The organism is Vibrio sp. R15-SG3-ISO1B (genome assembly GCF_059833835.1).
This window is the reverse complement of the sequence record NZ_JCBDGG010000029.1, coordinates 1-230,686: the sequence shown is the minus strand read 5'-3', so window position 1 is coordinate 230,686 and position 230,686 is coordinate 1. Positions and strand designations below refer to the sequence as shown.

Below are 230,686 nucleotides of genomic sequence, written 5' to 3'. Positions count from 1 at the left end.
AAAAGCGGTGAGAATGCAGTCAACGTCGCGAAAGCCGTTGAAGCGCGTTTAGACGCACTTAAGAATCAACTGATTCCCGAAGGCATTAAGGTTGAAATAACACGTGACTACGGTAAAACCGCGGCGGACAAAAGCAATACGTTGATTGGCAAACTGGCGTTCGCCACGGCGGCGGTGGTGATTCTGGTCTTGCTGACCATGGGTTGGCGTGAAGCTATCGTCGTCGGAATCGCCATTGTGGTGACCTTGATGATCACGTTGTTTGCGTCTTGGGCTTGGGGATTTACCCTCAATCGCGTGTCACTGTTCGCCCTGATATTCTCAATCGGTATTTTGGTCGATGACGCGATTGTGGTGGTGGAAAACATTCACCGCCATATGTCGATGGGCAAAAAATCACTTGATGAATTGATCCCCGTCGCCGTCGATGAAGTCGGTGGACCGACCATCTTAGCAACCTTAACCGTGATCGCGGCATTGCTGCCGATGGCGTTTGTGAGCGGATTGATGGGGCCATACATGAGCCCAATTCCAATCAATGCGTCTATGGGGATGTTGATTTCACTGGCGGTCGCCTTTGTGCTCTCACCTTGGCTAGCGCATCATCTACTCAAACACGCCCATCACGAAGACGCTACCGGTGCGAGCTCATCACTGTTTCATCGCATTATGGCCCCTTTTGTCACCGCCAGAGCACAGCGTCGCAATCGTTGGTTGTTATTGTTGGCGATATTGGCGCTGATTGCTGGTTCGGTACTGCTGCCAGTGGTGCAATCGGTGGTGTTGAAGATGCTGCCTTTTGACAACAAATCCGAGTTTCAAGTCGTGCTGGATATGCCAGAGGGTGAGCCGCTAGAGCGGACGCAGCGCGTACTGTTTGAACTTGGACAAGCGCTCGAGGAGGTGCCTGAAGTCACTGGCTATCAAATCTATGCGGGTACGGCGGCGCCTATCAACTTTAATGGCTTGGTTCGTCACTACTTTATGCGCAATCAACCGAATCAAGGCGATATTCAAGTGAATTTGGTGGATAGGAAAGATCGTGACCGAGATAGCCACACCATTGCTGGTGAGGTGCGCCCAGTGCTCAATGAGATTGCATCGCGCTTTGGGGGCAAAGTTAAAGTGGTTGAAGTGCCGCCGGGGCCACCGGTTTGGTCACCGATATTGGCAGAAGTCTACGCGCCAACCGATGCCATTCGTCATCAAGCCGCACAGCAGATACGAGCAATTTTCCGTGAGACAGAGGACATCGTTGATGTTGACATGTATCTGCCCGAACATCACCAAAAATGGCAGGTGGCGATTGATCGAAGTAAGGCCGCGCATTATCAAGTGCCGTATGCGTCGATAGTCGATGCGCTGGCAACGGCGGTGGGTGGCAAGCCTGTGACTTATCTGCACAGCGAGCACAGTAAATACCCAGTGCCCATTATGATTCAAGCCAGTGAAGAGGCTAAAGTGCGCTTAGAGCAAGTGCTGAACATGAAGGTCGGCAGCCAAAATGGTCAAGCGTTTCCGCTCTCGGATCTCGTGAGCGTCAACGTGTTGCCAATGGAAGCCTATATAGTACGAAAAAACATGGTGCCTATGGTGATGGTGGTCGCCGATATGGCTGGCGAGTTGGATAGCCCGCTGTACGGCATGTTCGACTTAGTCGGTAAGTTGGATGAGGCGATGACCCTAGAGCAATACTACGTCGCGCAACCTGATGGACTTAATGGCGTGTCAGTGCGTTGGGATGGCGAGTGGACCATTACCTACGAAACCTTCCGCGATATGGGCATTGCTTATGGTGTTGGTATGATTCTGATCTACTTATTGGTAGTGGCGCAGTTTAAATCCTATTTGGTACCGCTGATCATTATGGCGCCGATTCCACTGACCATCATCGGTGTGATGCCAGGTCATGCATTGCTCGGCGCGCAATTTACCGCGACCTCTATGATTGGCATGATTGCGCTAGCAGGCATCATCGTACGTAATTCGATACTCTTGGTGGACTTTATTAATCAACAGGTCGAAGAGGGCGTTGAGTTTGCAGAAGCGGTGATTCAATCGGCGGCGGTTCGCGCTAAACCCATCATGTTAACCGCACTGGCTGCGATGATTGGCGCGGTGTTCATTCTCGATGACCCGATTTTTAATGGTCTCGCCATTAGTTTGATTTTCGGGATCTTCGTTTCTACCATCTTAACGTTGTTGGTGATCCCCGTGCTGTACTACGTTGCGATGAAACATCGCTTTGCTCGCTAACGACTATTTAAAGCCAAGGGGATAACCAAAATTAGTCGATAATGCGAGTGACCATCGGACAATGATCGCTAAGACGATATTGGAAGAGGTCACTCGTTTTATAGGTGACTTGATAAGGCATGGCCAGAGTAAGCGATGGGCTGGCGATGACATGGTCAATTAGGCTGCGAAACTTATGGGTTTTATTCGCTTGTTTGTTAGAGCGCACGACGCATTGCGCTGCGGTACGATCGCTCGCCAATTGCGCTTTGGTGCCCTCTGTCAAGGTGCGCCAAAGCCAGTCGCCTTTAAACGCTAGATTATGGTTAAAGTCGCCCATGATGAGGTAAGCCTCTTGGTTTGCTTCACGTTCACTGATCCACGCGTTTAAGCTCTCACCTTGAGTGTAAAGAAGGCGACAATCTCGATTATCACGATACGCGCCGCTGCAACCGGCTTTTAAATGCACCGAAAGAAGGTGCAGGGGTTGATGGCCTTGCGGGTTAAGCACCAGATAAGCGGCAAAGCGCAGTCGGCTGCGAGCTTGGTCCACCAGTATGATGTCGTCACGTTGAACGACCTCTATACCCGCTCTCACCGCAAACCCTGTATATTGGTTAATCGCACCAAACTGGGCGTCTTGATGGCGCTCTAACGAGCGATCCGACAACCAGATTTGATAGCCCGAACCCACAACGCTGCGCAGCGCTTGTTCATCATTGACCTCTTGAAAGGCGAGCACGTCGGGATCGATTTGGGCAAAATAACGACCTAAAGCGTCGAAATCTTGCGCAGAACGCAGTGACGCTTCAAAGCGATCGCTAGGGTCAGAGCTAAGCCACTCAATATTCCAACTGGCTAACGTCAGAGCATGACTTGAGCCGATGGAACCAACCAAGGCGACAAGTAGCACGTAAGCTCTGAGTGAGAGAAAAGAGGCGGTCCAATCGCGCATTGTTAGCGTCACCCTATCCATGAATTTGACTCATCCTTTATCCTATAAGTGCTCTGAAAATTGCAAGCGAATTTATCTCAAATCTGAATGTTTTCATCGTTTCCTTCCTAATTTTGATCGGTGCCACTAGAACGCTTTGATCTTACGCTAGGGGCGTTTTTTATTGATCAAAATCAATACTTTCATGGTGCCTATCTCGTTAAATACGCCACAATATATAGTATTGATCGAATAGAAATTAACCCTATATAGTGTGTTTGTGGATAACTCTGTGAGTATGCTGGGTAAGGAGAAAAGGTGAAACCAATCGTAATCAAACGGGATGGCTCAAGAGCGCCATTTAGCCGAGATCGTATACAAGCCGCAGTGGAAGCCGCCGCCGATACCGTTGATAAAGAAATTGCCATCTACGCACTCAATGTCGCGTTAGCGATCGAGCTGCAATTATGCGATCACGATGAAGTCCACATCCATGAAATCCAAACCCTAGTTGAAAACGAGTTGATGCAGGGGCCGTATAAGTCACTCGCGCGTGCTTACATTGAGTACCGCCATGACCGTGACATCGCGCGTGAAAAACAAAGTGCACTGACGCGTGAAATTGAAGGTCTGATTGAAGAGAGCAATGTTGATCTCATCAACGAAAACGCCAACAAAGATGGCAAGGTGATCCCAACTCAGCGCGATCTTTTGGCAGGCATTGTTGCGAAGCACTACGCGAAAACCCACATTTTACCCCGTGATGTTGTTCAAGCTCATGAATCGGGCGACATTCACTACCACGATTTAGATTACGCGCCGTTCTTCCCAATGTTCAACTGCATGCTAATTGACCTGCAAGGCATGCTGACCCACGGTTTTAAAATGGGTAACGCAGAGATTGATACACCGAAATCGATCTCGACGGCGACCGCAGTTACGGCGCAAATCATCGCGCAGGTTGCTAGCCATATCTACGGCGGCACCACCATCAACCGTATTGATGAGGTGCTCGAACCGTACGTGATGACGAGTTATGACAAGCACCTAGAGATCGCCAAAGAGTGGGATATTCATGATCCTGAGGCGTTTGCGCGTGCGCGCACTGAAAAAGAGTGTTATGACGCTTTCCAATCGTTGGAATATGAAGTGAACACCCTGCACACCGCCAATGGGCAAACACCGTTTGTCACCTTTGGTTTTGGTTTAGGCACCAGTTGGGGCTCACGCCTTATCCAACAATCCATCTTGAAAAATCGTATTGCCGGATTGGGTAAAAACCGCAAAACAGCAGTGTTCCCAAAATTGGTATTTGGTATTAAAGATGGCTTAAACCACAAAGCGGGCGATCCGAACTACGACATCAAGCAATTGGCGTTGGAATGTGCATCGAAGCGTATGTATCCCGACATCTTGAATTACGAAAAAGTCGTCGAAGTGACTGGGTCATTTAAAACGCCGATGGGTTGCCGTAGCTTCTTGGGCACCTATGAAGAAAATGGCGAGCTGATTCATGAAGGGCGCAATAACTTGGGGGTTGTGAGCCTCAACTTGCCACGCATCGCTATTCAAGCGGGCGGCGATGAGAGCAAATTCTACCAACTGCTGGATGCCAAGCTGAAACTGGCACGCCGTGCGTTGGAAACACGCATCTCACGTTTAGAGAATGTCAAAGCGCGCGTCGCACCTATCCTCTATATGGAAGGGGCATGTGGCATCCGACTAGGTGCCGATGAGCCAATTGCGAACATCTTCAAAAACGGTCGTGCCTCGATTTCACTTGGTTACATTGGTATCCACGAGACAGTGAATGCGCTCTTTGGCCATCAAACCCATGTGTACGATAACAGTGAACTGCGTGAAAAAGCGCTTAACATCATTAAGCATCTTAAACAAGCAGTGAATCAGTGGACACAAGAGTCTGGCTACGGTTACAGCTTATACGGCACACCAAGTGAAAACTTGTGCAGCCGTTTCTGCCGAATCGATACCAAAGAGTACGGTGTGATTGAAGGGGTGACGGACAAAGGCTACTACACCAACAGCTTCCACCTTGATGTGGAGAAAAAGGTTAACCCGTACGATAAAATTGATTTTGAAATGCCATACCCTGAGATCTCAAGCGGTGGATTCATCTGCTACGGTGAGTTCCCGAATATGCAGCGCAACGTCGAAGCGCTCGAAAACGTCTGGGATTACAGCTACAGCCGCGTGCCTTACTACGGCACCAACACGCCGATTGACGAGTGTTATGAGTGTGGCTACAACGGGGAGTTCGACTGTACCAGCAAAGGCTTTACCTGCCCAAGCTGTGGCAACCACGACTCGACCAAAGTATCAGTGACGCGCCGCGTGTGTGGTTATCTTGGTAGCCCAGACGCCAGACCTTTCAACTTCGGCAAGCAAGAAGAAGTAAAACGACGCGTTAAGCATCTGTAAGTGGCCACCTAGACAAGCTGATAAGAAGCCAGTTTGACTGGCTTCTTTTGTCCTCTGTTTTGTTTCGTGTTTAGTTAGCGGCTTTTGTTTTGGAAAGAGCGATGAATTATCACCAATATTACCCCGTCGATGTGGTCAATGGCCCTGGCACGCGATGCACCTTGTTTGTCTCAGGTTGCGTGCATCAGTGTCGAGGCTGCTACAATCAGTCTACTCAGCGTTTGGACTCAGGAGTGTTGTTCACTCAAGAAGCGGAAGATAGAATCATCGCTGATCTTAACGATCCACGTATCAAGCGCCGAGGGTTATCGCTGTCCGGTGGGGATCCGCTCCACCCTGCTAACGTGCCGCAAATCCTTAAGTTGGTCAAACGCGTACGCGCCGAGTGCCCGGGAAAAGACATCTGGGTCTGGACGGGGTATTCCCTAGCAGAGCTTGATGATGCGCAGCGTGAAGTGACGCAGTACATTGATACCTTAATCGATGGCAAATACATTCAAGAGCAGCGCGATCTTAATCTTGAATGGCGGGGTAGCGCGAATCAAATCATCCACACGTTCAAATTGCAGTAATACCTTGGGGTAGGGCTCATTGTTAACTGTATGTGAAAATTTACAAAAGCAATCGATGAAATTGAACTATCGCTCACAAAATAGTTTCTAGAAAGTAGGATTAAATGATAAGTTGTCAGCCATCTTGAATTTCAAAGGGTTGTGACTTTCATGTTTTCTCAATTACCAGCACCTATGCTGGATCCGATTCTTTCTCTCTCTGTTGCGTACCGCAACGATCCTCGTGATGAAAAAGTAGACCTTGGCATTGGCGTTTATAAAAACAGCGCAGGTGAAACCCCTGTAATGCAAGCCATTAAACAAGCCCAAGATATTGTCGTCGCGACGCAAACCACCAAATCTTACGTTGGCCTTGCGGGCTGTGAGCAGTTTAACCAGTCGATGATTGATCTGCTGTTGACGGGCACATCGGCAATGGATCGCGTGTCTGCTATTCAAACCCCAGGTGCGAGCGGTGCTCTGCGTATGCTGGGTGACTTGATGAAGGTGGCGCAGCCAAATACAACAATATGGATTTCTAATCCAAGTTATGTGAACCACAAACCTGTGATGGAAGCGGCGGGGCTGAAAGTACGTCACTACCGCTATTTTAGCCGTGACACTAAGCAAGTCGACGTTGATGCGATGATGGCGGATCTGCGCACCGCTGGAAAAGATGACGTCGTGTTATTGCACGGCTGTTGCCATAACCCAACGGGTGCTGACATCGATTTTGACGCATGGCAGGCCATCACCCAGCTGTCGCAGAAAAATGGTTTTACCCCGTTTGTCGATATCGCTTATCAAGGTTTTGGCGATGGGTTAGAGGAAGACGCGAAAGGTCTTCGCTACATGGCAGACAACGTGGAAGAGATGTTGATCACCACGTCATGCTCGAAAAACTTTGGCCTATACCGTGAGCGCACGGGAGCGGCGATTGTGGTTGCAAACACTAAGCAGGAAGCGGACAACGCCAAAGGCAAGTTGATGACCCTCGCGCGTTCCACTTACACCATGCCGCCTGATCATGGCGCGGCGCTAGTGAAAACCATTTTGGGCAGTGACGCGCTGACCCAAGTCTGGAAACAAGAGCTGTCACAGATGCAACAACGTTTGGTTAGCCTACGCAAAGCATTGTGTGATGAACTGAAAAATAGCCACGGAACGTCACAATTCGACTTTATTCAGAGCCACAAAGGCATGTTCACTGTGCTAGGCTTTAGCCAAGAGCAAATGACGCAACTTCGTGAAGAATATGGCATTTATGGCGTAGGCGATGGTCGAATTAACATTGCCGGTTTGACGGAAAAAGACATCCCATACGTTGCCAACGCTATCGTTCGTGTCGCGTAAAGACATCTGCGTATTGAAAACTCGCGAGTGCCGCTCAAGATGAGCGGCCATGTTGACAAGATTAGGTGGTCCAATGAATAAAACATGGAAAATCGTCCTGCCGTTACTATTGAGTGGTGGATTGGTGGCGTGTTCAACGACGGGTGAATCAGTGGTTGAGCCTGAGCAAACGCCACAAACGCAGGAGCCGGAAGTGACAACGCCAGAGGTGACGTCACCAGACACCTCGGAGCCAGAGCCGACTGCACCACAAGAGCCTGAGGTCAAACCTGAGCCTAAACCGGAAAAACCAGTGGCACCTAAGCCGACAGAATCGCCGAAGAAAACGGCGGATGGTAAGTTGATGCTTGGTGAACAAGAGTGGGTGTATGTGCCCGGACTAGAAGCGAGCTTTAAAGCGCGTATCGATACTGGGGCGACAACGTCATCAATCAGTGCGGTAGAGGTGTTGCCGTTTGAGCGTGACGGAAAGGATTGGGTCAAGTTCAAAATTGAACACGAGGGTGTAAAAAGCAGAGAAATTGCTTTGCCTGTTCAGCGCTGGGTGAAAATTCGCCAATCAACTTCTGAAGAGTCTGAAAAGCGCGCAGTGGTTGAGGGCTGGATTCAAATCGGTGATGTGAAGGAAAAAACAGAGTTCACATTAGCCGACAGAACGCACTTGACCTACCCAATACTTCTTGGTCGTAGCTTCTTTAAAGACATTGCCGTTGTCGATGTCAGCCGTACGTTTATTCAAGACAAACACAAGTAAAACGCTATGTTTGTCAGCTGAAAAAAAGCCGCTTAGCGGCTTTTTTTATGGATTATCACAAGAGACTCGGTTAGATGACCTTGCCTTAGTCAATGGCCAGCAATTCAACGTCAAAAATGAGTGTCGCTGCGGGTGGGATAGGGCCAGTGCCGCTTTTTCCGTACGCCAATGCGCTTGGAATAAACAGTCTTACTTTGTCACCGACGTTCATGTAAGTCAGTCCTTCTTGCCACCCTTTGATCACTTGACCAAGTTTAAAGCTGATAGGCTCTCCACGGTCGACAGAGCTGTCGAAGACCGTGCCGTCAATCAAACTACCGTGGTAGTGCACTTTTACTGTGCTTGCCACGGTAGGGAATACCGTCCCGTCACCTTTGGTGAGTACTTGGTATTGAAGACCACTGTCGGTGGTGATAACGCCTTCTTTTTGGCCATTCTCAGCCAAAAATGCCTCGCCAGCAGCAAGATTAGCTTCGGCCGCTTTGCTATTCGTCCAAGTACGATAGACAAAAAACACCGCGAGAACCACGATAACGATAGGAATGATAATTTTAGACATAGTAACGTCCTGACAGAGTTAAGGTTGAGCAAGTAAGAATTGGATCGTATTGGCAATGTCGGCAATATCGCTGTGGGCAGAGGTAAGGATGCGATACTTGCCTTTGACGATGAACATTGGCACCGCATTGATCTGCCCTTGAGTGGTCATCTCATGCGCGCGTTCGATCTTTTTAAACAGCTGACTTTGCTGATCATTATCGAGATTGTAAGGGCTGGTTAAGTTGCGAGTTTCAAACGCCGCATCAATCGCTTGTTTCTTGTCATCTAACGATGCGCCATCCCCCATTTGCGCAGCGGCAAACAGTTCCGTCATCATTGCGTGATCCGGTGTATGACCAAGTTGCATTTGCGCGGAGTAGTAAATCATCGCACCCACTTGTGCGCTTTCATTGAACGTGACGTGCACCTTGCCAAACGACTGGCCGACCAATTGTTCAAGTTCAGGTAGCGCCTCTTCCATTTTACGACAGTGACTACAATGTAGAGAGAACACTTCAATAACGGGCTCCACTCGGAAGGTGGAGAGGTTAACGGGGAGTGGTTCGTAGTGTTTGCCTTCGGTGGGTTCGGTTGACTCACTGCATCCGGCTAAGCCAAATGTCAGTATGACGAGTGTCAGAGTAAGGAGTTTGTTCATTATGACTATCTCTGTATGCGCAGGCTTATCGTTCAACGTGACACCAACTCGATTTAACTCATTGGTTTATCGTTGAATTCGCGCTGAGCGTGGAATGAGTTTCGATTCTACTATCGATAAGCCTTGATTCACAAGCTAAGTAGGTGGAGTCGCGACCACCCTTAAAGTCTGTAGGGTGGTAAGAAATATGCGTTTGGTCACGAGAGAAGCGCTAAAGTTCGTGCAAAATGGTCGATATAAAGAGAGTGTTGAGAAGTAACGAGTGATGACGACCATGACAAAATACATTTTGCCTCTACTGTTACTCCTGTCTGGATGCAGTGCCTCTATTCCCAAGGAGTTTGCTCGACTAGGCGGAGATATGTTGGATACCGCTCCGCAAAGCGACTCTGAATTGCGTTATCCAGATTGGGGTAATCCGCCGATGTTATCATCAAACGCTGGTGTACAAGGCCCGATGGGGCAACAGCGCACTCAAAGCTATGGGGACTTACAGAGCTTTTTAGTCAGCAATGGTGTCGATTACGAAATTCTTCCGGGGAATCATGTGATGGTCAAACTTAAAGATACGATCAAGTTCCGCACTGGCTCATCGAACTTATCACCGGATTCTTTATATTGGGTCGATATGGTGGGGCGTTACTTATCGAAACAGCCCGACATCGACATCGTGATTGACGGGCACGCCGATAGTACAGGCAATGCCTCTTTCAATGATCAACTCTCTGTCAAGCGAGCACAAGCCGTAAAAGCGCAACTGGCGCGCAACAACGTATCCATGAACTCTATTTTCACGCGCGGCTATGGAGAACATGTGCCAGCCTGTAGTAATAACACCCCGTCTGGCAAAGCCTGCAATCGACGCGTGGAAGTCCTCTTTATCGTTTCGAATAACTAGCGGGTGATAGCCACCATACGTTATCTCACACTGACCAACCATGAGCCTGACGTTTGTCAGGCTTTTTGTTCGTTCGAAAGTTCTTCTTAGGCCTCTGAGTTGCAATTGTGGCTTGCTCTCCGCGATTTCAGCAACAATCTGGCGATAACTTTCTAACATTTTGTGTTCGAACGCTCATTTGTGGCGGTCGATGCTTTTCTGTGTTCTTGCTTTGTGCACAATGACCTCATAAGACAAAAAGAAAGTAAAGGACCCTACTATGACGGAGCAAAAGTACATCGTCGCTCTCGATCAAGGCACGACGAGCTCAAGAACGGTGGTACTCGACCACGATGCCAATATTGTCAGTGTCTCCCAACGTGAATTCACTCAGATTTACCCGCATGGAGGCTGGGTAGAGCACGACCCGATGGAGATCTATGCCACGCAAAGCTCAACATTGATTGAAGCGCTGACCAAAAGCGGTATTCGCAGCGACCAGGTGGCGGCGATCGGTATCACTAACCAGCGTGAAACCACTATTGTCTGGAACAAAGAGACGGGGAAACCGATTTATAACGCGATTGTTTGGCAGTGTCGTCGCACCGCGAAGATTTGTGAGCAGTTACAAGAGCGTGGATTGTCGGATTACATTCGTGATACCACAGGGCTTTTGCTTGACCCTTACTTCTCGGGCACTAAGGTGAAATGGATTCTCGACAACGTCGAAGGCGCACGTCAACTGGCGCAACAGGGAAAACTGCTGTTTGGTACGGTGGATACCTGGCTCGTGTGGAAAATGACACAGGGTCGAGTGCATGCAACCGACTATACCAACGCCTCACGTACCTTGTTGTTTAACATCAACACCTTAGAGTGGGATCAGCGCATGCTCGACGAATTGGACATTCCGCGTTCCATGATGCCGGAAGTGAAAAATTCGTCAGCGTTGTTTGGTCAAACGAACATCGGCGGCAAAGGCGGTACGAGAATTCCGATTGCTGGGATCGCAGGCGACCAGCAAGCTGCGCTGTTTGGCCAGATGTGTGTGAGTGCCGGCCAAGCGAAAAATACTTACGGCACGGGCTGCTTCTTGTTGATGAATACCGGAAATGAAAAAGTGACCTCGCACAATGGATTGCTGACGACGCTCGCTTGCGGCCCGAGGGGAGAACCCAGTTATGCGCTAGAAGGTGCGGTATTTATGGGTGGCGCATCGATTCAGTGGCTGAGAGATGAGCTTAAGCTGCTCTCTGATGCGAAAGATTCTGAATATTTCGCAACCAAAGTGGCGACCTCAAATGGGGTGTATGTCGTGCCAGCGTTCACCGGTTTGGGCGCACCGTATTGGGATGCGTATGCGCGAGGCACCATTGTTGGGCTAACGCGTGGGACCAGCGCGAATCACATTATCCGTGCGACGTTGGAAGGCATTGCTTATCAAACCCGTGATGTGATTGACGCGATGCAAAATGATTCTGGTATCAAACTCGAAGCGTTGCGCGTTGATGGCGGCGCAGTGGCGAATAACTTCCTGATGCAATTCCAAGCCGATGTGCTGGATGTCGACGTGATGAGGCCCAAGGTCACCGAAGTCACTGCGCTTGGGGCAGCGTATCTTGCCGGGCTAGAAGTCGGTTTTTGGGACAGCTTGGATGAGTTGAGTAACAAAGCAGAAATCGATCGCCAGTTTACGCCGCATCATGATGAAGAGAAACGCCAACGTCGATACAAAGGGTGGAAGCGCGCTGTCAGTGCTGCGCAGGCGTGGGCTGCATTGCATGAAGAGGACGACGACGAATAAAAGAGCGCCCTCGCTACAGTGAGCGAGGGCGTCTGTCTAATTAAATCAAAATTAAGCGGCGCTCGTCACTTTTTCAGCGCTGCTTTTTTTTTCGCTTTGCATTTTGGCAAGGAAGTAGACGTTCACACAAGCGATGAAGCCGTTGGTGACCACTACTGGCCACGCATCAATCATCAAGCCGTAAGCGGTGAATAAGCCACAACCAACGAAGTTTAAAATGCGAAGCTTAACGATATCTTTCATGGTAAGTGAGATAGCGACCATGATAGACGCCGCGTAACCCAAAATTTCAACCATATTCATGTCCATAATTTGACCCTCATAATGTATCTAGGCAGTGTCTGTGCCCGACCCAATTCTTCTCGTCATGAGATAAGTGAGGAAGCTCCGTGCCTCGAATGGTCAGTTGATTAACTGTGGTGGACTATAGCAGGGTGAAATGTGTGACGAAACCCTCAATTTGCGTAACGGAGAAGGTTAGCGATTACGCAAACGTTTTACGTCAAGAGACAAAGGAAAATAACGATTTGTGTTGAGCTGCAAAGACGTTGAGACGTAAAAAAGCCCGCAGGTGATGCGGGCTCGATAAGCAGTAAAATGACGCTGAGGGTTATTTCTTCCCTTGTGCCACTTTATCTTCTTCGGTGAGCTCGCGAATACGGCGGCTGATTTCACGGCGTTCTTTTGAAATTTCAGCACTTTTGATGATGTGGTCATCGACGCGATCTTCGTAATCCGCTTTCATGTTTTTGATGATTTGCGTGATCTCTTCGGTGGTCATGGTTGGCTTGATGTAATCCAGTAGGTTATCGAGCAAATCGACACGCTTCTGGTTATCACGAACTTTCTTTTCGTTGTCTAGAAGTTCACGCTTGAGTTTATTTTTACGACGAGCCTGAGCTACGATTTCAAATACACCACTCATAGTAGGTTCCTTTCCTAATTCTCATAAAGACTGACACGATTAAATCACATCATGTCGCAGGTGAATAGTCTTTAGATCAATCATTACAGCATGTTGACGCTTTTATCGCCGGTCACTCTGGGCAAGAGCAACGCAGTGATTGAGCCCATAGGAAAGTTCAGGCTATTATCAGGGAACCTCTTCAAACTGGATTGTTTTCAACATTCACTATGTGTCAATCAATGCTACGTCACTCGTCTATTTTATTTAACCTCGCTTCCGTTGTTGAAGACGACATTACTACTGCTGTTGAGGCGTCACCGAAGACAGAGAAAGTGGCCAACGCGTATCGCTCTGAACGTACGCGTCAAGAGATCACAGAAGTCGAACTCAACCGTAGCAAGATAGTGATGATGGACAACAATGGTAATATCAAAAGAATCCCACTCATTGGTGAGCACTAACGCACGACGTTTAGTGCAAAGTGCGACATCAAGAGCCACGTTAAGGATCTAACATGAATATAGAACTGACCCCTTTAGAAGCCCGAGTGATCGGTTGTCTCATCGAAAAAGAAGTCACGACACCGGACTATTATCCACTGACACTCAATAGCTTGACAGCGGCCTGTAATCAGAAAAGTAACCGTGAGCCTGTTATGGCGCTTAGCGACTCAGAAGTGCGTGATGCGGTCGATAGCTTGATTGCCCGCCGTTTGGTCAGCGATGAAAGTAGCTTTAATAGTCGAGCGAATAAATTCCAACACCGTTTTTGCAACACTGAATTTGGTGATTTGAAATTAACCGATCAAGAAAAGGGACTGGTGTGCTGCCTATTGCTCCGCGGTGCGCAAACGCCAGGTGAACTTCGCTCTCGTACCAATCGACTGGCTGAGTTTGCAGATGTGAAAGAAGTAGAAGCGCTGCTCGACAGCATGGCGTCTCGCGAGGAGGGACCACTTGTGGTTAAGCTCCCTCGTGAGCCTGGCAAACGTGAATCGCGTTATCAGCATCTATTCAGTGGCGCAGTCGATATCGGCGTTATTCATCAAAGCCCTGTTTTGGCGCCAACAGCCGGCGATTCTGACGCACTGCAACGCATCGAGCAATTAGAGCACGAAGTTGTAGAGCTCAAAGCCTCCCTTGAGGATCTGAAAGAACAACTTGCGTTATTGACGTCATAACAGATGGAAACAAGCGATAAGGAAGCTCCGTGCTCGGCGTGGTACGTCTATTTTGTCCGTACCCGCTCAAACTCACTGTATTGTGGGATAACCACAGACGTCGAGCGGCGATTCTCCGAGCATTGCGGCGGAAAAGGCGCCAAGGCGCTGAAAGGAAAAGGACAGCTAACCCTTGCCTGGTGGAGCTATGTCGCGGACTCGCGCAGTCAGGCCAGCAAGGTGGAAGCGCGGTTAAAGAAACTGAGCAAAAGCAAGAAGGAAGCAATCGTATCTGGTCACTTGTTATTCACTCAGGCGATTGATGCTTGATAAATAAAAGATTTACCTGATAGTTTGTAATATTTTGTATTAACCTTAGAGATGAAATCATACTAAAGGTTGATATGGATATGAGACTAACAACGAAAATTTCATCAGTGGCAATGTTAACAGTACTTTCGTTACCTGCGAACAGTGCGACGTTTGTCGCGGACGCTCGTGGCAACGGGATGGGCAACACAGGCGTCACGAGCGCTGACTACCTGCTCGGCGCGTTTTATAACCCTGCTTTAGTGGCCGTTCATCGTGAAAATGACGACTTTGGTTTATTGCTTCCATCGATTGGGGCAAACGTTCGAGATGGAGACGAATCGCTCAAAGTGATTGACGATTTGCAAGACACGATAGACCGCTTTGACCCGAATAATCCAGATCCTGCAACAGAGGATCAGCTCAACGCCTACTTGGATCAATTGGCGGATGATAAACCATTAGGTGTGAATGGTGGCGCAGGCGCTGCAGTTGCGTTTCCCATCAACACCCTCTCAGCAAATGTCTTTGTGCGCGGTTACGCGGATGTAATAGGCAAAACCAACATTGCTGACGATTCAGACACTCAGGCCCGTTATGAGAACTCAACTGTTAATTTGTGGGCCTTTGGTTACACAGAGGTGGGTGTGGCTCTTGCAAAGCGCATCACGCTTGGTGGTCAAGACATTGCCATAGGTGTCACGCCGAAATACCAAGAGTTGAGAACCTATAAAGAGACGATTTCCGTCGAAGATTTCGATATTAGTGACTACGATCAAAGTGAAAACAAGCAGAGTCACTTCAATATGGACCTCGGCTTTGTCTGGTTCTATCAAAACTTTCGTTTAGGCATAGCCGCAAAGGATCTGTTTAGCAAAGATATCGAAACTTTAGATGGGCTCGATAAATACGCTTTTAATACTCAGGTGACCGCTTCGGGTTCTTACGTATCAGACTATTTTGTTGCGGCATTGGATGTTGATCTTACCAAACAAGAGCGTTTCGAAGTATCTGCTCTAGGTGTGGAGGATGATACCCAGTTTGTGCGCTTCGGTATTGAAGGCAACGCATTTGGCTGGGCACAACTGCGTTTAGGTTACCAAGTTGATTTAGAAGAGACGTTAGACGATTCAGTGACGGTTGGCTTGGGTATTAGCCCCGGTGATTTAGTCAGTCTTGACCTTGCTGGCAGTTACGCGGGCGACAACCAATTTGGCGCCTCAGCAAATTTGGCATTTACCTTCTAAAATATACTGTTAAGACTGTTCAAACAAACGCTTGTTTGAACAGTCTTTGAGGTTAACGTGGCGACAAAAGCGTGTTACTGTACAAAAGCTCGTTAAACGGCGTATTTGGCAACAGTTGGCTAGAGTATAATGAGAAAAAACAATAATCTAATAAAAAAGTTTGGTGCAGGCTTGGTGCTGTTTTCTATGGCAATCACAGCGGAGGCCACGCAGGTATTAGACGGGTATTGGCAGTATGACCAATACTTGGACGAATTTCCAACACAGCGAGTGCTGACTGAATATCTTGGGGATACAGTGCGAAACGCGCCGGTTCCACTGGCGGCTAAGCAAGAGAAACCGATATCTATTTCTGTTATCTATCCTGGTCAACAAGTCTCCGATTATTGGGTGCGCAACATCAAAGCTTTTGAAATGCGCTTAGATAGGCTGGGCATTCGTTACGAAATCAATCAGGTATTTACCCGTCCGAATGCGGATGTTCGTCAGCAGAGTTTGTCATTACTCGAAGCAGTACAAAGTAAAACTGACTATTTAATCTTTACCCTTGATACCACTCGACACCGAAAGTTTATTGAACACGTACTGAGTTCGACCGACACTAAACTCATATTGCAGAATATCACTACACCAGTTCGGGCTTGGGCCGATCAGCAACCTTTTTTGTACATCGGATTTGACCATGTCAAAGGTACTGAGGTTTTAGAACAACACTATAAAGAAGTCACGGACAAGCAAAGCCGTTACTCAGTGCTCTATTTTTCTGAAGGCTACGTCAGTGATGCGAGAGGTGATACCTTTATCGAGGCGATGAGTCACCATGACAATTATGTGTTGTCTTCATCGTTTTACACTCAAGCGACTCGTGAGTCAGGCTATGAAGCGGCAAAACTGGCTTTAGAACGCGACCCTTCGATTGAGTTTATGTACGCATGTTCAACCGATGTGGCACTTGGTGCATCAGATGCGCTTAAAGAGCAAGGGCGAGAGGATATCTTGATCAATGGATGGGGTGGAGGTAGCGCCGAATTAGATGCGCTTGCCGATGCTCATTTGTCGTTTACTGTAATGCGCATGAATGATGATACTGGCATCGCGATGGCAGAAGCGATCAAATGGGATCTAGAGAGTAAACCTGTTCCGCAAGTATACTCCGGTGATTTTGAATTGGTCACAGCAGGTGACGATTCCGAGCGTGTGCAGTCGCTAAAGCAGCGCGCATTTAGGTACTCAGATCAACCATGAGTAAAACCGTGAGTCGTAGCAAGCACAAACTTGCCACCTTATTGACTAACTCAATTTTCTTGACCATTGTGTTTTTAACCATGGTCATGCTGGTGCAAAACTACCAAGTGAATCAACAGGTGGTTGAGCAAGAAGTGGCGCGTTCCAAGCAGCAAACTCAGAGCCTTGTTCAGGAAAATTTCAATTACCGCTTGAGTGCACTTGAGATCCAGCAAGACAGCTATAGCTTAAACGATGGTTTGTTCGAGGCTGTTGCGCGAAAAGACGACGACGCCGTCATCCGCATTTTTGACGGCATTGACCAACGCACCCCCAGTCTTGCACCGGATTTTCGATTTGTCGCCTCGCGTGATCAAGTTGTCTGGGCGGATTACAATTTTCAATTTTATGGTATCACCCAAGCGCAGATCCAACACCTCCATGATGAGACGGTGGCAAGTCGTGCTTGGCGTTTAGAACAATTGCCCACACCACTTGGCGTGCGTTATGTTCTGCTTCGTCGCACAGCCATTGTCAATCTAGATACTGGTGAAGTGTTTGGCCACGCATACATCGCTGTGGTGTTGAATGACAACTTCTCCTGGGTCAACTCGATACTTAAAGCTAGTAACGCCAACGATTTGATGTTCGTCGTGGGTTCAGACATTATCGCATCGAGTACAAAAAACAGCGATTTGCGCCATATAGATTGGCTTGCCGCTGCCACAAAGTCATTCAATGCCAGTGAATTTACGGTGTCAAAAACCGATCTAACCATCAACGAGTCGCCCACTTATTTATCGGTTTATACCATCCAGAGCAATGAACACATCATGTTGTTTGTTAAAACACGCTACATCTGGATGGTTGTGATTGCCGTACTCATTGTGGCGATTACGGTATCGACACGCTATTGGATTGGGCGTCGCTTATCGAGCGAACTGCAAACTTTGATGGATTACACCGAAAGCACATCCAAGTCGATGACACTCGAGCCCTTTTCGGGGTCCACAATCAAAGAGTTTGACCACATAGGTCATGCCTTTCAAAGCTCGTTTCAACGTATTCGTCAACAGGAGAAGCAATTCACTGATTTGTTCAACTTCTCCCTTTCTCCAATCATGCTATGGGACGTCAATGGTGAGTTGATTCGTATGAACCCTTCTGCAGAGCGCGCATTTCGAGAGAGCAGTCGCGCCAGTGACGGGGGAGCAAGCATGGTTGAGTGCCTTACCCCTCACATTCGAATGTGCGCTAAAGGCGCAACGCTCACCGGCATTAATACCACCATAGGCACTAAGACGTACCGGTGGAATCTGTCTCCCATTCATGTTGATAACACAGAGCTACAAATCATGGCTCAAGGTCAAGACGTGACCAGCCTGATTGAGGCCGAAGAGCAGAGTAAGCGTGCCCGAGAAGAGGCCCTTGAATCAGCACGTATGCGGGCCGATTTCCTAGCAAAAATGAGCCATGAACTACGCACACCACTCAACGGTATTTTAGGGGTTTCACAGTTACTCAAACATAAACTCAAAGAGCCGAGTAATATCGAGAAAGTCGATGTTTTATGTAATAGTGGCGAGCACTTGCTGGCGGTGTTAGATGATATTTTGGATTTTTCCAAAATTGAGCGTGGAAAATTTAACATCGAACGCATTGATTTTAAGCTGAGCGAGCTCACCAGCGCGGTCGACAATATTTTTAGACCACTATGCCAAGAAAAAGGTGTCGGTTTTGTTGTGGAAAGCAATTTCTCTGACCAAGTTTGGGCGCACAGTGATCAAGTTCGCTTGAATCAAATACTGTTTAATCTCGCCAGTAATGCGGTCAAGTTTACACATGATGGACAGGTGACGGTGCGTATTCACCTAGTGGGTGACGAAGACGAGCAGTTACTCGAGATCGTCGTCGAAGATACTGGAATTGGGATTGACGGTGAACGTCTGAAACACATTTTTGAGCCGTTCGTCCAAGCTGAATCGACGACCACTCGCGAATACGGAGGTAGTGGCTTAGGTTTAGCCATTGTGCATAGCTTAGTGGAAATGCTCGATGGTACCGCGGATATTGAGAGTATCAAGGGCGAGGGGACGATCTTTTCTGTTCAACTGCCTATCCACACTAAAATTGCCGATGAAAAACAAGCACAAAGTGGATTGCAATTTGATCCGAAAACCTTGTTCGATCGCGCGCTCTCAGTATTGCTTGTTGAAGACAACCATACCAATGCCTTTATTGCCAAAGCCTTTTGTGAAAAGTACGGCATGGAAGTGACGTGGGTAAAAGATGGCTACAATGCCCTTGAGTTGTTGCAAGCTCAGGTGTTTGATTTGGTATTAATGGACAACCAACTGCCGAACCTCGGTGGTATCGAAACGACGGCAAGAATTCGCAGTGAACTCCAATTAACCGTGCCTGTTTTTGCTTGTACCGCAGATGGAATGGAAGATACGCGCAGAGCCTTTGAACAAGCTGGGGCGAATTACGTCATCGTCAAGCCGATTAAAGAGTCGGCATTGAATGTTGCGTTCCACTACTTTAAACAACATTTCTATACCTAGTCGAGCCAGCCTATTTTCGTTTGGTAGGGCGTGATCGGAATGTAAGAGGTGGCCTTAAAACTTCGAATGCAAATGCGCTTGCTCTAGAAACAACGTCTTTAACTCTTCAGTTAGCTCAAGTTCAGGGCTAAATTTTATGCCTAATTTATGCCCCGACTTTTCCTTGTTGATACTGACAATGGAGTATTTGGGCGGCTCAGGCAAGGTTTTCGATAGGTCATTGTGTAACTCTATGGCGCTGCTGGTGGAGAGTTCGTTTTCACCAGTAATAAACACCGCACAGCCTGAAACAGATACATCGACGATCGTTGCCTGATAGCTGACGTTGTTTGAGCGTATCTCGACAGGCATATGAACAGAGAACCGTTCATGATCGCGGATGGTTTTGGTGGCGAAATGACTAGGCTCACGGACGCACAACATGTGGCAAGGTTGATTCAGCTTGCACATCACAGACGATTTAAACGCAACCACATGGCCGAGTTTACTGGCGGTGATTCCTCGAACAATCACTTCAGTGTTGGTCAATTTTCGCATGATCAGCGCTTCGGCGGCCTTTTGAGGAAAATCTAAAACGAAGAATTGAGATTCTTTATGGCCAATGTAGCTCGATGTAAAGCTAAACTCATCGTTGGGGCCAAAATTGAGTGTGACAGACAGTTTCACTCCTGGTCTAAGCAGTGTGTACAGTTCGTCGAGCGTTTCGTGGGTGTGAGTCATAGGTATCATGTAACCCTGTATCAGGTTTCTTGTTAATCACTATAATGAAACCTGACACATAATAAAGCCGCAATCACGAAAAATATGACACCGATTTGTGATGCTGTTACACAGCGCCCTCATAAATAGGCGCGTCCTGTTTGCAATGACAAATCGCAATATAGTCACTGATGGCGTCAATTTGCTCTTGAGTGCACAATAAATGCAATTTTGAGCGGCGCGTCAGTACATCGCCTGCTTCATACCCCATCTCTGTGGTGATGAGAAAATCGATTTCTCGTTGATAGACACCTGGCGCAAACTTCATTCCCAAGTCTTGCTCTTTTTGCGCATTACCAAGAAGTAAGAAGACGCGCGAACCATAGGCTCTTAACCAACGATTGAGTGTATATGAATCGAGATAGGGAGCCTTGGTTTGCAGTGCGGACTTCGCATCTTTCCAATCAAAATCTAAACCACCCGGTAAAGGTGTCTCTGCTGTCCAAGCCGGTAATACCTCCAAATATTGACTGAGTTGCTCCATTGCCGCTTCAGCCAGTTTTCGATAAGTGGTCAGTTTCCCGCCAAAAACGGACAGTACAGGCGCATCGCCATTACGCCCATCAATAGATAGCGTGTAATCACGAGTGATGGCTTGGGGTGAGTCGGACTCATCGTCACACAATGGTCTTACGCCGCTGTAGTCTGAAATGATGTCTTGAATCGAAAGTTGGTGACGAAAATGTCGGTTTACTACGTCAAGTAGGTAATGTTTCTCTTCATCGGAGATCGCGACGTTACGTGGATCTCCTTGATACTCGACATCAGTGGTCCCTATGATTGAAAACTTCTCCATGTATGGAATAACGAAGACGATGCGTTTATCTTCGTTTTGCAGAATATATGCTTGAGGTTCATCGTGAAGTTTTGGCACGATGATATGCGACCCTTTAATCAGGCGGATGCCATAGGGCGAAGTAACGTTCGCTTGCTGAGTGAGAAATTCTCTCACCCAAGGACCTGCAGCATTAACCAGTGTTTTACTTAGACGCTCTTGTGCAACGCCGGTGCGTTTATCGTAGAAAGTGACACGCCATAAGCCCTTGTCTCTGACTGCTGAGGTCACTTCACAATAGTTGCTGACTTCGGCACCATTTTGTTTCGCGTGGAGAATATTCTCAATTACCAAGCGTGCATCATCCACCCAGCAATCGGAATACTCAAAACCGGTCTTTATGTCGGCCTTGGTAATGTTCTGGTTGTCGAGCATGATCTTTTTGCTCGCGGGTAGGGTGGTTCTTTTGCCAATGTTGTCGTAAAGAAACAGCCCAATTCGGATCATCCAAGCCGGCCTTAAAAATGGTCGATGCGGTAAGCGAAAGCGCATTGGGAACGCGATGTGTGGGGCTTTCTTGAGCAACACTTCACGTTCGGCGAGCGCTTCCGAAACTAAACGAAACTCGTAATGCTCTAAATATCTCAGCCCGCCATGAATCAGTTTTGAACTCGCAGAAGAGGTCGCACCGGCAAAGTCTTGAGCCTCATATAGCCCAACCTTTAACCCACGGCCTGCTGCATCCGCAGCGATGCCCGCACCATTGATTCCGCCACCAATGACGATAACGTCCAATGGTTCATGGGGGGAGTGTGTCAACAAGCTTGCGTCCATTAATTTTCTCCAAAATGCTCATTCGCTCATTAATATGTTCATTTAATCACGAAAAAACAGGTTCGAATAGAGATGAAATGAAAAAAGTTTGAATATGATCCAATCAGACTATCGAACGAATGAAAAAAAACCTCGGCTGAGCCGAGGTCCTAAAACTTTTCATCAATGCGTGGCGTTTATTTTCGGGCGAGTTTTTGATGGGCTCTTGAGAAGTGATCCGCACAGAATGCGCCGACAATGGAAAGCTCACCCGCCAGGCAAAGTGCGGCGGCCATTTCAGCGAGCGCTTTTGCGTGGCCAGCACCATACAGCCCGAGAATTTCCAAGCAGGCTCTTTGGCTCGGCAGGCCAGTCCCACCGCCAACGGTACCCACCATCAAGTTTGGCAGTGTGACGCTAGCATAGAGGTCGCCTTGTGAGTTGAGTTCCATTCGAGTCATTCCGATGGCGGATTCAGCGACGCAGGCCGCATCTTGACCACATGCGATGTACAAAGCCGCCAGTGCATTCGCATAGTGGGCATTGACGCCAATACTGCCAGATAACGCAGCGCCAGTTGTGGTCACTTGTCCAAAGCGAGCCATTTTTTCCGGCGTCGTATGCAAGTAGCGCTCAACCAACGCTCGTTTTATCGTGACTTCTGCGGTCACTTTTTTGCCTCGTACATGGCGTAGAGTGTAGTTATTGGCTTTTTTATCTCCTGACAAATTGCCGTCGAGAAACGCTTCTTTGGGTGCTATGGGGGTGGTCTTGAGGATGTGGTGATAAACCTCATTGGTCGCGATAGTCACCATGTTCTGTCCACTCGCGTCGCCCGTGTGGTATTCAAACACCAAGTAGACGTGGTTCCCCTCAATATTGACATTGATATCATGCAACTTACCGTGAGAGGTCGTGGTCTCGGCAATGTGTTTGAACTGTTCATATTGGGTGGTGACCCAAGCGACAAACTGGCCCGCCTCAGCCAGTGTTTCAAATACAAACACCGGCGTGCGTGTAACGCCTTCGTTGAGCAGCATTGCGCTGGCCCCGCCCGCCTTAGTGATCAACTGAGCGCCCCGGTTGTATGACGCGACAAGAGCGGCTTCGGTGGTCGCCAGTGGAACCAAATAGTCGCCTTGTGCGTGTAGGCCATTTACCCGCAACGGGCCGGCGATGCCTACCGGGACTTTTACCGTGCCGATGAAGTGCTCGATATTACGGTCAAAAATGGCACAGTTTTGCTCAGTCTGATCATCAAGCAACAATGAGCGGTCGGTGAGCGCCGAGAGTGTTTTCCACCGTTGGTTTAGCGCTTTCTCGGAGATGTAAGGGCTCGGCGTCAATAGGCGTGACGGTTTTCCTTCTCGAGGCGCAAGTTGTGAGGTTAAGTCATACTCCTCATCTTGCGTCTGGAAAGGCGTGTAGGTGTTCGGGGCGGCGTGATTCATTTTTGGCATAGTGATAAACGTACAAAAATAGTGATAAACGTACAAAAAGTGTTAGGCATTCTAACGGGGTGAGGTTTGAACTCAACACCGCATCAAGAGGCAGAGAAACAGGATAGAAGAAAATGGGCAACTGGCTGCGCGAGTTGGCCTTGGGACAAGGTCTTACACATGGATATCTAATAAGGTTCCAATCATATCTTGATCGCGTTGAATGACATTCGTACCGATTTTGCTGTATTGCTCCGCTTGTGTCAGCTCAGCGAGCGGCTGGATGTGGTCAATTACCGGTGCTTTGAATTCAACCTTATTGAAATCGAGGGATTTGTCTTTAAGTGGGATCGGGGCATTGGTCTGGTTGTTGATTTCGAGCGCAGCCTCTTCAGCCATGCGAGATGACTGGTCGATGATATGATAGCCAGATTGTATTGCTGAAACAGACATAAGCGCCTCCACTTACTCTAAGCTTAAGGTGTCTGCCTGCATTGAGCAAGTTTGATTACGAAAAGAGGCTTGTGATCATATCCAGCTCATCATCTGAGATAATCGATTCACTAGGATGATCCAATTTGGCGTTGATATCGCCAAGAAGTGCGCGTAACTGCTGAGGTGATAGGCTCTGCAGCTGCGTGCGGATAATCTCAAATTGTTGTGGTGACATATTATTAACCCCACTTAGCATCATGTGCTCAAGTTCAGTTGTGAAAGAGATGTCTCCGTTCATCGTCTTACGCCTATGCGAAAATTCATACAAATCGTAAGGAATTGTGCTGTTTTTTTGTCCGAGTTTTGTCAGGAAAAGTTAGATGACAGCAATTTCATGACTCTGTATTAGTGGGGCTTATCACTCTTACGCTGAATTTATTAGCCAGTGAATGCAACTCAGGAATCATTCGATAGATAAGGTGCAGCTGTTGCAACACGAGACGCACCGAATTATCGTCTTCTTCACGCCATTCACTTAGCCGAGAGGTAATCGTAGGATCTTCCGTAATCGCCATGTTTTCCGTAATCACAATGTCTTCAGCGTAAGGTTTACGATTTAAACGCATACGCAGCAGTTCAAGATGCTGGTGAATCAACCGGTGGGTATCGAGAATCAACACATGCGTTTGCTCGTTGTCAATGCGGGTACGGTGCGCGCCTAACGCTGAGACATAACTAAGTAGCGCATGGTTCAAGGTTAAAAAGCGGAAACTCTCATCTACGGCGCTTCGATAGCGCCCAGGCTCTGCCAGCATGGTCGATATGGCGGCAGTGAGGTTCGCGTCACTATTGTGCGCCGCTCGTCGAGCGATTCGGTAGGCCAGATTGTCTTTTTTACCCACGCGATATTGGCCAATGATTTGGGCTAAATATGCTTGATTCGCAGCGATAGCTTCGGCCATCACGGTGTGCAATCGTTTAGACTGCCAATCCGGGAGAATATACGCCACCGCGCCAACGGCCAGTAAGCAGCCTATGATCGTATCCGCGAGACGAGGGAGCACTACCGCGTAGCCTTCTCCTAGTTGGTTGAAGCTAAACAGAACTAAAACGGTAATAAAGCCTGTCGCGTAGCCATAATTCGCCAAACGAAAGGCAAAGAAGGCGACACCCGATGCGACAATCAGCACCAACTGACTCTCTTGCGAGGGGAAAAAACTCAGCAGTGGCACACCAACCAAAAGACCAGCAATGGTACCGACCACACGGCCAATCAGTTTTTGTCGAGTCGTGCTGTAGTTGGGTTGGCAAACGAACAAGGTGGTGAGCAAAATCCAGTAGCCATGGTCAATATCAAACGCTTGGATGATGCCGTAACCCACCGTTAATGACAGAGACAGGCGTAGCGCATGGCGAAACAGAATCGAGTCACTGTTGAGGTTGGATTGTACCCGCTGCCACATCGATTTGAGCGTGTGCGCTTCGGTGTCATCCAATTCATCCTCTTCGGGTTTTGTGGTGTCTGGGTTGCTGACGTTGGCGAGCAGTTTTTCCACCATGGCTAAGTTGTTAAACAAGTAACCAAGCTGCGCTAGCAGAGGTTTCCATGTGGGGTGATTTTGCGCTTGGAGGTGCGCTAATGAGTTTTGCAGTTCATCCAGTGCGATGACTGAATCCGTATCGTGTTGATACGCTTTGCCAGTCATGATGGCTTGACTGATGCGCTGACATGCCTGTTTTTGAGTGTCAATAAGGTGTTTGAAACGAAACAAAATATCGGAACGCTCAAAGTGTTGCGCTAATTCTTGGTAACGATAGTGGCTCGAACTTAACCGCTCATGGATATCTTGCGCAATAAAGTAGATATTAAGAAAACGGTCGCTGGCGCTGTCCACATGGCCACGTTTTGAGCGGCTGAGCAGCGTCGATTTGCACTGATTGAGCGCAGTGACGGTCGCCGCATTGCGTTTGGCCTCTTCGATACGCATCGGTTGTGGATTCAAATTGGTCACTGGGTGAAACAATTGGCTTTTCAGATCCAGGTAATGGCTGAGTTGATAAAAAACGGTAGATAAACTTTGTTGTACCGGTTGCAACGGCCAAATTGCAAACCAAACCATAGAAACCAGGAAATACCAACTCGCACCAGTAAGCAGTAATATCGGTTGGAACCAACTGTCACCACTTTGGTCAATGCCGAGCATGGTGTAGATAGCGATCAATAACGAGCCAAAGGCGATACTTGCGTAGCGACTACCGATTGCGCCAAGCATGATAAAGCCAAATGTCGAGGTGAACAGACCCAGAGCGAACAGCCAAGGCGTATCAAACAACAGCTCTATCGAGAAGGTGGCGATCGCGAAACAGATCAAAGTAAGGGTAATCGACTTTAACCGCCCAACAAAGCTGTTGTCGGTTTCAGCCAGCGCCGCCGCGATGATGCCAAGAATCAGTGGGACTAATAGCGTCTGCTGCTGCCAATGCCAGGCAGGCACTACCGCGCCAAGCAGCGTGATTAAAATCAGTAAGCTGTTATTAAACGTTCGGTTCACCCACAGGAGGCGAAGTTGGTGCAAATAGGGCACGGGCGTCTCTTCTTGGTTAGCTTTGGGGTAAACATTACCACCGACTCTATGGTAACTAACTGATCGAGGTAATGAAATAGGTCTGTTCGATGCGCAAATGACCCGCCCAGCCCTTGACTTATGTAGCAAGGTTCTGAAAAGTAGGGGCATCGCATTAACGTTTAGAGTTTGCGAGTTGATTATTGACGCCAAGGAACCTTGTGACATGCAGTTAAGTGCATCCCCATCCGCTACATTTTTTACTCAAAACGAATACCACCACGTCGAACTGGGTGAGCAGGAGTTGATTCTACGATCCGAAACGAAAGAAACACGGGTGCCTTTTCGTGTTTGGGATGGGCGAGTCAAAGTCAAAACGGGGATTGTATGGAGTGGGCTTGAGTTTTATAGCCACATTGATGGCGGTAAAGAGCGTCGTTGGATTGTTCAGGGCCTTAGCCCAAAAGCGTGTCGGCAATTCGCGCTGCACGCGGTGGCCAGTTATGAGCAGTGGCACGCCACTCAATGCCAACAGCTCAACCAGTATGTGCCAGAGTGGGAAGCGGCAATCGATCGTCAACTGCGTCGACCTACGTTCTTAAGGCAGTCGATGTTAGCTGCGTGGAATACGAAAGTGATGGACGATTTGGCATGCATGCGCATGACACTCGAAGAAGCTGAGTTGCGGATGCCAAAGCGCTTAGCGCCACTGCTACCGTGGATTGAAGAGACACAAACGTCACTCCAAACGCGCAATCATCAATGGATGGAAACCGAACTCGAGAATTGGGAGGTACTGTTTTCACGCATCGAGTCCTCGCCGCTTAACCTTTCTCAACGCCGAGCGGTACTACTCAATGATGACAATAACCTGATTTTAGCCGGCGCGGGTTCGGGTAAAACCAGTGTATTGACGGCGCGAGTGGCCTACTTGCTGCAAAGTCATTTGGCGCAAGCCGATCAGATTTTAATGCTGGCGTTTGGTAAAGACGCCGCAAGCGAAATGAAACAGCGCCTTGAGAGTAAAATTGGTCTGAGCGCTGAAGGGGTGGAAGTCAGCACATTTCATAGTCTAGGACTGAAGATATTAAATGATGTTGAATCCAGTCGCGTTGAGATTTGCCCCGTTGCGGTGGACGATAAGTTGCGTCACGGATGGTGTGTCGACTGGTTGAAAAAGCACTGGATGACGCCGACCAACTTTAAGCGTTGGCAAAAACATTTGGTCAAGTGGCCCATCGCCTATTTGGCCGGGGATGATGAGTTAGGCAGTCATGTTGAAAACCCTAAACTCATCGCCTGGCTAGAGAAACAGTTGAGTCAATTGGCTGCAATGGGTGTATCGAAGAAAGAGCTGCAGCAGCGATTGGTTGAGCACCCTGACTACACTCGTTTGAATAGCGAACTCTCTTTGGTGTGGCCTTGTTATCAAGCTTGGCAGCAGATGCTGAAAGAGCAGCAGCAAGTTGACTTCAATATTATGATTTCAAGAGCCGTCGACTATGTGAAGAAGGGCAAATTCCGCGCGCCTTGGAAATACATCATGGTGGATGAGTATCAGGATGTCTCTCCCGCACGTCTTGCTTTGATTGAAGCACTGTGCGCGCAAGTGGAACCCAATGACGAGGAAGATGGCTGCGCGTTATTTGCCGTCGGCGACGATTGGCAATCTATCTATCAATTTGCTGGTTCTGACGTTTCGTTGACGACAGGGTTTAGTGAACGCTTCCAACATGCGACCATTCACTACCTCGACACCACATACCGTTTTAACAATCAGTTGGGCGCGGTTGCCAATCGATTTGTGCAGCAAAATCCACAGCAGTTGCAAAAATCACTCAATAGCCACAAACAACAAAAGAGCAAAGCGGTGACACTGGCACCTGCAGGTCAAGTGGAAAAAATCCTTGATCAACTGGATCGTAACGCCAAGCAAACAACCCAAGTGATGTTACTCGCCCGAAATCACTATCATCGCCCTGAACTGCTCGACGACTGGCAGAAAAGGTTTCGACAATTGTCGATAGAATTTATGACTTGTCACGCGAGCAAAGGACGTGAAGCCGACTTTGTGATTATATTAAATGTGGATGAAGGGCAGTTTCCAGCTCGAGTGAAAGCGCTCCATTTGGACGGCGCCTTGACACAATCACAAGAACGCTACCCGTTTGCAGAAGAACGGAGACTGTTCTACGTCGCGCTTACACGCGCAAAGAAAAAGGTTTGGGTAACCTTCAACGGGAGCGGTTCGAGTTTTGTCAAAGAGTTGCTTGAAGAGGATTACCCGGTCAGTATTGTGAAATAGCACCGCGAGGAGTCGCCGATGGAATTTTGTATTGCGCTCACCACCACCAACAGTCAATCGCTTACTGAGCGAATCATAGATGCGTTACTTAAAGAAAGGCTTGCCGCTTGTATTCAAACCATGCCCATTGAGAGTCACTATGTCTGGCAAGAGCAAGTGTGTCGTGACAACGAAACCTTACTGGTGATCAAAACGACACAGAGCAACTACGTTGAAGTTGAACAAAAGGTGGTGGAGTTGCACGATTATGACACCCCGCAAGTCGTGAAAGTGCCCATTGTCGATGGTTTCAACCCTTATCTCAGTTGGCTTGAGGCAAACACTCGTCGTTGAACGGCCATCAGAGCGAGTGCGCTTAACGCGCCCAAGGTGTCCATCAGCATGTCTTTTTGCGCATCCCATATATCACCTTGGGAACCGAGGAAGGCGATGCCCTCATCGCCACCCGCCAATTCAGCGTACCACCACTCAATGATTTCATAGCCCGCTGCCAGCGACATCATTGAGAATAGGGCAAAACAAGCAGACAGCCCCCACGGTAGCTTGCGTTTTCTCATCAGGTATTCCGCTATCGGATAGGCGTAAAGGCCGATAGAGAAATGGGCAACGCGGTCAAAGTGGTTTCTCTCTGAACCAATGAGTTGGTTGAACCAGTCAAAGGGGACCTCAGCAAACGTATATTTTGCACCAATCGTGTGTAATACCAGCCAGACGAACATCAGAATGTAGGCCGTATGGCTAAATACGTAGCGCTGGGATAACCACCAAACAATCGCCAGTATCGCCACAGCAGGCACAATTTCAGCCAACCAAACATGAATTGAACTTGGGTTAACAACAGAAAATAGAAACACTGCGCTATAGATTGCAGTGAGAAACTTCAGGGTTTTTAGGTGTGTTGTACGCATAGTCGCTTACGGTTTGATTGATATGCTACTGTTTTACCATTAAATAAAACGCTGTTCAATTGTAACTTTCACTCTGCCGATCTCGCTTTATGTTGAAATTCCGCTTTGCTGCACACTCTTCGTGCAAACACTTACGTTACCTGTAGTCAACATTTGATTTACCTCTAGGAGGCACATAGAATCGAGTCAAATTCTAATAACGAGTAAAGAAAGCATGAAACTGGATACCGTTGATTACCTTGCTGACGATGCCGCAGAGCAATTTGTTCAATCCCTGAGAGAGACCGGCTTTGGTGTATTAAAAAACCACCCAATTCCGCAAGAGTTGGTCGAGTCAATTTACGAAAATTGGTACCAATTTTTTACCTCAGAGCGCAAAAATGATTTCCACTTTAACGTCGAAACGCAAGATGGTTATTTCCCGCCTAGTGTCTCAGAGGTCGCGAAAGGTCATACAGTAAAAGACATTAAAGAGTATTTTCACGTCTATCCTTGGGGGCAGATTCCTGAGGAACTCAAAGCACAAATTCTTGATTACTACCAGCGTGCAGATAGATTTGCCCAAGAGCTGCTCGGCTGGGTTGAAGCTCATGCGCCGAAAGAAGTACAGGAGAAATTCTCGATTGCGCTTTCTGAGATGATCAATGGTAGCCAGAAAACCTTGCTACGCATTCTGCATTACCCCCCAATGACGGGCGATGAAGAGCCCGGCGCCATTCGCGCAGCGGCTCATGAAGACATTAACTTGTTGACCGTATTGCCCGCCGCCAACGAACCGGGCTTGCAAGTGAAAAGTAAAGAGGGTGACTGGATCGATGTGCCTTGCGATTTTGGCAACCTCATCATCAATATTGGCGATATGTTACAAGAAGCATCCGGTGGCTATTTCCCATCGACCACGCATCGCGTGATCAATCCAACCGGCGCTCGCCAAGAGCACTCACGCATTTCACTGCCGCTCTTTTTGCACCCCAAGCCTGAGGTTGTGCTGTCAGAGCGTTACACCGCCGACAGCTACTTGATGGAACGCCTACGTGAGTTAGGGGTTATCTAACCCGATCAAGCAGATGACAATAGAGTCGCCTTTGGTGGCTCTTTTTTTCGCACAGAATAACAGTTGTTGTCTGTTTTACTCGACAAATGGTTGATGATCCATTTAAGTAAAAGAAAAACCGTGAAAGGATCCTATGGGTAATCAGCAAGCACTCGCGACGTCGTTTCAGCAATACATGGAAAACCCTCTGCTTTGGCCAATCCTCGAAGTGCTACGCAAAAAGCCGTCGGGGTGGAAGGTACACACCTTAGCGGCTCATCTTGGTGAACTCGGTTATATGCCTGAATTGGATCCTTTGCCAGAAAAAGATCTCTTTAAACGCAATTTCTTGATGATGAATGCCCTGTACCAACTGCAAGAGACGCTTTACCCAGATAATTGGCTGCAAGTCCAGGCGATGAATATTGTGCTTTTACCGACGCTAAAAAGTCATGGTTTTGCGATTGATACCGATGATCCTTTGCGAGATTACTACACCCAGTGGTCTAATTATGAAGCAGAAGAGGGCGAAGTGAAGCGTCTGCTGAATGAGTTTTGGAGTCGTTATCAGAGGTTTCTTGGGGGCAATCATCATGAAGATATGGACCGCCGCAAAGCACTGTCATTATTTGAACTGCCTCAAGAGGCGACACAGACAGAGATACGAAAAACGTGGCGTAAGTTGGCGCTGAAGTGGCACCCTGATAGAGAGAATGGCAACAGCGAACGATTCCGAGTACTGTGTGAAGCGTGGAATGTGCTTCGCCAGTAAAAAGGGATTCTAAGCAGCCAAACCGTGGACAGCAAACCAAGCGGCTTCTGTCCATGTTGTGACCGTGTCACATATTCAACGTTTTATTGACCTTTAAACTGCGATTTGCGCATGCGGTTGAGCGCGGCCATGACGTCCAACACACGCGGTTTGGCAAGGTCACCTTGATTGGGCATAGTGTGATGCCACTGGTCATTGAGCATTTGTGCCACGTCTTTAGCAGGGGTGGCAGACCAACCAGGACGCTGAGCCAACTGAAACCACAACCAGCCAATCGCGTTCACTTCTGAGCTCGATTCCAACTGCTCAAGAGCCGAAAGGTCGGTAAACTCTTTGCCAAAACGCAGTGAATCGACGCCTTTCGCCGCAACGCGAAACTTGCCGTCTGCCAATACCGCTTGCAAAGCAGAGCAATTCAATTTACGAGGACGGAAAGTAGCGAGCGCTGATTCGGCTTCATTTTGACGCGTGGTTGGGTGCTCTTGCGTAACAAGTTTCGCTTTTTCGGTCACATCGATGGCTTGGTAATCGTGCATTTGAATCACGGTATCCGCCACATCTAGGTAATCGCCTGAGCCCCCCATAACAACGATGGTTGAGATGTCCAATTCATCACGTAACTGGCCAATGCGATCGACCAAGGGCGTGATCGGTTCATCACCTTTTGCGACCAAAGCCTGCATGCGCTCGTCACGAATCATGAAGTTGGTGGCTGAGGTATCTTCATCAATCAGCATCGCTTTAACGCCAGATTCAATAGATTCTTGTAACCATGCTGCTTGAGAGGTCGAACCGGACGCGTCTTGGGTTGAGAAATGAGCCGTATCTTTGCCCATCGGTAAGTGGTTGATGTAGTTTGACAGGTTCAAGTCATGCACGCAGCGCCCGTCTTCGGCGCGGATTTTCATCGCTTCGCTGCTGGTGACGACCCATTCTCTGCCATCGCCGGCAATGTGGTTGTAAATAGAGCGTTCGATAGCGCTCAGTAGCGTCGATTTGCCATGAAAGCCGCCACCAACGATCAATGTAATGCCAGCCGGAATGCCCATACCTGACACCGCACCGTGATGAGGGGTATGGAACGTCACTTCAAGCGACGGCGGCGAGACAAACGCGACCGCTTCTTTCATTGGCAAGTCAGAGTTACCGGCCAAACGCGGCAGCACGGCGCCATTACCAATAAAGGCGACTAAGCCACGCTCATCCAGTTGATCTCGAATCGCTTGTTGATCTTCCACACCTTGGCAATGTGCAATAAGAGCGGCTTTATCTAACTCGCGCTCAATCGTGGCACGACGGATAAATTTAGGTAGGTGAAAGGTGAGGAGGTTAAGCGCTTTTTTTCCAAGGACACTGCGTCCTTCTGCGGGTAAATTAACCCGAAAACGCAGCTCTATGCCTTCGTCAGTAAACATCACCGCAGTGGAATCCATCACAGTTTGACCCGTTAGGGCGATGCTGATGAGGTTTTCTTGTTTTGCCAGTTGAGCAAAGGTGCGGGCGATAAAGTCGCGTGCCGCAATTTGATAGACAGCAGATTGCTCACGTAGCCAGTCTAAGCCGGTCAACGACCAAGGGCGGAGTGCGCGCACTCGTGATGCTGAGGCATGCGGGTCGGCTTGAACGTAGTCGATGTGAAAGGTGTAATCGCCAAAGTCGTATTGACCTTTGATTTGCTGATAAGCGCGATAGTTCTGCTTTTCGATTTTTTTAAGGGTGGCGGTTAACTGATCCATGACTGGCTCACTATAGAATTTTGAAAGCGTGGATTATAGAAACCTGGCGGCGCGGAGTAAAGGTAAACTACCGAAGAATAAGGTGCTAGAGGTCAGTGGAACCTAGAGCACTCGCCGCGCGAGGAAGGCACGGCGAGTAGGGGAAGTTACGCCTCTTTTGTTTCGATAAATGGGGCTAAATCGACATCAGCGTGATAATCAATGGCATCAAATCCGAAACCATTCAAATTGAGAAACTCCTGCTTGTAGCCTTGATAGTCACCCAGCTGTTTGAAGTTATCTTGGTTCATCTCTTTGAGTAGGAGCGCCACCTCATCCTGAACGGGCTTGGCCAATTCTAGATCGTCAATACGTATTAACCGTTCGCCATCAACCTCTACTTTTGCTTGATTGTAGAGCTTGCTTGCGTATAGCCGTTGCATTTGCTCGATACACCCTTCGTGCACGCCTTGCGCTTTCATCACTTTGTAGAGCGCCAAAAGGTAAGGCGTTAAGCCAGGGATAAATACACTTGCCTTAGTGACCAGCGCCTTGCACACACAAGCGAATGCGCCGCCATCGAAATTGGCTAATTTCAAATTCAATGAATGGCTAGTCTGATGCAAATCGACTTTGGCTCTTCCAAGGGTGCCATCAAGATAGATAGGGTGGGTGATCTCAGGCCCGATGTAAGAAAAAGCAAGCGTTTGACAACCTTGGGCAATCGATTCTGAGTTGATTAAGGTATCCACCCAGGCTTCCCAATCCTCGCCGCCCATCACTTTTTGTGTATGATGCGCTTCTTCTTCCGTTGCGGGCTCTAATCGGGTGTTGATCCACGCATCGTGCTCGAGATCGATCGTTGCACCGGTAATCGGTTCAAACATTGGCTTAATGGCTGAGCGCCACACTTCACCGGTGTCAGGGTCAGGTCGCAGGCCGCTGGCGACACTGTAGATAATTAAATCGACTTCGCCTTCAAAATAGGTTTCTATCGCTTCAACGACTTCGTTCTTGATCGCTGAAGAGAACGCATCGCCATGAATATTTACCGCGATTCGTCCTGCCTTTTCAGCATGCTGTTTGAAGAAGTAGTCATTGAAGTAACCTGCGCTGCCTACGCCTTTTTCACTTGGGCTACGCTCAAAGGAGACGCTGATGGTATCAGCTTGAGCCCCGCCAAACGTCAGAGCGATACGCGATGCCAAACCAAACCCTGAAGAGCCACCAATGATTAGCACACGTTTTGGTCCGTTTTTGATCGGCTCTGCTTGTTGTACGTATTGGATTTGACGGAGGAGAGCTTGTTCACAGCCGTAAGGATGCGCACTGCGAGCTATCACACCTTGTATTACTGGTTCAATTATCATGAAACTTTCCTTAGAAACGGACGTTGTCTGATTAACCTAGCGTAAAAATAGGTAAAGTTTATTGAGCCAGACCAATGACAAGTGATTATCTATCAGTATTTACAGAAATTTTACCAGCTCGTTGGCGACAAAATCAGCGATCCAAGGTTGGGCTTCAGGTTTAGGATGCAGTCCGTCGTTCATCATCCATTGAGGCTCTGTGATGACGCCTTCAAGAAAGAAAGGCAGCAGTGGCACATTGTGTGCGTCTGCCACTTTGGGATAAACGGCTGAAAACGCTTGCGTATAACGCTTACCGTAATTGGGCAATACATGGATTTGCATTAAAAGCGGCATTGCCCCTTGCTGTTTGACTTGTTCGATGATGGCCGAGAGGTTGTTTTCGACCACGTTAGGTGGAAATCCGCGCAAGCCATCGTTAGCGCCAAGCTCGATTAATACATAATCCGGCTGATGCTCACTTAGCAGGCTAGGCAGCCGGCTGAGGCCGTTACCTGAGGTATCTCCAGAGATACTGCCATTAATGACCGCAAGATCATGGCCTTTGGTTTTCATTACATTAGGTAACAAGGTAGGCCATGCTTCTTCAATCGACATTTGATAACCTGCACTCAGGCTATCTCCTAAAACCAATAGCTTAGCGCTATATGCGGGTTGAACAAAAACGAGAAAAAAGACCAAGGAAAGTAAACGAATCATGCAAACATCCATCATTCAAGCAACGTCATTATCAAAAATAGTCTCCACTAAACAGGAGCAATTAACAATCCTTGAAGAGGTAAATCTTGAAATCTATGCCGGAGAGAGTGTGGCGATCGTTGGCACATCCGGTGCGGGTAAGTCCACCTTGATGACGTTGTTAGCCGGTCTCGACACTCCAACAAAAGGCGCAATCCAGCTGCTAGGTAAAACTTTATCAGAGCTGGATGATGAGCAAAGGGCGAAAATACGCAGTGAATCGGTTGGGTTTGTTTTTCAGAGCTTTTTGCTGATACCGAGTTTGAGCGCGTTAGAGAACGTTACTTTGCCATGCTTACTGAAAGGCGAAGACGAAAACATTGAGCGCGCAAAAATGTTGTTAACGTCGGTAGGACTTGAGCATCGAATGCATCACTCTCCCTCTCAGCTGTCAGGGGGTGAACAGCAGCGTGTTGCTTTGGCGCGCGCTTTCATGATTGAACCGAAAATCCTCTTTGCCGATGAACCGACGGGAAATCTGGATGAACACACCGCAGCGAAAGTGATCGAGCTGTTGTTTGAACTCAACAAGCAGCACGGGACGACTTTGGTGCTGGTGACCCATGACAGCGAGCTAGCGCGTATGTGCGATCGCACCATAGTCATGTCGGCTGGTCAGATCAAAGGAGAGTAGGGATGGCACACTCTCGTTTAAACTCCCGTCTAGTGCGCTGGAGTGTCAGTGAAATTCGTCAAGGCCAGCTCTGGCCGATTGCCGCCGCGCTGACGTTAATTATCGCCTGCATCTTTGCCTTAACCGCTTTAGCGAACCGCATGGAGCAGGTCATCGTCAAACAGGGCAAGCAAGCGTTAACGGCGGATGTGCAGTTCAGTAGCTCGAATCCCCTGCCCGAAACATTGCTACAAAACGCCGCCGCATTGAATATGGACACCGCGCGTCAAACTCGTTTTGCCACCATGGCGTTTAGTGACGACCAGATGAAACTGATCACCGTTAAAGCGGTAGAGTCGAACTATCCGCTGCAAGGTGATTTTCGCTTGAGTGATGGCCAAGGGGAAAAGGCACGAGTAGCGCCAGGTGAACTGTGGCTTGACGAGCGTCTGTTTGCCCAGTTAGAGGTCACCATTGGTGACGCGGTCACTATTGGTGATGCCGATTTCACCGTTACAGGACGGGTATTAGAAGAGCCAGGGCTAAGCTTCAATCCATTTCAGCAAATGCCGTCGGTCTTTATCCACATGGATGACATCGACAAGACAGGCGCTATTCAGCTCGGCAGTCGCGTACGCTATAACCTATTTTTGAATGGCGACGACACCAGTATAGAGACGCTAAAAAGCCGCATCGAACTGACCCCAAGTGAACGTTGGCGAGATCAAAACAGTGCCAGTCGCACCAACGATGTTTTTCAGCGCACTCAGCAATATTTGTCTCTCAGCGTCGCGATTGTGGTCATCATGGCCGCTACGACATTGGTACTGACCTGTCAGCACTACGTCTCTACTCGCACCAAGACCATTGCCATGTTGAAAAGCCTTGGCGCCACAAAGCAGTGGATTGTCCGCTGGCTTTCTATTCAGGTCGCGATACTGCTACTGACAGCGAGCGTGCTTGGCTTACTGATTGGTGTCGGGTTAGAAGTGTTACTCCGCATTCCTCTGGTTGACTTGCTGCCTAATCCACTCCCGAGCTATGGCTTGACGCCTGCGCTGGTCGCGCTTGCCAGCAGTGTGTGTATCGCCGTACCTGCCCTTGGGATTCCTCTGCATCGATTAGTGAATGTCAGTGCGGTCAATGTGATGCAACCCCAAGCAAGCGACACGGGCCATAAGTCAAAGTGGTTGATTCTGGTGCCTGTCGTGCCGATGCTCGCGGCATACTACGACAACATGTTGGTTTGGATTGTCATGCTGGGTATGGTGCTTCTGTTTGTGCTGCTCGGCGCGGTGAGCCTGCTTGTCACGAAGCAGTTAGCCAAAATGCCACTGAGTACGTCATTCAAATTGGCGCTCTCGCGCATCAACCGCTCAATGACGGCAACCGGTTTGCAATTTGGCGCTCTTGGGCTTTCTTTGATGCTGCTGGCCGTGATGTGGCTCGTTCGCACTGATCTACTCTCTGATTGGCAACGTACTATTCCGCCAGATGCGCCGAATGCCTTCGCTCTGAATATTGCACCTTACGAAAGAGAGGCCTATTTAGAGGTGTTGGACCAAAATGGGGTCACTCGTTCCGACGATTATCCCATCATTCGGGGCCGCTTGACGAAAATTAATGGGCAAGATGCGAAAGAAGCCTCTGATGGCGGAGAAGGCAACGACGCACTGCGTCGTGAGCTCAATTTTACCTACGCCGAGGGGATTCCTGCACACAACGAGTTGCTTGAGGGTGAGTGGACTGAAAAGGGCGGCGTGTCCGTTGAGTCGGATGTCGCTAGCGATCTGGGTCTAGCGATTGGTGATGAGCTTGAGTTTGTGATTAACGGCCAAACGATAATTGCGATGGTGAATTCCGTGCGTGCCGTAGAATGGCGTGATATGAAGCCTAATTTTTACTTCATTTTTACGCCGGATGTGCTAGAGCAAATCCCAGCGACGTTTTTGGTCAGCTTTCGCGTCGACGACCAACATGACGGGTTGCTCAATACTCTGTCAAAGGCGCACCCAACGGTGAGCTTGATGGATATTCGTCAAATGGGTGAGAAAATCCAATCGCTGCTTGAGCAAATCGTTTGGTCGATTACCTTATTGGCGGCACTTGGCGTCTTGGCAGGGTTACTTTTGATCTTTACGTTGCTGAGGCTAAGTCTGTCACAACGTAAATCAGAGATGCAGCTCTACCGAACGTTAGGTGCGAGTCGAAAACGGGTCACACGCACCATTTGGGCAGAATATGGCTTGATGGCATTGATTGCTGGTTTGATTGCCGCACTGGGGGCAGAAGCCGTAGTCGGTGGGATCATTTACTTCGGTTTTGATCTCACCCCAAGCTTGCATTATTTGTTGTGGTTAACCATGCCAATCATCACGTTTTGCACACTGGCGTTGGTTGTTTTCAGTATGATTAAAAAACTGTTAGCCCCTATAAATAAAGAGTTTAGCTGACGCTGTTCGGGTCAAGTTATTCAGTTATCCACAAAAACGGTGGATAAGGTTTGGGATAACTTGACCTGTAGATAACTCACTAAATCGCGCAACGCTAGGAAAGTTCAAGCATGCAGCAAAGTTGTTATTCACAGAATCGATTTTTCTATGAGTTCCAATTTTTCAGTCAAGCATTTTTTTTCAACTTTTTATGATGAAAATGTCATTCATATCCCTTGCAAAAAAAGTGATTTTTATCACCGTTTTTTAAGAGTAAAATAACCGAGAAATGAAACAACTAGCCGCGCAGATGTCACAGATCAACACACAGCCAAGTTCAACGTCCATCGTCATTATTGGTGGGGGCGTTGCCGGCGCCACGGCCGCTGTCCATTTATCCGAAATTGGGCAAAAAGTTTCCCTCATTGAGCGAGGCGCGAGCCTTGTCAGTGGACCGCCGATTTGCCATCTCCATGCTGGTGGTAATTTGTACCGGGAAATCTCGACGGAGCAATGTATTGAATTGCTTGAACAGTCGATTGAAACGGTGCGTCTTTACCCTCAAACCATCAATCGTCGCCCAACTCTTATTGCTGTTCCTATTACCGATCCCGGCAGTGTCGATGAGGTCGAATCTCGCCTGCAAACCATCCGTGATTGCTACCAGACCTTAGTGGACCGAGACCCGGCCAATCAAGTGCTGGGCGCACCACAAGATTATTATCGCTGTTTTTCAAAAGAGGAATTGCAAGCACTGGCGACGCTTACTCAACCTGAGGAACCAACAAGTGTTGAAGATTGGGTGATTCCTTTTGCTCAGCATGCCGACCTCGATGCGCTAAAGTACCCTGTGGTTGCAGTGCAAGAGCACGGTTGGAGTGTCTTTCGTTTGGCCGCGAGCGCAAAACTCACACTCGCTGCACATCCAAATTGCCAATTGCTCACCTCATGTGAAGTCACTGATCTTGAAGAGAGTGGGAACGGCTGGCTGATTCGTTATCGCGACGACAATAACCGACTGCACGAACTTCAAGCTCAATACGTCATCAACGCCTGTGGTTATCAAACCGGCACGATTGACGATCTGGCTCAAAAGAAACGTCAGCGTTTGGTGGAGTTTAAAGCCGCATATGTCACGCGATGGGCAGAGTGTGATCAGGTATGGCCCGAGGTCATTTTCCATGGTCAACGGGGGACGCCAGCAGGTATGGCGCAACTGACCCCGTATGCAAATAAAGTGTTTCAACTGCACGGTATGACGAAAGAGATTACCTTGTTCGATGAGGGGTTGGTCGCCTCGGATGATCGTTCTTCTCAGCCCCAGTTACCGGCTCCCCTAATCAAGACGTTGAATCAAGGCTGGGACGAGTCCGTGGCCAAAGAGCGCAGCCTGCGTGCCGTACGACACATCGGTCAGTACGTGCCTGACTACCATTCGGCGGATTACTATGCGCTGCCTTTGTTTGGCGCGCAGCAAATACCAGGACGAGATGACTCGTTAAGAGCCGCAGACGTTTCGTTTGAAGCCAATCACTATGCACGCATCGAAGTGGTCAAAGGTTCATCTGCGCTTGAAGCCGCAAGAAAAGTCGTGACTCAGTGGGGCTTGTATGATTACCGGGGAGCCTCCATTGAGGCTCTTCATCCGGTGTGTACCCGCTTGGTGGCGAGCGACGTTGAACAAGAAGCGAAACGCATCGCGATAGAGCGTGGCTACCCTGCAGAGTTGGCCCAAGTCTATGGTGAATCCCAATAAAGCAGCTATCACCACACCGTGTCATCGAATGATACAAAAAGGCGCCAATCGGCGCCTTTTTGTTATTTCGCCGCCCGCTTGGCCGCGACTAAGCTTAGTTAATACAACAAAAGTGGTGGCAAAGAATTAATAGCCGAAGAAGCGCGCCCACTGACACCAGACATCTTGTAAACCGAGTAAATCGCCCTTTTCAAACGTCACGGTTTGGCCCGGCCGAGCTTGAGCGATACGTGGCAGGTCAATACGGGCTACACAACCTAATTTGGGATAACCGCCAATTGTTTGCTTGTCACTGAGTAAAATAATCGGGTCGCCACTTTTGGGCACTTGTATTGCGCCTAACGCAATTCCTTCGCTCAACAGTTCCGTATCCGGTGGCGTAATTGTGTTACCGCGCAGGCGATACCCCATTCGATTGATGTGCTGGCTTACCTCAAAACGTCGGCTGTAAAAGGCACCGATCGCGTCTGGAGAAAACTGTTCACTTTGATACCCCTCAATCACGCGCACACGAATGGGGAGGTTGTAATCAGGGCGGTAGCGAAATGAAATCTGTGTGCTTTGGCGGGATAATGGGTGGTAAGTAAACGCCAGTTGATCCCCCGCTTTAAGTGCGCGGCCTTGCTCTAAGCCGCCGAGCGCTTCACGGGTGACGGTGGACACACTGCCCAATACTGGTGACACATCAAAGCCCCCTTTAATGGCAAGGTAGCTTCTTAGCCCGTTGGCCGGAAGACCAAAGCTCAACGTTTGCCCTTTACGGGCGACAAATGTTGACCAGTTATCTATGCGCTGACCGTCGAGTTTAGCATTGAGATCCCCACCTGCAATGGCGAGGTTGCAGTGACCATTGAAACGAAATTCCGCTTGTCCCAAGGTAATTTCAATGGTTGGGCAATTGACCGGGTTATCGAGCAAATGATTCGCCCAACTGTAGGCGTAATCATCTAAGGGACCGCCTTGGGTAATGCCCAAATGCGCCAAGCCAAATCGACCAAAATCTTGGATGAGGCTCAGTTGTCCAGGTTTGATGACTTCAACGTAAGACTTCATAAGGCAAACTCCCCATCAAGCGACCCACCGAGTTGAAGAAACTGGTCTCGATCGACGGCCTTAAAGCGCACTTGAGAGCCGACACTGTACGGCAGCATCTGCGCTTCATCGGGTGTGAACAGCGCTAATGGGCAGCGTCCAATGATGTTCCAACCACCCGGTGAATCACTCGGATAAACCGCAGTATGATGATTGGCAATCGCTACGCTGCCTTTGGGAACATTGACGCGCGGCGTACTTTGACGTGGCAGTTGTAATTGAGGCGTGACTTGACTCATAAACGCAAACCCAGGCGCAAAGCCGATCGCGGTGACACTGTAACACTCTTGAGTGTGCAGTTCGATTACTTCGTCCAATGTCATACCTTGCTCGAAATAGATTGCTAAGTCTGGCCCTACATCCGGATGATAGTAGACGGGTAATTCAACGATCTCTGCGCTATGGCTTACTGGCGGGCTGGCTATGGTGCTGTCCAAGGTGCGTTCGACGCATGGGATAAAATCGAAAATGGAGATTCGGTGAGGTAAATAGTCAATCAACAGGGTGATGTGCGAGGGGGTGACGTTCATCAGCCATTGCGCTAACTGAGACTGAACGTTTTCGCCACAGTGCTGGATTATGCTCGACAGTTCTGGCGAAGGGGCCGCGTCAAAGGTGACTAAAATACTGCACTCGGCAACGGGATCGATGGTATAGGTGATCGTCATCTGTTACTCCATGCTGGTGCGGATTTTCTTGATAATATCGATGGCCGCCAGATTATCGCCGTGTACGCATAAGGTATCCGCCTCAATATCAATCGCGTAGCCCTCTATGGTGCGCACTTTGCCATATTGGGTGATTTGGCGAACTTGGCTAATGATATCTTCGGCGTTGGTAAGGACCGTATCGGGCAGCGCTCTTGGTGCCAGAGTTCCATTGGCGAGATAGCGTCTGTCAGCAAACGCTTCAAACAGCAAAGGCAACTCATAACGGTCGGCAATATCAAGTAAAGGCTGGTTTTCGAGCACGGCGAGCGTCATTAAAGGGACATTGAAACAAGAGACGGCATCAGCGACCGCATCGAACAGCGATAAGTCCTTAAGCATGTCATTATAAAGCGCGCCATGTGGTTTGACATAACTGAGTTCAGTGTTGTGCGCTTCACAAAGCGCTTTAAGCGCGCCAACTTGATAGATGATCATCGCAGTGACTTCTTCTGGGCTCATGGCAAGGCTTCGGCGTCCAAACCCTTGTAAGTCTGGGTAACTGGGATGGGCGCCAATCTTGACGTTATGGCGAACTGCGAGCGCGACAGTCTGTGACATAATAGTTGGGTCAGAAGCGTGGTAGCCGCAGGCGATATTGGCCATGTCTACGTGGGGCATCGCCAAGGTGTCATTGCCCATCGACCAAACACCAAAGCTTTCGCCCATATCACAATTCAACAAGATTGCGCGTTTTGCCATGCATTTACGTCCTTTTATGCTCATTAGTGAGATTTATCGTACAAATAATCCGAGTTGCGTTCAAATTTTGAACGGCGTCACTGAGCGTGTTCCTATCGTGTTGCTAAGCTTACGCACAAACCGCATCAAAAGAAAATAGAGCGGTTAATGTTTTAGGTAGTGGGTGAGGGGCGAAGCGCTCAAATGTGATATGAAAAGGATCAGCGGCGATAGAAGTGGCGTTTGTATTCAGAATTGCCAAAGAAGATGGGCTGAGAGGAGTCGCGTATGCTCTCATTGAACGCGCTATCGTTGAAATCTAAGCTTATCGTCCCACTGATTCTTTTTTCATTGGTGATTTTACTTCTCACTCAGGGCAATGCGCTCAATGTTGCTCTCCAATCGCAAACCGACAACCTTATCAAGCGTGCTCACGTATTGTCTCTTGGTTTATCATCGCCGTTAAACTCGGCCATTTTGGGTGGGCATACTGAACAAGCGACGCAAATATTGCAGTCGTTTTCCGCAGACAAAGAGATCGTGCGCGTTAAGTTACACACTTTAGATGGCAAACTGTTTTCGATCTATGAACAACATGGTGTCGCAGCGCCTTTGCCGAGTGCGCAGCAGCTCGCTGCATTGAAAGAAACGGGCCAGGCAGTGAGCGACGATTATCTTTTTGCACTCTTTCCTCTCTATGCAAACGGTAACGAAGTGGCCAAGTTCAGAGTGACGATCTCTACCAAATCGTTTCAAGATAGCTCAGAGCAGGTCATACATAATGCGCTGATCTTTATTGTCTTTTTGACCATTGCGACCGCCATTTTGTTTTACACCGTACAAAAGTACATTCTCAACCCCGTCATCAGTTTGCGCGCTGCGATACAGGGATATATTGAACACAAATCCAACAGTATCGAGATTGATACCATCGCGAACGATGAAGTGGGTGATTTAGTCCGTGCCTTTCGTACTATGCTGAGACGTTTGAAACTGCGTGATCAACAAGTCAATCATACGCTTGATAGATTGGAACAAGAGAAATCTTTCGCCAACGAGGTGGTCGAGTCGGTCAAACACGCGCTTATTGTTGTCAATCAGCATGGCGATGTTCTCCATTTTAATGCGATGACGTGTGAGATATTCCGATGTACCAGCGCATTTATTCAAGCCAGTAAATTGACAGATTTGATTCAAGGTAAAGGGCAATCCGAATTAACGCGCGCGCTCGAAAACAGTCTAGAGTTTGAAGATCGCCATATCGTGCTCGAAGACCTGTTTCATGAGCGCCGATTTTTAAAAGTAAGTGGTACGCCGCTTTCAAAGCCCGGCCAGTGCCTAATCGCGATTGAGGACATTACCCAAGTCGAAGTGGCGATGAGTCGCCAACGCATGGCGGCGAATATTTTTGAAAACAGTAAAGATGGCTTAGTGGTCACCGATGATAGCGACGTGGTTACTATGCTCAACCCGGCCAGTCGTCGGATACTGGGAGTAGATAGCAGCGAGATAATTGGTCAGCACCATCGCAATCTATTTTGTTGGGCGGATTTTGATACCGTCATGACGCAGATAAAACGCACGATTGAAGAGCAAGGTGAGTGGCAAGGTGAGGTGTGGGAGATTCATCCCCTTGGGCACCGAGTACCGCTTTATGTTCGAGCATCGAAAAACCGTACCAGCGCCAGTGAACATCGCTTCGATTATGTCTATGTGATTGTCGACTTATCTTCAGTCAAAGAGATGGAGCGGCTTGAGTATATGGTCAATCATGACAGTTTGACCGGGCTTGCCAATCGCACCCATCTTTATCGCGTACTAGGTAAAACGCTCACCGATGAACGTCTATCCAAAACGGGCATTGCACTTTTGTATCTCGATCTTGATGGATTTAAAGCAGTAAACGACACTTACGGCCACGATGCAGGCGATGCAGTACTTAAAGAAGTCTCGCGCCGCCTATCGTTGCATGTGCGCAGTCAAGATTTGGTGGCTCGACTATCGGGCGATGAGTTTGTGGTCTTGATGACTTCTTGCGATCAACCCAGTACACACGCCCTCGCTGAGCGGTTACTAGCGGAAATCAGCAATGAAATCAACTATGCCGGTGAGCGTTTATCGGTCGGCGTAAGTATTGGTATTCATTATACTCAACGAGCGCAGGGTACCAGTCTCGAACAATTCCTCAAAGCGGCCGACAAAGCCATGTACCGAGCTAAAATGGAAGGCAAAGGGCAGGTCATCATGAGTGAGGCAAGTTAGCGTTATCTCGCGCGTGATTTTCTGTTACCATTCAACGAAATACTTACATTAGGCTAGAGTTATGAATGTATTAGTGACAGGCGGTATGGGCTACATTGGCAGCCATACGTGTTTGCAAATGATCGCCGCGGGAATGACGCCCGTTATCGTCGACAACTTGTATAACAGTAAGCGCAGTGTGCTTGAACGTATTGAGAAGGTTTCAGGTCAAACGCCGACCTTTATTGAAGGCGATATTCGCGACAAAGACGTGATGAAGCAAGTGCTTGTTGAGCACAACATCGATGCGGTGATTCACTTTGCCGGGCTTAAAGCGGTCGGTGAGTCTGTGGAAAAGCCACTTGAATATTATGACAACAACGTCAATGGTACGCTTGTATTGGTCGATGCGATGCGCGAAGCAGGGGTGAAGACCTTAGTTTTTTCTTCATCTGCGACTGTCTATGGAGACCCAGCGAGTGTGCCTATTACCGAAGATTTCCCAACCAGCGCAACCAATCCTTATGGTCGTAGCAAGTTGATGGTTGAAGAGTGTTTGACCGATTTTCAAAATGCCAATCCCGATTGGAGTATCACCTTACTGCGTTATTTCAACCCTGTTGGTTCACACCCATCCGGTGAGGTTGGCGAAGATCCGCAAGGTATTCCAAACAACCTAATGCCATTTGTCTCCCAAGTTGCCGTAGGGCGCCGTGAATTTTTATCTGTGTTTGGTGATGATTACCCGACCAAAGATGGCACGGGCGTGCGCGACTATATCCACGTGATGGACTTGTCAGATGGGCACGTGGCTGCGTTAGAGAAAGTGGGCCAGACATCCGGATTGCACATCTATAACCTAGGCACTGGTAATGGCTATAGTGTGTTGGAGATGGTGCATGCGTTTGAAAAGGCTAGTGGCAAACCTGTCCCGTACCAAATTGCGCCGCGCCGCGCCGGTGATATTGCCGAGTGTTGGGCCGATCCTTCAAAAGCGCAGCGTGAGCTGGGTTGGAGTGCGACACGTTCTTTGGATGAGATGACGCAAGATACCTGGCGCTGGCAGTCAAATAACCCGAATGGTTTTCCAGATTAATTGAGCACAATCGCTGATTTTAAATCTAACAAAAGAGCGACCCTAGCGGTCGCTCTTTGCGCTGGTTTATAAACGACTGACCGTCGTGTATCGATATTGTTGGGTTACTGGGCTTGCTTATCTTTACCCAACGAGAGTAACCAAATACAAATGACCGAAACCACTATGAAGCCTGATAGGATAATAACAGGCATCGCACTGTAGCCAAGGATGTGCCAAATAATCGATTCTAACGTACTCATGCTCTCTCCTTATTGCCAACCTTCAACGCCTTGCATGTCAGGCAGGCGGTGGGCGATCCCTTTGTGACAGTCAACACAGGTCTTTTCACCTGAGGCGAGGGCCGTTGAGTGCTGCTGGGCACCGCGTGAACCTTGCTCAGAAAAATCCATAAACTCGAATTCATGACAGTTACGACACTCGAGCGAATCGTTTTTCTGCATACGTGCCCATTCTCGCTCAGCAAGATGACCGCGACGCTGCTCAAACTTTTCTTGTGTATCTATGGTTCGCAAGACATAGTGCGCAAACAGCTCTTTAGACGCCTGAACTTTACGGACAATCTTGTCTGTCCATTCGTGAGGTACATGACAGTCAGAACAGATTGCTCTCACACCAGAACGGTTCGAGTAGTGAATCGTCTCTTTGATTTCCGCTACAATCGGCGCATGACAGCCTGAACAAAACTCTTCGCTGTTGGTCGCTTCCATCCCGGTGTTAAATGCCCCCCAGAACAACAAACCACCCGTAAAGCCCATAAACAGCACAACGCCTACCGCCGCTTTACTAGGGGACGTGAACCGCTTCCAAAACGCTTTCAGTAATTTCATAGTTAACCTCGCTTACTCGCGTTTCTTACTTAAGAGAATCAACAGATTGGAACTCATTCTCAACCAATGGTTTCGCATCTGTTTGCGGGACGTGGCATTGCAGACAGAAGTAACGTCTTGGCGACACGTCTGCGAGCACCGCGTCTTGGCGATTCACATAGTGGGTGACACTAATTTTTGTCGCGCCTGATTGTTTGGCGTTTTTCCAGCTGTGGCAAGCCAAACATTTATTGGCGTTTAACGACACCTCATAGTTACGAATACTGTGAGGAATCAAGGGTGGCTGATAGACAAAGCTATCTTCAACGATTTGATCTTTCGGAAAATCTTTAAATGCGTCCGCAGGTCTGGTCTCTTCCAGATTGGTGTTGCCGCGCAGCGACTCCAAGCCACCGATACCGCCTGGGTTGTCCAAATTGGCAAACACAGCGCTGCTCAACACTGCACCTACCGAGAAAAGTGCAACTAAGAATTTTTTCATGTTTTTGTTCTCCGCCTTCTGGCTACATTCTTCGCTTAGGTTGCCCAAACGTGGGCAACCTAATCTCGACATTACGCAACTTTGGTGATCTTCACTGGACACTTCTTAAAGTCGGTCTGTTTAGACAGTGGATCCGTGGCATCAAGGATCAATTTGTTGATCAGGATGCGCGCATCAAAGAAGGGGACGAACACCAAACCTTGCGGTGGACGGTTACGTCCGCGCGTTTCAACGCGCACACGCACTTCACCACGTTTGTTGGCAATGTTCACCTCGTCACCTCGGCGAATGCCTCGTGCTTTGGCGTCCTCTGGATGGATGTAGCAGACGGCGTCCGGCACGGCTTTATAGAGTTCAGGGACACGGCGTGTCATGGTGCCGGTGTGCCAATGCTCGAGTACACGACCGGTGCAGAGCCATAAATCGAACTCGGAATCTGGCACTTCTGGAGGCGCTTCGTATGGGGCGGAAATAATAAACGCTTTTCCGTCAGGCTTGCCGTAGAAGTCCCAACCGCTACCGGCTTTGGCATATGGATCTGAGCCTTCTTTGTAACGCCAAAGGGTCTCTTTACCGTCAACGACTGGCCAACGAAGACCACGTGTTTGGTGATACACTTCATACGGCGCAAGATCGTGTGCTTTGCCGCGTCCAAATGAGGCGTACTCTTCAAAAATGCCTTTTTGTACGTAGTAACCGAAGTGGTGCGCATCATCGTTGAGTTCGCGCGCTTCCTCGATTGGGTATTTATTGATCACGCCATTGGCGAACAGCATGTCATACATGGTTTTGCCGCGATACTGAGGGGCTTTGGCGAGCATCTCTTCTGTCCACACTTCTTCCATCTTGAAGCGTTTAGAGAATTCCATAATTTGCCAAAGGTCAGATTTCGCTTCGCCAACCGTACCGACTTGTTGATACCAAGCCTGTGTACGACGCTCTGCGTTACCGTAGGCGCCTTCTTTTTCGATCCACATCGCTGTCGGTAGAATCAAATCTGCTGCTTGCGCAGTGGCCGTTGGGTAAGGGTCAGAACAGACGATAAAGTTTTCAGGGTTACGATAGCCCGGTAAACGCTCACCGTTAATATTCGGACCTGCTTGCATATTGTTGTTACACATCACCCAGTAAGCGTTGAGCTTACCGTCTTTGAGCATGCGGTCTTGCAGGACGGCGTGGAAACCCGGTTTAGGCGGAATGACACCATCAGGAATGTTCCAGATTTTTTCTGCAATCGCGCGGTGTTTTGGATTCGCGACCACCATATCAGCGGGTAGACGGTGGGCAAAAGTGCCGACCTCACGAGCGGTACCACACGCAGAAGGTTGCCCTGTCAAAGAGAATGGGCTGTTGCCTGGAGTTGAGATTTTACCCGTGAGAAGGTGGATGTTGTAAATCAAGCTGTTCATCCATACGCCGCGGGTATGCTGGTTCATCCCCATCGTCCAAAGTGACATCACTTTAGTGTTCGGATCCGCGTATTGTTTCGCTAGAGTGATCAAGTCTTCTTCAGATACGCCCGACATTTCTGACGCTTTGGCCGCGGTGTAAGGCGCCACGGATTGCTTATATTCATCAAAAGAGATGCCCGACATATCGCCGCTGTTTGGGTTAGCTGCAGCTTGTTGAAGCGGGTTATCGTCACGCAGACCATAGCCAATGTCTGTGGTAGCTTGCTTGAATGTGGTGTGTTTGTTGACGAAATCCCAATTGACGGCGTCGTTTTCGATGATGTAATTGGCAATAAAGTTGGCAATGGCCAAATCGGTCTGTGGTTGGAAGATGTACCCAGTATCGGCCAACTCGAACGAGCGGTGATAGTAAGTAGATAGCACATTTACCTTAACATGGGGATGGCTGAGGCGACGGTCAGTGATGCGAGTCCACAATACAGGGTGCATCTCAGCCATGTTTGAGCCCCAAAGCACGAATGAATCTGCGTGCTCGAAATCGTCGTAACAACCCATTGGCTCGTCGATGCCAAACGTGCGCATAAAGCCAACCACGGCGGAAGCCATACAGTGACGCGCATTAGGATCGATGTTATTAGAGCGAAGCCCGGCTTTCATCATCTTGGCGGCGGCGTAACCTTCCATTACGGTCCACTGACCAGACCCAAACATACCCACACCCGATGGGCCTTGTTTTTTCAGCGCTTCTTTCCATTTTTCGGCCATGGTATCGAAGGCAACGTCCCAAGATACCGGGGTAAAGTCGCCGTTTTTGTCGTACTTGCCGTCTTTCATGCGCAATAAAGGCTGAGTGAGGCGGTCTTGACCGTACATGATCTTTGAGAGGAAGTAGCCTTTGATACAATTCAAACCTTTGTTGACCGGCGCTTCAGGGTCACCCTGAGTCGCGACCACTTTGCCGTTTTGTGTACCAACCAACACAGAACACCCGGTCCCGCAGAAGCGACAAGGCGCTTTGTCCCAGGTAATCGCCGATTGCTCTGAACTGGCGATCAGGTTGGTCGCTGTGGCAGGTAGACTGATGCCGGCTACCGCGGCGGCAGAGGCTGCTGCGTTTGCTTTTACAAACGCTCGTCTTGTCATCTTCATACTTCACCCTCGAATTGGGAATGTTCTTTTCCAGTGTTAGTTGTCACGTCGTCGCCTAGGTCCGTTTCTATCTGGTGGTAGACCAACACAGTACTTAAGACGTTAGGTAGATTGTTGATTTCGTCGATGGTATCGGTGATAAACCCTTGGTTTTGAGTTTCGAGCACCACCACCAGCTTGCCCTCAGGGCTGTCTGCATAAATTTCTGCGTTGGGCAGTGCACTGATCGACTCCTTGACCTCGTTAAGATGGCTAGGCGCGGCGTGAACCACCAAGCTTGATATATGCACTTCATTCAGTGACATGTTGTTGTCCATTTTTATAATCAATTGCTCACATTGATGGATGACGAAGGGCAAACGGCAACACAGGCACCACAACCGCTGCACTTATCGTGGCTTATGTGAGGCTGGGCGACTTTGCCTACCTCCAATTTGAATTGAATGGCCATTGGGTCACACAACTCACCACAACTCCGGCACTCCACATTTTGTTTGGCTAAACACGTTTCATTGATGCTTGCCTTTACATGCCAAGGCGTATCAGCCTCAGGTAAAAAAATCGGTTCCTGACAAACGTCGGCACATCGATAACAGAATGTGCATTCGTCGATAGAGAAGTCGACAGTAGGAAATCCTCCGTCACCGCTGACAATGATCTGCGTGTCACAGACGCGGGCGCACTCTCCGCATCGGGTACACAAATCGGTAAAGCTTTGTGCATCCGCAACCCAAGGCAGGCGAATCGTATTGTCTGCTTGGCGAGTAAAAAGACGGCGTTTACTGAAATCGACCACGTTGCTATCCGTTGTGAACTGCATTTATGTGAGCGTAGCTCACATTTCCTATTAATAACTTGTCATTAACACACACATAAATTGTAGTTTTTGACATATTTGTATAAATAACCCTTTGGGGGTAATCAGATTATGTTGTTGTTTTAGATCAATAAATTTGGTTTGGTTTGATCACATATTTAGCCGAAAGCGTGAATATGATGACTTGGTGTGATGGGGAGTAGGTGAGTAATAACGTGGTGAATGCATGCCAAGAAGGGTAAAAAAATCCGTCACTCGCACGATAGCGAAAGCCATGGGCTTAATATTAGCCCTGTCGGTCGTGACGACCAGTTATGCGATCATCACATTAGCGTCTAGCCTCAATGATGCTGAGGCAGTGAACGTGTCTGGCTCAATGCGTATGCAGAGCTATCGACTGGCTCACGATATCCAATCGCAATCTCAAGACTATCTTCAGCACATCGAGATGTTTGAACGCTCTATCTACTCCCCTTCGATGAAGGCGCTGCAAGGCTGGGGCGTTCCTGATGACATTACTCACGATTACTATCGGTTGATCATGCGTTGGCATGAGTTGAAAGCCGTGCTTCAGAGCGAAGATCGACACCAATATTTAGCCATGGTTGCGGGCTTTGTGAATCAAATCGATGCCTTTGTGTTCAAGTTGCAACACTTCTCTGAACAAAAAATGATTCGTTTAGCTTGGGTGGGCGGAGCAGGGCTAGGTGGTATCTTGTGTGTGGGGCTGTTTGTTATTCATTACTCCAGAAAGCAAATCGTGAAACCGCTGAACGCTATGATGTTGGCCAGCGAACAGATTCAATCACGCTCGTTTGATGTGAAGTTGGATGTTTCAAGTGAGAACGAACTTGGCGTTTTGACTCGTACATTCAATAGCATGGCCAGCGATCTGGGTAATTTCTATCGAGGATTAGAGCAAGCCGTTAATGAAAAGACGCTTAAGCTCCAGCATGCCAACGACTCACTGCAAGTGTTGTACAATTCATCGCAAGAGCTGACCGCTTCAAGGATCACGCAGGAAAACTTCGAGGCGATATTGCAACACATTGTCTCTCTTGAAGGGATTGTGGCGGTCAAAATGGAAATCTTTAGTGACGGAGAGCGACCGCTCGTGTTGACCAAAGGCGACGTTTGCCTCAGCTGTGACAGTGATTGCCAAAGCAAACCGTTGGCCTTAGATGGGGAAGCGTTAGGCATATTGTATTGGAAAACATCACTGCCTTGTCCGGATCAAGCCTTGATCGATAACTTTGTCCAAATCCTCTCGCGCGCGGTGTATTACAACCAAGCACAGAAACAAGCGGAGCAACTGCTTTTGATGGAAGAACGGGCGACGATCGCCCGTGAACTGCATGACTCGCTTGCTCAGTCTTTATCCTATTTAAAAATTCAAGTCTCGTTACTCAAACGGGGTTTATCCTCTCTGCCTCCCGGCGAAGCATCGCCGCACACTCAGAGCGTAATGAAGGATCTCGACGGCGGGCTATCCGCCGCCTATACCCAATTACGCGAATTGCTGACCACGTTTCGACTGACGATCAAAGAAGGCAGTTTTGGCCAAGCACTAAAAGAGATGACGGAGCAATTGGCCGATCAATCGTCAATCCGCATCGAGGTCGATAATCAGCTCTCCTCTGTAGAGCTTGATGCCAGTGATCAGGTTCACTTACTGCAATTGATCCGTGAAGCGACCCTAAATGCGATCAAGCACGCCAAAGCGACGCAAATCGATATCGCCTGCCTTGAGACCGACAATAACGTTGTGGTGTCGGTCTCTGACGATGGCATCGGGTTTGAACAGGCCAACGAAAAGCTCAACCACTACGGCATGAGTATTATGCAAGAGCGAGCGTCCCGGTTAAACGGCACCTTGGTCATTGAAAGCAAACAAGAGCAGGGGTGCCGCGTCATCCTCACTTACCCAAGAAATAAGGAAACAAGCAGTGTCACAATGTAGAGTTTTGCTGGTGGATGATCACCCTCTAATGAGAAGAGGGATTCAGCAGCTACTGAGTTTTGAGCCAGAATTTGATGTTATCGCCGAAGCCAGCAATGGGACGGAAGCGGTGGCAAAAAATCACGAGCTGAAGCCAGATTTGATCTTGCTGGATTTAAATATGAAAGGGATGTCGGGGCTCGACACCCTGAATGCACTGCGCGCCGATGACTGTGACGCCAGTATCGTTATTTTGACAGTCTCAGACAGCCCAGCAGACATCGAAGCGATCATTCGAGCCGGAGCCGATGGCTATTTGCTCAAAGATACCGAGCCCGATGAGTTGGTGTCGCTACTCAAACAATCCATTCGCGGTAACAAGGCTTACAGCCGAGAAGTGGCGAAATACCTGCTCAAGCGAGAACACACTACCGATGTGTTTGATGAACTGACCGATCGAGAGCGTCAGATTCTCAAAGAGGTTGCGAAAGGATTTCGCAACAAACAGATTGCAGATACGCTGTTTATTTCCGAATCGACGGTCAAGGTGCACATGAAAAGTTTGCTGAAAAAGCTGCGCGTACCGTCGCGTACCGCCGCCACCATCTTGTATTTGGAACGTTATGGTGACATTAAGTAAGTGCGACTAGGAATGCTTTAGCTTCAACACGCTGTCAGGCATAGAGAGAAAATAGCCTTGATACATATTGAGATCTAAGGCGCGCATGGCATCGAGTTGTTCTTGGGTCTCGATGCCCTCGATCACTACCTGACAGCCCAACGTTTTTGCCAATTCGATACCTGAAATCATCGCGGCTTGATTGCCTTGCATGTAGTCGAGCATCAATGAGCGATCCATTTTTACGATGTCAGGAGTGAGTGTTTCCACCCTGGCTCGATTGGAGGCTTCCACACCATAATCGTCCACCGCAATATGAAATCCAATATCGCTAAGCTTCTTCATCGCGGTCTTCAATAAGGCTTCGTTGGCATGTTCATGCTCAACCACTTCAATCACGATCTGATCCAGTGCGAGCCCGAGCTCTTTTATCCGTGTGGCCAGCAGGCTTTCCGTCATATCAATCACCGCCATTGCATCGCCAACGACAGGAAGAATGTTGAGGAACAATTTGCGGTCACGAAATTTTGATTGGGCGAAGTTTCGAATATGAATCACGCGACTCAGGCGTTCAACATTCACTTTGTCATCCAACGGGATGTTGTCTGAGGAAAAAAACAGATCGGGTCTCACGGAACTGCCGTCTTTGCGGGTGATGCGTAGCAGTGCCTCTAAACCAACCATGCTGGTGTGTTTGGTGTAAATAGGCTGGTAGACACTAGAGAGTGTCAACGACTTGTAGTGCGCAATGTACTGGCCATCTTCTCGCTGCTCGAGACATTGAGTAAACTGCTCTCGGGTGGACAGAGTCATAAAAACGCCTTACCTCAAAAATACCACATGGCGACACAATCAAACGACTAAGCATACTGGAAAGTACCGATTTTGTCGCACGTTGGAAGCCAACCTTTTGTCTCAATAAAGATACAAGCATTATCAAAGTTGCGCCAAGTTTTCTTTGTTTTTGAAATGAATAAATATCCATTTTAAGATAGAGGTCTCATCAACGCTCATCAAAAAAATCTTTATTGCGTATGTATTTAGACATCAAATGATAGGAAAACGGACGGATAAGCCAGGACACAACACTGCGACCAAAGCGTAACCAATTTGGTGTGTTTTCGTAAATACGACCATTGTAGAGCCACAGCATTTTTCCAACGTGAATATAGTAGAAAGGAATAGGAGGCAGGAAGGTGACGATGTCGAGATCGCAGCAGACGCGGTAGGTTTTGTGCGTGAGCAAGTAGTGTCGATAGAATCGATAACCACCGACCGATGGCTGACCAAAGGTTACGATTCGTTTGATAACCTTAGGATGACAACGCTCAAGACGGTCAGCAATCACTAAGCCGATAGCGCCGCCGGATGAGTGCCCCGTTACCGTGATTCGTTTGCCCTGTTCTATCAATGGCACGAGTATCGCGAGCAATTTGTCGAACACACTCATACCTAGAGTGTCGCTCTTATGACTTGGCGTGCTTTCTTGATTGAGTAAGTCGAAGTAGCCGGCGTGAATCGCATAGGGTAATTGGAAAGGCGCGCAGCTTTTGTGCCAAAGTTTAAGGTTAAGTAGCCAATCCCAAACATTGTGGGAGCCTTTGATCACCACAATGACTTCGTCTTTATCGTGGCTCCACAGCACACGAATCATAGGTTTACCAAAACGGTTGTGAATAACGCGCTGGCCGTTTGGGGCAAAGCCATAGCGTGTCTGTTTTAGGACGCGTTGATAAGCAAGATTACACAGCACCGCGTAGCGTTCATACTGATAACGCTTCAGTTTTTTCATCGAGTCATTAAATCAGTGAGGGGATCGCTTTAGTATGCGCGCGCTGAGTGACGCTTCTGTGACAGTGGTGGAGCGGGAAAGGGACTAACTAAGTTGAATAACTGAATATAAATGCAAATACTTTCGCACCAGTTGCTGATCCGTTGAGCGACGCAGTGGATGGGTGAACTTAACGTAGTAAGGACTCATGCCAAATTGCTCTTCTAGTGTCGCCGCTAATTGTGAGTCGCTCTCATATAAGCTCACCCCTTGAATACGGTAATCGTCTAACTGGTCAGGCAGTTGCCCCGTCCACCAGTGTAACAACTCGCGGCTCTGTTTACTGCGAGTGATCCAATGGTCAGACAGCAGGAGCACAAGGTCGTTGGGCTGAATAGCGTAACTGTATTCGGCGTGCCATAGAGCGATGGACTTAAATAACTTCTTACGGTGGGTGGAACCTGCGCTGACCAGGTGAGACGTCATAATCCAAACAGTGCCCAGCTCTGAGCTCACTCGATAGTGGTGAGGCATCTCTTTGTGGGTCAGGCATTCTTGGGCAGTGTAATCACACGCGTGGCCAAACTCGGTCAGGGTACGAGAAAGACGCCGGGCAAACGCCAAGCCTAAATGGTGCTCACTCATGCCTTTATTATGAATGGTCGGGTAGTGCTTTTCACATAGGGCCATACAGTCGGCTTGAAACTCGTTCACGCTTTGAATTAGCACATCCAGTAGCAAGGTGGGTTCTCCATTACTCAAACTCGCCAAATTAGAGTAACACGCCACTTTTAAATTAAGTTACATTTAATTGGCTAAAATTCAGGGGAAATGAGGGGTTTATGTCTAAGATTGAATTTACATCACAACAAAAACACGCGATGGCGCAGTCACTCCAAGACTATTTACATGATGAGTTGGAGGTAGAAATTGGCCAATTCGATGCCGAATTTCTCACCGACTTTGTGATTAAACAGTTTTCTTCCACCTTTTATAACAAGGGGTTAAGTGATGCCCAAGCGGTGTTTGAGCGTAAAGTGATGGATGTTGCGGATGAAATATACGAGCTAGAACAGTGGGAGCCAAAGTAACTAGGGATAAGTTCCTTCAAATTTTTTGAATGACTTCATCAATGTGACGACATTTCCAAGTTTGCGAACCTGTCCGATAATCATTCATAACGCAATTAATTATAAAAACGTGCTCAACCATAACTTTTTTGTTTGGGCGTCAACCAAAGTTGGAAGTATACAAATGAACAGCAGCCAAAATCATCCGCATAGGGTAAAGAACTACAACGGCGTCGCGCGAGCCATCCATTGGGTGTCGGCACTGGTTGTGATTGGTATGTTTGCGGTGGGGCTATGGATGGTTGATCTGAGCTACTACAGTGAATGGTACAAAACCGCACCGCATTGGCACAAATCAGTGGGTATTTTATTAGCCCTTGTCACTCTATTCCGATTTGTCTGGAAAAATGTGACAGCGTCACCAAAAGTCGAAGGTGCAAAGATTGAAGTCCTCGGCGCAAAGTTGGCGCACCTAGCCATGTATGCACTACTTCTGACGTTGTTTGTGTCGGGATATCTTATTTCAACAGAAGATGGGCGAGGTATCGAAGTCTTCGGTTGGTTCACCGTCCCTGGTATGGGCGCTTTCTTTGAAGGTCAAGCCGATACCGCAGGGCAAATACACTTTTACGCTGCTTGGGCGTTGATCTTATTAGCCGCTGTGCATGCACTGGCAGCACTAAAACACCACTTTATTAACAAAGACAACACGCTACGCAAAATGATAGGAGCTTCAAAATGAAAAAGACGTTACTTGCTACCGGACTAGCTATGGCAATGGTACTGCCATTAGGCGCAAGCGCGGCGGATTACGTAATTGACACCAAAGGTGCACACGCATCGGTCAACTTTAAAGTTAGCCATTTAGGATACAGCTTCATTAAGGGTCGTTTTAACACCTTTGATGGCGAGTTTTCTTACGATCCTAGTAATGTTGAAGCGTCGAAAGTGACCGTGAATGTGGACACTCGCAGCCTCGACTCAAATCACGCTGAACGTGATAAGCACATTCGTAGCGCTGATTTCATTGATGCCTCAAAATTCTCAACCGCAACCTTTACGAGCACCAGCGTTGTCGATAAAGGGGACGGCATGCTAGAAGTGAAGGGCGACTTGAACCTACATGGTGTGACTAAACCGATTACGATCGACGCTGAATTTGTCGGCGCAGGCCAAGACCCATGGGGTGGTGAGCGCGCAGGATTCGTGGGTACAACACGACTAGAGCTTGCTGATTTTGATATCGCGGTGATGGGCGCATCAAGCTACGTCGATATGGAACTGCATGTCGAAGGCGTGAAGAAGTAATCATCGCTAGATGGAATGACTTAGCCCTCCAATCGGAGGGCTTTATTGTTTCTATGATTTATGCAAGACGCTTTTCGTCATGCGCATCAGCCTCGTAGGGTGATTTTGATTCAAGCTTAGTGGTGTGTTGTAAAGCACGTAGAACTTGTGCTCGAGTCACCACGCCAACAAGACGGCCGTCGGCCAGTACCGGCAAAACTGACGGGCGATTAGGGGGCGAATGTTTTGCACGTGAGGTCAGTGACGCAGAGTTGAGTTGCGTTGCATACCCCATGCTCGATGTCGGAAACAGCGCCGCTTTGTCGAGGCAAAAGTATTCTAATACATCAAGCAAGGTATCGCTTGCCGACACCGCGCTGATCTCATCGTTCATCACCGTCACGACGCTTTGTTCCATTTGAGTAGGGTGCTGATGGCTCCACATCACAATCATAGCGTCGTGAATCGAAAAGAATCCGATCAATTCATTCTGAGTATTGACCACAGGTGCGCCGTCGATGTGCTGCTCAAGTAGCGTATCAATTGCTTTGCCGATCGGAGTGTTAGCAAGGAACTGAACCGGATGCGTGTCCATAATTGTCCCGATGGTTACGGTGTCTTCGCCGCGATAAAGGGTGTGGGCACTGATCTTTTCGGGTTGAGTGATCGCCTGACTGTCCGCCGCTTTAAGCTGAGGCCGACGATAAATAGACCAGTTCGCTAAACCGACCAACACCGCGCCCCCCACTATGTTGCCGAGGGTGACTGGGATTAGGTTAGCTGTGATGAAATGGCCAACCGTTAAGTCGTTAAACTGCGAAGCAGGCACACTAATTTGCGACCAAAAAGGCTCTGGGGCAAAGCTGTGGATGGCGATACCAAGTGGCACCATAAACATATTAGCCACACAGTGCTCAAAGCCGCTGGACACAAACATCGCCACCGGCATTACCGTCATAGCCGCTTTGGTCATGGTATTCGCGCTGCTAAAGGTTAACCAGATGGCCAAACACACCAGGAGATTACACAATACGCCCAGTGCAAACGCCTGAACGGGCGTGTGATGCAGTTTATGCTGCGCGATGTTCAGCGCATTTAATCCCCACTGGCCATGATCTAAGCCGTACAAGCCTGCAAAAAACACAATTATCAGCAGCAGTGAGGCACCAATAAAGTTACCCAGGTAGACCTTACCCCAAATCGACAGCATCTTGGTGGCACTGATTTGTCCGTTCGCCCAAGAAATGCTCGACAACACCGAGCTGGTAAAGAGTTCGCCGCCACAAATGACGATCAAAATAAGTCCCATACTGAATGCCAAGCCGCCGACTAAGCGACTCAATCCCCATCCGGCTCCGGCATTATCGGTAGTGACCGTAATATAGAAGACGAACGCTAAACCGATAAATGCACCAGCCATGATCGCGAGGCTCAGTGTCATCGTACTGGTTTTGTTGGCTTTACTAAAAGCAAACTTTTCCGCTTCCGCCATCATTTCGGCGGGTGAAAAAGAGACCTTCTCGTTGTGTGTTTGTGTCATCGCTCCCCCAAACTCCTTCAATGCAGACTATGCATCCTATTGTCCTTGTGGATTCATTGTAGGGTAGGCAAAGATTCAGTAAAGATAAAATTGATTAATGTTTTAATTGCCATCAATTAAATTGATACGGATAAGTAAAATAGTGATTAAGGAACAGGTAGAAAAGAGTATCAGAAACATTGATAGAGAGAAGGGGTAAAACAAAACCCTCCAAAAGAGGGCTTTGCGCTGGTTATTGGAGCTCAGAATTTGTGGTTTTTAATCATCCGATGCGCTTCGCGCTTAATACAATCCAACAAAGGATGATCTTCCATGTCTGCGCGCCAGATAAATGAAATCGCTCGATTCATTTTCAGCTCCGGTACGTTCAGCGCGGCAAGTTCACCGCGTTCAATATACGGTGCGACATCGAGGTAGGGGAGACATGACAGGTATTTACCATTGGCGACAAGCCGACGAATGACCGGAATGTGCGCGTATTCACGCCATACGTCAAGGTCAGGGATCAACGGCAACATCGCCCCTTCAAACACAGAGCGAGTACCAGCGCCCCCTTCACGTAGCACCCATTGGGCTTGCTCTAATTGCGCCAAACTGACGCGTTCGTTTTTGGCGTATGGGTGATGCGCTGAACTGATCACAACGAGGTGATCTCGGAACCACTCTTCTTGATGTGTACGGTTATCGTCACATCGACCTTCGATAATGCCGAGGTCATATTTATAATCGAGTACGCCTTGGATGACCTGATTGGTACTTTTGACATCCAAAGCGGTGCGGATCTCTGGAAAATCATTATCAATGGTACTAATTAGCTCGGGGACGAGGTGCTCCGCGGGAGTTTGGCTAGCACCAATATTGATATTGCCACTGAACAAATGTTGGTCATAGAAACCGATTTCGATCTGTTCTGCATCCTGCAGGAGCCTTTTTGCTCTCGGTCTTAGCCAGTTGCCCCAGTGGCTAAGGCGCATGTATTTACCCTGACGAATAAACAGCTCTCTGCCGAGTAGCTTTTCCAACTGGCTCAAGGACATACTCGCAGCGGATTGGGTAATGGCCAGTTTATCAGCGGCTTGGCTGACGCTACCTAGTTCGGCCACGGCATCAAATACCGCGAGTTGTTTCAAAGAATACCGCACCGTTTCTCCTCTTTTTTTCTATTCAGGCAAAGCATAATTGAGGCGTAGTCGCTCAAAATTGGCTAAGATTGTATATCAGAAAATCTGATTCAGAAATGAAAATAAATCAATTTTTCAATTTATTCCTGCTCTGTCATAGTCAGTGTTTCAGCTCTTGAATACTATACTATCAGAGTGTTAGCCCAGCGCTTCGAGATCAATCTCCCATTGATGATCGTTGTGGCTTCGTCAGTCTGAAACACCCTATCAATCCGATTGATAACCCTTCTCTTGCTATAACGAAAAGCCTAAATTTTATTCCATATCAATAAAATTGAATCTAAAAATAAATAAAATCAAATTTACTAATACTATTGCACTTTGTAACATGGCGTCCAGCAGTGAGGTATGGGCTGCTGAGTTATTGAATTTTTGTTGGATTGGCATGGGATGCCGACCGCTATTTTTTAGGAGAATGTTATGAGTGCATTGTTAACCGTAAGCGACATTGTCAATTCGAACGCACCAGTATTACGTCAAGATACGCCTCTTTACGCGGCGATCGACCAGTTTTTACAACACAACACCAACGGTGCCGCTGTTTGCGATGAGCAGGGTAAGTTAGTTGGCTTCTTTTCTGCACATGACGTAATGACTGAAATGTGGTGTCAGGATTACATCCCCGACACTCAAGTAACGATTGGTCAATTGATGAAAACCGATGTGGTCACGATTGGCTTTGAAGAGCGCCTCACTGATGTGATGGAGTTTCTCGCGCTTGATAAAGACCAGATTTATCCAACAACCGCGATGGGTATTGCGACGCGTTTGAGCACCCTCTCTCTGGAAGAGCGCGTCAAAAGCATCAAGGTGAATCGCCCACAAATTCTGCCCGTTCTTAATGATGGCAAGTACGTGGGTGTGGTTTCACGCACAGAAGTGCTGCGTGCACTGCGTACCTTGTTTAAAGAAGCGCCAACGGCGACATCGCCTGTCAGCACCCCTAAAGCAGACACCAGTGTCGCTTAATTCAAGTTTATAGTTGGAGTTATAATGGAACAGCTTTCCCATCTGGCGGCGTTTAATCATTACGTGTTGGCGTTTGTCGCGCTTTCGATCATGGTTCTGGTGGCACGCACAATTGTTGCGGGTACCAAGTACTCTTCACTATTGGTGATCGTCGTGTTTGGTTTAGGCCTTGGATCCTTGTTGGTTCAAAGTGGTATGGCTCAGCCGGGATTAACCGACTTTCCTGTGGTCGTGATGATGAGTCAAACCACCGTCATCGCTTTGATTGCCTCTTTCTTCGTTGGAGGACAAGAGATTAAGCGTTTGTTGTCAAAACACGAGATGTCGGACGACAGTTACTTCACGCCGTCGAACAAAGAAATGGTACTGGGAACGAACACTACTCAGTTCATGTTTATTGTGCGTGCGTTTTTATTATTGCTCGGTATCGATATGGCGGACGCGCTGCTGTCTGGGCGCGCAAGCCATTATCAATTGGGCGATTCTTACTTGCTGCTGGCTTACATCAGCCTAGCGATCGCGTTCATCCTAGTGGATAGCAAAGCGATTTTCGCCTGTAAACAGTCTTACATTCGCAAGGGGGTGGTGGAAGCCGTTGCGATTGTACTGGTACTGAAGTTTTCGTTGATGCTGTCTAATATCGTGCAAGCCTACATCGGTCTACCTCAGATTTTCTTTGCGATGATTTTATCATCGGGCCTTGGTGCTATGCTACCAAAGTGGAAGTTAGGTCCAACCATGAACTCACTGCTGTTCGCTGGTATTCCACTTGTATTGGCCGGAAGCTTCTTGGTCGGCGGTTCGCACATGCTTGAAGCGTTCGCAATTCCGGGTCTATCGAGCGTGATCGTTTACGGTTTTGCAGGACAAGTGTTCTGGATGTTTGGTGGATTAGCGCTGTTGATCTTTGTTGGTCGCGCCAATCATCTCAGAAACTTGGCACCGGGTATGGCAGGTGGCTTGTCTCACTCAGGGCTAACAGGGGCATGTACAGCAGGGGATTTCGGTCGCACTGCGGCATCAAGAGCACCTATCATGATCAACATTCCGTTTGCAGGTCATATCTTTGTGTTTACGATTCTTGCGGCGAGTGCTGAGAGTGGTGCACTGCTCGTACAATGGACATTGCCGCTGATTTTAGTCGGGGGAGCCTTTGTTTTCCTTGCACTGAAAAATCTACGCAATGCCGATGGTAGCGAGGCAAAAGAGGTGAAAGGGTTGATGCTATTTTCCCTAGGTTGGCAAATTATAGCGGTCTTCGGCAGCTTTACCCTTCTGAGTTTGGCGGGAATGTCGTTGGAACATGCATCAATGGCAGCGTCTTCAGGCTTATCTCACTTTGGTCTATTCGCTGCGGTGCAAGAGGGCATGTTTGGTAGTGCAGCGGCCAGCTTGATCACCTTCACTTTCGCGATGACTTTCTTAGTCCATCCACTCGTCTTCGGTATGTTCGGCAAAGCGGCGGAACGTGAGGGCGTGATGACAGAAAAAGTGGTTGGCGTGTTAGCCACCTTGGGACTTGCTGGTGTGGTTTACTCGACTATGTTGATCTAGCCCCCCCCCACGTCATTTGTCGATACAAAAAATGGCCAAGCGTTACGTTTGGCCATTTTTGCTTTCTGTTTACTAAATCTGTTTAAATATCGATTGCGTCACTAATTAATGTAACAAATGAAACTTCGTTGCGTAATAATGTGATCAATGTAACTTAACAAGGCTGAGCATAGCGATATGATGGCGGCAATTTCCAACGCTACCGATTTTCTCTGTGAGGCATTATGACGACATTACTCGCGATATCGCTTACCACTGGCTTACTTTCCGGCCTGTGGGGCTGGATTGCCATCTCACTCGGTTTGCTGACCTGGGCGGGATTTCTAGGCTGCACCAGTTACTTTGCTTCTCCGACTTCAGGCTTAAAAGGCTTAGCACAAAGCCTAGTAACCAACTTAAGCGGTGTGTTTTGGGCAATGGTGATCATTCACGCTAGTCAGTTTGCTTCGCTAGAGATACTTGGATATGTCATTACTGCGATTGTCGCTTTTTTCATGTGTATTCAAGCGAAACAGTCGTGGTTGGCTTATATCCCTGGTACATTCATCGGTTCGTGCGCGACGTTTGCCGCAAGTGGTAATTGGCAACTGGTTGTTCCATCCCTGATGTTGGGCGGCGTGTTTGGCTATGCGATGAAAGCGTCTGGCCTATGGTTGCAACAAAAGTCTCAATCCAATGGCAAATCCGCGTCAGCGAGAAGCGGCCAAGCCGTGAGCCAGTAGTGCGTTATTTCTTCTTCCCCTCGATTGAGTATCTTCTTCGCACTCTCAACCTGAATGAGTGAGCCTTTTGATACAACGGCATCTCTTTATGATATGCCGTTTTTTCGTTTGTTGGTCACACCAATATAAAACTTTAAGGCGTGTTGCCGTTCGCCATGGTAATCACACGCTTTAATGTCCATCTAAGCAGTATTGGAATGCACTCGACGCCTTGCTCTTCACAATGGTGGACCAGTGCGAGTGCTAAGTCGGGTTTGGCGTATTTCTTCAGCACCCTCGCGACCACCTTTTTCGCGGGAATAGGATGATCCAAAGGCACTTTGATTTTTTCCTTGAAGAAGGATTCAAAACCGTTGTTGTAAAGATAGTGTTCGATATCTCGATCGGGCAGCTCGGTAAGACGATGTCTTTGCTGATCATGCCCCAATTGTGCTTTTACCGCCGCCGCGTACTTTTTGCCGGCAGCATCGCCATCGGTCACCACATGCCAATCGATACCAAAGGCTTTAGCGACTTTGATCAGAGATTTCAGCCCCGATTGCGCAAACTCGATGATTTGCACGCCCTCTGCGGCGAGGTTATAGCCGCATTGATTGGCCAGCTCATTAAACAGCCATACTTCCGTTTCTCCCTCCACCAACAACCAACAACGTGCAAACAGCGCTCCAGAGCGGTGAAAGCGAATGTGGAAACCAATCCGTCGAAGCTCATCGCGGCTAAAACGTTGTTCTGGTAAGTAGTAGGTGATGGTTTTATCGGATTGACGCACTAGACGTCTCAGGCTGCGCATTGGCACTTGACCAAGCAACTCTCCACTGTTGGTGGTGAGAATCTTTTGCATAGGAAGCAACTGCAAAAGCCCCCACGCACGAGCTAAGTGGGTGGGGTGTAAGCGACCTTCGGGATCTTCAATGATCAGCAAAGGACGTGCGCAGCGACGAAGTTTGTTTGGCCCTTTAGCCTGTAAATAGGCGTTGAGGAGTGTCATAAACAGTAAACGCGTCTGCTTGTTGTGCGTTTCCGCGACGACCTGCGTAATGCTCTTGTTGCTGCTTGGAGCGTTAAAGAAGATGCCGTCACGCTGCTTCCGCGGATTCTTACGATTACTGGATTTAAAGGAGAAATAGTGATCGACCAACACATTCATCGAGTTGAGGCTACTGCGCATTTCGCCTTTGTTGACATGACCAGGGATGGCCATCAAACGGCGGCAAGTGTTATCAATGCGTTTCTCTGATCGTTCACTGACGCCGTTACTGTTAGTGAAAGGACGTTCAAATCGGCGGGAGTCTTTTAACCGAATCACGGGGTGAAGTGACATCAACTCCTGAGCGAGCTTCTCTGAGTGGTGTAACGGCAAAGGATCCCCTTGATCGTTGAGAAAAGCATAGCGGGTCGAGATGGCATGCCCGTCGCGTGAAGCACTTAAACGGTAAATTATCCTTTGTACACCTTCCTCGTCAGTGATCCAGATCGGCTTGATTTTGCGATAGCGCCCGGAGCGAACTTCATTTTTATCCGTTGCGATGAGGCTGAGCACGATTTGTAAGTGTTGGGTTTGCGGATGAGCAATGGAGTAATCAACATGAAAGTCCGTCATTTCAAATTGATACGGTGTCCCTTCAGACGGCAAGGCAACGCTCAGTGCGTCGAGCAGTGACGATTTACCCCAGGTGTTTTCGCCAATCAGCGTGGTGAGTTCATCAAATGCGATAGATAAGCGGCGGATACCGCGAAAGCCAGAAATTTCGATTCGCTCTAATCTCATAGAGTCACTCCGTTTTGGCTATAGACAGTTTAAGCATAATCGAAAAAGTGTGGTTTAGCAGATATTTACCTCACAACCAGGCAATTATGCACAAGTCACACTGAGCGATGTATATCAAATGGCATGTTTAATAAAAGTGTGAATTATAATGAATCTGTCATACCGATTGCGTTAGGATGACGGGAAAAGAGAGTAAAGAAGACAGATAAAAACTATAACATGACAAAATTACGTATAGCGCACATTAACGATACCCATTCCTATTTTGAACCCTCCTCGTTACAGCTCACATTGAACGTGGATGGTGACACACTCACACCTTACGTCAGCGCCGGTGGCTTTGCTCGCATCGCCACTCGCACCAAACAGCTGAGAGACGAGGCGCAGCAGGCCGGTGATGCCTTCCTCTTTCTCCATGCAGGAGACTGCTTTCAAGGCACACTTTACTTTTCGCTGTTTAAAGGGGAAGCAAACGCCACCATGCTCAATGCGCTAGGCATAGATGCCATGGCGTTGGGCAATCATGAGCTTGATATGGGCAACTTACCCGTCGCGCAGTTTGCCCAGCGAATCGAGTTTCCACTGCTTGCAGGCAACTGGGATCTGAGCCAAGAGCGCCAAGACAAACCCACACGCCTATCTGATAACCCAAAAGTTATCGCCTATCAATCCCCAACACGTACGGCTGGTTGGATAGAGAGAACCGTCGGGCAGAGCAAAGTGGCGATTTTCTCCCTAGCGTTGGATAAGATGGAAGACATCTCTAATCCAGATGTTGATACGCCGTTTGTCTCCACCATTGAAACCGCGCGGGCCACCGTGGCTGCCATCCATCAAGCGGGGATCCGCAATATTATTTTGCTTAGCCATATGGGCTACGACGCAGACTTGGATATCGCCAATCATGTCGATGGGATTGGCTTGGTGATTGGCGGTCACAGCCATCGCCTGCAAGGCGACTTCTCGGCGCTTGGACTTGCTAAAGACGATGAATACGGAGTGAAGGTCAACAATACCTATGTTGTGCAAGCAGGCTATCACGCACTGAGCATGGGTCATTGTGACATTGAGTTTGATGACCAGGGCCAGGTGATCGCATTTAACGGAAAAAATGAGCTATTACTGGGCCGCCAACTGTTTATTGATGCTTCGCGAAGTCAGGCGCATACGGAAAACCGTTATCAAGCCGCGAGACATTTTATTGATGCGTATCCTCAAGCGGTGGTCTGCAAAAAAGATCCCACGGTCTATCAACTTTTAGAGCGCCAATACAGCTGTCATGTCCGCAGCCTACAAAACACATACATTGCGGATGCGGGTCGCTATCTTCGCCATGTGAGGATCCCTGATACGCAAGGGCCGAGCGAACTCGCGCCTCTCGTCGCGCGCTCTTTTGTCCATTCGATGCGCAAGCGCGGTATGACAGTGGATTTTGCCATTCACAATGCCGGAGGAGTAAGAAACTCACTCAATATTGGCCAAGTGAGTGTGGCAGACATTGCTGGCAAACTTTTGCCCTTTGCCGTTCCTATTGGCGTATATGAAATTGAGGGGCAGCATCTTTATCGCGTGATAGAAGGCGCCATCAACAACGCGCTCAGCAATGGAGTTGAAGGGACAGGGGATGGCTCTTACCCATACACGTACAACTTGCGCTTTACTTACAATGAATCGTCACCTATCGGTGAACGCATCACTCGGCTAGAAGTGAGAAGCTCAGGCAACCAATGGGTGAAAGTTGAACAAAATCAAACCTATGTCGGCACATCATCGGCTTACACCATGAAAGGGAAAGAAGGCTACGACGCCATCTTGAACATGGCTGGCGAGGGTGTGGTGACGCCTATGTCGATGGCCGATTGCTTTATCGAAATGCTCCAAGACTGCCCCGACACCCTCAATGCCCAGCACGTAGGGACGTCAAAATCCAAATTGGCATAGAGTATGCTAAGCCATTAATGTCAGCAGAGAGACCGAAATGGTTTACGATAAGCGAACTCAAAGGTAAGACATTATGTGGCGTAAAGACTGGATTGATGTCGTCGTGGTGATCAGTTGGATAAGCGTTTGGTCGGCATTGGTGTATTTCGTACCAATGGGCACGATTTAACAGTGATGCTCACCGACGTGATGATCCCATTAAACATATAAGAGCGTACATTCACCGTGCGCTCTTTTCATTTTTGAGGATTCCTCATACCAACGCTGCGGAAAATAAACATTAGCAATTGTTATGGCTTTAAGCCAAACAATTCGATAATTTATGGTTCTTACCTGCAAATTTCTATCAATCTGGTGGTAAATGACGCTACCGAGCGCTCACACAGCGATCAAAACAGTAAAAACGCCACATCAGTAGCAACGAGACGACGACAAGATGGATATCAACAAGTTAATGATGAAAATTATGCACGACCAGGTGTAAAAGTTTTGTAAACGGCGCAAGAGAGAAGAAATGTCTGTAGAAAAACTATGCACATTAACGAGAACTCTACGCACTTTTTAAACCGTTTGACGCATAATCCGTTTTTTGTTCTGTTAACGACTTGTTTTATTAGAAAATCTAATTTGAATAGGGAAATTTTGTCATTTTTTGGCCAACATAAGTTTGTCTATTATTAGCCCAACAAAACGTACAGATTTATAGAGAGGCAATCATGGCACAAGCAATGCAAATGGGCACACTAAACCCAACTATCTCTATGGACAAAAAAACCTACGCGGTTTCTTTCAAAGGATTGATTGCTCACTTACTCGATATTCTATTTACCGACACCAGCCAGCCACGCGCGTATTATGCGGATCAGCTGTCAGGTCACATGCAAAAGGATATCGGTCTCTACCGTTAACACCAAACGTTAATACGAAAACGCCAGCTCACGTCGAGCTGGCGTTTTGCTTTCTTAACGGCTCATTACTTCTTACGAGTAAATTCAGCAATCACGTACATCGACTGACCGCCGTTTGCTTTACCAGAAACAAGCTTAGGATCGTCACCAATGCTAATACCACGGATAACCGTACCTTGCTTAATGACTTGGTTGGTGCCTTTTACGGGAAGGTCTTTGATCACCGTTACGTCGTCACCTTTCTTTAGCTCAACGCCATTGCAATCAAGAGGTTTGTCATCAGCAGACATACCTTGCATCGCCCACGTTTTCTGATCTTCTTCCATGTACATCATGTCTAGCGCATCTTGTGCCCAGCTCTCGCTGTTGAGGCGCGTTAACTGACGCCAAGCTGTCACTTGCACAGGTGGAACTTGACTCCACATGCTGTCATTGAGGCAGCGCCAGTGGTTAATGTCTTTTGGCTCATCAATTTCTGATAGACACTTGTCGCAAACCATAATCGCATGATCAACGGTCACGTGGCTGTGAGGCGGCACTGCATAAGCGGTCAGTGGTGCGTCACTGGCGCACAATTCACACTTAGATTCACAACGTTCTAGCATAGTAGCTTCTGAAGACATAAAGGACTCACATTTGATGGGTGTTTAATCTAGGCGGCTTATTATGCACACTATCGGGTAAAAATAAAGGGCATGAACGATCGTTCAATTGATATATATTGAGTGACAGTGTCACACACAAGCTTTACCTAACGTATTCAAGTCGGCATAATTCGCGGGTGAATTGTGCGCATACCTAACCAAAGGAACCCTCTTGGAACTCTTTTCTATCGACTTTCTAGGCAAGCCGCTGCGGGGCGAAGCCTCTATGGCAGGCTGGCAACAGATCTATTGGGACAACCACTTAGTGTCACAACTCGATGCCAATGGCGAGCGCGAACACGAATCAAGCCACCAATTTGAGTTACTCAAAGGGGATGAGCGCTTGGCCTGTAAAGTGGATTTGACGTTACATTGGCAGCCGTTTTCGCTCGAGGTGAGAGTGATGCTCAACGATCAACTCTATTCAACCACCACACGCACGGAAAAAGACATTGAACGTCAGCAGCCGACGCGACCACCAAAGGCAGAAAGACGATTTAGCCTGATCGGCTTAGTCTCTTTAGGTATGAAAGCACTAAAAAGCGCCAAACTGATTAAGGTTGTACTGGCGTCAGCCAGTTTAGCGGCCTATTCATGGCTGTTCTCGTTTCAGTTTGCCTTAGCACTACTAGCTTGCTTAATCTTTCATGAATATGGGCACGTCAAAGCAATGAAGTACTTTGGTATGAAAACCAAAGGCATCTATTTAGTGCCGTTTCTCGGCGGACTCGCTCTCAGCGACGAAAAGATCAACACTCGCTGGCAAGACGTGGTGATCTCAATCATGGGGCCAATGTTTGGCTTCATCCTTTCATTACTGTTGACGTTAGTCTATTTGCTCACAGGGGAAGCCTTCTTTGCGGGGTTGGCGGTGTTTAATGCACTGCTGAATTTGTTTAATTTGCTGCCTATTTTGCCTCTCGACGGTGGCCATATTCTAAAAAGCATCAGCTTCTCAATGAACAGCGTCGCTGGCATCGTACTGTGCAGTGCGGCAGCTGGGGCAGGGGTCTTGCTCAGCTATTCGCTCGGTCTGACCTTGTTTGGCTTCTTGCTCATCATGGGCATGCTTGAGATCGTATTGGAGTGGCGTGGCCGCCATGCGAGCCATTTATTACCGCTCGACCGATATGGACAAATTGTTTCATCCATATGGTATGTGGGCTTGGTAGCGGGGTTGCTCGCGATTATTGCCTTCTTTGCTAATACGGGCGATGCGTTACTACGCCTACCTCTATTGATATTGGGCACCTAATTGACCCGATACGTACCGCGCTATCACGCTTACAACATGAACTAGGTAGAAACAACGGGAGCATGCTCCCGTTGGTCATTGTGTAGAGTATGCACACTCAGCACTGTGGTTTGCTTACGCTGCTCGCTGGCAGCGTTTTCATTTTCGTGCTGAGATCGTCGATACGCGTACTGTGAGAGGGGTGGGTCGAGAGTAGCTCAGGCGGCGTATTGCCCCCGGAGGCTTTCGCCATATTTTGCCACAGCGCGACGCTTTGCTTAGGGTCAAAACCGGCTTTGGCCATCAATTCTAACCCAACGATATCCGCCTCGGATTCTTGTGTTCGCCCGTAGGGCAACAGCACGCCATATTGAACGCCAACACCAAGTGCCGCCATCGTCATGTCGCGATACTCTGAACTGCCCAACGCGATGTTGGTGATTTGTAAGCCTGCATTGGCAATTTGAGATTGAGACAAGCGCTCGTTACTGTGATCGGCGAGTACGTGCGCAATTTCATGGCCAATCACCGTTGCTAGCTGATCTTGATTGACCGCGACGTTTAATAACCCGGTGTACACGCCAATTTTTCCTCCGGGGAGCGCGAAGGCGTTGACTTGGTCACTGTCGAATACCACCACTTCCCACTCGTCAAATCCCGCTTGCTTGGGTACATGAGCCGTAATGGTTTTGGCAACGCACTGCACGTACGCATTCGTTTTGGCATCGGTACTGATCGGCTGTTCGCTTTTCATCTGTTCAAATGACTGGGCACCCAACGAGCTCATATCTTGATCGGAAAATAAAATCAGCTGTGATCGCCCCGTCGGCGATGAGCTACAGGCGGACAACGCGAGGCTTGCAGCGATTAAGGATAGCGACAAGCCGCGCTTATAAGTGATGTGCATGACGTTCTCCATCTAGGTAACGAATGTGCCAGCGTCGGCATTGTGAGTAATGACGCTTGAGTTATTCCGCTTCATTATGCTACAACGCGACTCTGTTTCCTACGCACCAACCGCGCGACAACGCTTTTTATTACGACGGATCACAGAATGAAAATATGGAAAAAAGAGATCGATCTGAAAAAACTCAATCAAACCTCAAAAAACACTCTGATTGAGCATCTCAATATCGTCTATACCGATTTTGGTGATGACTCCCTAACGGCCACCATGCCCGTGTGTCATTTTACCCACCAACCACTCGGTATGCTTCATGGCGGCGCTTCAGTGGTGCTCGCAGAAACACTCGGTTCACTGGCCGCAAACTTCTGTGTTGATAACGAAAGCTATTGTGTTGGACTTGATATTAACGCCAACCACGTTCGCGCGATGCGGGAAGGGCATGTCATCGGTACAGCCAGACCCGTGCATTTAGGCGTTTCTACACAAGTGTGGCAAATTGATATCACCGACGAAAGGCAACGACTGGTGTGCACCAGTCGCTTGACCATCGCGGTTAAGAAACATCGTGGAACGAAAGCTCATGCTCATTGAGTTCAGTTTAGGGAAAATCATCGCGACACCCAATGAAGTGGTGATTAAGTTAGCAGGGCCGGGTAGAGTCACGTTACAAGCCCAAGCGGACGCCGTCATGCTCTATGGTGGCGGTAACGTGATTGCGGTAAGAGCGTCTGAAGCTAGCTGGTCAATCTCGCTCGATAACGCCCATCAATTAACTCAAGTTGCCGAGCAATTAGGTATCGCAATATCATAGAACTCGGTATTGGGGTGGGATATCAAAACTTGCATGTGAGCTCATAAATGAGGAAACTAGTTTGGAATCCAAAACCAACGAATTTCCCCTTTATGAGTAGCCCAAGATTACGCGTCCAGTTCGAAACTTTATTTGAGCACTACCAAGGCAAAGATTGTGGTGTCCAACTAGAAGAGATCACAGAGATCTTATTCTGCACACGGCGAAATGCGCGAATCGTGCTGAATAAAATGGAAGAAGAGGGATGGCTTGAGTGGCACCCAGCACCGGGGCGCGGCAAGCTCTCCCAGTTGGTGTTCAAACGTAGCCGCAGTGACGTCAGCGAAACCCTAGCCCGCCGATATTTAGATGAGGGCAAAATCAGCCAAGCGCTCAAAGCGCTCGATCAAGATACCGCTAAGTTAGCTCAAGTGATTGAAAGCTACTTAGGCGTGGTCCACCAGCAAGGTGAGCAGGTGATTCGCTTACCCTACTATCGCCCCTTATCCACTCTCAACCCCGCCAAACGAGTACGCCGCTCAGAGCTACACATTATCACGCAGATATTCAGCGGTTTAACCAAAATTGGCGATCAAGAGCGTATCGAGCCGGATATTGCGCACAATTGGGAGTCGGTGACACCGCAGCACTGGCGCTTTTACATTCGCAGCGGGGTACGCTTTCACAACGGAGAGTTGCTCACTACTGATCACATTTTGTCCGTCCTACGCCGATTGAGCCAAAACACGCTCTTTTCTCATATCGAATGCGTTGAGTGTCGTTACGCTAACACTATTGATGTATACCTTTCTAGGCCAGATTACCATTTGCCTGTTCTGTTAGCAGAGTCAAGTGCGAAGATCACCTTGCCAGAGCGAGACCAACAAGACGATTATGACGCGTTTCCCATTGGTACAGGACCGTTCAAAGTGGTTCAAAATGATGCCAAACGTCTGGTACTTCAAGCGCACGATGGGTATTTTGGCTACCGACCTTTACTCGATCGAGTGGAAGTATGGGTGATTGAGCGAGCGCTCTCTTCAATGATTTTTCCGAGCCTTTCGCAGCCAATTGCGACTGGTATTGAGCGTGTCACAGATAATGTCGAGCTAGACCCGGGTTGTACCTTTTTGCTCTTCAATCGTAAAACGGGACTGGCTAAAGAGTCACAATGGGCAAGCTATTTCCATGACCGCCTAGCCACGCTCAATTTATTTAAACAAATTCCTGATGAGAAATTAGTCGAGTTGGGCGCTCTGCCGGCACATGGACTCAAGCCAGGTTGGTATCACCACATAAAAACCGACGTTGTCGAGGCTCCCTCGTCTGAGCGAGAGGTGACGGTTGCCTACCAATCGCAACACCCGATGTTTCCGACTTTGGTTAAGTGTATAGAGCGTGTTCTCAAACAAGACAAGGTATCAGTTCGCCTCATTCGTTATGAGCACGAGACACCTGATCTCGCCGATGTGGATATCTGGGTTAAAGCGATGGGCATCACTAACAATCGTGATGATGCATTGGCTGCTTGGTTGCTCAGCTACAGCGATATTGAAGCGATGAGCCAGTCAGATGACTTTCAATATTGGCAGAAACTTGTGATGGATTGGCAAAGTGATCAAAACAGGCCTTTTCCCGCTAAAGCGCTAGGGCAGTCTCTTGTGGAAAGAATGCAGTTGATTCCGATGTTCCACTGTTGGTTGGGAGTGAGTAAAGATCAATGCGGTTCATTGCAAAATGCGCAGTGTAACGCGTTGGGTTGGTTTGATTTTAGTTCAGTGTGGGTGAAACCAGAACTCGGACAGCTATAGTCTCAAGCACTCACTGCTCAATGTTAATTATTTGTAATAAAGGCATGTGTTATCTCAAAGATAAGACGGATTTATGTGTCAAAAGTAAATCATAGCGCAGCTTTTTTGAACTGAGTCGATAAAACTGACAAAAAAGTGAACATTTGGACTTTGCACGACAACGTAAACTGTTAGAATTACCGAAGTTTAAATTCGGTATTTTCAACAAATCAACGAGGTTCATAATGGAACTAGGTTTAATCGTCGCTTTCATCGTCGCTGCTGCGCTTATGGTTAAGAAAGAGATGGCTAGCTCAAACGCTTAATGGATTCCAACCCCTTTTTTGTTCACTTTTATTGGAAACCAAAGAAAAGCTCCCTTTATTAAAAAGGGAGCTTTTTTGTTTTTGACGTCGTCAATATTTAGAATTCGTACTTAGCCGTGATTGCCCAGTTACGACCCGGTTGAGTGAAATCTTTGTCCTCTTCTACAAAGCCTTTGACATCATTCCACTCGTAATACTCTTCGTCCGTTACGTTGAAGAGTCCGGCGCGTAGCGTCAGATCTTTCATTGGTACGTAGTAAGCCGTTAGGTCGACAATGGTCGCGGCATCAATACCGATGTAATCTCCACGAGTTGAGCCTTCAGAGTTGATGTCTTTGGCTTTCTTCTCCGCGTTATAGGTGACAGTCAACGCGCTACCCCAAGTACCAGCAGGTGCGTCGTAATTGAGGCCAACCACAGTGTTCCATGGTGTCACGTCGTTAAGTGGTTTACCTTCTCCATCTTCACCCTCGGTGTAAGCCGCGGCAACACGCGTACTGATCCCGTTAAGCGGCAACTGCTCATCCCAATAGAATTTGTTTGAGAGCTCTACACCTTTGATGGTTGCTTGATCAATGTTGATGTATTGAATAACTGCGGGATTATTCAGGTCAGTAAATGAACCGCTGACCGTATCGCTAGAGATAAAGTTGTCGTAGTCACTGTAGAACACGGCCAACTCTGTAGCTGAGTTCTCTGTGTTATGGCGCCAACCTAACTCATACGAGATACTCTTCTCCGCCTCAAGATCAGGGTTAGGTTTATTTATATAGCCGTGGGCAGGGTTGCCAAAGGAGTAATACAACTCTTGGAAATCAGGCGCTCTAAAACCTTGACTCACTTGAGCAAAGAGTTTGTGCTGCTTATTCAGTGCATACACCGCACCTAGACGTCCAGTGAGAGCAGAATCGGAGAACTTTTGGTAATCAGACGCGGGGTTTTCACTTGGGTTTTCCGAGCTGTCGCCAGGTTTTGTCTCAAAACTGTCAAAACGGACACCTGGAGTCAGCGTAAGTTGACCAATGGTGATCGTATCTTCGATAAATAAGCCGTAGTTTCGTTCAGAGGCAGAAGGAATGTAGAAAATCGTTTTGTCATCATCAATCGAGTTGTATTCGTTATTGATGTTTTTGATATCTTTATCGGCAAACGACAGTCCGTAGACGAGGAAGTGCTCCGTTGAACCTAGGTTAAATCCTTTATCAAACTGCGCGTCAAACTGGAAGCGTTCGTCCGAATAAAGGTAATCTTTACGCTGCACGTTACCGGCCGTTGGTAAGTACATTCCACCATTTGAGGTACGATTGGTCACACCATTTTCTTCTTTGCTCAACCAATCCAACTGCCAGGTCACCGTGTCTGCAATAGACGCGTCTGCATTCCAAATGTGTTTAATGCCGATCTGCTGCTTGTCGGTCGTATCATCACCGTTGTAATCACTGTAGCTGTCGCTAATAAACTGCGTGTCTACCGTATCGTGCAAGATATTACCCGTAAACTCGAAACGGTGATCATCTGACGCTTGGTATTGAAGCTTAACCAATAAACTGTTAGCCGTGGTGTCTTGCTCATCAGGCTCGCCAAAGTTATCCACTTCATTCCCATCCCTGCGCGTGTAGGCGACGAGACTTTCTAAATTGCCTGTTTTGTTGGCAAGTGCAATCGACTCACTGAACGTGTTGTCAGAAGATGAGAAATTGAACTTAGCATGGCCACCAAAATTGCGACCTTTCAGTAAATCACTCGGGTCGATGGTCTGAAAAGCGACGATCCCACCGATAGCGCCTGAGCCATAAAGGGAAGAGGCGGCCCCCTTAACCACTTCAACCGATTTTAGCAGATCAGTGTCTACATCAATACGTGAGGAGTTGATAAAGTTGTACGACTGACCACCGCTTGGCGCGAACTGGTTGGTTTGGTTAACGCCATCCACCAAAACTTGAATTCTGTTGCCTTCCATGCCGCGAATATTGATGCCTTGCACACCTTGACGAGAGTTTGTCTGTACGCTCACACCCGGTGTGTACTTGAACAAATCCTCAAGACCTGTGGTCATATTACTTTCGATTTCGTCGTTATCGATCACCGCAACCGATGCAGCAACATCACTAAGCTGTTGATCAGTACGCGTTGCGGATACCACAACCTCGTCAAATAGGGCATACTCTTGTGCATACGCACTCGTTGTTAGGGCTAAAACAATCGAAGCCGACAATAGTGATTTCTTATACATTTATGATTACCTTAAATCCATTAGGCTTGGTTGAACGGCCTGAATTTTATTGGATATAAATGATAATTACTATCGTTATCAATATCATTTTTGAGTTGAGCTTTTGGAATTAGAATGAATCCTATCAATATTTCATATATAAAACATAAACTTAAACTTGTAGAATAGTCAGCGTACTAGTAAAAACAAGACTTCATTAGTGAGACGCGGGTCACAATAATGATTCTCATTTATAGGAATGTAAGCGATGCAAAGCCCGATAACGTTAGAAGCCTTACACATATTGGACGCGATTGATCGAAGAGGAAGCTTTGCGGCCGCCGCGAATGAATTGGATAAAGCGCCATCATCTTTGAGCTATCAAATTCAGAAACTCGAGCAAGACCTCGATATCACCATCTTTGATCGTTCTGGGCACAAAGCGAATTTCACTGAGGCAGGCAAACTGATTCTCGAACGAGGTAGGGCCATATTGGCGGCGACAGAGAAACTCGTCAATGACGCCAGTGTGATAGCCAATGGGTGGGAGCTCGATATTACACTCGCGTTCGATGGCATCATTCCTGTTCACAACTTTTTCCCCCTTGTCGATGCACTTGGCAATGTCAGTTCAACTCGAGTCAAACTGCAAGAAGAGATTTTAGCCGGCAGTTGGGAGGCATTGAGTACGGGTCGAGCTGACCTGTTAGTGTGTCCGAAACTGGATGCGCTTCCCCATGACGTTAAGGCTGAAACTTTAGGGGAAATGACAATGATTTGGGTCGCGGCCAGTGATCACTACGTACACAAACGTTCAGGCGCATTTAATGAATCTGCGCGTGAGAAGTATCGTGTTATTGCGATTGCGGATACGGCAAGAGAGCAACCGGCAATCAGCATCAATGTGATGCAGCGGCAACCGCGTTTAACCGTCACGACCTTTGCTGCCAAAGTCGATGCTCTGCGCAGTGGTCTAGGCATAGGAACGCTGCCTGCCGAACTGGCGCAAAGCTTGATTGAAAAAGGGGAACTCAAACAGATCACCGATACCGAAGCTGTCACCATCGACATCGTCTTAGCTTGGAAGCGCAATAAAATGGGCGAAGCCAAGTCTTGGTGCATCCAATACCTGAAGAAAAACTGGAAGTCTCTGGCAAAAATCTAATATCAACTCACGGATTTCAACACTTGGCTACTTAATTCAAGGGTAACACCATATCCGCGACGCCATCTTCAAACTGAATATCAAGGGTGAAGCCAAGTTTTTGCGCCAGCATTAGCATACCGCGGTTGGTGGGCATGGTCATACCGGACATTTGCTTGGTGCCCTTATGGTGGCAGTAATCAATGATCTTTTTCATCAACACCTTACCTAAACCGATCCCCTTAAGATCGGAACGGATCAAAATCGCGAACTCAGCGTCGGTGTTGTCATGGTTGATTAGTGCGCGTGACACGCCAATGATTTGCGGCTGACCTTGCTCTTCACGCACTGCGACAAAAGCCATCTCTCGGTCATAGTCAATTTGGGTTAGATTCGCTAGCGCTTCATGATTAAATTCGCCCACATCCGTAAAGAAGCGTTTGTAGAGATCCTCCTTGCTGACGTTGTGAATAAAATCCGCATGAAGCGGCTCATCTTCAGGCAAGATTGGACGAAGGAGCAGGGAGTCACCGTTTTTCAATCTAATCGACTCTTCATACTCTACTGGATACGGTCGAATGGCCAAACGCTGTTGTGCGTCGCCTTGATAGCGTCGTAATGTAAGATCCGCATCGAGGATGGTAAATTGTGAGCCATTTGCTAGCACTGGATGTATATCCAGTTCATGAATTTGAGGGCAATCCACCACTAATTGAGACAGACGAACTAAAAACTCAGAGAGCCCTTGTATGTTCATCGGTTCTGGGAGTTTTTGTAGACGTATCTTGCCATTTTTAATCGCAATGACGATAAGATAACGCGCCAACGCCATATTCAACGGCGGTAAAGCGGCGGCCGCGTCGATCGCTTCGTCCCATTCGGAGCCACCTTGACCGATAAGAATTACTGGTCCGAAGGTATTGTCATGTTTGATCTTAATACGAATCTCTTCACCGCCGGCCAATTTCGCCATGCCCTGCACAATCAAACCATGAACATTGGCGGAAGGGTAAGAAAGCTGCGTTCGGTCCAGTATCGCTTGTGCCGAATTTGCCACCTCTTGGCTATTTCTTAGATTAAGCATTACACCTTGTACATCGGATTTATGCGCAATGTCAGGTGAGCGAAGCTTTACCGCAACAGGATAACCAATGCTTTCGGCGATATGCACCGCTTCACTCGCATCGGACGCAAGCCATGTCGGCAGTACATTGAACCCATAGTGCTTGAGTAATGTACCTATTTGATGGGTATCGAGGTGAAGAACATCATGTTGCTCTAAGCGCTCATTGATCCATACTTTTGCTTCATTTCTATCATTGATCTCGATAGGTTCTGCGGTGGTTGGGGTTTCCATCAGCTGTTTTTGATTTCGTCTGTACTCGACCAAATGCATGAAGGCCACCACAGCGCTCTCCGGAGTACGATAGGTAGGAATGCCCGCTTGGGTAAACAGCAATCGCGCAGGTTTGGCGGTTAACTCGCCAGACCAATTGGTCAAAATGTTGAAACGTCGATGACGAGGATGAGCTTTGACCGCTTCGACAATTGCTCGTGCGGTCTGCTCCGACTCCGCCACGGCTGAAGGACTGTGCATAATCAAAATGGCGTCCGCACAATCTGTATCCATCAAGGCGTTAAGCGTATTCACATAGCGCAAATGGTCTGCATCGCCAACCATGTCGATTGGGTTACTTTGGCTCCAGCTGGGCGGCAACGCTGAGCTTAAACGCAACATGGTTTCTTCAGACAACTGCGCAAGTTTGCCGCCACGTTCGAGCAGCGTATCTACTGCCATAATCGCGGGGCCACCACCATTGGTAATGATGGCCAATCGTTCGCCGCGCAAAGGGACGGAGTGAGTCAACGTCTCAACGGCTGCAAACAGTTCATGTGAATTATTGACGCGCAGCATACCTGTACGTCGAATCGCCGAATCATAGATAATATCAAGCGTGTCATCGCCACCTGTGTGTGCTTTCGCAGCGGCACGTCCGGCTTTTGTTCGCCCACCTTTGAGCACCAGTATGCGGCGGTTACGTGACGCCGCACGCGCGGCAGAAAGAAACCGTCTGGCATCTTTGATGGTATCGACATAGAGCAAGATCGCATCAGTGTTAGTGTCGGTGCTAAGATGATCGAGAAGATCGGCAAAATCGACATCGCTGGCATTACCAATCGAAATAAATGCGGAAAATCCGATGTCTTTGTCGTTGGCCCAGTCCAAAATGGTGGTACACATGGCTGCAGACTGGGAAATGAACGCAATTTTGCCTTTCTGCGCCATCACAGGGGAAAACGAAGCATTAAAATGATGCCAAGGGAGGATGAGTCCCAAGCTATTAGGACCGAGCAGGCGCATGCCAGCGGCCCGCGCTATCTCTAAACAGCGTGATTGATGAGTGATACCGTCTTGATCAGGGAGGTGCATGTCCGCCGAAAGAATGATTGCGGCCTTGACTTGTTTGTCGGCAAGCTGACGTATCAGCTCGACATTGTACTTCGCACTAGTACATAAAATCGCGACGTCCGGTACAATCGGCAGCGAATCAATCGTCGGGTAGGCGAGCACGCCACACACAGAGGAATAACGAGGTGTGACAGGCATGATTGCGCCCTCAAATCCACCTTGTAGTAGGTTTTTCATCACGATGTTGCCCGCTCTCATCGGTCGCGAAGAGGCGCCGATGACGGCGACTGACGAGGGCTTGAGTAACGCAGCGATACTGGACATAACGTGACACTCCTTGAATCTAACTCTCTTTATGGTATCCGAGGTTAGGCCCATTCGCTGCTTGAGTTTGACGTAGTTTTAATCAGATCACTGTGTTGCTCACTGACTTTGTGTCATGTGTCACAAGAGTCTTGGTATATAATTTCATTGTTGGGTTGATTATACGATTATCTAACGGCATGATTTACAGTAATTTCTAGTTTAAGGCATTCGAATATCCCATGAAAAAAATCGCAATAGTAGGCCTGTCCGTCGTTCTCTCCGCTTGTGTATCCAGTGATTACGTCACCGATGTCAGCTCAGAGAGCTACCGTGAAGATTACCAAACGGCATCCGTCGCCAAACCTGTCGTCTCTGAGCAGGGTATGGCAAAAGACGTGACCGAAAGTAACGTCAAGCCTAATGTTGTGAAAATGTCACCAGAGTCCAGCAAGCAAGTGGTGAAAAAACAGCCACAAAGCAAGCCTGCTGTTGCAATCATACCGCCGACAGCTAAACAGAAAGCGATGAATCCACGTTTTGGTTTTACGATTCAAGTCGCGGCCGTAGGGTCACAAACGAAAGTGGACCAGTTTGCTCGACAACTACCTCAAGGTGATCAACCGATTTGGGAAAACTACAAAGTCGTGAACGGTACAAAATGGTACACCGTACTTTATGGGGATTATGCGACGCGTGCGGATGCCAAAAAGGCAGTGAGTGAATTGCCAGCCGAACTGCAAGCACTCAAGCCATTTGTTAAGAGCATCGATGATATTAAGAACTCTCAGTACCCGACGCTCAACAAACTAAACTGATAGAATGAAAGGGGCCAAGCGCCCCTTTTTTCATGACTCTTCTTATTATTCGCTTAGAAATTCAACAACTAACCAACTAACTCGATATGAATAGGCGAAAAACGTGTAAACGCTCCCGAGTTTTCATTAAGATCGGATAAGCCTCTTTGTTGCATTACGGAAAGACCATCAATGACGACCAACATCTTATTACTCTGTGGCGGCGGCTCATCTGAGCACGAAGTCTCACTCGTTTCAGCCAATTACCTGCAAGAACAACTTACCTTGACGGATGGGTTTAACGTCGTACGCGTTGAAATGCGCTCTGATGGCTGGCATACCGAAGATGATGAGTTAGTCTATCTCGATACCAATGCAGGCACCTTAAATACCGCAACCGATGCCATCACGCTCGATTTTGTCGTCCCGTGCATACACGGTTACCCTGGGGAGACGGGTGATATTCAATCTATGCTCGAGCTATCAGGGATTCCTTATCTAGGCTGTGGACCTGAGGCGAGCACCAACAGCTTCAATAAGATCACCTCTAAGCTTTGGTACGACGCATTAGGCATCCCCAACACACCTTACTTGTTTCTCACAGAAAACACAGAAGAAACTTATCAGCAGAGTAAGCAAGCCTTTGAAAACTGGGGTAGTGTGTTTGTCAAAGCGGCGAGACAGGGCTCTTCCGTTGGTTGTTACAAGGTCACTAATATCGATCAGTTGCGTACAGCGATTGCAGACGCGTTCACATTTTCCGATCAGGTTTTGGTCGAAAAAGCCGTGAAGCCACGAGAACTCGAAGTGGCGGCCTACGAAATGGATGGCCAACTGCACATTACCTTACCCGGTGAAGTAAAGGCGCCTGCGGATGCCTTTTACAGCTACGAAGAAAAATACAGCGCAACGAGCCATTCCACAACGGATATCGTCGCGTCTAATCTCACTGAGCAGCAACAACAGATGATTCGACTCAACGCTGAAAAGGTCTTTACCCATATGAAGCTGCGTCACCTCTCTCGGATCGATTTCTTTTTGACACAAGAGGGTGAGCTTTACCTCAATGAAGTCAACACCTTCCCTGGGATGACCCCAATCTCAATGTTCCCTAAGATGGTGGTCAACGACGGTGTGCCATTTCATCAGTTTCTCGCCAACTGCGTGACAACGTCAATCAATCAATAGGGCGGATCACTTTATATTTGAGCCTTTCTTGCGCTGCTCGCACTGTATTACCAACATAGTAATAGGGCATAGCAGCGCTCTTCCAACGACCGTAAGTCTGAATCTCACGCGTGTTTATACCTTGTTTAGCTAACTCAATCGCTCCACCTACACGCAAAGACTGACCAGAAAAATCCAGTGCCAAGCCAAGCTTGTCACTCGCTGAGCGCATGATTCGGTATATTGAGGAGTCATCCAAAGGTGCGGTAGCAAACCGACCATGTTTGTCTATTGCGACAAAAAGAGGACCGGGAGCCACACCACGTAAAATCAACCAACGATTAAGCTTTTCTGTCGCACCTATACTTAATCGATAATACTCATTACCCAAGCTCAAAATCCCCTGCGATGACTCAATCGTCACATTGCCAACGTTAAGCGATTTGAGCTCTGAACGTTTTAACAAACACTCAAACATCACGTGGTAAATCGCTAGATTTCGAACATCGATTGGCGTATTCGAACGCTCAAGCTTATCAGTCAGTGCATCGAGCGAGGATTTAGTAAAGGCATGGCTTGATGTCGCATCCCCACGCTTTTCGTTGCTAAGTTCAGACATCAAGCGCCTAACAGAGTGGGTGTTGACGGGATCGTCGTAACCCAATATACGGTGCATCAAACTTATGGTGACACTGTAACGACGAATGGAGGCGTACTTTCTGTTTCTCGATTCCGACTGCAGAAACAACCGTACCGCTGTCGAAGCGGCTGGCAGCGCGACAACATGGTGACTAAGACAAAAGTTGTAGAAACGATTCCAATCATTACTCATCGCCAAGACGGAATTGTGCGAGTATTGCCCATCGGTAACAAGGTTAAGGTCTTGAATTGTCGTCTGTTTGTTGAGTGCACGAGTCAATGTTTGTCTCATGCTGTTATCGGTCACTATTCGAACATTTTTTCTCATGGATTCACTATAAAAACGCACAAACTCATATCGAGATACTTGATAAACAAGGAATTACAATTATCATTAATTTAACTCATAACTAAGACTATAAATACTATGCCAGTAGCGACTTATCGAGGTTTTAACCTTAAAACTGCCGGGAACTCTACAGAGATTTGGCAAGTGCAAATCAAAAACCACCAACTGCAAGGCAGTATGGCGGCGGTGAAGAAGAGCATTGATTGGTTTTGTGACACTGCGACCATTATCGATCCCCGCGAATTCAGTTCCATCAACTCGAAACGTGAAGGTTCAGGCCAGCCCGCACAAGAAAATTTTAATGGTTTCACCCTAAAGAATGATACAGGCGAACCCAACGCTTGGTATTGTTTTTTCAATGGCAGGTTACTTAAGGGCGGAAAACTTGCCATTCAGAAGCACATAGAGGCATACTTGGTCGCGAAACAAAAAGCAGAGCAACAGAAGAAGTAATATGTCTTTAGTGTATTCAACAGAAGTTGGCCGAATTAAGCCAGAAGAAGAGAAAGTACAACGCCCAAAAGGCGACGGTATTGTGCGTATTCAACGTCAAACCAAAGGCCGCAAAGGCAAAGGCGTGAGTATTGTCACTGGCCTTGATTTGGATGACGCGCCATTGAAACTCCTGGCAGCAGAACTTAAGAAAGTGTGTGGCTGCGGCGGTTCAGTTAAAGATGGCAACATTGAGATCCAAGGCGACGCGCGAGATAAAATCAAAGCCCATCTAGAAAAGAAAGGCTTCACAGTAAAGCTCGCTGGCGGTTAATGCTAAGTAATAAGCGGTTTGGTAATCGCAGATTAACAAACTGATTATTAGGTATTTTATGGTAAATTCAGTTATGTTTAATCAATGCTGTATTTAACCGTAAAGATCGAATAGGGAGCGTGGCTCCCTGTATTTGAACGACAATATTTAACATAAGATAGATAATACGCACTATTGCAAGTCGTTACATTGATTGCAAAAACAATATATTAAGTCTTTGTTTTATATGGATTTTTTAAGGCTTTTTATGTAACAAATACCACTTTCGGGTCGCTATGTAATAAACACCCTGAAAAGACAAATTGTCTGGCGTGACACGTTTTTTTGTCTCACCTTTGATAATTGCGAGCAATATCACAAAATTGCCTTATTGGGTTTTGCTATGTTTTCGCCCCGCAACCGAGCATTGTTGTGATACTAATTCAAATAAGAAAAGGCTTAATTAATGAAAACGTCAACAAAACCGCGATACACCTCCGATGATCCGATTTTTAAGCGCCAATTTGAAGCCGTGTATGGCCGCGATCTCGACGCTGGCGCCAAGGGACTTGGTGTGTCACGCAAAACCATCGAACGCTATTTAAGAAACGGCTGCAACAATCAAACCGTCAGAAAACTGCTCTACATCCAGTTTCGCGGCTATCTGCCCGACGAAAAGCAGTGGCAATCATGGCGATGCACCGAAAAAGGCTTGCACAGCCCAGACGGCATGATTTACACACCAAACACGCTTAACGCTTGGAACCTAGAAAAAACGCAATACCTCTTTAATAAGTGGTTTATCCAAGATCTCAAAGAGATTGGCATTTATGACGAACTTAAAGAACTCATACACAAACGCCACTCTCAACCCGTCGCCGAACTGACCCGAGATCTCATCCGTCGATACTGACCCAACAAAAAAGCGGGCAACCGCCCGCTTTCTCACTTCACTTTGACAACCTTTCCGCCCTTGGCGTACTTGTAACCCTTTTTGAGTTTACCCGTCTTTTTATTGATGCCCTTGGCCATGTTCACCCCTTTAGCTTTTTGATTGCCAGCGCCGCCACTACCACCACAAAGGCCGCAATGCCCATCGTACGCTCTGACACATCCAACTTCACCACCACTGGCTCAGACGTGCCAACATCGACTTTAAAATCACTCGGTATCATGCCGACCGCTCCCGATACTCTAAATAACTCACTCGCTTATCCATTTTCCACATAAACGCCACCACCGCGATAAACTGCGGGGACAGACCGAGCGAGTTAAGATATTGCAATGTTTCTGCCACTATTGCCCCTTAAATTCATCTCGCAGCGCATCATACGCCCCCACCACAAACGGAATGGCCGCACCGACCGCACCGCCCAAGCTCAAGCCCTGCGCCGTAATTTCTGCACTGAATATGTGACCATACCCGAGCAACGCCGCCACGCTCGACCCAACCAACGCCAGACCACGCCATGTGCTCGACTGCTTCCACTTCAACACGCTCTCACCCCTCAATTACTTTGTTGTATCAGTGCGCGGTATTCCTCTTTCATGGGCGCACCGCGCACCCCGAACACCTCGACCAATTGCGCGTGATTTTGCGGCGCTTGCCACAACACCCGCTCTGCCTCCTCGGTCAACGTGTAATCCGACTTGAAATAATGCGAGCGAAACACAATCGGCGTAAACTCCACATCATGTGAGCCGTTCAACGCTTGCGTCAATTTAGCCAACGCCGCGCCCGCATCCGCCGTCACTGGCGCAATGGCCGACGCCGTGAGCCGTCCGGTGATATACCACACCAACAAACCGCCCAACACCACAAACGCCGTGTCTATCAGCTTATCTTCAAGCCGCTGCAATACCATCATTGATCACCTTGTCACTGTACGGCTGCACACCATTTTCATGCTGAATAATGACCTTAATCAGCGCCGCACGATGACGCCCATCAAGGGGCAAATACCGCGACACACTCAGCTCACTTTCTGCATGACGAATATAACTTTCCGTGTCGTTTTCACTAGGCGGTGCCCAACGGCTGATAATGCCCTCCAAGGTATTCAACCCATAGAATCGTTCGTAATTGTCGATAATGCGCGACATGGCACGAATGCCACTTTCCGGTTTATCAAAAATCACGAAATTTTCATCATCTCGCCCCACCTCGCCAAGCCAAGTAAAGCGATCCGAGCCGCGAATGTTCCCCGCGTTATTATTGCGAATGCCGCGCGGTGTCATTTCATCCCCCTTAGACAGCATCAGCGCCGCCGCTATCAGCGCCACTATCACTAACTGTTTCTGATTCATTGGCCGCCGCCTCTGCTGCTAGTCGCTCTTGCTCTGCAATGTGCGCCTGATAACGTTCAAACTCATCAATCAGCCACGCATAGTGCGCATCAAACTCCGCCTGATAAATTCGGCGGTTTGGTCGGTTGTCGAGATATTCGATCTCGCCATACCCCTTTTCAGTGTCAAAATGCACCGCCCATTCACCATTCGTCATGTGATAGCCGCCTAGCTCGCGCATCTCTGCACCTTGACCGTCAATGACAATAACTTGATCTTCCGTTACTGCTGTAATTTTCATAGTTTTCGTATCCAAATAACTGCAATTGATTTTTGCCGCGTATCAACCGCACTTGCGCTTGCGCCGTGACTGTGCGCACCGCTTGAACCATTGCTAGATACCAAGCCGCTCGACGCCCAACCACTCACACTGTCACCAACATTGATACCAGCAAAACCTCGATTTCGATTTAGTCGATAATAGTGATCATAAGCATCACCAGCGCCCGACCTCGGCGAGTGACTATGACTAGGCATGCGGCTAGTAGAAAGAGTGTGATTATTCACGCTAACTGATGGCGTTCGAGAATCCGCGCCGAACTGCTGCCCCTTGGCATACGCACCACCCGCACCGACCACGGCGCGATCTATCATTTCGGCCGCCAGCTCCCACCCGCTCGGGATGTTATCCAACTCACCCGACCAAATGCGCAAGTCGCCCGACTTCCAACCGCCCGAGTTAATCCGCGCCATTAGCTCACCTCAACCAAATAACGCACCGTCTGCGCGGTAGCCGATAGCGCATAAATCGCCGCTTGCGTGTTGACTTCTATCGACTCGCCTGCATCCACCTTGACGCCATTGGTAGCATCAAGATTCGCACCGCCGACATACATCACATCATCACACTGAATCAAAATCGAACGACGCCCCAACCCGAGCGGCACCACTTGCGACACCACCCCCGCCGACAATGACGCCGAACCGGATTCAATCGACGCCGCGCCCGCAATTGATGTCTCACTGCGCTCATCAATCAACTCAACGGTCGATGCAAACACGACGGCATCTTGCTCCGTGTTGGACTCGATATAAAAGCGCGAAAACACGCGATCCAGTTTCAAGCCCAAGCCCTGATAAAGCTCGGTTTCAAGCTCGCTGCCATCGTCGAAAGAAAAACGCACCCGAGCCACACCCGAGCAACTGATCAACTTAAAATAGCGCCCAGACATCGCGAACTGCTTTGGCTCCACGCCGACACGAATATTTTGCATAGACATCGTGCTAAATCCTCCCCGCCACGGACGCCGCCGCAAACGCTGCTGACACGGCTATCATGCCCCACATCATATTGTTGCTTGCCGCTTGCACCGTGTGCGCATCGCTATCAAGCGACAAATTACGCGCCACATCTAGCGCACTATCGGTGGCCGCTTCGCTCATTTCGAGCGCATCACGACCAAAACTGAACGCCTCCCCGAGCGCCTTGTCGCCAAAATCCAAGGCATCATCGAGCGCCTTGCCGCCAAAATCAAACGCGCGCTCAGTCACCGCCACATTACTGTTCAATGCCTCTTTGACCGCGCCATGATCCGACAATACAACTGATGAATTTTCCACACCTGACACCACGTGACCCGTCATATCACCATTAAACGCAGCACTGTTTGACTTGTTTATTGTCGTTGTGGTCGTCGTTGTGTTTGAACTTGAGCTACTTTTCCCGCCCATCAATCACCATCCTTAACACCATCTCTTTCTCTCGCTGCTCGACAAGCTCAAACGGCAAGCCGAGCGCCTGCAAAAATCGCAACTCACCTCGCCGCTCAGTGTGAACGCGGACAGACTCACAGCCCCACATACGCGCCAACTCAACAATCAAGTGCGCCGCTTTGCTCAGTTTGTGCCGCCCTTCAAAGGCCACCACCACCAACTCGACGCCCTCCAGACGCAAGAGCACCATAGCCCCTGCTATTGCAAAGGCTTGCGCCCGCCCCGCCTTAACCTCCTCGGTCGGATCGTAGCCCGCCAGCGCCACCCGCAAGAAAGGCAACGCCGACGCAAGCGGCAACGCGATCACACTATTTGCGCTTAATGACATACACACCCACTGCCAACGCCGCCGCCACCCAAAACCACGACGGCAAGCCGTTATTTGACCCGAAATTATAATTCGCGGCGGTAAAGCCTGAATTATTGGTCGTTGTCGTGTAATTGGCCGCCGACGACGGCGCAGCGCTGCCACCGTGCAACGCGCCGCCACCCGTTAAGCTTGTCATTGCCTCAAACATGCGCGCCCCTTATTTCAACAAAAGATAAAGCACACCCAACGCGCCCACCCCAAGCGCAACATGCTGCAATGACACACCCGCCACGGACGCCGCCGAACTTGGCACCTCTTGTGACGACACCTGCACATCAGGCGCGGTCGTTGTCGGGTTTTGGTAAAGTTGATGCTGATTCGCACCGGACAAATCACCGCCGCGCTTGACCTGCTGATAACCAAGCCACGTATCCGCCGCTTTACCCAACACATCCACCGCACCCGTGAGCGCGCCGCCCCAATCAAACGAATCACTTGGGTTCTGCACGCTCGGCACCGTCTGCCCCACAATTGGAATGTTTACTGGAATATCCATCACACCCCCTTAAATTCCGTCTTTGCCGTCGAGATACTCCACCACCACAAAGAAACTCGCGCCCGCCGCCTCGGTCACGTTAATGCGTACACGGAAATCCTCGACACCCGCCAGCACTTGCGACTGAAGCCAATCAGACTCCTTAATAAAATCCATCACAAAACGGCTATCGCTTGGCGTGCGCCCTGCGTCCTTTTGGATTTTCTGCTCAAGTAGCTTTGGCGCTTCAAACGCGATATTGCCATTCACCTCAAGCTCGGCGTGATCCACTTTGTCGGTCATTAGATGAATGGCCGCAATGCGCGCCGACGCGGGCACAGGCAAGTTGTCAATCTCTTTGATACCGCCGCTTGAGTAAGACACCGGAAAACGCTTGATTTTGGTACACACACCAAACACGTCTTTTTCAGATTCCAGCGCCCACGCGGTCAACTTCGGATCGGCTGCCGCTGCGTCAATATCCACCGTGAAATCGAGTGTGGTGACATCCGCCGTGCCCAGACCAAATAAGCGCGATTGCGCAAGGTTTGCCAACTCCGGACGGTTGAAGTGCAGCACAATAAAGCCATTTTCCGCCGCGCCGCGCCCGTAATAAGTATTGGTGCCGTCCAGCTCCACGCCGTCTGCGTAGGTTTGGAACACCTTGCCGCCGACCAACATTTTTAGGTTTTTAAGCTGCGCAAGCGTTACACCCTCATACTTCAACATGATGCTGTTGTAGGTGTTACCTTTTGGCAGTGCGAGTGTAGCCGTATTACCTGCTGCCACATTGGAAAAACTCGGTAACAGTTTTAAACGTCGAGCCATTTACACCGCCCCCTTATTGAACAATATTTTTTACAGGCGTTTTGTTAGCAATAAAAATCGCCAGCAATGCCGCCGCTGTTGTCGTCATAACCGTTTTCATATTCATAATGCGCCCCTTTGCATTAAATAAAGTTAACAGGCCGCGACCATTCGCGCCCCGATAATGTTACAGCCCGAAAAATTCGCGCCCTGAAAAACAGTTTGCACTATTACTCAGTAACGCGAATGATTCACGGCGTTTTCGTTACGAAAAGAAAGAAAAGGAAATGTGAACTAGTTCACAATGTCTGCACCATAACTGGCGCGAATGATTTTAGACTTTTCACGATGTCCCGCGCGCACTTGTCCGGTTTTGCGGTCTAGCTCCAACCAATCGAGCGGTAACATATTGTTGATCATTTCCACAGGCACGCCGATATTGTCCGCAACCCGCTTTTTGTCCCCCTCACCATCTAACCGCCCCGCACGAATCACCGCCGCTTGGGTAAACATGGTTTTATCTGCCTCACTCGGACGCTGCGACACCGCAATGATCTTGACGCCGTATTTTCGACCCCGACGCACCAACGCCCCCCAATGATCGCCCGCCTTGGATACGCTCGTGACGTCGGCAATTTCTTCCGCCACATACACACACTCTCCCATCCACAGCGCCACCCCCGACAACCAATCAAAATAGGCTTTGCCATTGCGCACCAACCGAACACGAAACGCGCGCGGGTTTTCTTCGAGATACGCGAACAACTCCGACGCCTTATAAAACGTCTGAATGCCTGACAGCTCACCATACTCATCATCGGGATCAAAGATAATGAGCCGTTTTGCGTCTTTTATCCGACTTTTGACATAGTAAGATTTACCACTACCCGAGCCGCCCATGACGTACTCATGCAAATTCTCCAGTTTAGTGTTTACCGCCATTACTCCACCGCCTCCAACACTTCACGCTCACCACTTAACGCCGCCTCGCTGCCACTTTCGTTCTGTTTGGCTTTGCTCTCTAACTTGCGCGGCGTGCCCGCCATCACGCGCGCGCCGACAATCCCGAGCGTCACTATGGCCGCGTTCATCTCCACGCCGCCCGTGTAATTGGCCGCCGATGGAAAGTATTTATTGATAACGGGCGCGTACACCTCCGCCAGTTGCCCCGCTTCCTCGGCCGTGATCTCCCAATTGGGCGCAAGCACCGCCGCCGCCCCCGAGATCATCAACGTGAGCGGCACGGTTAGTTCCTGCTCTACCTGCTCGGCTTGCTCGGCTTGCTCTTGCTCTTGCTGCTTGGCCAACTTCTCCGTGAACGACTCACCGTCCAACTCATAAGATTGATGCTCAAGCATCAAGCGCAATTCCTCTTGATTCTCGGTCATTCATCCCCCCAATGGAAAAAGCTCTTGCGCTTTGGTTTTTGCTCCGGACTTAGCTCCGGACTTAGCTCCGGACTTAACTCCGGCACTTGCTCCGGCACTTGCTCCGGCACTGGCTCCGGCGCTTCGCCAAACATCACCGCGTTTTCACTTAACCACGCCTGACCCTCGGGCAAATTCGGCTTAATCATCCCCGCGCGCCCCACATAATACAGCTTGCTGCGCTTATCTCGGCGCACCTCGGCCATATCGCCCACAATCGGGCACTTAACATGCCCTATCGTTTCATTTGGCACCGCTCAACCCCTCCAACTTTTCTTGATGGATCACCAACACCTCAATGGCGATATTCACCGCCGCCTCGGCCAATTTCATCTTGGTCATTGGGTTCACTGTTTTTTCCGCTTGGCGCTTTAACGCCAACAGCTCCCCCAACAACTCCCCCGCTTTTTTCGATTCACACTTCAAACTCATCCTCATAACTCCAGTTTGAAAGGCTTGGCCTTTCTATTTCCATTTCTAATAACGTGTATTTCGCCTCCGCTGATAACGGTTTACCGTTTTCAAACGTCAATCTACAGTTATTTTCATTAATCCAAGTGGAATCCGCTTCGCGGCATTCCTCAGCGCCTAGCGGCGCAATTTCCCACTCGTCCGCATGGGTAACAACCTCAAGCCCCAACCCCTGCAAACCGATCACCTTTTCGGTTAACTCACCGTAGCCGTTTTCGTGTGGCACTTTGAGCAAGCGCACACAACCAAAACGATTCAAACGCGCATACTCAGCATAACTGGCGTGCTCATCACTCTCACGCAGCCCCGCCGCTCGGCGCATCTTTTCAAACTTTGGTGACTCCAATTTATCTTTGATTCTTCGCAACTCACGCCACACCGTCACCGGCGCGCCGCCGATTTGCTGAAACTGGCGGATACCATGACACGACGCCCACGCACGAACGCGCAGCGCATTATCTTTCATGCCACGCTGATTGGTTTCAAAATCCACCGCCTCATCAAGCCCGTGCGCATCAATATTTTTTGCAATGTATTTTGCGATGTACGCCGCCGCACAACCCGCCGCCTTATCAATCGCCTTGCAATCAAAACGGGCGTTTTTGGCCTTGTCCGTGTCTAGCTCTAGGCGATCTTGCTTGGTTGTCTGACACCCTCGCGCAATGGCACGAATCGCCCCCTTATTAGATAGGTGCATATAAGTGCGCATGATCTCAATGGTTTGCTTTTTAAATACTGGTGCGACAAATAGCAGCATGTGCCAGTGTGGGCACCCGTCCGCGTGAGGCTCAGCCACCCGAAACCCCATGATCTCAATATTGGCATCATTGAGCGCCGAACGAATCAACGCCCAACGACTAGACAACCATTGTTGCGCCTCTCTGGTTGTCGAGCCGTCATACTTCGGATTGTCTCGCCAATACTTGCCGCGCTTTGTTTTCCGGTGGAATCGGCTTGGCGTCGTCATAGTGACAAACAAGCCCACGTCGCCGTTTTCCTCTGCGATCTCCTGCATCCCGTTAATGCGCTGCATCAACTCGGCGCGGCGCACTTCTGGATTGGCAACGCTCGCTTCAAAAATCTGTTTAAGTGGCACCTCCACCCCATCCGCTCGGCGCATGACGTTTTTATCTAGCCACTCAGTCTGCTGCTCTAATTGCGTCTTAAAATAGGCCAATTGGCCTTTTGAGCAATACGGGTTACCCGACTCAGGCGACACCATCCCCGCCGCCCGTCTTGCGTCCTCATACGCACGCACCGCCGCACGATAAATCTTGCGCGTCCACCACTTTTCGTCAATCAAGCGAGCAATCACACCCAGCCAATATTCATCCTGATTGTCCTTGGTGAAATTCGGCACAAAGGCAAAATTCCATTTCATCACGCCCGTTCTATCAATCAACTTGAGCGCCGCCGCCTTATAATCAAAACACTCATTCACGCAGTACTTGAGTTGAGCGTTTGCCATGATCACAATCTGATTGGCGCAATGCCTCGCCTTTTCTTTGCTGTCCACTTTGTAAATGGGCACAGGCAACACCCGCAGCGCATCAAGCGCACGCTGACTGTTTGCCTCTAACCATTCTTTCGACGCTTTCACACCGCGACGTTTCATGCGCGCCGCCGCCCCTGACTCCAAATAGCTTTTGATGTCGTTTGGCACCTTTAAGGCTTGAGTTGCACTAGCCAAGTAAGCTTGTAAATCCTTGAACCCCTTTGGCGCTCGGTAGTGATCCACAGTCAACATGGCAAGCAAGGTTTTTTTCAGCGTAGACGGCAAAAACCGCGCCGACTCCTCAAAGTCGATCACGGCTTGCATGTGTGCCAATTCTGCCAAACGCTCTGGCGTCATTCTCATGCGCTCAACCTCTCCAGTCTTGAGCGGCGCGCCTTCGCTCTGGCCGCTTGGCGCTCTTTGTAGCGACTCATTCGCGCTTTCAGTGAGTGAATGTGCTTCAATCCCGTTCTGCGCTGCTCATCGGTCAACCCACCAAATTCATAGTTGGCCGCCGCTGTCACATTGCGCTCATAATTCGCCAAATTGTCATCAACCAAAATCGTCGTATCCATCACGCCGCCTCCGCTGCCAGTGCCATGTGAGCCGCCGCCGTCAATTCCCACTCTTTCAGCATGTCGAGCAACTCCGCCATGTACAATTCAATCAGCGCGCTAGGCGCAGTTTTATGCAGCTCGGTAATGTGCTCTAACACCGCCTCATATTGGTCATCATCACCACACACTTTCGCCGCAATCGCATCCGCCACCACTAGCGACGACCGCTGCAACACCTCATGAATCTCAATCGTCTGCTTTCTGGCGATCAGCTTTAGCTCACCCATATTCAACTCATCAACTTTTGGCATACTTGCGACCCCTAACCCGTTACGTTACGTAATGAAAAAATATTTGAGATCCGTTGTATATCGCGCCCCGCTAACTATGGCAAATATCCCACTCATGGACTAAGCTAGAACTAAGTTTCACCCCGCAAAGGATTTCGCTATGAATAACGCCACAAACTATTTTCTTAACCAGTTGAAAGAAAAAAGAAAATTGAAAAGTGATTACGCCCTTGCAAAGCTTATTGATATTGCTCCGGCGCGTGTGGCGAATTATCGCAGCGGACGCCGCGAATTTGACGATTTGACTTGCTTAAAAATGGCCGAATTACTGGAGTATCCGGATCATATTGTCTTGCTTGCGGTTTGGGCTTCCCGCGAAAAAAATTCAAGAATAAGAAAGGTTTACAGTGACCTTATAGAATATGTTTCTGTTTAACCTATGATAGATAATACGCACTCATGGATGTGAGTAAAAAGGTCATCTGAGCTAAGGCTAAATACTGCATAAGCACTTGATACGCTTGTAATTCCTAGCCCGTTATACTTTTTTGCGATCTGGCTCCATAGGGTTTGCGCTTCGTGCGACTTGGCTTTATCAGCCGCCAAGTAAACCAACACCATTTCTTTGTCAGCTCCAATTTGATCCGCTAAGAATAACGCTTCAATTTCAGTAAGATAGCGTTCTCCACTTCGAATCGCTGAGATTTTCTGGCGGCTAATTCCCAAATCATGCGCAATTTGCTTGTCTTGCACATAATTCTTCACCTCTTTGTACTGATCTAACAGCTGATTTGTGTACATAGTGATTCCCCAAATCTTATTGATAAGTCTCAGTCTAGCGTATTTGTCCACTAATCTGTGTCTTTACAGTCCACGAAAATGTGTCTTAAATATCCACAAATACGTGTACTAACTTGGATTGCCCAATGACTCAAGCGCAAATCATATTCTTCGATCTTATGCCTGACTATACCGTTTCGGTTCTAGTCAAAGGCACTCAAGATTGGGATTTGTTCAAATCCATGAATCATTTGACCTCATGGTGTGAGTCCGAGTTCTCTCACTTCGAATTAGTCTGCATCACCAACACCACCTATCAAGACCGCATCAACTTGGGGGTGTTCGATGAATAACGCACAGAAAGTCGCCAAAACCTTTGAGCCTCATAACGAGCAAGTTCATATCGATTACTTGTGCTTTACCTTTGCGCTGAAAAACCTCACGTACTGTCATCGTGCTTTGGGCGAACCGTTGCCAAGCGGTACAGGAAAAACCTTGCGCCTCAACAAAGAGAAATCACTGTTACAGCGTCACGCTCGTGCACCTAAGTTCCCAACGCCGCCCGTGTTTAACCCAACACTGGCCGTCACTAACGAAGAAATGCAATCGTACAATGACGCCTATCGCCATGTGTACATGAACTATTTGGAAGAATGCTTGCGCATCTTTACCCAACGTGTGCTTGGCTTGTCACTCTCAGCGCCTCGCGGTTTGGGCTTTCAGTTCTACAGCGATTCCATGAAACTCACCTCAGCCAATGGTGAAGACTTCTGCGGCTTCATCGGAATCGGCGGAAATAACGACACCGTTCATTTTCAAATCAACGGTACGGGTTGCAAACACGTCTTTGACAAACTGCGTCCTTGGGCGCTGCACGACTGGCTGCACAATGTCTTGGGCGTGACTACCCTCGCCCGCGTTGACTTGGCCTATGACGATTTCGACGGTCTTTTTGATTGCAACTACGCCTACAAAGCATGGCTCGATGATGCGTTTCGTACCAACGTTCGCGGCCGTGGCCCCAAACTTGCGCCTCTGTGTGAGATTGAACGCATGGAGAACGGCAAGCCTGTCTACTCCAAAGAGCAATATTCCATTGGCTCTCGCACCTCGCGCATTTACTGGCGCATCTACAACAAAGCCTTAGAGCAGAACTTGGCCCAGACCGGACTCACTTGGTATCGCTCTGAGGTGGAACTCAAGAAATGGGACATCGATGTGCTCCTTGACCCAAGCGGCGCGTTCGCGGCCATTTGCGATTTCTCGGCGTCCATTTCGGTATCCAAACCGTTCAACACCAAACCCAAACCCAGCAAGAAAGCCGCGTTAGATCTCTTGGCGTCGGCTTACTGGATGCGTCGTCAGTACGGAAAAATCCTGACGGCACTCATCGAATTTCACAATGGCGATGTGAACACCGTCGTGGGGTCGCTCGTTCGTGACAATTCTAAATTCACCTTCCCCGACTCATACGGGAAGTTAGTTACTCACATATTGGAGACTTGATATGTCTAACACTCTCTTTGTTCTAGGTATCAACCTAATTGAAACCGAGTTCGGCGGAAAACAGGCACAGCTCAACATTTCCCGCCCACTGCGTGAAATCAACACCGACAAATACAAACGTCGCACCATTGGCGAATCGGGTGAAGTGAACCCTAAATGGGATCAACCCATCATGATGGATCGTGCTTACGCTGAAAAGCTAGCGAACTGCGGTGCGTTTGTCCCTCGTCGTGAATACGCGGTCAGTTTGCAGATGAACCCCAACGACCCATTGGCGGGTGCCGTCGTGACCGAACTCATTCCCATCGATGACGAAATCAAAAAGCATTTCCAAGCATCGATGCAGAGCAAGTAAGGCTAGGTTATGGCGCAGTGTGTAGCTCTCAGTAATGGTTATGTCGTCAGCTCGTCGACCGACTGTGACTACGTACTGCTGACCCAAGAGGAAGTGCAACAACTGAGCACCTCCCCAGTCGGGTCACTGACAATCGATTCAGAGGTGTACACCACGGTGACGGGATTTTTACTGCTCTCGTTTCTCTCTGGTCACATTCTGGGTCGAATTGTAAAAGCGTTGGGTCGACGCTAACGGCCTACTTTCACTAACAACGGAGATACATCATGGAACTAAAAAAACGTGTTACCCAAGCGGGTGTTGTTGGCTCAACACTGGTCGCTTCTTCGGCTGCATTGGCAAATGCAGAAATCACCACCGCCATTACTGACGCTGTCACGGCTGGCCAATCTAACTACACCTTAGTGGTCGTCGGTGTGATTGCATTGGCCGCTATCGGTTTCGGTCTATCCGCTATCGTTGGCGCAATGCGTCGCTAAGGGTGTGTCATGGCTGAACTTGCAACCGACATCGTCACTATCTTCTTTGCTTGTGCGGTGTTCAGTGGTTTCATTTTCGGCTTTTACACGGGTGTGAACGCCTCTTAGCAAGGGGCGTTTTTTCCTGTTCGGGGGTCAGTATGAAAAACGTCATTACTTCCCTGTGCGTGATTGTCTCTGTTCTTCTCGTTCTACTTCTGTCATTCACAGCACGCGCGGCCACGTGTCCCATTAACCAATCTTTCTCACCTACGTTCTACGATGGCACCGCTTACGTTCCTGCGTTGTGCCTTGATAAGTGCAAATATATTGAAGGCTTTGAAGGTTCTAGCACTTGGACATGCACCGATAGTTTTTGCACGGGTCACTATGTCTCGGATGGCTCTAGTTGTACGGGTGATGAGGAAGACATTGGGCAGTGTGAACCGTCGGGAAACCCTAACGGCTGTAATCCTCCCGTTGCTGATTTGCCACCGATTGGATCTATTCCTGCTTACACTGGCAGTAATCCAGAATATGCCGCTCTTTTTACGGCGCGAAACCTCAATTTTCTAAATAAGCTCTCGTCTCAATTGGGCGATGTGCGTAGCTCTGTTCTCAATCACGAATCCATCTTAAATCATACTCGTTACACAACGAATGCGCTTTGGTCACAGCGCCAAGCCGGAATCAATGCGGTCAATGCGGCGGCGGATGACATTGCTCTTGCTGCAAATGATATTACTTCATCCGTTGATTCTCTTACGCCCAAACTGAATTCCATTCAGTCTACGGTCAACGCGACTCAACAGGCCGTCGATGAACTCGCGCTATCGGGTGGCGGTGGTGCGGATATGTCCGGTGTTGAAAATCTTCTGTCAGGTTTGCAAAACATGCAAGGTCAAACCATCGGCGCGATTAGTGATTTAGCAGGCCCTCTCAACAATACGACAGGTGCGGTGAATAATCTTAGTGGGACTATCAACAACATGTCGGGCAATCTTCAAAGTGCTATTTGGAATTCTAATACTGTTCTAGGTGGTCAAGTCGACGCCGTCGGTGATGCAGTATCAGGTCTAGGTGGTAAGCTCGATGATATTGCCGATTCACTCTCGACTGGGGATTTCGCTCCGCGTGCGCCAGAGGGCCAGCTCGACTTCGATGCCCTGCCGCTTTACAACTCCGACGCCTTGCAAAGCGTGCTCGATGAAACCGAACAACTCAAGCTCGACTATGAGCAAAAGGTGCAAGAGTTTCGCCAGTTGTTCTCCTTTGATACGTCTGGCCTTAATCAAGGTGAATACGTCGAGCATTCGTTCAACCTGACACTGGCCAACGGCCAAACCATCTCTGGTAAGTCGGGCGTCTTCCCTGCCCTTATCGATAACGCGGCTTTGATTGCGGCGGTGCTCATCTTCCTAGCCGCCGTTCTTGGCGCTCGGTTCTTATTCTAGCGAGGTGACGTTATGCAATTTCTGTTAGATCTCATGCAATCACTGGGCGACATGGGCCAAACCGTGGTCGACTTCTTCGACAACGTACCGACATGGTTTGAGCAAACCTTTGTCTACCTCAATGCGTGGTACATCAAAATCAAACTCTACTTCTTGTTAGTCTCGCTCGAGCTCTCGTACAAAACGGCCCAGTACCTACTCAATGACATCGGGTTTACGGAGTTGGTGGTGCAAGCCTTTAACGCGCTGCCCAGTGAACTGCGCTATTACGCGTTCTTGTTTCAGCTTCCCCAAGCCCTGAACATTTACTTTACGTGCATGGCCACGGGGTTTGTCATTCGCCTAACAAGGGTTTGACGCATGGCCATTCGTATTCGAACGGGCGCTAATGGCGCGTATAAATCGTCTTATGTCGCTTACTATGTGGTGCTCGAAGCCCTCAAAGCGGGTCGCATTGTTGTCACGAACATTTCAGGGATGCAGCCCTTAAAGCAGATTGAAAAGCGGCTCGACATCCAGTTCCCGTCGACCGCCAAACTCATCCGCGTATCGAGTCGCAACGAACAAGGCTTAGAGTTGTGGCAATACTTCTTTTGTTGGTGTCCGATTGGGGCGCTCATTGTTATCGATGAGTGCCAGGATATTTTCTCCAAGAACGTCGGCTTTGATTTGCGCAAAGTCCGTCATCGTCCACTGTCCGATTTCCTAGACTGGTTGCCCGATGGATATGAGAACTTTTTCAACTCTCGCCACATCCCCGTTGACCTGACCAAACTCGACCCCGCCGATACCGACGACTGCGGGAAACTCGAATACGATGAGGATGGCCGCATCATCTACCCGTTCAGCTTCAATGAGGGGTTCATGCGTCATCGTCACTACAATTGGGACATCGAACTGCTGTCTCCTGACTGGAAGCAAATCGACTCAGGCATCAAAGCCTGTGCCGAAGAATGCTTCTTTCACAAAGGGCGTGACGGTTTCCTGTTTGGAAAGCGTAAGCCCTACATCTATCGCCACAAGAAAGACATCACCACGCCAGCGCTACCCGCCAAGCGCGACCCAAACTTAATGACGGTCAAGATACCGCTCGACGCGTTCTTGCTCTATAAGTCGACGTCGACAGGCAAGGCCCAAAGCTCTGGCCAAATGAATGTCTTGCTCAAGAACCCGCTCTACTTGGGTATCTTGATACTGGGCGTGTCGTTTATGGGGTATTTTATCTATGGTCTATCCGATTTGGTTTTTGGTGCTTCTGGAGACGGATGCGCCGCCGCAAACGCTATCAAGTGAGAGTGCCGGTTCCCCGAACACTGGGCAAACTGGCCAAAAGGATCATCAAAATGATCCTACTGTATCTCATGGTGGGGATAGGAGTGCGCTTAACTCTGGTGCCACTGGTGCAGCTACTCGTGTCGACAGGCTGAGAGACATGCTTGGCCTGTACGATGTCCAATCGCTCTACTACATGGGCCACTCATTGCGCCGAACCAACAACGGCATCGAGTTCTTGGTCACACTGGAAGCGGCCACACCCGACGGTGTGTATTACTTGAGTGACCTCTTTCTCAAGGCCAACGGGATTCAATACGTTCACTATGATGACTGCTTGCTCAAGCTCACCAAACAAGCGGTAGACTTAACCATTGCCTGCAAACCTACCTCGCGGGAGTCCATCACGCCCCAGCTCCCGCCAAGCCAACCCCAAATCAACCTATTCTAAGATAGCGCCAAGCGAAAAAGCGACGAAGACGAAGACTGAGGAGGAGGAGCGCTGAGTGCGGCGCTATCTGACGAAGTCTGGTATGTCATTTTTTTAACATACCGCCCCGCAGGGAAAAGAGAGTGCGGAGCGCGAACGAAGCACCAAGCCACCCACCCTAAGTTCAGAGATCGAGAAACTCAACTGGCGCGGTTAGTCACTGCATTCACTCGACAGGCCCACTCGCCCCCTTCCTGCCAAGATACGCCTCGCAGAGACTGGCCACATCAGTGGCGGGTTAAGCAACAGCAACTTGAAAGACGTTCAACGGGTAGGATTAGAGAGGGTCGATTTGGCCAACGGAGCGGAGCAAAACCCCCGACCTGTATTACGGGGGTAAATTCCACCATTCTTCAACGTTTACACGTATGGGTTTGTACCTTGGTCTTGTTAGACATTTTATCTTTTGTACCTAGATGTACGATCTACAATATATTCGTGCTTGTTTTTATACGAGTTGTTAGAGTATTTATACGAATAACTACCAAAGAAGGTAATTACATAGCTTGAAACCTTACTTTTCCAGCCAAACAGTGCGTCTGATGCCTCTTTCCCTCTTTTGGTTGCATATTCAGTGCTAACCCAACCATTCACTTTCATGTAAAAATCACGACATTTTCTATACTCTTCTAAGTGCTCTTTAGACTCAGGGTATGTGCAAAGTTCATTAATATATTCATTAATTGACCTTACCGCCGTAAGAGTACTTTGATAACTAATTGTGTTTTCACCATCTAAATACAAATATCTATCATATGTTGTTGCCCAATTTTCAACCCTAATACCTAAATAAACCACTAACAATACTATTAAGTTGGATATTAATATTTTCTTCATCTGTCCTCACAGCTTTGATACTAATAGTTTTTTAACATTTAAAGGTGAAATGCATCAATACCTAATGCCTTGTCATATGTCTTGCTTTAGAAGCACACTTTCGGTCAAGTATTTTAACTGCGCGATGACCATTAGAGTGACACCAAGGATTTGGCGAAAATCAAAGTATGATGATTCTTTAGACATAGTAGTCTTTGTCCAATCCTTAAACTTCTTTCGATTCTCAGCATTATTTGTATGAGCATGATCACCATAAAGAAAGGCTTGATAAAAGTCCCAGTTGTTAATTCGGCGTTCATTGTAAACAAGTCGTGAGTCAGCGTGCCAATAACTACGAATCCACTCCTGAATTTCACGCAGCTGATTTATGCCACTCTCATCAACGCCTAATTTTTCATAGTGAAAGTGTAAATTATTAACCCTAATCGGTTCATTTCTCTGAAAAAACAATCGGTGTGTCAGTAGAAACGCGTCTAGTTCTTCGTCAGATGGTCCAACATAGTTGATTACTTCTGTCCCTACCTTAACTCTCTGTCCTTTCTGCATTTCTTTTGAAAAAGAACTAGCAAGGAGTTTGTCTGCTTTTTCTACAAATAGCTCAAGAATTTCTTTTGAATGCATAAATTTCCTTAGACTACTCCAGCATATAACGCCCGCTAAATTGGTGGGCAACGAAACACGATAGTTATGCACACCACCTCAAATCAATAAATTCAACGTATAGTTAAAATGTCACTCGTTGCGATTCCGTCTTAAAGCCTTTGCTATTCCTGTTCTCGATGACGTTGTTGACGCCGCATGCTATCCACCAATAGTTGAGCATAAGCTCTTAGAAATGGGAAAATTTCTTCGGCATGGAAACGCGCATAAATTTGACCATTATCTGTATCTTTGAAGTTAACAAAATTTACCAAGTGGTGTTGGTCGATTGATTCAACTTCAATGTCAAAGTGGGCGATAGAATGCCTCATTTTAACAATCAGCTGGCGCAATGTAGTTTGTGCACCTGGCAAGTCAGAATGAATAATTCCCATATACCGCTTAAACTCCATTGTTAAACGTTTACTCGGAATTGTATTAATCGCTCGTTCTTTTGGCATCACGATTAAGCCCAATAGGCAATTGAGTGTCAACGTATAGTTGAACTGTCTTTCAAATGGCTCATCAACGATCAGCTGATTATATTGTTCAATTAACTCAATAGTACGTGCCACAAAGTCTTGCTCGAAGTTCCTATAATTTCCCATATTTACCCTTACTCAATGGATAGGCATAACCTCTGCTAAGTGGCTTCCAAAATTCTACAAAATTCAATCAGACCACATTAAACACCAATAATTAAACAGAGGCAAAAACTGCCGAGCGTTGGTGGTCCGCCTAAAGCAGTTTGTTATGTGTTACTTACTCTTAGTGATACGATGTTCTTTAGGTAGTAATTCTACGTTTCCTGTGCATGCATTAACTTTATAAATTTCATTTTTTAACTCCTTTAATTCCCAACATTTACTTGAAGGAGAAGCTAAATTTTCGAGAATTTTAGGTACGAAAGACAACGTATACATAATAGCCATGGGGGCACTAATCATAATGAAAAATCCAATGAATAAGCGCATTTCCTTTGGAACTAAAGATATGATTGCTCTGATTGTCCCACTGACTTCCCCTGACATATTGTTTCTCCGGAATCTTTGACACATAACGCCTTGCTAAGGTGCGGCTAAACCAACATACTCGAGCAAAGCCACCGTAATTACTAAACTCAACCATACCAAAAATGCCAAAGGTTAGCCGGCACTGTTAAGCAATTTTTTATGCAAATTTTGCGATGGAAGAACTACTATGACTGATTGATTTTGATCCACTAAAATCCAGTGTATATTTAACCTCTCTCTAACATGAGGAGCTACAAGAAGAATTTGGTCTCTGAACTTTTTAATATCAGGTACTGCAATTGCGTAATTTGCATCCTGTACTTTCATTCTTTGTACTACCTGTCCTATACAGGTGCGAAAGTCCAAACCGACTTGGGATGTTAACCCCTTAGCTTCTATATACCACTTTTCTTCAGTTACGGGGTGCCTACAAACCAAATCTGTATACTTGTCATCTATAATCTCGTGACCAGTAGACAAAAAGTGACGTTCGATAGCTTCTTGAACATAGGATTCATTCGGGAAAACATGCTCTCTTTTATAACCTTTCTTGGTTGCCAAATTTGACCTCATTTGCATAACGCTGATTCGGTGACGCGTTGCCGTCTATCACCAAAACTGCAACCACCTGATACAGGCCAAACTTAACCAGCCTGTTTGAATTATGCATTAAATCACATATTTGATAAAGTAAGCTAGTGACATTTAGTCTCACCGAGCGCATTGTGCTTTCTATGATCTCACATGTTCCTAGCCTACTTATTCCTTCAATGCGTTAATATGGCGACCGACTTTTTATACGAGCTATTGCCCTAGCATAACGAAGCAACTTTGCAGTTGCCTTTACGTCTAGCTCAGCTTGTATTTCTAAGAGCGCTACACCCGCCAATACTTGCTGCGCTGTAACGCTTCGTCCTGTTGGCAGTAACATGTACTCATTGCACATTTTGAACTGTTCCCAATCTTCATGCTTCGAAAGCTCTCGTCCACTGCACCACCTCATCAGTCTTTTACACTCCTTGGGTATCTCCTTCCCCTTATCCCACTCTTTGACCGTCCTCACACTTTTAAAACAAAGCTCCGATGTCTCTTTCACGGAAAGACCGCACTCTAATTCACGAAAAATATAGTTCTTGGTCATTTCGCGGTACTTCATTATGTAAACTCCTAAAAACAGGAGTTTGCGCAATTTGTTGATATGAAACAATATTTACCATAAGGACAGATAATGCGTACTCATTAACACGTTGAAATAGGCCATCTGAGCTAAGGCTAAACACCGCATAAGCACCTGATACGCTTGTAATTCCTAGCCCGTTATACTTTTTTGCGATCTGGCTCCACAGCGTTTGCGCTTCGTGCGACTTGGCTTTATCAGCCGCCAAGTAAACCAACACCATTTCTTTGTCCGCACAAACGTTCTCTGTTGCCGATACTGTGCGCGACTTAAAAACGGTTCTAACCAAAATACCTCTAGTCGGACATTGTAGTCCTTACAAAATCATCCACGTTTAACTCTAGTTATCTTAATTACATTAATTAGATTCAGTTTACGTGACCACGTAACTACAGTCTTGTATACAAACCATCCGTCCAATTTATAGGTGACTGTAAATGACAAGGCGACATCGTTGGTCAAAGTCCGCATCAGTGACGGCATCACCCAGAAGCATGATTAACTGGCAATAGTGAGCGCTTACACCGACCGACTTTCAGCTGTGTAATTAAATTACACCATGAAGTGGAAAGAAGTTAGCGACAGAACAATAAACCAACATAAACCATTGTAATTAATAAACTAAATCTTAATGGTATTGCTTTCGACATAACTTTCAGTTTCTGTAACCACTTTGTTTTAGGCAAAAAAAAGAGAGCCATTGGCTCTCTCTAGGTGGGTTATTGTTTGTTTTCTGCTGCGGCTTTGCGTATGTCATCGGCAACGACTTTTATTGCCTGCGCGGTACTCATCCCGCCTGCCATTAGCTCTTGAATCCGCTCTACGGCTTTTTGCTGCTCTTCGTGTGTCAGCGGTGGTAAATCATCAAACATAAAAAAGGCTCCTTGTTATAGGAGCCCGACTATAGTACGAATTATTTGAGGTGGCTAGCGCTACCCTCGCCTTTAGTAACTGCCTAAGAAATTAATAAAGGCGCCCATAGAATCTTCATTGGTGTAGCTTGCACCAATATCGAGTTGGAACAGGTTCAATGGCGATATACCTATACCTGCTGTCAGCGTGTCATCTTGATTGTCATACGCAAGATTGCGTTTCCATCCAGCTCGCAGTTTTAACTGACGCATGATATCAATTTCACCACCGATTCTAAGCATTTGTGTATTGTCTTCAAAGTCGGTGTAACGTTTGTCTTCATTGAGGTCATAGTCAACACTGATTGTCGCGTAGTCAGCAACTAAACCAAAACCGACGGTGTATTGCGGTCCTAGTTGATATTGATACGTACGCCCAGAGATTGGAGTCGCGTTAGTTTCGATGTCGCGACTGATCAAGTTGGTCGCAGAGATGCCTGCTCGTAACGGGCCATGGAACCACAAGAAACCTGCATCCATATTGAACATGGTTTCGCCAGTGCCATTTTCCCTTACATCCGTTATGTCATAGTTCTCTAGATCCGCTTCATACACGTAAGTGTATATTCGTTGTAGCTTTGGAGATATTCCAAAAGAAATATGTTGTCCCAAAAATGTTTGGTATTTCGCCAAAGATATTCCAGCTTCCGCTACACCAATCGATACTGCATTTACCGTACTGCTCCTTGCTCTAACGATAGGATCTGGATCAGTCGATATGTTTGGAGTGGCATAAGACTCGGTGTAGAGCTTTCCAAAGACGTTGGCTGCTAGAAAACTATTTGGAATAGCAAACGCCACGACACCACCTAGTTCTAGCTTCGCTTGATCATTTTCCAAATCATTTAGAACTTGGTCTAGCTCAGTCGTTTGACCCGATGAAATTAAATCCGCCACTTTATCAAGATCATTCACCATATTATCTTGATCACTATACGAGAGACCAAAAGAAGGCACGATCATACCGACATCATCATTGCGACGGTAAATAGCGGTAAGCGCGGGATTGTAGAACGGTGCAGTGAGAAAATTGGCGGATACCACCCCTACGCCACCCATGGCATCACCACGTGCTTCAATGGCGTAATTGGCGGCAGAGGCTGACGTGGCAGCCAGAGCAATAGACAGGCTCAAGAATTTAATTTTATTATCCATAGCGATATAAATCTTTTCAGTTCCATTCATTTATATCGTCTTATTGTCTATGAACTTTAACTATTCCTCTACAGAAACATCATAGGTTTTGCTGATAATTTGGGATTGTTCAACAATTATTGGCCCCTGCCAACGTTGTTGATTGATGGAAACGGCCAACACGTAACGACCTGCTGGTACCACATTCGGTTTCAGCGCAGTCGGAAAATCGGAAACATGTACCTCTGTCCAAATTTGGTTATATTTGCCATCCACATAGTCGTAAATCCCCGTTTCTAGCTTAGGTAATGGGCAGTGCGGGTTGAGTAATGCGGTGCGATCGATACTCCACTCATCCTTTGATTTCCAGCGAACATCAATCGCAGCATTGGGTTCGCCAAGCAGGACCCAAGCACTCCAAGAGGATTGGTCAGCAGCAGTGACGTCCAATCGATAGAGTCCCATAGGTAAACGACTGTTCAAGTTGTATCGCTTAATGTATTTACTCAGGCCACTTTCGTTACCCGGTAACTTAGTCAAAGTGTTGTCAGTGGATATATTACGAGATACCCACTGGGTTAATGCGATATCTCGAATGGGCTTTTCTGAATCCACTTCGACGATGGCTCGAAACGCATCACGCCCAGGGCTTTCAATGTTAGTACGGCGGATGACAACCGAGGATATCCACGTGGGCGTGGGATTGGTATCTAGGCCTTTTCCACAGTCCACTTCAAGCGATTGAAGGAGTAACGAATTGAGGTGGCTTGATAAATTTGAGGTTGATTCGAGTTGCCAAACTTCCACCAATGAAGAAAACATACCCGACAAGTTATTGTTGAGTAGATGCTTATGAGCTTGAGTCAACGGTGTGTTGTCCTCAAACCAAGGCGCGGTATCGCTGAGTGCAGGTGCACTCGCAATGAGTGCACCCCATAAGAGAGCCCGAATCTTCATATTAGGCTTTCATTTTGTATCCAACACCGCGCAAGGTCTCGATTTCTAGACCTGGGAGTTTTTGACGTAGCTGCAATACATGTGTGTCAACCGTGCGTGTGGTAGGAAAATGATTGTATCCCCAAACATGATCGAGCAGTTCGTCGCGAGTAAACACGCGGCCTAAGTTACTGGCTAGGAACAACAAGAGATCAAACTCTGTACGTGTTAAGGTGATGGATTCCTCTTTGTAGAACACTTCACGGGTCGCTTTGTCGATCACCAAGTCGCTGGTCGTCACTTTGGAGTCATCTTGAGCTTCGGCGTCCGGAGAGCGCAGCTGCGCACGAATTCGAGCAAATAGTTCCGCTTCAGCGAAAGGTTTGGTTAAATAGTCATTCGCACCGGCATCTAAACCTGTGACTTTGTCTTTTACCGTTACCAGAGCCGTCAGTAAGATCACTGGAACATCTTTGATTTTTTTCCAATCGGTTAAGTGCGCTACAGAATCACCATCAGGCAATTGGCGATCAAGCACCACCAAGTCTGCTTTATCCCAGTACTGTGCCACGTCCGCAATGGTTTCAGAGTGAAAACATTCGTAACCTGCTTGTTCAAGGCTAACTAGTAGGCCGTCAGCTAAATTTTTGTCGTCTTCAACGAGAAGCAGTGTCTGTTTCACAGGGTATCTCCAATATAAATGTTGTCGGTGGGCCGATGAGGTTCATAGTTCCGCCCATACGTCCGACCATCGATTCAACTATGGTTAATCCTAAGCCCAGGCCGCTTTTACTCACAAAGGGTTTGCGCAAATTGCGCCAATCTTTATGGGTTAACTGGCCTTGGTCTTTGACCTTTAGCGTAATCATGTCCACTGAGGTTTCAACCTCAAGTTGAACAGGAGCAACGCCATATTTAATGGCATTGCGGATTAAGTTGTCGATGCAAGTCCCTAGCCAGTAGACATTGAGCTTTGCCGCGACATCTTGGTTAATTAAGAACTCAACTTTATCGCCAAATTCTTCTTCTAATTTGAACTCAAGCCATTCGCTGACAGATGGTACCCAATCTGCAGCCAATTGTTTGTTATCTGATTGCAAATAATCTTTGCTGGCTTCGGCCAGCTGGCGCAATCGCCTAGAATCTTCACATAATCGACGAAATTCGTCGTACACTGACTCTGGCAGCTTTTCAAACTCACGACGAAAGCCTTCAACCGTCAAGGATAAACTGGCGATTGGCGTACGCAGTTCGTGCGTTAAGATCTGCAAAATCAGCATACGGCTTTTCATTTCTTGGCGCTTGGTGTTCCAGCGATATGTCAACCAACCCAGTACCAGCAAGATGTTCGCGACGACCAAAACCGCCATGCTGATTCGTAAGACCTCTGATTGATCTTCAATATCCCAACACAAATTGCCCCGCTGTGCGAAACAGCGTACCGCCGTGGATTTCGGCTCTACTTTTAGACCACTCTGATCGACATAGGTTTTCCAAACATTGTCTGGATACACTAAATATTCATCATTATTGCGAAGCCAGAGTGCATTTCGATCCAAAAACATGCTCGATCCTGCCAACAGTGCCAACATGGCAGACTCATCCATTCGCTGCAATCGTCCTAATAAGGTCGTTTCTGGATCGAGCGGACGCTCCTTGATGTGCATGTATTGCGATAGCTCATCCAGTTTTTCCGGATGCAGTGCCACATAACGACTGGCGTAGGTTCCGCCGCCAGGATGGATAAGCGCACTGCGCGCAAACCACTTGGTGCTCACGGTATTCCCTTTACATACAGAACGGGTAAACACCAACGGCTCCGTCACTAAAGGGCTCAGAGGGAGCTTACCTGTACAGTCTCTTGCGAGATCATACAAGCGCTGAATATCTTTGAGAGGATAATGCGCCGTTTGCGGCAGCATAGATTCAGGCGTAAGCAAACGTGTGGGGTAATCGGCCTGTAGTACGCGAATGTCGTAACTCACTACCGCCTCAGAGCGGTCAAACATATCAATAAATGTGTCGATACGCTCAGGCAAAGAGTTCGCGAACGCGCTCTTTGTGGCCAAAGTTATCAAAGCAGTTATCAGTATGTTTACGGGTTTAATCACTGTAAAAATTCATTAAATCAGTAAGTTAGAAATAGAATAAACCATTATGACAAAAATAGACATTTCAAATGTAATATTGATGTCAGGAATCATTACCACTAAAACGCATAAAGCCAGCATTACGCTGGCTTTATCGTACTGTGAGGGGAGATTACAACGCTTTGGAGATGGCGTCGACACTCTCTTTCGCATCACCAAACAGCATCTGAGTGTTCTCCTTAAAGAACAATGGGTTCTGAACGCCAGCGTAACCAGTGTTCATCGAGCGTTTGAAGACAATCACGTTTTGCGCATTCCACACTTCTAACACGGGCATGCCAGCGATCGGGCTGTTTGGATCTTCCAGCGCGGCTGGGTTCACCGTGTCGTTAGCACCGATGACAAGCACGGTATCGGTCTCTGAGAAATCGTCATTGATTTCATCCATTTCCAATACGATGTCGTAAGGAACTTTTGCTTCCGCGAGCAATACGTTCATGTGACCAGGTAGTCGGCCCGCAACAGGGTGAATACCAAATCGCACCTCCACACCTTGTGCACGAAGTTTTTCGGTAATTTCATGCACTGGGTACTGCGCTTGGGCAACGGCCATACCGTATCCTGGGGTGATGATCACAGACTTAGAGTTCTTGAGCATCTCGGCCACTTCTTCTGCTGTGGTCTCGCGGTGTTCACCTTGCTCAACATCTTCAGAGATCACCACTTCTTGACCAAAACCACCGGCGATCACACTAATGAATGAGCGGTTCATCGCTTTACACATGATGTAGGAGAGAATCGCACCGGAAGAACCCACAAGCGCACCGGTCACGATCAAGAGATCGTTGGCGAGCATGAAACCGGCCGCTGCCGCTGCCCAACCTGAGTAAGAGTTGAGCATCGAAACCACTACAGGCATGTCCGCCCCACCGATGGACGCAACCAAGTGGTAACCAAACGCAAACGCAATCAACGTCATCACAAGCAGTGCGAACATACTGCCGTCTGCATTGACGAAATGCACCATCAAAAGCGTTGATACCACAATCGCCGCAAGGTTCATTTTGTGCTTATGCGGCAGATTTAATGGTGAAGATGACACAATACCGCGCAGCTTACCAAATGCGACCACGGAACCTGTAAAGGTAACGGCACCAATGAAGACACCTAGGAACACCTCAACCAAGTGGATAACGTGCTCGGCATGCGTTGCTGCCTCTGGTGCGTCGAGGTAGCTGTTGTAGCCCACCAATACTGCCGCCATACCGACAAAACTGTGCAAAATTGCTACTAGTTCTGGCATTTCGGTCATTTCGACTTTCTTCGCATAGTGGATACCGATACCCCCACCGATCACCATAGCAACGATGATCCACGCAAAACCTTGCGATTCAGGACCAAAGATCGTGGCGATCAACGCGATCGACATACCAGCGATACCATAGTAGTTACCTGCGCGAGCAGACTCCTGCTTTGACAACCCGGCCAAACTTAAAATAAAGAATAATGCAGCAACAATGTAAGCTGCTTGTACTAATCCTGCAGACATCCTTGTTACTCCTTAGTCTTTACGGAACATTTCAAGCATACGCTTGGTAACGGTGAATCCACCGAAGATATTAATACTGGCAATCAACACAGCGATGAACGCCAAAAATGATACCACTCCGTTGCCTTGGCCAATTTGTAACAGAGCGCCGACAACAATAATGCCAGAAATTGCATTGGTCACCGACATCAACGGTGTATGCAGAGCGTGAGTAACATTCCAAACCACGTAGTAGCCAACGACACATGCAAGAACAAACACAGTGAAATGTGACAAGAAGGCCGCTGGCGCGACAGAGGCTATCCATGCAAACGCACCAACACCCACAGCTAACGCCGCCAGTTTCTTCACTGGTGAAGTGGGCTCTTCAACTTTCGGCTCTGCTTTTACTGGCTGCGCTTTTTTCTGCTCTGGTTGAGCTGAGACTTTGATTGGTGGCGCAGGCCAGGTCACTTCGCCCTCTTTAACCACAGTGACACCGCGGATAACAACATCATCAAAATCGATGGTGATGTTGCCATCTTTCTCTTTGCACAGCAGTTTGAGCAAGTTGACGAGGTTGGTTGAATAGAGCTGCGATGACTGTGTGGGTAAGCGGCCGACCATATCGGTGTAGCCCACGACTTTGACACCATTGGCTGTGGTGATCACTTTGTCTGCTTCAGTGTATTCGCAGTTACCGCCGTTGGCCGCAGCCAAATCAACAATCACACTGCCCGCTTTCATGCTGTCGACCATCTCTTTGGTGATAAGCTTAGGAGCTGGGCGACCCGGGATCAGTGCGGTAGTGATGATGATGTCGACATCCTTCGCTTGCTCAGCGTAAAGCTCAGCCGCTTTTTTGTTAAACTCATCCGACATCTCTTTCGCATAACCATCGCCAGCGCCAGAATCTTCTTTGAAGTCGACTTCAAGGAACTCAGCGCCCATCGATTGTACTTGCTCTTTTACTTCTGGGCGCACGTCAAACGCACGAACGATCGCACCAAGACTGCCTGCTGCGCCAATCGCAGCTAGACCAGCAACACCAGCACCAGCCACCAAAACTTTCGCTGGCGGGACCTTACCCGCCGCGGTAATTTGCCCAGTAAAGAATCGACCAAACTCATGAGCGGCTTCAACCACCGCACGATAACCGGCAATATTTGCCATTGACGAGAGTGCATCTAACGCTTGAGCACGTGAGATACGCGGCACAGCATCCATCGCCATGACATTAATGTTTTTGCTCGAAAGCTTCTCCATCAATTCTGGGTTTTGTGCTGGCCAAATAAAGCTAATCAGCGTGGCCCCTTCCTTGATCAAAGCCAGTTCGTCCAGCGTGTCATCGATAATCGGCGCATTGACCTTTAAAATGACGTCTGATTGCCACACATCTTGCGTTGAGACGATGCTCGCCCCTGCGGCTTCAAACGCACCATTATCAAAACTGGCTTTCTCTCCTGCTCCTGATTCAACGGCAACGCTGAACCCCAATTTAATTAATTGCTCGACCGATTTGGGTGACGCAGCAACACGCGTCTCACCGGGGAGCGACTCTCTTGGCACACCAATCTGCATTAGCTATTCCTTGACTATTCGCAACACTGTTTGATTTGTTTTTATCCAACGTAAAAACAGACTGCAAGTCTTTTTAAAAACTTGCTGAAAAAATCATGAGTTATAACCGTTGGGAATGAAGGATTGTGCGTCTGAACGACAAAAAGGACAAGACAGAAACCATTGATAGGAGGTCAAACCAGTTGCGTCCAGTGCAAGCAAAAATTTCCTTTAAAACAACAAATTATCTTACTCACCAAAACAAAGAAGCCATCAGCATAACGGCTAATGGCTTCTTAGAGTATGATGTTCATCAAATTGAGGAGTTATCACAGCAAAATAATCAATCAGGCGAACTCTCTATGGGTTACTTTCCCATTACGCGTCTTATTACGTCACTGTTAACGAAAACGGTCAGTTAAAAATACCGTCACCCATTTGATCAATAAACATCTGTGATTTTTTCAGCATCAATTCATTGGCATCGTCTTTACTGGCGAGCACATCCGAGCGAATAAAACGGTGTGATAGGATCTCGCCCTCTTTTTCTTTCTCAATACGTCCTGCAATACGGTATTGACCACCTTCTGCAATGGATTCTTGATAAATGAGATAACCTTTATATTCAACCGGCTCTACCGCGACGGCTTGTTGTGATTTTCCGCCACCAAATAGACGTGAAAACAATCCCATTTATAACTCCTTACTTACGACTTTTCATGGATACAATCGGCTTCTCAAACCATTCCAGTTCCAAGTCATCATCAAAACGAGGCTTGTTGATGATCACCGGAATCTCATCTTTACGATTTTTACGGCGGTCGTCAACGATCAGGCTCACAGCAGAAGAGACCGCTGTCTCAGCATACTCTTTTAATGCCACTAAACGTTCTTCTGGGAGTGCAGAGAGAAAGTCGACATCAAAACGGATGTAGACAGGCCTCAATTGACTGAGCGCGAGACACGCTAAATCGGCCAATTGATCATGGTCGAATCTCTGAGTAAATTCTTCTCGCGCAAGCACGTGTCCAACTAAGGTTTCCATGTAATTGTGGACATCAACGCTAATCTGCATATCAATCACTCCTTTTCGTTATGCTTCTGGTATCAGTATGTGGAACATTACCTAAAATTGCCATGCAATAGAGTCATTTAGATATGATGGTGTTCAAACATTAAACATATGATCCAATTTGCTACTTAAGTTTAGTAAAAAGCTTGGATTTTCAGCAAATCAAAGTATTCTTATCTTTTGCTATTCAATGTGTCTTTTTCTGTGGGTTTGGTTGTTGCATGTCACTGTCAGTAGTTTCCGCTAATTGGTTTCGGTTGTCGTTTCCGCTACTGCTACTGATATTCATCGCGTCTGGTATGAACAATGTCATCACATTGACGCAAGCCAACCTGGATATCACCTCGAAACTGCCTTTTGTTCTGTTTATTTGTGCGATAGCGTTAGCGAACGCGTTCAAACAGAGCCGAATAGCCATGGTCGCCACGACCCTTCTGCTTGCCTACTGGTTGATACAGTCTCGACTACAATCTCCACTATCGACCGGCACAACGGTGCTTGAGTTGTCGTTGTTGGCCTTTTTGCTGCCTATTGCACTACTCAGTGTCTATCCCTACAAAGATTCGAGTTTAATGTCTCGCTCATTTGGGCTTTACCTGGTGACGCTGTCACTTATTATCGTCTGGTGCTACCTCGTATTGGCTCACTTCTACGATGGTGGTTTCGACGACATCAACTCAACATTTTTATTTATCGAACCCGCCGTATCGCGAATCCCACTGATTCTTGTGCTTTACATGTTTGCCATCACTTTAAGTGGCGCGATATTGGTCATGGCAAAAAATCGCATTATCGATGTGGTGATTTACTCATCAATACTGCTTGCATCTGTGACTTTTATCTTTTTCCATGTGCCTTTTATTTCGAGCACCATGTTCTCCCTTGCAGGCATATTGCTGCTGGTTTACTTACTGTCAGCCAGTTACGAAATGGCGTTTAACGATCGTTTGACCGATATCCCTGGACGATTGGCACTTGAGTCAGACTTAAAACACCTGGGTCGAAAATTTACGATTGCCATGCTCGATATTGATCACTTTAAGTCGTTCAATGACACCTATGGCCATGACACCGGCGACGATGTGCTACGCTTAGTCGCCAGTAAACTTCAGCAAGTGGGCGGTAGAGCCCGAGTGTATCGCTACGGCGGTGAGGAGTTCACCGTCATATTTAAAGGGCGGTACGCCGAGCAGGTAAAAGAGCATCTAGAGGCGTTGAGAGTGTCGATTGAAGAGTACGAAATGATGTTACGCGATCAATCTGCGCGGCCAAAAGACAACAAACAAGGGACGAAACAGCGCGGTTCGGCGAAAAACCCAGACTCGGTAAGCGTGACCATCAGTATTGGTGTCTGCGACAGCCAGGAAACACGCAAAGTCTCTCAAGTGATTAAAGAAGCAGACAACGCTTTGTATAAAGCGAAAAAGGCTGGGCGTAACCGAGTCGCTTACGCATAATAAACCCAATACGCGTAAATCAAGTGCAACATAAATAAAGAGTGCAACCAGCGCTCACACAATCACATAGCGATTTCGACCAGACGCCTTGGCTTGGTACAAAGCTTTATCCACTTTCTCAAATACCGACTCCAATGTCTCCTTTCCGCTAGGAACAAAGGAATAGACACCTTGTGACACGGTCACGTTTTGATGAATGGGTGAAGATTCGTGAGCGATAGCCAACGCTTCAACGGTATTGTGGATGCGCTGCGCATCTTGCTCAACCTTGTTTTCATCTGTATAGCCGAGCAGCACAATGAATTCTTCACCACCATAACGGCCCACCACTTCGCCATTACGAACAAACAAGCCCGACAATGCACTCGCAAGGGCAACAAGGCACTTGTCCCCTTCAATGTGGCCGTACGTGTCGTTGTAAAGTTTAAAGTGGTCTACATCAAGCAGTATGAACCCGAGGGGGAGATGATGGCGACCATGAAACGCAATCAGCTCAAGAGTTTTTTCATCGATTGAGCGACGGTTTGCGACTTTAGTAAGGCCATCTTCTGTCGCCAACTTTTCAAGCAGACGATTGGCCTCCTCAAGGGCGGCGGATTTCTTTTTATATTCACGACGCATGGCAGCGATGCGCTGCATGGCAATCAACTTAGAGTTAAGAACGATTTTATCCACGGGCTTGATCAAGTAGTCATCGCCGCCAGCTTCAATGGCTTTAGCAATGATCGCCGGTTCATCGTGACCGCTTAGGAAAATGATCGGTACCCACTCTTCATATAAATCACGAATTCGAGATGAGACTTCAAAGCCGTTCATATCCGGCATGCTGATATCGAGCAGTACCAAATCAGGTTCAAAGGTAGGATAGATATCCAAAGCTCCAGCGCCAGAATCCGCCATTTCGACCGTATGGCCAAGCTGCTTAAGTCGAATGGCTAGCTGCATGCGTTCCATTTGCACGTCATCCACTAGCAAGATTTTCATCGAAGAACCTGCTTTATCCACGCTAACTACCTTGATTTAATTCATGAATATCGTAATCCGTTATCTAAAAGCATACCTTACCACCCCATGTTCAGCCAACTTATGTTGACTTTTATACGGTTTTTTTTACGATAACGCCCTAATTTTAGTAATTAAAGAGAGCATCCTTATGTCTGACGAGAATCAAGCAGAACAAGCTGTCGTAGACCTGTCCACCGTTTCCGCTGAACTTCGTCAAGTGATTGAGTTTGATGGCGTACCAGAAGCTATGCACAACATGGTCGTCTCAATTCATGAAGTATCGGAAGAAGCTGTGCGCGAATCTTGGGAACAACTGCCAAACAGTGCGCAAAATGTTCTCGATAACTTTGAGCAGTTCCATGCGCTTGTGTCGGTAAGCCAAGCGTTTGCTGGGCTTAACGTAATGGAAGAGTTTCCAACGCTTAATCTGCCTAAAGAGATGACAGATGAGCAAAAAGAAGAGTACCGTGCGCAGCTTCTCGACCAAGTCCTGCACAACTGCGTAAAAGATATGGTTAAGCAAATTAAAAAAGCACGCCGCGACCCTATTCTTAAACGCGACTTTACGGATGTCTTCGCGAAGTAATGATCGCAATAAGCGGTTGTGTTGAAAAAGCGCCGCAAGGCGCTTTTTTTAATGGCTACCTATCACCGTGAGCAAGCGCAATATCTTTTTGAGTAACGCTCACGCCTTTGATCTGGGCGTAGACCGTCATCCCAGGTGTTAAATTCAACTCATCTTTGGCCCACTGAGTAATGGTCGCTTTGAGGGTTCGTCTTTCATCTAGGCGCAAATAGACGGTCACACTTTGCCGTTGCTCACCATGACGCACCTCTTCCAATTCCTCAATCGTGACCTTAAGGCTATTACGAATCGAGGTTTGCTTTGGCGGCTCTAGAGCTAAAGAGACATCATTGGCGCGAATTTGCAGCCGTACTAAGTCGTCTTCACGGACGTTGATTTTTTGAACCCAGAGCGAATGCGCAGGCGTTAAACTCACCTCAGTCAACGCATAGTCATGATTGTGGCGCAGGACACGAGCTTCGAACAGCGAGCTTTGCTCCGAAAACGAGTGCCACGGGCGCATGACGTCCAAAGACCAGACCGCCTCAATATTATCGCAAGCCACCACCCGACCGTCATCGATCACCACCAGTTGATTAGCCAGACGCAATACTTCATTCAAGCTGTGGGAAACATAAAGAATAGGCACGTCGATATCGGCAGCAAGTTGCTCAAGATATGGCATCACTTCGCGCTTTCTCGGCATGTCCAATGACGCAAGCGGCTCATCCATCAGGAGTATGTCTGGCTTGCGCAGCAATGCTCGTCCTATTGCGACGCGCTGCTTTTCTCCCCCAGACAACGCTTTAGGGTAACGACTCAACAGCGCGCCGAGATCGAGCGTGTCCACCACCTTGTCAAAATGTACTTTGTCATTCCCCTTCACGCCATACAGCAAGTTGCCTTCAACGCGGTAATGGGGAAACAAGCGGGCTTCTTGAAACACGTAACCCACATTGCGCTGATGCACCGGGACGTTGATCTTATTTTGTGAGCAAAACAACACACGGTCATTGAGTTGAATCCGCCCTTCTAGGGGCGTATGAAGACCAGCGACAGAATGAATCAAACTGGTTTTGCCCGCCCCCGAACGGCCAAAGATGGCGGTAATGCCGCGATTGGGCAACTCAAGGTCGATATCAAACGTTTGATCACCAAGTCGAGTGCGATACTGAACGCTCAGCGCGTGCGAATTCGTCATTGCCCTAGCCTTTTTTGACTGACTCGGCTTAACCAGCCAGAGATAAACAGAGAGAGTAACGCAATCGCAATTGAGATGAGACACAGCCTCATTGCTGCATACTCTGCGCCCGGGGTCTCGATAAAGGTATACATCGCCAATGGAATCGTTTGCGTTTCGCCAGGAATGTTGGAGACAAAACTGATGGTGGCCCCAAACTCACCTAAGCTGCGCGCAAAGGCGAGCATAGTACCGGTAATAATACCTGGTAGGGTTAAAGGCAGTGTAATGGTGGTAAAGATTTTCAACGGGGAAGCGCCCAATGTGGCCGCTGCTTCTTCAAGGCGTGGGTCGATGGACTCTAGACTCAAACGAATCGCCCTGACCATCAATGGTAGAGAGACAATCATGCACGCAATTACCGCGCCTTTCCAACTGAAGGCGAAGACCAGCCCCCAATGCTCAAACAGATACTGGCCAAGCCAGCCTTGGCGACCAAGGGAAATCAGCAGCAAATAGCCAATCACAACAGGGGGTAACACCAGTGGTAGGTGGATAAGACTATCTAGCACACTACGTCCGAGAAACGACTTTCTAGCCAGCAACCACGCCAACAAGATACCGAGGGGGATCAGCCATAGCACCGCCACCCCCGCTATTTTCAAACTGAGCGATAAGGCTTGAATCTCGTAATCACTGAGCATCACTGACTAAAAATCCGTATTGTGTAAACAGGGCTCTTGAGTCACGCGTTTGCAAATAATCAAGAAATTCGTTCGCCGTGACATTGTCACTCACAACAGCAGCAGGATATTGAATCGGTTCGTGGCTACGCTCTGAAAGCGTGGCTACCACTGTCACCGTCTCTGATTGCATCGCATCGGTTTTGTAGACAATCCCTAATGGCGTTTCACCTCGCTCCACTAACGCTAGAGCAGCACGAACACTTTTACTCGGCGCGAGCGACATCTCTACGCTCTGCCAGACGCCAAGCCAAGTCAGCGCTTGTTTCGCATAGATACCAGCGGGAACCGTGTCGGTTTGCCCAACCGCGAGTCTTTGCCCGTTTAGCGCTTGTTGCCAAGATTGAACGTCCCCGACAGCCAAAGCGATCTGCTTCTTGGCAATGACGACGAGTTGGTTTGCCGCTATCTGTTTCACCTGGTGTGGTTCTACACTGCCGTTGTCGATCAAATATTGCACCCACTGATGGTTCGCTGAAATAAACACGTCTGCGGGAGCGCCATAGGCAATTTGCCGCGCTAGGGATGACGAGCCACCAAACACAGTGGTCACCGAAACATCACGCTGCTGCTCGAATTCATTCACGAGCTCTGAGACCACATTGGTCATCGACGCGGCAGCATAGACCGTGAGTTTGTCTTGCGCCTGAGCGTGAAAAGCAAGGCTTAACCACAAAGCGAAGAAAAGTGAAAATCGTTGTTTCATTGTTTGTTCTGTGTCTCTAGTTCTGGCCAGAGTAAATCCAGTTTCAAATGCTGCTCGATGGCATCAGCAATACGATCGATGGCTTCAAGTTGGCGCGCATTATGGTCTATCGCGCCGATATCCTCACCGGTTGCCCAACGCATAATCTGCGTCGTCGCCTCGGCCGAGTTAAAGATACCATGTAAATAGGTCCCAAAGACTTGATTACACTCACTCAACGCGCCATCCCTCTCACCCGAACTGAGCATAATGGGCGATACATCTGTGGTTTGAGTGCGACCAGCGTGAATCTCATAGCCTGATACGGGCACCGTGCTGCCATTTAATGAGAGTTGGCCATCCACATTCGTTAGCGTTTTGGAGTCGGTGATCACCGTTTCAGTCTGTAAGTACCCTAGCCCTGCAGTGCTGCCTGCGTCACTTTCTAACCTCAAAGGATCATCAATTTTCTGACCCAGCATTTGGTATCCACCACAAATGCCAATCACTTTGCCGCCTAAACGAAGATGACGCTGGATATCGCGATCCCATCCCTGACTGCTTAAGTAGGCAAGATCGCTGCGGACCGATTTTGAGCCCGGCAAAATAATGACGTCTGCTCCCGACAGCGACTCCCCCTTACCTACGTATCTAAGGTGAATGTCTGGGTTGCTTCTTAACGCATCAAAATCGGTGTGATTGCTGATCCGAGTAAACACTGGCACCGCAACCTGAATCTTCGCGCTCGAATTGAGCGATTGCTGAGTATTGATGGCATCTTCCGCCTCTAACTCAAACCCGTGCAGATAGGGCAACACGCCGATGACAGGCTTGCCGGTTTTTTCTTCCAGCCAATCAAGGCCAGGTTCGAGCAGTGAAATATCACCACGAAAGCGATTAATAATAAATCCTTTGACTCGCTGCTGCTCGCTCTCTGATAGCAGGGCCAGAGTGCCGTATAAGTGAGCAAACACGCCGCCCCGGTCAATATCGGCGACAATCACGACGGGCACATCCGCCTCCTCAGCAAAGCCCATATTGGCGATATCATTCTCACGTAGATTGATTTCTGCTGGGCTACCAGCGCCTTCGATCATAATCGAATCATAGTGTTCGGTCAGTTGACTAAACGAGTCCATCACAAAAGGCAGTGCTAACTGTTTGTAGTTCTGGTAACCACACGCTTCCATATTACTCAGTGCTTTACCTTGCACGATCACCTGTGCGCCAGTATCGGAATTAGGCTTAAGTAACACTGGATTCATATGTACACTAGGCTCAACACCGGCGGCTAAAGCTTGCACCGCTTGGGCGCGACCAATTTCACCACCATCAGAGGTTACGGCGCTGTTTAACGCCATATTCTGTGGTTTAAATGGGGCAACTCGCACACCACGGCGAGCCAACACTCGGCAAAGACCTGCCACGACGACGCTTTTTCCTGCGTCAGAGGTTGTACCCTGTACCATTAGGGCTTGAAGAGGCGTTTTCATATAAAGAAAAAACTACAATAAATCCATCCGTTATGTTGGCTGACGATACCACTCCCACCTTGCAATCGCTAATGTTTCGATAAAAAAAGCCCGAGGTGGTAATGCCTCGGGCTCTCAATCATTCTGCGAATTAGAACGCCGCCTCAATCGTGCTACCAAACTGCTTGGCTAGGAAGGCTTTAGTCTCTTGCGATTGGAAGATCTCAACAAACTGCTGATACTCAGGTTTAGTCTCTTCCCCTTTACGGGTCGCGATGACCATAACAGCGAGCGGGGCATCGGTCGATTCGAGATAAATACTCTGTTTCTGCGGATCAAGCCCTGATGACATCACATAGTTCATCGTGATTGCCGCAGCATCGACATCATCCAGAGTTCTGGGTAACTGCGCCGCATCGACCTCGATGAATTCGAACTGTTTAGGGTTGTCCACAACATCAGTGAGCATTGCCGCATATCCAACGCCCTCTTTCAGGGTGATCACTCCCGCATCAGCAAGCAATAATAGACCGCGACCACCATTAGTCGGATCGTTAGGTATCGCGATACGCGCTTTCTCTGGCAACGCATCTAAAGTGCGGTATTTATTTGAGTAAAGTCCCATACGCATGAGGATTGAACGGCCGATTGAGACAAGTTCTGTACCATGATTTTGATTAAAACTGTCTAAAAATGGTTGATGTTGATAACTATTGATATCGATACTGCCATCATCAAGCGCCGCGTTTGGCGTGACATAATCCGAAAACTCGATCACTTGCACCTTTAACCCATGCTGCTCGGCTTGTTTTGCTACCGCCTCGACAACCTGGGCGTGTGGGCCAACCGTCGCTCCAACTTTAATCACTGACTCTTCTTTTTCGCCGCACCCGGTAAGTCCGACTACCGTGATGAATGCTAACAACGACACCTTACTGATTAACTTCATATTTCCCTCTCATTGTTAATAAAAGCCTTTTAGATGGCTAGAGCTCCACTGTAAGCTTTCTATATAAAAAATCAATCAATTCAATTCGTAGGCGACAAATCATTTTAAATCATCAATAATGACACCCACCTCAAATGGCTGGCTTAAAACTTGCTAATATTTTTTTCATTAGGCAAAAACGCCAAGCCAATGTGGCGCTTAGACGGAAAATTGACAATGTCGGAGACTGTTTTGAAAAAAATCCTACTTACCAGCGCGCTGGCTCTTGCGGCGACATCAGCACAAGCGAATAACTTCAGCTACAACTACTTTGAAGTGCGTGTAGGCGCCAATCCCTCGACATTAGGCGGTGAGTTCACCACTCTATTCACGGAAAATTCCCATTTGATCATTCGCGCCGATTCTCAGTTTGATGGCGATTATGACGTTGCCGGTGGTATCGGTTTTAATGGACCAGTAACACAATTTGCGGATGTGTATGGTCAAATGCTACTTCACCAAACAAAATATGTAGCAGGTGACAGTGACACGCAGATTGAAATGAACATTGGCGGTCGTCTTTGGTTGACTGAACAAGTCGAAGCGACGATGCGATTAGGCCGTTTGGATGATTCCTCTGTCTTTCACGCCGGACTTCGTTTTCACTCTACTCAGCAGATGTCGCTATCAGCCGAGACAAGAAACAACGGACTCTATGGTCCACAATTGACGATGAGCGTTCGTTTTCAGTACTGATGATCGTGCTGCTCTGATGTGAAAAAAGCGCCGTCTTGGCGCTTTTTAGTTCCACGGTTTTAGTATCCCTGTTTTAGTAACCTTATCTTAGTTAAAACGGTTAGCGAACAATCAACTCACGTGGAATCAACTCAATACCCGGATGGTAACGTTTTGCCGATGCGTTAAGTGCCAACGCCAACGCGCTGTCTGAAATCATTTCAAATTGCTGAGGCAAAGAGTTCACTTTAAAGGGGAGGAAATCAAGCAGACGATTATCACCAAAGGTCCCCAGTTTGATGCCTTTAACCAAATCTGGTTGCTCGAGAAATACGTCTAATACCCCTTCCAACAATGTATACGAGGTGGTCACAATCGCATTGGGGAGCTCATTGTTGGCCAGCCAAGTACGCATCACCTTTTTCGCGTCAATACGGTTAAAGTGGTCACCATAGCCAATTACTACACTGCAACCTCGCTCTTCTGCCGCCGTCTTAAAACCCAACTCACGCTCTTTAGAGATATTGAGGTCTGGAAGTGCACCAATTAAGCCAATAGTTGTGACGGCGTCACTAATTACGGAGTGAGTGAGCTCATTCGCCGCGCCAAAGTCTTCACTGATCACGCATGAAAAAAACTCATCGTCTAAGGGACGGTCAATCGCGATAACCGGCGTGCCCTTGTGTTGGATGTCGAGATAAAATTCATTGGCGTCTGGCATCGCGCTTGCCACAAACAGCCCATCGACCTTACGACTGATCAACGCATTGACGACATTTTTTTCCGTATCAGCGTCATCATCCGAACAGGCGATCAATATTTGATAGCCTGCTTTTCGAGAGCTTTGTTCGAGAAGTTTTGCAAGCTTGGCATAACTGGTGTTTTCTAAATCAGGGATCACCAACCCAAACGATCGACTTTGCCCTGCGCGCAGCGTACTGGCGGCAAGATCCGGGCGATAGTTATGCTCTTCCACCACCGCCATCACTTTACGTTGTGTCTTTTCGCTGATCCGATATTTTTGTGCTTTACCGTTAATCACATAGCTTGCGGTTGTCTTGGACACACCGGCCAATTTGGCTACTTCATCTAGTGTCATATCTCTACCTTAATCTGTGCGCACGATCATAATAATTCATCAAAGATCTATCGCTGAGTTGAATTATAAGCTGAAACGTTTCAGTATAAAAGCTGAAAGGATTCAGCAAAGAATAAAACAAGAGTAAGGTCACTATTTTCAACCAAGTTGAACACTATTGAGGCGGGAACCTCATCGATATTACTCCATTCTTTGCTAAAACTTTTTTGTGGCGCGAATTTGCTGAATCGATTCACTAAAGTGGTTACTGGTCGCAAGCTATACTGACTGCCCAGTAAACAGATGAAAGTAAATAGCGAGAAGAGACAACAGAAGTTGCACTCCGCGCCCACAGACTGAGAACGAACTGTATGACTTTTATGCTGGAGAAGCGCCATGCTCAAGCTCACCAAAACTGATATCACCCTATCGCAACAGGCGGATGATAAATTTGCCGCTATTCAAAACATTGCATCGACACTTGCGAATCAAGGCTTAGTCGACGCGCAGTACGTCGAGGGCATGCTCAATCGCGAGAAGCAAAACTCGACGTTTTTAGGCAACGGCATAGCCATCCCACACGGCACCACCGACACGCGTCACATGGTCAAAGAGACAGGCGTTGCGATTCACCACTTCCCTGACGGTGTAGAATGGGGTGACAGTAACCGTGTCTACGTCGCCATTGGTATTGCGGCAAAATCGGACGAACACTTGGGCATTCTTAAGCAATTGACCAAAGTACTGAGCGCTGACGGCGTTGAAGAACGCCTAAAATCGGTAAAAACCGCGGATGAAATCGTCGCACTCCTGAATGGCGATGTTCAGTTAGAAGTGGATCTCGACGCGTCGTTAGTTCAAGTCGGCTTTCCAGCCAGTGATATGGTCCAGCTCAGCGCTGTCGCCTCTGGTTTGCTCAAAAATACCGGATGCGCAAACCATGATTTTGTTGCCGATATCGTATCAAAAACACCCACCCACCTTGGTCAAGGGCTTTGGTTAGTCGGCAGTGAAAAAGGTGTTCAGCGTAGCGGTGTCTCTTTTGTTTCCACGGCGAATCAATGCCAATTTGACGGTGAAAACGTCAAAGCATTGATCACCTTTGCAGCGTGCAACAATGCACATCAAGCAATCTTAGAAAACCTGACGCAGTTAGTTTTTGAACAAAAACACACCTCATTGCTTGATGGCAGTGGCGAACAAGTCATCGCGCTACTCAAAGGCGAACAAGCAGAGCAAGCCAGCGCTGATGGCAATACCGCAGTCTTCAAAATTCGAAACGCACATGGTTTACATGCAAGACCGGGCGCGATGTTGGTGGCGGAAGCGAAAAAGTTTGAGTCAAACATTCGCGTCGCAAACCTTGATGGCGACGGCAAAGCCGTTAACGCGAAAAGCCTAATGAAAGTGATTGCGCTTGGTGTTAAACACGGTCATCAGCTGCAATTCACCGCAGAAGGGGCAGATGCACCTCAGGCACTGGAAGCCATTGGCAGCGCGATTCAATCTGGCCTTGGTGAAGGTTAAGGGGCGACCATGTCTGAGATTGCAACCAATAAAGTCGTGACCATCACGTTGAATCCAGCGCTCGATCTGACCGGTAGTCTGGATACCCTCAATGTGGGTAGCGTGAGTCTTGTCAAAGAGAGCAACCTAAGAGCGGCGGGCAAAGGGGTCAACGTCGCTATGGTCCTACGCGATTTAGGTGCTGACGTCACTGTCACGGGTTTTTTAGGCAAAGATAACCCTGAACTGTTCCACCAACTGTTTTCAAACATCGGTGTGACGGATCGCTTTGTCGAAGTTGACGGCTCCACTCGTATCAACGTCAAGTTGGTGGAGAAAAATGGCGAGGTCAGCGACATCAATTTTCCTGGCGTCGAAGTAAACGATGCTCAAATCGCGCAATTTGAGCGAGTTCTGCACGAACTGGCGATCGATCATGACTACTTTGTCTTTGCTGGCAGCCTACCCGGTGGTGTCACACCGGCTCAGTGCGCAGCATGGATCGCGCAGTTGCGTGAACGTGGCAAAAAAGTCCTGTTTGACAGCAGTAAAGCCGCACTTGCCGCAGGGCTTGATGCCAAACCTTGGCTTATCAAACCTAACGAGGAAGAGTTGGGCGATTTCCTAGGTCAAACACTGGATACGCGAGAAGCGTGCCAAAACGCGGCACAAACCCTGTCTAACAAAGGCATCGACAACATTGTCGTTTCAATGGGCGCTGACGGTGTGATGTGGCTGCACGACGATCAATGGCTCCACGCCAAGCCGCCAAGAATGCAAGTGGTCAGCACAGTAGGCGCCGGCGATACGTTAGTCGCGGGTCTATGTTGGGGCCACATGCAACAGATGCCAAAAACCGAATTACTCCAATTTGCCACAGCCCTCTCTGCACTTGCAGTGAGTCAAGTCGGCGTTGGTGTGACCAGCCAACAAGAGCTGGATCAAATTAAGCTTAATACTCAAGTTAATGAGCTTGCCTAAGCGAATCCGTTCGCCAAAACGTAGAAGCAAACTAAGGAACAGAAGGTTATCATTATGAATATTGCCATCATTACTGCCTGCCCGAGCGGCGTGGCAAACAGCATTCTCGCTGCTGGCCTGTTAGAAAAAGCAGCGAAGAAACTTGCATGGAACGCGACCATTGAATGCCAATCAAGCGTTGTTGACACCAATGTGCTCTCACAAGCGGACATCGATCAAGCGGATGTGATCGTCATTGCGGCGAACACCGAGGTTGACGACGCGCGCTTTGTCGGCAAAAAAGTGTTCCGCAGTGACATCAGCGCGGTAACCAAAGACGCCGTTGCATTCCTTGAGCAAGCAGCTAGCCAAGCACAACTCCTTTCCAGTGCGACACAATCGGTTGCTGCAGCTCCAGCCACCTCTTCTGCGAAGAAGATTGTGGCCATCACAGCGTGCCCAACAGGCGTGGCGCACACCTTTATGGCTGCTGAGGCACTCGAAGAAGAAGGCAAACGTCGTGGTCACCAAATCAAAGTAGAAACTCGCGGTTCGGTCGGTGCGAAAAACCAACTCACAGACCAAGAAATTGCTGACGCAGACTTAGTGATCATCGCCGCAGACATCGAAGTGCCACTGGATCGTTTCAACGGCAAAAAAATGTACCGTACTAAAACCGGCCCTGCTCTGAAGAAAACCGCCGAAGAGATGGATAGAGCCTTTGAACAAGCGACGGTTTACCAACATTCTGGCTCAGCTAATCAATCTTCCGCTCAAGATGAGAAGAAAGGGGCCTACAAACACCTAATGACCGGTGTATCACACATGCTCCCTGTCGTGGTTGCAGGTGGTTTGATTATCGCGCTCTCTTTTGTCTTTGGTATTGAAGCATTTAAAGAAGAAGGCACGCTTGCCGCAGCATTGATGACCATCGGTGGTGGTTCAGCATTCGCGCTGATGATCCCAGTGCTCGCCGGTTACATCGCCTTTTCTATTGCGGATCGTCCAGGACTGGCACCGGGCCTTGTCGGTGGTATGCTCGCAAGCTCAACAGGCGCAGGCTTCCTTGGTGGTATCGCCGCAGGTTTCATCGCTGGTTATGCCGCGAAATTCCTTGCAGATAAAGTACAACTTCCGCAATCGATGGAAGCACTCAAACCCATTTTGATCATCCCGTTTGTCGCAACCCTCTTTACTGGTTTGGTCATGATCTACATCGTCGGTGGTCCTGTTTCCGGCATTATGAACGGTCTAACAGACTTCCTAAACAACATGGGCTCTGACAGCGCAGTACTTCTCGGAATTATCCTTGGCGCGATGATGTGTTTCGACTTAGGTGGTCCAGTCAACAAAGCAGCGTACGCGTTTGGTGTTGGCCTATTGGCATCACAAACTTACGCACCGATGGCAGCCATCATGGCGGCGGGCATGGTACCGGCTCTGGGCATGGGTTTGGCGACCTTTATCGCGAAAAACAAATTTGAGAAAAGCGAGCAAGAAGCGGGCAAAGCCTCTTTCGTACTTGGCCTATGCTTTATCTCGGAAGGTGCGATTCCTTTTGCAGCAAAAGATCCAATGCGCGTTATCCCGGCGTGTATGGCAGGCGGCGCGTTAACTGGTGCTCTGTCTATGCTGTTTGGCGCTAAACTGATGGCACCACACGGTGGTCTGTTCGTTCTTCTTATCCCGAACGCGATTACTCCAGTCGTCATGTACCTTGTCGCTATCGCAGCGGGTACAGCAGTGACAGGCTTTGGTTACGCGTTCCTAAAAGCACGCAGTGACGCAAAACAAGTTCAAGCACAAGCATAACACCCCCCAACCTTTTATTAGATCTATGCTTAATCTGCTCAGCGCTCCTCTCCGGGGCGCTTTTTTATCGCTTAGAGCGGCGCAATCAAATAACTCTATTGATATAAAACACAATATCCAATAAAAATATTGGAACGGGTGTTAAGCTCAATAGAATCCCACCATCTTCACAGTATTGCATATCCCCCTGGGGTAAACTTTTCGATGAATAAATCCAGAAGATGACTCTAGACGCAATGCGCTACTACTCTCCGACCAAACTTTTGTTGCAATTTATCCTCGTGTTTAGCGCACTCTCTGTTGTCCCTGCGATTTATTTCTATGAGCGACTTGATGATCTCGAGACTCGTACTGCACAACAAGTCGCCATGATTGAGCAAGCCAAAGTCAATTACGCGGTGGCAGAGCTTGGTGCCATCAATCAAAAAATCCAACTCTCTGTGATGGAACTGGCCAACAATGGCCTGCTGCACCGTGCTATCGACTCTCCCTCTCCGCTCTCACGAAGTGTAATTGAAGACTTTTGGGCCCTCGTCGCTCGAACCCAAGGCTACTACTCGCAACTGCGTTATTTGGACATCCATGGCCAAGAAAAAATTCGTATCAACCACAATGGTCGTACAACCCAAATCGTTGAAGATGTATTTTTGCAAGATAAATCCGGGCGCAACTATTTTTCTTATGCGCAGAGCTTGGAAGACGGCCAACTGGGGGTGTATGGCATTGATCTCGAGATTGAGCACGGTGAATACGCACGCCCGTACACGCCGGCGCTGCGCGTGATCGTGCCCGTTGCGACTTCTGGCGTCCGACAAGGCTACTTTATTGCGAATCTCAATCTGTCGATGATTTATGACGAGTTGGCGTATCGAGACAACAGCGGTTCGAAGCCCATCGTTGCTAATGCAAACGGCTTTTATGTACTGTCTCCCGATACAGCGACGCTGTTTGGTGATCTGCTCCCCGGCCGAGCCCAGCATTCTGTCGCCAATGACTTCCCATTGCTATGGCGACAGCAAGCGATAAACGCCTCAGGAACAGTGCACGAGTCGAATGCTTGGCTGACCTATCAAACCATCGATTTTACCCTCGGTCAGCATACTCAATCGCTTTTGCTCTTCGTGACTATGCCTACGCAGCAGGCTAACCAAATCAGTCGCGCCGAACGCTTTGAGCTATTTGTTCAGTTGTGTTCTGTCTCGGCGGTGATTTTTCTGATTGCCCTATCCTTTGTCATTTGGAATGACAATCACCACAAAAATAGCTTGGAAAGCAAAATTGCCCGCGCGGCGATAAACGGTATGTCTGCTCTGATGATCACAGATAAAGACAATCGGATTATCAAAGTGAATGACGAGCTCTGCCGGATTAGTGGTTACACCTTTGAAGAGGTCAAAGGTCAACAACCGTCGATGTTTGCCTCCGGAGAACATACGCAAAAGTTCTATCGTGAGATGTGGGAGTCTATTCATACAAGGGGAATTTGGCAGGGAGAAATCATCAATCGACGCAAAGATGCCACCCTTATCACTGAGTTGCTGCGCATCCAGACGGTCAAGAATCATGATGGCAAAATTCAGTTCTATGTTGCCTCATTTGTCGATATCTCCGAATTGAAGGCATTGGAACAGCAACTGCGCCGATTGAGTGAAAAAGACGCCCTCACATCGCAATGGAACCGACGCAAGTTTGATATTGAATTGCAAAGCCTATGCATGCGTGTGAAGCGTTATCCGCAAGAGGAACAGGCAGCGCTCTGTTTATTCGACATTGACCATTTTAAGCAGGTGAACGACCAGTACGGTCACGATGTCGGTGATCACGTGATTAAAAGCGTGGCGCAGTTATTGAAAGGTGAGTTAAGAGAAACGGATTTGCTCGCCCGTGTCGGTGGTGAAGAGTTTGCTGTCATCATGCCTAACACCTCGGTTGAAGAGGCGGAAGCCGTCTCCAATCGCATACGCAATGTGGTTGAACAACACTCTATGCATAATGTGACGATAAGTGGCGGTGTCAGTGATGTCTGCGCGAATCCAAGTCAGACCTACAAACGCACCGATATGGCGCTTTACGACTCTAAATATCTGGGCAGAAATCGCATTTCCGTGATCAAAAGTGATCAGGTGCAAGCCTTTGTCTAAATTGGTGCAAGATTATTTTGTTCACGCACCACGATAGCGCAGATAAACGCCCTATCGAACGCTATACTTAGGTAACACCATCACCTTCGGGTTGGCTCGGTTCTTGATACCCCAGTAGTACCCCCGCACTATTACGGAGAATAGTATGCAAGACGCTCTCACGGTCATTCTCGCTGGAGGAATGGGCTCTCGTCTTAGCCCCCTCACGGACGATCGCGCAAAACCTGCCGTTCCTTTTGGCGGAAAGTACCGTATTATTGATTTCACCCTAACCAATTGCCTACACTCTGGACTTCGGAAAATCCTCGTCCTTACCCAGTACAAGTCTCACTCATTACAAAAACATCTACGAGATGGCTGGTCGATTTTTAACCCTGAACTTGGCGAGTACATCACCGCCGTTCCACCTCAAATGCGGGGTGGTGGTAAGTGGTATGAAGGCACCGCTGATGCAATCTACCATAATCTATGGCTTTTGAGCCGCAGCGATGCCAAATATGTTATCGTCTTGTCGGGCGATCACATCTATCGCATGGATTACGCGGAGATGCTCAAAGAACATATTGATAAGAACGCGAAGCTGACGATTGCCTGTATGGACGTCCCGCGCAGTGAAGCGTCAGCCTTTGGCTGTGTCTCTGTGGGCGAAAGCGGCCGCATCGACGATTTTATTGAAAAACCGCAAGATCCGCCATCACTGCCGGGCAATGATACGCGTAGTCTTGTGTCGATGGGGATTTATATCTTCGATATGAAAACCCTGACCCGCTCTCTAGAAGCGGATGCCAAAGATAGCCACTCTTCACACGATTTTGGCAAAGACGTCATTCCAAAACTCATCCAAGAGCAAGGCGTCTACGCTTATAACTTCTGCAACGACAAAGGTCGAGTTGACAGAGACTGCTACTGGCGAGATGTCGGTACTATCGACTCCTTCTATCAGGCCAATATGGATTTGCTCGAACCCGTTCCCCCAATGAACCTCTATCAGGCAAACTGGCCAATTCGCACTTACGAGTCCCAGTTTCCTCCGGCACGGACCGTCTCCTCAGCCACAGGCAACGAGGGTATTTTCATTAATTCCATTATTGCCAATGGCGTGATCAACTCCGGTGGCTCAGTGCATCATTCCATTATCTCGCCCAACGTGCGTATTAACGACGGCGCCACTATCGCTGGCAGCATCTTGTTTGATGATGTTGAAGTGGGTGAAGGCTGCCGCTTGGTCAACTGCATCGTTGATAAGCACGTCCGAATCCCCGCCAACACAGAAATTGGCGTCGATGCGAAAGAAGATGCCAAGCGCTTTAAGATTTCATCAGACGGGATCGTGGTGGTGCCAGAAAGTTACAGTTTTTCGTAAAAAAAAGCCTCTAACCTAAGTTAGAGGCTTCACTCAGAGATTGACTAGATCTCCTATAGGGGTAGGTGACAAATCTTCGATTTGTTGAGAGTAATTATCACCTATTTGCGATCAGATTAACACAGCAAATTGCGTGCGATTCACTTTCCCCTTTTTAGGACATAGCTCGGTTACGCCGCTAACGCGCCAGCACGAGGTGTTTCGTTAAAATGGCGCTTGTACTCCCGGGAGAATTGCGAGGTGCTGTTGTAACCGACTCGCCTAGCGGCTTCACTGACCTTCAATCCATCAAAATGAATCAACTCTTTCGCTTTGTTTAGGCGCACCTTTTTAATGTACTGAATAGGAGTTTCTAACGTCACAGAGCGAAACGCTTGATGAAAAGCGGAAATGCTCATGTTCGCCGTCTCAGCCAACCCTTGAACAGTGAGTGAGTCATGGTAGTGATGATGCACATACTCGAGCGCTTTGGCGACGCGCGCGTAATGCCCTTCGTGCTTGGCTAAATCGAACAACACATGCCCTTCACTGCTCATTAGCGCTCTCAGTGCCAACTCTTCAGTTAGAGACTCACCTAACAGAGCGCTCTCTACAGGATGACAAAGTGCCTTCATGATTCGACAACTCACGTCCATCATATCGTTGTCCATACTCACTGAAGAGAGCCCTTCACTGCGCGCAGGCGTCATCGCCTTTGGCTGAACGTTTAGCTCTTCAAGCTTATTGACTAAACGATGCAGCACTTGAGGATCGACATCGACCGTTAACCCCATCAGTGGCTTGCCAGCATCAGCAATGGCTTCACATTCAAGGGGGAGCGGTACCCCCACCACGAGATAATCATCACCACCATATTTCACGGGCTTGTCGCCTAGATAGATATGTTTTGTCCCCTGCCCCAATATGATCACGCCTGACTGGTAGACCAAAGGTTGGCGTTTATTCCCCTTGGAGCTTCGATAAAACCACACGCCTTCAATGGCGGTACCGACTACCCCTTCCAAATCGTCAAGGCCATTTTGCTCAACGTATTGCTCCATCCAATCCACCAGCGTCATCGCTTACCACCTATTCACCCAAGCAATATAAGTAGGATTAGGCAAAATAAATGCAGAATTTCGCCTTTATCCCGTCTCATTCAATTACTATTATGCACACATACAAAATCAATACTATCCCAATAATACAAGAGGGTAATGTCAATGCAATTCACCTATGTTAATCCAACCAAAATTTTATTCGGTCAAGGTCAGATCGCAAACATCGCTGCGCAAATTCCTACAGACCAAAAAGTACTCGTGATCTACGGTGGTGGTTCCATCAAGAAAAATGGCGTGTATGACCAAGTCGTCACGGCACTCAACGCGCATTCTTGGGTTGAATTCTCCGGCGTTGAGCCAAACCCAACCAAAGAAACACTCGACAAAGCGGTAGCGATCGTTAAAGAGCAATCGGTCGATTTCATCTTAGCTGTGGGTGGTGGTTCAGTGATTGACGGCTCTAAATACGTCGCTGCTGCTGCACACGTTGATGGCGACGGCTGGGATATTCTGACAGGTAAACACCCTGTCACTTCGGCCACACCACTTGCTGCGATTCTGACCCTACCAGCTACTGGCTCTGAGTCAAACTCAGGCGCCGTGATCACTAAAGCGGAAACGCATGATAAGTTGGCATTCATGTCACCTTTCGTGCAGCCTAAATTTGCTGTGATGGACCCGGACGTAATGAAAACCCTACCGGAAAAACAGTTGGTCAACGGTATTGTTGATGCGTGGGTACACGTCTGTGAGCAGTACATCACCTACCAACATGGCGCTATGGTTCAAGATGGCTACGCAGAAACATTGTTGAAAAATCTAAAACAGCTCGGTGAACAATTTGCTGACCGTGACAACGATCAGTGGCGCGCAAACCTGATGTGGACGGCCAACCAAGCGCTTAACGGCTTGATCGGTGCAGGTGTCCCGCAAGATTGGGCAACGCACATGATTGGTCATGAGTTTACGGCGCTTTGGGGTGTTGACCACGCACGTTCACTGGCGATTGTGCAACCTTCCCTACTGCGCAACCAGTTAGCGGCGAAAAAAGGCAAACTCGAGCAGATGGGCATCAACGTCTTTGGTCTAGCTGCCAGCGACAACCTTGCCGAAGAGACGATTCAGCACATTGAAGCCTTCTACCACTCACTCGGTGTGTCAACACAGTTTGATGAGTATCAGGCAGATAAAGGCGCGGCCGTTGACAGTGTCGTATCACAACTAGAGAGCCACGGCATGTCGGCGCTCGGTGAAAACCAAGCCATTGACCTTAAGGCCAGTCGTCAAATTCTTGAAGCGGCGATCGCCTAATCAAAACGCTTAATAACGCAAAGAGCAGCAAACGCTGCTCTTTCTAATTCCTTAACCTATTCACGCTTCTCCGATCTTTCCTTTAAATAAGCCTGCAATGCTTGCAAAGACTTATCGACCTCCTCACGAAGTCCGGTGATGTCGTTACCCATTTCGCTCGGCGAGTTTTCCCATTGGTGACAAAGTACTCTCAGTTGCTCCAAGCCCAAGCTGGCAGCAGAGCCTTTCAATTTATGTGCGATGTCAGACACCTCGCTAGGATGATTTTCGACGAATGCCTGTTCCAGTTGAGTTAACGATGTCTGGGTAGTGCGGGCAAAAAGATCGGCGAGTTCTTGTACTTGGCTTAAACCCAACACCTTGATGTCGGTGTCAATCAGTTGTGTGTTCAATAGCTTGGGAGCCTCTGCATTTATAGGCGCGGGTTGGCGCGGCGTATCATCAACCGTTTCTCCCGTCATCAATGTATGAATCATGGCATCGAGGGTGTCTTTATCTAGTGGTTTGGGTAGATAGCCATCAAATCCCGCTTGCAGGTATCGCTCGACCTCTTGGTTGAACACGTGCGCAGACACCGCAATCATCTTCGTCTCGCAATCGGTGTCACGCTTCATGCTTTGCATTAAGTCCACACCACTGCCATCTGGAAGATTAATATCAATCAGCGCAATATCATAAGTATGAGCCTTAAATCGCGCGGCTCCCTTAGCGAGGGTGTCGACTGCGTCGGTGTGATGCCCGAGCGCTGCCAAAAATCCCTCAGCGACAAAGCGATTGACTTCATTGTCTTCTACCAGCAATACGCGAGCAGACGGTGTTGTCACTGTATGATTGTGTGAATCTTTGCGTGATGTCGCCCCTACAGGCATCGGCAAAGAAAAGTAGAAGCGGCTGCCTTGATTCTGATCCGATTCAAGCGCAATCTCGCCGCCCATCGCCCGCACAATTTTTTGGCTGATCGCAAGCCCAAGCCCTGTTCCACCCAGCTTGCCTTGTCCTTGATGCACTTGGGTAAACGCAGAGAAGAGCTCACTTTGATCTGGCTGGGCTATTCCTACGCCACTGTCACTCACATCGAACAAAACGTGCTCAGCTTTCGCTGGATCATTGGCGATATACACATCAATGTAGCCACTATCAGTAAACTTAACCGCATTCGCCACCAAGTTATTCAGCACTTGGCTAAGACGCGTGCTGTCGGCAAACACGCTCTCGGCGACATCGCTTTCAACCGTATATGAGAGTGACAATCCTTTAGCCAACGCGTCGGCCTGATGCAGCGCCACTACATCTTCCACCATAGCGCGGATAGGGAATGACACCGGACGAATCTCCATATGCCCGGCCTCAATTTTACTGTAATCGAGCACATCATTAAGTATTGCCAGCAAGGTTCGCCCACTGTGGGTGATGATGTCGACGTAACGCTGCTGCTGTTGATCAAGCGGCGTTTCTGTAAGCAGCCTCGCGGTGCCGAGAACTCCGTTCATCGGCGTTCGAATTTCATGGCTCATGGTGGCTAAAAAGGCGGATTTCGCTTGGCTGGCTTGCTCTGCTTGTGAACGCGCATCAGCATGCTGCTCCACTTCTTGATTGAGACGTTGATTGGCCGTTTGCAGTTGCTCAGTGCGCAATTCAACCTGTTCTTCCAGGTGGCTTTTATGTGATTCAAGCGCTTGTTTGGCTTTCGCTTCGCTGTCAGCCACCACTTTCAGCGCTTTGGCGGTGTCTCGGGCGGTCAGAATCGCGCGCCCCATCTCTGCTAACTCATCCTTACCACGCACCTCAAAATCCACATTAAGATCCCCTTTAGAGATCGTGAGCAGTGCGGTCGAGTAGTTATCCAAACGTTTGAGCACGGATTGATATACAACGCGCCAGACAATGAGTATGGCCACCGCTAAGCCAAGCGCGGTAATAATCGCCAAGAGCCACTGCGCATAGCTCAACGTGCCTTTAAGCCGTTCAACCGCTGTAGTAGTCGAGCGGTTGGATTGATCCACTAGATGTGTCACTGTCGAGTTGAGCTGAGAAAATTGATCAAAGGTAGCTTGGAGCAGCGCCTGTGCGGCAAGCTCATTTTGGTATCGCTCAAGCAATAGCGTAAATACCGATTGTCGCTGCGCCAATTGTTCCAGTAAGTCGGCCATTTGCTGTGAGCGAGTGGGATCTTCGACTCCCATAACCCGTCGCTGCATAATCTCGATGTTGTTCTGATATGCGGATCTGACGACCTCAATACGCTGCGCATCATTCATGGTCCGCGACTCTTCAATTTGATTGAGCAATCGAAACGCCAGCAGATGCAGTTCGTGCAAACGTTCAGACAAATCCATGTCCACTTCCACCAGCGCATCCAGCGCTTGGTAGGCATCCGTGAGCTTGTTTTCACCAAGCAGATTATAGATATGCGTCACGTTGGCCACCGCGATAGTACTGGTGTTTGCCACTTGGGTGCGGGTGAGCTCTTCAAGCTCCGTTGCAAATTGGCGCATCTCCCTCGTATCTGCCGAAAGTTGCTGGTTAAAGCTCAAACGCTTTTCCACCACGACGCCCAGTTGCACTACGTTATCAATCACCTGCTCGACATCGATTTCTAACTGTTCCAATAAGGTTGAATCAAACGCCTCTGCGCCAAGTTGTTTAATGTGCAATAACAAAGATTCGAGCTGTGTCAGTAGCGCTTGACCTGAGTCACGATGTTGCTGAGCGGTTTTCGCGTTCGATAAGGTATGGACAGATGAGAGAATACGAGCGCTGAGCTCCGATACTTGCCGCGCTTCCACCATGGAGGGAATTGCCGTATTGACCACGCCGCGCTCGGTTTTCGCCACCATAGAAAAGCCCGCCATGCCGATCAGCGCCGAGATGACAACCAGCAGCCCCATTGCGACAAAGGCGAATAAGAGCGTACGCCCAATGCTGGCCTTGGCTAGTAACATAACAAATCATCGCTTCTGTACACCGAAATATTGGGTTATATTTTGCAAGGTTTATCACGACTTTACCAATGAATTGCTTAATGACTTTGATCCCAACACTGAAATCCTCTCTGCTGCTTGGTGCGCTGTTTGTATCATGGTCATCGGTGGCGATTGCCTCACCCGCGTTTAAGATCTGCGCGCTTTATCCGCATCTAAAAGACTCGTACTGGCTGTCGGTCAACTATGGCATGGTGCAAGAAGCCCAAGCGCAGAACGTGACACTGAAAGTACTGGAAGCGGGCGGCTACCCCAATCAGAGTAAACAGGCCGCTCAGTTGCAACGCTGTCGAGATTGGCAAGCCGATGCGATATTGCTCGGTACCGTTGCCCCAGACATCTATTTGGGCAAATTAGCGCAACTCTCTGCCGATATCCCGGTTTTTGCCACCATCAATCAGTTAGACAGTGCCGAGCACGGCGATGACGTCTTGCTTGGCGAGGTCGGTGTTGATTGGTATGAGATGGGCTATTTCTCTGGCGAGTTTTTGGCAAAACGTCACCCGAAAGGCAGTGGTCATGTTAACGTCGCGGTGCTTCCCGGCCCCGTGGCAAGTGGTGGCACCAAACCTGTGATGCAAGGCATCGAGGCTGCAATTAAAGGCAGTGATGTCACTATCACCGGCGTGTATTGGGCAGACAACGACAAAGAGCTGCAACGCAATTTAGTTCAGCGCGTAACAGAAAACCGCGATATCCATTACCTAATTGGCAGTGCGGTCGCGATTGAAGCGGCAATCAGTGAGTTGCGCCTCGGCGGAAAGAGCGCGCATATCGGTCTTGTCTCTACCTACCTCAGTCATGGCGTCTATCGCGGTTTACTTCGCAATAAAGTGCTGTTTGCACCGAGCGATCAGATGGTGTTGCAAGGTCGTCTATCGGTTCGTCAAGCGGTTCAATCTCTCAAACAAGCGCCTTTTGACAGGCATATTGCGCCCGATATTGTTAAGCTAACGCCCAATCATTTACCACGTTCGGTTATCGAAGCCTCGCTGTCTCCATCCGAATACCGACCCATTTTTAATGTCTTAGCTAAAGAATAACGATTCATAATCAGGAAGAACATTCATGGAAAAAACAACACGTACCCTACCTGCACACAAACACATTGCGCTGGTCGCGCATGACAACTGCAAGCCAGAGTTGCTGCGCTGGGTAACGGAAAACAAAGAAAAGTTACAGAGTCACTTTCTTTATGCCACTGGCACAACTGGCACCATGCTAAGTAAACAGACCGGCCTTGCCATTAAGAGTATGATCAGTGGACCGATGGGCGGGGACCAGCAGATCGGCGCCCTCATTTCGGAAGGGAAAATCGACATGTTGATTTTCTTCTGGGATCCACTCAACGCGGTTCCACATGACCCAGATGTCAAAGCGCTATTGCGTATTGCGAGCGTCTGGAATATTCCCGTTGCTACCAACCGCGCAACGGCCAAGTTCCTTTTTGAGTCGAGCTTACTTGAGAAAGAAGTGGACATTGAGATCCCTGACTACCCGGCGTATCTGGCCAAGCGTACCTAACGCCTTCATTCACCTAGTTCGCTTATCAAGTATTCAGCCTGCCACAGTCGCTAGGCTGTTTTTGTCTATCGATCGCTTCACATCAAGGTGGTCAGTTCGCGTAAATCGTGAATTTTGGGCAGGGCGTGCTCATGCACTCGATTGTTGACGCCCAGATAGTGGACAGTTTTAATCCCCGCTCGAATCCCTGCCTCTAACCCTTTGACCGTGTCATCCACATAGACGCAATTTTCTAAGCGAAATCCCATGGTCATGGCGGTATATAAAATCAGATCCGGTTCAGGTTTCCAACTGTTGGTATCGAACGCAGAGAAAATCTTATTCTCGAAATGAGGGTAAAGTCCTGTCAGCTCAAGCGATCGGCGGATTTTACTTTTTGGGCCATTTGAAGCCACACAGTACTCAATCCCTTTCGCTTCGAGCTGCTTCAAAAGCTCGGTGGCACCGGCCGAGGGCTTTAAATGACGTTCAAACAAGTCATCTAGCCGCTCACGGTAAAAAGGTTCTAGTTGATCAATTGAAATTCGACAGCCAAGGCGCTCATTCGTTGCTGCTAAAATGTCAGCCAACTTCCCCCCTTCAAAATGGGCTAAGGCATCTTGAGTAGAAAGCCCAGCACCAAAATGATGAAACGTCTCACTCAGCGCTTGGCAACACAGCTTCTCGCTGTCGATTAGCGTTCCATCACAATCAAATATCACGCATTGGGTTTCTGACATAGCCGCACACTCTGTTAATTCGTTAAACAAAATAGTAAACGAGCGGCCACGATTTGAAATGCGTCACTTAACACTTTAAGTGACAAGGGAAGGGTTTTGCTGAGAACCCTCGCACGCGTCACGAATGGTAGGTAGAATAAATGATGAAGATAATGACTATCTCGTGCGCTTAATGTGCGCTGTGTTCAGCATATACAGCATCACATTGATTGAGTTCAAGTTTACTCACTATCGCTGCAATCAGATCAGAACGCTTGTATTCCGGTTCCACCACGACATCTGAAACCAAAGCAGCACCTTGATGCGTGGTCACCAACGCTGCGCCAACGGGTTGATTACCTTTAAACGCAACGATCAATTGGCAAGGCGCTGAATAGATGATCTGAGTGAAAAACTCAACAATCCACTCCCTGTCTTGTTGGCTTTGCCACTGTTTGGCCTGTTGCAAGGCAAACATCACGGTCATGCGATGAAAATCCGCCACAAACACATCTTGCTCACTGAATTCGTCTAGAGACAACTCACTGAGATCAAGCAAGTGTGTCTCTCGCTCTGAACCGCGTGCTTGATAAAGTTCGTGCCCTTTGAGGCTCTCTGGCGTTGGAAATTCAACGTCCACTTGGCTGGCAAGCCATTGGTTTTTCATCTCGGTGATGGCAGAGGCGGTATTGGGCATGGGATATCTTTTAACGTCATGAGTCTTATCGTCATGAGCTTAACGATAAGATCATGATGCGACAAGTTTTTCATTGAACTATTGGCTGCTTGAGCATAAAACAGATAAGCTTGGTTCATAATTAGCTCGACAATCACAAAGCTCAACCATTATTTAAGAAAGGATAGCGGCCATGCGGATAAAATTACTTGGCGTTGCCATGGCTTCACTGCTGCTCACCGCGTGTGATAGCAACGAAGTGGGTGACGTTTCACTCGGTCTATTTACATTGAAAGACATTAAGATCACCTCACTGCAAGATGAGGTGGTGACAGGCGTGACCTGCCACATCGCATCCATTGAAGCGAATCTTAGCCTCTCCGATCCAAGCGACAGTTCCATTTCATGCCGTCAAACCGGCGAAATCACCACGGATATGATTGCAAAAATCGATAAGAGCGCGTCGGGTGAAGTGGTGTTCAAAAAGTCAAAAAGCATCTTCTTCAAAACCATGAAAGTGCGCCGCATCTACGATGCCGACACGCAGTCCCTCCTCTATCTTTCGTACACAACCAAAGAAACCGAAGGTAGCTTCAAACACAGTCTGTCGACCGTGCCACTTTGGGGTACCGATGCGTATGTGGAGGCCCCTGTCGCTGCACAGTAATTGCGCTAATCACACGCAGACTGACCCGCCCTATATCCAAGTCATGCTAGGGGTGGGCAGGCTTAAGGCGAGCTGTTTTGGCTCGCCTTATTTCTTAAATCAACAGCCGACTTTAAGCCAATCTCGACTGTCTCCCTGTCCGACATGTTTCTTTGATCAAAATCTCATTGTTATGTAATTTTTATGAAATTTGAAAGACACTTCTGTGTTAAACTGGCGAAAATTTTTTACTGTCCTTTTTGAGCATGAAATTTCCTGGCCAACGTAAATCTAAGCACTACTTTCCTACTGACAATCGCGATCCATTGATCAATCAGATGAAGCAAGCACCGAAGCTCTACCGCCCTATCGTGGTCGGTGTCGGTCAAACCATCGTTGATATTGAAGCGCGCGTCGATGATGATTTCCTCGCTAAATACGAGCTGAGCAAAGGACACTCACTGGTACTCGAAGAGGACAAAGCCGATGCGCTATATCAAGAGCTAGTGGAACGCGAACTGATCACACACCAATACCCCGGTGATACCATCGGCAATACCCTACACAACTACTCCGTGCTTGCGGACAGCAAATCGGTGCTGCTGGGTGTAATGTCGAAGAACATTGAGGTTGGCTCCTTTGCCTATCGCTATTTGTGTCGCACGTCCTCTCGTATGAATCTCAATCATTTGCAAATGGTCGAGGGATCGATTGGCCGCTGCTATACCTTGATCTCTGAAAATGGCGAACGTACGTTTGCTATCAATGAAGGTCACATGAATCAGCTGCGTCCGGAAAGCATTCCTGAAGAGGTGTTTGATAAAGCCTCGGCACTGGTGGTCTCTTCTTACCTAATGCGCGGTAAGCCAGAAGATCCGATGCCAAAAGCGGTCGCACGTGCAATTGAAATCGCCAAGCAAAAACAGGTGCCTGTTGTGCTGACCTTGGGTACCAAGTGGGTGATTGAAGGCAACGCGGCGTGGTGGCAAGAGTACATCAAAGAGAACATTTCAGTGATCGCGATGAACGAGGAAGAAGGCGAAGCGCTTACCGGTGAGAAAGATCCTCTGCTCGCGGCTGATAAAGCGCTAGAATGGGTCGACCTCGTGCTGTGTACAGCGGGGCCTATTGGCCTTTACATGGCGGGCTACACCGATGAATCAGCGAAGCGTGATACGGAACTGCCGCTATTGCCGGGCAACATCGCCGAGTTTAATAAGTATGAATTTAGCCGCGCGATGCGCAAACAAGACTGTCAGTCACCTTTGAAAGTCTACTCGCATATTGGTCCGTACCTTGGTGGTCCACTCGAGATCAAAAACACCAACGGCGCGGGCGATGCGGCATTGTCAGCCTTGCTCCATGACATGGCAGCCAACAGTCACCACAAGATGAACGTACCCAACTCGTCTAAACATGACTTGCCGTTTTTGACTTACTCATCATTATCACAGATCTGTAAGTACGCGAACCGAGTAAGCTACGAGGTGCTCACGCAACACTCGCCGAGATTGGGTCGAGCGTTACCAGAGCGCGAAGACAGTCTCGAAGAAGCCTACTGGGATAGATAGTGTCACGCTAAATACAATTTAAAGTTGCGATAAACCTGCTTTAAATACGTAATAAACACGCAAGAGCTTCTTTAAATACGTAATAAACGCGAAATACTTATAAACGCGATAGTGACAAGCTATCGCGTTTTTTATTGATCGCCTTTAACTGGCGCGGGGTAAAAGACCAAGGCGTCCCCTTCCACCATGACACAATCCATTCCGCCTGCGTGTGCGGCTTGACGGCCGAGATGCGTATCTTCAAACACCACACACTGAGACTGCGCTAGCTTAAGCTGCTCCGCCGCCAGTAAAAACGTATCCGGGTTCGGTTTGTGATGCTCAACATCACTGGCAGTGACAATCGCATCGAGTTTCCCGATGAGGTTCGCTTTTTCCAGCAATCGCATCGCGCTCTGCCTTTGACTGCCTGTCCCTACCGCCAGTGGCTTTTTACCGTAGAAGTGGTCGAGAATCGCCATCGTGGCTTGTATCGGCTCTCCATGATCATCAAGGCTGCTAAATGTCGCCATCTTAAATTGCGCCACTTCGTTGGGATCTAACGTCAAGCCGTACTTGCTGTTCACTTCAGCGACGATTTTAAAACTCGGCATGCCACCTAAGCCGTGCAGCCATTCACGGGTAAAGGGAAACTGGAAATGCTCGGCCGTCTTTTCCCACGCCAACAAGTGTGCGGGCATGGTATCAATCAGGGTGCCATCCATGTCAAAAATGAGACCTTGATACGAATGTAATAATTCCTTCATATAAAATTCACAAAGCTAAATGGGTTAAGAAACTAGTTTTTTAGTAGTAGTCATGAGTATGATTGACAAACATCTCAGTACTGAACTAGCTTGAGAGTATGCACATTACTATAACAACAATAATGAGTTACACCTTTTTTAGGAAGCAATTATGAACATAAAGAGTAAGCTCTATTCTCTAGGGGCAGTCGCCATCGTCGGTATCGGCGTGTTGTTGCTCTCCACCACCCAATTTGCCAAAGTGACCAATGAACTCAATCAAGCGAATCTACTCGTCGCTCAGCTTGAAGTCCGCTTGCTCAATTTGCGTCGTAACGAGAAAGATTTTCTGCTCAGAAAAGACGCCAAATATCTCACTTCGTTCAATGACAATATTGATAAGTTTTTAGCCAAAGAGGCAACACTATCGACTCTCTTAAAGGCTCATGAACTGCCGTCTTCTAAACAATTACGCACAGACATCCTCGCCTATCAAAAAGGCTTTGCTAGCTTGGTGTCCACCTTTCAGGCCTATGGTCTCAATGATGAAGACCAACTGCTTGGTCGCTACAACCAAGCGTTAGACGCCATTCGCCCATCACTCGACAGTGACCAATTGGTTCAGCTCGCCGATTTTAATGAGAAAGTGCTAGAAGGTGAATTCGACTCTTCCTTGCTACCGCCGAATGCCTCATCACTGCTCAATGCGGCGCAAGCGCTGGTCGTTCAACACAAAAAGGTCGGCCTAAAATACAATGAGGGGCTACTAGGGCAAACACGCGGCCTGTCTCACACGGTCGAGGAGCAATTTAAAAGCTTCTCTTCAGCGCTCAGTGAAAACTCGGCGCAAACCCAATCTCGCCTAGCGACCCTCAAGTTAAGTGTTACCGTGATCGTCTCTTTAGTGATCATTGGCTTTATCTGGCAAATCGCTCGCTCGATCAACACCCAAGTATCCACCTTGCTCTCTCTGATTCAGGAGATCGCGCGGACTAATAATGTCGCACTGCGTGCCAATCTCAAAGGTAAAGATGAGTTGGTCGCCATCAGTCAATACTTCAACCGACTCCTTGATAAACTTGAAGGGCTGATTTCAGGAACACAAGAGAAGTCGGCGCATCTGTCGTCCACAACTGGCAACATGCACCAAGAGCTGGAAAATGTCATTGTTCAGTTTAATGTCCAAGCGGATCACACCTCTACGATGGCTACATCGGTTCAAGAGATGGTGTCGACCATCAATGAGATTTCCGAAAGCACCTCAGTGGCGGTGGAAGGTGTTCATCAAGCGTCTATCAATGCGCACAAAGGTCGTGAGGTGGTGGAATCCACGGTGCGTAATATTGATCAGCTGTCGAGCATTCTAGGCGAGAGCCAGACCTCTATCCAATCGCTCAACCATCACGTCGACAAGATTGGTGATGCGGTCAACATCATTCAAGGTATTGCTGAACAGACCAACCTACTTGCGCTGAACGCCGCGATAGAGGCTGCGCGTGCCGGTGAGCAAGGACGCGGATTTGCCGTGGTGGCCGATGAAGTCCGCGCATTGGCAAGCCGAACGCATCAATCGACCGAAGACATCACCAAAGTGGTGAGCGCGATTCAGTCACAAATGTCCGAAGTGGTCACCAATATCGATAAGTGTAACGAGCAAGGCACTGAGACCTTGAAAGCATCGGAAACATTGGATGCGAGTTTGGAGCAAATCATCTCCGATATGGACAACATCCAAGCCAACTCTGAGCGCATCGCCTCGGCGATTGAAGAACAAGGGATTGTGATGAATCAAGTCAGTGAATCCATCACCGAGCTCAACTCGATTTCAGAGGGCAATATGGAATCAGCCAAACTCTGTTTGCTCGAAGTCGATAATGTCTCAGCTCAAGCGATTGAGATGGACAAAGCGGTGGCGGAGTTCAAAACCAAGTAACGTACCTATTAGAGCTATGAGGTAAAAAGGCGCGCTCAACGATTGGGCGCGCCTTTTTATTTCGCTCTATTGAGTGACGTTGGCATTTTGCTTACTTCTGAGTTCATCAATGACATAGTTTGGGGCGACTTGACTTAACTCATCCATACATGGCTCGGATTTATCATGATCGTAACGGATATAAATATCACAAAGAGCATATAACTGTTCTGGAGCACCTGATATAAGGTAAGCAGTCTCAAAAGACTGAGTCGATTTTTCAATATCCAACGACTCTTGTAACACACCGTTTAGATACCAGTAGTAACTATTATCTTTCGCAAGGTTTGCGGCGATGTCCATTTCTTTCGCTGCCTGCTTTCTCTCATCTGTGCGAACCAAGGCTAACGACTTCGAATAATAAAACGCGGCGGCTTCGGGATTCAGTTCCAGTGCCTGATCCAAGATCGCGATAGCCTTATCATTCAGTTGCTGTGCACGATAGTTGTCTGCATAAGCGAGCCAAAGCTCTGTCGAGTATTGATCATTCTCTACCAAATTCACATAGATAGGCTCAGCGAGATTCCATCGCTCTGTCCAACGGTACACGTTTGCCAGCAACAATAAAGACTCTGGATCATTTTGTTCAGCGAGACTTGTCTCAAGCTCTTTGAGCGATTCAGACAGTTGCTCTCTCTGCGGTTGACTTAACGCATTGAAGTCTTGAACCAGGTTCGCACTCGCTCGTACGCGAACTATCTGCTCGGCATCGGTAAGCAAAGGAGAAACCATGCGCCAGCGATGCTCAATCGGGTATACCTGAGAGCCGACAATCGCACCATGACGAATCACAGCGCTCTCATCTTTTAAGCCTCGAGCAACGGCAACTAGTGCGTTCTCACTCGGGTAACTCGCAAGCGCCATCAATGCCATTGCTCTTTCTTCATTGTCCAAACGCGTGTCTTGAGCATTGTAGGCCAATTGAACCGGATTGATAGCTTGGGTTTCCACCTGTGGCATGAGTGGGCTCGGTGCCACTGGATTCGTTTGATTAGGCGCAGCAACCACAGTGGAAACGCTCAGCGCAGCAACAAGCAATGCGATAGTTGAAAATGGACGAGTCATAATATTACCCCTTATTCAATTCATTGCGTTGTTGCATCATTTCGCGAACAACGGAGTCACTATACTTACCATGAGCGACAGGATGACGTGTTGCACGCAAGATGTACGCGATACTGCGATCGACATGTGAGAAGAACTTTTTCCAACCTGCACACAAATAATTCAAGCCAGGTTCACCTTGTGCGGTTCGAATAAAGCGATTTTTGGGACATTCACCGTAGCAAGCAAACTGGTAATCACATTGCTGGCACTGTGTCGTCAACGTACGTGATTTAGCGAAACCAAATTTTTGTTGTTCGGCGCTGTAAGCAACATCATCGAGTTTTTGATGATGTATATTACCAATTTTATACTCTGGATAGACATAATGGTCGCAGGTGTAAAGATCGCCGTTAGGCTCCATTGCGAGGCCTTTACCACACAACTCACCCAGTGTACACAGTGGGTTTTTACGCCCCATCCAAGTTTCAATACTCGCTTCAAAATATTGCACGAACACTTTGCCAATGTCGTGCTTCACCCACTCGTCGAATACCGCAATCAAAAAGTTACCCCATGCCATATCCGACACACACCAAGGCTCCATCACCGAATCTTTGTGACCCGGGATCAGGCGTTTATCGCCCTGCTTGGGTTGATCTCCTGCGGGCCAAGTTTGCGGCGCCGTAGTGCGGAACGTCTTTTGTTCCACAATCGGAATGAACTGGATTTGCGGTGAGCGCACTTCATCACGTAAGAAACGGTAGACTTCAAGCGGGTTCTGACTAGTGAGATTATTCACGCAAGTCAAGGTGGCAAAGTTCACCTTGTGCTTGTGCAGTAACGCCACTGCTGCCATGACTTGCTTGAATGTACCACGCCCTGCTCGGTTGGTGCGGTACGCATTGTGCAGCATTTCTGGGCCATCAATACTTAGGCCAATCAGGAAGTTATTTTTGGCAAGGAATGCACACCACTCATCGTTTAACAAGGTGCCATTGGTTTGCAAATCGTTAGAAATCACAATCCCTTTTGGCTTATATTTATTTTGTAGCTCAACGATTTTTTCAAAGTAGTCAAGTCCGAGCATCGTCGGCTCACCACCCTGCCAAGAAAAGATGATTTCAGGGGTGTTTTGTCCTTCAATGTAAGTTTTGATGTAGTGCTCTAGTGTCTCATCAGACATTCGCGGCGAGCAGCCTTTTTTATACTCAAGCAAGTCCTGTTTGCTGAGGTAGTAACAGTATTGGCAATCGATATTACACGCTGCACCGATGGGTTTCGCCATCACATGCATGCGCTTCGACGCCTTACCTTGAAACTGAGGACCTTGAGTAATTTGCATACATCACCTTTCATCTTTTTGTGTACCGTTAGTGTACTGCGGGTATTCCTTGAGTTCATGTTATAGGGGTTATAACCAAAGCTTATGGTGTAAAGTGCTATTATCAATACACTCACATTACCAGAGAACAGATGATGAAAACGAGTCTATCCCTTCTTTCTATACCTCTATTTGTGTTTACTCTTGCCGGTTGTGCGAGTAAACCTGCACATCCACTCGCTGAAAAAATAAATCAAGATATGGTCTGGGTTGAGGGCGGTGAGTTTGTCATGGGGAGTGACTCAGAAACAACAACCAAAGCAGAGCGCCCCGCAAGAAGCGTGAAGGTCGATGGTTTTTACTTATCTAAATTTGAGGTAACTCAAGAGCTATTTGAGTCTGTGATGGGCTCATCATTAAGTTTTTTCAAAGACCCTCAGGTACCAGTAAACAACTTAAGTTGGCAGCAAGCCACGTACTTTGTGGAACAGCTCAACGAAATGACGGGAGAGAACTATCGCTTACCGACCGAGGCTGAATGGGAGTTTGCCGCTCAAGGCGGTATCCACAGTCAAGGTTATACCTACGCCGGTTCTAATAATATTGATGATGTGGCTTGGTACGATGCAAACTCTAACAACCGTGCCCATCCAGTAGGTCTAAAGCAACCGAACGAGCTTGGCTTATACGATATGACAGGTAATGTCGGTGAATTTGTTATTGATGCCTTCGACGATACCTTTTATCGATTTGGTCCAACCGATAACCCTAACAACGCTCAACACAGTGACCTCGGTCTTGCACATAAATCCGTCCGGGGTGGCAGTTTCGCCTACAGCGCAAACGAGTCAGAAAACTTCCGCCGCGACTTCGCTAGTCAAACCATCATTATGTCTGACATGGGTTTGAGATTGGCGAAAGATTAACCCTACGATAAAAGGAATGGTATGAAAACAGTATGGCTTGGTGCCGCCAGTGCACTTTTGATTTCTGCACCGTTTACGGTATTGGCCGAAGGGGCCAAGCCAAAATTGGTGTTACAAGTCACCGTTGATGGTTTACGTGGTGACCTCTTAGAGCGCTACAAACAGAACTTTGGTGAGGGTGGCTTCCGCTATCTGATGGATCAAGGTACACATTATACCAACGCCCATTACCAACATGGCAACACGGAGACGATTGTGGGGCACGTGTCACTCGCGACCGGTGCACCGCCTTCTGTTCACGGTATGGTAGGTAATGTTTGGTATGATCGACAATTAGAACGACTGGTGTACAACGTCGAAGACGCGAACTACTCCATGCTCTCTGCTGGTGCTGGCGTCGATAAATCCACTGAAATAGATCCCACACAGAAAACTGCGCTGCAGGACGGTCGATCTCCCGCGCCTATCCTCGCGAGCTCTTTCAGTGATGAACTGACTGTAGCATCAAACGGGCAAGCAAAAGTTTTTTCTGTCTCGATTAAAGACCGTGGTGCGATTTCTTTAGCAGGTCACACCGGGAAAGCATTTTGGTTCTCTAAATCGCAGTCTGAGTTTGTCACCAGTGACTACTACTACGATCAATACCCAAACTGGGTGTCACGCTGGAACGAAAAACAGATCCCGAACCAGTATAGTGGCCAACGCTGGGAACTCAGCCTAGAGCGCGATCAATACACATTGGATGAGATCAGCCAAGAGAACAAACTAGACTTGGCGGGATTCGCTCGCACCTTCCCTCACCCATACGGGCCGTCAAGCTTTAAATATTTCTCTACCATGCTAACAGTGAGTCCAGCAGGTGATGAAATTACGGGCGATTTTGCCCAGACCCTGCTGCGTCAAGAGCGCCTTGGACAAAGTGGCTTTACCGATTATCTCGCGGTGAGTTTTTCTTCGAACGACTACGTAGTCCACCTGTACGGACCTGACAGCCTAGAAACCGAAGACAACTTGATTCGTTTAGATCGCACTCTGGCGAAACTATTTAAAACCGTCGATGACCACATTGGTCTAGAGAACACACTGATTGTCCTTTCAGCTGACCACGGTGTGCCTGAAGTGTCACCAAACGCTAGCCAACTCGGTTTTCGTCAAGCAAGCTACTTTGATGTTAACAACATCATCAATGACAACGTGTTAGCAAGATTAAAGAACGAGTTCGGTTTAGGTAAAGAAGTCGTACGCCTTTACGCGCAACCATACATCTATCTTGATCACGACGTGATTGCGAAGAAGAAAATCGCACTGGCGGACGTACAAACCGCTATTGCTGAAGAAGTTCGCAAAGTGGAAGGCGTTGCTTATGCGGTCACATCAAGTGACGTAGCAGCGAACCGCCTACCCAATACGCGTGTCTTTGATATGGTGAAAAACAACTACCACCCAGATCGCTCTGGTGATGTGTACCTGGTGTTCGCACCGCGTACTTACATCAACGACATGGATGGCCTCACCATCGCATCAACCCACGGTTCACCTTGGCGTTACGACACTCACGTTCCGGTGATCTTTGCTGGCCATCAGGTACCTGCTCAAGTCGTCAACCGCGACGTAACGCCTTACGACATCGCACCTACGCTATCTAACTACTTAGGCATCACCCTACCGAGCGGCGCCACTGGGCATGTGCTAACGGAAGTGAAGAAGTAACCGTTCAAGAACTCTAAGGAAAAGGGCTTGCGTTGAAGCCCTTTTAAATTTGGCATAAAGCACTAATACCCTAACGCCTTCACCGCCTGTTTCAACTGCGTTCTTAACCATTCGTGTCCGCTTTCTTGAGTGCGGCTCGGGTGCCAGATCATACTGAGTTTCTGCTCAGCGTTACTAAAAGGTAATGGGATCGCCTTCAACTGATACTGCTCAGTAAAGCTTTTTAACGCACGACACGGCCAGATACCAATGTACTCACCGCCACTGATGACAGGCAGCATTTCAAAAGCGCCTGACGCGCGGTACGCCACCTTGCGCTTTGCCAATTCGGTAATGTGCTCACCGAGCAAACTGGTGCGGCTTTGCCAGCGCGAGACCACCACGTGCTCCTCTTCCAAGAATCCTTCGAGCGAAATGCTATCGCCAATGCGCGGGTGATCCTTCGCACAAACCACGATCATCTCTTCACTGTATAGCTGCTCATGCTTGAGTGTCGTGCGACCTCTCGGCTCGATATCAATAATCAAATCATAGCGTTGCAGACGCAAATCACTTTCGTAGTCTTCGGTAAAGAGAGGGTGAATCTCAAGTGCGATATTGGGTGCATGCTGTCTGATCTGCTTGAGCAGCAAGGGCAACAACTGGTAACTCGGGACAGAAACAGAGGCAATCGAAAAGGTGCGATTGGTGACTTTCGGGTCAAATTCGCGCGACGCTGAGAGCGTCGAGGTGTAGTTTTTTAGCGCGGCCGACATCGCAGGATAGATATCAATGGCAAAACTGGTAGGCTCTACCCCACTGGTACTGCGATGGAACAGGGGCTCGTCGTAAATATCTCGCAAGCGCGCCAACGCTTTGCTCACCGCAGGTTGGCTGATATCCAAGCGTGTGGCCGCACGAGATAAATTCTGTTCTTCGAAGATCGCAACAAAAATGGGGATAAGATTAAGTTCTGTGGTTTTCATATCGATACAGGCTGGGCAGGAAAGGTGTTATTGTAACGAAAATGCCACTCGGTATCGAAATGAAAACACACAAAATGCTGTCTATATGGCGAAAATCACCCACACAAAGCGTGTTTCCATCAAGAATCACGCTTGTTCTTAGCAAGATCAGGGAGTGCTTTAGGCAAGGCGACGCGATTGAGTCTCGCGCCAAAATGACCTGAACCTTGACGGATAAGACGCCATAAGGCTTGGTAGACATTGACCGATTCGCTCCCCGCTTGCAAAGCGCGACTGTGCGTCTGCCACTCGTCGTCCTGTTTCGCGTCAGAAAGCGGTTTAGCGTCAGAATACGATTTCGTAGCAAGCAGCGTACGTCGGCCCGTTCGTGCGCGGTGTTCGCGATAAATTAATGCTCTAGCGGCGCCCCACTCTTTTGCTTTCAGCGTACGTCTAAACACGAGCCAAGTGGGTGTTGGGTGCGTGCGATAGTAACGCAGCGTTAGCAGAGCAAACACAGTAACGCTCAACAAGACAACAAGCAGCGCAATCAACCAAGGCGCGTAGGCTTTAAGCCAAGATCTGAGCGTATGTTTAATCACAAAACTCTGCCCCCCAATCGTCATATGCTCAAGTTGCTTCGTCTCACTGTTCCACCACTGGAATTCGATATCGGGCAAGGTTAGGGTTCCACCTCGCTGCAAGAGATACACTACCTCTTCTTTACGCTCTGAACGATAGTTACCTCGCTGCTGCGTATCGTCGAGGGCACTGGGTTGTGAGTAGGCTTGGTAAAAATCCGATCGCGACCCATCGAGAAGTTCGGGCAGCAAAACGGAGAGGCTATCATTGGCCGTGATACTTACCGTTCTCGTGATGCTATCCCCGACATGAAGCGTTTCATTGGAGCGTTGCCACTGTTGGGAAACCTCAACCTCACTGGCGCTAAACCAGCTCTTTTGCGTGTCTATCAGACCAGAAGGCAATATAACCTGAAAAGGTAACGGTGGCGTTTGCAGCGTCCCCGACAACGGCTTGCCATCTTCCGCCGAGACAGTGATAGCCAAACCCAACGGTGGTACGACATAATCACCCGACGCTTGAGGATAGAGCGTGATCTCCCAACGTTGATGTGACCAGGTTTCGCCATTACGACGCTCCGTGTAGTTGGTGGCTCTCGGGTTACGCTGCATCGCAATCACATTTGCCAACTCCACGTTTTGAATATTCGTCCCTGCCGTAAACCAACGCGGCGTACTGACATCAATCGTCATGACAATCTGTTCGTTGACTGTAAACTGTGGCGTTGCGCTTGGTGCTTGTTCGTCACCTAGCCAAGCGCGGATTTCGACTTGTGCGCTGCGCTGTTTACCGCCAAACGTCTGGGCATGCACGCTTGTCGACATTAAAGCGGCGAAACAGGCACACGTTAGCCAAACCATGATGGATTTCATTGAGACTCTCCCTGCGCCGATTGCTGCTGAAGATAAAATTTCGTGCGTAAGAAACGTTTGGGATCCGCTTCCACTCGTTTTAGCCACTTATCCGCGAGCTCATCACTGCCTAAAATCTCGCGGGCGTTTAAGCTCTCTTTGTTGAGCAGCTCTTCAACGGTATTCTCTTCGGCGCCATCGGCGGTTTGAGGGTTATCAGACAACTCATACGAGTCTTCCAACCCATCGGACACACTGGTCTGGCTCTCGCTTAAGCGGTTAATCTCTTCAACGATCCCAGCCAACACATTGCGGTTATTGAGCACGTCTTTTCTTAGCGCTTCAGGCAGATTCTCGTCATCAAGCAAACCATTGAGCAAGTTGCGCGCAGCTAAATATTCCCGTTGACGCGCCAAGGCACTGGCGGCGTTGTACAAACCAAGATAGTGCAATTCATCACGCTGATCATTTTGCATCGAAAGAAACGCCGTATGGGCGAGCTTGTACTCAGCGGCGTAGTAATAGGCCACGCCTTTATGCAACGGGCTTTGATAATGTTTGGCTGCACGCAAATAGTCGCCGCGGTTAAACCAGCGCTGGCCTTGCTGATCAGGGGTTAACCAGAGATCCCACCACCACTGCGCCGCCTCATCAAGCATGGTCGGTACTTCAACGTATACGGGTGATTCGGCATGTGTCGAAACAGTTTGCGCCAACGCTGGCGATGGCAGGCCGACCGGGCCAAGCAATGTCAGCGCCAAACACCACTGGACCAGCCAGCCTTTTCTAAACCACAACAACATTAGCAACATTACGGGAATCAATAGCCAATACCCCATGTCTTGCCAAGGCATCGCCGAATCGCCGTTCATTTGCATATTACGCTCAACGTAACGGTTGATCCGCTCGACGTCGCTTTCATCAATACTCATTTCAACCAGTCTTCCGCCGACAGCATCCGCCAACTGATTGAGTGACTGAAGGTCGAGGGAGGATTTTGCCTGACTGGTGCTCGCCACTTGCTCATTGCCCGCCGCCAGAATGACGAGCTGATAAGGACGCTCAACAAAAAAGCGTTGATAGGCATCAATAGCACTCGGCGTGACACCATCACTGACCAATAGCACTGTTGAGCCCGGTTGCTGATTGAGCTGATCATCGATCAGCGCCAAGGCGGTATCGGCATTCTTACCCGATTCGGGCATGATGCTTGGTTCGATCGCGGCTAAAAATGGCGCAAATACCGCGACATCTTGTGTCAAGGGCATAGCAGTGTGACCACTACCCGCAAACACGAGCAGTCCGGTGCTGCCACCACTTCGTAGGGCTAACAAGTCACGAATTTTATGTTTCGCACGTTCCAGTCGACTTGGCGCAACATCGGTTTCCAACATGGTATCACTGCTATCGAGTACCACCAGCATCGCTGCACGATCTTCGCCAAACGGCGACGCCTCGCGCTGCCATGAAGGACCTGCGCACACCACAATCGCCAAAGTGACGATCATCACCAACAGTTTGAGGGGTAGCTGCTTGCGCCACCCTATATCACCAATGGTTAACGCCTTTCTAAGGTGCGCTGGTAAGACTTCCTGCCAACTCGGTTGACTCTCTTCTCGCCAACGCAGCCAAAGCAGCAGCAACATCGGAACGAGTGCTAACAACCAAAAAGGACGAATAAAATGAAACTGGGTAAAAAACTGTACCCACAGCTGGCTATCGAACACCTTGACCTCCTGACTGTGAGCGGCGCGCTCGATGAATGCGCTTACTTGTCGCCAGCGCAAACGCGAGTAAATAGATCACCACAACCACGGCGATGAGCTGATGATGAATGCTCTGTTTCGGCCGATAGGTCAGGCTTTCAAACAGTTCGGGTTCGATGTCTGAAATGATCTGATAGGCATCACTAAGCGCCGCCCTGTCAAGCGCTTCAAACGCACGTCCACCGGATTCACTGGCGATCCGTTCGATCACCTCCATATCCAGCGCAGTTTCACCCACCGTTTGCGGATCGCCCATCGCAATAGCGTGGATACGAACCCCTTTTGCTTTGGCGACTTTTGCCGCATCGATGGGTTCAACAAAGCTGCCAGTGTCGTTCCCGTCGGTGAGGACGATCGCCACTTTTTCGCGTGCGCGAGCCTCGTCGCCTGTTTGCGTGTTACTGTCACTTTGTTCAAACACTTTGATCGCCAAACCGATCGCATCGCCAAGGTGGGTGCTTTGCCCAGCCATCGCCACATCGGTCTGCGACAAGAGTTCAAGCCACACGTCATGGTCAACGGTAAACGGTGTTTGCACAAACGCTGCGTCACCAAACAGAATTAAGCCTAGTCGGTCCCCTTGGCGCGATTGCGCAAACTCTTCCAGCACTTCTTTTGCGGCATCAAGACGGGAGACTTTTTGACCTGAGGTACTGGTAAAGTCAGTTTCCGCCATCGACCCGGATAAATCGACCACCACCATCACATCACGGCCGATACTTTCTCTCACTTGTGGTTCGCCCAACACCGTCGGTTTAGCAAGCGCCATCACCACCAGCACCCATGAGAGCAGCAACGTCGCACGCTGCCACCAAGTCGGTTTAAGCTGACTTGCCCCTTGACTTGGCGCCTCGCCCATTGCTTCAACCAAAAGGTTAAAAAATGGCACTTTGGTCGCCATCTGCTTGGTGCGATAAGCCGGTGCCCACCAATGGATAAGTAGTGGCAGCGGCAACACCACAAACCAAGCGGGGTAAGAGAACTGAAAGCCACTAATGGATAAAAGACTTTGCCAACTATTCATCGTGCGCGCTCCTGATGACGACTCAGCCACTGTTTCGATTGCGCAATCAGCGCTTGTTTGTCGTGAGCGCTAAGTGGCGCCGCGGGATTAACTAAATGATTCATCCAACGCTCAGCAAGCGAGGCGTCAAACGGCGCATCCACACAAATGGCATTGAGCTTATCCGTAAAGGGCGCGCCAAATAACGGACTGTTGCGGCCATCTAGATAGACCAGCACCACTTTGATGATGTGAAAGAGCTGCGTAGCAAACTGGGGATCGTTCAGTTCAAGCCTTGCAATGGCGTTCAGCGCTTCTTGGCGGTAGCGATTGCGCCACCAAAAGCGCGCATAGCGGTAGCCGCCATACAGCGCAGTGAGCAGGATAAACAGCGCGACGAGTTTCCAACCTAAGGTTTGTGGCCACCAGCTGATGCTCGCGGGCACGGCGACGTCGTGCAAATCACGCAAAATGTAGGTGCTTGGTGGCGTATGTGTCATACTCATCCTCGCCCTCCTACACGGCGCTGAAACTGCGCAATGTGTTCACCGTCGGTGGCCAATTCAATATACGGCAACTTTTTCGACGCCATCAAACGACTGAGCGATTGACGTTGACTTTTCATCCGTTGCTCTAATTCTAAATTAGCTTGGGAGAGCTTATTGCGACTATCGAGATTCAACTGGTATTCGCCATCGCCAACCACCCAATTCATTGTGGCCAATCGGGACGGCAGTGATTGCTCTAAGGGATCACTGACCATCACCGCGAGCACATCATTGTGTTGTTGGAGCTGCTTAAGACGATCAACATCATGATCTTGGCAGTCGTGCCAGTCACTGATCATGATAATAGTGGTCTGTTTTAAGCGCATGCGTTGCAGTTGCTCCATCCAATGGGAAAAGCTCACGGACGCAGTATCGGTACTGTCCACATTGAGCGCTTGGTTGGCCTTAACCAGGTGTTTGAGCTGACCAAGCAGTTGATTTTGGCTGCGCTGAGATTTGCTGTGCACAATAGACTGGCTAGAGGCGAGGGAAAAACCGACCCGATCGCCATCTTTAAGGACGCGCCAAGCACACAAGGCAGCCACTTCCGCGGCCACCACAGATTTCATCACCTGCACAGAAGAGAAATACATCGAACTTCGTTGGTCAACGCAGATCATCACGTTACGATCTTTCTCTTCGGTATAGCTTCGTAAATGAGGCTTACCGGTGCGCAGGGTCACTTTCCAATCCAAGTTGCGAATGTCATCGCCTAACTGATAATGGCGCAGCTCTTCAAAGTTGAGCCCACGGCCACGAAACAGTGACGTATTGCGCCCCGCCAATACGCTGGCCGATTTTAAATGCGGCAGCAGCGTGAAGGATTGTGCTTGAGCTTGCAGGCGTACTAACGTGGCGTAATCACTGTAGAGCCTTGGGTCGAGCCCTTGTGATTTCGGTGCTAATGTCGGCTTAGCCATCACTGCCCCTTACTTATCCAATCGCTACACAATCAAGCAGTTCATTGACCACGCGTTGATGATCAACACCATCGGCCAACGCATCATAACTCAAGGTAAAGCGGTGACCGAGCACCGCAGGTGCAACGCTTCGCACATCGTCTGGCGTGACGTGGTCACGTCCTGCGAGCCAAGCGCTTGCGCGCGCGCACTTATCAAGCGCAATTGACGCACGTGGGCTCGCGCCCACCTCGATCCACTGAGCGAGGTTTGTTTCTCCGTAGCGCTCGGGTTTACGCGTTGCCATCACCAGTGCCACGATATAATTTTCTACCATCTCGCCGACGGTAATGGATGGCAGTTGTTTGCGCGCGTCCAACACATGCTTGACTTCAATTGTATTTAAATCTGGGGTCGCACGATTGGCCGCACCCAACTCCTCGCTGCGTACAAGGCGGATAATGTCTCGCTCCGCTTCGTCTTCTGGATAGTCGACCGTCACTTTCATGATAAAGCGGTCCATTTGCGCTTCTGGTAAGGGGTAGGTCCCCTCTTGCTCGACGGGGTTTTGCGTCGCGAGCACCATAAATAGCTCAGGTAAGGTGTGCGTTTTATCGCCGACCGTGATCGTGCCCTCGGCCATTGCCTCAAGGAGCGCCGCCTGCACTTTTGCCGGCGCGCGGTTCACTTCATCAGCCAAAACAATCGAATTGAAAATCGGACCCGGTTGGAAGTGGAGTTGGTGATGGCCATCGATTTCTTGATACACCTCAGTGCCCGTCACATCGGAAGGCAACAAGTCTGGCGTAAATTGGATGCGGCCAAAGCGTGTATTAAGAAGGTTCGCCAGCGATTTGACCGAGCGTGTTTTCGCCGTACCCGGTAAGCCTTCTAACAAGATGTGACCATTGGTCAATAAACCAATCACCAATGCGCGTACGACGTGGCTTTGCCCGATAACACTCTTCTCTGTTTGTTCAATCAGGGCGGCAATGGCCTGCTGTGCTTGATTCATTTTGTGCTCCACTCTATTTAACCGCAATGTTGCTGCTACTCGATCGTCTCCAATGAGACCGTATGGCATCTGCCCTATCCTAGCGATTTACCCTATAACTATTGGTTATACCTGTCATACTTCGCCCCTTACTAAGGCGTTAATCCAATCCGCGCGCGCAGTTGCCCCACCACCTCTGGGGGGACCACTTGCGCCAATGTGCCCAGACACGCCTTGAGGGCATCGTCTACCTCAGCGCTGTGTCGGTTGCGCGCTAAGACTTCACACTGGGCATAAAGATGTTGAGGGTTACCGCCCACTTGATACGCTTGATTGAGCGCCTGACTGGCAGCCATTACATCGCTGCCCTCAAGGGCAAGACCGTACACATACCAATATTGGGCATTGGTTTGCGCGCCTTTGGCTGCCATGGCCAGATAATCATTGGCCTTTGCTCGATCGCCGCTGCGAAGCAAGGATAACCCTAGGCTGTAAGGGATGATCGAGGAGTTGGGCTGCGCAGTAAGACCACTCAGCAGCACCTCACGTGCTTTACTCTCGTCGCCTTGAGTGCGGTAAAGATCGGCTAAGTTGATGTAACTGTTCTCAAAATACGGCTCAATTTGGATGGCTTGCTGATACAAACGTTCGGCCTGCACACTGTCGCCCATCTGACGGTGCACATTGCCAAGATTAACGCGACCAAAGCCGCGATCGGCGTTAAAGCGTTGAATCTCGATATACTCCTCAAGCGCCGGTTTCAATTGCGCTTTTTGTTCCGCACTCATCGACAAATAGCCACTGACTAACGCGGCGGCGGTTTCGGTTCGCACGGCAAGGACTGGATCACTAAGCAGCGGTGAGAGTATTTTCCACTGATCAGCAAACTCGTACCCCGACGCCCCTTCAATGGCGCCAAGGCGAATCATCTCATTGTCGTGTTTGACTGCTCGGGCGAGCGAAATCAACGTATTTTGACTCTGATTTCCCGCCATACGCTCTAGCGCAGAGGCGCGAATAATTGGCGCCAACGAGGCATCTTGCGCGCTGTAGGCTAGCGCATCGGCGCTGCCTTGATGCCCAATCTCATCGGCGTAAAAAGCCACGGCAAAATGTTGCTGATTTCGATAAGGAGAGTCTGGGAACCACGCGCCGACTTGCTCGTCCGCCCACTGCGCACTTTGATCTGTGTGACAGGAGGTACAGACATTAGGCGTACCAATATGCTTGGCAATGTCGGCGCGCGGCACGTGCCAGCTGTGATCGCGCCTTGGATCCACCTGCATATACGTCGTCTCTGGCATGTGGCACGTCGTGCATTTCGACGCCTCACTGCCTGCAGCATGGAAGGTGTGCTTCTCTGGGGTATACTCAGAAGCTAGGTGGCATTGTGCACAAACGGCCTCTTCCGCCACTTTCAACTTCGCACTGTGCGGATCATGGCAATTACTGCACGTTACACCCTTTCTCGCCATCTGCGACTGCAATAACGACCCGTATACATAATCTTCATCGTAAATTTGGCCATCATGGTGATAAAGCTCTGGTGTGATCAAGCTTAAGCGGTACTTATCAAAAAACGATCCGTTCACGTGATCGCCCGTCTCATTTAACTGGGTCCGACGGCTGTGGCACTGGGCGCAAGTTTGCACTTGCGCTGTCGGTACGATTGCGTCTGGCTGTAAGGTCGAATGCCCTTCTTGATAAACCCAATTGACCACGGATTGGCCTAAATCACGATCAAAGCCAAGGTGGGCACTCTGCTTTGACCATTCGCTGCGCGGCTGATTGGCATACTGCGTTGCTTGCTCAACGTGTTCACTTCCCGGGCCGTGGCACGCTTCACAGCCGACATTGATTTCTGACCAAGTCGTGTTGTATTGATTGCTCTCGGCATCATAATTTTTCTTGAGGTTAGTAGAGTGACAATCAGCGCACATAAAGTTCCAGTTTTGGCCACTATTGGTCCAATAGAACTCATCGGTGGGCGTCGTATCTGGGTAAAGATGAAACCAGCGCTGTCCACCACCTGATTTAGGTCTTGAATCCCATGCATAGGGAATCAGTTGTACTCGGCCATCATCAAAGGCAACCATGTACTGCTGCAAAGGGTCAAAACCGAAGGTATAAAGAATCTGATGATCTTGCATTTCACCGTTTGGTCCTTCCAAGGTGACCCAATATTCTTCGTCTTTTTTGTAGAACCGAGATTTTTTCCCATTGTGCGTCATGCTCGCATCTTGGAAATCACCGAGCACTGAATCGAATTTAGCATGGCGCATCGCCATATCATGGTGAGAACCCTGCCATGCAGTATAAGGCTCTTGGTGACAATCGATACAAGCCTCAGAGCCAACGTACTGGAACTCTGCGTTGGAGGGAAATGAGAGAACGCCAGTCATCATGAGTCCCAAATGGGTCAAACATTGTAAAAAACATCTCAGTTTGTTGCTTACTGATATCCCTATGGACATAGTTTCTCCAACCTCAAATAAATCTATTTAAATCATACGCGTTAAGGTTATTCGACTTCACTTCATCACCGAAATAATTGAACCTGCTCTCACATCTCGCCATTAACTTTACAGAACGAAAGGTCAATTAATCATTTAATGCCGTTAAATCAGCAACTTAAAAAGTGCGCATAACCTTAGGTTATATTAACTATAAAGAGACTTTCACAAATTTGGCTACTATTGTATGGCGATAAGAGCAAAGTCTTTGTTCTACACAACTCACATAACTATTGGAGTCCTTATGGCTAACCATCTAAGCAAACTGGCTATGGGTGTCGCGGCAATCGCTACGTCTACCATGGCTGTCGCTGCGGATAAACCGAACATCCTAGCGATCTGGGGTGACGATGTTGGTATCTTCAACATCGGTGCATACAACAACGGCATGATGGGTTACGAAACCCCAAACATCGACCGTATCGCTAACGAGGGTGCACTGTTTACTGACCACTACGGTCAGCAATCTTGTACTGCAGGTCGTGCTGCCTTCTTGACAGGTCAAGAACCGTTCCGTACTGGTCTTCTGACTATCGGTATGCCAGGTTCAGATCACGGTATTCCTGATTGGGCTCCAACCATTGCAGATCTTCTTAAAGAACAGGGCTACATGACTGCTCAGTTCGGTAAGAACCACATGGGTGACCAAGACAAACACCTTCCTACTGCGCACGGTTTTGACGAATTCTTCGGTAACCTTTACCACCTAAACGCAGAAGAAGAGCCAGAGACCTACTACTACCCGAAAGATCCCGAGTTCCGCGCAAAATACGCTCCACGTGGCGTTATTAAGTCAACGGCTGACGGTAAGATTGAAGATACAGGCCCAATGACGCGTAAGCGTATGGAAACGGCAGACGAAGAGTTCCTAGACGCATCATTGAACTTCATGGAGCGTGCAGTTAAGGCGGACAAACCTTTCTTCATTTGGCACAACACCACACGTATGCACGTTTGGACTCGTCTACAAGAGAAATACCAAGGCGCATCAGGCATCTCTATCTACGCTGACGGTATGTTAGAACACGATGATCACGTTGGTGTGCTGTTAGACAAGCTCGATCAACTGGGTGTTGCTGACAACACGATCGTTATCTACTCAACCGACAACGGTGCTGAAACAGGCACATGGCCAGACGGCGGTGCAACCTTCTTCCACGGCGAAAAAGGCACCACTTGGGAAGGCGGTTTCCGTGTACCTCAATTGGTTCGTTGGCCTGGCGTAATCGAACCTGGTACTAAGATCAACGACATCATGTCTCACAAAGACTGGATCCCAACGCTACTTGCAGCGGCTGGCGATGACAAAGTCGTAGATAAGCTAAAATCAGATAAGGGTGCGAAATACAACGGTAAGAACTGGCGTGTACACCTAGATGGCTACAACTTCCTACCTTACTTTGAAGGCAAAGAAGAGAAAGGTCCTCGTGAGTCTCTACTTTACTTCTCAGCTAACAGTGACTTAGATGCTGTTCGTTGGAATGACTTTAAAGTTCAGTTTGCGCATATGGAAGGTAACATCGCTGACGGCGTACGTTTCCAAACCAACTGGCCTTCAATTGTTCACCTACGCGCTGACCCATTTGAAAAAGCACCACACGAATCTGGTCTGTACCTACGTTGGATGGCAGATAACATGTGGTTGTTTGTTCCGGTACAACAGCAGATCGCACCATTCTTGGCAACGATCAACCAGTACCCGTTCCAAGCAAGCCAAGTGTTGAACCCAGGTAACTTCAACCAGAACGTGATGATGCTTCAAGGTAAACTGAAGCAGCTTGAAGCGGCGACAGCTAAGTAATTAGCCTTACTCGCTAAGTTCATCCAAAGCAAAACGCTCTGCCACATGGCAGAGCGTTTTTTATGCATTCAACCGTATGTGAAATCCAAGTTATTCATCATCCAGCGGAATCAATTTCGTCGGGCCACCATGTACTTTTTCCCTCTGCCTCTGCACCAAAGCGTAGAAACCTGGGATTAAGAAAGTACCTGCAAGTAGAACACACAACAGCCCGCCGATAAGAGAAACACCTAACGAGTTTTGACTGATGTGGCCCGCACCATTGGCAAAGATCAATGGGAAGATACCCAAGATAAACGACCAAGACGTCATATTAACGGCGCGAAAACGCAGCTTACCGCCCTGAACTGCCGCCTCATCGATCGGTGACTCTTTCTCTTCGCGCTCGACCTTAGCGAACTCGACAATCAAAATGGCGTTCTTCGCCGCCAAGGCAATCAGCAGCACCAGTCCGATTTGCGCATAAAGATTGAGTGGCATTCCGGCAAGGTTTAACGCCAAGAACGAGCCGAGCGTTGCAACCGGCACAACCAAGATGATCGCCAGTGGAATACTCCAGCTTTCGTACTGCGCCACCATGAATAAGTAAATAAAAATCAACGCCAGCGCGAACGCGAAGATCGCTTGGTTACCGGCTAAGACTTCTTGGTAGGCCATGCCTGTCCACTCGTATTGGTAGCCTTGTGGTAACACTTCCGCAGCGACTCGCTCCATCGCTGCAATCGCATCGCCACTGGAGTAACCCGGTGCCGGTTGTCCTTGAATAATGGCGCTGCGGTACATGTTGTAACGCCATGCCACATCGGGCTCAAACACCTGCTCGTAGCTAACCAAAGTACTCAGCGGCACCATCTCTCCCGACTGACTGCGCACATGGAAACGCTGCAAATCGTCCATGCCGCGGCGATGCTCGCCATCGGCTTGCATCGTGACGCGGAAGTTTTTACCGAACATGGTGAAGTCGTTGACATAGAGTGAACCCAGGTTGCCTTGCAGCGTCTGGAATACTGACGACAACGGTACACCCAATTGCTGCGCTTTTTCGCGATCAATATCGACGTAATAGTGCGGTACGTTCGCCCTAAAGGTACTGAAGGTATACGCGATCTCAGGTTGCTTATTGGCCGCTGCAATCATCTGCCCCATGACCAGCGCCAGATCGGTTCGGCTACGTCCCAACGTGTCTTCGAGTACGAACTCAAACCCAGACGCGGCGCCCATGCCTGGCACGGCGGGCGGTCCCATTGCGAATACAACCGCCTGCGGTAGTGTCATCGAAGCTTTTCCGTTGATCCGCTGGGCGATCGCATTGGCACTGTGATCACCTGTGAGCGCATTGCGCGTATTCCAATCGTGCAGTTTAACAAACAGAGATGCACCGTTTGACGCTGCGGCACCGGTCATAAAGGAGTAGCCATTCGCTACCGTCACGCCATCTACGCCCGGCTCCTGGCTGACCAAATCAATCAGCGACCCCGTGACCGCCTCGGTCCTCGACAAAGATGCAGAGTCAGGCAACTGGACATTGATCAATAAGATGCCTTTGTCCTCTTGGGGAACAAAGGCGGTAGAGGTCGTTTTAGCGAAAAAGCCGACCGCCACCACGGCAACAACAAAGAATCCGGCCAGTAAGACGGTCTTTTTCACCAAGAAACCCGCGATTTGACCATAGCGATGCGTCACTTTATCTAACCCGCGGTTGAAGACGTTAAACCAACGGGCGGTATTGCCTCCGCCCTGTTTGAGCACCAAAGAACAGAGTGCCGGCGAGAGGGTCAGCGCGTTGATCGACGAAATTACCACAGAGATACAGATGGTTAACGCGAACTGACGGTACATAATGCCGGTAATACCCGGCAACATAGCAACAGGTAAGAACACCGCCAGCAACACCAGTGTCGAGGTAATGATCGGCCCTGTCACCTCTTTCATCGCCAGCAAAGTGGCTTTACGCGGGGAAATGGTCGGGTCTTTCACCATCGTGGTATCCACGTTTTCGATGACCAAAATTGCGTCATCAACCACAATACCGATAGCCAGAATCAAACCAAACAAGGTGACGGTGTTAATCGTAAAGCCCGTCGCTTGCATGATGGCAAAAGTACCAATCAAGGAGACCGGAATGGCAAAGACCGGAATCAAGGTGGCTCGCGCGCTGCCTAAGAACAGGTAGGTCACCGCAATCACCAACAAAATCGCCTCAATTAAGGTTTTGACCACCCCTTTGATCGATTCAGCGACAAACACTGTGGTGTCATAACTGGTCTCATACGCCATGCCTTCTGGGAAGTTGGCGCTCATGCGTTCAAGCAAATCCATCACCGCTTGACCACTTTCCAGCGCATTGGCATCCGATTGCAGTGATAACGCGACAATCGACGCATCGCGGTCACGGAACTGACCGCTTCCATCGTAAAACTTTTTGCCCAGTTCCACTCTTGCCACATCTTTCAGATAGACCGTCGCCCCATCCTGGTTAGCGCGCAGCACCACGTGCTCAAACTCTTCAACGCTCTCCAAACGCCCTTTAGTGACTAGGTTAAACTGCACTTCCTGAGTTTCACTATATGGAGCAGCCCCCACTCGACCGGCAGCCACTTGCACATTTTGCTCACTGAGTGCGGCGTAGACATCCGATGTGGTCAGTTTCAGGTTAGCCATCTTGTCTGGATCGAGCCAAACACGCATTGCGTATTCGCCTCCTCCAATAACGTTCACTTCACTGATGCCTTTCACTCGCGCGAGCTGATCTTTAACGTTGAGGTTAATGTAGTTGATCAAAAACTGATCGTCATACTTGCCATCGGGTGAGTAGAAGTTAAGCACCATCAGCAAATCGGGCGAGCGCTTTTTCACCGTCACCCCGACCATACGGACTTCTTGGGGCAACTTGGACTCAATCTGCGAGACACGGTTTTGCACGTTCACCTGCGCCATATCTGGATCGGTTCCGACATCGAAGGTGACATTGAGACTGTACGAACCATCGTTAGCGCTTTTTGATGACATGTAGATCATGTTCTCAACGCCGTTAACCGAGGTTTCTATCGGATCGGCAATGGCTTGCTCAACAACTTCGGCACTCGCCCCGGTGTAAAACGCGCTCACGCTGACCGAAGGGGGACTAATTTTCGGGTACTCAGCCACCGGCAAGATTGCCAATGCAATCGCACCAGCTAAGGTTAATATGATCGAGATAACCAGCGCGAACTTAGGGCGCTGGATAAAGAAACGACTCAGCATCCTGCCCCCTTACGATTGCGTCGCATTTGTCGACGTTTCATCTTGCGGTGAAACATGGACAGGCACGCCATTACGGACACGTTGCAGACCTTGGGTAATTACCTGCTCGCCAGCCATCACGCCATCTCGAATGATCACCCCTTGCGGTGTTTGCTGACCAAGCGTCACGTTGCGGCGCTCAGCAATATTCCCCTTTGCTAGGATCATAACAAAGTGCCCTTCTAAGTCGGTTTGTACTGCACGTCTTGCCACCACTACCGCCGGCTTTGCTTGTTTCTCTCGCAACTCAACACGCACATGTTGCCCGGGAAGCAAGCGATAATCAGGGTTTGGCACACGCGCGCGCATCGCGATAGTGCCTGTGTTGAGATCAATACGATTCCCTAAATAGTCCAGCTCGCCAAAGTGGTCGAAAGGTTGACCGTTTTCAAGCAGCACCTGTACTTCGACAGAGTGGGCCCCTTCACGGCCATCGCCTTTGATTGAATCCATCCCGAGGGCTAAGCGTTCACGTTCACTGACGCTAAACGCGGTGTGGACAGGGTCAAGACTGACGAGCGTTGTCAGCACACCACTTTGCGGAGAGACCAGATCGCCGGTGCTGAAGTGGCTCTCGCTGATGCGACCCGAAAACGGTGCGCGAATTTGGGTATACGAGAGATTGACCTCAGCCAAGTTGACTTGCGCTTTGCCTGCTTCAACTTGTGCTTGCGCGCCAAGCAAGTTGGCATTCAAATTGTCAAATTCTGACTGCGAGATACTGCCTTTGGGCAAGAGGTTTTTCCCGCGTTCGAAATCGAGTTGCGCTTTTTTCAGCGCGGCGTTGGCCTGCGCCAAGCTTGCTTTAGCACTCGCCAATTGCGCTTCAAATGAAGAAGGTTCGATAGTGAAAAGCAGCTGACCTTTTGCCACCATCTGCCCTTCGTCAAAATGGCGCGCTTTAAGGTAGCCTGTCACTTGTGCCGTGATGTTGGTGTCTTCCACCGCCTCCACGCGGCCAATGTAGGATTTGCTTTCTTGGTAGGAAATTTCAGTGACAGGTTCAACGACCACTAACGGCGCTGATCCACCTTGGGCAGCCGTAGAAGAATCGTTGCAACCTGTAATAAAAAGCGCACTGGTGAGCGCAGTGATGATTAACGTCTTTTTCATGATAAACCGCTAATGAAATGAAATAGGTTCATCATGAACATAAACACAATTCACATCGCTTCTGTCCGAGAAGTATCAGAGCGATACCGTATTGTGTATCAGTTTGTAACTAAACGCCTTTGCAATAAGTTATCAACTTGTTGATACAAAACGTCGGGCGATGGCCAGGTATAAACCAGCTCTGGAACTTGAGTACCACATGGGGCATTCCATAGCCTCTCTTGTGCTAACTGACCACCAATATGCTCATAGAAATCAATCGCCTGCTGATTCCCCTTGAGTACTTCAAGATACACGCCGTTATCAGGGAAATATTGACGTGCCCAATCGGCAATCGCTTTGAGTAGTGTCAGGCCAATACCGCGACCGCGAAAGTAGTCATCCACATGAAGGGCATCAATGATGGTGCCGCGCTCAAAATCATGATTACCAAAACCACACACAAAGCCGCACAATAGCCCACCTTCTTCAATCACATACACCGCTTGATTGAACGGTGGATTGGTTAAGCGCGTTTGCCAGATGATTTTACGTTCGGATTGTACCTCTTCTCCGAGATACGCTTTAGATAGGATGCCAGAATAGAAGCGTTGCCAACTTTTTGCATGCAATCCTGCTATACGCTCGAAGTCGCTATATTCCGCTACTTTTATTTCCATTTATAGTTCCTTATTACTTCCTGTAAGGATGAATTACACATTCATACTATTGAACATTTAACAAAAAGCCAAACATCCTGTCAAAGATAAGCAATAAATCCGGGCCTATTGGGTTCACTTTGCAAACAAAACAGTGAATTACTCTGTTACAGATTTAGCTCTCAGTCCTTTCAACTTTCGTTTGACTTACACGTGTACGCTGACTATTCTGGCGAACACGTGTTAGCTGAAGGTTTGCATCATGTCGATTAAGGAAAAGCCGCCTCTCATTTGGGTCAATGTTTTACTGTTTGTTTCTACCTTTTTAGTCGCTGCGATTGCCGCTCCGTGGTATGGCATCGAGTTTGGTTATCAGTGGCAACACTGGTTCTGGCTGGTGGTGACGTACTCGTTTTGTAATCTCTCCATTACTGCAGGCTATCATCGCTTGTGGTCCCACAAAACCTACCAAGGTCACTGGTCTATCCGATTGCTGTTTGCGCTCGGTGGTGCTTTTGCTCTGCAAAACAGTATCCTCCATTGGAGTTCTGACCATCGCGTCCACCACAAACACGTCGACAACAATGACAAAGATCCATACTCGGCCAAACGCGGGTTTTGGTTTTCTCACATTGGCTGGATGCTAAGAAACTACAATCAAGAGATCTACGCCGATTACGCCAACTGCCGCGACTTACAGAAAGATAAGATCGTGATGTGGCAACACAAACACTATCTCTTACTCGCGTTGGTGACCAACCTTGGTATTCCTGTGGGCCTTGGCCTTCTATATGGCGATGTTTGGGGCATGGTGTTGATGGTGGGCGTCGTGCGTTTGGTGCTGAGTCACCACTCCACCTTCTTCATTAATTCATTGGCGCACATCTGGGGCGCTCAACCTTACACGGACAAGAACACCGCACGTGACAACGGGATTCTCGCGTTCTTCACGTTTGGCGAGGGGTACCACAACTACCACCACATCTTTGAAAATGACTACCGCAATGGTATTCATTGGTGGCAGTACGATCCAACTAAGTGGCTAATCAAAAGTTGTGAATGGGTAGGATTGGCGGAGAAACTTCGCGTGACTCCCAAGATTAAGATAGAGAAAGCGCGCGCAAAAATGACGCTAGAGCGAGCCAAATCTAACATTCGCTCTATGCCAAATGCGAGCCTCATCAGCGATACGCTCAACAAAGAGTTTGAGCAGTTGATGAGCAAAATGACCGACTACTACGAGGTGAAGAAGCAGGTCCTCGAAGCGAAGAAAAGCAACATGGTTGAGCGCTACGAGCAATCCCTCTTAAAACTGCGCTATCAACAGTTGAAACAGGATCTCGCCGCACAAAAACGTCGCTGGGAAGGACAGATCGCTCAATACGCCTAATCAGAACACTTTGTTCAGTCTAAAGTATCTAAACTAAAAGCCTTAAATGATCAAAGGGAGCTGACGCTCCCTTTGTTGTATTCATGTTTCGATAATGGTTGTCTTGATTAGAGTACCGCTCAAGCCGCACTCTGGCTATTAGCCAATCATACGCTCGTCTTGTACACGATGCTCGTTGATCAACACCGTAGTCGCACGTTTGAAAAAGTTGAAGTCGGTCGCGGTCGCACTAGTGTACGCACCCATCATGCGGCCCACCACCAAGTCACCATTTTCGAGCATCGGTAGCATGATGTTTTCCGCAATCACGTCAATACTGTCACAGGTTGGACCTGCCAGTACGCTTGGCATCATCTCGCCACCTTGCTTCAGTACCGCCATTGGGTAAGGCGCATCATCAAACATGAGACCACTGAACGAGCCATAGATACCATCGTCTAGGTAGTACCACATCTGACCTTCACGCTCCGCTTGGCCCATCACCGATGCCACACTGGTTACTGCCTCTGCCACAATAAAACGTCCTGGCTCAGCAATCACCTGCACTGTTTCTGGTAGGGTAGCAAGTGCTTGGTTGATCGGTTGGCAAAACTCATCAATCGGCATCACTTTTTGTGTATAGCACACTGGGAAACCTCCGCCGATATCTAAAGTACTCAGTGCCGGAAGCCCTTTCGCCACCACTTTGTCCATGACATCACGGCAGGCGTGAATCGCGTCGACGTATTTCTGCGGGTTCATCGTTTGTGAACCCACGTGGAAAGAGAGTCCTTTAATGCGAATATTCCACATTTGCGCTGTCTCAATGATCACGAGTGCTTGCTCTGGCGTGCAACCAAATTTCTTCGACAAATCGGCAAACGCTTCATTGTTGCGAAAACTCAAGCGCACTAGCAGCTCAACTTCATCTTGATAAGGCTTAAACTTCGCCAACTCGTTCAAGTTGTCGACCACAAACACGTTGCAACCGTACGCTAAGGCATCACGGATATCGGCATCACGTTTGATTGGGTGAGTATGAATCGTGCGCTCAGCAGGCACGCCCTGCTCGGCCACCAATTCCACTTCGCCGGTAGTGGCAAGGTCAAAACTCGCCCCTTCTTCAAGCAGAGTGCGAACAACAGCAGGGTGTGGCAGTGGCTTAAGTGCGAAGTGCAAGGTGACATTCGGCAGTGCACGGCTTAGCGCTTGGTAGCGTTCACGAATGATGTCGCAATCGAGGAGCATCAAAGGTGCGCCATATTGGCTCACCGCTGATTCGATGAATTGCGCTTCACTCGCTGCCATCGCAGGGGAAGCAAAAGATTGAAAACCAAGTACTGAGTGTGTGTTAGCCATGATAGCTTTCTCCAACAATTTAGGCATTGCTCGTCGCGCTGCCCTATTGGAGGGGTAAGCAAATCGATGAACAATGGAGCGTCAATAAAGCGCAATACGCGCAGTCAAAGTCACTCTTGGATAGTTGCTCTATCGCCTTGCCACAAAACAGAATGTGATGTACTCGGATTGGCTATCATCAAGAAGCAGGGCGATAGTAAGGTCATGAGTCGGTCAGTGCAATAGGAAATGGGCAAAAGAAAAGAGACTTATTTTTATCGTCTAGATAAGGATTCTTTATTCACTCCACACGATGACCTAACGCCTGTGATCAGCCCTTTTTCTGTCCGCGTCCCGCATGAATTTTCAGCTTGGCTTTCATTTTACGCTTTTCCGATGAACGGCTTTTTTTCCTTGGCGCACGATCAGGTTCCATCTCTTCAATCAGACTTGGTTCGAAGCCCGCCAGCCACTCTTGTGGCAAGCGCTGATCAAGCAAACGCTCAATCGCCTCAAGCAGGTACTCTTCGTCTTTTGCCATCAAAGAGACCGCTAGCCCGGCTTGACCCGCGCGACCCGTACGGCCAATCCGGTGAATGTAGTCTTCCGCTTTGTAAGGTAAATCGAAGTTCACCACCTGCTCTAATTGCGCAATGTCTAAGCCTCGCGCGGCGACATCCGTGGCAATCAACGCACGCACTTTACCTGATTTGAAATCGTCTAGCGCTTGTTGGCGTGCCCCTTGGCTTTTATCACCGTTGATAGAAGCAGCCTTAATGCCATCTAACTTTAACTCTTTGGCCAAGGCATCACTGCCCTGCTTGGTTTTGGTAAAGACCAACACCTGCTGCCAGTTTTTAGATCCAATCAAATAGGCCAACAATTCCGCTTTGCGTTTTTTGTCGACCGGATAGACCATCTGCTCCACTTTCTCAGCGGTACTGTTGGCCGGAGACACTTGCACGACTTGGGGATCATTGAGCATTTTGTGCGCCAGCGTTTTGATGCGTTTATCAAAAGTGGCAGAGAAAAACAGCGTTTGACGCTCCGGGTTTGTCGCTTTGAGAATGCGTTGAATATCCGGCATAAAGCCCATATCCAACATGCGATCCGCTTCATCCAACACCAAGTAACGTGTTTTCTTAAGTTGGATGTGTTTACAGTAAAGGTGATCAAGCAGGCGCCCAGGCGTAGCGATCAAAATATCACAGCCATTGGCGAGGTGACGCGTTTGTACATTGATGCTTGTGCCGCCATAGGCGGTAACAATGTGCAACTCACTGGTGTGGTTGTACGCGCTGAGGTTGTCGTACACTTGCTGCGCTAACTCACGCGTTGGCACCACGATCAGCGCCAACACATCGTTGCTTTGTGGATCGCGCTTTAACGCCGCTTGGCTCAAAAGTTGGATAATCGGCAAACCAAACGCGGCGGTTTTCCCCGTACCAGTTTGCGCACCGGCCAACAAATCGACCCCTTGCAGTACTTTTGGAATGGCCTGCTCTTGTATGGCTGTGGGCGTATCGAAACCCAAACGTTCCACCGCTGCGACAAGCGAAGAATCAAGACCAAGTTGAGTAAATAGAGACATTGTGCAATTCCAAATAGAGTCGGGTCGGCGATTCTATCAGAAACTCTGCGCAGCGTTGAGCACGTCTGAATACAATTGGTCGAAAATCGCCATTAAGTGAGCAGATTCTCGGCTTAAATCCTCACCGCAATGCCCCAATGGCGTCATTCTAGGCGAGCGCTGAGCAATTCGGCTCAGTGCAAAGCGGATGTTGTCGAGCTCTTGATACGAGCTCAACCATTGACCTTGGTGCATTGCGTTAGCAACACGCATAAAACGTTCAGGTAGTGGCTGCTCTGTCTGCTGAGCTTGGCGTAGAACGGTGCGCATCGCAGATTGACTGAATTGCTCAAGCGAGACGGGATGATACTCATCAAAGCGGCAGGCTAACGCATGGTCCCAGAACATATCTAACGCGATGGGCGCATAACGCCTTTTTTCACGGGCGAAAAGCAACTTTGCCTGCGCGGTTAATGGGTGGCGATCGGTGTACGAATCGACAAATCGATGCAACTTAATGCCATCCACCACTGAAGGATGAAAACGCCCCTCGGGATTGCCTTTAACAAAATCCCCGAGCAAGTTTCCCATTAGGTTTGACTCACACGCGGTCGCGATATGTAGGTGAGCGAGGTAGTTCATAAAACACAAAGCCAGCGCATCCGCACTGGCTATTCTCTAAAAGAGGGTTGGGTAACACTTACTGACCAAAAAGTTCTTTGGCGAGTTCGAGGGTTTCTTCATCGTAGTTCGATAAATCAAACCCGATTTCCATCGCATCGAGGAGTTCAAGATTCTCTTCGTTGATTGCTTGGTCACTCATAGGACCTCCTTATTCTTCATTTCCCCTGCTCGAGCCTCAAGCAGGTCTCTTTATACGTCTGTTATATGACACTTTTTTGAAAAGTAAAACCCCTTGGCACTCGATAGCGCACTGAGATCCAGTGCAAAACGTTTTCATGACTGCCAGAATAGGCATTACACAGCCAACTGTAAACAATAATGTACAACAATGGAGTTTTATCTGTACATTTCTCTTGATCTCAAGGGAAAGCTCCAACATAATCGCCATCAAGTTAAATAAAGCACTAACCCTGCCCCTATTAACGCCATTATTCTCTAACCAAACACCAATAACACGTAAAGAATTTCATACATGTCTAAATCAAAGGTTTTCGGTAGTACTTTGATCATTGCTGGTACCACCATAGGAGCGGGCATGCTGGCCCTGCCACTTGCGTCCGCTGGGATCGGATTTTCCACCTCTCTACTCATCATGCTCGTGTTGTGGGCCCTGATGGCTTACACCGCACTGTTGATGGTCGAGTTACATCAACACGCCGACGCCAAAGCGACACTACACACATTGGCCGAGCAATTTCTCGGTAAGCGAGGCAAGTGGCTCGCCAGTTTTGCCATGATGTTTCTCTTCTATGCACTCTGCGCTGCTTACATCGCAGGGGGTGGCGCGCAGTTTGGTGAGCGTATAGCGCAAATTGCAGCAATTGAGGTCTCCCCTGCTGTCGCCACCATTGTATTTACTCTCATTGTTGCTGTCGTGGTGACCATTGGCACAAGCACCGTGGATAAAGTCAATCGCGTACTCTTTAGCGTAAAGCTGCTCGCGATGGCGTTGGTGCTGGCCTTCCTAGCACCCAATGTGACGCAATCTTACCTACTGAGTCTTCCGATTGAGCAAGGTTTGATCATCGCCGCTATTCCCGTGATTTTCACCTCATTCGGTTTTCACGGCAGTATTCCCGCCATTGTGAATTACTTGGACGGCCACACGACCTCACTGCGCCGAGCGATTATGATTGGCTCGGCAATCCCCTTGGTGATTTACCTATTTTGGCAGTTGGTGACTCTGGGCGTCGTCAGTCAAAGTACGCTGGTGGACAACCAAGGCCTGAGCGCGCTCATTCGCACCTTGGGCGAACAAGTCCATCAATCTAACTTGGCGCAAACCATCGGCCTGTTTGCTGACCTTGCACTGCTGACTTCCTTCCTCGGTGTCAGTTTAGGCTTGTTCGAGTTCCTCGGCGACTCGCTGACAACATCGACGCGCCGACCTAATCGTTGGGTCATCGGCGTCGTGACCTTCTTGCCGCCGATGGGCTTTGCCCTTTTCTATCCTGAAGGCTTTATTATGGCGCTCGGTTACGCGGCGATAGCCTTAGCGGTATTGGCGATATTCCTACCAGTATGGATGGTGAAGCGCTCAAGGCAAACGCATCAAAGCGCGGGCTATCAAGTCATTGGTGGCAACATAGCGCTGAACATATGTGGGCTGACTGGACTTATCATTGTCGGCGCGCAAGTGCTCATCACTGCAGGTTGGCTCCCGGCTCTGGGTTAAGCAACATTAATAGTCAGTGATTATGGATGATGGAAAGGCAGCGTGGCTGCCTTTTTTGGGTTGTGGGTTGTGGGTTGTGGGTTGTGGGTTGTGGGTTGTGGGTTGTGGGAGCGAGTTTGATCGTTGGGGGTGGAATAGGAGTATAGGGAGACGATTTTATGTGAAAGTTTTTCGTAACTGGCTCTGTCTTGTGTAGAGATAGTCAAATTCAACGAGGTTGATATGAAACTGAACAGTCACGTGACCTTAGCCCTTATTGCCATTGCGGCAGTGGCGACGTCTTTTCTTGGTCATACACAAAGCGCGGGAGATAGCCCCTCAACGAACGCCCCTCAGAATACCGCTCAGATAGAAACCGCAACGCTCGCCGGCGGATGTTTCTGGTGCACGGAATCGGATCTAGAAAAGTTGGACGGCGTGATTGATGTGGTGTCCGGCTATTCCGGTGGTACGCTCGACAATCCGACCTATAAACAAGTCTCTTCAGGCAAAACCGGGCATATCGAAGTGATTCAGGTGACCTTTGATGCCTCTCAAGTAAGCTATGAGCAAGTGCTCGATCAGCTGCTGCGTCATATCGATCCTACCGATGACCAGGGCTCGTTTGTTGACCGCGGTCGTCACTATCGCCCCGCCATTTTCTATCACAACCCACAACAGCGCAATATTGCCAGCCAATTCCTCTCCGATGTGGACAAATTAGGCGTGTTTAAAAAGCCACTGAAAGTAGAGCTCATTGCATTCGATACCTTCTGGCCTGCAGAGGAGTACCATCAGGACTACTACAAAAAGAGTAAAGTGCGTTACAACTACTATCGTTACGCATCTGGACGCGACCAATATCTGGACTCGATTTTTGGTGAAGACCGCAACGAAAACCCAGTGACACTGCGTGAGATGATCAACCAAAACTCCGGTCAAGCCAGTGGCTCGACATCAGAGGTGACAACCTACGCGAAACCGAGCGATGACGAACTCAAAGCTCGCCTAACCGATCTGCAATACTACGTGACCCAAGAGGAAGGGACTGAGCGCCCATTTGACAACGAATATTGGGACAACAAACAAGCTGGCATCTACGTGGACATCGTCACTGGTGAACCGCTGTTTTCATCAACCGATAAATATAAATCAGGCACGGGCTGGCCGAGCTTTACCAAGCCGATCGATGAGCGTTACATTGTCACTAAAACCGACTTTAAGCTCATCTACCCAAGAACAGAAGTACGCAGTCGATTCGCTGACTCTCACCTAGGCCACGTTTTTAAAGATGGGCCGGCGCCAACAGGGTTGCGCTACTGCATGAACTCAGCGGCGATGAAATTTATCCCGCTTGAGGAGATGGCTAAACAGGGCTACGAGCACTATCTCTATTTGTTCGAAGGCTGATTGAATTACCATAAAAATAGCCAGCGTCATTGCTGGCTATTTTGTCTTTCCATCGGGTGTAATGACGATTATTTCATCACTCGCGCTTTAAAGGTGCGGCCTTTCATCTTACCGGTTTGTAGCTGTTTTAGTGCCGTTTTGACGGCATCATGCGTCACCGCGACATACGACACCATAGGTAGGATGTTGATTTTGCCAATCTTACTGCCATCAATGCCCGCTTGTTTGGTCAACGCTCCTAAGATATCGCCCGCGCGCACTTTTTGCTTCTTACCGCCGAGGATTTGGATGGTTTGCATCGCTGGATAATAAGGTCTTTCCATCGGCTTTTCCGGCACCGATTGTGGTGTGATCTCTATGTCCATGTACTCTTCAATTCGCGCTACGCGGTACTGCTCTTTTTCACTGAAAAAGCTCAATGCCATCCCTTTTGCGCCCGCACGACCGGTACGGCCAATTCGGTGAACATGCACTTCAGGATCGCGTGACAGCTCAAAGTTGACGACTGCATCAAGGTTATCGACATCTAATCCGCGCGCCGCCACATCGGTGGCAACCAAAATAGAAATACTCTTGTTGGCAAAGCGAGTCAAAGCTTGTTCACGTTCACGCTGTTCCATATCGCCGTGTAACTCGACCACGCTAAAACCGCGCTGAGACAACTCATCCGTCACGTTTTGCACTTCTCGCTTGGTGTTGCAAAACACCACTGACGACTCAGGTTTATGCGTCAGAAGCAATGCCTCAAGGGCATCGTCTCTTTGCTCGGTACTCTCCAGTTGGAAAAACTGCTGAGTAATGGTGCTGCTTTGGTGGGTCGACTCGACTTTAACGATCTTAGGCTCGCGCATCACTTTGTGCGCCAAGCTGTCGATGTTGGTTGGGAAAGTGGCACTAAACAGCAAGGTTTGACGATCTGTTGGCGCCTCAGCCAAAATGGCATCAATGGCCTCTTCAAAACCCATGTCCAGCATGCGGTCCGCTTCGTCTAAAACGAGAGTGTTCAGCTCATCAAGATTGATACGACCTTTGCTGAGGTGATCCAACAAACGCCCCGGTGTACCGACCAAAATATGCGCGCCATGCTCTAATGAGCCAATTTGAGGGCCCATTGGCATGCCGCCACACAGCGTCAGTACCTTGATATTGTGAATGCCTCGCGCCAGCGTGCGGATCTCGGTCGCCACTTGGTCAGCCAGCTCTCGAGTAGGACACAGCACCAATGATTGAACACGAAAACGACCCACATTCAGATTGTTCAGCACGCCAAGAGAAAAGGTCGCGGTTTTACCAGAGCCCGTCTTCCCCTGACCAATGACATCCTGCCCGTCGAGAATAAGCGGCAACGCCTGCTGCTGAATGGCCGTCATCTCAGTGTAACCCATTGAGTCTAGGGTCTGCTTGAGTTCGGTTTTGAGGTTAAGTTGGTCAAATGAAAGGTTCACTCTGGTGTCCTTGTTGTTTCAATATGGGTTCGCGCGGTGGCGACTGTAACAAGCGCTTGGTCTGCGCTCGTAACGCTTAAAATGGGTAAAACGAAAAACCGCTTCACAAGAAGCGGTTTTTACTTATCTATCGAATACCGTGTAAAAACTCATGTCGGGTCGCGGGGTTCGATTTGAAAATCCCCCCCAACGCCGTGGTGGTGGTTTCGCTGGTCGCGTCCATCACGCCGCGAGATTTGACACAATAGTGAGTGGCATCAATCGTTACCGCGACATCGTCCGACTCCAATAAGGTTTGCAAGGCCACCAAGATCTGCTGAGTCATTCGCTCTTGGACCTGTGGACGCTGAGCAAAAAAGCGCACGATGCGGTTAATTTTGGACAACCCAATGATTTTACCGCGCGGGATGTACGCCACCGCGGCACGACCATCGATCGTCACTAAGTGGTGCTCGCAAGTACTCGTCACGGTGATGTCTTTAACACGGACCATCTCACTGACGTTCATCTTATTTTCGATCACGGTGATCTTAGGGAAGTTGGCGTAATCCAAACCAGAGAAAATCTCATCCACGTACATTTTGGCGATGCGATGCGGCGTCTCTTCCAAACTGTCGTCACTTAGGTCTAACTCAAGCAGGGCGAGGATCTCACGCATGTGATGCTCGATCTTCTGCTTCTTTTCGTCTCGGCTAAATTCGTTGGGCACCATCGGGGTTTCTAACCCGCGACGTTCTAGCGCCTCTTTTACTAACTTCGCGGACTCGCTAAGACCTGACATTCGACTTCCTCTTAATACTCTAACTGCCGTCAAATCGGGATATTTACCCCTTTCGGATGGCTGACAAGGATACTCGGATTTTTGAATAATTACATCCACATTTTACTGACGGGGATTGATTTGTGCTGCTTTTTGTATGGTAGAGTGTAAACCATTACGTCAACCCTAAACGCCTGTGGTTATTTGGGGTGAATAATAATCAAAACAACGGAATTTACTCTATGGGATGCTGTGACGCACCGGGCCTAATGCCCATTGAAGAAGCGATGGAAAAAATGCTATCGCCGATTAAGCCGATTCAAACCACCCTACGCTTACCGCTCGCCGACGCGATCGGTTTTGTCCTAGCACAAGATATTCTCTCGCCTATTAATGTGCCCCCTTTTGATAACTCTGCGATGGATGGCTATGCCATCAGGCGTGCGGATCTGTCGAAGCAAGCGATCTTGCCACTAGCGGGTAAATCTTTCGCAGGCCAACCGTTTGAAGGTGAATGGCCAGCAGGAAGCTGCATTCGCATCATGACTGGTGCAAAAATTCCTGACGGTGCCGATGCCGTGGTCATGCAAGAAAATACAGAAGTGAGTGATGAGGGTATCCGCTTTCTGCAAACCGATGTCAAACCCAACAACAATATTCGCCCGACCGGAGATGATATTCGCCAAGGCGATGTGGTGTTACCCAAAGGAGAGAGACTGACGGCCCGCGATATTCCTATGATCGCAACCTTGGGAGTAAGTCATGTTGAAGTGGTCCGTAAACCTCGCGTGGCGTTTTTCTCCACAGGGGATGAATTGAAGCCACTCGGCGAACCTCTACTTGACGGACAAATCTACGACAGCAATCGCTATGGCATCAAACCTCTGATTGAAAATTTTGGCTGTGAGCCGATTGATTTAGGCATAGTACCCGACTGCCCTGAAACGCTGGCCGCGACATTTGAACAGGCACAAAGACTGGCTGACGTTGTGGTGACCTCGGGGGGCGTCAGTGTCGGTGAAGCGGACTACACCAAAGACATCCTCGAACAGCTCGGCGAAATTGGTTTTTGGAAGCTAGCGATCAAGCCGGGCAAACCGTTCGCGTTTGGTCAGCTCTCCAGTGCGTGGTTTTGTGGGCTGCCGGGTAACCCCGTCTCTGCGGTTTTGACCCTATACGTGCTGGTGCAACCCATGTTAGCGAAATTAGCCGGACACACGCAGTGGCAGGCGCCGCCAATGATTCCCGCCATAACCAAAACCGCCTTCAAAAAATCGCCTGGACGTACAGACTATCAACGTGGTATCTACCGCATCGAAAATGGGCAATTTGTGGTTGAAACGACAGGTAATCAGAGCTCAGGCGCTTTTCGTTCTATGAGCCTTGCCAACTGTTTCGTGATTTTGGAGCGCGAACGGGGCAATGTTGCCGAAGGCGAAACCGTTCACATTCAGCTCTTTAATTCAACCTTGTACTGATAAGGGGGGAACTTGGTGATGTTATCTGATCAAGAAATGCTCCGTTACAATCGCCAAATTACCTTGCGCGATTTTGATTTTGACGGTCAAGAAGCGCTCAAAGAGGCCTCTGTCCTCATTCTGGGCGCTGGGGGCCTTGGCTGCGCGGCCAGTCAATATCTCGCCGCCGCAGGCATCGGTACCTTGACCTTGGTTGACGATGATGAGGTTGAGCTGTCGAACCTTCAGCGCCAAGTGCTCCATCATGACCAAGACATTGGCAAAAAAAAGGTCCAATCTGCGGCGGAGTCTCTACGCCAATTGAATCCGCACGTCGTCGTGCATACCGTCGAGTCGCGTTTGGACGACATTCGTCTCTCCCAGCTGATTGGCGTTCATTCTCTTGTGATCGATGCCAGTGACAACGTAGAAACACGCAATCAGCTAAACCGCCTTTGCTTTACTCATCAAGTCCCGCTTGTTTCTGGCGCAGCGATCCGCATGGAAGGACAAGTGAGCGTATTCACCTACCAAGACGCGCGTAAACCCTGTTACCAATGCTTGAGCGCACTATTTGGCGCCAATGCGCTGAGCTGCGTGGAGGCCGGCGTTATGTCTCCAGTGGTTGGTATTATCGGCGCGATGCAGGCACTCGAGGCGATCAAAGTCATCACCCACTTTGGTCAACCTTGTGAAGGTAAACTCCTCATATTTGACGCCCTGACGCTCAACTGGCGTGAAATGGCACTGATGAAACAACCTGATTGTCAGGTCTGCGGCTCACAGCAGTAACCGCCTGTCTGGACGTCGCTCAAATCACATCTAACAGGCGCACCTAAATCAGCACCGAAAACGAATAAGGAAAATCAATGTCAGCACTCGTTAACGCCCACTGGCTCCATGAGCACCTTCATCGCCCTGAGCTGGTGGTATTGGATGCCAGTATTTCATTCCAGATCCCCAATACCCCTGCGCCAGTGCTTGATGAGGTGATCCCCGGCGCGCTGCGCTTTGACTATGATGACGATTTTCACGATTCTAGTTATGGCTTACCGCATATGATGCCTAGTGAAAGCGCCTTTAACCGTCAAGCCCAAGCATTGGGTTTAAACAAAGACAGTGTGATTGTGGTGTACGACAATACGGGCACTTTCGCATCGCCGCGTGCGTGGTGGATGCTAAAATGCATGGGCCACGAGCAGGTCTATGTGCTTAACGGCGGCCTACCAGCTTGGATAGCGCAAAGTTATGCGACACAACCAACCCACAATGCACCCAAAGGGTTGGGTAACTTCGCGGGCCAACGTAGCCAAGCTGGATTTATTCATACGGATGCTGTCCTAGAGTTTGCTAACGCAAAAAGCGCCACTACACTTGATGCCCGCTCACAAGCCCGATTTGATGCCCAAGTACCGGAACCCAGAGAAGGGATACGTAGTGGTCATATTCCACACTCTCAATGCTTGCCTTTTTCTTTACTCATCGACAACGGGCAAATGAAAGGCCGTGACGCTCTCGCTTCGGAATTTGCCTCACGCCTTGCGTCGCACAAGGACAACCAACCGTTAGTATTCAGCTGTGGCTCTGGCGTCACCGCTTGCATTTTAGCCCTCGCGGCGTATGAGCTAGGCCATCGCCAACTGCAGGTCTATGACGGTTCATGGACGGAATGGGGAAGTCGCCCTGACCTGCCTATCGAGTGCTAACCCACTCACTATTTAGTGGTAATTCGTTTCTAAACTAAAGTTTTATTTGTTCAAACATGGCGCTTCTCCTATTTGCGTATACGCTTAATTGAGGTTTAACGGATTAATGCGGAGAAGCGGCATGATCAACCTGACGATCGCAAACAAACTGAGGCTTGCGTTTGCCACTTGTTTGATATTTTTCGCCATATCAGGATGGTACAGCTATCAGGGTATGACAGGCGCCAGTCAAAACTTCAAACAGTACGGTCACCTTGCCAAAGAAACGACACTGGCCGGTGAGATACAAGCCAATTTTCTCAAAGTCCGTTTGAGCGCCCTGCAATACGCCAACACGCTCTCCCCCAAGCAACTTGATATCTACAACCAACGCTACAACAAATTGATCAGCATCATCTCAGACGATTTGAAGCTCACCGATGATCCACTGCGTACCAAGCACCTCAATGCAGTGCTCGACGAGGCAAAACAATTCCATCAAGCGTTTGATGTGGTTAAGCGCTCCGTCGAGCAAGTGGAGCAGAAAGTGTTCGTTGACATGGTGGAGTTGGAGAAAAAGGCCCTATACGACCTCGAATCCATGATTGAATCTGCGCACAGCAACGGCGACGCTGATATTGAGTATTACTCGTCGATGGTGATGGAGAAATTCTTACTCGCCAATATCGAAGTGCTCAATTACCTTCACAAAGAGAAGCCGGAAACCATCGAGACCATTCGTGCCTATTTTCAAACTGAAATCCCAGCGCTTGAAAAACGTTTCGCCGATCTCATTACCTCTAGCCAGGATAAGGCGCTGCTCGCTGAGTTCATTGTGCAGCGCCTAGCCTATGAACAAGGTTTTGAGCAAGTCATTACCCTGAGAGACGCTCAGCATCAAGCAGAAAAGAGCATGCTTGAGTTGGGCGAAGACATCTCTCATGAGCTCGAAGCGATCAAGCTTGAATCGATGGACCAGCAAGTCACACTTACAGAGGTGCTAAGTAAACAAAAAGCACAAACCATTGAAATGATCGTGATTCTTACTCTGCTTGCCATTCTGGTGTCACTTACAGCAGCAGTCATGATCACGCGAGCGATTCGACAAGGGTTGATGAAGGTGCAAGAGGTTTCTACTTCTCTGGCAGAGGGCGACCTGTCGATTGAGGTCGAGGTCAAAGGTAAAGATGAAATTGCGCAGCTATTACGTAACATGCGCAACACCATTGAATCACTGCGCGATATTGTTGCGACGGTCGCGGACTCGTGTATCAAAGTCGGACACATGTCAGAAGAGTTGCAGGCGATCACGCACACCACAGACCAATCCGCGGATCGTCTGCGTGCCGAAATGGATCAAATTGCCTCCGCCGTGCAGCAGCTTTCCACCAGCACGACCGAAATATCGCAAAGCGCCACAGACGGAGCCAGTTTCACTCAGCGCGCGGGTCAAGACATCAGTGAAACCCTAGGTGACGTTGAGAAAACGTTGCAAGCCATTGAAAGCGCGGACGAAGCCATGTCTATTGGCTCTGAGCAAGTCCTCGCGCTTTATGATCAATCCATGAACATCGGCTCGATATTGGAAGTGATTCACGGTGTTGCAGAGCAAACCAACTTACTCGCCCTGAACGCAGCGATTGAAGCGGCTCGTGCTGGTGAGCAAGGACGTGGTTTTGCTGTGGTGGCTGATGAAGTAAGAACACTTGCCAAACGTACTCAAGATGCGACGGGCCAGATCGAGGCCATGATTCGTGAATTACAATCTGGCGCGGAATCGGCTCGCAAATCCATCGATTCGAGCCACGATAAAGTCACACACGTCAACACCCAAGCGCAGGTCACCTCCGGTAAGCTCAATGCGATTCATGGCACCATCGGTGAACTCGAAGACTCGAATCTGCAAATTGCCGCGGCGGTCGAAGAGCAGTGCATGGTCACCAATTCTGTAAGCGAAAACATCACTGAAACCGCCAACATCACTCGAGATAACAGCGAAACCATCAAACACATTGCGATTTCCGCTACTGAACTGGCAGAAGTGGCGCAATACCTCGACATGCAAATGAAACGCTTTAAGACCGCTTAATCCAGTTCACAAACACCTAAAACACCACCGCGCCCTGACGCGGTGGTGCTAGTTTGAATTCCCCGCTGGGTTCATTTGTTCATCCAAGTTCAGTACGGTCAAAGCATTGCTGACACTGGTCGCGATAACATCGATAACGCCGGTTCGCAATGCGCCCAGCAGAGCCAAAGGCTTACTGTTTTCTGCCGCTATGGCGATCACCTGCGAGATGGGCCTAAATTCTTCTATGCCCAGCCCTATCACCCTGTCGCTCATCACTGTGGTCGCACTTACGCCGTGGATGTCAAAAAAGTCATAGCCAGCAAAATCCCCAACGATCCCCTGCTGCATACGCGCCTGAACAACTTCTTCGGCACTGAACCAGCCCAAATCGACCATATAGCTGTTTTCACTCATGTCACCGATGCCCACTAGGGCAACATCGGCTTTGCGCGCGAGATCTAACGTCTGCTTTACCGTACCGTTTTGCATAAACGCCAGTTTTTGTTCGCGGTTCTCTGCATAAGCAGGGGCGTAGAGGGTTTCTGAACTGCCGCCATAACTTTTGGCAAACTGACGACAAATATGGTCAGCATTAAACATCCCACCGCGCGGGTGTATACCGCCAATTCCACAAACAAATTTCACCTCGCGTTGTGGGATCACACCGACATGGTGAGCGACCGCTGAGACGTTGCGCCCTTGCCCGACCGTCACCACAGTGCCATTTTGTAACGTGCTCGCCATATAGCGCGAGACCAACCCCGCCACTTGCTGGCGCTGCAACTCTTCACTGGGCTGATCGAGCGCGACGAGTGCCCGCTTCACGCCAAAGCGCTCTATCAAGCGTTGCTCAATTTTGGCGCTGAACACTGGATGATATTTGACGGTAATTTCAACGATGCCCTCGTCACGGGCCTGCTTTAACATCCGTCCGACTTTGGCGCGCGAGACGGCAAATTTTTTGGATATTTCTTCCTGGGTTGCCCCATCTTGATAGTAAGCCACCGAGATTTCTGTCAATAGATCAGTGCTATCAACCGAGACCTCTTGCTGTGTTTTACTCATGCTTCACCTTTATTGTCCTTGTAATTCAATCAGGACTTACCGAGTTAGATGGAATGGATATCCGTCTGTAACAAACGCTCAAGCTCGTAGCATATGTCACCCTCTCATCAAATGCCAACATTTGCTCACAGCCGATACATTTTCTCACAAGAATTTTGACCCAGTTCAACCCAGTGTTCTTGCTAGCTTTGGCTGCGCAAACGTTTCATCAATTTTTGGCGTCATTCCAAGATAAATAAAGCTTGATAAAGCTCACTGAACATCAGGATCTAGCATTGACTTTAACCCCAGATCAGATAATTATGGACCCATCATTTACTCAACGTTAGAGCAAATGTTCACAACAACTGCTCAGACGCTGGAAACATTGTGGTCGTGGTTCGCCTTTTTATGACACTAACGCATCAAATTCATAAGACGATCCGCGCACTCGCTTGCCAATGCACCGCACACATCTTAGGTACGGATGTGGACACCCAAGAAATAGGATGATCGAAATGAGCAACAAACTCGCACAACTTCGTAAACTGACAACTGTCGTCGCTGACACTGGTGAACTTGAAGCGATTAAAAAATACCAACCAGAAGACGCCACTACGAACCCATCTTTGATTCTTAAAGCGGCACAAATTGCTGAGTATGCCCCTCTTATCGATGACGCGATTGCCTATGCAAAATCTCAAAGCAGCGACAAAGCGCAACAAGTTCAAGACACCTGCGACATGCTGGCTGTTAACATCGGTAAAGAGATCCTAAAAACCATTCCGGGCCGTATCTCTACCGAAGTGGATGCTCGCCTCTCTTACGACACCGAAGGCAGTGTAGCGAAAGCACGCCAACTGGTGAAAATGTACAATGATGCGGGCATCACCAACGATCGCATCCTGATCAAGCTGGCTTCTACTTGGGAAGGTATCCGCGCAGCAGAAATCCTTGAGAAAGAAGGCATCAACTGTAACCTAACGCTTCTCTTCTCTTTCGCTCAAGCTCGTGCGTGTGCTGAAGCGGGTGTATTCCTCATCTCGCCATTCGTTGGCCGCATTATGGATTGGTACAAGGCGAAAGAAGGCCGTGACTTTGAAGCTCAAGAAGATCCAGGCGTACTTTCTGTGACTAAGATCTACAACTACTACAAAGAGTACGGTTACAGCACCGTCGTTATGGGCGCTAGCTTCCGTAACATCGGCGAAATCCTAGAACTCGCTGGCTGTGACCGCCTCACTATCGCACCTGCTCTTCTTGCTGAGCTAGAAGCAGCTGAAGGCGAAGTGGTTGAGAAGCTGGTTGACTCTAAAGGTGCCGCTGAACGTCCAGCACCAATGACACACGCTGAGTTCCTATGGGAGCACAACCAAGACCCAATGGCGGTTGAGAAGTTGGCAGAAGGTATTCGCAACTTCGCTGTCGACCAAGGCAAACTTGAAGCCATGATTGAAGCGAAACTTTAATCAACAAAATTTAAAAAGGGGAACGTTTGCGTTCCCCTCTTCACATCTTTTTAAGAAACCATCTACTAGTCGGTATTTATTATGGATCGCAAATATTTAGCCAATGCCATTCGTGCGCTGAGCATGGACGGCGTGCAACAAGCCAACTCAGGACACCCGGGCGCACCTATGGGTATGGCAGACATCGCAGAAGTGCTGTGGCGCTCTCACCTCAACCACAACCCTTCAAACCCAGAGTGGGCTGACCGTGACCGTTTTGTACTATCAAACGGCCACGGCTCTATGCTGATTTACTCATTGTTGCACCTAAGCGGCTACGAGCTATCGATTGACGACCTGAAAAATTTCCGTCAACTGCACTCTAAAACCCCTGGCCACCCAGAGTATGGCTACGCACCGGGTATCGAGACCACCACTGGTCCACTTGGCCAAGGTATCACTAACGCAGTCGGTATGGCGCTAGCGGAAAAAACGCTTGCAGCGCAATTCAACAAACCGGGTCATGACATCGTTGACCACTTCACCTACGCATTCATGGGTGATGGCTGTCTGATGGAAGGCATCTCTCACGAAGCCTGTTCTCTCGCGGGTACGCTAGGCCTTGGTAAGCTGATCGCGTTCTGGGATGACAACGGCATCTCTATCGATGGACACGTTGAAGGTTGGTTCTCTGACGATACGCCGAAGCGTTTTGAAGCGTACGGCTGGCACGTCATCCCAGCGGTAGACGGTCACGATCCTGAAGCGATCGACGCCGCCATCATCGCCGCTAAAGCAGACCCTCGCCCTACTCTAATCTGTACGAAAACCATCATCGGTTTTGGTTCACCTAACAAGTCGGGTTCACACGACTGTCACGGTGCACCACTCGGCGCTGAAGAAATTGCAGCGACACGTAAAGAACTAGGTTGGGAGCACGGTCCTTTTGAAATTCCGCAAGATGTCTACGCGCAATGGGATGCGAAAGAAGCAGGCGCAACTAAGGAAGCAGCGTGGAACGAGAAATTTGCAGCTTATGAAGCAGCATATCCAGAGCTTGCAGCAGAATTCAAACGCCGCGTAAACGGTGAGCTACCTGCCGAGTGGGAAGAGAAAGCAAGCGCTATCATCGCTGACCTTCAAGCAAACCCTGCAAACATCGCATCACGTAAAGCGTCTCAAAATGCACTAGAAGCGTTCGGCGCTATGCTACCTGAATTCCTTGGCGGCTCTGCTGATCTTGCGCCTTCTAACCTCACCATGTGGTCTGGCTCTAAGTCAGTGTCTGCGGAAGATGCGTCGGGTAACTACATCCACTACGGTGTACGTGAATTCGGTATGACAGCTATCATGAACGGTATCGCTCTGCACGGTGGTTTCGTCCCATACGGCGCAACTTTCCTAATGTTCATGGAATACGCACGTAACGCAATGCGCATGGCGGCTCTGATGAAAATTCAGAACATCCAAGTGTACACGCACGACTCTATCGGCCTTGGCGAAGATGGCCCGACTCACCAACCGGTTGAGCAAATGGCCTCGCTACGTCTCACGCCAAACATGAGCACATGGCGTCCATGTGACCAAGTGGAATCCGCTGTCGCTTGGAAACTCGCGATCGAGCGCAAAGACGGCCCAACGTCGCTCATCTTCTCTCGTCAGAACCTTGCACAGCAAGAGCGTAGCGAAGAGCAAGTCGCGAACATCGCTCGCGGTGGTTACATCCTGAAAGATTGTGAAGGCAAGCCAGAGCTTGTCCTTATCGCAACAGGCTCTGAAGTTGAGCTGGCGGTTAACGCTGCGGCAGAGCTCACCGCGGAAGGTAAGAAAGTGCGTGTTGTTTCAATGCCATCAACCGATGCCTTTGACAAGCAAGACGCTGCGTACCGCGAATCTGTACTGCCATCAGATGTGACCGCTCGTATCGCTATCGAAGCGGGTATTGCTGACTTCTGGTACAAGTATGTTGGCTTTGGCGGCAAGATCATCGGTATGACCACCTTCGGTGAATCCGCGCCAGCGGGCGAACTGTTCAAAATGTTCGGCTTCACGACAGAAAACGTGGTGAAAACCGCGAAGACACTGATCGGTTAACGACGGATTCAGCTGTGATAAACGATGCCCCGCTAGTGATAGCGGGGCATTTTTTTCGGTCTCAACGTTCAACGAAAAAACCTAAAATGACACGCTGTTAAGCAGCCTTTCCACTTATGGGTCGCGACGGAACTTGTTTCGGCGACAGCGCGCAGAGCAATATTTCACGTCATCCCAACAGCGTTGCCACTTTTTACGCCAATGGAACGGCCGATGGCAAATAGGGCAGACTTTTTCGGGAAGGGTCAGTTTTTTGTGCATGTCGCCTGTGGGCTCGTATCATCTTATGAGTGGGTCATGTTTGATGATACGTCACCCGCCACAGTCCGATCAGGCGACATACGTGCGGGGTTAACTGAGAATATCAGTGAGGCCAGCAACCAAACGCTCGACGGCGATGGTCAACTCTTGTTCGGTTGCATTGGTGAAGTTGAGTCTCAGAGCTGGGAAGGCCTTTGCGCCGGCGGGGTAAAACACGCTACTTGGGACCACCGCCACTTTATTTTCAAGCAGTTGGGTAGCGAGCTTAAAGCTATCGCACTCCGGTAAGGTGAGCCAGACGAACATGCCGCCTTGTACTGGGCGCACATCACAGCCAGCAGGCAGTGAGGCTTTGAGAGAGCGGTATAAACTCTGATAACGCGCTTGGTACAAGGTGCGAATCGTCTCAATGTGCTGACTGAACGCAGGGTTTTGCAACAGACCAAGCAGTACCGCTTGCATCGGTACGCTGGAGTGCAAATCGGCGCCTTGTTTAATTTTGATCAGTGGTGCTAAGAAGGTGGTGTTACCAGTCACAACCCCTACGCGCAGACCCGGTGAGGCGATTTTAGAGAAGGAGCGTAACACAATCGAGTGTTGCGGGCAGAACGTTGACACCATCGGCAGTGCCGTGCCCGCAAAACGCAGCTCGCGATACGGCGCGTCTTCAATCAAGGTGACTTGATACTGTTCACACAACTGACCAACGCGCTCACGCGTATCGAGTGACCAACACACCCCCGTCGGGTTGTGAAAATCCGGTACGGCGTAGAACATTTTCGGCCGCTGAGTTTGGAAAACCTGTTCAAGCTGCGCCAAGTCTGGCCCCTGCTCTGTCTGTGACACTGTGACGATATTCGCTTCCACTAACCCAAAGACTTGCATCGCTCCGAGGTAACTTGGTGCTTCCATCACCACTGTGTCTTGCGGGTCAATGTAGGCACGCGCAATCAAATCCAGCCCTTGCTGCGATCCGGTGGTGACCATCGCGCTGTGTGAGGACGGTAAATCGTAGTGATCGGTTAAATAGTCGAGCAAAGGCCCGTAACCTGCCGTGGCACCGTACTGAAACACGTCAGGTTGCAGGTGCAAACTCTCTAGCGTCGGCCGCATCAATTCGATAGGAAAGGTTTGTTCATCGGGCAAACCGCCCGCAAGCGAAATCACACTCTTGTCTGAGGCAGCAGCAAGAATTTCGCGAATGTAAGAAGAAGGCGTGTTGGCTAATGACTTGGCAATGTGCATATCGGACCCTGTGCGTTTCAAACTCGCAGCGCAACCACTTGGCTGCGCCTAATCAAAGGCTGTTCACTTACGGCAAGTGAGAGCAGTGAAATATTCTGTTATGGCGTTCGATATTACCTGTCGTTGCACATTTTGCGCTGTCCATTTATGCTTATCAACATGTCCATTTATGCGATTTTTCTCAAACCATGGCCCAACACCTGTCTCGCATCAACGATGTGCTGTATTACATCCACAAAGACATCAGCCGTGATCTCCCTGGCAAAGCGCTTGCCAACGTCGCCGCCTATTCTGAACAGCACTTTCATCGCGTGTTTAAACAGGTTGTCGGTGAGTCGCTGCACAAGTACATTCGTCGCACCCGCATGGAGTATGCCGCCAACCAGTTGATGTTTGACCAAGGCTCCTCGGTGGCAGACATCGCGGCGCGCTGTGGATTTCAATCGGTTTCGTCGTTTAGCCGAGCGTTCAAAGCGACGTTTTCTGCCTCTCCGGGGGAGTGGCGTCAGCAAGATTTACGCGCGGGTGACAAACCCTATTTAAAGGACCCAGAAATCGCTGCAGGCTACCATCGCACCGCCAATAAGCCGATACCAGAGCCTCAAATCAAGCAGGTGCCTGAGCGCTTTGCGGCCTATATTCGTCATACTGGCTACAACCGTTCCATCAAAAAGGCGTGGACGGTACTCAATGCATGGGCGCTTTCAGAGCAGCGGGACGCCAGCGTGCAATTTGGCCTGCACCACTCCAACCCCGCTTGGGTGGAATTGGACGAGTGCCGCTATGTGGCGTGTATTGAAATCGATAAACCGATCAAGGTACGCAGTTTGGTCAATCAGTTGGTGATTCCAGGTGGGTTACACGCCGTGTTTCGATTGACCGGCGTGTATGGGGAGTTGCTACCACAAATCAGTCAAGTGTTGGAGCGTTGGCTGCCACAGTCAGGGTTTAAGCTCGGTTCTACCCCGGCATACGTGCACTATTTCGATAACCATTTCACCAACAAAAGTGAACACTTTGAGCTGGATTTTTATCTGCCTATTGGTTTTTATTGACCGGATCCGGTTTTAGGCCGCGCAGGACCATATCGACCACAAACTCTTGCGCCTGCTGATACTCGTCATCGGAGAGCTGAGCTCCTTTAATGAGTTCAATCTCACTTTCAAAGTCGGCATAAAATTGCGTCGCGCCCCAGATAAGAAACAGCAAATGGTACGGGTCAACCGCACGAATGAGCCCCCGCTCGGCCCAAGCGCTGATCACGGTCGCCTTGCCACTGCTCCACTCCACAACCGGAAATTGGATCGCCGCACGAATGTTGGGGGCCCCTTGGATGATCTCTTGGGCAAAAATTTTCGACTCTTGCGGATGACTGCGGCTGTAACGCATTTTGCCTACGATATATCGCCGCAATACCTCTTGTGGATCGCGCTGAATGGCATCTTCGGAAAAGCCATCATTCCAAAGGTTTAGAATATCTTGCAGTAGCGCCTTATACAGTCCTGACTTGGATTTAAAATAGTAGAGGATGTTCGCTTTGGGTAGCGACACTCTGTCTGCAATGGCTTGTATCGACGTGCCTTTGTAACCGTGCTTAACAAACTCATCGGCGGCGGCTTGCAAGATCAACTGTTCGTTGCGCCTGCGGATTTCGCCCGAGGATGCGCGCTTTTCCTTACCAAGTTGGACGTTCAAAATGACTCCTTGTCTTGTGCTGACTCTTTTTACAGTAATCACCCGATTTCATTGCCTTGTCAAGCCTGTGATTCTGCACCAAGAGCAGGCATACGCACTGATTTAGTTCATCGATTGTCACCGTATGGATCGCGAGCCTAGCCCAACGTTGGCTTGAACAATTGGTCAGCTTTTTGCATTTAGCCCATCAATACTATTCAAAAAAACAAAAGGACTTGGCTCAACATGACAGCACCGCTTCTCGAGCTCTGGAACCTGTCAAAGGTGTTTCCGGGGGTCGTCGCAAATGACAAAGTGAATTTAAAACTCCATAGCGGCGAGATTCTCGCGCTACTTGGAGAAAACGGCGCTGGGAAATCGACCCTAGTGAAGATGATTTACGGCGTAAACACGCCCACATCCGGTGCGATATTATGGAACAACCATGAAGTCACGATTGCCTCACCGACCCAAGCAAGAGAGATGGGGATCGGCATGGTATTTCAACACTTTTCCGTGTTTGAAACGCTCACTGTGTTAGAAAACATCGAGCTGGGATTGGATAAAGCCTTTCTGGCAACCATTGACAACCTAAGACAGACGATCATCGACAAAAGTCTTCAATATCAGCTCCATGTCGACCCCGATCGTTACGTCCATAGCCTGAGTATCGGTGAACGACAGCGTGTTGAAATATTGCGCTGTTTGATTCAAAACGTGAAGCTATTGATCCTCGATGAACCGACTTCAGTACTTGCGCCGCAAGAGATCGAAGGATTGTTTGCGGTACTAAACCAACTTGCCTTAGAAGGCTGCGCCATTTTATTCATCAGCCACAAGCTCAAAGAGGTGACCGCCTTATGCCACCGAGCCGTCATTCTACGCGGCGGAAAAGTGACCGGTGAGTGTGACCCAAGCCAAGAAACGCCCAACAGCATTGCCAGGATGATGGTTGGAGAGCATGCGACCCTCTCAGAGCACTATGACAAAGTGCAGGGCGGCGCCCCTGTCCTGCACACGAAAGGCTTGTCACTCGAGGCCTCTCACCCGTTTGGCTGCGCATTAAAAGACGTCGCTCTTCGCCTTAATGCAGGCGAGATTTTTGGCCTCGCCGGAGTGGCGGGAAACGGCCAAGAAGAACTGCTAGCGGCGCTTAGCGGCGAAGATACACGAGCCAGTAAGGGCAGCATCCAATGGCAAGACGAAGCGATTGGGCATCTTGATGCTGGGCAAAGGCGCAAACGCGGTCTTGCCTATGTACCTGCTAACCGGCTTGGCCAAGGCGCAGTACCAGAGATGAGCTTGGAAGAGAACACGCTACTGACTCACGCCGCCCACTTAAATCACAAGAGCTTGATTCAGTTTCCCAAACTCAAACAACTCGCCAAGCAGTTGATCCAAAATAATCAGGTCAAGTGTCGCAATGAGCAATCGCAAGCAAAAAGCCTCTCGGGCGGCAATCTGCAAAAATTCATCATGGGACGAGAAATCGCTCAATCCCCGACGTTACTGATTTGCGCCCACCCGACCTGGGGTGTGGATATCGGCGCAGCCAGCGCCATTCATCGCCAACTGATTGCGCTGCGTGACCAAGGAGCTGCGGTGTTGGTGGTATCAGAAGATATTGATGAACTCTTTATGATCTGTGATCGCCTCGCCGCCATCTATGAAGGGCATGTCTCTCGGGCCGTAAAAACCGACGACACCTCTATCGACCAACTGGGTGAGTGGATCGCGGGTGGCTTTTTATCGCCATCCTCCCACCAAGGCGCAAGCAGCGAATCGCAGGGGGTGAGTCATGGTTAAAGTGGAACCCAGATTAGAAAGCTCGCAGTGGATGATGTGGCTATCGCCGTTCATTGCGATAACGCTGACGCTTGCGCTGTCGAGCCTTTTGTTTGTCTGGCTGGATGTCAGTCCGGTGCGCGCCTTTGAAGTGTTTGTCGTTATGCCGTTTGAGGACAGTTATAACCTCGGCGAGTTGTTGGTGAAATCCACGCCGTTAATGCTCTGTGCGGTCGGTTTGGCGCTCTGCTATCGCGCCAATATTTGGAATATTGGCGCTGAAGGCCAACTGCTGATTGGCGCAGTAGCAGCAAGTGCGGTTGCCATCAGCGCCACCGAACAATCAGGTCCACTTCATCTAGTACTGGCCATCGGTGCTGGTGTTGTGGCTGGCGCGGGTTGGGCGGCCATCCCCACCCTGCTCTATCGACGTTTTCACACCAACATCATTTTAACCACCATCATGCTCAACTATGTCGGTCTCTATATTTTGCTCTGGGCGGTACATGGCCCGCTAAGAGACCCGCAAGGGTTTGGTTTCCCAGAGTCCGTGATGTTTGCCGATGCAGTCATGCTAAGCCCGCTATTTGAATCCGGCCGTGCTTCGATGGCGATCGTCATTGCCATTGGCATCGCGCTGCTCGCGGGGTTTGCCTTGTTTCGAACCTTACCCGGCTACCAACTGCGCGTGTTAGGTGAGGCCAAGGCAGCGGCTAAATACGCCGGTTTTTCAGAAAAGAAACTCGTCTGGGGCGTGATGCTTCTCGCGGGGGCGCTTGCGGGCTTTGCTGGGGCGGCGGAAGTGACGGGGCCCATTGGACAACTGATCCCGTCTGTCTCTCCAGGCTATGGGTACGCCGCGATCATCGTTGCGTATCTGGGGCGCTTAAATCCTATTAGTGTGGTGATTGCGGCTTTGTTTATGGGCGTGCTCTATATGGGGAGCGATCTCGCGCAAATTGAGCTGGGCTTACCTACTGCGGTGACAGGCCTATTCCAAGGTACTTTGTTGTTCTTCCTCCTTGCGTGCGACTTTTTGATCAACTATCGCTTGGTGATGGTGAAACCGCTTTTCGCCCGCACTCAAACTAACCCAATTGACCACCAAGGAGCCGCCTAATGGACGCACTACTTATCCAATCGCTGCTCATAGCAGCATTAAAAACCGGGACGCCGCTACTCATCATCGCCCTTGGTGAACTGATTTGCGAAAAAACCGGCGTACTGAACTTGGGCCAAGAAGGCATGATGCTGATGGGTGCCATGGCGGGCTTTGCCGGCGCGTATTTCACCGGCAGCCTCGCGATGGGCGTTCTCCTCGCTATGGTCGCAGGTATGACAATGGCCTTTATTTTTGGTGTACTGACACTCAGCCTGAGTGCCAACCAAGTCGCGACAGGCTTAGCACTGACTATTTTTGGTACTGGTTTGAGCGCCTTCCTCGGCGGCAGTTTAGTGGGGTCCACCCTTGAAGGCTTTCAACCGATAGCAATTCCGCTGCTTAGCGATCTGCCTTTTCTTGGGCCGCTGCTTTTTCAACATGATCTATTGGTTTACGCCAGCTTTGTTCTGGTCGGTGTTAGTGCTTGGGTGCTCAGTCGGACGCGCGCTGGGTTGGTGATCCGCGCTGTCGGTGAGAACCCGCATTCGGCCAATGCCCTTGGCATTGAAGTGATCAAAGTACGCTACCTTGTCACGCTACTGGGCGGCGCACTTGCAGGACTGGCGGGCGCCTACATGTCTTTAGCCTATACCCCAATGTGGATGGAGAACATGACAGCAGGTCGAGGCTGGATTGCGCTGGCTCTGGTGGTCTTCGCTTCATGGAAAGTGGGCCGCTTGATGCTTGGTGCCTACTTGTTCGGCTTGACGTCGATTATGCACTTAATGATGCAAGGGGTCGGCTTGGACATCTCGCCCAACTTATTAGCCATGACCCCCTACGTCGCCACTATCGTTGTGATGGTATTACTCAGTTCCAACGAGTTACGCCAAAAATTGGCAACGCCAATGAGCCTTGGTAAACCGTTTGATCCCAAACGCCATTGATTGTTTTTATGATTGTGGTGATAGCGTCCGTGCATTAAAACGGTGCACGGGCGGTATCATTTCGCACAACAATGAATCACACCACCCTCATCCACCACGCGCATCACTCAAATCCATCGAAACTAAGAAGCACGTAAACCTCACCCCACACCAGATTTGACGGGCGTTGCGCGATTATTTTCACCCTTCGGCTAAAAATACGACCAATTGGTCAAGTTTTTGCTATGCAGATAAATAAGAATCAGTTTCAGCTTAGGTTCTTACTACTCAAACCAAAAATGAAAACGGAGAATTTCATGAAAATGAATCAGTGGATGACAGCGGTGGCCTTATCCGTGACCTCGTTGCTCTCAGCTTCAACGCTTGCAGAAGATGAAGTCAAAGTCGGCTTCGTCTATGTGGGTCCCGTCGGCGATCATGGCTGGAGCTATGAGCACGACCAAGGCCGCATTGAGATGGAAAAACATTTCGCTGGAAAGGTGAAAACCACCTTTGTCGAAAACGTACCCGAAGGGGCTGACGCTGAGCGCGTGATCACTCAGTTGGCGAAATCAGGTAACGATGTCATCTTTACCACCTCGTTTGGCTTTATGAACCCAACACTGAAAGTCGCCAAACGTTTCCCAAACATCACCTTTGAACACGCCACGGGCTACAAAATGGCGAAAAACCTTGGCACCTACACTCTTCGTACCTATGAGGGCCGTTATGTGTCTGGTGTTGCTGCGGGCATGGCGACAAAGAGTAATACCCTTGGCTACATCGCATCATTCCCTATTCCGGAAGTGATCCGCGACATTAACTCGGTCTATCTTGGTGCGAAAAGTGTCAACCCCGATGTGAAACTGAAAATTGTTTGGGTCAACACTTGGTACGATCCAGGCAAAGAGTCTGACGCCGCGAACGCGCTCATCGACCAAGGCGTAGACATCATTATTCAACACACCGACAGCCCAGCGCCTCTGATTGCCGCGGAAAAACGCGGTGTGATGGGGATTGGACAAGCTTCCGACATGAGCCACTTCGCGCCGAAAGCCCATATGTTCTCGGTACGAGATAACTGGGCACCACATTACATTAAAACGGTACAGGGAACGATGGATGGCACTTGGGCACCACAAGACTATTGGGGTGGTCTAAAAGATGAGTTGCTGCAAATTGTCTCGATCAATCCAGACCTGCCAGCTGAGATCAAAGACGCCATTGCCGAAACCGAGGCGAAGATCAAATCAGGTGAGTTCCATCCGTTTACCGGCCCGATGAAAGATAACCAAGGCAACGAAGTCATTGCAGCGGGATACACACTCAATGACAAAGAGCTTGCGGGCGTGAACTGGTACGTCGAAGGTATCGACGCAAAAATTCCTAACTAAACCTATCTAGGCTCGCATCTCGCTCACGGGTGCGAGCCTTTTTTTACTTAAATAGTTGACCAGTTGGACAAGATAATAAGAACAGAGGAAGTTATGTTGGAGCTCATGATCAATCGTGAGGTTGTTAAGATTGCGTCCCTCGACGCCGATACCATGTTGCTTAACTACCTACGCGTACACAAACAACTGACCGGCTCAAAAGAGGGCTGTGCCAGCGGTGATTGCGGAGCATGCACTGTTGTAATGGTGGAATCAGACCCAAACGGCGAACTGAGCTACAAACAAATCAATGCTTGTATCACCCCCGTTCACGCGCTGCATGGCAAGCAAGTCATTACCGTCGAACACCTCAAACAAACGCAAGCCTTGCATCCGGTGCAACAAGCGGTGGTGGAGAAAAATGGCACCCAGTGCGGTTTTTGCACGCCTGGGATTGTGATGTCCCTTTACGCACTATCAAAGCAAAAACAGACAGTGTCACACCCGAGTGACTACCTCGCAGGAAATTTGTGTCGCTGTACTGGCTACGGCCCGTTGATCGAGGTCGCCAACACCATCGCAAGCCAGTCAATCGACGATCCGCTGGAGCAAGACACCAGCGCAGTGAAAACCTGGATCGCCAGTGTCGATGACGCCGCTTGCCACCACTACGCTAGACCAAAAACGCGCCTTGAACTGGCGCAAGCCAAATCCCAAATGCCGAGCGCTAAACTGATTGCCGGTGGCACAGACCTCTCATTGGAAGTCACCCAACAAGGTCGCTCACTACCTGAACTGATCGACATCTCTAATGTCGATGATCTTCTTACCATCACAGAGACCACCTCTGGTTGGCGTATCGGTGCTGCGGTGCCGATGGACCGCGTACACGCCTTTGCACGCGAGCATTTCTCCAGTGCCGATGAGGTGATTGAAAGACTGGGCAGTTTAACCATTCGCCACCGCGCAACGCTTGGCGGTAGCTTAGGCCACGCCTCACCCATTGGCGATATTGCTCCTTTGTTGATGAGCCTCAACGGACGTATCGAAGTGGATGATGGCGTGACGAAAACGCTGTTTGCCCCCGAGGACTACATCACGGGCTACCGTGAAACCCTATTGCGCGGCCATCAATGGATCAGTGCGATTCACCTACCCAGACTCGCGCCCAATCAACATCATGCAATATACAAGATAAGCAAACGCTATGAAGACGACATCGCCACGGTCACCCTAGGCATCAATATGACGATAGATAGCGACCAGCGCGTCAAGAATTGCATCATTTCCGCTGGCGGAGTCGCCGCAAAATCGGTGCGCCTCCACGAACTAGAGAAAGTCTTTGTCGGGCGTCCTCTGAGCCTGCCTATCGTCCATGCGGCGCAAGACAAGGTTCCTGAGGTTATCCAGCCGCTGTCCGATGTCCGTGGCAGCGCGCAATATCGAGTTAAGTTAGTGCAAAACCTGCTCAAACGTTTCTATCTGCAAACACAACACATTGATGTGAGGTTGGTGCACCATGCGTAAATTAACCGTACTTGAACAGGCTCAAAACAGACAGCCATCCAAGATTGTTGGCCGCTCCGTCAAGCATGAAAGCGCCGACCGACAAGTCAGTGGCGAAGCCCGTTTCGTCGACGACTACCCCACGCCAGCGGGCTGCTTGCATGCGGCAGTGATCACTAGTAGCGTCAGCAAAGGCCGAATTACACGTTTGGACGTTGAACGCGTTCGCGCGGCGGACGGTGTCGTCGCCGTGCTGAGTGAGCGCGACCTCCCTGCGCATAAAGACATCGGTGCGATTTTTCCCGGCGATCCACTGCTGACGATCGACCAACACATTCATTTCCACGGTCAGCCCATCGCATTAGTGGTGGCACGTAGCCACCAGCAAGCATGGCGAGCCGCTTCACTCGCTGAAGTGGAGTATGAGGTCGATGACCGAGTGATACTCCACCACCAAGACGCAGTTGCCCAAGCGCCGCTTCTGCCGGTGCACCAAATGGGCCCAAGCAAAGCGCGCGACTGGCAGCAAGACGCGGATGTGGTGATTAATGGCGAACTGCATGTGGGCGGCCAAGAGCATTTTTACCTTGAAGGTCAAGTCAGCTTGGCGCACCTGACTGAAGAGGGTGGCATTTTTGTTCAATGTTCCACTCAACACCCCTCTGAAGTGCAAAAGCTCATTTCCGAAGTGCTCGGTCTCGATTTCAACCGCGTCACCGTTGATATGCGCCGCATGGGCGGTGGATTTGGCGGTAAGGAGAGCCAAGCGGCGCAATGGGCATGCTTAGCCTCATTGGGTGCGCACTACACTCGACAAGCGGTCAAGCTGCGCTTGCCGCGCGCGCTCGATATGACAGCAACAGGCAAGCGCCACCCTTTCTATCAAAGCTATCAACTGAGTGCCGACCGCAACGGTATCATTCAAGGCGCCAATATTGCCATTCATGGCCTATGCGGCCACTCACCGGATCTCTCTGATGCAATTGTCGACCGCGCGATGTTTCATGCAGACAACGCCTATTCACTCGGTGAAGCGACCATCGTGGGTCATCGCTTAAAAACCGACACTGTGTCTCATACGGCGTTTCGTGGTTTCGGCGGCCCGCAAGGGATGATCGTTATAGAAAAAGCGATGCAAGAGTTAGCGATTGCCACCGGCCAAGACCCGCTCGATGTGCGTCTTAACAATCTCTATAACGAGAATAAGCACACCACGCCATACGGCATGGAAGTATCTCAACACCAAGAGATGCGAGAACTGGTCACATCGCTCGAAGCGCGCTGTGATTATCGTCAGCGCCGAGAAGCGATTGCGCAATGGAACCTCACTCATCCATATTTGAAAAAAGGCTTGGCGCTTACCCCGGTGAAGTTTGGAATTTCATTTACTGCCAAGCACCTCAATCAAGCTGGCGCCTTGATTCATGTCTACACCGACGGTTCGGTACAGGTCTCACACGGCGGCACCGAGATGGGCCAAGGTTTACACACCAAAGTAGGCCAAATCGTCGCGCAAACGCTGGGCGTCTCACTTGACGCCATACTGGTCACCTCAACACGCACCGATAAAGTGCCTAATACCTCACCGACCGCCGCCTCTTCGGGCGCCGATCTCAACGGCATGGCGGCGCACAACGCGGCGGCAGAGATCAAACAAAGGCTGATTGAGTTTGCTAAAAGCCATTATCAAGTCGCAGAGATCGATATCGAAGGCGGTCAATTGATCGGTACCACAACGCCAGTCAGTTGGGCGGAACTGGTACAAGCGGCGTACATGAACCGCGTTTCCCTCTCCGCGACCGGCTTCTATCAAACGCCGAAAATCGGCTATGACAGAGCCAGCGCGAGCGGTCGACCGTTTTACTACTTTGCCCTTGGCGCCTCGTGTTCTGAAGTGATGATCGACACGCTAACCGGTGAAATGACCGTCGAGCGCGTCGACATCCTCCACGATGTTGGCAACAGCTTGAATCCGGCCATCGATAAAGGCCAAATTGAGGGTGCCTTTATCCAAGGTTTAGGCTGGTTAACCTGTGAAGAATTGCTCTGGGCAGACGATGGGCGTTTACTCAGTAACAGCCCAATGAACTACAAAATCCCCACCATTGGTGATTACCCCAAACAGTTGCACATCGATTTGTTCGACAAACCCAACCCAGAAACTAGCATCTATCGCTCTAAAGCGGTGGGTGAACCGCCATTTATGCACGGCATCAGCGCTTGGTGCGCCATTTTTGATGCGATCTCGTCCATTAGCGAACACCAACACGCCGCCTTGCTGCATGCGCCTGCGACCGGCGAGGCGATTCTCTCTGCATGCGAAGACCAACTGACCTGGCTCGAGCAACGAGCGAAGGAGCACAGCCATGACTAATTCGCCATTTCTCCATTCCCGCTCACTCTCATGGCTCAGTGCCTGTCAGCAGCTGGAGACACAAGGTGTGGCTTACTGCATCGCTACCGTGATTGCCAGTGTCGGCTCGGTACCTCGTAATCAAGGCGCTAAGATGGTGATCACCGAGAGCGCCCAGTTTGACACGCTTGGTGGTGGAAACTTGGAATACCAAGTGATTGAAAAAGCGCGTCAAGGGCTCGCAACATCCCAATCGACTCTTACCATCGAACGCTTTTCTCTCGCCGCCGATCTTGGCCAGTGTTGCGGCGGCGGTGTGCAAGTGATGTTCGAGTATTTCCTTACCCAAACACCACACGTCGTCGTGTTTGGGGCTGGGCATGTCGGCCAAGCGCTGTGTCGGATCTTAACTGAGCTGCCTTGCCAGCTGCATGTTGCCGATACCCGCAGTGAGTGGTTAGCTCCGCTCAAAGATGCCCACATTCATACCCATCTAATCGAGGATGTCACGCAAACCCTTACATCGCTACCTAGTCATGCTTACATCGTGGTGATGACGCAAGATCACGCCCTCGATTTCGACATTACTCGCCAAGCCTTGGATGCCAACAGGTTTGCTTTCGTTGGTTTAATCGGTTCAGAGGGGAAAAAGCAGCGCTTTAGCTATCGCCTGAAAGAGCAACTGGCCGACCCGGCCACGCTTGAGCACCTCACCTGCCCGATTGGGCATCCTAATGTCAAAGGCAAACTGCCGATGCAAGTGGCTATTTCGGTCGCAGCGCAGCTCAATGCTTACTTTGCCAGCCACACATCCTCGCCGATAGAAACGAGCCCAGAATCGCTTTGGCGCGAGGCCAACGACGCTCGTCAACTCGTGACCTCCCAACTCAAAAGGAATGCGCATGACCACAGCTAAAACCACAAGTGATACCTCACGTAAACGCCCGATTGCACAGCTCGATGGCTTCGCGCTCAGTCAGATTTGCGCCAGTTTGCGCTGGCAAGCCTTGGTGATGGAATCGGCACCCTTTCAAGACGGTGAAGCACTGCGCCATAGCGCAAGCCGTGCCTTCCAGCAGCTTGAAGAGAAAGATTGGCTTGAGGCCTTTGCCGGGCATCCAATGATCGGCGATCTCGCCAGTCTAGAAAAGAAATACGCGCAAGGCCGAGCACTCAGTGAAAAAGAGCAGAGGCAAGTAGCCAGCGCCGATAGAGAGACCCTAGAGCGATTGCTCACACTCAATCAGCGCTACCGAGAGAAATTCGGCTTCATCTTCATCGTCTGCGCGACCAACAAAAGTGCCAAAGAGATGCTTGCACTGCTTGAATCGCGGATTGGTCGAAGCCGAGAAGTGGAACTGCGCGAAGCTGCGCAAGAACAGATCAAAATCAGTCAAATTAGAATGGAAGCTTATTTATGAACACGCTCAGTTGCCATATCCTCGACACCGCCAGTGGTCACCCCGCAGCAAACATTGAAGTGGAACTCTATCCACTTGGCGCACAGGATCCCATCGCCCGCATGCACACCGACGATGATGGCCGCGCCCGTTTTGAAAACACCACATTAGCAGCTGGCAGTTATACCCTGCGATTTCTAGTCGCGCCCTACTGCCAACGCGTATTTTCCAACGCCTTTTTCCCCTATGTGGACGTGCACTTTAGCGTTTCAGACACGCGTCATATCCACATTCCTCTGCTGCTCTCTCCTTACGCTTACTCCAGTTATCGAGGCAGTTAATCATGGCTAAACAGATTCACCGTGGCGCCTTGTTGCACTTTCCAACAGCGACATCTGAGCCCCAAAAGCACTATGAGTATTGGCGCGATGGCGTATTGGTCATCGAAGAGGGCAAAATCGTTCATGTGGGTGATGCCAACGCCTTCTTCGCCCACTCTGCCAACCAAGATCTCCTCACACAGGGACGAGTCAAGGTTCACTCCGGTTTATTGATTCCTGGCATGATTGACTCTCATGTTCATTTCCCGCAGATTGAGATCATCGCCAGTTATGGAAAACAGCTGTTAGATTGGCTCAACACCTACACCTTTCCCACTGAGCTTCGTTTTAGCGATGCCCATTACGCCAAGCAGCAAGCCGACTTTTTTCTGCAACAGTTGTTTGCCCACGGCACCACCACAGCCAGTGTCTATGCCACAGTGCATCCGCAGTCGGTCAACGCATTTTTCAGCGCCGCGCAAGACTACGATGCGCGCATGGTCTGTGGCAAGGTGATGATGGACCGATTCTGTCCTGACGCACTGCAAGACACGCCTGAGACCAGCTATCGTGATAGCAAAGCCTTGATTGAGCGCTGGCACAAAAATGGCCGTGCTCTTTATGCCATCACGCCGCGTTTTGCGCCGACCAGCACACCGGAGCAGTTAGCGAAGGCGGGACAACTGGCCAATGAGCACCCCGATACCTTCATTCAAACTCATTTAAGCGAAAACATTAACGAAGTCGCTTGGGTTCAATCGCTTTACCCAGACGACAGCGATTACCTTAGCGTCTATGAGCGCAACCATTTGGTTCGTGATAGAGCCCTATTTGGTCACGCGATTCATCTTAGCGAGCGGGAACAACATGCGCTGGCGAGCAGTGGCGCGTCAATCTCATTTTGTCCATCATCGAACCTGTTTTTGGGCAGCGGTTTGTTTCCCTATCAGCAAGCAAAAGAGGCAGGTATTCCTATTTCGATTGCCAGTGATGTTGGCGGCGGCACCAGTTTGAGCTTGCTTAAAAACCAAAGTGACGCCTACAAAATCTGTCAATTACAAGGCATCAGTCTCGATGCATTTGAGTCCTTATATTTGTGTACTCAAGGCGCCGCCGTCGCGATGGGGCTGGATCACTGTATTGGCAACTTCAATGTCGGCACGGAAGCCGATTTTGTTGAGTTAGATCTCAACGCGTTTCCCATGCTCAAGCAGCGTACAGCGCGCTGTCAGGATTTGAATGAGCAACTCTTCGCCCTTGTCACCCTAGGCGATGAGCGTGTCATCGAACGCACTTATGTTCACGGAAATTTAGTTTATCAAAAGGATGTATCAGTATGTGGCCACAACTCTACGAATGGTTTGCGCTCTTTATCAAATGGTTTCATGTAATCTGTGGGGTGGCCTGGATTGGCGCCAGTTTCTATTTCACTTGGCTTGACAATAGCCTAGAAAATCCACCGCAATGGAAGAAAGATAAAGGTATCAAAGGCGACTTATGGGCCGTGCATGGTGGCGGTTTTTACGAAGTAGCAAAATACCAGGTTGGACCTCAAAGCATGCCGACCAACTTGCACTGGTTTAAATGGGAAGCTTACACGACATGGATCACTGGCACCGCGTTAATGATTTGGATGTACTATTTTAACGCCGCCGCCTACCTCATTGATCCCAGAGTCATGAGTTTAACTAGCCTCCAAGCCGTGAGTTTGGGCTTGGGTGGCATTGCACTCGGCGTTGTTGTCTATGAAGCATTGATGCGCTCCCCCCTCTCGCGTCACGCTGGGCTATTTTGCGGCGCACTTATCGCGCTTGGTGCGCTATTCTTTTATGGCTTTACCCACATCTTTAGTGGTCGGGGTGCCTTTATCCATATGGGTGCATTGATGGGTACCATCATGGTCAACAACGTGTTCCATAAAATCATTCCCGGCCAGCGTAAAATGGTGGCGCAAGTAGCGGCGGGTGAAGCGGTCGATCCGGCTCCCGGACTGGAGGGTAAACGCCGCTCTATCCACAATAATTATTTCACCCTTCCCGTGATTTTTCTCATGATCAGCAATCACTACCCGATGATCTACCAACACTCGCTGAGTTGGCTAGTAGGGATGCTGATTTTGGTGATCAGCGCGTATTTACGCCATTACTTTAACCTCAAGCATGCGGGTAAATCGAAGCCAAGCGTACTCATTTCAAGCTCGATAGCCATGCTGCTTCTCGCGGTTTTCGTCAGTTGGGGATCCGTTCAAGCGAATAAAGCCTCGCGTGCAGAGGCGACCGCAAGCAGTGTGGCCACGCAAACGACCACTTCTCAGGACTCAGCCCTGCATCAACAGAGCGCGTCGGAAGGAGGCACTTCCGGCCTTGCTTATGATATCAATCGTACTCACTATATCGAAATAGCGACGCAGATCATTGAGCAGCGCTGCACCCAATGTCACAGCGCCACACCGACTGACGATGTGTTCACCGTCGCACCTAGTGGCGCAATCTTCGACTCTTGGCAAGATATTGAGCGCTGGAGCCCGCGCATTCTAGCGCGTACGGTCGAGTCGGCCGATATGCCCTTTCTCAACAAAACCAATATGACAGACCAAGAACGTCAGCAACTTAAAGAGGCCCTTAGTCACAGCCATTAATCTTTCCCCCTCCCGCCAGTTCACACTGGTGGGAGCGTCAAATGTAAGAAAATGTAAAGCTACGAACCAAATCCCACTCAACGGCTCCAATGCTGTGTGTCAATCATTGTTAACAAGGAAAATACGATGAAAACTCTCACCATTGGTAGCGCGCTACTCGGCGCTCTGTTAATCACCACCGCTTGTGCAAATGACGGGGATCGCAAGGGCCCGCCGCCAAGTTTTAGCGATATCGATTCAAATAGCGATGGCTACATCACCACTGATGAAGCCAAAGGGCCGTTAGCCCGTGATTTTAGCTCTATTGATGCCGATGGCGATGGAAAAGTCACCGAGGCGGAACTCTCGCAATTTATGAGTGAGCACCGTCCACCGGCTCGCGACTAACGAACTTAACGCCCACTTAAGACGCGCTCTTAGTGGGCGTTTTTTTATCGCTATCATCCCTATGATTTCACCTATGGGCACGGTATGCTGAAGGCACTTTCGACCAAGGACGCACAATGAACAAAGTCACACTCTCCGGCCATATCATTATTCCCTTCGAAGATCGTAGTATCGTACTGGCCGAACTGGAGACACACCGTAGACTCACTCGAAATGAGCCCGGCTGCCTGTGCTTTGAGGTCACGCAAAATCCCGACGACACCCATCGATTTGATGTGTATGAAGAGTTTGTCGATCATGAAGCATTTTTGCAGCATCAACGACGAGTGCAAGAATCACAGTGGGGAAAAGTGACTCAGAATGTCGCAAGATATTACGACATCACTGAATCCTAGTTAGAGGGCGTTAAGGCGACTTTGCCTTGAAGCTCATCGAATCGATCATGCCTATCAAGCACTCCAGTGCCACCGCGACATCTTCTTGATTCACTTGTTCTTTAGGATGGTGGCTAATGCCTTTCTCACAGCGGACAAACAACATCGCGATGTCGGTCACTTTCGCCATCACCATGGCATCATGGCCTGCGCCACTCGGTAAACAGCGCGCCGTTTGACCGGTCACCGACTCAACGACTGAGGCCCATTGCTGCTGCAAGGCGGCATCACACAGGACCGCTTTCGCTTGATATATCTTGTCACTGTCGAAATGTAGGCGACGTTTTTTCGCAATCAAGTTCAACTCGTTGATGACAACCTCACAACACGCCTCAAGCGTCGGCTGATTGAGCGAGCGAATGTCCAGAGTAAACTCGACTGCACCTGGGATCACGTTCACCGCACCCGGTGCGACGGATAGTTTACCCACCGTCGCGACAATCTCTTGCTCTCTGGCAAAACGTTCAATAAAACTCACCATTTCAGCCGCGCCGCACAGCGCATCCTGACGCAAGTCTATCGGTACTGTGCCTGCGTGTCCCGCCATGCCCTCTACCTTGCAGGTAAAACGTTTTGCCCCAGCAATACCGGTCACGATACCGACGGGCAATGACTCTGCTTCTAGCACTGGGCCTTGTTCAATATGCACTTCCAAGTAGGCAAGCAGATCGTTACGCGCGTCGTTTCCTGCGAGACTCGGTGCCAGTCCAAACTGACGCATGGCGTCTGTCATAGTCATACCATCGGCATCCGCGATATCGAGCCAGTTGGGATCAAACTGCCCTGCAACACTACTCGATCCAATGAGCGTGGTGTTAAAACGCATCCCTTCTTCGTCTGCAAATGCCACCACATCGATGTGGAACGGAAAGCGGCACTCTTTTAGTTGCGACAGTGCTTCAATCGCGAGAATAATACCGAGGTTGCCATCGTATTTACCTGCATTTCTGACCGTGTCACTGTGAGAGCCCAGCACCAATGCTTTCGCCTCAGGGTCGCTGCCTACTTTGCGCCCCCACTGGTTGCCTACACTGTCTTGCCAGATTTCTAGTCCCGCATCGCGCATCCATTTCGCGATCAGAACGTGGGCACTTCGATGCTCTTTGGTCAGGTATCCGCGTGTCAGCGCACCCCGTTCAGCGCTGCACTGAGCGAGTTGGTCGGCTTGAGCCATAATGCGCTCAGCGCCGATGCTCATCGCGTGGTGCCTCTTATCATCCACTGTATCTATACTCATGGCTGCTCCTTATTGATAATGCGCCATAGCCGCCAGAACTGCCTGACCGGGAATGATGTCCCCTTGGTGTTTGATCAGCACCGCTTCCAGCGCCGCCAAGGTGGTCAATACGCACTCTTGCCTCGCGTTGAACCCCATAGTACCGATGCGCCAGATCTTGCCATGCAGTGGGCCAAACGAGGTACCAATCTCGATACCAAACCGGTGCAGCAGTTCAAGACGCACCGCATCGCCATCGACCTCACCCGCTGCTTTTTTAACGCTCGGTATGGCCACACCGACCACGTTATTCATTTTGTAATTTTGATTGCCAAATAGCTCTAGCCCCATCGCGCGAAGCCCCGATGCCATCGCGTCTCCCGCTTGCTTGTGACGCGCGATGACCTGCTCTGGGCCTTCTTCAAGGAACAGTCTTGCACACTCGCGTGCGGCATAAAGCATGCTGGTGGCTTCAGTATGGTGGTTAAGGCGCTCTGGCCCCCAATAATCCATCACCATGGCTAAATCAAAGTAGTTCGATTGGATTGGTGCTTCTTCACCATCAACGTGGTGAGCGGCACGAATGCCCGCTTCGACGTGTTTACGACTGTTGATTAGCGCAGCGCAGCGCTCGCTCAGCGTAATCGGCGCTGAGCCCGAAGGCCCGCCTAAACATTTTTGCAGCCCTGCTGACACCGCATCGAGATGCCAATCATCGACATACAATTCATTACCGGCAATCGACGCAGTGGCATCACAATAGAACAGCACACCATAGCGCTGACACAGCTCGCCCATCTCAGCCAACGGTTGGTTCATGGTTGTGGAGGTGTCTCCTTGAACAGTGGCGAGCAATGTTGGCTGAAAGGTTTTGATCGCCTGTTCAATTTGCTCTGGCGAGCACACTTCACCCCACTCAACATCGATGGTTTTCACCACAGCGCCAACCCGAGTGGCAATTTCGCACAATAAATGACCAAAGCGTCCAATGACGGGGATCAGCACTTTGTCGCCCGGTTTTAACACCGAGACTAACACCGCTTCAATCCCCGCGCGCGCAGTGCCATCCACCAGCATCGTCTGCGGGTTTTGGGTGTGAAAAACGCCGCGATAGAGTGACTGTACTTGGTTCATGTAACCGGTCATCACAGGGTCATACTGACCAATCAGTGACTGAGCGATGGCCTGATGCACGCGAGGATAAGCGTTGATTGGCCCCGGCCCCATCAAAAGGCGTTGCGGTGGGTTAAGTGTTTCAAATAGCTCATTGGCCTGTGACATTATTGTTCTCCTACAAAACTGCGGCCATCGCTACGCGGATCGCTACTGGCGATGGCTCTTCCTTGTTCATCCAGCACAATGGCGCCAGCATGGCCCATCAGCTCGTTATTATCGTCGACGGTGGTGACGTCGTGACCGAGCGCTACCAACTCAGCGCCGCAGCGTTGGTCAAGTGCGCGCTCTAAGCGTAAGTTGTGTGTGGCATCGCCCCACGTGCGCCCCAATAGCCAGCGAGGCTCTGAGATCGCCTTATCCAAGGGATAAGATTGATAGTGGTAGCGGCTAAATAGGCACGCTTGCGTTTGGGGCTGACCTTCACCGCCCATCGTACCGTAGCTCATTCTGCGGCCATCACTGAGCTCAGCATAAGCAGGGTTAAGGGTATGGAAAGGCTTCTTGTTGGGTGCCAATACATTGTGATGCTGCGCATCCAGAGAAAAACTCTTGGAGCGGATATTCCATAACACTCCGGTCTTTGGCAGCACAACACCGGACCCAAACTCCCAGTAAATGCTTTGAATAAAGCTGACCATGGTGCCGTATTGATCACTGGCCCCCATCCAGATCGTATCGCCGGGTTTGGCTTGGTGAGGCCAATCTAGGGCGCGGTTAGGATTCACGGCAGCAGTACATTTAGCCACCTCGTCGTCACTGAGCCAATGCTGCAAAGGCTCGCGCAATGACGCCTCATCACACACCTCTCGATCACGAATCAGAAATGCTTGTTTAGTGGCTTCAACGAGGCAGTGAATGTGCTCCACTTCGGTCTGAGCGTTGACCGCTAAACGATCGTAGATAGCCAAAATCAGCAGTGACGCCACCCCTTGGGTTGGCGCACCAAAGTTATACAGTGTGCCTTTAGAGGTCGTGACATGCAGTGGCTGCATCACTTTAGCGCGAAATTGATGAAAATCTTCAAGACGGATTGGGCTACCCATCGCGGCTAGATCATCAGCCATCGACTGCGCCAAATCACCGCGATAGAAATCTTCTAGTCCTTTTTCTGCCAGCATCGATAGAGTATTGGCCAGCGCCGGATTGCAGATACGATCGCCGACCTTGAGCGTCTCACCTTGATTGAGATAAATATCGGCAAACCCGTCTAGCGAAGCCAGTCGCTGATAGGTTTTTTCACTGGCATTGACCAAGCTCTGCGTCGCGGTGATCCCGTCGCGCGCGGCATCGATCGCGGGGGTAAGTAATCTATCCAGTGTCATATTGCCATGATCATACTCAAGCGCTGCTTGCCAACCTGCAACCGTGCCCGCCATCGTGATGGCCGAAAGCGCGCCATGATCGGGCAATTCATCACCCAGTGCTCGGTAAGCGTTAACATCCACCTCCGCCGCCGCATCGCCGCTACCATCAATCGCGACTGGGGCTTGGCCTTGTTTCGCAATCAACCAAAATCCATCCCCTCCGATGCTATTCATATGGGGGTATTGCACTGAGATCATCGCAGCGGCAGCAACCATCGCTTCACTGGCCGTGCCACCGGCGTCTAAAATCGCTTGGCCAACTTCGGCTGCTTTATGATGTGGGGCGGTAAACGCGGTTTGATGCTTCATCGGCCACTCCTTGGCTCGTGTCTAGGTTGAGTTGCATGGCAGTCTGGATAAGGGCACGTTCACTGTGCGCACTGCCAAGAAACGAGAGTCCGCACGGCATCGCTGCTGCGGCGTTAGGGAGATGCAATTGCGGTAAGCCAGAGAGCCCAGCAAGACTCGTCAGACCCATAAGCTGGCTGCGATAAACGGCCAATTCATTAGCTGGCATGGTCAGTTTCGGCGCTCCGGCGGGGGTGGTAGGCAGTAGCCACCATAACGCATGGTCTTCCATATGCTCCACTAACGCCTGTTTGAATCGCTGTTGCTCATCACAAGCCGCTGTATACTGTGACTCGGTCAAGGTTCTTGCCCACTCGACGCGCGTTGCAATCGCCGGGTCCAAGCTCTCCCCATAGCGCTCTAACCACTCACCGTGTTGGCGAATGATCTCGAAACCTTGCAGGGTACGAAACAGGTGACTTAACTGATCGAGCGTCCATCCCGCACGCGCAAGATAGTCACCTTGTTGAATCTTTACACCCGATGCTTTGAGGCGCGTTAACTGCTCGGTGTGATCGGCACTCATAAGAGCACGGCACTGCTCATCAAGATAGAAGGACCGTTGGTGAGGAGCTGCACCGTGGTCAGTCGACAAACTCGTCCACACTCGCTCCATCATCGCCAAATCTCTGGTGAAAATACCGGCAGTGTCAAAGCGAGCCGCCAGTTCGAAGCAATGTTGAAGACTCAAGGCACCATGCGTCGGCCTCAACCCATACAGCCCACAATAACTGGCTGGGACACGTACTGAACCGCCGGTATCCGTACCAATTGAAAAATCGCAATCGCCACTTGCCACCGCCACCGCACTGCCGCTCGATGAGCCACCTGGAATCGCGTCAGGCGCTTTGGGGTTCACTGGCGTGCCGTAATGGATATTTTGACCGTTTAAGCTGTACGCCAGCTCATCGGTCTGTACTCGCCCAACACACTCTGCACCACTCTCAAGCAAAGTGGTAATGAGCGGCGATGTCTGGCTGGCAACATCATGAGTGGCTAACCACTGTGGATTGCCTGCCCCTGTTCGGTAGCCTTTTACATCAAACAGATCTTTAAAGACAAACCGAGTGCCACTCAGTCGGCCTTCTTTTGTCGGCGCCAAAGAGTGTGGCCCTTGCGCGCAATAAATTCGAGTATCCTTACTCATCATCTTTCCTTAATGGTTGCACCGATTAGCGCGCTTAAAGCGCGGCGGCTTTTACCCCTTCGCTCTGCTTGGCGTAACGGTTAGCCAGCACGGCGCAATAGAAAATCTGGATTGGGTGATACAACATGATCGGCAGTAGCAACATACCGAGCGTTGGATCGGTTCCAAAAATGACTTTCGCCATCGGGATCCCGGCCGCTAATGTCTTTTTGGTACCACAAAACACCGCCGCCACTTCATCAGGAAGATCGAAACCGGCTTTTCTTGCTCCCCACTGAATGGAGTGGACCATCACCAACAAAATCACCACACACAGCGCAATCGCCGTCAACAGCAACCCCGCAGAGAACTCACTCCAGATACCGTTAATAACAGAATCACAAAAGGCGTTGTAAACGATCAAAAGAATCACATACTTATCGACTTTATTGACCACCGCTTTGTGTTTCTCCGTCCAAGCCAGCAGGTAAGGACGAAGGAGCTGACCTAAAATCATCGGAACCAAAAGTAACTTAGCGATCGACAACACGGAGTCGAGCAGATTGAGTGACACCCCTTCAAAGCCCATAAAGAGCTGAATCAAAGCTGGGGTGATCACCACACCAATAATGCTCGATAGCGACGCGTTAAAGATCGCCCCCGGCACGTTTCCCTTACCGACACTCGTCATCGCAACCGATGACGAGATGGTGCTCGGCAGAACCAAGAGATAACAAAACCCAAACGCCAGAGCCGCTGGCATGGTTGCGATAAAGAGATCGCCAAACACTACCCATAAAATTGGGTATGCCACAAACGTCGCCACTTGGATGTAAATATGCAGACGCCAATTGGTCAACCCCGCTTTAATCGCTTGTGGCGATAACCCCAGACCATGAAGAAAGAAGACAATGGCAACCCCCACCGCCGTCAATTGGTCCAAGTGAATCGGCCCGCCGGAGCGTCCAATCTCTGCCGTGATCGTCGCAAGCGCTATCGCGACCACCATGCCGACCAAAAACCACTCTTTCTTAAGTTTTGCTAATAGATTCATTTTGTTACTCAGGTTCTTCTCTAAAATTACGCTTTACTCTTTAATGCTCGTGCTGCGACGATATTGAAAGACGCTGCGGACATTAAATAGCGATAAGCCAACGCTGACACTCCACCACCAATAAACAACGCATAGTTGGACAGTTGAGGAATGATAAAAGTCGCCACTATAGCGCACACACTGGCAATACCAAGTGCATAAACACTGCGCATGTTGACACCATTTTGATACCAGTACAGACCTTTGGGTGATTCGGTATAGAGTGACGGTACATCAATCTTACCCTTTTTCACAAAGTAGTAATCCACAATGATGATGCCGTAGAGAGGGCCAATCATCGCGGCTAACACGTCCACCGTGTAGTGAATCACCTCTGGGTTATTAAATAGGTTCCACGGAGTCAACAATACGGAACCGAACGCAGCAATAAATCCGCCCGCCTTAAAACTGATTTTTTGTGGAGACACATTGGAGAAGTCAAACGCCGGTGCGACAAAGTTTGCGACGATATTGATGCCGACCGTTGCAAAAATAAAGGTCAGCGCACCAAGCACCGTAATAAGTTCTGAGTCTAGTCGTTTTACTGTCTCAACCGGGTCGGTGATCATCTCACCAAACACAGGAATCGATGCAGAAACGATCACTACGCTGAAAATTGAAAAGAGTAAAAAGTTCACAGGTAGTCCGAGTAAATTACCGAACTTGAGCTGTTTATAACTGCCGCAGTAACGAGAAAAATCACTGAAATTGAGCGTAGGACCAGCAAAGTATCCCGCGACCAACGCGGATGCGACGATCATCGTCATGATGGCATCCAAACCTTCCAGTTTTTGCGAACTCAAATTGAATTGGATGTTCTCCCACCCGGCTAAATCGATCATGTAGAGGCAAAGCGCAAACATGGCGATATAGATAGCAGGGCCAGACCAATCGATCACTTTGCGGATCATATCCATACCGAACATAAAGACGATGCCCTGAATGATCCACATGGCCGTAAACCCTATCCAGCCCAAATACGAGAGACCTAAGAAACTGGGTTCTGCGAGCGCTTCCATCGAAGGCACAAAGTAAAGCAGTAGAATGATGAACGAACTGGACGCCAAAAAGGTTTGAATACCGTACCAGACCACCGCGATCAATCCTCGTATTACCGCAGGAATATTCGCGCCAAACACACCAAATGACATTCTCGCCACTACGGGAAATGGGACTCCCGCTTTTTGCCCTGGTTTGCCCATCAGGTTGGCAAACACCAATACAATAGAGATGCCAACAAGCAAACTGATAAACACTTGAATACCATTGAGTCCAAGTGCAAATAAACTTGCTGCAAAAACATAGCCGCCCACGCTGTGAACATCTGACATCCAAAACGCAAAGATGCTGTACCAGCCCCACTTTTGTTCTCTGTCTGGTAACAGATCATCGTTGGCCAGACGTGAACTAATTGGTAAATCCTTTTCCATCATGGTCACTTCCTTGTTTAATATTGTATACAATTTTAAATACAAAGACTGTGCCAAGTTGTTGATCCCCTATCTATGGGAACTGAACGCTGATTAATCACCAAAAGCAAGCGATCTTCGCACCAATTTCTCGCACACCTGCCTCATAAGAGTGCGTTAATGGCCCCGATAATTCAGCAAAACACCTCAGAATGCGTGATTATGCGACGTTTTATTTCCACAAACATGGTATACATGTTGCTAGGTATAATTGTATACAAACAAACAGAGAGTCATCATGTCGAACGACGAAAAGATTTATCAAAAGATGCTCAAAGCCATTGTCGAGCATCAGCTTCCGCCCGGTGAGCGTTTGCCCGAAGACAAGTTATCGGAAGCGTTTGGGGTGAGCCGTACCGGGATACGCAAAGTGCTACAGCGCCTCGCGATTGAACGTTTTGTCGTGATTCAGCCGAATAAAGGCGCACAGGTCAGTCGTCCGAGTCGTCAAGAGGCGGAAGAAGTATTGGATAGCCGCATTACATTAGAGCCTCTGTTGCTCGGTGACATTTCGGACAATTGGGATCTCAAAGTGTCGCAGCGTTTTCGCGATATGGTAGCGCAAGAGAAGCAAGCCGAACAAGATGGAGATTTAGCCCGATCCATTCAATTGACGGCGAAGTTCCATTATGAGCTTGCTCATATGGGCAACAACTCGGTCTTGGCTGAGTTTATCGAGCAGTTATGCTACCGCTCATCCTTGGTTATCGCCGCCTACGGTACCAGAGAGAGCGTGAGTTGTGATTGTGGCGATCATCTTGAGCTGATTGATTTGCTCGACAACCATCAAGTCGACAAGGCGCAGCAGTGGATGCGACACCATTTGCTCCATATTAAGCGCTCGATTTCATTAACAGGGAAAAAAGATGCCCACGTTGATTTCACTCAGCTGTTTGCCAACATGGACTCGTAAAGGTGTGCTATGAAAATCCAACTGATTAACCCAAACACCAGCGTTGCCATGACAGATAAAATTGCCCAATCGGCTTTGACTGTCGCGCTGCCCTCCAGCGACATCCTCGCCTGCTGTCCTGAGCACGGCCCTGAAAGCATTGAATGTGCGTTGGATGAAACCATCGCCTCTGCGGCCTTACTCGATCTCATCACTGACGGGGAGAAAAAAGGCGTCGATGCACATATCATTGCGTGCTTTGGCGATCCCGCGCTTGATGCTGCGCGCGAAATAGCGCAAGCGCCTGTCATCGGCATCGCCGGTGCAGCTTTTCAAATCGCCAGTTTGGTCTCGCATCGATTTGGTGTGGTCACCACCCTCTCTCGCACCGTCCCCACCGCCCACCATCTGTTGCAGCGCTACGGCTACGCGCATCTCTGTACCGGTGTGCGCGCAACCGACATTCCCGTGCTTGCCCTGGAATCCGTGCATACCTCGCTGTATGAACAGTTGCGCCAAGAGTGCCGGCAAGCGCTTTCGCAAGATGGGGCTGAAGCCATCGTATTGGGCTGTGCGGGCATGTCAGATCTTGCGGCGGAACTGAGTCAAGATCTCCAAGTTCCAGTGATTGATGGCGTCACTGCCGCGGTCAAGCTTGCGGAGTCTTTGTACAGCTTACAACTTAACACGGCCAAGTGCGGTCATTATGGCGCGCCGATAGGGAAAGCCTTTCACGGCCGCTATCAGCACTGGAGTCAATAAATAACTTAAGGGATACAAATGGATAAGGATAATCCAAGAAATTATACAGGCTATGGACGCGATAACGTCCCTGATGCTAAGTGGCCAAATGGGGCAAAGATTGCGCTGCAATTCGTCTTAAACTACGAAGAAGGCGGCGAGAACTGCGTATTGCATGGCGACGCGCATTCGGAAACCTTCTTGTCCGAAATCGCTGGCGCGAGCGCTTACCCTGATAGACACATGAGTATGGAATCCTTGTACGAATACGGCTCTCGGGTCGGCGTGTGGCGAATTCTCGATGAGTTCAAAGCGCGAGGTCTTCCTCTCACCGCCTTTGCCGTCGCGACAGCTTTGCAAAGAAACCCAAATGTGGCCAAGGCCTTACTCGACGATGGCCATGAAATTGCCTGTCACGGCTTGAAATGGATTCACTATCAAGACGCACCGATTGCGAAAGAGCGCGAGGATATGGCGCAAGCGCTCCAAATCATAGAGACGCTCACAGGAAAAAAACCGATCGGCTGGTACACGGGACGTGACTCCCCCAATACGCGCGCTCTCGTGGCCGAGCATGGCCACCTCCTCTACGACTCTGACTATTATGGGGATGACCTGCCGTTTTGGACGCAAGTACCCGATACACAAAAGCCCGGACAGACACGACCTCATCTGATTGTGCCGTACACGCTGGATACCAATGACATGCGATTTGCCTCCCCTTATGGATTCAGCCATGGGGAAGAGTTTTATCAATACCTCAAGGACAACTTCGATTGCCTCTATCAAGAAGGGCAAAGCAAACCGAAAATGATGTCAATTGGCCTGCATTGTCGCATCATAGGCAAACCTAGTCGCTTTATGGCACTGAAAAAGTTCCTCGACTACGTGCAATCCCATTCGGATGTGTGGATCGCCACGCGAGAGCAAATCGCCCGTCACTGGATAGAACATCATCCGCCAACCTAGTTTCTGTTTTGCCGCTGCGGTGCCTTCCTACCCGGCGGTTTTTTCTTTCTCAGCCCCCAAAACGGGTCAACTGCACCAAGTCTATGCAACTTAGCGAATTCGTCTCTTGACCATTCTGACATAAACCATTGTATTTATTCACTTATCGATCCAATTTATGAATGGCACAATGGTTGCTAACTTGATCAATACAATGTCAACAATATTGTATACAAGGAAGTCAACATGTCTCACAAGGAAAACAGTGACCTGATTTATGCACTGGAAGATCGCCCCGCAACGGGTCAAGCGCTCTATGCAGGTCTTCAACACGTACTGGCGAGTTTCGTCGGTATTATTACTCCAACGCTCATCATTGGTGGCGTGCTCGGCCTTGGCCAGCATATTCCCTATCTCATTAGTATGGCGCTGATTGTTTCGGGTGTCGGTACCTTTATTCAGGCCCGTCGCATCGGGCCGATTGGCGCTGGCATGATCTGTGTCCAAGGGACCAGCTTTGCGTTTCTTAGCTCCGTACTCGCGGCCGGGTTCATTGCTAAATCTCAAGGGGGTGGCCCAGAAGAGATTCTCGCGATGATCTTCGGTGTCTGTTTTGTCGGTGCGTTTATTGAAATTGTGTTATCTCAGTTCATCGACAAACTGCAACGTATCATTACTCCTGTGGTCACAGGGATCGTCGTCACCACTATCGGCATCTCATTGATTAAAGTCGGCATGACGGATTTAGCCGGGGGCGTCAAAGCGCACAACTTTGGCGATTGGCACAACTTAGTGCTCGGCGCACTGGTTCTTGTCACTATCATTGCGCTTAACCGTTCAAAAAACCTGATGGTGCGTTTATCGTCCATATTGGTGGGTATGGTGGTCGGTTATCTCGCCGCCGCGTCGATGGGTATGGTCAATTTCGACAATGCCTTTAATCAGCCGCTACTTAGCATCCCTCAACCGTTCAAATACGGCTTCGATTTCGATTGGTATGCCTTTATTCCCGTTGCCGTTATCTACGCAATTACCGCGATAGAATCGACAGGTGACATTACCGCCAATTGCATGATCACCAAACAACCGGTCTCTGGTGAAGGCTATTTGAAGCGCATTAAAGCAGGGATTCTAGGGGATGGGGTCAACTCCATGCTGGCGGCGATTTTCAACACCTTCCCAAATACCACCTTTAGCCAAAACAATAGCGTCATTCACTTAACGGGTATCGCCAGTCGTTACGTGGGTTATTTTGTGGCACTGATTTTGGTGGTGCTAGGCCTGTTCCCCATCATTGGTGGCGTGTTAACCACCATACCGAAACCCGTCATCGGCGGCGCAACGCTGGTCATGTTTGGCACGGTGGCAGCGGCTGGGATTAAAATCATCGCGCGCGAGAAATTAGATCGTCGCAACTTGATGATTTTGGCTGTCTCGTTTGGCTTTGGTCTCGGTGTCATGCTCGTGCCAGACATCTTGGGCCAAATGCCTAAACTGGTGCAAAGCGTGTTCGGCTCTCCCGTCACAACCAGCGGTATTGCGGCGATCATTATGACGTTGGTCCTCCCCACTCAGCCAAAGGCGGAAGCTACGCTCTCTACCGACGCTGAATCGGTCGCTTAACGACACTTTAACTAAAAAACGCCCGCCTCTTTTTCAGAGGCGGGCGTTTTTAGTGGTGTCAATGCTGATTCATCGAGCACTGGTACTTATGCAGTGGTACTTATGCAGTGGAATTCAAGCACTGGAAAGATTAGCCGGTTGCGCTTTTACTCGCGCGATAAAGGCATTCTCTGTCACCGGTTTTGAAATCAAATAGCCTTGAATGTAATCAAAGCCCACCTCATTCAAGCGCTCCAACTCTTGCACTGTTTCGACCCCTTCAACAATCGGGGTGATGTGCAGTGCATGACAAAACACCAAAATTCCTTTCAGTATCCCGATGTCCACTTCACTTAGCCCGTGGCGCACAAAACTTTGGTCAACTTTTAGGGTATCGACCGGCAAACGCTGTAAATAGGTCAATGACGAATAGCCAGTGCCGAAATCATCTATCGAGAAACGAATACCCAACAAACGGCACTTCTTAATCATGTTCGACACGTGATTCAAATCTTCAAGCGCATGCGTCTCTAAGATCTCGATTTCAAGCAAACCTTGTTTGATGTTTGGGTAACGCGCCAGTTTGTCTTGTAGTATCTCAAACAGGTCGGCTTGACTGAAATATTCGTGGCTGAGGTTGATACTCAAGTTAAGCGCTAAGCCTGCCTCACACCAGGCATCTAGCGTCTCCATCGCGCGCTCAATCACCCAATCATCGATCTGTTTAAAGAGGCCTAAACGATGCACTTCTGGCAAGAACATATTGGGGGTTAAAAAGCCTTTGACCGGATGATTCCAGCGAATAAGGGCTTCAGCGCCGACGATTTTCTTCTGCTTAGAGCTGGCTTTGGGTTGGAAGTAGAGCTCCAACTCATTGCGGTGGATCGCGCCGATTACCTCAGTGATAAACTCATTGTCGGACGCTTTTTGATCCTGATTATTATCAAGGCATACCGCTTGGTTCCCGCCTCGCATTTTTGCTTCATAGGATGACAGTTCCGCACGGCGCAAAAGCTGCTCTGGCTCCGTCACCCCTTCTGCTGGGTAGAGTGAGATCCCGACACTGACACTTAGCGGTATCGTATTGCCTAAAATGTTGACCGTTTCTGGCAACTGGCGCTGAATGTCTCGGATGGTTTGGCTAGCGTGCGTCTCGCCATAGACGACCAAATAAAATTCATCACCCCCCAATCGCAGCGCTTGACCGGACTCGCCCACCAGACGGTTCAATTTATCCAACACGATGTCAATACAGTGATCCCCAGCAGTGTGGCCATAGGTTTCGTTGATGTAGCGGAAATTATCGATATCAAAAAAGCCAACCGCAGTTTGACCGCCGACAAACTCGCTTTTGGACATCACATCCGTCAAATAGGTAAAGAGCTTGACGCGATTCCCCAAGCCGTTGGTCGGATCTTGATAAGCAATCTGCTCGATGATGCGCTCTTGTGTTTTACTTCGGGTGATGTCGATGGATGAACCACAGATGGCGTAGATGTCGCCCTTGTCATTCATCAAGGGGACTTTACGCGTATGCACGATCATCTTCTTGCCGACATCTTCATGCCAATAGGTTTCTTCACTGCTGTAGGGCTTTTTCGAATTGACCACTAACTGATCGACGCTTGAAATACGCGTTGCGACGTTTTCATCAAATAAGTCATAGTCGTCTTTGCCCAGCACCTCGTCTTCGTCCAAAGAGAGGTTTTGGCACATTTTTTTATTCGCAAACAGATATCTACCATGCTCATCCTTGAGGTAGATGTAGGAGTCTAAGCTGTTCAATATCGACTTTAATTTGTCTTCATCTTGCTCTGCGGTGCGCTTTTTCACCCATGCAAGCAGCGCCAAGGTCGTTAAGATGATAAATACCAAGCCAAACAGCGTCATGACTTCGACATAGTAGCGACTTAATATCGGCTCGGGTTTGCCCAATATGTGGCTGCCTGAGGGCAAATCACGCTCTTTAATACCAAAACGTGTGAGCTGAGCATAATCAAACAGCGCCTTAGTAGGCGGCTGAACCACCATGTCCTCTTCAATAAAATAGCCGCGATGAAAGTATCGGTGAGCAAGCTCTCCCGCCAGTACCGCATGAGCGCGGTGATCCACCACTAATCCACCCAGTAACCCTTGACCAATACCGTGTTGATAAGGATGGACGATCGGCGCAGTGGTAGCATCAGTGATAAGATGCACCGACTCATCAAAAGAGAGGGCCACGTTGTTCTTGTCTCGATAAGCCGAAATCAGCAGGACCACACTGTTGTGTGCATCAATCGACGCCATGTCCTCTATCAATTCACCCCAAGCAAGCGTCGCTAAATCGAGTGTCTTCCAATTAAAATCGGGGTAGTCTGCGATAGTGCGAGACAGTTTCTCAAAGTCGGCACGCCCTGTGGTAGTACCATCCACTAACAGATGAATGTTCTCCACGTGGGGCATTGCCTCGTGAATAAACTGTATATTTTCATCAAATGACACAGCTTCAATCACGCCTGATACCTGCTTGTCTCCTTTGAGAGATAAGGCAAGCTCGACATTGTTGACACCCAAAAACACAATCGGCAGATCACGAAACAGACCTTGCCGCTCAGAGAGTGCAAATCTTAGCGCATTGTCGTCCACAGTGATCACCATGTCGTATTTCTGGCTGTTGAGAAATTGGTAGGAGATCGCTCTTTTATAATTGGCGACACTGACGACATCATAAACGAGTTTACTGTGCATATAAGAGACATCGAGAAGGACTGAATCTCGGTCTAACACTTCGTTTAAGCCATAAGAGATATCGGCGTAGGTAGGAAAGTTGGGATCGTAGGATTTGATCACAAGAATGCGAGCATGATCTATGTCACTGGCTAAACTTTTCAGTGAGACCACTAGGCACATCAGTACACACCAGCAAGTGAAGCGTCCACGGCCTAGATTCATCCATTACTCCAGTTTTGCGCGTTATCCTTTATCATCCGTCACTCAGCATTTGATGTTTAGCGTATTTCATTTTTGCAATGAATCTACGCAATTTATGCGATTTCCTCAATAAATGAATAGCCTATAACCTTCATTTTCACAACGCAAGCGGCGCGAGTCTGCCACATTTCCCCTAAGCTTGAGCCAGGTCATTTTTTCTGTAGAAAACCCAAGTTAGGTTGAAAATTGTAACAACAACCAAACAGGGACGAAACATATGGAACTCAAAAAAGATCCTCGCTGCTATACAGACGTGTGTATCGACGGTCGTTGGTTTCACCACGATCACTGCACGACTCGAGTCTACATGCTTAAGGGCGGTGCAGAGTGCGAGCTGGAGCTTGCCAAAACCCCCTCTACCGAAGATGAGCTTGTGCACTTAATTACTCAACAACAAAGTTAGTTTTTAGAAGTCGCTCTCACTCTTTGGTTTATCCGTCTATATCAACTTTTCTTTCACATTGATGAGACAAAAGCGACACGGTTTGTTCATAAGTCCTCCTTAGACTAGAGCCACATTCATCAAGGAGGATTTACTTTGTCTTTTCAATCTCATACCGCGCCTTTTGCTCTTCGTACATTGGCGATCACCGGCGTGTTGACCGCCCTTTCCGCTTGCTCATCACCTACAGAACAAAACAGTACGCTTGTTCCTGCGCTGAGTTGTACAGCAACTGTCGCACCTTCGCAAAGTGAGACTTCTATTGCAGGTTTAACGCTTGTGGGTCGATACGCGGCCGATGCGCCGTTTGCCACCTCGGCCGCTGAAATCGTCAAATACGATGCCTGCACTGACCAACTATTTGTTGTTAACGCACAGGCCAAGAAAGTCGATGTACTCACGCTTAGTCACGATCATGCCCCCAGTTTGAAGACGCAACTCGATCTTCAGCAAGCGGCGACACACGCAGGCATTGAGATTGGCGCAGCCAATAGTGTCTCAACGCATCAGGGGTGGATCGCGGTCGCGATTGAAAACAGCATCAAGCAAGAAGCGGGCATCATCGCGCTCTACCGCGGTGATACGTTTGAGCTGCTGACCACCTACCCTGCTGGCGCACTGCCAGATATGGTGAGTTTCTCCAAAGACGGTCGATATATCGCGGCCGCCAACGAGGGAGAACCCAACAGCGATTACAGCGTCGATCCAGAAGGCAGTGTCACCCTCATCGACCTTTCAACGGGTTATCACAATGCGATTGTCACGCAAATTGGCTTTACCGATTTCAATGAAGGTGGCGTCCGTCACGACGAATTGGGTAGCGATGTTCGACTCTCCGCTCCGGGTGCCAGCGTGCCCCAAGATCTCGAGCCGGAATACCTTGCCTTTGATGACAAAGGTCAGCTATTTGTGGCGCTGCAAGAGAACAACGCCCTCGCTAAAATTGATGTAACCACACGCCGAGTTGAGGCCATTTATGGACTGGGCGGCAAATCATGGTCTACTGCCACTCTTGATGCTTCAAATAAAGATAAAAGGCTCGGTTATTTTCAATCCTACCCACAGTTGGTTGGCCTTTATATGCCCGACTCCATTGCCACCTATTCAGTCGATGGCGTCAGCTATATCATCACGGCGAACGAAGGGGATGGCCGCGAGTATGGTTTCGATAGCACTCAACAGCAATGCGATACCAAGGGCTACCAATGGGATGGCGACGATTACTCTGGCACCGCTGATTATGGTTCAAAATTCGATTTTTGTATCGCGTATAGCGATGAATCACGAGGCAAAAAACTCAAGGTGAGTGACGATCATCCTCTGACTCTCGCGTTAAAAGATAATCAGCAGCTCGCACGATTAAAGGTGATCGACCCAGGCAAGACGTTACAGAAAGATGAGGTTGTCGAGGCGTTTGGCGCGCGATCGTTTTCTATTTGGAATGAGCAAGGCGAACGCGTTTACGATAGTGGCGATCAATTTGCACAGATTGTCTTCGCCACGCAGCCGGAGCACTTCAACAGCACCAATGACAACAACGACAGTGCAGACGACCGCAGTGATGATAAGGGCGTAGAACCTGAAGCGATCGAAGTGGCTCAGATTAACGACCGTCACTACGCGTTTATTGGCTTAGAACGTCAAGGCGGTATCATGGTGTATGACGTCACGGACCCTAGCGATGCGATGTTCCTTCACTATGTGAACCCGCGTGATTTTAACCAACCTGTCTGCACCAAAGTCGATGAGGGAGAATGTGACAACGAGACCTACAACCCTAAAGCCGGTGATTTAGGCCCTGAGTCGATTCATTATTTCACTCGAGCTGGCGAGCACTTTATCGCGGTCGGCAATGAAGTCAGCGGCACAACCTCGATTTTTCACATTGATTTGTAACTCTGCTCAATTGAGGCCGTCGTAACAGACGGCCTACTTAGCCTCAAGAATTCGCTGTCTAAAGCGAGCCTTCCTCAAGCGCCATTGCCACCGCTTCTGCCGCGTGAATGGCGACGGTGTCGAATAAAGCCACTGAGGTGTCTTGCTGTTTGACCAACAATCCTATTTCGGTGCAGCCCAGAATCACCCCTTGTGCGCCGGCTGCCGCTAACTCATCAATAATGGTGTGATAATCGTTTTTCGAGCGTGGATTGAGCGTTCCCAAGCAGAGCTCTTGATAAATCACGTCATGTACCAATCGGCGCTGCACGCCGTTGGGCACCAACACCTCAATACCAAATTTATCCGTTAACCTTTGTTTGTAGAACGCTTGTTCCATCGTAAATGCGGTGCCGAGTAATCCCACTTTTTCGATACCTTGCGCCTGAAGTGCACGCCCCGTTGCATCGGCAATGTGTAAGAGAGGAATCGACACGGCGCGCTCAACCTGCTCCGCCACCTTGTGCATCGTGTTGGTCGCTATGATGAAAAAATCGGCGCCAGCACGTTCGAGCGATTGCGCTGCCTGCGCCAATATCCCCCCCGTTGCCTCCCACTCACCTTGGTGTTGCAACGCTTCAATTTGTGCAAAGTCGACACTGTGGATAATCACTTTTGCGGAGTGCAAACCACCAAGCGCGGCTTTCACTCCCTGGTTGAGCTGCGCGTAGTAGGTTGCCGTTGACTCCCAACTCATGCCGCCAATCACGCCTATGGTTTTCATACTCTGTCCTTGTGAATTCGAATCATGCTCTTAGCCCACTCTATAGCAGGCATAGATCGCTCGCAAGCACCCGTTGGGTTGGTCGAATGCCAGGCCAACCCATTCTAAGTGCGTAAAAAAGCCCGGCTTAACCCCGGGCTGCCTAACTATCGAATCAAGGTATGGTTCACTATCCGGCAGTGGATGGTTTAATTCGATATAAGAGGGCAAAAAGTACCGGTACTACAATTAACGTGAGTACCGTCGCAAAGCCAAGCCCTGCCATAATGGTGATAGCCATTGAGCCAAAGAAGGCGTCAAACACCAGTGGAATCATGCCAAGAATGGTGGTTAATGCCGCCATACTGACCGGGCGCACACGGGAAATGGCACTGTCAAACACCGCTTGATAAGGATCTTTGCCTGCCGACAGTTCTATGTTGATTTGGTCGAGCAACACAATGCCGTTTTTCAAAATCATGCCACTCAAACTCAGTAACCCAAGAAACGCGGTGAAACTGAACGGCATATCCGTCGCCAGTAAGCCAATCGACACCCCGATAATCGAGAGCGGCACGGTAAACCAGATCACCAATGGCTTACGCAGCGAATTAAACAGCAGCATAGTGATGATGAACATCAATAAGTAGCCCATCGGCAACGAACCAAACAAGGCCTGCTGGGCATCTTTTGATGACTCATACTCGCCGCCCCAAGAGATCTCATAACCCTGTGGCAACGGCAGTGCTTCCACTTTCGGTTGTATGCGGGCAAAAAGGCTGGCCGGTGTTTCATGACCCAACACATCGTGATCGGCGAGTACGGTCAAGGTGCGTTTTCTGTCTCGACGCTGGATGAGCGGCTCTTGCCAATCCAATGCAACACCGTCAATCACCTGCTCCACTGGCACGTAAGTTTGCAACGTGGGGCTGTAAATTTTGACATTGGCTAACGATTCAAAATCAATGCGCTCTTGCTCGGGCAAACGAGCCAAGATCGGCAGCATATGCGTGCCATCCCGCAATAGGCCGATGGCTTTCCCGCCAAATGCCATTTGCAACGTATCGGAAAGGTCTTGTTTCGAGATACCTAATCGGCGCGCCTTCGATTCGTTGAACTGCGGCACCAACTGCTTGGAGCGTTCACGCCAATCATGACGCACATTTCGTGCCCCTTCATCTTGGAGCAGTACGTCTTCCACTTGCAGCGCAATATCACGCAATACTTGAGGATCTGGGCCGGTAATACGCGCTTCAATTTTTGAAGCAGGCGATGGCCCAAATTCCATCAGCTTAAACTGGAATGTCGGCTTGTTGAAACTCACAGCCAGAGTCTGATCTAACTCTTCCAGCAAGGTGAACATCGACTCGCGATCGTGGGTGCGCACTTGCAGCTGAGAATACGCTTCATAGCTTTTCTCAGGCTGGTAGGTCAACGCGAAACGTTGCAAGCCTTGACCCGTCGTGGTCGAGACAAACTCGACGTTCTCTTTTGAGCGAATAAACTGCTCAACTTTCTGCGTCTCTTGCAAGGTTTCACGAATGTCGGTGCCTTCCGGCATCCACATATCGACGTAAAACATCGGCGTGTTGGACGGTGGGAAAAACTGCTGTTTAACCAGGCCAAAGCCTCCGACCGCGACCACCAACAGACCAATCATGCTGGCGACAGTCAACCAACGAAAACGCAGGGCGAATTTAAGGCTCGCACCAAAGATGGCAAACAATACCCCTTGGTATGGGTCAGCGTCCTTGTCGTCACTTTGCGGCGCTTCTTTGAGCAACAAGTCAGCCAAGAATGGCGTGAGGGTCAAGGCCGTCACCCAACTTAAGAACAGCGAATAGCAGAGTACCCAAAATAGAGAACCCATAAACTCGCCTGTTGCATCTTCGGACAATCCAATCGGAGCAAACGCGGTAATCGCAATGACCGTCGCACCAAGCAATGGCCACTGGGTTTGTTTGACAATGTCGGTGGCCGCTTCAAGCTTAGATTTACCGCGCTTGAGACCGACCAAAATCCCCTCAACCACCACGATAGCGTTGTCCACCAGCATACCGAGCGCAATGATCAGTGCCCCTAGCGAAATTCGGTGCAACTCAACGTCATTTTGCTTCATCATAATGAAGGTGCCGAGCACGGTCAGCAGCAGCACAGCGCCAATAATCAACCCGCTACGCAGCCCCATCGCAAATAGCAGTACCACGATCACAATCGCCACGGCTTGGCCTAAGCTGACAATAAAGTCATCGACGGACTTTTCTACTTCCGCCGCTTGATTGTAGAAATAGTGGATATCCACACCCGCCGGTTTGATGGTTTCAAGCGCTGACAACTCCGCCTGCAAGGCTTTGCCTACTTCGACAACATTGACGCCCGCGCCAAAAGAGATGGCTAAGTTGATCGCTGGCTCACCATTGAAGGTCAGCACATTGGTCGGTTTCTCCTCAATGCCACGACTGATGGTCGCGACATCCTTGAGACGGATCAGATTCCCCGTATCTCGGCCATGAATGATCAAATCTTGCAGTTCTTGTTCAGAGGTCAATGAACCGTTCGGTCGAATGGTCAGCACTTGACCATTGACCATGATTTCGCCCGCCGATTGCACGCTGTTTTGCTGATCGAGCAAGCTCACCACGGAGTTCAAATCAAGATTCAATGCCGCCAATCGCTCCAAAGAGATCTCAACAAACAGTTGCTCTTGCTGATCACCACTGATCGCGACTTTGCCCACCCCAGGCACCAACTCCAGTTCGCGACGTAAATAATCGGCGTAACGTTTCAGTTCGATGTAGTCGTAATCCTGACCGGTCAACATCAACATGACGCCGTAGACATCACCAAAATCATCAATGATCTGAACAGAAGTGACGCCACTGGGCAGATTGGGTTTTAAATCATTGATCTTGCGACGCATTTCATCCCAGATTTGCGGTAATTCATCCGGTCCGTATTCCATTTCCATGCTCACGGTGATTTGTGACATGCCATTGGACGAGGTCGAGGTGATTTTATCGATATACGGCAGTTGACGAATCTCTTTCTCCAGCGGATACGTCAGCTCCTCTTCGACTTCTTGTGAGGTCGCGCCCGGATAGGTGGAGATAATCATGGCGTCTTTGATCGTAAAAGCCGGGTCTTCCAAGCGGCCTAAATCCATGAAAGAGGTGTAGCCACCCACGGCTAAGATGATCAGGAACAACCAACTGATCACTTTGTTCTTGATTGAATATTCGGCAATACTCACAGCTGCGCTCCTGAAATGTCCATGCCTTCTCGTAATTTGCGTAGGTTGGAGTTGATTAATACATCGCCTTGCTTAATACCACTGGCCACCAGCGCGCCTTGTCCTGTAATTTGGTCCACATTGATGGCGTAGCGATGCGCCTTGCCATCTTCCAGTTTCCAGACATAAAAGGCTTGCTGATCGCGCCCGGCATCAATGGCCGTCATCGGTACTTGGTACGCGTTGATTTGACTCAAACCCGCTTTGACCAAATCGACGGAAATTTTGGCGCTGGTGCCCGGAAGTAACCGCTGATCCAACGCGGGCATGCTCAGCCATAATTGGTAAGTTTGTGTTTGCGGGTGAAGCTCACTGGTGTGCTCAAGATAACGCATCGGATAACTGCCACTTAAGCCAGAAAAGGTCGCGACAGGTTGATATTGCTTAGCGTTCACGGTCGGATTTAGCATGGCGAGCACAGAATCGGACACTTCGATTTTCACGTAGACATTATCCGACTGATACAGTGACACCACCGACTCGCCCGGCGTGACGTTTTCAAACTTCTTCTTCTCAACCGACGCAATCACACCATCAAACGGCGCTTTCAAGCGTGTATAGTGCATTTGTGCCTTTGCCAAGCCCAAGTTTGCCTGCGCCAGTTGTAAGTTGGCGCTCAATTGATCAAGCTCCGCGCTCGAAATCATGTTCTCTTGGCGCAGGTTCTCACCGCGTTTTTGCTGTTTAAGCGCCAACTCGTAGCGAACTTGAGCATCAATCAAGGCTTGCTTCTCTTTCGAATCATCGAGCAGCGCAACCACCTGACCTTTAGTGACACTGTCACCCTCTTTCACCAACATGGCACTGATTTCGCCATCTAAACGAAAAGAGAGTGGTGTCAGTTCTGCGGGCATCACTTGGCCATTGAAATTGCGAAATTGACTCTCGACGGAGTGGTTCACTTCGTACGTCTCTACCAACAGATCATGGCGCGGACGATGCGCATTGTCTGGCGTGCATGCTGCGGTCAGACTGGCCGCCATCACTACCAATGAAAGATGAGAAAACTTCATCAGATACCTCCCTCTTTGGTCCACGCTTTGACTTGTTGACCGGGCATCAAGCGTTCCACTCCGGCTTGCACAATCAAGTCTCCTTGGTTAAGGCCCGAGGTAATATGGCCTTGCGCATCCACCATCACTTGCACAGTTTCCAACGTTTGGGTTTGGTCATCAAAACGATATAACTCACCATGATGCTGATCACGACTCACCCAGGCACTGTCATCAATAGCAAACTGACCTTGCAACTTCGCGTTGTGCAATTTCACCTGACCCGTCATCCCCGGCAGCAAATTAAGCGTTTCAGGGCGAGTGAATGTCAGGCTTGCGCGGTAACTGTTGGTGTCGCTGTCTGGCTCGGTCGAAATCTCTTTGAATTGGGCAGGAATCATCACGTCACGGTGACTATCCATCACTAACACAAAGTCAGAAGAACCAATATGAGACAAACCATAGCGCTCGGCGTAGCTCACAGGAATGGTGAACACCACATCCAGCACATCGTTATTGATGACATTGAGGACCACTTGGTTCGCCGCAACCACTTGATTCTCTCTGCTGAACGTAAGGGACACCACCCCATCAAAAGGGGCGACGATCTTCGTGTATTGAAGATCTGTCTTTGCCTGCTCTAGGGCGGCGGAGGCGGCTTTGTATTCTGTCTCACTTTGATCAAACGTATCCACACTGATGAGCTTCTTCTCGTGCAATTGTTTGGCGCGCAAGTAAGCGGTTTTCGCCAACTGGTATTGGGCCAGTTTCGCGTCGTAGGCCAATTGGTAATCGGTGTCATCAAGCTCGGCCAATACCTGACCTTTTTTCACTTCACTGCCCATGCGTACTGCCAAGGTGTCAATTTCACCGGCCACTTGAAAGGACAACTCTGCGCGGTCAGTGGCATCAATATTGGCAATAAACGAGTCAAAACGCTTTTTGTCCAAATCAGGCACTTCCAACAGTTTGACGGGTTTGACCACGGGGTTGGTGACCTCTGAATTAGCGGGATTGCACCCGGCTATCCACGAACTCACCGCAGCGACAAGCGCGAGCTTTGCCAAGGTAGGCATAGACTGTATCGATGTATCCATTATTATCACATCACAATTTATTACACACCCGTGCAGTATATGAGTTTTATTGGCGGGATCAATATTTATTTTCCACACGTACAATATAAAATTTGTTATAGTGTCTCGGTTTGTCACGCCGCTTAATGAAAGTTGAACTAAGATCTGGTAAAACTGCAATGTTGCAGATGTATGAAAGAAAACGATGACAGAAAGAAAACAAGGTAGACGCAGCGCACAAGACGCTGAGCAAACCAAATGTGAAATCATGAACATCGCCACTGAGCTGTTTTGCGAGCTGGGGTACGAACGCGTGTCGCTACGTAATATCAGTGAAAAAGCGGGCGTGTCTCATAGCCTGATCCGCCATCATTTCGGCAGCAAAGAACAAATTTGGTACGCCATCAGCGACGGCCTTCACCGTTACATGGAAAAGTACATGCGTGCCATCTTGGACAACATGCCCGAAGGGGCACCGCCGAATGTGCAGCTCTATCGTTTTGCGGTCCACTTGTTGGCAAATATGTTGCACTTCAAGCAACCGATCCAACTGATCGCAGACGCCGTGCGCCAAGAAGATGCGCTGTTTGATTACTTTATCGATAACAGTGGTGAAATTGAGAACATCGTCAAATCGCTCGAAACCGAGTACAACCAAGCGCACCCTGAGGCACCCATTAAGATTTTGGAAATGAAGTGGCTGATGATGATGTTTGCCCACGGCGCCGCTAGCCTGACCCCATTTATGAAAGAAACTTGGGCAGATGAAACCAGTGATTATCAGCAGTGTTTACTCAATCACTGGCGCATGTTCAATACCATGATGTCGCGTAAGTTCCATGTGGATCCACAAGACATACTCCACCCCACCAGCGTGGAAGCGCTGATTTTCGATGTGCCGTGTGAGTAATCACGCCTAGCCAACCCAAGGGCTTGTCGGTAACCGCATTCACTTCAGAACCAAAACTTCAGAATCAAAAAAAGCGCCAACTCAGGTTGGCGCTCGTTTCAACTTAAACTCCACCCATTTAGGCGTTCGACGATTGGCATACCTGCTGCTGCACTTGAACCGGCGCTGGCTCGTAGTGGCTGAGCGTCATGCTAAAGCTGCCTTCGCCTCCGGTGAGGGCGCGTAGACGGCGCGCGTAATCTTGCAGCTCATTAACCGGTGACTTCGCTTGCAAGCGCGTGAAGTTACCGTCAATCGGCACCGTCCCCTCAATCAAACCGCGATTACCCGACAGGTCGCCCGACACATCGCCGACGTTTTGAGTAGGAATTTGCAACTCCATCTGGACGATAGGCTCAAGCACAATCGGATCCGCTTGATTGACCGCATCAAGAAACGCCTTTTTTCCTGCGATGACAAACGCGATCTCTTTGGAGTCCACCGAGTGATATTTTCCATCGTTCACAGTCACTTCGATATCACGAATAGGATTGCCTGAAATCGCACCCTCTTCTAGCGCTTGACGGATACCCTTTTCAACCGCAGGGATCAACGAGGTAGGAATCGCGCCGCCAACCACTTTATTAACAAAGGCAAAGCCCGCGCCGCGCGGCAGCGGTCGAACCGACAAACTTACCTCACCAAATTGCCCCGCGCCACCACTCTGTTTTTTGTGTCGGTAATGGCCTTGCGCTGGCTTGGTGATGGTTTCAAAGTACTCAACGCTAGGTTGACTGGTTTCCACTTTTAACTTGTAGACGCTCTCCATTTTCTCCAGCGCAACTTTAAGGTGGAACTCGCCTTGACCACTGATGATGGTCTCATTGGTGCGCGCGCGGTGCTCAATCCGCAGCGAGGGATCTTCACAGGCGATTTTGCTCAGTACATCACCCAGTTTCTGCTCGTCGCCACGCTTGGTCGGTTTGAGGCACAGTGAGTACATAGAGTCAGGGAAATCGAGCGTTTTTAGGCTCACGCCATCTTCATCATGAGAGTCATGAACAATCGCATCAAACTCCAGCTCATCGACTTTCGCGAGCACGCAGAAATCCCCTGCTAACGCTTTTGAAATCTCGCGCCGCTCTTTTCCTTGCAACTGATAGAGATGCCCAACTTTGAACGGTTTATTACCATCGCCTATAAAGAGTTGGCTCCCAGCATTAATTTCACCTTGGAACACTCGTAAATAGGCCAGTTTGCCCATATAAGGATCAACGCTCACTTTGTAGACGTGTGCCACGCTGTGCGACAAGGTCTCACAATCGACGCGCACTTGTTTACCGTGTTTGACGAGCAGCGGCGGGTTACCTTCGTTTGGCATTGGCATAATTTCACTGAGCGTACGCAGCAGCAATTCCACACCAGCTCCGGTTTGGGCAGAAACAAAACAGATCGGGATAACGTGCCCGGTGCGCAATGCCTCTTCAAAAGGGTCATGCAGTTGACCCGCCGTCAACTCTGAACCTTGCTCAAGGTAGAGTTCCATCAGCTCTTCATCGACTTCGATCACTTGATCAATCAAGGTTTCGTGCGCCGCTTCGACATCGGTAAGCAGTGTTGATTGCTCATAGTTGGGCTCAAAATAGCAATCGACGACCGTCTTACCATCACGCGAAGGCAGGTTAATCGGCAAACAGTAGTCACCGAAATGTTCAATGATCATCCCCATCACTTGCTCAAGCCTATCACCATGATTATCCAGCTTGTTGATGATGATCATCTGACATTTTTTCTGCGCCTTAGCAAAGGCGTAGAGACGGTCAGCGGTTTGGTTGATGGGCATCTGCGGGTCAATCACTAGCGCCGTGGTTTCAACCGCAGGGTAGACACTGAATGTGCGCCCAAGCAGCTCTGCTTGTCCTGGGGTGTCGATAATATTGAGTCTGTGCTGCTGCCAACTGAGGGTAACAGGGGTCGCTTCAATGCTGTGTTGATATTGGATCGATTGAGCGTCGAAATCAGTGACAGTATCGCCTTTTTCAACGCTGCCAAGATGTGTGGTGGCATCGCAGGTGAAGAGCAGTTTTTCGATCAGCGTGGTTTTACCGCTACCTGCCTGACCGACAAATGCAATATTGCGTATCTTATTAAGTGGCATAACGCCTCCTAGCTTCTGTACGTGGTCATATCCCCTAGAGTGGGGTCATCGGCGTGGGAGTGTGGGCGGGATTACCGCCGAATCGTCTTCCATGTGAGTTTTCGAATAACGCTCTGCATAGGACCACCTAAGGGCAAATACATCGGGACTTCAACTGGGATACTGGTTCAGCATGCCGCAATAACCATATTTTTTATGTGACTTATTTCAAAACGTTAAAGGGACTTTTTGCATCAGTTATGTTTATGTTAACTCGCGCTTGTGGCATGCTGATTTCGTTGTGGTAACAAGGACATGATTAAATGGATAGCACTACTCCAAGACTCTCTTTACGTACAATTGAATCGGGTGATTATCCTCAGCTTGCAGAGCTGATGGACCTCGTCTTTCCCGATGTGGGTGGCGCATGGCCACGAATGACCATCATGGACCTGATTCACCAATTTCCTGATGGGCAAATCTGTATTGTCGATAACGATAAAATTGTTGGCGCCGCGCTGACGATCAAAGTCGATTACAATCGCTTCTCTCTGCCGCACACCTACACAGACATCATTACCGAGCAAAACGTGATTCAAAACCAGTCCTCGGGTGATGCCATGTACGGGCTGGATGTATTTGTCCACCCAGATTATCGCGGCCTACGTTTGGGACGCCGCCTCTATGACGCGCGCAAAGAACTGTGCCGAAATAAAAACTTCAAGGCGATTTTGGCGGGGGGACGCATCCCCAACTATCACAAATACGCCGACAAAATGACCGTGCCCGAGTACATCGATCAGGTCAAACGTCGCAAACTGCACGACCCGATTCTCTCTTTCCAGCTGGCCAACGATTTTGATGTAAAGCGCTTGATGCGTAATTATCTGCCTGAAGATGACGCATCGAAAGGCTACGCTACCCTGCTTGAGTGGGACAACTTCTTCTATGAAGAGGACATCATCTCTGTTCACGACATTGAAAAAACCTTGGTCCGCATTGGCGTGATTCAGTGGCAAATGCGCGCCATGCGCGATCTCGACGATTTGATGGACCAGGCCGAGTACTTTGTCAGCTCACTCTCTAACTACAAAGCGGACTTCGCGTTGTTCCCAGAGTTTTTTAATGCCCCGCTAATGGGCTTGCAGACTGGCCAAAACTCCGTCGAAGCGATTCGTTTTCTCGCCAGTTTCAGTGAAGAGATCAAAAACCGCTTCTCACAAATGGCCGTCACGTACAACATCAATATCATTGCCGGCAGTGTGCCAGTGGTGGAAGACGATCAGCTCTACAATGTCTCCTATCTGCTGCACCGTGATGGCGACATTGACGCGCAATACAAAATCCACATTACCCCGCACGAGCAAAAAGACTGGGTGATTGATGGCGGCGACAATGTGAAAGTGTTCGACACCGATGCGGGTCGAGTCGGCATTTTGATCTGCTATGACAGTGAATTCCCAGAGCTGGGCCGAATGATGGCCGAACAAGGCGTGCAAATCATCTTTGTGCCTTTCTGGACAGACACCAAAAACGGCTACCAGCGAGTGCGGATCTGCTCTCAAGCTCGGGCAATTGAAAATGAATGTTATGTCGCCATCGGCGGCAGTGTCGGCAACTTGCCAAGGGTCGATAATGTCGATATTCAATATGCTCAGTCTGCGGTCTTCTCGCCGTCCGACATCTATTTCCCTCACGACGCGACCTTAACCGAAGCGAGCGCCAACACCGAAATGATCATCTTTGCCGATGT

At 49.1% G+C, this 230,686-nt stretch carries 218 protein-coding genes and 1 pseudogene (1 of these 219 cut by a window edge); 101 read left to right on the top strand and 118 right to left on the bottom strand.

Annotated features, from left to right (window positions below; genetic code table 11):
• A protein-coding gene (locus tag AC6R0S_RS08010; protein ID WP_500637645.1) for an efflux RND transporter permease subunit crosses the window boundary here: on the top strand, positions 1–2,256 show its 3' portion. It extends 900 nt beyond the left edge of the window; only the last 2,256 of its 3,156 coding nucleotides appear in the window; its start codon lies beyond the left edge, outside the window; its stop codon occupies positions 2,254–2,256.
• Positions 2,257–2,287: 31 nt separating this feature from the next.
• Here AC6R0S_RS08010 and AC6R0S_RS08005 read toward each other — a convergent pair whose 3' ends face one another.
• A complete protein-coding gene (locus tag AC6R0S_RS08005) occupies positions 2,288–3,190 on the bottom strand; it encodes an endonuclease/exonuclease/phosphatase family protein (protein ID WP_500631344.1) in 903 nt (300 codons plus the stop codon).
• Positions 3,191–3,487: 297 nt separating this feature from the next.
• Between AC6R0S_RS08005 and nrdD the strand changes: the two genes are divergently transcribed.
• From nrdD to AC6R0S_RS07985, 4 genes are all read left to right on the top strand, one after another.
• Complete coding sequence (gene nrdD, locus AC6R0S_RS08000) at positions 3,488–5,608, top strand: anaerobic ribonucleoside-triphosphate reductase (RefSeq protein ID WP_500631343.1); 2,121 nt, start codon at positions 3,488–3,490, stop codon at positions 5,606–5,608.
• 101 nt (positions 5,609–5,709) lie between these two features.
• Positions 5,710–6,180, top strand: coding sequence for an anaerobic ribonucleoside-triphosphate reductase-activating protein (nrdG, locus tag AC6R0S_RS07995; protein WP_500631342.1), 471 nt, complete (start codon positions 5,710–5,712; stop codon positions 6,178–6,180).
• Positions 6,181–6,330: 150 nt separating this feature from the next.
• Entirely contained in the window at positions 6,331–7,512 is a 1,182-nt protein-coding gene (locus tag AC6R0S_RS07990; protein ID WP_500637644.1) for an amino acid aminotransferase, read from the top strand.
• 73 nt (positions 7,513–7,585) lie between these two features.
• Positions 7,586–8,266 carry a putative ATP-dependent zinc protease gene (locus AC6R0S_RS07985; RefSeq protein ID WP_334551810.1) on the top strand — a complete coding sequence of 227 codons (681 nt, stop codon included), beginning with the start codon at positions 7,586–7,588 and terminating at the stop codon, positions 8,264–8,266.
• 85 nt (positions 8,267–8,351) lie between these two features.
• On the opposite strand, the gene bamJ is transcribed toward AC6R0S_RS07985, so the two are convergent.
• Together bamJ and AC6R0S_RS07975 are read right to left on the bottom strand one after the other, a co-directional pair.
• A complete protein-coding gene (bamJ, locus tag AC6R0S_RS07980; protein WP_500631339.1) occupies positions 8,352–8,825 on the bottom strand; it encodes a BamJ family beta-barrel-assembly machinery protein in 474 nt (157 codons plus the stop codon).
• Positions 8,826–8,843: 18 nt separating this feature from the next.
• On the bottom strand, positions 8,844–9,464 hold the full coding sequence (locus tag AC6R0S_RS07975) for a thiol:disulfide interchange protein DsbA/DsbL (RefSeq protein ID WP_500628310.1): 621 nt from the start codon (positions 9,462–9,464) through the stop codon (positions 8,844–8,846).
• Positions 9,465–9,738: 274 nt separating this feature from the next.
• Between AC6R0S_RS07975 and AC6R0S_RS07970 the strand changes: the two genes are divergently transcribed.
• Both AC6R0S_RS07970 and glpK read left to right on the top strand, forming a co-directional pair.
• Entirely contained in the window at positions 9,739–10,362 is a 624-nt protein-coding gene (locus AC6R0S_RS07970; RefSeq protein ID WP_500631338.1) for an OmpA family protein, read from the top strand.
• 259 nt (positions 10,363–10,621) lie between these two features.
• A complete protein-coding gene (glpK, locus tag AC6R0S_RS07965; RefSeq protein WP_500637643.1) occupies positions 10,622–12,145 on the top strand; it encodes a glycerol kinase GlpK in 1,524 nt (507 codons plus the stop codon).
• Between the two features lie 51 nt (positions 12,146–12,196).
• Here the strand turns inward: glpK and AC6R0S_RS07960 are convergent, their stop codons facing one another.
• Both AC6R0S_RS07960 and AC6R0S_RS07955 read right to left on the bottom strand, forming a co-directional pair.
• Entirely contained in the window at positions 12,197–12,454 is a 258-nt protein-coding gene (locus tag AC6R0S_RS07960) for a YgjV family protein (RefSeq protein ID WP_334551815.1), read from the bottom strand.
• Between the two features lie 301 nt (positions 12,455–12,755).
• Positions 12,756–13,070, bottom strand: coding sequence for a DUF496 family protein (locus tag AC6R0S_RS07955; RefSeq protein WP_500631336.1), 315 nt, complete (start codon positions 13,068–13,070; stop codon positions 12,756–12,758).
• 221 nt (positions 13,071–13,291) lie between these two features.
• Here AC6R0S_RS07955 and AC6R0S_RS07950 point away from each other — a divergent pair, with 221 nt between their 5' ends.
• The 6 genes from AC6R0S_RS07950 (at position 13,292) to luxQ (ending at position 19,555) form a co-directional block, all read left to right on the top strand.
• Entirely contained in the window at positions 13,292–13,513 is a 222-nt protein-coding gene (locus tag AC6R0S_RS07950) for a hypothetical protein (RefSeq protein ID WP_500631335.1), read from the top strand.
• 53 nt (positions 13,514–13,566) lie between these two features.
• Positions 13,567–14,232 (top strand): YceH family protein, encoded by a 666-nt coding sequence (locus AC6R0S_RS07945; protein WP_500637642.1) that lies wholly within the window; start codon positions 13,567–13,569, stop codon positions 14,230–14,232.
• A gap of 3 nt (positions 14,233–14,235) precedes the next feature.
• Positions 14,236–14,541 carry a GIY-YIG nuclease family protein gene (locus AC6R0S_RS07940; protein WP_500637641.1) on the top strand — a complete coding sequence of 102 codons (306 nt, stop codon included), beginning with the start codon at positions 14,236–14,238 and terminating at the stop codon, positions 14,539–14,541.
• A gap of 80 nt (positions 14,542–14,621) precedes the next feature.
• A complete protein-coding gene (locus AC6R0S_RS07935) occupies positions 14,622–15,767 on the top strand; it encodes a conjugal transfer protein TraF (RefSeq protein WP_500628304.1) in 1,146 nt (381 codons plus the stop codon).
• Between the two features lie 186 nt (positions 15,768–15,953).
• Positions 15,954–17,012, top strand: a complete 1,059-nt coding sequence (locus AC6R0S_RS07930; RefSeq protein WP_500637640.1) for an autoinducer 2-binding periplasmic protein LuxP — start codon at positions 15,954–15,956, stop codon at positions 17,010–17,012.
• Positions 17,009–19,555 (top strand): quorum-sensing autoinducer 2 sensor kinase/phosphatase LuxQ, encoded by a 2,547-nt coding sequence (gene luxQ / locus AC6R0S_RS07925; protein WP_500637639.1) that lies wholly within the window; start codon positions 17,009–17,011, stop codon positions 19,553–19,555. The genes AC6R0S_RS07930 and luxQ overlap by 4 nt, the downstream gene beginning before the upstream one ends.
• Positions 19,556–19,609: 54 nt before the next feature.
• Here the strand turns inward: luxQ and AC6R0S_RS07920 are convergent, their stop codons facing one another.
• The 6 genes from AC6R0S_RS07920 to yccS form a co-directional block, all read right to left on the bottom strand.
• Complete coding sequence (locus AC6R0S_RS07920; RefSeq protein WP_500631329.1) at positions 19,610–20,275, bottom strand: PilZ domain-containing protein; 666 nt, start codon at positions 20,273–20,275, stop codon at positions 19,610–19,612.
• Between the two features lie 106 nt (positions 20,276–20,381).
• Positions 20,382–21,923 (bottom strand): glycerol-3-phosphate dehydrogenase, encoded by a 1,542-nt coding sequence (gene glpD / locus AC6R0S_RS07915; RefSeq protein WP_500637638.1) that lies wholly within the window; start codon positions 21,921–21,923, stop codon positions 20,382–20,384.
• 176 nt (positions 21,924–22,099) lie between these two features.
• Complete coding sequence (locus AC6R0S_RS07910) at positions 22,100–23,362, bottom strand: hydroxymethylglutaryl-CoA reductase (protein WP_500637637.1); 1,263 nt, start codon at positions 23,360–23,362, stop codon at positions 22,100–22,102.
• Positions 23,363–23,515: 153 nt separating this feature from the next.
• On the bottom strand, positions 23,516–23,794 hold the full coding sequence (locus AC6R0S_RS07905) for a hypothetical protein (RefSeq protein ID WP_500628300.1): 279 nt from the start codon (positions 23,792–23,794) through the stop codon (positions 23,516–23,518).
• 55 nt (positions 23,795–23,849) lie between these two features.
• Entirely contained in the window at positions 23,850–24,074 is a 225-nt protein-coding gene (locus tag AC6R0S_RS07900; RefSeq protein WP_334551826.1) for a hypothetical protein, read from the bottom strand.
• 94 nt (positions 24,075–24,168) lie between these two features.
• Complete coding sequence (yccS, locus tag AC6R0S_RS07895; protein ID WP_500637636.1) at positions 24,169–26,361, bottom strand: YccS family putative transporter; 2,193 nt, start codon at positions 26,359–26,361, stop codon at positions 24,169–24,171.
• Between the two features lie 205 nt (positions 26,362–26,566).
• Here yccS and helD point away from each other — a divergent pair, with 205 nt between their 5' ends.
• Complete coding sequence (gene helD, locus AC6R0S_RS07890) at positions 26,567–28,645, top strand: DNA helicase IV (RefSeq protein ID WP_500637635.1); 2,079 nt, start codon at positions 26,567–26,569, stop codon at positions 28,643–28,645.
• A gap of 18 nt (positions 28,646–28,663) precedes the next feature.
• A complete protein-coding gene (gene cutA / locus AC6R0S_RS07885) occupies positions 28,664–28,978 on the top strand; it encodes a divalent-cation tolerance protein CutA (protein ID WP_500637634.1) in 315 nt (104 codons plus the stop codon).
• Here cutA and AC6R0S_RS07880 read toward each other — a convergent pair.
• On the bottom strand, positions 28,942–29,553 hold the full coding sequence (locus AC6R0S_RS07880) for a DUF2238 domain-containing protein (RefSeq protein ID WP_500637633.1): 612 nt from the start codon (positions 29,551–29,553) through the stop codon (positions 28,942–28,944). The genes cutA and AC6R0S_RS07880 overlap by 37 nt on opposite strands.
• Before the next feature lie 214 nt (positions 29,554–29,767).
• Between AC6R0S_RS07880 and AC6R0S_RS07875 the strand changes: the two genes are divergently transcribed.
• Both AC6R0S_RS07875 and AC6R0S_RS07870 read left to right on the top strand, forming a co-directional pair.
• The gene (locus tag AC6R0S_RS07875) at positions 29,768–30,607 is read left to right on the top strand and encodes an isopenicillin N synthase family dioxygenase (RefSeq protein WP_500637632.1); all 840 of its coding nucleotides are present in this window, start codon (positions 29,768–29,770) and stop codon (positions 30,605–30,607) included.
• Positions 30,608–30,740: 133 nt separating this feature from the next.
• Positions 30,741–31,358 carry a DNA-J related domain-containing protein gene (locus AC6R0S_RS07870; RefSeq protein ID WP_500637631.1) on the top strand — a complete coding sequence of 206 codons (618 nt, stop codon included), beginning with the start codon at positions 30,741–30,743 and terminating at the stop codon, positions 31,356–31,358.
• A gap of 83 nt (positions 31,359–31,441) precedes the next feature.
• Here the strand turns inward: AC6R0S_RS07870 and AC6R0S_RS07865 are convergent, their stop codons facing one another.
• From AC6R0S_RS07865 to AC6R0S_RS07855, 3 genes are all read right to left on the bottom strand, one after another.
• On the bottom strand, positions 31,442–33,094 hold the full coding sequence (locus AC6R0S_RS07865; protein ID WP_500637630.1) for a P-loop domain-containing protein: 1,653 nt from the start codon (positions 33,092–33,094) through the stop codon (positions 31,442–31,444).
• Positions 33,095–33,240: 146 nt separating this feature from the next.
• Positions 33,241–34,443 (bottom strand): enoyl-ACP reductase FabV, encoded by a 1,203-nt coding sequence (gene fabV / locus AC6R0S_RS07860; protein ID WP_500637629.1) that lies wholly within the window; start codon positions 34,441–34,443, stop codon positions 33,241–33,243.
• 99 nt (positions 34,444–34,542) lie between these two features.
• On the bottom strand, positions 34,543–35,142 hold the full coding sequence (locus tag AC6R0S_RS07855; RefSeq protein ID WP_500634027.1) for an arylesterase: 600 nt from the start codon (positions 35,140–35,142) through the stop codon (positions 34,543–34,545).
• Here AC6R0S_RS07855 and AC6R0S_RS07850 point away from each other — a divergent pair.
• From AC6R0S_RS07850 to AC6R0S_RS07840, 3 genes are all read left to right on the top strand, one after another.
• Positions 35,141–35,815, top strand: coding sequence for an ABC transporter ATP-binding protein (locus AC6R0S_RS07850; RefSeq protein ID WP_500628292.1), 675 nt, complete (start codon positions 35,141–35,143; stop codon positions 35,813–35,815). The genes AC6R0S_RS07855 and AC6R0S_RS07850 overlap by 2 nt on opposite strands.
• A gap of 2 nt (positions 35,816–35,817) precedes the next feature.
• On the top strand, positions 35,818–38,247 hold the full coding sequence (locus tag AC6R0S_RS07845) for an ABC transporter permease (RefSeq protein ID WP_500637628.1): 2,430 nt from the start codon (positions 35,818–35,820) through the stop codon (positions 38,245–38,247).
• A gap of 268 nt (positions 38,248–38,515) precedes the next feature.
• Entirely contained in the window at positions 38,516–39,982 is a 1,467-nt protein-coding gene (locus AC6R0S_RS07840; protein WP_500637627.1) for an FAD-dependent oxidoreductase, read from the top strand.
• Positions 39,983–40,108: 126 nt separating this feature from the next.
• Here AC6R0S_RS07840 and AC6R0S_RS07835 read toward each other — a convergent pair whose 3' ends face one another.
• From AC6R0S_RS07835 to AC6R0S_RS07825, 3 genes are read right to left on the bottom strand one after another with little or no spacing between them, the layout of a single operon-like run.
• Positions 40,109–41,035, bottom strand: a complete 927-nt coding sequence (locus AC6R0S_RS07835) for a 5-oxoprolinase subunit C family protein (RefSeq protein WP_500637626.1) — start codon at positions 41,033–41,035, stop codon at positions 40,109–40,111.
• On the bottom strand, positions 41,032–41,742 hold the full coding sequence (locus tag AC6R0S_RS07830; protein ID WP_500631312.1) for a 5-oxoprolinase subunit B family protein: 711 nt from the start codon (positions 41,740–41,742) through the stop codon (positions 41,032–41,034). The genes AC6R0S_RS07835 and AC6R0S_RS07830 overlap by 4 nt, the downstream gene beginning before the upstream one ends.
• A gap of 3 nt (positions 41,743–41,745) precedes the next feature.
• Positions 41,746–42,483 (bottom strand): 5-oxoprolinase subunit PxpA, encoded by a 738-nt coding sequence (locus AC6R0S_RS07825; RefSeq protein ID WP_500637625.1) that lies wholly within the window; start codon positions 42,481–42,483, stop codon positions 41,746–41,748.
• A gap of 267 nt (positions 42,484–42,750) precedes the next feature.
• Between AC6R0S_RS07825 and AC6R0S_RS07820 the strand changes: the two genes are divergently transcribed.
• Positions 42,751–44,724 carry a diguanylate cyclase gene (locus tag AC6R0S_RS07820; RefSeq protein WP_500637624.1) on the top strand — a complete coding sequence of 658 codons (1,974 nt, stop codon included), beginning with the start codon at positions 42,751–42,753 and terminating at the stop codon, positions 44,722–44,724.
• A 61-nt stretch (positions 44,725–44,785) separates the two neighbouring features.
• Entirely contained in the window at positions 44,786–45,799 is a 1,014-nt protein-coding gene (gene galE / locus AC6R0S_RS07815) for a UDP-glucose 4-epimerase GalE (protein ID WP_500637623.1), read from the top strand.
• A 104-nt stretch (positions 45,800–45,903) separates the two neighbouring features.
• On the opposite strand, the gene AC6R0S_RS07810 is transcribed toward galE, so the two are convergent.
• From AC6R0S_RS07810 to napF, 6 genes are all read right to left on the bottom strand, one after another.
• A complete protein-coding gene (locus tag AC6R0S_RS07810) occupies positions 45,904–46,041 on the bottom strand; it encodes a TIGR02808 family protein (RefSeq protein WP_500628284.1) in 138 nt (45 codons plus the stop codon).
• Between the two features lie 9 nt (positions 46,042–46,050).
• On the bottom strand, positions 46,051–46,629 hold the full coding sequence (locus tag AC6R0S_RS07805) for a NapC/NirT family cytochrome c (protein ID WP_500637622.1): 579 nt from the start codon (positions 46,627–46,629) through the stop codon (positions 46,051–46,053).
• A gap of 25 nt (positions 46,630–46,654) precedes the next feature.
• Positions 46,655–47,110: a nitrate reductase cytochrome c-type subunit gene (locus tag AC6R0S_RS07800; protein ID WP_334551844.1), complete on the bottom strand. Its 456-nt coding sequence runs from the start codon at positions 47,108–47,110 to the stop codon at positions 46,655–46,657.
• Positions 47,111–47,181: 71 nt separating this feature from the next.
• On the bottom strand, positions 47,182–49,671 hold the full coding sequence (napA, locus tag AC6R0S_RS07795; protein WP_500637621.1) for a periplasmic nitrate reductase subunit alpha: 2,490 nt from the start codon (positions 49,669–49,671) through the stop codon (positions 47,182–47,184).
• Positions 49,668–49,976, bottom strand: coding sequence for a chaperone NapD (locus AC6R0S_RS07790; RefSeq protein WP_500631307.1), 309 nt, complete (start codon positions 49,974–49,976; stop codon positions 49,668–49,670). Before AC6R0S_RS07790 ends, napA begins: the two co-directional genes overlap by 4 nt.
• 20 nt (positions 49,977–49,996) lie before the next feature.
• Positions 49,997–50,467, bottom strand: a complete 471-nt coding sequence (gene napF / locus AC6R0S_RS07785; protein WP_500637727.1) for a ferredoxin-type protein NapF — start codon at positions 50,465–50,467, stop codon at positions 49,997–49,999.
• Positions 50,468–50,714: 247 nt separating this feature from the next.
• Between napF and narQ the strand changes: the two genes are divergently transcribed.
• Together narQ and AC6R0S_RS07775 are read left to right on the top strand one after the other, a co-directional pair.
• A complete protein-coding gene (gene narQ / locus AC6R0S_RS07780; protein WP_500637620.1) occupies positions 50,715–52,448 on the top strand; it encodes a nitrate/nitrite two-component system sensor histidine kinase NarQ in 1,734 nt (577 codons plus the stop codon).
• Positions 52,435–53,067, top strand: coding sequence for a response regulator (locus AC6R0S_RS07775; RefSeq protein ID WP_500637619.1), 633 nt, complete (start codon positions 52,435–52,437; stop codon positions 53,065–53,067). Before narQ ends, AC6R0S_RS07775 begins: the two co-directional genes overlap by 14 nt.
• Positions 53,068–53,073: 6 nt before the next feature.
• Here the strand turns inward: AC6R0S_RS07775 and AC6R0S_RS07770 are convergent, their stop codons facing one another.
• The 3 genes from AC6R0S_RS07770 to AC6R0S_RS07760 all read right to left on the bottom strand — a co-directional run bounded on the left by AC6R0S_RS07770 (position 53,074) and on the right by AC6R0S_RS07760 (position 55,558).
• Positions 53,074–53,859, bottom strand: coding sequence for an EAL domain-containing protein (locus tag AC6R0S_RS07770; RefSeq protein ID WP_500637618.1), 786 nt, complete (start codon positions 53,857–53,859; stop codon positions 53,074–53,076).
• 190 nt (positions 53,860–54,049) lie between these two features.
• Complete coding sequence (locus AC6R0S_RS07765; RefSeq protein ID WP_500637617.1) at positions 54,050–54,838, bottom strand: lipase family protein; 789 nt, start codon at positions 54,836–54,838, stop codon at positions 54,050–54,052.
• A gap of 84 nt (positions 54,839–54,922) precedes the next feature.
• Positions 54,923–55,558: a hypothetical protein gene (locus AC6R0S_RS07760; RefSeq protein WP_334551852.1), complete on the bottom strand. Its 636-nt coding sequence runs from the start codon at positions 55,556–55,558 to the stop codon at positions 54,923–54,925.
• Between the two features lie 101 nt (positions 55,559–55,659).
• Between AC6R0S_RS07760 and AC6R0S_RS07755 the strand changes: the two genes are divergently transcribed.
• The 3 genes from AC6R0S_RS07755 (at position 55,660) to AC6R0S_RS07745 (ending at position 57,195) form a co-directional block, all read left to right on the top strand.
• Complete coding sequence (locus AC6R0S_RS07755; protein ID WP_500637616.1) at positions 55,660–55,908, top strand: DUF2164 domain-containing protein; 249 nt, start codon at positions 55,660–55,662, stop codon at positions 55,906–55,908.
• A gap of 163 nt (positions 55,909–56,071) precedes the next feature.
• Positions 56,072–56,629: a cytochrome b gene (locus tag AC6R0S_RS07750; RefSeq protein WP_500631302.1), complete on the top strand. Its 558-nt coding sequence runs from the start codon at positions 56,072–56,074 to the stop codon at positions 56,627–56,629.
• Complete coding sequence (locus AC6R0S_RS07745) at positions 56,626–57,195, top strand: YceI family protein (RefSeq protein ID WP_334551855.1); 570 nt, start codon at positions 56,626–56,628, stop codon at positions 57,193–57,195. The genes AC6R0S_RS07750 and AC6R0S_RS07745 overlap by 4 nt, the downstream gene beginning before the upstream one ends.
• Positions 57,196–57,253: 58 nt before the next feature.
• Here AC6R0S_RS07745 and focA read toward each other — a convergent pair whose 3' ends face one another.
• Entirely contained in the window at positions 57,254–58,714 is a 1,461-nt protein-coding gene (focA, locus tag AC6R0S_RS07740; RefSeq protein ID WP_500637615.1) for a formate transporter FocA, read from the bottom strand.
• Positions 58,715–58,956: 242 nt separating this feature from the next.
• Positions 58,957–59,856 (bottom strand): LysR substrate-binding domain-containing protein, encoded by a 900-nt coding sequence (locus tag AC6R0S_RS07735; RefSeq protein ID WP_487901515.1) that lies wholly within the window; start codon positions 59,854–59,856, stop codon positions 58,957–58,959.
• 459 nt (positions 59,857–60,315) lie between these two features.
• Between AC6R0S_RS07735 and AC6R0S_RS07730 the strand changes: the two genes are divergently transcribed.
• From AC6R0S_RS07730 to AC6R0S_RS07720, 3 genes are all read left to right on the top strand, one after another.
• Positions 60,316–60,864, top strand: a complete 549-nt coding sequence (locus tag AC6R0S_RS07730) for a CBS domain-containing protein (protein WP_500631300.1) — start codon at positions 60,316–60,318, stop codon at positions 60,862–60,864.
• Between the two features lie 24 nt (positions 60,865–60,888).
• Positions 60,889–62,418: a hypothetical protein gene (locus tag AC6R0S_RS07725; RefSeq protein WP_500637614.1), complete on the top strand. Its 1,530-nt coding sequence runs from the start codon at positions 60,889–60,891 to the stop codon at positions 62,416–62,418.
• A gap of 224 nt (positions 62,419–62,642) precedes the next feature.
• Complete coding sequence (locus AC6R0S_RS07720) at positions 62,643–63,140, top strand: DUF1097 domain-containing protein (protein ID WP_500637613.1); 498 nt, start codon at positions 62,643–62,645, stop codon at positions 63,138–63,140.
• Positions 63,141–63,273: 133 nt separating this feature from the next.
• Here the strand turns inward: AC6R0S_RS07720 and AC6R0S_RS07715 are convergent, their stop codons facing one another.
• On the bottom strand, positions 63,274–64,908 hold the full coding sequence (locus AC6R0S_RS07715; protein WP_500637612.1) for an ATP-dependent endonuclease: 1,635 nt from the start codon (positions 64,906–64,908) through the stop codon (positions 63,274–63,276).
• A gap of 219 nt (positions 64,909–65,127) precedes the next feature.
• On the opposite strand from AC6R0S_RS07715, the gene AC6R0S_RS07710 reads away from it, so the two are divergent.
• Positions 65,128–66,849, top strand: a complete 1,722-nt coding sequence (locus AC6R0S_RS07710) for a bifunctional metallophosphatase/5'-nucleotidase (RefSeq protein ID WP_500637611.1) — start codon at positions 65,128–65,130, stop codon at positions 66,847–66,849.
• 716 nt (positions 66,850–67,565) lie between these two features.
• Positions 67,566–67,757, top strand: a complete 192-nt coding sequence (locus tag AC6R0S_RS07705; RefSeq protein WP_500631295.1) for a hypothetical protein — start codon at positions 67,566–67,568, stop codon at positions 67,755–67,757.
• A 65-nt stretch (positions 67,758–67,822) separates the two neighbouring features.
• On the opposite strand, the gene AC6R0S_RS07700 is transcribed toward AC6R0S_RS07705, so the two are convergent.
• Complete coding sequence (locus AC6R0S_RS07700) at positions 67,823–68,380, bottom strand: PhnA domain-containing protein (protein WP_334551864.1); 558 nt, start codon at positions 68,378–68,380, stop codon at positions 67,823–67,825.
• Positions 68,381–68,573: 193 nt separating this feature from the next.
• Between AC6R0S_RS07700 and AC6R0S_RS07695 the strand changes: the two genes are divergently transcribed.
• Positions 68,574–69,656 (top strand): site-2 protease family protein, encoded by a 1,083-nt coding sequence (locus tag AC6R0S_RS07695; protein ID WP_500637610.1) that lies wholly within the window; start codon positions 68,574–68,576, stop codon positions 69,654–69,656.
• 97 nt (positions 69,657–69,753) lie between these two features.
• Here the strand turns inward: AC6R0S_RS07695 and AC6R0S_RS07690 are convergent, their stop codons facing one another.
• Positions 69,754–70,542, bottom strand: a complete 789-nt coding sequence (locus AC6R0S_RS07690; protein ID WP_500637609.1) for a M48 family metallopeptidase — start codon at positions 70,540–70,542, stop codon at positions 69,754–69,756.
• Between the two features lie 147 nt (positions 70,543–70,689).
• Between AC6R0S_RS07690 and AC6R0S_RS07685 the strand changes: the two genes are divergently transcribed.
• From AC6R0S_RS07685 to AC6R0S_RS07675, 3 genes are all read left to right on the top strand, one after another.
• Positions 70,690–71,133: a hotdog fold thioesterase gene (locus AC6R0S_RS07685; protein WP_500631293.1), complete on the top strand. Its 444-nt coding sequence runs from the start codon at positions 70,690–70,692 to the stop codon at positions 71,131–71,133.
• The gene (locus AC6R0S_RS07680; protein ID WP_487901547.1) at positions 71,123–71,353 is read left to right on the top strand and encodes a DUF3389 family protein; all 231 of its coding nucleotides are present in this window, start codon (positions 71,123–71,125) and stop codon (positions 71,351–71,353) included. The genes AC6R0S_RS07685 and AC6R0S_RS07680 overlap by 11 nt, the downstream gene beginning before the upstream one ends.
• 92 nt (positions 71,354–71,445) lie before the next feature.
• A complete protein-coding gene (locus tag AC6R0S_RS07675) occupies positions 71,446–73,143 on the top strand; it encodes an SgrR family transcriptional regulator (protein WP_500631292.1) in 1,698 nt (565 codons plus the stop codon).
• 402 nt (positions 73,144–73,545) lie between these two features.
• Here AC6R0S_RS07675 and AC6R0S_RS07670 read toward each other — a convergent pair whose 3' ends face one another.
• Positions 73,546–75,681 (bottom strand): TonB-dependent hemoglobin/transferrin/lactoferrin family receptor, encoded by a 2,136-nt coding sequence (locus AC6R0S_RS07670; RefSeq protein WP_500631291.1) that lies wholly within the window; start codon positions 75,679–75,681, stop codon positions 73,546–73,548.
• A 247-nt stretch (positions 75,682–75,928) separates the two neighbouring features.
• Here AC6R0S_RS07670 and AC6R0S_RS07665 point away from each other — a divergent pair, with 247 nt between their 5' ends.
• Positions 75,929–76,825: a LysR family transcriptional regulator gene (locus tag AC6R0S_RS07665; RefSeq protein WP_500631290.1), complete on the top strand. Its 897-nt coding sequence runs from the start codon at positions 75,929–75,931 to the stop codon at positions 76,823–76,825.
• A 31-nt stretch (positions 76,826–76,856) separates the two neighbouring features.
• On the opposite strand, the gene AC6R0S_RS07660 is transcribed toward AC6R0S_RS07665, so the two are convergent.
• The gene (locus tag AC6R0S_RS07660) at positions 76,857–79,538 is read right to left on the bottom strand and encodes a bifunctional acetate--CoA ligase family protein/GNAT family N-acetyltransferase (protein ID WP_500637608.1); all 2,682 of its coding nucleotides are present in this window, start codon (positions 79,536–79,538) and stop codon (positions 76,857–76,859) included.
• 221 nt (positions 79,539–79,759) lie between these two features.
• Here AC6R0S_RS07660 and AC6R0S_RS07655 point away from each other — a divergent pair, with 221 nt between their 5' ends.
• Together AC6R0S_RS07655 and AC6R0S_RS07650 are read left to right on the top strand one after the other, a co-directional pair.
• A complete protein-coding gene (locus AC6R0S_RS07655) occupies positions 79,760–80,335 on the top strand; it encodes an SPOR domain-containing protein (RefSeq protein WP_334551873.1) in 576 nt (191 codons plus the stop codon).
• A gap of 171 nt (positions 80,336–80,506) precedes the next feature.
• Positions 80,507–81,502, top strand: coding sequence for a D-alanine--D-alanine ligase (locus AC6R0S_RS07650; RefSeq protein WP_500637607.1), 996 nt, complete (start codon positions 80,507–80,509; stop codon positions 81,500–81,502).
• Here AC6R0S_RS07650 and AC6R0S_RS07645 read toward each other — a convergent pair.
• Positions 81,492–82,412: a tyrosine-type recombinase/integrase gene (locus tag AC6R0S_RS07645; protein ID WP_500637606.1), complete on the bottom strand. Its 921-nt coding sequence runs from the start codon at positions 82,410–82,412 to the stop codon at positions 81,492–81,494. The two genes, AC6R0S_RS07650 and AC6R0S_RS07645, sit on opposite strands and share 11 nt — an antisense overlap.
• A 135-nt stretch (positions 82,413–82,547) precedes the next feature.
• On the opposite strand from AC6R0S_RS07645, the gene AC6R0S_RS07640 reads away from it, so the two are divergent.
• From AC6R0S_RS07640 to AC6R0S_RS07630, 3 genes are all read left to right on the top strand, one after another.
• On the top strand, positions 82,548–82,922 hold the full coding sequence (locus tag AC6R0S_RS07640) for a DUF3319 domain-containing protein (protein ID WP_487901497.1): 375 nt from the start codon (positions 82,548–82,550) through the stop codon (positions 82,920–82,922).
• A 1-nt stretch (position 82,923) separates the two neighbouring features.
• Entirely contained in the window at positions 82,924–83,235 is a 312-nt protein-coding gene (yciH, locus tag AC6R0S_RS07635; RefSeq protein ID WP_500634000.1) for a stress response translation initiation inhibitor YciH, read from the top strand.
• Between the two features lie 445 nt (positions 83,236–83,680).
• Complete coding sequence (locus AC6R0S_RS07630) at positions 83,681–84,127, top strand: DUF3653 domain-containing protein (RefSeq protein ID WP_500637605.1); 447 nt, start codon at positions 83,681–83,683, stop codon at positions 84,125–84,127.
• Positions 84,128–84,248: 121 nt separating this feature from the next.
• Here the strand turns inward: AC6R0S_RS07630 and AC6R0S_RS07625 are convergent, their stop codons facing one another.
• The 20 genes from AC6R0S_RS07625 to AC6R0S_RS07530 all read right to left on the bottom strand — a co-directional run bounded on the left by AC6R0S_RS07625 (position 84,249) and on the right by AC6R0S_RS07530 (position 93,186).
• On the bottom strand, positions 84,249–84,389 hold the full coding sequence (locus tag AC6R0S_RS07625) for a hypothetical protein (protein ID WP_500637604.1): 141 nt from the start codon (positions 84,387–84,389) through the stop codon (positions 84,249–84,251).
• A 121-nt stretch (positions 84,390–84,510) separates the two neighbouring features.
• The gene (locus tag AC6R0S_RS07620; RefSeq protein WP_500637603.1) at positions 84,511–84,711 is read right to left on the bottom strand and encodes a hypothetical protein; all 201 of its coding nucleotides are present in this window, start codon (positions 84,709–84,711) and stop codon (positions 84,511–84,513) included.
• An 11-nt stretch (positions 84,712–84,722) separates the two neighbouring features.
• Entirely contained in the window at positions 84,723–85,082 is a 360-nt protein-coding gene (locus AC6R0S_RS07615) for a hypothetical protein (protein ID WP_500637602.1), read from the bottom strand.
• Positions 85,060–85,521, bottom strand: coding sequence for a structural protein (locus tag AC6R0S_RS07610; RefSeq protein WP_500637601.1), 462 nt, complete (start codon positions 85,519–85,521; stop codon positions 85,060–85,062). Before AC6R0S_RS07610 ends, AC6R0S_RS07615 begins: the two co-directional genes overlap by 23 nt.
• Entirely contained in the window at positions 85,463–85,801 is a 339-nt protein-coding gene (locus AC6R0S_RS07605) for a hypothetical protein (RefSeq protein WP_500637600.1), read from the bottom strand. Before AC6R0S_RS07605 ends, AC6R0S_RS07610 begins: the two co-directional genes overlap by 59 nt.
• Positions 85,798–86,253 carry a hypothetical protein gene (locus tag AC6R0S_RS07600; RefSeq protein WP_500637599.1) on the bottom strand — a complete coding sequence of 152 codons (456 nt, stop codon included), beginning with the start codon at positions 86,251–86,253 and terminating at the stop codon, positions 85,798–85,800. Before AC6R0S_RS07600 ends, AC6R0S_RS07605 begins: the two co-directional genes overlap by 4 nt.
• On the bottom strand, positions 86,253–86,780 hold the full coding sequence (locus AC6R0S_RS07595; protein ID WP_500637598.1) for a hypothetical protein: 528 nt from the start codon (positions 86,778–86,780) through the stop codon (positions 86,253–86,255). The genes AC6R0S_RS07600 and AC6R0S_RS07595 overlap by 1 nt, the downstream gene beginning before the upstream one ends.
• A gap of 4 nt (positions 86,781–86,784) precedes the next feature.
• Positions 86,785–87,120, bottom strand: a complete 336-nt coding sequence (locus AC6R0S_RS07590; RefSeq protein ID WP_500637597.1) for a hypothetical protein — start codon at positions 87,118–87,120, stop codon at positions 86,785–86,787.
• Between the two features lie 94 nt (positions 87,121–87,214).
• Complete coding sequence (locus tag AC6R0S_RS07585) at positions 87,215–87,601, bottom strand: hypothetical protein (RefSeq protein WP_500637596.1); 387 nt, start codon at positions 87,599–87,601, stop codon at positions 87,215–87,217.
• A complete protein-coding gene (locus AC6R0S_RS07580; RefSeq protein ID WP_500637595.1) occupies positions 87,582–87,791 on the bottom strand; it encodes a hypothetical protein in 210 nt (69 codons plus the stop codon). Before AC6R0S_RS07580 ends, AC6R0S_RS07585 begins: the two co-directional genes overlap by 20 nt.
• A gap of 9 nt (positions 87,792–87,800) precedes the next feature.
• Positions 87,801–88,139, bottom strand: a complete 339-nt coding sequence (locus AC6R0S_RS07575; protein ID WP_500637594.1) for a hypothetical protein — start codon at positions 88,137–88,139, stop codon at positions 87,801–87,803.
• Positions 88,140–88,148: 9 nt separating this feature from the next.
• Positions 88,149–88,946 carry a major capsid protein P2 gene (locus tag AC6R0S_RS07570; protein WP_500637593.1) on the bottom strand — a complete coding sequence of 266 codons (798 nt, stop codon included), beginning with the start codon at positions 88,944–88,946 and terminating at the stop codon, positions 88,149–88,151.
• A gap of 132 nt (positions 88,947–89,078) precedes the next feature.
• The gene (locus tag AC6R0S_RS07565) at positions 89,079–89,153 is read right to left on the bottom strand and encodes a pentapeptide repeat-containing protein (protein ID WP_500637726.1); all 75 of its coding nucleotides are present in this window, start codon (positions 89,151–89,153) and stop codon (positions 89,079–89,081) included.
• Positions 89,154–89,219: 66 nt separating this feature from the next.
• The gene (locus AC6R0S_RS07560) at positions 89,220–89,867 is read right to left on the bottom strand and encodes a helicase HerA domain-containing protein (RefSeq protein WP_500637592.1); all 648 of its coding nucleotides are present in this window, start codon (positions 89,865–89,867) and stop codon (positions 89,220–89,222) included.
• Positions 89,867–90,313 (bottom strand): hypothetical protein, encoded by a 447-nt coding sequence (locus AC6R0S_RS07555; protein WP_500637591.1) that lies wholly within the window; start codon positions 90,311–90,313, stop codon positions 89,867–89,869. Before AC6R0S_RS07555 ends, AC6R0S_RS07560 begins: the two co-directional genes overlap by 1 nt.
• Entirely contained in the window at positions 90,310–90,606 is a 297-nt protein-coding gene (locus tag AC6R0S_RS07550) for a hypothetical protein (protein WP_500637590.1), read from the bottom strand. Before AC6R0S_RS07550 ends, AC6R0S_RS07555 begins: the two co-directional genes overlap by 4 nt.
• Positions 90,596–90,784, bottom strand: a complete 189-nt coding sequence (locus tag AC6R0S_RS07545) for a hypothetical protein (protein WP_500637589.1) — start codon at positions 90,782–90,784, stop codon at positions 90,596–90,598. The genes AC6R0S_RS07550 and AC6R0S_RS07545 overlap by 11 nt, the downstream gene beginning before the upstream one ends.
• Positions 90,768–92,681 (bottom strand): replication endonuclease, encoded by a 1,914-nt coding sequence (locus tag AC6R0S_RS07540; protein ID WP_500637588.1) that lies wholly within the window; start codon positions 92,679–92,681, stop codon positions 90,768–90,770. Before AC6R0S_RS07540 ends, AC6R0S_RS07545 begins: the two co-directional genes overlap by 17 nt.
• Positions 92,678–92,893 (bottom strand): hypothetical protein, encoded by a 216-nt coding sequence (locus AC6R0S_RS07535; protein WP_500637587.1) that lies wholly within the window; start codon positions 92,891–92,893, stop codon positions 92,678–92,680. The genes AC6R0S_RS07540 and AC6R0S_RS07535 overlap by 4 nt, the downstream gene beginning before the upstream one ends.
• Positions 92,893–93,186, bottom strand: a complete 294-nt coding sequence (locus AC6R0S_RS07530; RefSeq protein WP_500637586.1) for a hypothetical protein — start codon at positions 93,184–93,186, stop codon at positions 92,893–92,895. Before AC6R0S_RS07530 ends, AC6R0S_RS07535 begins: the two co-directional genes overlap by 1 nt.
• 139 nt (positions 93,187–93,325) lie before the next feature.
• Here AC6R0S_RS07530 and AC6R0S_RS07525 point away from each other — a divergent pair, with 139 nt between their 5' ends.
• Positions 93,326–93,601, top strand: a complete 276-nt coding sequence (locus tag AC6R0S_RS07525) for a helix-turn-helix domain-containing protein (protein WP_500637585.1) — start codon at positions 93,326–93,328, stop codon at positions 93,599–93,601.
• On the opposite strand, the gene AC6R0S_RS07520 is transcribed toward AC6R0S_RS07525, so the two are convergent.
• Positions 93,598–93,966, bottom strand: a complete 369-nt coding sequence (locus AC6R0S_RS07520; RefSeq protein WP_500637584.1) for a DUF3693 domain-containing protein — start codon at positions 93,964–93,966, stop codon at positions 93,598–93,600. The two genes, AC6R0S_RS07525 and AC6R0S_RS07520, sit on opposite strands and share 4 nt — an antisense overlap.
• 125 nt (positions 93,967–94,091) lie before the next feature.
• Here AC6R0S_RS07520 and AC6R0S_RS07515 point away from each other — a divergent pair, with 125 nt between their 5' ends.
• The 9 genes from AC6R0S_RS07515 to AC6R0S_RS07475 all read left to right on the top strand — a co-directional run bounded on the left by AC6R0S_RS07515 (position 94,092) and on the right by AC6R0S_RS07475 (position 99,441).
• A complete protein-coding gene (locus AC6R0S_RS07515; RefSeq protein ID WP_500637583.1) occupies positions 94,092–94,298 on the top strand; it encodes a hypothetical protein in 207 nt (68 codons plus the stop codon).
• The gene (locus AC6R0S_RS07510; protein ID WP_500637582.1) at positions 94,291–95,451 is read left to right on the top strand and encodes a replication initiation factor domain-containing protein; all 1,161 of its coding nucleotides are present in this window, start codon (positions 94,291–94,293) and stop codon (positions 95,449–95,451) included. Before AC6R0S_RS07515 ends, AC6R0S_RS07510 begins: the two co-directional genes overlap by 8 nt.
• Before the next feature lies 1 nt (position 95,452).
• Positions 95,453–95,806, top strand: coding sequence for a DUF1293 family protein (locus AC6R0S_RS07505; protein WP_500637581.1), 354 nt, complete (start codon positions 95,453–95,455; stop codon positions 95,804–95,806).
• A 9-nt stretch (positions 95,807–95,815) separates the two neighbouring features.
• A complete protein-coding gene (locus AC6R0S_RS07500; protein WP_500626256.1) occupies positions 95,816–96,040 on the top strand; it encodes a hypothetical protein in 225 nt (74 codons plus the stop codon).
• A 32-nt stretch (positions 96,041–96,072) separates the two neighbouring features.
• On the top strand, positions 96,073–96,285 hold the full coding sequence (locus tag AC6R0S_RS07495; RefSeq protein ID WP_500626255.1) for a hypothetical protein: 213 nt from the start codon (positions 96,073–96,075) through the stop codon (positions 96,283–96,285).
• A 140-nt stretch (positions 96,286–96,425) separates the two neighbouring features.
• A complete protein-coding gene (locus AC6R0S_RS07490; protein WP_500637580.1) occupies positions 96,426–97,718 on the top strand; it encodes a hypothetical protein in 1,293 nt (430 codons plus the stop codon).
• A gap of 12 nt (positions 97,719–97,730) precedes the next feature.
• A complete protein-coding gene (locus tag AC6R0S_RS07485) occupies positions 97,731–98,075 on the top strand; it encodes a DUF2523 family protein (protein ID WP_500637579.1) in 345 nt (114 codons plus the stop codon).
• Between the two features lie 3 nt (positions 98,076–98,078).
• Positions 98,079–99,011, top strand: coding sequence for a zonular occludens toxin domain-containing protein (locus tag AC6R0S_RS07480; protein WP_500637578.1), 933 nt, complete (start codon positions 98,079–98,081; stop codon positions 99,009–99,011).
• Positions 98,968–99,441 (top strand): hypothetical protein, encoded by a 474-nt coding sequence (locus tag AC6R0S_RS07475; protein WP_500637577.1) that lies wholly within the window; start codon positions 98,968–98,970, stop codon positions 99,439–99,441. Before AC6R0S_RS07480 ends, AC6R0S_RS07475 begins: the two co-directional genes overlap by 44 nt.
• 438 nt (positions 99,442–99,879) lie before the next feature.
• On the opposite strand, the gene AC6R0S_RS07470 is transcribed toward AC6R0S_RS07475, so the two are convergent.
• The 13 genes from AC6R0S_RS07470 to pntA form a co-directional block, all read right to left on the bottom strand.
• Entirely contained in the window at positions 99,880–100,317 is a 438-nt protein-coding gene (locus AC6R0S_RS07470; protein WP_500637576.1) for a hypothetical protein, read from the bottom strand.
• A 72-nt stretch (positions 100,318–100,389) separates the two neighbouring features.
• On the bottom strand, positions 100,390–100,938 hold the full coding sequence (locus AC6R0S_RS07465) for a hypothetical protein (RefSeq protein ID WP_500637575.1): 549 nt from the start codon (positions 100,936–100,938) through the stop codon (positions 100,390–100,392).
• A gap of 143 nt (positions 100,939–101,081) precedes the next feature.
• The gene (locus AC6R0S_RS07460; protein WP_500637574.1) at positions 101,082–101,564 is read right to left on the bottom strand and encodes a HEPN family nuclease; all 483 of its coding nucleotides are present in this window, start codon (positions 101,562–101,564) and stop codon (positions 101,082–101,084) included.
• A 150-nt stretch (positions 101,565–101,714) separates the two neighbouring features.
• Positions 101,715–101,987, bottom strand: coding sequence for a hypothetical protein (locus tag AC6R0S_RS07455; RefSeq protein ID WP_500637573.1), 273 nt, complete (start codon positions 101,985–101,987; stop codon positions 101,715–101,717).
• Positions 101,988–102,101: 114 nt separating this feature from the next.
• A complete protein-coding gene (locus AC6R0S_RS07450) occupies positions 102,102–102,530 on the bottom strand; it encodes a hypothetical protein (protein ID WP_500637572.1) in 429 nt (142 codons plus the stop codon).
• Between the two features lie 554 nt (positions 102,531–103,084).
• Positions 103,085–103,369, bottom strand: a complete 285-nt coding sequence (locus AC6R0S_RS07445; protein WP_500637725.1) for a DUF3693 domain-containing protein — start codon at positions 103,367–103,369, stop codon at positions 103,085–103,087.
• A 496-nt stretch (positions 103,370–103,865) separates the two neighbouring features.
• Positions 103,866–104,018, bottom strand: coding sequence for a YoaH family protein (locus AC6R0S_RS07440; RefSeq protein WP_500627178.1), 153 nt, complete (start codon positions 104,016–104,018; stop codon positions 103,866–103,868).
• Positions 104,019–104,090: 72 nt separating this feature from the next.
• Complete coding sequence (locus tag AC6R0S_RS07435) at positions 104,091–105,212, bottom strand: conjugal transfer protein TraF (RefSeq protein ID WP_500637724.1); 1,122 nt, start codon at positions 105,210–105,212, stop codon at positions 104,091–104,093.
• 60 nt (positions 105,213–105,272) lie between these two features.
• Entirely contained in the window at positions 105,273–106,148 is an 876-nt protein-coding gene (locus tag AC6R0S_RS07430) for a DUF2861 family protein (RefSeq protein WP_334551880.1), read from the bottom strand.
• Position 106,149: 1 nt separating this feature from the next.
• Entirely contained in the window at positions 106,150–106,809 is a 660-nt protein-coding gene (gene vxrB, locus AC6R0S_RS07425; RefSeq protein ID WP_334551881.1) for a response regulator transcription factor VxrB, read from the bottom strand.
• Positions 106,784–108,205, bottom strand: a complete 1,422-nt coding sequence (gene vxrA / locus AC6R0S_RS07420; RefSeq protein WP_500637571.1) for a sensor histidine kinase VxrA — start codon at positions 108,203–108,205, stop codon at positions 106,784–106,786. Before vxrA ends, vxrB begins: the two co-directional genes overlap by 26 nt.
• A 184-nt stretch (positions 108,206–108,389) precedes the next feature.
• Positions 108,390–109,766: a Re/Si-specific NAD(P)(+) transhydrogenase subunit beta gene (gene pntB / locus AC6R0S_RS07415; RefSeq protein WP_334551882.1), complete on the bottom strand. Its 1,377-nt coding sequence runs from the start codon at positions 109,764–109,766 to the stop codon at positions 108,390–108,392.
• Between the two features lie 12 nt (positions 109,767–109,778).
• Complete coding sequence (gene pntA / locus AC6R0S_RS07410; RefSeq protein WP_334551883.1) at positions 109,779–111,326, bottom strand: Re/Si-specific NAD(P)(+) transhydrogenase subunit alpha; 1,548 nt, start codon at positions 111,324–111,326, stop codon at positions 109,779–109,781.
• 125 nt (positions 111,327–111,451) lie between these two features.
• On the opposite strand from pntA, the gene AC6R0S_RS07405 reads away from it, so the two are divergent.
• Positions 111,452–111,727 (top strand): hypothetical protein, encoded by a 276-nt coding sequence (locus AC6R0S_RS07405; protein ID WP_500627181.1) that lies wholly within the window; start codon positions 111,452–111,454, stop codon positions 111,725–111,727.
• Here AC6R0S_RS07405 and AC6R0S_RS07400 read toward each other — a convergent pair.
• A complete protein-coding gene (locus tag AC6R0S_RS07400; protein ID WP_500637570.1) occupies positions 111,720–111,998 on the bottom strand; it encodes an HlyU family transcriptional regulator in 279 nt (92 codons plus the stop codon). The genes AC6R0S_RS07405 and AC6R0S_RS07400 overlap by 8 nt on opposite strands.
• Before the next feature lie 10 nt (positions 111,999–112,008).
• Positions 112,009–112,380: a late competence development ComFB family protein gene (locus AC6R0S_RS07395; protein WP_334551886.1), complete on the bottom strand. Its 372-nt coding sequence runs from the start codon at positions 112,378–112,380 to the stop codon at positions 112,009–112,011.
• Positions 112,381–112,598: 218 nt separating this feature from the next.
• On the opposite strand from AC6R0S_RS07395, the gene AC6R0S_RS07390 reads away from it, so the two are divergent.
• On the top strand, positions 112,599–113,834 hold the full coding sequence (locus AC6R0S_RS07390; protein ID WP_500633999.1) for a GGDEF domain-containing protein: 1,236 nt from the start codon (positions 112,599–112,601) through the stop codon (positions 113,832–113,834).
• A gap of 54 nt (positions 113,835–113,888) precedes the next feature.
• On the opposite strand, the gene AC6R0S_RS07385 is transcribed toward AC6R0S_RS07390, so the two are convergent.
• Positions 113,889–114,818, bottom strand: coding sequence for a GGDEF domain-containing response regulator (locus AC6R0S_RS07385; protein ID WP_500627183.1), 930 nt, complete (start codon positions 114,816–114,818; stop codon positions 113,889–113,891).
• 169 nt (positions 114,819–114,987) lie between these two features.
• Between AC6R0S_RS07385 and AC6R0S_RS07380 the strand changes: the two genes are divergently transcribed.
• Complete coding sequence (locus AC6R0S_RS07380; protein ID WP_334551889.1) at positions 114,988–115,425, top strand: DUF3069 domain-containing protein; 438 nt, start codon at positions 114,988–114,990, stop codon at positions 115,423–115,425.
• A gap of 55 nt (positions 115,426–115,480) precedes the next feature.
• Here the strand turns inward: AC6R0S_RS07380 and modC are convergent, their stop codons facing one another.
• From modC to AC6R0S_RS07355, 5 genes are all read right to left on the bottom strand, one after another.
• A complete protein-coding gene (gene modC, locus AC6R0S_RS07375) occupies positions 115,481–116,605 on the bottom strand; it encodes a molybdenum ABC transporter ATP-binding protein ModC (protein WP_500637569.1) in 1,125 nt (374 codons plus the stop codon).
• The gene (gene modB / locus AC6R0S_RS07370; RefSeq protein ID WP_500637568.1) at positions 116,602–117,288 is read right to left on the bottom strand and encodes a molybdate ABC transporter permease subunit; all 687 of its coding nucleotides are present in this window, start codon (positions 117,286–117,288) and stop codon (positions 116,602–116,604) included. The genes modC and modB overlap by 4 nt, the downstream gene beginning before the upstream one ends.
• Positions 117,278–118,033: a molybdate ABC transporter substrate-binding protein gene (gene modA / locus AC6R0S_RS07365; protein WP_500631278.1), complete on the bottom strand. Its 756-nt coding sequence runs from the start codon at positions 118,031–118,033 to the stop codon at positions 117,278–117,280. The genes modB and modA overlap by 11 nt, the downstream gene beginning before the upstream one ends.
• Positions 118,030–119,505, bottom strand: coding sequence for a cobyric acid synthase (locus AC6R0S_RS07360; RefSeq protein ID WP_500637567.1), 1,476 nt, complete (start codon positions 119,503–119,505; stop codon positions 118,030–118,032). The genes modA and AC6R0S_RS07360 overlap by 4 nt, the downstream gene beginning before the upstream one ends.
• 130 nt (positions 119,506–119,635) lie before the next feature.
• Positions 119,636–120,433, bottom strand: coding sequence for a MetQ/NlpA family ABC transporter substrate-binding protein (locus AC6R0S_RS07355; protein WP_500637566.1), 798 nt, complete (start codon positions 120,431–120,433; stop codon positions 119,636–119,638).
• A 216-nt stretch (positions 120,434–120,649) separates the two neighbouring features.
• Here AC6R0S_RS07355 and AC6R0S_RS07350 point away from each other — a divergent pair, with 216 nt between their 5' ends.
• Positions 120,650–121,168, top strand: a complete 519-nt coding sequence (locus AC6R0S_RS07350; RefSeq protein WP_487901486.1) for a hypothetical protein — start codon at positions 120,650–120,652, stop codon at positions 121,166–121,168.
• A gap of 100 nt (positions 121,169–121,268) precedes the next feature.
• Here AC6R0S_RS07350 and cra read toward each other — a convergent pair whose 3' ends face one another.
• A complete protein-coding gene (cra, locus tag AC6R0S_RS07345; protein WP_500637565.1) occupies positions 121,269–122,246 on the bottom strand; it encodes a catabolite repressor/activator in 978 nt (325 codons plus the stop codon).
• Between the two features lie 375 nt (positions 122,247–122,621).
• Between cra and fruB the strand changes: the two genes are divergently transcribed.
• From fruB to glgC, 5 genes are all read left to right on the top strand, one after another.
• A complete protein-coding gene (gene fruB / locus AC6R0S_RS07340) occupies positions 122,622–123,752 on the top strand; it encodes a fused PTS fructose transporter subunit IIA/HPr protein (protein ID WP_500637564.1) in 1,131 nt (376 codons plus the stop codon).
• A gap of 9 nt (positions 123,753–123,761) precedes the next feature.
• Positions 123,762–124,712, top strand: a complete 951-nt coding sequence (gene pfkB, locus AC6R0S_RS07335) for a 1-phosphofructokinase (protein ID WP_500631274.1) — start codon at positions 123,762–123,764, stop codon at positions 124,710–124,712.
• A gap of 54 nt (positions 124,713–124,766) precedes the next feature.
• Complete coding sequence (gene fruA, locus AC6R0S_RS07330) at positions 124,767–126,503, top strand: PTS fructose transporter subunit IIBC (protein WP_500637563.1); 1,737 nt, start codon at positions 124,767–124,769, stop codon at positions 126,501–126,503.
• A gap of 221 nt (positions 126,504–126,724) precedes the next feature.
• Positions 126,725–128,644 (top strand): GGDEF domain-containing protein, encoded by a 1,920-nt coding sequence (locus AC6R0S_RS07325; protein WP_500637562.1) that lies wholly within the window; start codon positions 126,725–126,727, stop codon positions 128,642–128,644.
• Positions 128,645–128,789: 145 nt separating this feature from the next.
• Complete coding sequence (gene glgC / locus AC6R0S_RS07320; RefSeq protein WP_500628255.1) at positions 128,790–130,007, top strand: glucose-1-phosphate adenylyltransferase; 1,218 nt, start codon at positions 128,790–128,792, stop codon at positions 130,005–130,007.
• Positions 130,008–130,177: 170 nt separating this feature from the next.
• Here glgC and AC6R0S_RS07315 read toward each other — a convergent pair whose 3' ends face one another.
• Positions 130,178–131,065 (bottom strand): AraC family transcriptional regulator, encoded by an 888-nt coding sequence (locus AC6R0S_RS07315; RefSeq protein ID WP_500637561.1) that lies wholly within the window; start codon positions 131,063–131,065, stop codon positions 130,178–130,180.
• 144 nt (positions 131,066–131,209) lie between these two features.
• Between AC6R0S_RS07315 and AC6R0S_RS07310 the strand changes: the two genes are divergently transcribed.
• On the top strand, positions 131,210–132,358 hold the full coding sequence (locus AC6R0S_RS07310) for an iron-containing alcohol dehydrogenase (RefSeq protein ID WP_500628253.1): 1,149 nt from the start codon (positions 131,210–131,212) through the stop codon (positions 132,356–132,358).
• A gap of 56 nt (positions 132,359–132,414) precedes the next feature.
• Here AC6R0S_RS07310 and torS read toward each other — a convergent pair whose 3' ends face one another.
• Complete coding sequence (gene torS, locus AC6R0S_RS07305; protein WP_500637560.1) at positions 132,415–135,300, bottom strand: TMAO reductase system sensor histidine kinase/response regulator TorS; 2,886 nt, start codon at positions 135,298–135,300, stop codon at positions 132,415–132,417.
• 89 nt (positions 135,301–135,389) lie between these two features.
• Here torS and torT point away from each other — a divergent pair, with 89 nt between their 5' ends.
• A complete protein-coding gene (gene torT, locus AC6R0S_RS07300) occupies positions 135,390–136,382 on the top strand; it encodes a TMAO reductase system periplasmic protein TorT (RefSeq protein ID WP_500637723.1) in 993 nt (330 codons plus the stop codon).
• 25 nt (positions 136,383–136,407) lie between these two features.
• The gene (locus tag AC6R0S_RS07295) at positions 136,408–136,863 is read left to right on the top strand and encodes a methylglyoxal synthase (protein WP_487901476.1); all 456 of its coding nucleotides are present in this window, start codon (positions 136,408–136,410) and stop codon (positions 136,861–136,863) included.
• 77 nt (positions 136,864–136,940) lie between these two features.
• Here the strand turns inward: AC6R0S_RS07295 and AC6R0S_RS07290 are convergent, their stop codons facing one another.
• Entirely contained in the window at positions 136,941–137,582 is a 642-nt protein-coding gene (locus tag AC6R0S_RS07290; RefSeq protein WP_500627197.1) for an HAD-IA family hydrolase, read from the bottom strand.
• Positions 137,583–137,751: 169 nt separating this feature from the next.
• Positions 137,752–138,258 carry a GNAT family N-acetyltransferase gene (locus AC6R0S_RS07285; RefSeq protein WP_500637559.1) on the bottom strand — a complete coding sequence of 169 codons (507 nt, stop codon included), beginning with the start codon at positions 138,256–138,258 and terminating at the stop codon, positions 137,752–137,754.
• A gap of 172 nt (positions 138,259–138,430) precedes the next feature.
• Between AC6R0S_RS07285 and AC6R0S_RS07280 the strand changes: the two genes are divergently transcribed.
• A complete protein-coding gene (locus AC6R0S_RS07280; RefSeq protein ID WP_334551908.1) occupies positions 138,431–138,904 on the top strand; it encodes a CreA family protein in 474 nt (157 codons plus the stop codon).
• A gap of 245 nt (positions 138,905–139,149) precedes the next feature.
• Positions 139,150–140,454, top strand: coding sequence for an inosine/guanosine kinase (locus tag AC6R0S_RS07275; RefSeq protein ID WP_500627200.1), 1,305 nt, complete (start codon positions 139,150–139,152; stop codon positions 140,452–140,454).
• A 131-nt stretch (positions 140,455–140,585) separates the two neighbouring features.
• Here the strand turns inward: AC6R0S_RS07275 and AC6R0S_RS07270 are convergent, their stop codons facing one another.
• A complete protein-coding gene (locus tag AC6R0S_RS07270; RefSeq protein ID WP_500637558.1) occupies positions 140,586–141,200 on the bottom strand; it encodes a beta-phosphoglucomutase family hydrolase in 615 nt (204 codons plus the stop codon).
• Between the two features lie 151 nt (positions 141,201–141,351).
• Between AC6R0S_RS07270 and AC6R0S_RS07265 the strand changes: the two genes are divergently transcribed.
• Entirely contained in the window at positions 141,352–143,112 is a 1,761-nt protein-coding gene (locus AC6R0S_RS07265) for a methyl-accepting chemotaxis protein (RefSeq protein WP_500637557.1), read from the top strand.
• A gap of 66 nt (positions 143,113–143,178) precedes the next feature.
• On the opposite strand, the gene AC6R0S_RS07260 is transcribed toward AC6R0S_RS07265, so the two are convergent.
• Both AC6R0S_RS07260 and AC6R0S_RS07255 read right to left on the bottom strand, forming a co-directional pair.
• Complete coding sequence (locus tag AC6R0S_RS07260) at positions 143,179–144,216, bottom strand: tetratricopeptide repeat protein (RefSeq protein ID WP_500637556.1); 1,038 nt, start codon at positions 144,214–144,216, stop codon at positions 143,179–143,181.
• A 4-nt stretch (positions 144,217–144,220) separates the two neighbouring features.
• Positions 144,221–145,540, bottom strand: a complete 1,320-nt coding sequence (locus AC6R0S_RS07255) for an anaerobic sulfatase maturase (protein ID WP_500637555.1) — start codon at positions 145,538–145,540, stop codon at positions 144,221–144,223.
• A 134-nt stretch (positions 145,541–145,674) separates the two neighbouring features.
• Here AC6R0S_RS07255 and AC6R0S_RS07250 point away from each other — a divergent pair, with 134 nt between their 5' ends.
• Entirely contained in the window at positions 145,675–146,445 is a 771-nt protein-coding gene (locus AC6R0S_RS07250) for a formylglycine-generating enzyme family protein (RefSeq protein WP_500637722.1), read from the top strand.
• Between the two features lie 21 nt (positions 146,446–146,466).
• Complete coding sequence (locus AC6R0S_RS07245) at positions 146,467–148,155, top strand: alkaline phosphatase family protein (protein ID WP_500637554.1); 1,689 nt, start codon at positions 146,467–146,469, stop codon at positions 148,153–148,155.
• A gap of 62 nt (positions 148,156–148,217) precedes the next feature.
• Here the strand turns inward: AC6R0S_RS07245 and AC6R0S_RS07240 are convergent, their stop codons facing one another.
• From AC6R0S_RS07240 to AC6R0S_RS07205, 8 genes and pseudogenes are all read right to left on the bottom strand, one after another.
• The gene (locus AC6R0S_RS07240; protein WP_500637553.1) at positions 148,218–149,120 is read right to left on the bottom strand and encodes a LysR family transcriptional regulator; all 903 of its coding nucleotides are present in this window, start codon (positions 149,118–149,120) and stop codon (positions 148,218–148,220) included.
• A 119-nt stretch (positions 149,121–149,239) separates the two neighbouring features.
• Positions 149,240–150,553: a BatD family protein gene (locus AC6R0S_RS07235; protein ID WP_500637552.1), complete on the bottom strand. Its 1,314-nt coding sequence runs from the start codon at positions 150,551–150,553 to the stop codon at positions 149,240–149,242.
• On the bottom strand, positions 150,550–152,259 hold the full coding sequence (locus AC6R0S_RS07230) for a VWA domain-containing protein (RefSeq protein ID WP_500637551.1): 1,710 nt from the start codon (positions 152,257–152,259) through the stop codon (positions 150,550–150,552). The genes AC6R0S_RS07235 and AC6R0S_RS07230 overlap by 4 nt, the downstream gene beginning before the upstream one ends.
• Entirely contained in the window at positions 152,249–153,322 is a 1,074-nt protein-coding gene (locus tag AC6R0S_RS07225) for a vWA domain-containing protein (protein ID WP_500637550.1), read from the bottom strand. Before AC6R0S_RS07225 ends, AC6R0S_RS07230 begins: the two co-directional genes overlap by 11 nt.
• Positions 153,319–153,807 carry a DUF4381 domain-containing protein gene (locus AC6R0S_RS07220; protein WP_500637549.1) on the bottom strand — a complete coding sequence of 163 codons (489 nt, stop codon included), beginning with the start codon at positions 153,805–153,807 and terminating at the stop codon, positions 153,319–153,321. The genes AC6R0S_RS07225 and AC6R0S_RS07220 overlap by 4 nt, the downstream gene beginning before the upstream one ends.
• Positions 153,804–154,769: a DUF58 domain-containing protein gene (locus AC6R0S_RS07215; protein ID WP_500637548.1), complete on the bottom strand. Its 966-nt coding sequence runs from the start codon at positions 154,767–154,769 to the stop codon at positions 153,804–153,806. The genes AC6R0S_RS07220 and AC6R0S_RS07215 overlap by 4 nt, the downstream gene beginning before the upstream one ends.
• 13 nt (positions 154,770–154,782) lie before the next feature.
• Positions 154,783–155,763 carry an AAA family ATPase gene (locus tag AC6R0S_RS07210; protein ID WP_500637547.1) on the bottom strand — a complete coding sequence of 327 codons (981 nt, stop codon included), beginning with the start codon at positions 155,761–155,763 and terminating at the stop codon, positions 154,783–154,785.
• Between the two features lie 131 nt (positions 155,764–155,894).
• Positions 155,895–158,102 (bottom strand): annotated as a pseudogene (locus tag AC6R0S_RS07205) (multiheme c-type cytochrome); the annotation flags it as partial.
• 397 nt (positions 158,103–158,499) lie between these two features.
• Between AC6R0S_RS07205 and AC6R0S_RS07200 the strand changes: the two are divergent.
• The gene (locus AC6R0S_RS07200) at positions 158,500–160,056 is read left to right on the top strand and encodes an arylsulfatase (protein ID WP_500631253.1); all 1,557 of its coding nucleotides are present in this window, start codon (positions 158,500–158,502) and stop codon (positions 160,054–160,056) included.
• Positions 160,057–160,146: 90 nt separating this feature from the next.
• Here the strand turns inward: AC6R0S_RS07200 and AC6R0S_RS07195 are convergent, their stop codons facing one another.
• The 3 genes from AC6R0S_RS07195 to AC6R0S_RS07185 form a co-directional block, all read right to left on the bottom strand.
• Positions 160,147–163,299, bottom strand: a complete 3,153-nt coding sequence (locus AC6R0S_RS07195; protein ID WP_500637546.1) for an efflux RND transporter permease subunit — start codon at positions 163,297–163,299, stop codon at positions 160,147–160,149.
• 9 nt (positions 163,300–163,308) lie between these two features.
• Positions 163,309–164,451, bottom strand: coding sequence for an efflux RND transporter periplasmic adaptor subunit (locus AC6R0S_RS07190; RefSeq protein WP_500637545.1), 1,143 nt, complete (start codon positions 164,449–164,451; stop codon positions 163,309–163,311).
• A gap of 98 nt (positions 164,452–164,549) precedes the next feature.
• Positions 164,550–165,110, bottom strand: a complete 561-nt coding sequence (locus tag AC6R0S_RS07185) for a GNAT family N-acetyltransferase (protein WP_487901456.1) — start codon at positions 165,108–165,110, stop codon at positions 164,550–164,552.
• A gap of 241 nt (positions 165,111–165,351) precedes the next feature.
• Here AC6R0S_RS07185 and AC6R0S_RS07180 point away from each other — a divergent pair, with 241 nt between their 5' ends.
• Positions 165,352–166,479: an acyl-CoA desaturase gene (locus AC6R0S_RS07180; RefSeq protein WP_500628235.1), complete on the top strand. Its 1,128-nt coding sequence runs from the start codon at positions 165,352–165,354 to the stop codon at positions 166,477–166,479.
• A gap of 138 nt (positions 166,480–166,617) precedes the next feature.
• Here AC6R0S_RS07180 and AC6R0S_RS07175 read toward each other — a convergent pair whose 3' ends face one another.
• The 4 genes from AC6R0S_RS07175 to AC6R0S_RS07160 form a co-directional block, all read right to left on the bottom strand.
• The gene (locus AC6R0S_RS07175) at positions 166,618–167,817 is read right to left on the bottom strand and encodes a type III PLP-dependent enzyme (RefSeq protein WP_334551929.1); all 1,200 of its coding nucleotides are present in this window, start codon (positions 167,815–167,817) and stop codon (positions 166,618–166,620) included.
• Between the two features lie 310 nt (positions 167,818–168,127).
• Positions 168,128–169,387, bottom strand: coding sequence for a DEAD/DEAH box helicase (locus tag AC6R0S_RS07170; RefSeq protein ID WP_500637544.1), 1,260 nt, complete (start codon positions 169,385–169,387; stop codon positions 168,128–168,130).
• A 36-nt stretch (positions 169,388–169,423) separates the two neighbouring features.
• Positions 169,424–170,008 (bottom strand): acyl carrier protein phosphodiesterase, encoded by a 585-nt coding sequence (locus AC6R0S_RS07165; protein WP_500633128.1) that lies wholly within the window; start codon positions 170,006–170,008, stop codon positions 169,424–169,426.
• 58 nt (positions 170,009–170,066) lie between these two features.
• Complete coding sequence (locus tag AC6R0S_RS07160; protein ID WP_334551932.1) at positions 170,067–170,189, bottom strand: hypothetical protein; 123 nt, start codon at positions 170,187–170,189, stop codon at positions 170,067–170,069.
• Positions 170,190–170,522: 333 nt separating this feature from the next.
• Here AC6R0S_RS07160 and AC6R0S_RS07155 point away from each other — a divergent pair, with 333 nt between their 5' ends.
• A complete protein-coding gene (locus AC6R0S_RS07155; protein WP_500637543.1) occupies positions 170,523–171,725 on the top strand; it encodes an aromatic amino acid transport family protein in 1,203 nt (400 codons plus the stop codon).
• Between the two features lie 222 nt (positions 171,726–171,947).
• The gene (gene msrB, locus AC6R0S_RS07150) at positions 171,948–173,114 is read left to right on the top strand and encodes a peptide-methionine (R)-S-oxide reductase MsrB (RefSeq protein ID WP_500637542.1); all 1,167 of its coding nucleotides are present in this window, start codon (positions 171,948–171,950) and stop codon (positions 173,112–173,114) included.
• 68 nt (positions 173,115–173,182) lie between these two features.
• On the opposite strand, the gene dbpA is transcribed toward msrB, so the two are convergent.
• The gene (dbpA, locus tag AC6R0S_RS07145; RefSeq protein ID WP_487901541.1) at positions 173,183–174,499 is read right to left on the bottom strand and encodes an ATP-dependent RNA helicase DbpA; all 1,317 of its coding nucleotides are present in this window, start codon (positions 174,497–174,499) and stop codon (positions 173,183–173,185) included.
• A gap of 187 nt (positions 174,500–174,686) precedes the next feature.
• The gene (gene folE / locus AC6R0S_RS07140; protein WP_334551936.1) at positions 174,687–175,340 is read right to left on the bottom strand and encodes a GTP cyclohydrolase I FolE; all 654 of its coding nucleotides are present in this window, start codon (positions 175,338–175,340) and stop codon (positions 174,687–174,689) included.
• 221 nt (positions 175,341–175,561) lie between these two features.
• Here folE and moeA point away from each other — a divergent pair, with 221 nt between their 5' ends.
• From moeA to AC6R0S_RS07120, 4 genes are all read left to right on the top strand, one after another.
• The gene (gene moeA / locus AC6R0S_RS07135; RefSeq protein WP_500628229.1) at positions 175,562–176,797 is read left to right on the top strand and encodes a molybdopterin molybdotransferase MoeA; all 1,236 of its coding nucleotides are present in this window, start codon (positions 175,562–175,564) and stop codon (positions 176,795–176,797) included.
• Positions 176,798–176,809: 12 nt separating this feature from the next.
• Entirely contained in the window at positions 176,810–177,568 is a 759-nt protein-coding gene (gene moeB / locus AC6R0S_RS07130) for a molybdopterin-synthase adenylyltransferase MoeB (protein ID WP_500637541.1), read from the top strand.
• Positions 177,569–177,645: 77 nt separating this feature from the next.
• Positions 177,646–178,482 carry a sulfurtransferase gene (locus AC6R0S_RS07125; protein ID WP_500637540.1) on the top strand — a complete coding sequence of 279 codons (837 nt, stop codon included), beginning with the start codon at positions 177,646–177,648 and terminating at the stop codon, positions 178,480–178,482.
• 121 nt (positions 178,483–178,603) lie between these two features.
• Positions 178,604–180,550, top strand: coding sequence for a methyl-accepting chemotaxis protein (locus tag AC6R0S_RS07120; protein ID WP_500637539.1), 1,947 nt, complete (start codon positions 178,604–178,606; stop codon positions 180,548–180,550).
• Positions 180,551–180,598: 48 nt separating this feature from the next.
• Here AC6R0S_RS07120 and AC6R0S_RS07115 read toward each other — a convergent pair whose 3' ends face one another.
• A complete protein-coding gene (locus AC6R0S_RS07115; protein WP_500628225.1) occupies positions 180,599–181,597 on the bottom strand; it encodes a sugar-binding transcriptional regulator in 999 nt (332 codons plus the stop codon).
• Positions 181,598–182,094: 497 nt separating this feature from the next.
• Between AC6R0S_RS07115 and tal the strand changes: the two genes are divergently transcribed.
• Both tal and tkt read left to right on the top strand, forming a co-directional pair.
• A complete protein-coding gene (tal, locus tag AC6R0S_RS07110) occupies positions 182,095–183,045 on the top strand; it encodes a transaldolase (protein WP_500637538.1) in 951 nt (316 codons plus the stop codon).
• Positions 183,046–183,126: 81 nt separating this feature from the next.
• The gene (tkt, locus tag AC6R0S_RS07105) at positions 183,127–185,118 is read left to right on the top strand and encodes a transketolase (RefSeq protein WP_500637537.1); all 1,992 of its coding nucleotides are present in this window, start codon (positions 183,127–183,129) and stop codon (positions 185,116–185,118) included.
• 114 nt (positions 185,119–185,232) lie between these two features.
• On the opposite strand, the gene AC6R0S_RS07100 is transcribed toward tkt, so the two are convergent.
• Positions 185,233–185,379 carry a DUF2256 domain-containing protein gene (locus tag AC6R0S_RS07100; protein WP_500633077.1) on the bottom strand — a complete coding sequence of 49 codons (147 nt, stop codon included), beginning with the start codon at positions 185,377–185,379 and terminating at the stop codon, positions 185,233–185,235.
• 90 nt (positions 185,380–185,469) lie between these two features.
• Positions 185,470–186,624 carry an aminotransferase-like domain-containing protein gene (locus AC6R0S_RS07095; protein ID WP_500637536.1) on the bottom strand — a complete coding sequence of 385 codons (1,155 nt, stop codon included), beginning with the start codon at positions 186,622–186,624 and terminating at the stop codon, positions 185,470–185,472.
• Between the two features lie 188 nt (positions 186,625–186,812).
• Here AC6R0S_RS07095 and AC6R0S_RS07090 point away from each other — a divergent pair, with 188 nt between their 5' ends.
• Positions 186,813–187,679, top strand: coding sequence for an AraC family transcriptional regulator (locus AC6R0S_RS07090; RefSeq protein WP_500637535.1), 867 nt, complete (start codon positions 186,813–186,815; stop codon positions 187,677–187,679).
• Here the strand turns inward: AC6R0S_RS07090 and AC6R0S_RS07085 are convergent.
• Positions 187,663–188,319 carry a TetR/AcrR family transcriptional regulator gene (locus AC6R0S_RS07085; RefSeq protein WP_500627863.1) on the bottom strand — a complete coding sequence of 219 codons (657 nt, stop codon included), beginning with the start codon at positions 188,317–188,319 and terminating at the stop codon, positions 187,663–187,665. The genes AC6R0S_RS07090 and AC6R0S_RS07085 overlap by 17 nt on opposite strands.
• A 225-nt stretch (positions 188,320–188,544) precedes the next feature.
• Here AC6R0S_RS07085 and AC6R0S_RS07080 point away from each other — a divergent pair, with 225 nt between their 5' ends.
• The 13 genes from AC6R0S_RS07080 to AC6R0S_RS07020 all read left to right on the top strand — a co-directional run bounded on the left by AC6R0S_RS07080 (position 188,545) and on the right by AC6R0S_RS07020 (position 202,483).
• Complete coding sequence (locus AC6R0S_RS07080) at positions 188,545–190,104, top strand: ABC transporter ATP-binding protein (protein WP_500637534.1); 1,560 nt, start codon at positions 188,545–188,547, stop codon at positions 190,102–190,104.
• A complete protein-coding gene (locus AC6R0S_RS07075; RefSeq protein WP_500630807.1) occupies positions 190,097–191,203 on the top strand; it encodes an ABC transporter permease in 1,107 nt (368 codons plus the stop codon). The genes AC6R0S_RS07080 and AC6R0S_RS07075 overlap by 8 nt, the downstream gene beginning before the upstream one ends.
• Positions 191,203–192,132 (top strand): ABC transporter permease, encoded by a 930-nt coding sequence (locus AC6R0S_RS07070; RefSeq protein WP_500627860.1) that lies wholly within the window; start codon positions 191,203–191,205, stop codon positions 192,130–192,132. The genes AC6R0S_RS07075 and AC6R0S_RS07070 overlap by 1 nt, the downstream gene beginning before the upstream one ends.
• A gap of 296 nt (positions 192,133–192,428) precedes the next feature.
• Positions 192,429–193,505 (top strand): BMP family ABC transporter substrate-binding protein, encoded by a 1,077-nt coding sequence (locus AC6R0S_RS07065; protein ID WP_334551951.1) that lies wholly within the window; start codon positions 192,429–192,431, stop codon positions 193,503–193,505.
• Positions 193,506–193,598: 93 nt separating this feature from the next.
• Positions 193,599–195,011, top strand: coding sequence for a xanthine dehydrogenase small subunit (gene xdhA, locus AC6R0S_RS07060; protein ID WP_500637533.1), 1,413 nt, complete (start codon positions 193,599–193,601; stop codon positions 195,009–195,011).
• Entirely contained in the window at positions 195,004–197,364 is a 2,361-nt protein-coding gene (xdhB, locus tag AC6R0S_RS07055) for a xanthine dehydrogenase molybdopterin binding subunit (protein ID WP_500637532.1), read from the top strand. Before xdhA ends, xdhB begins: the two co-directional genes overlap by 8 nt.
• A complete protein-coding gene (gene xdhC / locus AC6R0S_RS07050; protein WP_500637531.1) occupies positions 197,357–198,259 on the top strand; it encodes a xanthine dehydrogenase accessory protein XdhC in 903 nt (300 codons plus the stop codon). Before xdhB ends, xdhC begins: the two co-directional genes overlap by 8 nt.
• On the top strand, positions 198,246–198,764 hold the full coding sequence (locus tag AC6R0S_RS07045) for a 2-oxo-4-hydroxy-4-carboxy-5-ureidoimidazoline decarboxylase (RefSeq protein ID WP_500633086.1): 519 nt from the start codon (positions 198,246–198,248) through the stop codon (positions 198,762–198,764). Before xdhC ends, AC6R0S_RS07045 begins: the two co-directional genes overlap by 14 nt.
• A complete protein-coding gene (gene uraH / locus AC6R0S_RS07040; RefSeq protein WP_500637530.1) occupies positions 198,761–199,084 on the top strand; it encodes a hydroxyisourate hydrolase in 324 nt (107 codons plus the stop codon). Before AC6R0S_RS07045 ends, uraH begins: the two co-directional genes overlap by 4 nt.
• Positions 199,085–199,086: 2 nt before the next feature.
• Positions 199,087–200,454: a guanine deaminase gene (gene guaD, locus AC6R0S_RS07035; protein ID WP_500637529.1), complete on the top strand. Its 1,368-nt coding sequence runs from the start codon at positions 199,087–199,089 to the stop codon at positions 200,452–200,454.
• On the top strand, positions 200,400–201,701 hold the full coding sequence (locus tag AC6R0S_RS07030) for a urate hydroxylase PuuD (protein ID WP_500637528.1): 1,302 nt from the start codon (positions 200,400–200,402) through the stop codon (positions 201,699–201,701). The genes guaD and AC6R0S_RS07030 overlap by 55 nt, the downstream gene beginning before the upstream one ends.
• A gap of 126 nt (positions 201,702–201,827) precedes the next feature.
• Positions 201,828–202,088 (top strand): EF-hand domain-containing protein, encoded by a 261-nt coding sequence (locus tag AC6R0S_RS07025; RefSeq protein WP_500637527.1) that lies wholly within the window; start codon positions 201,828–201,830, stop codon positions 202,086–202,088.
• Positions 202,089–202,204: 116 nt separating this feature from the next.
• Positions 202,205–202,483 (top strand): putative quinol monooxygenase, encoded by a 279-nt coding sequence (locus tag AC6R0S_RS07020; RefSeq protein WP_500637526.1) that lies wholly within the window; start codon positions 202,205–202,207, stop codon positions 202,481–202,483.
• A gap of 10 nt (positions 202,484–202,493) precedes the next feature.
• Here AC6R0S_RS07020 and AC6R0S_RS07015 read toward each other — a convergent pair whose 3' ends face one another.
• Genes AC6R0S_RS07015 through AC6R0S_RS06990 form a run of 6 tightly spaced genes read right to left on the bottom strand, consistent with a single transcriptional unit; the run spans position 202,494 to position 210,278 of the window.
• Positions 202,494–203,759 (bottom strand): allantoate amidohydrolase, encoded by a 1,266-nt coding sequence (locus AC6R0S_RS07015; protein ID WP_500637525.1) that lies wholly within the window; start codon positions 203,757–203,759, stop codon positions 202,494–202,496.
• 9 nt (positions 203,760–203,768) lie between these two features.
• Complete coding sequence (locus tag AC6R0S_RS07010) at positions 203,769–205,019, bottom strand: pyridoxal-phosphate-dependent aminotransferase family protein (RefSeq protein WP_500637524.1); 1,251 nt, start codon at positions 205,017–205,019, stop codon at positions 203,769–203,771.
• Complete coding sequence (locus tag AC6R0S_RS07005) at positions 205,019–206,587, bottom strand: gamma-glutamyltransferase family protein (RefSeq protein ID WP_500637523.1); 1,569 nt, start codon at positions 206,585–206,587, stop codon at positions 205,019–205,021. Before AC6R0S_RS07005 ends, AC6R0S_RS07010 begins: the two co-directional genes overlap by 1 nt.
• Positions 206,550–207,773: an amidase gene (locus AC6R0S_RS07000; protein ID WP_500637522.1), complete on the bottom strand. Its 1,224-nt coding sequence runs from the start codon at positions 207,771–207,773 to the stop codon at positions 206,550–206,552. Before AC6R0S_RS07000 ends, AC6R0S_RS07005 begins: the two co-directional genes overlap by 38 nt.
• A 34-nt stretch (positions 207,774–207,807) precedes the next feature.
• Positions 207,808–208,806, bottom strand: coding sequence for a bile acid:sodium symporter family protein (locus AC6R0S_RS06995; protein ID WP_334551965.1), 999 nt, complete (start codon positions 208,804–208,806; stop codon positions 207,808–207,810).
• A gap of 26 nt (positions 208,807–208,832) precedes the next feature.
• Positions 208,833–210,278 carry an NCS1 family nucleobase:cation symporter-1 gene (locus AC6R0S_RS06990; protein ID WP_500637521.1) on the bottom strand — a complete coding sequence of 482 codons (1,446 nt, stop codon included), beginning with the start codon at positions 210,276–210,278 and terminating at the stop codon, positions 208,833–208,835.
• Positions 210,279–210,552: 274 nt separating this feature from the next.
• Here AC6R0S_RS06990 and AC6R0S_RS06985 point away from each other — a divergent pair, with 274 nt between their 5' ends.
• From AC6R0S_RS06985 to AC6R0S_RS06970, 4 genes are all read left to right on the top strand, one after another.
• A complete protein-coding gene (locus tag AC6R0S_RS06985; RefSeq protein WP_500629464.1) occupies positions 210,553–211,227 on the top strand; it encodes a GntR family transcriptional regulator in 675 nt (224 codons plus the stop codon).
• Between the two features lie 9 nt (positions 211,228–211,236).
• Positions 211,237–211,968, top strand: coding sequence for an aspartate/glutamate racemase family protein (locus AC6R0S_RS06980; RefSeq protein ID WP_500637520.1), 732 nt, complete (start codon positions 211,237–211,239; stop codon positions 211,966–211,968).
• Positions 211,969–211,986: 18 nt separating this feature from the next.
• Entirely contained in the window at positions 211,987–212,916 is a 930-nt protein-coding gene (gene puuE / locus AC6R0S_RS06975; protein WP_500637519.1) for an allantoinase PuuE, read from the top strand.
• A 225-nt stretch (positions 212,917–213,141) separates the two neighbouring features.
• Entirely contained in the window at positions 213,142–214,518 is a 1,377-nt protein-coding gene (locus AC6R0S_RS06970; RefSeq protein WP_500637518.1) for a nucleobase:cation symporter-2 family protein, read from the top strand.
• Between the two features lie 114 nt (positions 214,519–214,632).
• On the opposite strand, the gene AC6R0S_RS06965 is transcribed toward AC6R0S_RS06970, so the two are convergent.
• Positions 214,633–217,431 carry an EAL domain-containing protein gene (locus tag AC6R0S_RS06965; RefSeq protein ID WP_500637517.1) on the bottom strand — a complete coding sequence of 933 codons (2,799 nt, stop codon included), beginning with the start codon at positions 217,429–217,431 and terminating at the stop codon, positions 214,633–214,635.
• A gap of 256 nt (positions 217,432–217,687) precedes the next feature.
• On the opposite strand from AC6R0S_RS06965, the gene AC6R0S_RS06960 reads away from it, so the two are divergent.
• Together AC6R0S_RS06960 and AC6R0S_RS06955 are read left to right on the top strand one after the other, a co-directional pair.
• Positions 217,688–217,873 carry a hypothetical protein gene (locus tag AC6R0S_RS06960; protein WP_500629469.1) on the top strand — a complete coding sequence of 62 codons (186 nt, stop codon included), beginning with the start codon at positions 217,688–217,690 and terminating at the stop codon, positions 217,871–217,873.
• A gap of 135 nt (positions 217,874–218,008) precedes the next feature.
• Positions 218,009–219,808 (top strand): choice-of-anchor I family protein, encoded by a 1,800-nt coding sequence (locus AC6R0S_RS06955; RefSeq protein WP_500637516.1) that lies wholly within the window; start codon positions 218,009–218,011, stop codon positions 219,806–219,808.
• Positions 219,809–219,866: 58 nt separating this feature from the next.
• Here the strand turns inward: AC6R0S_RS06955 and AC6R0S_RS06950 are convergent, their stop codons facing one another.
• The 4 genes from AC6R0S_RS06950 to AC6R0S_RS06935 all read right to left on the bottom strand — a co-directional run bounded on the left by AC6R0S_RS06950 (position 219,867) and on the right by AC6R0S_RS06935 (position 225,928).
• Positions 219,867–220,571, bottom strand: coding sequence for an aspartate/glutamate racemase family protein (locus tag AC6R0S_RS06950; RefSeq protein WP_500629471.1), 705 nt, complete (start codon positions 220,569–220,571; stop codon positions 219,867–219,869).
• 169 nt (positions 220,572–220,740) lie between these two features.
• Complete coding sequence (locus AC6R0S_RS06945; RefSeq protein WP_500637515.1) at positions 220,741–223,800, bottom strand: efflux RND transporter permease subunit; 3,060 nt, start codon at positions 223,798–223,800, stop codon at positions 220,741–220,743.
• Positions 223,797–224,852, bottom strand: coding sequence for an efflux RND transporter periplasmic adaptor subunit (locus AC6R0S_RS06940; RefSeq protein ID WP_500637514.1), 1,056 nt, complete (start codon positions 224,850–224,852; stop codon positions 223,797–223,799). Before AC6R0S_RS06940 ends, AC6R0S_RS06945 begins: the two co-directional genes overlap by 4 nt.
• Positions 224,852–225,928, bottom strand: a complete 1,077-nt coding sequence (locus AC6R0S_RS06935) for an efflux RND transporter periplasmic adaptor subunit (RefSeq protein WP_500637513.1) — start codon at positions 225,926–225,928, stop codon at positions 224,852–224,854. Before AC6R0S_RS06935 ends, AC6R0S_RS06940 begins: the two co-directional genes overlap by 1 nt.
• Positions 225,929–226,112: 184 nt before the next feature.
• On the opposite strand from AC6R0S_RS06935, the gene AC6R0S_RS06930 reads away from it, so the two are divergent.
• Positions 226,113–226,817, top strand: a complete 705-nt coding sequence (locus tag AC6R0S_RS06930; RefSeq protein ID WP_487901414.1) for a TetR/AcrR family transcriptional regulator — start codon at positions 226,113–226,115, stop codon at positions 226,815–226,817.
• Positions 226,818–226,935: 118 nt separating this feature from the next.
• Here the strand turns inward: AC6R0S_RS06930 and fusA are convergent, their stop codons facing one another.
• On the bottom strand, positions 226,936–228,954 hold the full coding sequence (gene fusA / locus AC6R0S_RS06925) for an elongation factor G (protein ID WP_500637512.1): 2,019 nt from the start codon (positions 228,952–228,954) through the stop codon (positions 226,936–226,938).
• A gap of 302 nt (positions 228,955–229,256) precedes the next feature.
• Between fusA and AC6R0S_RS06920 the strand changes: the two genes are divergently transcribed.
• Positions 229,257–230,686 (top strand): GNAT family N-acetyltransferase (locus tag AC6R0S_RS06920; RefSeq protein ID WP_500637511.1); only part of this gene is annotated, 1,430 nt, incomplete at its 3' end.

What these genes read in the sequence shown, in the direction of transcription:
- AC6R0S_RS08005 (WP_500631344.1), bottom strand. Translation starts at nt 3,190, where the DNA reads ATGCGCGATTGGACCGCCTCTTTTCTCTCACTCAGAGCTTACGTGCTA.
- nrdG (WP_500631342.1), top strand. Translation starts at nt 5,710, where the DNA reads ATGAATTATCACCAATATTACCCCGTCGATGTGGTCAATGGCCCTGGC.
- AC6R0S_RS07990 (WP_500637644.1), top strand. Translation starts at nt 6,331, where the DNA reads ATGTTTTCTCAATTACCAGCACCTATGCTGGATCCGATTCTTTCTCTC.
- AC6R0S_RS07985 (WP_334551810.1), top strand. Translation starts at nt 7,586, where the DNA reads ATGAATAAAACATGGAAAATCGTCCTGCCGTTACTATTGAGTGGTGGA.
- bamJ (WP_500631339.1), bottom strand. Translation starts at nt 8,825, where the DNA reads ATGTCTAAAATTATCATTCCTATCGTTATCGTGGTTCTCGCGGTGTTT.
- AC6R0S_RS07975 (WP_500628310.1), bottom strand. Translation starts at nt 9,464, where the DNA reads ATGAACAAACTCCTTACTCTGACACTCGTCATACTGACATTTGGCTTA.
- AC6R0S_RS07970 (WP_500631338.1), top strand. Translation starts at nt 9,739, where the DNA reads ATGACAAAATACATTTTGCCTCTACTGTTACTCCTGTCTGGATGCAGT.
- glpK (WP_500637643.1), top strand. Translation starts at nt 10,622, where the DNA reads ATGACGGAGCAAAAGTACATCGTCGCTCTCGATCAAGGCACGACGAGC.
- AC6R0S_RS07960 (WP_334551815.1), bottom strand. Translation starts at nt 12,454, where the DNA reads ATGGACATGAATATGGTTGAAATTTTGGGTTACGCGGCGTCTATCATG.
- AC6R0S_RS07955 (WP_500631336.1), bottom strand. Translation starts at nt 13,070, where the DNA reads ATGAGTGGTGTATTTGAAATCGTAGCTCAGGCTCGTCGTAAAAATAAA.
- AC6R0S_RS07950 (WP_500631335.1), top strand. Translation starts at nt 13,292, where the DNA reads ATGCTACGTCACTCGTCTATTTTATTTAACCTCGCTTCCGTTGTTGAA.
- AC6R0S_RS07945 (WP_500637642.1), top strand. Translation starts at nt 13,567, where the DNA reads ATGAATATAGAACTGACCCCTTTAGAAGCCCGAGTGATCGGTTGTCTC.
- AC6R0S_RS07940 (WP_500637641.1), top strand. Translation starts at nt 14,236, where the DNA reads ATGGAAACAAGCGATAAGGAAGCTCCGTGCTCGGCGTGGTACGTCTAT.
- AC6R0S_RS07935 (WP_500628304.1), top strand. Translation starts at nt 14,622, where the DNA reads ATGAGACTAACAACGAAAATTTCATCAGTGGCAATGTTAACAGTACTT.
- AC6R0S_RS07930 (WP_500637640.1), top strand. Translation starts at nt 15,954, where the DNA reads ATGGCAATCACAGCGGAGGCCACGCAGGTATTAGACGGGTATTGGCAG.
- luxQ (WP_500637639.1), top strand. Translation starts at nt 17,009, where the DNA reads ATGAGTAAAACCGTGAGTCGTAGCAAGCACAAACTTGCCACCTTATTG.
- AC6R0S_RS07920 (WP_500631329.1), bottom strand. Translation starts at nt 20,275, where the DNA reads ATGACTCACACCCACGAAACGCTCGACGAACTGTACACACTGCTTAGA.
- glpD (WP_500637638.1), bottom strand. Translation starts at nt 21,923, where the DNA reads ATGGACGCAAGCTTGTTGACACACTCCCCCCATGAACCATTGGACGTT.
- AC6R0S_RS07910 (WP_500637637.1), bottom strand. Translation starts at nt 23,362, where the DNA reads ATGCCAAAAATGAATCACGCCGCCCCGAACACCTACACGCCTTTCCAG.
- AC6R0S_RS07905 (WP_500628300.1), bottom strand. Translation starts at nt 23,794, where the DNA reads ATGTCTGTTTCAGCAATACAATCTGGCTATCATATCATCGACCAGTCA.
- AC6R0S_RS07900 (WP_334551826.1), bottom strand. Translation starts at nt 24,074, where the DNA reads ATGAACGGAGACATCTCTTTCACAACTGAACTTGAGCACATGATGCTA.
- helD (WP_500637635.1), top strand. Translation starts at nt 26,567, where the DNA reads ATGCAGTTAAGTGCATCCCCATCCGCTACATTTTTTACTCAAAACGAA.
- cutA (WP_500637634.1), top strand. Translation starts at nt 28,664, where the DNA reads ATGGAATTTTGTATTGCGCTCACCACCACCAACAGTCAATCGCTTACT.
- AC6R0S_RS07880 (WP_500637633.1), bottom strand. Translation starts at nt 29,553, where the DNA reads ATGCGTACAACACACCTAAAAACCCTGAAGTTTCTCACTGCAATCTAT.
- AC6R0S_RS07875 (WP_500637632.1), top strand. Translation starts at nt 29,768, where the DNA reads ATGAAACTGGATACCGTTGATTACCTTGCTGACGATGCCGCAGAGCAA.
- AC6R0S_RS07870 (WP_500637631.1), top strand. Translation starts at nt 30,741, where the DNA reads ATGGGTAATCAGCAAGCACTCGCGACGTCGTTTCAGCAATACATGGAA.
- AC6R0S_RS07865 (WP_500637630.1), bottom strand. Translation starts at nt 33,094, where the DNA reads ATGGATCAGTTAACCGCCACCCTTAAAAAAATCGAAAAGCAGAACTAT.
- fabV (WP_500637629.1), bottom strand. Translation starts at nt 34,443, where the DNA reads ATGATAATTGAACCAGTAATACAAGGTGTGATAGCTCGCAGTGCGCAT.
- AC6R0S_RS07850 (WP_500628292.1), top strand. Translation starts at nt 35,141, where the DNA reads ATGCAAACATCCATCATTCAAGCAACGTCATTATCAAAAATAGTCTCC.
- AC6R0S_RS07855 (WP_500634027.1), bottom strand. Translation starts at nt 35,142, where the DNA reads ATGATTCGTTTACTTTCCTTGGTCTTTTTTCTCGTTTTTGTTCAACCC.
- AC6R0S_RS07845 (WP_500637628.1), top strand. Translation starts at nt 35,818, where the DNA reads ATGGCACACTCTCGTTTAAACTCCCGTCTAGTGCGCTGGAGTGTCAGT.
- AC6R0S_RS07840 (WP_500637627.1), top strand. Translation starts at nt 38,516, where the DNA reads ATGAAACAACTAGCCGCGCAGATGTCACAGATCAACACACAGCCAAGT.
- AC6R0S_RS07835 (WP_500637626.1), bottom strand. Translation starts at nt 41,035, where the DNA reads ATGAAGTCTTACGTTGAAGTCATCAAACCTGGACAACTGAGCCTCATC.
- AC6R0S_RS07830 (WP_500631312.1), bottom strand. Translation starts at nt 41,742, where the DNA reads ATGACGATCACCTATACCATCGATCCCGTTGCCGAGTGCAGTATTTTA.
- AC6R0S_RS07825 (WP_500637625.1), bottom strand. Translation starts at nt 42,483, where the DNA reads ATGGCAAAACGCGCAATCTTGTTGAATTGTGATATGGGCGAAAGCTTT.
- AC6R0S_RS07820 (WP_500637624.1), top strand. Translation starts at nt 42,751, where the DNA reads ATGCTCTCATTGAACGCGCTATCGTTGAAATCTAAGCTTATCGTCCCA.
- galE (WP_500637623.1), top strand. Translation starts at nt 44,786, where the DNA reads ATGAATGTATTAGTGACAGGCGGTATGGGCTACATTGGCAGCCATACG.
- AC6R0S_RS07810 (WP_500628284.1), bottom strand. Translation starts at nt 46,041, where the DNA reads ATGAGTACGTTAGAATCGATTATTTGGCACATCCTTGGCTACAGTGCG.
- AC6R0S_RS07805 (WP_500637622.1), bottom strand. Translation starts at nt 46,629, where the DNA reads ATGAAATTACTGAAAGCGTTTTGGAAGCGGTTCACGTCCCCTAGTAAA.
- AC6R0S_RS07800 (WP_334551844.1), bottom strand. Translation starts at nt 47,110, where the DNA reads ATGAAAAAATTCTTAGTTGCACTTTTCTCGGTAGGTGCAGTGTTGAGC.
- napA (WP_500637621.1), bottom strand. Translation starts at nt 49,671, where the DNA reads ATGAAGATGACAAGACGAGCGTTTGTAAAAGCAAACGCAGCAGCCTCT.
- AC6R0S_RS07790 (WP_500631307.1), bottom strand. Translation starts at nt 49,976, where the DNA reads ATGTCACTGAATGAAGTGCATATATCAAGCTTGGTGGTTCACGCCGCG.
- narQ (WP_500637620.1), top strand. Translation starts at nt 50,715, where the DNA reads ATGCCAAGAAGGGTAAAAAAATCCGTCACTCGCACGATAGCGAAAGCC.
- AC6R0S_RS07770 (WP_500637618.1), bottom strand. Translation starts at nt 53,859, where the DNA reads ATGACTCTGTCCACCCGAGAGCAGTTTACTCAATGTCTCGAGCAGCGA.
- AC6R0S_RS07765 (WP_500637617.1), bottom strand. Translation starts at nt 54,838, where the DNA reads ATGAAAAAACTGAAGCGTTATCAGTATGAACGCTACGCGGTGCTGTGT.
- AC6R0S_RS07755 (WP_500637616.1), top strand. Translation starts at nt 55,660, where the DNA reads ATGTCTAAGATTGAATTTACATCACAACAAAAACACGCGATGGCGCAG.
- AC6R0S_RS07750 (WP_500631302.1), top strand. Translation starts at nt 56,072, where the DNA reads ATGAACAGCAGCCAAAATCATCCGCATAGGGTAAAGAACTACAACGGC.
- AC6R0S_RS07745 (WP_334551855.1), top strand. Translation starts at nt 56,626, where the DNA reads ATGAAAAAGACGTTACTTGCTACCGGACTAGCTATGGCAATGGTACTG.
- focA (WP_500637615.1), bottom strand. Translation starts at nt 58,714, where the DNA reads ATGACACAAACACACAACGAGAAGGTCTCTTTTTCACCCGCCGAAATG.
- AC6R0S_RS07730 (WP_500631300.1), top strand. Translation starts at nt 60,316, where the DNA reads ATGAGTGCATTGTTAACCGTAAGCGACATTGTCAATTCGAACGCACCA.
- AC6R0S_RS07725 (WP_500637614.1), top strand. Translation starts at nt 60,889, where the DNA reads ATGGAACAGCTTTCCCATCTGGCGGCGTTTAATCATTACGTGTTGGCG.
- AC6R0S_RS07720 (WP_500637613.1), top strand. Translation starts at nt 62,643, where the DNA reads ATGACGACATTACTCGCGATATCGCTTACCACTGGCTTACTTTCCGGC.
- AC6R0S_RS07715 (WP_500637612.1), bottom strand. Translation starts at nt 64,908, where the DNA reads ATGAGATTAGAGCGAATCGAAATTTCTGGCTTTCGCGGTATCCGCCGC.
- AC6R0S_RS07710 (WP_500637611.1), top strand. Translation starts at nt 65,128, where the DNA reads ATGACAAAATTACGTATAGCGCACATTAACGATACCCATTCCTATTTT.
- AC6R0S_RS07705 (WP_500631295.1), top strand. Translation starts at nt 67,566, where the DNA reads ATGGCACAAGCAATGCAAATGGGCACACTAAACCCAACTATCTCTATG.
- AC6R0S_RS07700 (WP_334551864.1), bottom strand. Translation starts at nt 68,380, where the DNA reads ATGTCTTCAGAAGCTACTATGCTAGAACGTTGTGAATCTAAGTGTGAA.
- AC6R0S_RS07690 (WP_500637609.1), bottom strand. Translation starts at nt 70,542, where the DNA reads ATGCACATCACTTATAAGCGCGGCTTGTCGCTATCCTTAATCGCTGCA.
- AC6R0S_RS07685 (WP_500631293.1), top strand. Translation starts at nt 70,690, where the DNA reads ATGAAAATATGGAAAAAAGAGATCGATCTGAAAAAACTCAATCAAACC.
- AC6R0S_RS07680 (WP_487901547.1), top strand. Translation starts at nt 71,123, where the DNA reads ATGCTCATTGAGTTCAGTTTAGGGAAAATCATCGCGACACCCAATGAA.
- AC6R0S_RS07675 (WP_500631292.1), top strand. Translation starts at nt 71,446, where the DNA reads ATGAGTAGCCCAAGATTACGCGTCCAGTTCGAAACTTTATTTGAGCAC.
- AC6R0S_RS07670 (WP_500631291.1), bottom strand. Translation starts at nt 75,681, where the DNA reads ATGTATAAGAAATCACTATTGTCGGCTTCGATTGTTTTAGCCCTAACA.
- AC6R0S_RS07665 (WP_500631290.1), top strand. Translation starts at nt 75,929, where the DNA reads ATGCAAAGCCCGATAACGTTAGAAGCCTTACACATATTGGACGCGATT.
- AC6R0S_RS07660 (WP_500637608.1), bottom strand. Translation starts at nt 79,538, where the DNA reads ATGTCCAGTATCGCTGCGTTACTCAAGCCCTCGTCAGTCGCCGTCATC.
- AC6R0S_RS07655 (WP_334551873.1), top strand. Translation starts at nt 79,760, where the DNA reads ATGAAAAAAATCGCAATAGTAGGCCTGTCCGTCGTTCTCTCCGCTTGT.
- AC6R0S_RS07650 (WP_500637607.1), top strand. Translation starts at nt 80,507, where the DNA reads ATGACGACCAACATCTTATTACTCTGTGGCGGCGGCTCATCTGAGCAC.
- AC6R0S_RS07645 (WP_500637606.1), bottom strand. Translation starts at nt 82,412, where the DNA reads ATGAGACAAACATTGACTCGTGCACTCAACAAACAGACGACAATTCAA.
- AC6R0S_RS07640 (WP_487901497.1), top strand. Translation starts at nt 82,548, where the DNA reads ATGCCAGTAGCGACTTATCGAGGTTTTAACCTTAAAACTGCCGGGAAC.
- yciH (WP_500634000.1), top strand. Translation starts at nt 82,924, where the DNA reads ATGTCTTTAGTGTATTCAACAGAAGTTGGCCGAATTAAGCCAGAAGAA.
- AC6R0S_RS07630 (WP_500637605.1), top strand. Translation starts at nt 83,681, where the DNA reads ATGAAAACGTCAACAAAACCGCGATACACCTCCGATGATCCGATTTTT.
- AC6R0S_RS07625 (WP_500637604.1), bottom strand. Translation starts at nt 84,389, where the DNA reads ATGATACCGAGTGATTTTAAAGTCGATGTTGGCACGTCTGAGCCAGTG.
- AC6R0S_RS07615 (WP_500637602.1), bottom strand. Translation starts at nt 85,082, where the DNA reads ATGATGGTATTGCAGCGGCTTGAAGATAAGCTGATAGACACGGCGTTT.
- AC6R0S_RS07610 (WP_500637601.1), bottom strand. Translation starts at nt 85,521, where the DNA reads ATGAATCAGAAACAGTTAGTGATAGTGGCGCTGATAGCGGCGGCGCTG.
- AC6R0S_RS07605 (WP_500637600.1), bottom strand. Translation starts at nt 85,801, where the DNA reads ATGAAAATTACAGCAGTAACGGAAGATCAAGTTATTGTCATTGACGGT.
- AC6R0S_RS07600 (WP_500637599.1), bottom strand. Translation starts at nt 86,253, where the DNA reads ATGGCGCGGATTAACTCGGGCGGTTGGAAGTCGGGCGACTTGCGCATT.
- AC6R0S_RS07595 (WP_500637598.1), bottom strand. Translation starts at nt 86,780, where the DNA reads ATGTCTATGCAAAATATTCGTGTCGGCGTGGAGCCAAAGCAGTTCGCG.
- AC6R0S_RS07585 (WP_500637596.1), bottom strand. Translation starts at nt 87,601, where the DNA reads ATGTCATTAAGCGCAAATAGTGTGATCGCGTTGCCGCTTGCGTCGGCG.
- AC6R0S_RS07580 (WP_500637595.1), bottom strand. Translation starts at nt 87,791, where the DNA reads ATGTTTGAGGCAATGACAAGCTTAACGGGTGGCGGCGCGTTGCACGGT.
- AC6R0S_RS07575 (WP_500637594.1), bottom strand. Translation starts at nt 88,139, where the DNA reads ATGGATATTCCAGTAAACATTCCAATTGTGGGGCAGACGGTGCCGAGC.
- AC6R0S_RS07570 (WP_500637593.1), bottom strand. Translation starts at nt 88,946, where the DNA reads ATGGCTCGACGTTTAAAACTGTTACCGAGTTTTTCCAATGTGGCAGCA.
- AC6R0S_RS07560 (WP_500637592.1), bottom strand. Translation starts at nt 89,867, where the DNA reads ATGGCGGTAAACACTAAACTGGAGAATTTGCATGAGTACGTCATGGGC.
- AC6R0S_RS07555 (WP_500637591.1), bottom strand. Translation starts at nt 90,313, where the DNA reads ATGACCGAGAATCAAGAGGAATTGCGCTTGATGCTTGAGCATCAATCT.
- AC6R0S_RS07545 (WP_500637589.1), bottom strand. Translation starts at nt 90,784, where the DNA reads ATGAGTTTGAAGTGTGAATCGAAAAAAGCGGGGGAGTTGTTGGGGGAG.
- AC6R0S_RS07540 (WP_500637588.1), bottom strand. Translation starts at nt 92,681, where the DNA reads ATGAGAATGACGCCAGAGCGTTTGGCAGAATTGGCACACATGCAAGCC.
- AC6R0S_RS07535 (WP_500637587.1), bottom strand. Translation starts at nt 92,893, where the DNA reads ATGGATACGACGATTTTGGTTGATGACAATTTGGCGAATTATGAGCGC.
- AC6R0S_RS07530 (WP_500637586.1), bottom strand. Translation starts at nt 93,186, where the DNA reads ATGCCAAAAGTTGATGAGTTGAATATGGGTGAGCTAAAGCTGATCGCC.
- AC6R0S_RS07525 (WP_500637585.1), top strand. Translation starts at nt 93,326, where the DNA reads ATGAATAACGCCACAAACTATTTTCTTAACCAGTTGAAAGAAAAAAGA.
- AC6R0S_RS07520 (WP_500637584.1), bottom strand. Translation starts at nt 93,966, where the DNA reads ATGTACACAAATCAGCTGTTAGATCAGTACAAAGAGGTGAAGAATTAT.
- AC6R0S_RS07515 (WP_500637583.1), top strand. Translation starts at nt 94,092, where the DNA reads ATGACTCAAGCGCAAATCATATTCTTCGATCTTATGCCTGACTATACC.
- AC6R0S_RS07510 (WP_500637582.1), top strand. Translation starts at nt 94,291, where the DNA reads ATGAATAACGCACAGAAAGTCGCCAAAACCTTTGAGCCTCATAACGAG.
- AC6R0S_RS07505 (WP_500637581.1), top strand. Translation starts at nt 95,453, where the DNA reads ATGTCTAACACTCTCTTTGTTCTAGGTATCAACCTAATTGAAACCGAG.
- AC6R0S_RS07500 (WP_500626256.1), top strand. Translation starts at nt 95,816, where the DNA reads ATGGCGCAGTGTGTAGCTCTCAGTAATGGTTATGTCGTCAGCTCGTCG.
- AC6R0S_RS07495 (WP_500626255.1), top strand. Translation starts at nt 96,073, where the DNA reads ATGGAACTAAAAAAACGTGTTACCCAAGCGGGTGTTGTTGGCTCAACA.
- AC6R0S_RS07490 (WP_500637580.1), top strand. Translation starts at nt 96,426, where the DNA reads ATGAAAAACGTCATTACTTCCCTGTGCGTGATTGTCTCTGTTCTTCTC.
- AC6R0S_RS07485 (WP_500637579.1), top strand. Translation starts at nt 97,731, where the DNA reads ATGCAATTTCTGTTAGATCTCATGCAATCACTGGGCGACATGGGCCAA.
- AC6R0S_RS07480 (WP_500637578.1), top strand. Translation starts at nt 98,079, where the DNA reads ATGGCCATTCGTATTCGAACGGGCGCTAATGGCGCGTATAAATCGTCT.
- AC6R0S_RS07470 (WP_500637576.1), bottom strand. Translation starts at nt 100,317, where the DNA reads ATGAAGAAAATATTAATATCCAACTTAATAGTATTGTTAGTGGTTTAT.
- AC6R0S_RS07465 (WP_500637575.1), bottom strand. Translation starts at nt 100,938, where the DNA reads ATGCATTCAAAAGAAATTCTTGAGCTATTTGTAGAAAAAGCAGACAAA.
- AC6R0S_RS07460 (WP_500637574.1), bottom strand. Translation starts at nt 101,564, where the DNA reads ATGGGAAATTATAGGAACTTCGAGCAAGACTTTGTGGCACGTACTATT.
- AC6R0S_RS07455 (WP_500637573.1), bottom strand. Translation starts at nt 101,987, where the DNA reads ATGTCAGGGGAAGTCAGTGGGACAATCAGAGCAATCATATCTTTAGTT.
- AC6R0S_RS07445 (WP_500637725.1), bottom strand. Translation starts at nt 103,369, where the DNA reads ATGGTGTTGGTTTACTTGGCGGCTGATAAAGCCAAGTCGCACGAAGCG.
- AC6R0S_RS07440 (WP_500627178.1), bottom strand. Translation starts at nt 104,018, where the DNA reads ATGTTTGATGATTTACCACCGCTGACACACGAAGAGCAGCAAAAAGCC.
- AC6R0S_RS07435 (WP_500637724.1), bottom strand. Translation starts at nt 105,212, where the DNA reads ATGGATAATAAAATTAAATTCTTGAGCCTGTCTATTGCTCTGGCTGCC.
- AC6R0S_RS07430 (WP_334551880.1), bottom strand. Translation starts at nt 106,148, where the DNA reads ATGAAGATTCGGGCTCTCTTATGGGGTGCACTCATTGCGAGTGCACCT.
- pntB (WP_334551882.1), bottom strand. Translation starts at nt 109,766, where the DNA reads ATGTCTGCAGGATTAGTACAAGCAGCTTACATTGTTGCTGCATTATTC.
- pntA (WP_334551883.1), bottom strand. Translation starts at nt 111,326, where the DNA reads ATGCAGATTGGTGTGCCAAGAGAGTCGCTCCCCGGTGAGACGCGTGTT.
- AC6R0S_RS07400 (WP_500637570.1), bottom strand. Translation starts at nt 111,998, where the DNA reads ATGGGATTGTTTTCACGTCTATTTGGTGGCGGAAAATCACAACAAGCC.
- AC6R0S_RS07395 (WP_334551886.1), bottom strand. Translation starts at nt 112,380, where the DNA reads ATGCAGATTAGCGTTGATGTCCACAATTACATGGAAACCTTAGTTGGA.
- AC6R0S_RS07390 (WP_500633999.1), top strand. Translation starts at nt 112,599, where the DNA reads ATGTCACTGTCAGTAGTTTCCGCTAATTGGTTTCGGTTGTCGTTTCCG.
- AC6R0S_RS07385 (WP_500627183.1), bottom strand. Translation starts at nt 114,818, where the DNA reads ATGAAAATCTTGCTAGTGGATGACGTGCAAATGGAACGCATGCAGCTA.
- AC6R0S_RS07380 (WP_334551889.1), top strand. Translation starts at nt 114,988, where the DNA reads ATGTCTGACGAGAATCAAGCAGAACAAGCTGTCGTAGACCTGTCCACC.
- modC (WP_500637569.1), bottom strand. Translation starts at nt 116,605, where the DNA reads ATGACGAATTCGCACGCGCTGAGCGTTCAGTATCGCACTCGACTTGGT.
- modB (WP_500637568.1), bottom strand. Translation starts at nt 117,288, where the DNA reads ATGCTCAGTGATTACGAGATTCAAGCCTTATCGCTCAGTTTGAAAATA.
- modA (WP_500631278.1), bottom strand. Translation starts at nt 118,033, where the DNA reads ATGAAACAACGATTTTCACTTTTCTTCGCTTTGTGGTTAAGCCTTGCT.
- AC6R0S_RS07360 (WP_500637567.1), bottom strand. Translation starts at nt 119,505, where the DNA reads ATGAAAACGCCTCTTCAAGCCCTAATGGTACAGGGTACAACCTCTGAC.
- AC6R0S_RS07355 (WP_500637566.1), bottom strand. Translation starts at nt 120,433, where the DNA reads ATGAAGTTAATCAGTAAGGTGTCGTTGTTAGCATTCATCACGGTAGTC.
- AC6R0S_RS07350 (WP_487901486.1), top strand. Translation starts at nt 120,650, where the DNA reads ATGTCGGAGACTGTTTTGAAAAAAATCCTACTTACCAGCGCGCTGGCT.
- cra (WP_500637565.1), bottom strand. Translation starts at nt 122,246, where the DNA reads ATGACACTAGATGAAGTAGCCAAATTGGCCGGTGTGTCCAAGACAACC.
- fruB (WP_500637564.1), top strand. Translation starts at nt 122,622, where the DNA reads ATGCTCAAGCTCACCAAAACTGATATCACCCTATCGCAACAGGCGGAT.
- pfkB (WP_500631274.1), top strand. Translation starts at nt 123,762, where the DNA reads ATGTCTGAGATTGCAACCAATAAAGTCGTGACCATCACGTTGAATCCA.
- fruA (WP_500637563.1), top strand. Translation starts at nt 124,767, where the DNA reads ATGAATATTGCCATCATTACTGCCTGCCCGAGCGGCGTGGCAAACAGC.
- AC6R0S_RS07325 (WP_500637562.1), top strand. Translation starts at nt 126,725, where the DNA reads ATGACTCTAGACGCAATGCGCTACTACTCTCCGACCAAACTTTTGTTG.
- glgC (WP_500628255.1), top strand. Translation starts at nt 128,790, where the DNA reads ATGCAAGACGCTCTCACGGTCATTCTCGCTGGAGGAATGGGCTCTCGT.
- AC6R0S_RS07315 (WP_500637561.1), bottom strand. Translation starts at nt 131,065, where the DNA reads ATGACGCTGGTGGATTGGATGGAGCAATACGTTGAGCAAAATGGCCTT.
- AC6R0S_RS07310 (WP_500628253.1), top strand. Translation starts at nt 131,210, where the DNA reads ATGCAATTCACCTATGTTAATCCAACCAAAATTTTATTCGGTCAAGGT.
- torS (WP_500637560.1), bottom strand. Translation starts at nt 135,300, where the DNA reads ATGTTACTAGCCAAGGCCAGCATTGGGCGTACGCTCTTATTCGCCTTT.
- AC6R0S_RS07295 (WP_487901476.1), top strand. Translation starts at nt 136,408, where the DNA reads ATGGAAAAAACAACACGTACCCTACCTGCACACAAACACATTGCGCTG.
- AC6R0S_RS07290 (WP_500627197.1), bottom strand. Translation starts at nt 137,582, where the DNA reads ATGTCAGAAACCCAATGCGTGATATTTGATTGTGATGGAACGCTAATC.
- AC6R0S_RS07285 (WP_500637559.1), bottom strand. Translation starts at nt 138,258, where the DNA reads ATGCCCAATACCGCCTCTGCCATCACCGAGATGAAAAACCAATGGCTT.
- AC6R0S_RS07280 (WP_334551908.1), top strand. Translation starts at nt 138,431, where the DNA reads ATGCGGATAAAATTACTTGGCGTTGCCATGGCTTCACTGCTGCTCACC.
- AC6R0S_RS07275 (WP_500627200.1), top strand. Translation starts at nt 139,150, where the DNA reads ATGAAATTTCCTGGCCAACGTAAATCTAAGCACTACTTTCCTACTGAC.
- AC6R0S_RS07270 (WP_500637558.1), bottom strand. Translation starts at nt 141,200, where the DNA reads ATGAAGGAATTATTACATTCGTATCAAGGTCTCATTTTTGACATGGAT.
- AC6R0S_RS07265 (WP_500637557.1), top strand. Translation starts at nt 141,352, where the DNA reads ATGAACATAAAGAGTAAGCTCTATTCTCTAGGGGCAGTCGCCATCGTC.
- AC6R0S_RS07260 (WP_500637556.1), bottom strand. Translation starts at nt 144,216, where the DNA reads ATGACTCGTCCATTTTCAACTATCGCATTGCTTGTTGCTGCGCTGAGC.
- AC6R0S_RS07255 (WP_500637555.1), bottom strand. Translation starts at nt 145,540, where the DNA reads ATGCAAATTACTCAAGGTCCTCAGTTTCAAGGTAAGGCGTCGAAGCGC.
- AC6R0S_RS07250 (WP_500637722.1), top strand. Translation starts at nt 145,675, where the DNA reads ATGAAAACGAGTCTATCCCTTCTTTCTATACCTCTATTTGTGTTTACT.
- AC6R0S_RS07245 (WP_500637554.1), top strand. Translation starts at nt 146,467, where the DNA reads ATGAAAACAGTATGGCTTGGTGCCGCCAGTGCACTTTTGATTTCTGCA.
- AC6R0S_RS07240 (WP_500637553.1), bottom strand. Translation starts at nt 149,120, where the DNA reads ATGAAAACCACAGAACTTAATCTTATCCCCATTTTTGTTGCGATCTTC.
- AC6R0S_RS07235 (WP_500637552.1), bottom strand. Translation starts at nt 150,553, where the DNA reads ATGAAATCCATCATGGTTTGGCTAACGTGTGCCTGTTTCGCCGCTTTA.
- AC6R0S_RS07225 (WP_500637550.1), bottom strand. Translation starts at nt 153,322, where the DNA reads ATGAATAGTTGGCAAAGTCTTTTATCCATTAGTGGCTTTCAGTTCTCT.
- AC6R0S_RS07220 (WP_500637549.1), bottom strand. Translation starts at nt 153,807, where the DNA reads ATGAGTATGACACATACGCCACCAAGCACCTACATTTTGCGTGATTTG.
- AC6R0S_RS07215 (WP_500637548.1), bottom strand. Translation starts at nt 154,769, where the DNA reads ATGGCTAAGCCGACATTAGCACCGAAATCACAAGGGCTCGACCCAAGG.
- AC6R0S_RS07210 (WP_500637547.1), bottom strand. Translation starts at nt 155,763, where the DNA reads ATGAATCAAGCACAGCAGGCCATTGCCGCCCTGATTGAACAAACAGAG.
- AC6R0S_RS07200 (WP_500631253.1), top strand. Translation starts at nt 158,500, where the DNA reads ATGGCTAACCATCTAAGCAAACTGGCTATGGGTGTCGCGGCAATCGCT.
- AC6R0S_RS07195 (WP_500637546.1), bottom strand. Translation starts at nt 163,299, where the DNA reads ATGCTGAGTCGTTTCTTTATCCAGCGCCCTAAGTTCGCGCTGGTTATC.
- AC6R0S_RS07190 (WP_500637545.1), bottom strand. Translation starts at nt 164,451, where the DNA reads ATGAAAAAGACGTTAATCATCACTGCGCTCACCAGTGCGCTTTTTATT.
- AC6R0S_RS07185 (WP_487901456.1), bottom strand. Translation starts at nt 165,110, where the DNA reads ATGGAAATAAAAGTAGCGGAATATAGCGACTTCGAGCGTATAGCAGGA.
- AC6R0S_RS07180 (WP_500628235.1), top strand. Translation starts at nt 165,352, where the DNA reads ATGTCGATTAAGGAAAAGCCGCCTCTCATTTGGGTCAATGTTTTACTG.
- AC6R0S_RS07175 (WP_334551929.1), bottom strand. Translation starts at nt 167,817, where the DNA reads ATGGCTAACACACACTCAGTACTTGGTTTTCAATCTTTTGCTTCCCCT.
- AC6R0S_RS07170 (WP_500637544.1), bottom strand. Translation starts at nt 169,387, where the DNA reads ATGTCTCTATTTACTCAACTTGGTCTTGATTCTTCGCTTGTCGCAGCG.
- AC6R0S_RS07165 (WP_500633128.1), bottom strand. Translation starts at nt 170,008, where the DNA reads ATGAACTACCTCGCTCACCTACATATCGCGACCGCGTGTGAGTCAAAC.
- AC6R0S_RS07160 (WP_334551932.1), bottom strand. Translation starts at nt 170,189, where the DNA reads ATGAGTGACCAAGCAATCAACGAAGAGAATCTTGAACTCCTCGATGCG.
- AC6R0S_RS07155 (WP_500637543.1), top strand. Translation starts at nt 170,523, where the DNA reads ATGTCTAAATCAAAGGTTTTCGGTAGTACTTTGATCATTGCTGGTACC.
- msrB (WP_500637542.1), top strand. Translation starts at nt 171,948, where the DNA reads ATGAAACTGAACAGTCACGTGACCTTAGCCCTTATTGCCATTGCGGCA.
- dbpA (WP_487901541.1), bottom strand. Translation starts at nt 174,499, where the DNA reads ATGGGTTACACTGAGATGACGGCCATTCAGCAGCAGGCGTTGCCGCTT.
- folE (WP_334551936.1), bottom strand. Translation starts at nt 175,340, where the DNA reads ATGTCAGGTCTTAGCGAGTCCGCGAAGTTAGTAAAAGAGGCGCTAGAA.
- moeA (WP_500628229.1), top strand. Translation starts at nt 175,562, where the DNA reads ATGGGATGCTGTGACGCACCGGGCCTAATGCCCATTGAAGAAGCGATG.
- AC6R0S_RS07125 (WP_500637540.1), top strand. Translation starts at nt 177,646, where the DNA reads ATGTCAGCACTCGTTAACGCCCACTGGCTCCATGAGCACCTTCATCGC.
- AC6R0S_RS07120 (WP_500637539.1), top strand. Translation starts at nt 178,604, where the DNA reads ATGATCAACCTGACGATCGCAAACAAACTGAGGCTTGCGTTTGCCACT.
- AC6R0S_RS07115 (WP_500628225.1), bottom strand. Translation starts at nt 181,597, where the DNA reads ATGAGTAAAACACAGCAAGAGGTCTCGGTTGATAGCACTGATCTATTG.
- tal (WP_500637538.1), top strand. Translation starts at nt 182,095, where the DNA reads ATGAGCAACAAACTCGCACAACTTCGTAAACTGACAACTGTCGTCGCT.
- tkt (WP_500637537.1), top strand. Translation starts at nt 183,127, where the DNA reads ATGGATCGCAAATATTTAGCCAATGCCATTCGTGCGCTGAGCATGGAC.
- AC6R0S_RS07100 (WP_500633077.1), bottom strand. Translation starts at nt 185,379, where the DNA reads ATGCACAAAAAACTGACCCTTCCCGAAAAAGTCTGCCCTATTTGCCAT.
- AC6R0S_RS07095 (WP_500637536.1), bottom strand. Translation starts at nt 186,624, where the DNA reads ATGCACATTGCCAAGTCATTAGCCAACACGCCTTCTTCTTACATTCGC.
- AC6R0S_RS07090 (WP_500637535.1), top strand. Translation starts at nt 186,813, where the DNA reads ATGGCCCAACACCTGTCTCGCATCAACGATGTGCTGTATTACATCCAC.
- AC6R0S_RS07080 (WP_500637534.1), top strand. Translation starts at nt 188,545, where the DNA reads ATGACAGCACCGCTTCTCGAGCTCTGGAACCTGTCAAAGGTGTTTCCG.
- AC6R0S_RS07075 (WP_500630807.1), top strand. Translation starts at nt 190,097, where the DNA reads ATGGTTAAAGTGGAACCCAGATTAGAAAGCTCGCAGTGGATGATGTGG.
- AC6R0S_RS07070 (WP_500627860.1), top strand. Translation starts at nt 191,203, where the DNA reads ATGGACGCACTACTTATCCAATCGCTGCTCATAGCAGCATTAAAAACC.
- AC6R0S_RS07065 (WP_334551951.1), top strand. Translation starts at nt 192,429, where the DNA reads ATGAAAATGAATCAGTGGATGACAGCGGTGGCCTTATCCGTGACCTCG.
- xdhA (WP_500637533.1), top strand. Translation starts at nt 193,599, where the DNA reads ATGTTGGAGCTCATGATCAATCGTGAGGTTGTTAAGATTGCGTCCCTC.
- xdhB (WP_500637532.1), top strand. Translation starts at nt 195,004, where the DNA reads ATGCGTAAATTAACCGTACTTGAACAGGCTCAAAACAGACAGCCATCC.
- xdhC (WP_500637531.1), top strand. Translation starts at nt 197,357, where the DNA reads ATGACTAATTCGCCATTTCTCCATTCCCGCTCACTCTCATGGCTCAGT.
- AC6R0S_RS07045 (WP_500633086.1), top strand. Translation starts at nt 198,246, where the DNA reads ATGACCACAGCTAAAACCACAAGTGATACCTCACGTAAACGCCCGATT.
- uraH (WP_500637530.1), top strand. Translation starts at nt 198,761, where the DNA reads ATGAACACGCTCAGTTGCCATATCCTCGACACCGCCAGTGGTCACCCC.
- guaD (WP_500637529.1), top strand. Translation starts at nt 199,087, where the DNA reads ATGGCTAAACAGATTCACCGTGGCGCCTTGTTGCACTTTCCAACAGCG.
- AC6R0S_RS07030 (WP_500637528.1), top strand. Translation starts at nt 200,400, where the DNA reads ATGTGGCCACAACTCTACGAATGGTTTGCGCTCTTTATCAAATGGTTT.
- AC6R0S_RS07025 (WP_500637527.1), top strand. Translation starts at nt 201,828, where the DNA reads ATGAAAACTCTCACCATTGGTAGCGCGCTACTCGGCGCTCTGTTAATC.
- AC6R0S_RS07020 (WP_500637526.1), top strand. Translation starts at nt 202,205, where the DNA reads ATGAACAAAGTCACACTCTCCGGCCATATCATTATTCCCTTCGAAGAT.
- AC6R0S_RS07015 (WP_500637525.1), bottom strand. Translation starts at nt 203,759, where the DNA reads ATGAGTATAGATACAGTGGATGATAAGAGGCACCACGCGATGAGCATC.
- AC6R0S_RS07010 (WP_500637524.1), bottom strand. Translation starts at nt 205,019, where the DNA reads ATGTCACAGGCCAATGAGCTATTTGAAACACTTAACCCACCGCAACGC.
- AC6R0S_RS07005 (WP_500637523.1), bottom strand. Translation starts at nt 206,587, where the DNA reads ATGAAGCATCAAACCGCGTTTACCGCCCCACATCATAAAGCAGCCGAA.
- AC6R0S_RS07000 (WP_500637522.1), bottom strand. Translation starts at nt 207,773, where the DNA reads ATGAGTAAGGATACTCGAATTTATTGCGCGCAAGGGCCACACTCTTTG.
- AC6R0S_RS06995 (WP_334551965.1), bottom strand. Translation starts at nt 208,806, where the DNA reads ATGAATCTATTAGCAAAACTTAAGAAAGAGTGGTTTTTGGTCGGCATG.
- AC6R0S_RS06990 (WP_500637521.1), bottom strand. Translation starts at nt 210,278, where the DNA reads ATGATGGAAAAGGATTTACCAATTAGTTCACGTCTGGCCAACGATGAT.
- AC6R0S_RS06985 (WP_500629464.1), top strand. Translation starts at nt 210,553, where the DNA reads ATGTCGAACGACGAAAAGATTTATCAAAAGATGCTCAAAGCCATTGTC.
- AC6R0S_RS06980 (WP_500637520.1), top strand. Translation starts at nt 211,237, where the DNA reads ATGAAAATCCAACTGATTAACCCAAACACCAGCGTTGCCATGACAGAT.
- puuE (WP_500637519.1), top strand. Translation starts at nt 211,987, where the DNA reads ATGGATAAGGATAATCCAAGAAATTATACAGGCTATGGACGCGATAAC.
- AC6R0S_RS06970 (WP_500637518.1), top strand. Translation starts at nt 213,142, where the DNA reads ATGTCTCACAAGGAAAACAGTGACCTGATTTATGCACTGGAAGATCGC.
- AC6R0S_RS06965 (WP_500637517.1), bottom strand. Translation starts at nt 217,431, where the DNA reads ATGAATCTAGGCCGTGGACGCTTCACTTGCTGGTGTGTACTGATGTGC.
- AC6R0S_RS06960 (WP_500629469.1), top strand. Translation starts at nt 217,688, where the DNA reads ATGGAACTCAAAAAAGATCCTCGCTGCTATACAGACGTGTGTATCGAC.
- AC6R0S_RS06950 (WP_500629471.1), bottom strand. Translation starts at nt 220,571, where the DNA reads ATGAAAACCATAGGCGTGATTGGCGGCATGAGTTGGGAGTCAACGGCA.
- AC6R0S_RS06940 (WP_500637514.1), bottom strand. Translation starts at nt 224,852, where the DNA reads ATGAAGTTTTCTCATCTTTCATTGGTAGTGATGGCGGCCAGTCTGACC.
- AC6R0S_RS06935 (WP_500637513.1), bottom strand. Translation starts at nt 225,928, where the DNA reads ATGGATACATCGATACAGTCTATGCCTACCTTGGCAAAGCTCGCGCTT.
- AC6R0S_RS06930 (WP_487901414.1), top strand. Translation starts at nt 226,113, where the DNA reads ATGACAGAAAGAAAACAAGGTAGACGCAGCGCACAAGACGCTGAGCAA.
- fusA (WP_500637512.1), bottom strand. Translation starts at nt 228,954, where the DNA reads ATGCCACTTAATAAGATACGCAATATTGCATTTGTCGGTCAGGCAGGT.